We start from the raw sequence: 173,772 nt of genomic DNA, 5'->3' as shown, positions 1-173,772 counted from the left end.
CGGTGTGATTCATGACTGGGGTGAAGTCGTAACAAGGTAGCCGTAGGGGAACCTGCGGCTGGATCACCTCCTTAATCGACGACTCAGCTGCACCATAAGCACCCACACGAATTGCTTGATTCATTGAAGAAGACGATTAGAAGCAGCGCCCGAGTTCGGGTCTGTAGCTCAGTTGGTTAGAGCGCACCCCTGATAAGGGTGAGGTCGGCAGTTCGAATCTGCCCAGACCCACCAGTTTACTGGTGAGATAGCTGGTCAGAGTAGACGCCTCCACGGTATGTAGAAATACGGGGCCATAGCTCAGCTGGGAGAGCGCCTGCCTTGCACGCAGGAGGTCAGCGGTTCGATCCCGCTTGGCTCCACCACTTACTGCTTCTGTTTGAAAGCTTAGAAATGAGCATTCCATTGATCCTGATGATCAATGCATGAATGTTGATTTCTAGTCTTTGATTAGATCGTTCTTTAAAAATTTGGGTATGTGATAGAAAGAAATAGACCGGGCACCTCTTTCACTGGTGTGTGTCCGGGCTAAGGTAAAGTTTGTGAAATGCAAACTTTCGGCGAATGTCGTCTTCACAGTATAACCAGATTGCTTGGGGTTATATGGTCAAGTGAAGAAGCGCATACGGTGGATGCCTTGGCAGTCAGAGGCGATGAAAGACGTGGTAGCCTGCGAAAAGCTTCGGGGAGTCGGCAAACAGACTGTGATCCGGAGATGTCTGAATGGGGGAACCCAGCCATCATAAGATGGTTATCTTGTACTGAATACATAGGTGCAAGAGGCGAACCAGGGGAACTGAAACATCTAAGTACCCTGAGGAAAAGAAATCAACCGAGATTCCCTTAGTAGTGGCGAGCGAACGGGGACCAGCCCTTAAGTTGTATTGAGATTAGCGGAACGTTCTGGAAAGGACGGCCATAGTGGGTGATAGCCCTGTACGCGAAAATCCCTTTGCAATGAAATCGAGTAGGACGGGGCACGAGAAACCTTGTCTGAATATGGGGGGACCATCCTCCAAGGCTAAATACTACTGACTGACTGACCGATAGTGAACCAGTACCGTGAGGGAAAGGCGAAAAGAACCGCGGAGAGCGGAGTGAAATAGATCCTGAAACCGTATGCGTACAAGCAGTGGGAGCCCACTTTGTTGGGTGACTGCGTACCTTTTGTATAATGGGTCAGCGACTTATTTTCAGTGGCGAGCTTAACCGAATAGGGGAGGCGTAGCGAAAGCGAGTCTTAATAGGGCGTCTAGTCGCTGGGAATAGACCCGAAACCGGGCGATCTATCCATGGGCAGGTTGAAGGTTGGGTAACACTAACTGGAGGACCGAACCGACTACCGTTGAAAAGTTAGCGGATGACCTGTGGATCGGAGTGAAAGGCTAATCAAGCTCGGAGATAGCTGGTTCTCCTCGAAAGCTATTTAGGTAGCGCCTCATGTATCACTGTAGGGGGTAGAGCACTGTTTCGGCTAGGGGGTCATCCCGACTTACCAAACCGATGCAAACTCCGAATACCTACAAGTGCCGAGCATGGGAGACACACGGCGGGTGCTAACGTCCGTCGTGAAAAGGGAAACAACCCAGACCGTCAGCTAAGGTCCCAAAGTCATGGTTAAGTGGGAAACGATGTGGGAAGGCTTAGACAGCTAGGAGGTTGGCTTAGAAGCAGCCACCCTTTAAAGAAAGCGTAATAGCTCACTAGTCGAGTCGGCCTGCGCGGAAGATGTAACGGGGCTCAAACCATGCACCGAAGCTACGGGTATCATCTTTTGATGATGCGGTAGAGGAGCGTTCTGTAAGCCTGTGAAGGTGAGTTGAGAAGCTTGCTGGAGGTATCAGAAGTGCGAATGCTGACATGAGTAACGACAATGGGTGTGAAAAACACCCACGCCGAAAGACCAAGGTTTCCTGCGCAACGTTAATCGACGCAGGGTTAGTCGGTCCCTAAGGCGAGGCTGAAAAGCGTAGTCGATGGAAAACAGGTTAATATTCCTGTACTTCTGGTTATTGCGATGGAGGGACGGAGAAGGCTAGGCCAGCCTGGCGTTGGTTGTCCAGGTTTAAGGTGGTAGGCTGAGATCTTAGGTAAATCCGGGATCTCAAGGCCGAGAGCTGATGACGAGTGTTCTTTAGAACACGAAGTGGTTGATGCCATGCTTCCAAGAAAAGCTTCTAAGCTTCAGGTAACCAGGAACCGTACCCCAAACCGACACAGGTGGTTGGGTAGAGAATACCAAGGCGCTTGAGAGAACTCGGGTGAAGGAACTAGGCAAAATGGCACCGTAACTTCGGGAGAAGGTGCGCCGGTGAGGGTGAAGCATTTACTGCGTAAGCCCACGCCGGTCGAAGATACCAGGCCGCTGCGACTGTTTATTAAAAACACAGCACTCTGCAAACACGAAAGTGGACGTATAGGGTGTGACGCCTGCCCGGTGCCGGAAGGTTAATTGATGGGGTTAGCGCAAGCGAAGCTCTTGATCGAAGCCCCGGTAAACGGCGGCCGTAACTATAACGGTCCTAAGGTAGCGAAATTCCTTGTCGGGTAAGTTCCGACCTGCACGAATGGCGTAACGATGGCGGCGCTGTCTCCACCCGAGACTCAGTGAAATTGAAATCGCTGTGAAGATGCAGTGTATCCGCGGCTAGACGGAAAGACCCCGTGAACCTTTACTATAGCTTTGCACTGGACTTTGAATTTGCTTGTGTAGGATAGGTGGGAGGCTTTGAAGCGTGGACGCCAGTCTGCGTGGAGCCAACCTTGAAATACCACCCTGGCAACTTTGAGGTTCTAACTCAGGTCCGTTATCCGGATCGAGGACAGTGTATGGTGGGTAGTTTGACTGGGGCGGTCTCCTCCTAAAGAGTAACGGAGGAGTACGAAGGTGCGCTCAGACCGGTCGGAAATCGGTCGTAGAGTATAAAGGCAAAAGCGCGCTTGACTGCGAGACAGACACGTCGAGCAGGTACGAAAGTAGGTCTTAGTGATCCGGTGGTTCTGTATGGAAGGGCCATCGCTCAACGGATAAAAGGTACTCCGGGGATAACAGGCTGATACCGCCCAAGAGTTCATATCGACGGCGGTGTTTGGCACCTCGATGTCGGCTCATCACATCCTGGGGCTGAAGCCGGTCCCAAGGGTATGGCTGTTCGCCATTTAAAGTGGTACGCGAGCTGGGTTTAGAACGTCGTGAGACAGTTCGGTCCCTATCTGCCGTGGACGTTTGAGATTTGAGAGGGGCTGCTCCTAGTACGAGAGGACCGGAGTGGACGAACCTCTGGTGTTCCGGTTGTCACGCCAGTGGCATTGCCGGGTAGCTATGTTCGGAAAAGATAACCGCTGAAAGCATCTAAGCGGGAAACTTGCCTCAAGATGAGATCTCACTGGAACCTTGAGTTCCCTAAAGGGCCGTCGAAGACTACGACGTTGATAGGTTGGGTGTGTAAGCGCTGTGAGGCGTTGAGCTAACCAATACTAATTGCCCGTGAGGCTTGACCATATAACACCCAAGCAATTTGAGTCGAACGACCAGATTGCGGTGACTGTGAAGACGACACGAACCGAAAGTTTGCGTCACAACCGCACCGAGCTATCACATACCCGATTTGCTGAAGCGCGCCGCACGGCACGATTCGGTACCCGAATTTCTTGACGACCATAGAACATTGGAACCACCTGATCCCATCCCGAACTCAGTAGTGAAACGATGTATCGCCGATGGTAGTGTGGGGTTTCCCCATGTGAGAGTAGGTCATCGTCAAGATTAAATTCCAGAAACCCTCATCGCTTACGCGTTGAGGGTTTTTGTTTTTCTGCTGCACAAAAGCCACCATGAAAATACATTTTCGTTTCTATGCAGCATGCTCCTGCGTGGCTATTATGCGTGCCTCATTGCCAGGCGACTCCAAATGCTGACCTTGTTAACGCTTCTTGCCGATGGTGCATTTCATTCTGGACAGGTATTAGGCAGTGCCCTCGGCATAAGCCGCAGTGCGGTCTGGAAGCAGCTTCAGCAACTTGAAGCTGACCTCGGCATAGAGGTGCACAAAGTGCGCGGACGGGGTTATCGACTGGCAACGCCTATTTCGCTTTTAAGCCCCGCTGGCATAGCCCAGTGTGGATTCCCTGCCAACTGGTCTGTACGCACCTACGACACTATCGACTCAACCAATGCAGAGGCCACGCGCCTGATTGCTCAAGGGGCTCCCATGCCTTTGCTGGTAGTGGCCGAGCAGCAAACCTCGGGAAGGGGCAGGCGTGGTCGAAAGTGGGTAAGTCCATTTGCCGAGAACCTTTATTACAGTCTGGTCCTGCGCATTGATGGTGGAATGCGTCAGCTGGAAGGTCTCAGCCTGTTGGTCGGATTGGCTGTGATGAAAGTACTGCGTGATATTGGGGTTCAAGGAGCTGGCCTGAAATGGCCTAATGATGTGCTGGTAGGGAGGCAGAAGATTGCCGGCATTTTGCTTGAGCTTGTTGGTGATCCGGCAGATGTTTGTCATGTGATCATCGGAATAGGGGTGAACGTGAACATGCGGTCATCGAGCGAAGTGGATCAGCTATGGACGTCGATTCGACTCGAAACCGGCAGCCTTGCTGATCGAAATCGGATTGCAGCCCTTATAAGCAGCCAGCTTGAGTCTCTTCTGGCAGTTCATCGCAAGGAAGGCTTCGTGGCTTTTCAGGACGAGTGGGAGCGCGGGCATTTGTGGCAGGGAGCTACCGTCAGATTGCTTTCAGGAGCTGAGGCAGTTGAAGGGGTGGTCTTGGGAGTCGATTCGCTTGGAGCGTTGCGTTTGGAAGTGAATGGGGTAGAAAAGAGCTTTAGTGGTGGCGAGCTCAGCCTGAGGTTGCGAGATGATTCTTGAGCTCGACTGTGGCAACAGCTTCATCAAGTGGCGGATAACAGCGAAAGGTGATGCAACAGTGATTAGCGGCGGGGTTGTGGACTCCGATGCTGCCTTGCTGACGCACTTGAGCAATCTGCCTGACACATCATTCACTGACTGCCGTCTGGTGAGTGTGCGTAGCGCCGAAGAAACGGCGAGGCTTGTCTCTTTGCTGGCTGACACCTTTTCCGTTGCGCCTGTCTGCGCGGAACCTGCTCAAGAGCTTGCTGGCGTGATTAATGGCTATGACGACTTTGCGCGTCTGGGGCTGGACCGCTGGCTGGCTTTTGTAGGTGCTTACCATCTCGCCAGGAGTGCGTGCCTGGTGATCGATCTGGGAACCGCTGTGACGTCTGACTTTGTCGACGCCGGTGGCGCCCATCTCGGTGGCTTCATCTGTCCTGGAATGCCCTTGATGCGCAATCAGTTGCGTACCCATACCCGTCGCATCAGATATGACGACACAGAGGCTGAAAAAGCCCTGGCCCGTCTTGTTCCTGGGCGTGCGACTGCAGAGGCTGTAGAGCGCGGCTGCTCGTTGATGCTTCGCGGTTTTGCATTGACTCAGATGGAGATAGCGCAGGGGTACTGGGGCAATGATTTTGCTATTTTTGTGACTGGTGGGGATGCTGCACTGGTTGCGGATGTACTGCCGGGGGCTCGTATTGTTCCTGATCTGGTCTTCGTGGGTCTGGCTCTGGCTTGCCCTTTGCGTTGAGGTCTCTATGCGTTGGTTATTTCTTCTGCTGTTGATGCTTAATGCCTTTTATTACCTCTGGCATCAGCAGGAGGCTCCGCTCAGGGCCAAAGAGGTCATGCCACTGTCGTTGCATCGCGCTTCCCAGCAGGATATTCGTCTGCTTAGCGAGTCGGATGCGGGGCGCGCGTCGCGTGATGCTGACACGAGGTGTCTGTATGTCGGTGGCTTTGCCAGGCAAGAGGATGCTCGGCTGGTGGAGCAGCGCTTGAACAGTCTGGATATCCAGTCTCAATTTCAGTCACTGCAAACGAGCGGGGCGACGGCCTACTGGTTAAGAATTGCCCCGGAAAGTCGACGTCTTGTGGAGGCGGGGGTGATCAATCAATTGAGTCAGGATTTCCCGCAATTAAAAAATCAAATAATGTCGTGCGAGGGCATTGCAACTGCTGAGTAGTTTACATAGAATGGCGCCCGCTTCGCAGCGAGGTGAAAGTCTCGCGAACGAGGTGGTAGTAGTCAACGCATGTAACCTCAGGTTTTTACTGAGAAAAAGGTTGACAGAAGGGCAGCATGAGTTGAGAATGCTGCCTCGCTTAGGAGGGGTTCCCGAGCGGCCAAAGGGATCAGACTGTAAATCTGACGTCTACGACTTCGAAGGTTCGAATCCTTCCCCCTCCACCAGATTTAGCGCGATCTGCAAATTGCGCGGGTATAGTTTAGTGGTAGAACCTCAGCCTTCCAAGCTGATGATGCGGGTTCGATTCCCGCTACCCGCTCCAGGTTTGTGGTTCATGCATTGTGTTTTGCTCTTGTAGCTCAGTTGGTAGAGCACACCCTTGGTAAGGGTGAGGTCAGCGGTTCAAATCCGCTCAAGAGCTCCATTGCTAAAGGCAGATATGAAAATATCTGCCTTTGTTTTAGGTGGTTGCGTTGTGCGTGATCCGCTTGAGGCTTGTTCGGTGTGCGTTGCCTGTAAGGCGCACGCTGAATAAGGTGTTGAAAAACTCTCGTCAGGTCCGCATAATGGTCGGCCTGATTTTGCTTTTAGGTCAGTAGCTCAATTGGCAGAGCGACGGTCTCCAAAACCGTAGGTTGGGGGTTCGATTCCCTCCTGACCTGCCAGATTCCCTAGATGTAATCTGGCTTTCTTTTCACAGGATCTCCGTAGATGAATCCCAAGGCTGAAGCATCAGACTCTCGCTTTGATATGCTGAAGTGGCTCCTGGTAGTCGTTTTGGTTGTCGTGGGTGTTGTCGGTAATCAGTATTATTCTGCTGAGCCGATCCTGTACCGCGTTCTTGCTCTCCTTGTGATTGCTGCTGCCGCTGCATTTGTAGCGTTGCAGACCGGTAAGGGTAAAGCCTTCTTCGTTTTGGCGAAAGAAGCTCGCGCTGAGATTCGTAAAGTCGTATGGCCTACTCGCCAAGAAACCACTCAAACCACGTTGATCGTTGTGGCAGTTGTGCTGGTTATGGCGTTGCTGTTGTGGGGGCTTGATTCCCTGCTCGGCTGGCTTGTTTCCTTGATAGTTGGCTAAGGGTGTCCCGTGGCTAAGCGTTGGTACGTAGTGCATGCTTACTCGGGTTACGAGAAGCATGTCATGCGCTCGTTGATCGAGCGTGTGAAGCTGGCAGGCATGGAAGATGGCTTCGGCGAAATCCTGGTTCCCACTGAAGAAGTGGTTGAAATGCGTAATGGCCAGAAGCGCAAAAGCGAACGCAAGTTCTTCCCAGGTTACGTGCTTGTCCAGATGGACATGAATGAGGGTACTTGGCACTTGGTCAAGGACACCCCGCGTGTCATGGGCTTCATCGGCGGTACCGCAGATAAGCCTGCTCCGATCACTGACAAAGAAGCAGAAGCGATTCTGCGTCGTGTTGCTGACGGTAGCGACAAGCCGAAGCCGAAAACTCTGTTCGAGCCGGGTGAGGTTGTTCGTGTCACCGACGGTCCGTTCGCTGATTTCAACGGCACGGTTGAAGAAGTTAACTACGAAAAGAGCCGGATTCAAGTGGCGGTGCTCATTTTCGGACGCTCTACCCCGGTAGAGCTGGAGTTCAGTCAGGTCGAAAAGGCATAACTGAGCTGGAATCCCATACCCCGCAGCCCAAGGCTGTGGGGTTTTTTCGTCACTGGGATATACGCGTAAGTAACCGGGGAGCCTTTATTGGCGCTTGAACCCGTAATTGGAGTGCCTCATGGCCAAGAAGATAACCGCATACATCAAGCTGCAAGTGAAAGCCGCTCAGGCTAACCCAAGCCCGCCAGTTGGTCCTGCTCTGGGTCAGCACGGTGTGAACATCATGGAATTCTGCAAAGCGTTCAACGCCCGTACTCAGGGTATTGAGCCAGGCTTGCCGACTCCAGTGATCATCACTGTATACAGCGACCGTAGCTTCACTTTCGAAACAAAAAGTACTCCTGCATCGGTTCTGCTGAAGAAAGCTGCAGGCTTGACCAGCGGCTCGGCTCGCCCGAACACCGTTAAAGTTGGCACCGTGACTCGTGCTCAGCTGGAAGATATCGCTAAAGCAAAAAATGCGGATCTGACTGCAGCTGACATGGAAGCGGCCGTGCGTACCATCGCCGGTTCCGCTCGTAGCATGGGCCTTAACGTGGAGGGTGTGTAATGGCTAAGCTGACCAAGCGTCAAAAGGCAATCGCCAGCAAGATCGAAGCTGGTAAGTCTTACAATTTCGTAGACGCCGCAGCCCTGCTGACCGAGCTGTCGACCGTCAAGTTCAGCGAGTCCGTAGACGTTGCTGTTAACCTGGGTGTTGATCCTCGTAAGTCCGACCAGGTTGTTCGTAGCGCTACCGTACTGCCGCACGGCACTGGTAAAACTGTACGCGTTGCAGTGTTCACTCAGGGTCCTGCTGCTGAAGCTGCTCTGGCTGCCGGTGCTGATCGCGTTGGTATGGATGATCTGGCTGCTGAAATGAAAGCGGGCGATCTGAACTATGACGTCGTTATCGCTTCCCCGGACGCAATGCGCGTTGTGGGTCAGCTGGGTCAGGTGCTCGGTCCTCGTGGTCTGATGCCTAACCCGAAAGTCGGCACCGTTACTCCTGACGTGGCTAACGCCGTCAAGAACGCCAAGGCTGGTCAGGTTCGTTATCGCACCGACAAAAACGGCATCATCCACACTTCCGTTGGCAAGGTCGGTTTCGACGCCGTCAAGCTGAAGGAAAACGTTGAAGCCCTGATCGCTGATCTTAAGCGTATCAAGCCTGCTTCTTCGAAAGGTATTTACGTCAAGCGCATCACCCTGAGCACCACTATGGGCCCAGGCCTGGTCATCGACCAGGGTTCGTTGGAAGCGTAAGACAGAAACTGTGCGGTTTTACGCCGTACCGTTTGAAAGATTGGGGTCCCTGCCTGGCGGGGGCTATCCAAGACCGTAGGCGACGCAAGTCTTAAACCTCAAGCCTACGCAGATGGTGCTCCCGGTTCCTTACCGAATCAGACACCAAAACGACATCTGACTCCGGTCGGATGAAACGGTAACAAGCAGGAGTTAAACCCGTGGCAATTAAACTCGAAGACAAGAAGGCCATCGTCGCTGAAGTCAACGAGGCTGCCAAAGCTGGTCTGTCCGCTGTCGTGGCTGATGCCCGCGGTGTGACGGTCGGCGCTATGACCGGACTCCGTAAAGAGGCTCGTGAAGCTGGCGTTTACGTACGTGTTGTACGTAACACCCTGCTCAAGCGCGCTGTTGCTGACACTGAATTCAGTGTCCTCAACGACGTGTTCACTGGCCCGACCTTGATTGCGTTCTCCAACGAACATCCTGGCGCTGCTGCCCGTCTGTTCAAGGAATTCGCCAAAGGTCAGGACAAGTTCGAGATCAAGGCAGCTGCGTTCGAGGGCAAGTTCCTCGCAGCTAATCAGATCGATGTACTGGCAAGCCTGCCGACCCGTGACGAAGCAATTTCTCAGCTGATGAGCGTGATTCAAGGCGCTACCAGCAAGTTGGCTCGTACTCTGGCGGCTGTTCGCGACCAAAAAGAAGCAGCTGCAGCCTAAGGCTGAGTCAGATCTTTTCGCGTATTTTTGTTTATTTTGATGGTCGCGTAGGCCGTCCCCCAATTCAGGAAATTGAGTCATGTCCATCTCTCAAGACGATATCCTTAACGCCGTAGCTGAAATGTCCGTTCTGCAGGTTGTAGAGCTGATCAAGGCGTTCGAAGAGAAGTTCGGCGTTACCGCTGCTGCCGGTTCGGCTGGTCCAGCTGTTGCTGTCGCTGTTGCTGAAGAGCAAACTGAATTCAACGTCATGCTGCTGGAAGCTGGCGAGAAGAAAGTTAACGTCATCAAGGCAGTACGTGAACTGACCGGTCTGGGCCTGAAAGAAGCCAAGGCAGTCGTTGACGGCGCGCCAGCAATGGTTCTGGAAGCTGTTGCCAAAGACGCAGCTGACAAAGCCAAAGCTACTCTGGAAGAAGCAGGCGCTAAAGTCGAGCTGAAATAAGCATCGACTTTGAGTGTCCAGCCCACGCGATTAGCGAAAGGCTGATGGCTGGTGGCTTTTGCCACCGGCCTTTTTCCGTTATAGACGATTGGCGCTGTCAACGTCTGTAATGTGCGGTATCCACCGATGGCGGTGGCGCAAACCAAGGGGTTTGCAAGATTTTCTGGCTGCTTCCGTCGGGAGGGAGCCAAACAAGCAGGTGACCAAGCTGGGGAACGCTGATGGCTTACTCATATACTGAGAAAAAACGTATCCGCAAGGACTTTAGCAAGTTGCCGGACGTAATGGATGTGCCGTATCTCTTGGCCATCCAGCTGGATTCGTATCGCGAATTCCTGCAGGCGGGAGCGACCAAAGATCAGTTCCGCGACGTCGGTCTGCATGCAGCCTTCAAATCCGTTTTCCCGATCATCAGCTACTCCGGCAATGCTGCGCTGGAGTATGTAGGTTATCGCTTGGGCGAACCGGCATTTGATGTCAAGGAATGCGTGCTGCGCGGTGTGACTTACGCAGTACCTCTGCGGGTCAAGGTCCGTCTGATCATTTTCGACAAAGAATCGTCGAACAAAGCGATCAAGGACATCAAAGAGCAAGAAGTCTACATGGGTGAAATCCCCCTGATGACTGAAAACGGTACCTTTGTAATCAATGGCACCGAGCGCGTTATCGTGTCTCAGCTTCACCGCTCGCCTGGCGTATTCTTCGACCACGACCGTGGCAAGACGCACAGCTCCGGTAAGCTGCTTTACTCCGCTCGTATCATTCCTTACCGCGGTTCGTGGCTGGACTTCGAGTTCGATCCGAAAGACTGCGTATTCGTCCGTATCGACCGTCGTCGCAAGCTGCCTGCGTCCGTACTTCTGCGCGCTCTGGGTTATACCACCGAGCAAGTGCTCGATGCTTTCTACACCACCAACGTATTCCATGTGCGCGGCGAAAACCTGAGCCTGGAACTGGTGCCTCAGCGCCTGCGTGGTGAAATTGCCGTTCTGGATATTCTGGACGACAAGGGCAAGGTCATTGTCGAGCAGGGTCGCCGTATTACCGCTCGTCACATCAACCAGCTGGAAAAAGCCGGGATCAAAGAGCTGGAAGTACCTCTGGACTACGTCCTGGGTCGTACTACTGCCAAGGTCATCGTGCATCCGGCAACCGGTGAGATCATTGCCGAGTGCAACACCGAGCTGAACACTGAAATCCTGGCCAAGATCGCCAAGGCTCAGGTCGTTCGCATCGAAACGTTGTACACCAACGACATCGACTGCGGTCCGTTCGTCTCTGACACGCTGAAGATCGACTCCACCAGCAACCAACTGGAAGCGCTGGTCGAGATCTATCGCATGATGCGTCCTGGCGAGCCGCCAACCAAGGATGCCGCTGAAACACTGTTCAACAACCTGTTCTTCAGTCCTGAGCGTTACGACCTGTCTGCTGTAGGTCGGATGAAGTTCAACCGTCGTATCGGTCGTACTGAAATCGAAGGCTCGGGCGTGCTGTGCAAGGAAGACATCGTAGCGGTCCTCAAGACCCTCGTTGACATCCGTAACGGCAAAGGCATTGTCGATGACATCGACCACCTCGGTAACCGTCGCGTTCGTTGCGTTGGTGAGATGGCCGAGAACCAGTTCCGTGTAGGTCTGGTCCGTGTCGAGCGCGCTGTCAAAGAGCGCCTGTCCATGGCAGAAAGCGAAGGCCTGATGCCTCAGGACCTGATCAACGCCAAGCCTGTTGCGGCGGCGGTCAAGGAATTCTTCGGTTCCAGCCAGCTTTCCCAGTTCATGGACCAGAACAACCCGCTGTCCGAGATCACTCACAAGCGCCGTGTTTCTGCACTCGGCCCTGGCGGTCTGACTCGTGAGCGTGCTGGCTTTGAAGTTCGAGACGTTCACCCGACTCACTACGGCCGTGTTTGCCCGATCGAGACGCCTGAAGGTCCGAACATCGGTCTGATCAACTCCCTGGCGGCCTATGCCCGCACCAACCAGTACGGCTTCCTTGAGAGCCCGTACCGTGTGGTCAAGGAAGGTCTGGTAACCGAAGAAATCGTTTTCCTTTCTGCGATCGAAGAAGCGGACCACGTCATTGCTCAGGCTTCGGCTGCAATGAACGACAAGCAAGAGCTGATCGACGAGCTGGTTGCTGTGCGTCACTTGAACGAATTCACCGTCAAGGCACCTGCCGATGTCACCCTGATGGACGTTTCGCCCAAGCAGGTTGTGTCGGTAGCCGCGTCGCTGATTCCGTTCCTCGAGCACGATGACGCCAACCGCGCATTGATGGGTTCCAACATGCAGCGTCAGGCTGTACCGACCCTGCGTGCCGACAAGCCGCTGGTAGGTACCGGCATGGAGCGCAACGTTGCCCGTGACTCCGGCGTTTGCGTCGTGGCTCGTCGTGGTGGTGTGATCGACTCGGTTGACGCCAGCCGTATCGTTGTTCGCGTTGCCGATGACGAAGTAGAAACAGGTGAGGCAGGTGTAGACATCTACAACCTGACCAAATACACCCGCTCCAACCAGAACACCTGCATCAACCAGCGTCCGCTGGTCAGCAAGGGTGACCGTGTTCAGCGTAGCGACATCATGGCCGACGGCCCGTCCACCGATATGGGTGAACTGGCGCTGGGTCAGAACATGCGCATCGCGTTCATGGCCTGGAACGGTTTCAACTTCGAAGACTCCATCTGTCTTTCTGAGCGTGTTGTTCAGGAAGACCGCTTCACCACGATCCACATTCAGGAACTGACCTGTGTGGCACGTGACACCAAGCTTGGGCCAGAGGAAATCACAGCTGACATCCCTAACGTGGGTGAGGCTGCTCTGAACAAGCTGGACGAAGCGGGTATCGTTTATGTAGGTGCCGAAGTCGGCGCCGGCGACATCCTGGTCGGTAAGGTCACTCCGAAAGGCGAGACCCAGCTGACTCCGGAAGAAAAACTGTTGCGCGCGATCTTCGGTGAGAAAGCCAGCGACGTTAAAGACACCTCCCTGCGTGTACCAACCGGTACCAAAGGTACTGTCATTGACGTTCAGGTCTTCACCCGTGATGGTGTCGAGCGTGATGCGCGTGCCCTGTCCATCGAGAAGTCGCAACTCGACGAGATCCGCAAGGATCTGAACGAAGAGTTCCGTATTGTCGAAGGCGCTACTTTCGAACGTCTGCGCTCTGCGCTGGTGGGTCGTGTAGCCGAAGGCGGTGCTGGCCTCAAGAAAGGTCAGGAAATCACCAACGAAGTGCTTGATGGTCTTGAGCATGGTCAGTGGTTCAAACTGCGCATGGCTGAAGACGCTCTGAATGAGCAGCTTGAGAAAGCTCAGGCCTACATCGTTGATCGTCGCCGTCTTCTGGATGACAAGTTCGAAGACAAGAAACGCAAACTGCAGCAAGGCGATGACCTGGCTCCAGGCGTTCTGAAAATCGTCAAGGTCTACCTGGCAATCCGTCGTCGCATCCAGCCGGGCGACAAGATGGCCGGTCGTCACGGTAACAAGGGTGTGGTCTCCGTGATCATGCCGGTTGAAGACATGCCGCACGATGCCAATGGCACGCCGGTGGATATCGTCCTCAACCCGCTGGGCGTACCTTCGCGTATGAACGTTGGTCAGATTCTCGAAACCCACCTGGGCCTCGCGGCCAAAGGTCTGGGCGAGAAGATCAACCGCATGCTTGAAGAGCAGCGTAAAGTTGCTGAGCTGCGCAAGTTCCTTAACGAGATCTACAACGAAATCGGCGGTCGTCAGGAAACTCTGGAAGACCTCAGCGACAACGAAATCCTGGACCTCGCGAAGAACCTGCGTAACGGCGTACCGATGGCTACCCCGGTTTTCGACGGTGCCAAGGAAAGCGAAATCAAGGCAATGCTCAAGCTGGCAGATATGCCGGAAAGCGGCCAGATGCAGCTGTTCGACGGTCGTACCGGCAACAAGTTTGAACGTGCTGTAACGGTTGGCTACATGTACATGCTGAAGCTGAACCACTTGGTGGACGACAAGATGCACGCGCGTTCCACTGGTTCGTACAGCCTGGTTACCCAGCAGCCGCTGGGTGGTAAGGCACAGTTCGGTGGTCAGCGTTTCGGGGAGATGGAAGTGTGGGCGCTGGAAGCATACGGCGCGGCGTACACTCTGCAGGAAATGCTCACAGTGAAGTCGGACGATGTGAACGGTCGTACCAAGATGTACAAAAACATCGTGGACGGCGATCACCGTATGGAGCCGGGCATGCCCGAGTCTTTCAACGTGTTGATCAAAGAAATCCGTTCGCTCGGTATCGATATCGATCTGGAAACCGAATAACACGTGACGCGAATCGGGGGCAGGGCGGTATTGCCTGCTCCCTGCTCCGCCAGGAGGAAAAGCCTTGAAAGACCTACTGAATTTGCTGAAAAACCAGGGTCAAGTCGAAGAGTTCGACGCAATCCGTATCGGACTTGCATCGCCTGAGATGATCCGCTCTTGGTCGTTCGGTGAAGTTAAAAAGCCGGAAACCATCAACTACCGTACGTTCAAGCCTGAGCGTGACGGTCTGTTCTGCGCCAAGATCTTTGGCCCGGTAAAAGATTACGAGTGCCTGTGCGGTAAGTACAAGCGCCTGAAGCACCGCGGTGTCATCTGCGAAAAATGCGGTGTTGAAGTAGCACTGGCCAAGGTTCGTCGCGAGCGTATGGCTCACATCGAGCTGGCTTCGCCGGTTGCTCACATCTGGTTCCTGAAATCGCTGCCGTCCCGTATCGGCTTGCTGATGGACATGACCCTGCGTGATATTGAACGCGTTCTCTACTTTGAGAGCTATGTCGTTATCGATCCAGGCATGACTACCCTTGAAAAAGGTCAGCTGCTGAACGACGAGCAGTACTTCGAAGCCCTCGAAGAGTTCGGTGACGACTTCGACGCCCGCATGGGTGCCGAGGCTGTTCGTGAACTGCTGCACGCTATTGATCTGGAGCACGAAATTGGCCGTCTGCGCGAAGAGATTCCGCAAACCAATTCCGAGACCAAAATCAAGAAGCTGTCCAAGCGTCTGAAGCTGATGGAAGCCTTCCAGGGTTCCGGCAACCTTCCTGAATGGATGGTGCTGACCGTTCTGCCGGTTCTGCCGCCAGATCTGCGTCCTCTGGTTCCGCTTGACGGGGGCCGTTTCGCGACGTCCGACCTCAACGATCTGTATCGTCGAGTGATCAACCGTAACAACCGTCTGAAGCGTCTGCTGGATCTGTCTGCTCCCGACATCATCGTGCGTAACGAAAAGCGCATGCTGCAGGAAGCGGTCGATGCATTGCTCGACAACGGTCGTCGCGGTCGTGCGATCACAGGTTCGAACAAGCGTCCTCTGAAGTCCCTGGCTGACATGATCAAGGGTAAGCAAGGTCGTTTCCGTCAGAACTTGCTCGGTAAGCGCGTTGACTACTCGGGCCGTTCGGTAATTACCGTAGGTCCGACCCTGCGTCTGCATCAGTGCGGTCTGCCGAAAAAAATGGCTCTCGAGCTGTTCAAGCCGTTCATCTTCGGCAAGCTGGAAATGCGTGGCCTGGCCACGACCATCAAGGCTGCCAAGAAGATGGTCGAGCGCGAGCTGCCAGAGGTCTGGGACGTTCTTGCTGAAGTCATTCGCGAACACCCAGTGCTTCTGAACCGTGCGCCAACTCTTCACCGTCTGGGCATCCAGGCGTTTGAACCAGTATTGATCGAAGGTAAGGCTATTCAGCTGCACCCGCTGGTCTGTGCTGCGTACAACGCTGACTTCGACGGCGACCAGATGGCCGTTCACGTACCTCTGACGCTGGAAGCTCAGCTCGAAGCGCGTGCACTGATGATGTCGACCAACAACATCCTGTCGCCAGCCAACGGTGAGCCAATCATCGTTCCTTCGCAGGACGTTGTACTGGGTCTGTATTACATGACTCGTGAAGCGATCAACGCCAAGGGCGAAGGTCGTGTGTTTGCGGATCTGCAGGAAGTCGACCGCGTATTCCGCGCCGGCGAGGCGGCTCTGCATGCCAAGGTCAAGGTTCGTATCCACGAAACGGTCAACGACCGTGATGGTGGCAGCGTCAAGAACACCCGTATCGTCGACACCACTGTTGGCCGTGCGTTGCTGTTCCAGGTGGTTCCGGCCGGCCTGTCGTACGACGTCGTCAACCAGCCTATGAAGAAGAAGGCGATCTCCAAGCTGATCAACCAGTGCTATCGCGTGGTTGGTTTGAAAGAGACCGTGATCTTCGCTGACCAGTTGATGTACACCGGTTTTGCCTACTCGACCATTTCGGGTGTTTCCATCGGCGTTAACGACTTCGTTATCCCGGATGAAAAAGCTCGCATCATCGACGCGGCCACCGAAGAAGTTAAAGAGATCGAAAGTCAGTACGCCTCCGGCCTGGTAACCCAGGGCGAGAAGTACAACAAGGTGATCGACCTCTGGTCCAAGGCCAACGACGAAGTGTCCAAGGCAATGATGTCGAACCTCTCGAAAGAGAAGGTCATCGATCGTCATGGCGTCGAAGTTGACCAGGAATCCTTCAACTCGATGTACATGATGGCTGACTCCGGTGCGCGTGGTTCTGCTGCCCAGATTCGCCAGCTGGCAGGTATGCGTGGTCTGATGGCCAAGCCTGACGGCTCCATCATCGAAACGCCGATCACTGCGAACTTCCGTGAAGGTTTGAGCGTACTTCAGTACTTCATCTCCACTCACGGTGCTCGTAAGGGTCTTGCGGATACCGCACTGAAAACCGCTAACTCCGGTTATCTGACTCGCCGTCTGGTAGACGTTGCTCAGGATCTGGTGGTTACCGAGGTGGATTGCGGTACCGAGCACGGTCTGCTGATGACTCCGCACATTGAAGGCGGTGACGTTGTAGAGCCGCTGGGTGAGCGCGTACTGGGTCGAGTTATCGCCCGTGACGTGTTCAAGCCGGGTACAGAGGACGTCATCGTTCCTGCTGGCACGCTGGTAGACGAGAAGTGGGTCGAGTTCATCGAGCTGAACAGCATCGACGAAGTGATCGTTCGCTCGCCAATCAGCTGTGAAACGCGCTACGGCATCTGTGCCAAGTGCTACGGTCGCGACCTGGCTCGCGGTCACCAGGTCAACATCGGTGAAGCTGTCGGCGTAATCGCTGCACAGTCGATCGGTGAGCCGGGTACCCAGCTGACAATGCGTACGTTCCACATTGGTGGTGCGGCAAGCCGGACCTCGGCAGCCGACAGCGTTCAGGTGAAGAATGGCGGTACTGTCCGTCTTCACAACCTGAAGCACGTTGAGCGTGTTGACGGTCACCTGGTTGCGGTATCCCGCTCCGGTGAGCTGGCCATCGCTGATGACTTCGGTCGCGAGCGTGAGCGTTACAAACTGCCATACGGTGCAGTGATTTCGGTGAAGGAAGGCGACAAGGTCGACGCTGGCTCTATCGTGGCCAAGTGGGATCCGCACACTCACCCAATCGTCACCGAGATGAAAGGTACTGTTACCTACGTCGGCATGGAAGAAGGCATCACGATCAAGCGTCAGACAGACGAATTGACCGGTATGACCAACATTGAAGTGCTTGATGCCAAAGACCGTCCGGCTGCCGGCAAGGACATCCGTCCTGCTGTGAAGATGGTTGGTCTGGATGGCAAGGATCTGCTGTTGCCAGGTACTGACGTACCTGCTCAGTACTTCCTGCCAGCCAACGCCCTGGTCGGTGTGGCTGACGGTGCGCAGATCGCGATCGGTGATGTTATCGCTCGTATTCCGCAGGAAACTTCGAAGACTCGTGACATCACCGGTGGTCTGCCGCGTGTTGCCGACCTGTTCGAAGCCCGTCGTCCGAAAGAGGCGTCGATCCTTGCAGAAGTCAGCGGTACCATCGCATTCGGTAAAGAAACCAAAGGCAAGCGCCGTCTGGTCATTACCCCGAACGACGGTAGCGATCCGTACGAAGAGCTGATTCCGAAGTGGCGTCACCTGAACGTCTTCGAAGGCGAGCAAGTGAACCGCGGCGAAGTTATCTCCGACGGTCCTAGCGATCCACACGACATCCTGCGTCTGTTGGGTGTGAGTGCGCTGGCCAAGTACATCGTTAACGAGATTCAGGACGTATACCGTCTGCAAGGCGTGAAGATCAACGACAAGCACATCGAGACGATTCTGCGTCAGATGCTGCGCAAAGTTGAAATTGCCGAGTCTGGCGATTCCAGTTTCATCAAGGGCGACCAGATGGAATTGACTCACGTACTGGTAGAAAACGAGCGTTTGAGCACGGAAGACAAGTTTGTCTCCAAGTTCACTCGCGTGTTGCTGGGTATCACCAAGGCATCGCTGTCCACCGAGTCGTTCATCTCCGCGGCCTCCTTCCAGGAGACAACCCGCGTACTGACCGAGGCGGCTGTGACTGGCAAGCGCGATTACTTGCGCGGCCTGAAGGAAAACGTGGTTGTGGGTCGTCTGATCCCGGCCGGTACCGGTCTGGCTTATCACAGCGAGCGTAAGCGTCGCCGTGAAATGGACAAACCGACCCGTGTCAGCGCGAGCGAAGTAGAAGCCGCTCTGACTGAAGCGTTGAACTCCAGCGGTAATTGAGACTAAAGCCTCGGCATTTTCATCTGGCAGACAGCACGTTTTCGTGTCGTTTGCCTCTTGAGGATGTCGGGGCTTTGTCTTGACTGGGGGCGGGATCCTCTTTAGACTCTTGTACCCCTAAATTTGGCGGGGCTTGTGCCCTGTCATTTGCTTTTCTTGTAAGACAATAGCGTCGCAAGACAACAGTGGAGCTAGTAGATGGCAACTATCAACCAGCTGGTACGTCAGCCGCGTAAGCGTATCGTCGAGAAATCCGACGTGCCTGCGCTGCAGAACTGCCCGCAACGTCGCGGTGTGTGCACTCGTGTGTATACCACCACGCCGAAAAAACCTAACTCGGCATTGCGTAAAGTCTGCCGTGTGCGCCTGACCAACGGTTTCGAGGTTTCCTCGTACATCGGTGGTGAAGGTCACAACCTGCAAGAGCACAGCGTGGTACTGATCCGTGGCGGTCGTGTAAAAGACTTGCCAGGTGTTCGTTATCACACCGTTCGTGGTTCTCTGGATACTTCCGGCGTTAAAGGCCGTAACCAGGGTCGCTCGAAATACGGTACTAAGAAGCCTAAGTAGTTTTTGGCTTCTGTGTGAAATTGCAGATTTCTATTTTTCTGAGTCGATAAGAGTAAGGTCGGGCGCATCCCTTGCAGGATGGTGGTCCCGAGCTAACCTGAAGACCGTTTGAGGGCTTATCCATGCCAAGAAGACGCGTAGCAGCCAAGCGCGAAGTGCTTGACGATCCAAAATACGGCAGCCAGATCCTGGCCAAGTTCATGAACCACGTTATGGAAAGCGGCAAGAAAGCCGTTGCCGAGCGTATCGTTTATGGCGCGCTGGAAAAGGTTAAAGAACGCAAGAACAGCGACCCCCTGGAAATCTTCGAGAAAGCTCTCGACGCCATCGCTCCGCTGGTCGAAGTAAAGTCGCGCCGTGTAGGCGGTGCCACTTACCAGGTTCCTGTCGAAGTTCGTCCGTCCCGTCGTAATGCTCTGGCAATGCGTTGGCTGGTAGACTTCGCGCGCAAGCGCGGTGAGAAGTCAATGGCGCTGCGTTTGGCTGGCGAACTGCTGGACGCCGCCGAAGGTAAAGGTGCTGCGGTCAAGAAGCGTGAAGACGTGCACCGTATGGCTGAGGCCAACAAGGCTTTCTCGCACTACCGCTTCTAATTTCAGCGTCACTAATTTTGCGAGGGCTTTATGGCTCGTACTACTCCGATTGGCCGCTACCGTAACATTGGTATCGTTGCTCACGTGGATGCTGGTAAAACCACCACCACCGAGCGCGTCCTTTTTTACACCGGCAAAAGCCACAAAATGGGCGAGGTGCATGACGGCGCCGCGACCACGGACTGGATGGTTCAGGAGCAGGAGCGTGGTATTACCATTACTTCTGCTGCTATTACTGCCTTCTGGCAGGGTTCCGAGAAGCAACACAAAGACCAATACCGTTTCAACGTTATTGACACCCCGGGCCACGTTGACTTCACCATTGAAGTTGAGCGTTCCCTGCGTGTACTCGATGGCGCGGTCGTTGTGTTCTGTGGCACTTCCGGCGTAGAGCCGCAGTCCGAAACCGTATGGCGTCAGGCCAACAAGTACGGTGTTCCACGTATCGTTTACGTGAACAAGATGGACCGTGCTGGTGCAAACTTTCTGCGCGTAATCGCTCAGATCAAGCAGCGCCTGGGTCACACCCCGGTACCGATCCAGTTGGCCATTGGTGCCGAAGACAACTTCCAGGGTCAGATCGATCTGATGTCCATGGAAGCTGTTTACTGGAACGATGCCGACAAGGGTATGGTTCCACGTCGTGAGCCTATCCCTGCCGAGCTGCAGGAACTGGCTGATGAGTGGCGCAGCAACATGGTTGAGGCTGCTGCCGAAGCCAGCGAAGAGCTGATGAACAAATACCTCGAAGGTGAAGAGCTCACCAACGAGGAAATCAAGGCCGCTCTGCGTCAGCGTACTATCGCTGGTGAGATCGTTCTTGCTGTTTGCGGTTCTTCCTTCAAGAACAAGGGCGTTCCCTTGGTTCTCGACGCCGTGATCGACTACCTGCCGGCTCCGACCGACATTCCAGCTATCAAGGGTTCCGATCCTGATAACGAAGAAGTCCTGATGGAGCGTCATGCAGACGACAACGAGCCGTTCTCGGCTTTGGCGTTCAAGATCGCTACCGACCCATTCGTGGGTACCTTGACTTTCGTCCGCGTTTACTCGGGCGTGTTGGCATCCGGCGACGGCGTGATCAACTCGGTGAAAGGCAAGAAAGAGCGTGTGGGTCGTATGGTGCAAATGCACGCAAACGCCCGCGAAGAAATCAAGGAAGTTCGCGCTGGTGACATCGCGGCCTTGATCGGCATGAAGGACGTCACCACTGGTGAGACCTTGTGCAACGCTGACAAGCCAATCATCCTGGTTCGCATGGACTTCCCGGAGCCGGTTATTTCGGTTGCCGTTGAGCCAAAAACCAAGGATGACCAGGAAAAAATGGGTATCGCTCTGGGCAAACTTGCTCAGGAAGACCCTTCTTTCCGCGTCAAGACTGATGAAGAGACTGGTCAAACGATCATCTCTGGCATGGGCGAGCTGCACCTGGACATCCTGGTTGACCGGATGCGCCGTGAGTTCAACGTCGAAGCCAACATCGGCAAGCCTCAGGTTTCCTATCGTGAGCGCATCACGAAGAATTGTGAAATCGAAGGCAAGTTCGTTCGTCAATCCGGCGGTCGTGGCCAGTTCGGTCACTGCTGGATCCGTTTTGCACCTGCTGACGAAGGTCAGGAAGGTCTGCAATTCGTAAATGAAGTGGTAGGTGGTGTTGTTCCCAAGGAATACATCCCGGCTATCCAGAAGGGTATCGAAGAGCAGATGAAGAACGGCGTTGTTGCCGGCTATCCGCTGATCGGCCTGAAGGCTACCGTGTTTGATGGTTCCTACCATGACGTCGACTCGAACGAGATGGCGTTTAAGGTGGCTGCTTCCATGGCGACCAAGCAACTGGCCCAGAAGGGCGGTGGTGAGTTGCTTGAGCCGATCATGGCGGTAGAGGTTGTTACGCCTGAAGACTATATGGGTGACGTGATGGGCGACCTTAACCGCCGTCGCGGCATGATCTTGGGTATGGAAGATACGGTTTCCGGCAAAGTAATTCGTGCCGAGGTTCCGTTGGGTGAGATGTTCGGTTATGCGACCGACGTTCGCTCCATGTCTCAGGGTCGCGCAAGCTACTCTATGGAATTCAAAAAATACAATACAGCTCCGTCGCACATCGTCGAAACTGTAACCAAAAAACAAGGCTGATTCAGCGCCTTTAGGCTAGGAGTTATTTGTCGTGGCTAAAGAAAAATTTGATCGTTCCCTCCCGCACGTCAACGTTGGCACCATTGGTCACGTTGACCACGGTAAAACCACGCTGACCGCTGCTCTGACTCGCGTCTGCTCCGAAGTTTTCGGTTCGGCTGCTGTTGAATTCGACAAGATCGACAGCGCACCTGAAGAGAAAGCTCGTGGTATTACCATCAATACCGCGCACGTCGAATACAAATCGTTGATCCGTCACTACGCTCACGTTGACTGCCCAGGTCACGCTGACTACGTGAAGAACATGATCACCGGTGCTGCCCAGATGGACGGCGCTATTCTGGTTTGTTCGGCCGCTGATGGTCCGATGCCACAAACCCGTGAGCACATCCTGCTGTCCCGTCAGGTTGGCGTTCCGTACATCGTGGTTTTCCTGAACAAGGCCGACCTGGTAGACGACGCTGAGCTGCTGGAACTGGTTGAGATGGAAGTGCGCGATCTGCTGAGCACTTACGACTTCCCAGGCGACGACACTCCGATCATCATCGGTTCTGCTCGTATGGCTCTGGAAGGTAAAGATGACAACGAAATGGGCACCACTGCCGTTCGTAAACTGGTTGAAACACTGGACTCCTACATTCCAGAACCAGTTCGTCTGACCGACAAGCCGTTCCTGATGCCAATCGAAGACGTGTTCTCGATCTCCGGTCGCGGTACTGTTGTGACTGGTCGTATTGAGCGCGGTATCGTCAAGGTTCAGGATCCACTGGAAATCGTTGGTCTGCGTGACACTACCGTCACCACCTGCACCGGTGTTGAAATGTTCCGTAAGTTGCTCGACGAAGGTCGTGCTGGCGAGAACTGCGGCGTTCTGCTGCGTGGTACCAAGCGTGACGACGTTGAGCGTGGTCAGGTTCTGGTCAAGCCAGGTACCGTCAAGCCGCACACTCAGTTCGAAGCTGAAATCTACGTTCTGAGCAAAGAAGAAGGCGGTCGTCACACTCCGTTCTTCAAGGGCTACCGTCCACAGTTCTACTTCCGTACTACCGACGTAACTGGTAGCTGCGAACTGCCGGAAGGCGTAGAAATGGTTATGCCAGGTGATAACGTTAAAGTTTCCGTTACCCTGATCAAGCCAATCGCAATGGAAGATGGTCTGCGTTTCGCAATCCGTGAAGGCGGTCGTACCGTCGGCGCTGGCGTCGTGGCCAAAATCATCGCGTAAGCGTTGATTCCCAAAAAGAGCCCCCGCAACGCGGGGGCTTTTTTATTGGGTTGACACCTAGTGAGGTCGTCTATAGAATTGCGCCTCCTTTTAACGGGCGTATTGCGCTCGGTGGGAACAGCAATCTGGAGTCTGAATCCAATGCAAAACCAGCAAATCCGTATCAGGTTGAAGGCTTTTGACCATCGCCTGATCGACCAATCAACCCAGGAAATCGTGGAAACCGCGAAACGTACTGGTGCACAGGTGCGTGGTCCGATTCCACTGCCGACTCGTAAAGAGCGGTTCACCGTTCTGGTTTCTCCGCACGTCAACAAAGACGCGCGCGACCAGTATGAGATCCGTACTCACAAGCGTGTTCTGGACATTGTTCAGCCAACGGAAAAAACCGTTGATGCGCTTATGAAGCTTGATCTTGCGGCCGGTGTGGAAGTTCAGATCAGCCTCGGCTAAGACTTGGGTCTTAGTCGTGTAACGCTCTGAAATGGGCGGCCATAGCGGGTGAAAGCCCCGTACACTCATGAGGTTTACAACATGACTATTGGTGTAGTCGGTCGTAAATGCGGTATGACCCGTATTTTCACCGAAGAAGGTGTCTCCATTCCGGTCACGGTCATTGAGATCGAGCCGAATCGCGTCACTCAGTTCAAAACCGAAGAAACCGATGGCTATCGTGCAGTGCAAGTCACTGTCGGCGAGCGTCGCGCTTCGCGTGTTACAGCCGCTCAGGCTGGCCACTTCGCCAAGGCGAACGTTGCTGCCGGTCGTACTGTCATGGAATTCCGTCTTGAAGAAGGCGACTACCAGGCTGGCGATCAGATCAACGCTGAAATCTTCGCCGCTGGTCAACTGGTTGATGTAACCGGTCAGTCCAAGGGTAAAGGCTTCCAGGGTACGATCAAGCGTTGGAATTTCCGTGGTCAAGACAATACCCACGGTAACTCCGTCTCCCACCGCGTCCCAGGCTCTATCGGCCAGTGCCAGACTCCTGGTCGTGTATTCAAGGGCAAAAAAATGTCCGGTCATATGGGCGCTGAGCGCGTGACCGTGCAGTCCCTGGAAGTAGTGCGCGTGGACGCTGAACGCAATCTGTTGTTGGTCAAGGGTGCTGTTCCTGGCGCTACTGGCGGCAACCTGGTTGTACGTCCGGCAGCCAAGGCTCGCGGTTAAGGGGAAGCTGACATGCAATTAAATGTAAATGACGCTCAGGCAATCGAAGTTTCCGAACTGACATTTGGCGGCGAATTCAACGAGACGCTGGTTCACCAGGCAGTCGTGGCCTACATGGCTGGCGGTCGTCAGGGTAGCAAGCAGCAAAAGACCCGTTCCGACGTTCGTGGTGGCGGTAAGCGCCCTTGGCGTCAGAAAGGTACTGGCCGTGCTCGTGCCGGTACTATCCGTAGCCCAATCTGGCGTGGCGGCGGTACCACTTTCGCAGCTCGTCCTCAGGATCACACTCAGAAGCTCAACAAGAAGATGTATCGCGCTGCTCTGCGCTCCATCCTTGCTGAACTGGTTCGTACTGATCGTTTGGTCGTGGTTCAGGACTTCGCTGTTGAAGCACCGAAAACCAAAGATTTGCTGAACAAGCTGACTGGCATGGGCCTGACTGACGTCCTGATCGTGTCTGACGCTGTTGACCAGAATCTGTACCTGGCTGCTCGTAACCTGCCGCACGTTGATGTACGTGACGTTCAAGGTTCCGATCCAGTTAGTCTGATCGCATACGACAAAGTGTTGATCACTGTGTCGGCCGTGAAGAAATTCGAGGAGCTGCTGGGATGAACCAGGAACGCGTATTTAAAGTTCTGCTTGGCCCGCACGTTTCCGAGAAGGCTACGGTTCTTGCAGACAAAAAAGGTCAGTTCGTTTTCAAGGTTGCTACTGACGCAACCAAGCTGGAAATCAAGAAGGCCGTCGAAAGCCTGTTCAGCGTGAAAGTAGAGCGTGTTACTACCCTGAATGTTCTGGGTAAGAGCAAGCGCACTGCTCGCGGTCTGGGCAAGCGTAATGACTGGAAGAAGGCAGTTATCTCCCTTCAGCCAGGCCAAGATCTCGATTTCAGCAGCAGTGCTGAGTAAGGAAGGGGTGCATCATGGCAATCGTTAAATGCAAACCGACTTCCCCTGGCCGCCGTTTTGTGGTCAAGGTGGTCAACCAGGAGCTGCATAAAGGCGCTCCTCACGCACCGCTGCTCGAGAAAAAATCGAAGTCTGGTGGTCGTAACAACAATGGTCGTATTACCACCCGTCATATCGGTGGTGGCCATAAGCAGCATTATCGTCTGGTCGACTTCCGTCGCAACGACAAGGATGGCATCGCTGCCACCGTCGAGCGTATCGAATACGATCCAAACCGTACTGCTCACATTGCTCTGCTGCTTTACGCAGACGGCGAGCGCCGCTACATCATCGCCCCTAAAGGCGTGAGTGCTGGCGACCAGCTGATTGCAGGTGCTCTGGCACCAATCAAGCCGGGCAACGCTCTTCAACTGCGCAACATTCCAGTTGGTAGCACCGTACACGGCATCGAACTGAAGCCAGGTAAAGGCGCACAAATCGCTCGTTCCGCTGGTGCCTCGGCACAGCTGATCGCTCGTGAAGGTGTGTACGTTACCCTGCGTCTTCGCTCCGGTGAAATGCGTAAAGTACTGTCTGAGTGCCGTGCAACGCTGGGCGAAGTCTCGAACTCCGAGCACAGCCTTCGTTCGCTGGGTAAAGCGGGTGCCAAACGCTGGCGTGGCGTTCGCCCAACCGTTCGTGGTGTTGCCATGAACCCGGTTGACCACCCACATGGTGGTGGTGAAGGTCGTACCTCTGGTGGTCGTCATCCGGTATCGCCGTGGGGCTTCCCGACTAAGGGCGCGAAGACTCGTGGTAATAAGCGTACCGACAAAATGATCGTCCGTCGTCGCAAGTAAATAGAGGGATACGACAGTGCCACGTTCTCTGAAAAAAGGTCCTTTTATTGATCTTCACCTACTGAAGAAGATCGAAGTGGCGGCGGAAAAGAACGATCGCAAACCAGTTAAAACCTGGTCGCGTCGTTCGATGATCCTGCCACAAATGGTCGGTCTGACCATTGCAGTGCATAACGGTCGTCAACATGTCCCAGTTCTCGTGAACGAAGACATGGTCGGCCATAAACTAGGCGAGTTTGCCGGTACCCGCACATATCGTGGGCACGTGGCAGACAAGAAAGCCAAGCGTTAAGGGGTAAGGAACGATGGAAGTAGCCGCTAAGTTGTCGGGCGCTCGAATCTCCGCCCAGAAAGCCCGCTTGGTCGCCGACCAGATCCGCGGGAAGAAGGTGGGCGAAGCGCTCAACCTGTTGGCTTTCAGCAGTAAGAAAGCCGCCGAGATCCTGAAGAAAGTGCTGGAGTCGGCTGTAGCCAACGCCGAGCATAACGAAGGCGCAGACGTTGATGACCTCAAGGTCTCCACCGTTTTCGTCAACGAAGGGCGTTCGCTGAAGCGCATCATGCCACGTGCTAAAGGCCGTGCTGATCGCATCGTCAAGCGGTCTTGCCATATCACTGTCAAGGTTGCTGACAAGTAACGGAGTCGAAGAGATGGGTCAGAAAGTACATCCCATTGGCATTCGCCTGGGAATCGTCAAGGAGCACACCTCCGTCTGGTACGCAGACGGTCGGACTTATGCGGACTATTTGTTCGCTGATCTGAAAGTGCGTGAGTACCTCCAAGACAAATTAAAAAGCGCGTCCGTCAGCCGTATCGATATCCATCGTCCGGCTCAGACAGCACGTATCACCATCCACACCGCTCGTCCAGGTATCGTTATCGGGAAGAAAGGTGAAGATGTTGAGAAACTGCGTCAGGACCTGACCAAGCAAATGGGTGTGCCTGTGCACATCAATATCGAAGAGATCCGTAAGCCGGAGCTCGACGGTATGCTGGTTGCGCAGAGCGTAGCTCAGCAGCTGGAGCGTCGCGTAATGTTCCGTCGCGCTATGAAGCGCGCTGTTCAGAACGCCATGCGCATTGGTGCCAAAGGCATCAAAATCCAAGTGAGCGGTCGTCTCGGCGGTGCTGAAATCGCACGTACTGAATGGTATCGCGAAGGTCGTGTGCCACTGCACACCCTGCGTGCCGACATCGACTATGCCAACTACGAAGCTCACACCACTTACGGTGTGATCGGTGTAAAGGTTTGGATCTTCAAAGGCGAAGTAATTGGTGGTCGCCAAGAAGAACTGAAACCACAAGCACCAGCGCCTCGTAAAAAAGCTGCTAAGTAAGGGGTACGCCAAATGTTGCAACCAAAGCGTACGAAGTTCCGCAAGCAGATGACCGGCCACAACCGTGGTCTGGCACTGCGCGGTAGCAAAGTCAGCTTCGGCGAGTTCGCGCTGAAGTCTGTTGCTCGTGGTCGTCTCACCGCTCGTCAGATCGAGTCAGCGCGTCGTGCTCTGACCCGTCACGTTAAACGTGGCGGCAAGATCTGGATCCGTGTGTTCCCGGACAAGCCTGTAACCAAAAAGCCACTCGAAGTTCGGATGGGTAAAGGTAAGGGTAACGTGGAGTACTGGGTTGCCCAGATTCAGCCAGGCAAAGTCCTGTATGAAATCGAGGGTGTTACTGAAGAGCTGGCGCGTGAGGCTTTCGCCCTGGCTGCTGCAAAGCTGCCGCTCGCCACCTCCTTTGTTAAGCGGACGGTGATGTGATGAAAGCGAATGAACTTCGTGAAAAATCAGCACAGCAGCTGAACGAGCAACTGCTCGGCCTGCTGCGCGACCAGTTCAATCTGCGTATGCAGAAAGCAACTGGCCAGTTGGGGCAGTCTCATCTGCTCTCGCAAGTTAAGCGTGACATCGCTCGCGTGAAAACTGTGCTCAACCAGCAGGCAGGTAAGTAATCATGGCTGAAGCCGAAAAAACTGTCCGTACGCTGACTGGCCGTGTTGTCAGCGACAAGATGGACAAGACCATCACCGTTCTGATCGAGCGTCGCGTAAAGCACCCGATCTACGGTAAATACGTTAAGCGTTCGACTAAGCTGCACGCGCACGACGAAACCAACCAGTGCCATATCGGCGACAAGGTCACGATTCGTGAAACTCGTCCGGTAGCCAAGACCAAGTCTTGGGCGTTGGTTGATATCCTCGAACGCGCTGTGGAAGTCTAAGGGCTAGGGGTCGGAGAAATTATATGATTCAGACTCAATCCATGCTCGATGTGGCCGATAACAGCGGCGCACGCCGCGTTATGTGCATCAAGGTGCTGGGTGGCTCCCATCGTCGTTACGCTGGTATCGGTGACATCATCAAAGTGACCGTCAAGGAAGCAATTCCGCGCGGTAAGGTGAAAAAAGGCCAGGTGATGACTGCAGTTGTAGTCCGCACTCGCCACGGTGTTCGTCGTGCAGACGGCTCCATCATCCGCTTTGACGGCAACGCTGCTGTTCTGTTGAACAACAAGCAAGAGCCGATCGGTACCCGTATCTTTGGGCCAGTGACCCGTGAACTTCGTACTGAGAAGTTCATGAAGATCGTCTCGCTCGCCCCTGAAGTGCTTTAAGGAGATCCGACATGCAAAAGATTCGTCGTGACGACGAGATCATCGTGATCGCCGGCAAAGACAAAGGTAAGCGCGGTAAGGTGCTCAAGGTTCTCGCTGACGACCGTCTGGTCGTTGGTGGGATCAACCTGGTGAAGCGTCATACCAAGCCAAACCCGATGTCGGGCGTACAGGGCGGTATCGTCGAGAAAGAAGCGCCACTGCACGCTTCCAACGTCGCCATTTTCAACGGCGCAACCAACAAGGCTGACCGCGTTGGTTTCAAAGTTGAAGACGGCAAGAAAATTCGTGTCTTCAAGTCGACCCAAAAAGCGGTTGATGCTTGAACACTGCTAGGTAGAAGACCATGGCACGACTAAAAGAGATTTACCGGAAGGAAATCGCTCCGAAACTTAAGGAAGAACTTAAGCTTTCGAACGTGATGGAAGTTCCGCGCGTTACCAAAATCACCCTGAACATGGGTCTGGGCGAAGCGATCGGCGACAAAAAAGTCATCGAGCACGCTGTTGCTGACCTGGAAAAGATCACCGGTCAAAAAGTCGTTGTGACTTACGCTCGGAAATCCATCGCTGGCTTTAAAGTCCGCGAAGGTTGGCCGATCGGCGTCAAAGTGACTCTGCGCCGCGATCGTATGTATGAATTCCTGGATCGTCTGCTGTCGATCTCCCTGCCTCGGGTTCGCGACTTCCGCGGCCTGAATGCCAAGTCCTTCGATGGTCGTGGTAACTACAGCATGGGCGTAAAAGAGCAGATCATTTTCCCGGAAATCGACTACGACAAGATCGATGCTCTCCGCGGTCTGGACATTACCCTGACCACCACTGCCAAGAACGATGATGAAGGCCGCGCATTGCTGCGTGCTTTCAAATTCCCGTTCCGCAACTGATTGGAGTAGGAAGATGGCCAAGAAGAGCATGAAAAACCGTGAGCTGAAGCGTCAGCTCACCGTTGCCAAGTACGCCAAGAAGCGTGCAGAGCTGAAAGCTATCATCGTTGATCTGAACGCAAGTCCAGAAGCACGTTGGGAAGCGACCGTAGCCCTGCAGAAGCAACCACGTGACGCAAGCGCTGCGCGCATGCGTAACCGTTGCCGCATCACTGGTCGTCCGCACGGCGTTTACCGCAAGTTCGGCCTTGGCCGTAACAAGCTGCGTGAAGCAGCTATGCGTGGCGACGTTCCAGGTCTGGTTAAAGCCAGCTGGTAAGGCGACACCTCTCGCGTCCTCCCGCCGGCTACGCAAGTCACCGGTCGGGATGGCGCCTGAATTTGAATCAAGCCCCTTTTGGGGCTTGATTCATTTCCGGCGTAGGACTAGAATTGCCGGCTCGCCTGAGCCCGTGTTTTTACTTGCCCGGAAGTTCTCTGCGATCAAGCTGTAGCCGCAAGGCTAATTATTTTGTTTTAGGAGCGTCTAGCCCATGAGTATGCAGGACCCGTTAGCGGACATGCTAACTCGTATCCGTAATGCCCAGATGGCTGAAAAGCCCGTCGTAAGCATGCCATCTTCCACGTTGAAGGTTGCTGTAGCAAAAGTCCTGAAGGACGAAGGCTACATTGCGGGTTATCAGATCAGCAGCGAAGTTAAATCCTTGCTGTCCATCGAGCTTAAGTACTTCGAAGGCCGTCCGGTCATCGAAGAGGTTAAGCGCGTCAGCCGCCCAGGCTTGCGTCAGTACAAGTCCTCCGATGATCTGCCGAAAGTTCGTGGCGGTCTTGGTGTGTCTATCGTCTCCACCAGTAAAGGTGTGATGACGGATCGTGCTGCGCGCGCTGCCGGTGTCGGTGGCGAAGTGCTTTGCACTGTGTTCTAAGGGGGGATAAGCATGTCACGCGTCGCTAAGAACCCCGTTAAGCTGCCATCCGGCGTCGAAGTCAAACTCGTCGGCCAGCTGCTTTCGGTGAAGGGTGCCAAGGGCACTCTAGAACTGAACATCCATTCGTCCGTTGAGATTGTTGAAGAAGCTGGTGAGCTGCGTTTCGCTGCTCGCAATGGCGATCAACAAACCCGCGCAATGGCAGGCACCACTCGTGCACTGGTAAACAACATGGTCCAAGGCGTGAGCCAAGGCTTCGAGCGCAAGCTCCAGCTGGTCGGTGTTGGTTACAAGGCGCAAGCAAAAGGCACGGTACTGAACCTTGCACTTGGCTTCTCGCACCCAGTGGACTACGAATTGCCGAATGGCATCACCGCTGAGACCCCCAGCCAGACCGATATCCTGATTCGCGGTATCGATAAGCAGTTGGTTGGTCAAGTGGCCGCTGAGATCCGCGACTTCCGCCGTCCTGAGCCTTACAAAGGCAAAGGTGTGCGTTACGCAGACGAAGTCGTCCGCCGTAAAGAAGCCAAGAAGAAGTAGGGCATAGCAAATGACCGTCAAAAAAGTTACCCGACTGCGTCGCGCTCGCAAAGCACGCCTGAAAATGCACGAGCTAGAAGTCGTGCGTCTCTGCGTGCACCGCTCTTCGCAGCACATTTATGCCCAGGTCATCTCGGCCGACGGCAGCAAAGTCCTGGCAAGCGCCTCGACTTTGGACAAAGAACTGCGTGATGGCGCCACTGGCAACATCGACGCGGCCACTAAGGTTGGCAAGCTGGTCGCCGAGCGCGCGAAAGCCGCGGGTGTATCGCAAGTCGCTTTCGACCGTTCTGGCTTCAAGTACCACGGCCGTGTCAAAGCGCTGGCTGATGCTGCTCGTGAAGGCGGGCTGGAGTTCTAAGTTATGTCAAATCACGACCAAAAACGCGACGAAGGCTACATCGAGAAGCTGGTTCAAGTTAACCGCGTGGCCAAAACCGTAAAAGGCGGCCGTATCTTCACTTTCACTGCGTTGACCGTAGTGGGTGATGGTAAAGGGCGCGTTGGCTTCGGCCGTGGCAAGTCACGTGAAGTGCCTGCTGCTATCCAGAAGGCGATGGAAGCTGCTCGTCGCAACATGATTCAGGTTGATCTGAACGGCACTACCCTGCAGTACGCAATGAAGTCTGCTCATGGCGCCTCGAAGGTGTACATGCAGCCTGCTTCTGAAGGTACCGGTATCATCGCTGGCGGCGCTATGCGCGCAGTGCTGGAAGTTGCTGGTGTCCAGAACGTATTGGCCAAGTGCTACGGTTCGACTAACCCGGTAAACGTGGTTCACGCCACTTTCAAGGGTTTGAAGGGCATGCAGTCTCCTGAGTCGATCGCTGCCAAACGTGGCAAGCGTGTTGAGGAGATCATCTGATCATGGCTACCGTTAAAGTAACGCTGATCAAAAGCATGACCGGCCGCATCCCTAATCACAGATTGTGCATTAAGGGTTTGGGTCTGCGTCGCATCGGTCACACTGTAGAAGTCCTGGATACTCCCGAAAATCGCGGGATGATCAACAAGGCTTACTACATGCTGCGAGTCGAGGGTTAATCGATGAAACTCAATGATCTGAGTCCAGCGCCGGGTTCCCGTCGCGAAAAGCATCGTCCGGGCCGTGGTATCGGTAGCGGTTTGGGCAAGACCGGTGGCCGTGGCCACAAAGGTCAAAGCTCCCGCTCCGGTGGCACTATTGCTCCGGGCTTTGAGGGCGGCCAACAGCCGCTGCATCGTCGCCTGCCAAAATTCGGTTTCGTTTCCCTGAAAGCCATGGACCGCGCAGAAGTGCGTCTGTCCGAGCTGGCTAAAGTGGAAGGCGACATCGTAACTGTGCAGTCCCTGAAAGATGCCAACGTGATTAACCAGAACGTTCAGCGTGTGAAAATCATGCTGTCGGGCGAAGTTACTCGCGCTGTCACTATCAAGGGTATCGCCGCCACCAAAGGTGCGCGTGCGGCTATCGAAGCAGCTGGCGGCAAGTTCGAGGAATAAATGGCTAAGCAAGGTGCTCTCTCTGCGCTCGGCAAAGGCGGTATGTCTGAACTCTGGGCTCGTCTGCGTTTTCTGTTCCTGGCGATTATCGTCTACCGAATAGGCGCACACATCCCGGTTCCAGGTATTAACCCTGACCGACTCGCAGAACTGTTTCGACAGAATGAGGGGACCATTCTTAGCTTGTTCAACATGTTTTCCGGTGGCGCGCTGGAACGGATGAGCATCTTTGCATTGGGGATCATGCCGTACATTTCGGCATCGATCATCATGCAGCTGATGACCGCCGTCAGCCCGCAACTGGAGCAGTTGAAGAAGGAAGGTGAAGCTGGCCGTCGCAAGATAAGCCAGTACACCCGCTATGGCACTGTTGTCCTGGCTCTTGTTCAAGCTATCGGCATGTCCGTTGGCCTGGCGAGTCAGGGCGTCGCGTTTTCTGGGGACCTGGGTTTCCACTTTGTGGCCGTAACTACCTTCGTGGCAGGTGCGATGTTCATGATGTGGCTGGGCGAGCAGATTACCGAGCGCGGTGTCGGCAACGGTATCTCGATGTTGATCTTCGCAGGTATCGTCGCTGGTCTTCCGAGAGCAATTGGGCAGTCTTTCGAGTCTGCGCGTCAGGGTGATATCAACATCTTCGCTCTGGTTGCTATCGGTTTGCTGGCGGTAGCGATCATCGGTTTCGTGGTGTTTATTGAGCGTGGTCAGCGTCGTATTGCTGTTCACTACGCCAAGCGTCAGCAGGGCCGCAAGGTCTTCGCTGCACAGACAAGCCACTTGCCGCTGAAAGTGAACATGGCTGGCGTTATTCCAGCCATCTTCGCGAGCAGCATTTTGCTGTTTCCGGCTTCGTTGGGTTCCTGGTTTGGTCAGTCTGAAGGTCTGGGCTGGTTGCAGGACATCTCGCAGTCGATCGCTCCTGGTCAGCCGTTGAATATTCTGCTGTTTAGTGCAGGGATTATTTTCTTCTGCTTCTTCTATACGGCGTTGATGTTCAATCCGAAAGACGTAGCGGAAAACCTGAAGAAGTCCGGTGCCTTTATTCCGGGTATTCGTCCAGGCGAGCAGTCGGCGCGCTATATTGATGGCGTTTTGACTCGCTTGACCATGTTCGGTGCTCTATATATGACGGCCGTGTGCCTGCTTCCCCAGTTTCTGGTGGTTGCGGCAAACGTACCGTTCTACCTTGGCGGGACCTCGTTGCTGATCGTGGTCGTGGTTGTGATGGACTTTATGTCGCAAGTGCAATCTCACCTCGTTTCGCACCAGTATGAATCCCTGATGAAGAAAGCCAACCTGAAGGGCTACGGTGGCAGCGGCGGTATGCTGCGCTGAAGCACCCCTAAGGTTCGAGGAGTTGGTGATGAAAGTTCGTGCATCGGTGAAAAAGCTGTGCCGTAACTGCAAGATTATTCGCCGCGAAGGTGTGGTTCGAGTAATTTGCAGCGCGGAACCACGTCATAAGCAGCGCCAAGGCTGATTGTGATTTGTGCTTAAGCCCAGCAGCTAGTGCGCTGCTGGGTTGATTATTTGTTACTACAGCGATATTATCTCGCGCCCTATTTCTTGGCTTCCGGGGCGTAGGTAGCTGTCAATTGGAGTCCCACTGAATGGCCCGTATTGCAGGCGTTAACATTCCAGATAACAAGCATACTGTTATCTCGCTGACCTACATCTATGGTGTTGGTCGCACCACTGCACAGAAAATTTGTGCAACCACCGGTGTAAACCCGGCGGTGAAAATCAAAGATCTGAGCGACGAGCAGATTGAACAGCTGCGTGGCGAAGTGGCGAAGTTCACCACTGAAGGTGACCTGCGTCGCGAAATCAACATGAAAATCAAGCGCTTGATGGACCTGGGCTGCTACCGCGGTCTGCGTCATCGTCGTGGTCTTCCAGTACGCGGTCAGCGTACCAAGACCAACGCGCGTACTCGCAAAGGTCCGCGTAAGCCGATCCGCAAGTAATCGCACCAGCGCAACGACAGGAATTTAGTCATGGCAAAACCTGCTGCTCGTCCTCGTAAAAAAGTTAAAAAGACAGTGGTTGATGGCATCGCCCACATCCACGCGTCGTTTAACAACACAATCGTCACCATTACCGATCGTCAAGGTAACGCTCTTTCGTGGGCTACCTCCGGCGGTTCGGGTTTCCGTGGTTCGCGCAAGTCCACTCCGTTCGCTGCTCAGGTAGCTGCTGAACGTGCTGGTCAAGCTGCGCTGGAGTACGGTCTGAAGAACCTCGACGTCAATGTCAAGGGTCCAGGCCCAGGTCGTGAATCCGCTGTCCGTGCATTGAACGGCTGTGGCTATAAGATCGCCAGCATCACCGACGTGACGCCAATCCCGCACAACGGGTGCCGTCCGCCGAAGAAGCGCCGCGTGTAATCCAGGAGACTGTAAGAAATGGCTCGTTACATTGGTCCAAAATGCAAACTTGCTCGTCGTGAAGGCACCGATCTCTTTCTGAAGAGCGGCGTTCGCGCTATCGAATCCAAGTGCAACATCGAAGCAGCTCCAGGTATCCACGGCCAACGCCGCGGTCGCCAGTCCGATTACGGTACTCAGCTGCGTGAAAAGCAAAAAGTCCGTCGTATCTACGGCGTTCTCGAGCGTCAGTTCAGCGGCTACTACAAAGAAGCCGCCGGCAAGAAAGGTGCAACAGGCGAGAACCTGCTGCAACTGCTCGAATGCCGTCTGGACAACGTTGTATACCGCATGGGCTTCGGCTCGACGCGTGCCGAATCCCGTCAATTGGTTTCGCACAAGTCGGTCAGCGTAAACGGCAAAACCGTTAACGTTCCTTCTTATCAGGTTCGTGCTGGCGACGTTGTTGCTATCCGCGAAAAAGCTAAGAATCAGCTGCGTATTGTCCAGGCTCTCGATCTGTGTGCCCAACGTGGCCGCGTAGAATGGGTAGAAGTAGACACTGAGAAGAAATCGGGCGTTTTCAAGAACGTTCCAGCTCGCAGTGATCTATCCGCCGACATCAACGAAAGCCTGATTGTCGAGCTCTACTCCAAGTAAGGGCTAGAAAATAGGTGCATCCATGCAGATTTCGGTAAATGAGTTCCTGACACCCCGCCATATTGATGTGCAGGTTGTCAGTCCAACCCGCGCCAAGATCACTCTCGAGCCTCTCGAGCGTGGTTTCGGCCATACCCTGGGCAACGCGCTTCGCCGCATTTTGTTGTCCTCCATGCCCGGCTGTGCAGTAGTCGAGGCCGAGATTGACGGTGTACTCCATGAGTACAGCGCCATCGAAGGTGTACAGGAAGACGTCATTGAAATCCTGTTGAACCTTAAAGGTCTGGCTATCAAGCTGCACGGTCGAGACGAAGTTACGCTGACCTTGTCGAAGAAGGGTTCGGGGGTGGTTACCGCTGCCGATATTCAGCTGGATCATGATGTCGAGATCGTTAACCCCGATCACGTAATCGCTAACCTGGCGTCTAACGGCGTCTTGAACATGAAGCTCACCGTAGCTCGTGGTCGTGGTTATGAGCCGGCAGACTCGCGTCAAAGCGATGAAGACGAAAGCCGCAGCATTGGTCGCTTGCAGCTTGACTCTTCGTTCAGCCCGGTTCGCCGTATCGCATACGTGGTGGAAAACGCCCGTGTCGAGCAGCGTACTAACCTGGACAAGCTGGTTATTGATCTGGAAACCAACGGTACTCTGGACCCTGAAGAGGCTATCCGTCGCGCTGCAACCATCCTGCAACAGCAGTTGGCTGCGTTCGTGGACCTCAAAGGCGACAGCGAACCAGTGGTAATCGAACAGGAAGACGAGATCGATCCGATCCTGCTTCGTCCGGTTGACGATTTGGAACTGACCGTGCGTTCGGCCAACTGCCTTAAGGCGGAGAACATCTATTACATCGGCGATCTGATTCAGCGCACCGAAGTAGAGCTGTTGAAGACTCCGAACCTGGGCAAGAAATCCTTGACCGAGATCAAGGACGTTCTGGCTTCTCGTGGTCTCTCCCTCGGCATGCGCCTCGACAACTGGCCGCCGGCAAGTCTTAAGAAGGACGACAAGGCTACGGCCTGATCGTCGTAATCACCGAACGCGAGTTTGGTAAGGAATAAACCATGCGTCATCGTAAAAGTGGACGTCACCTGAGCCGTACCAGCTCTCACCGCAAAGCCATGTTTCAAAACATGGCGGTGTCGCTGTTCGAGCACGAGCTGATCAAAACTACCCTGCCGAAAGCCAAGGAACTGCGTCGCGTTGCCGAGCCGCTGATCACCCTGGCCAAGGAAGACAGCGTTGCTAACCGTCGTCTGGCTTTCGACCGTACTCGTTCGAAAGAAATCGTCGGCAAGCTGTTCAACGATCTGGGCAAGCGCTATGCAACCCGTCAGGGCGGCTACCTGCGTATCCTCAAGTGCGGTTTCCGCGCTGGCGACAACGCGCCAATGGCGTACGTCGAGTTGGTTGATCGTCCTGTCGGTGGCTCTGTAGAAGCCGCTGAATAAGACATCAGTTTGAACAAGAGACCGGGCCTTGCGCCCGGTTTTTTGTTGTCTGGGATTAAGAAAACCTATCGATAGTCATGGTTTAATGAATTCGACGCTGCAATAGTTTTCCACAATACTTCCTCTCAAGCCAATTAACCGGCTATACACGCCAGAGGAAGACTTACATGAGCCAGAAGACCCTTACGACTGCCAGCGGTGCCCCAGTCGCCGACAACCAGAATTCCCGCTCGGCAGGCCCGCGTGGTCCTTTACTGCTCGACGATTTCCACCTGATCGAAAAGCTTGCTCATTTCAACCGCGAGAATATCCCGGAGCGTCGTGTACACGCCAAAGGATCGGGTGCTCATGGCACGTTCACCGTTACCCGTGATATCAGCCGATACAGCAGCGCCAAGCTGTTCGATACGATCGGCAAGCAGACCCCGATTTTTCTGCGTTTCTCCACTGTAGGTGGTGAGCGTGGTTCGGCTGATACCGAACGTGACCCGCGTGGCTTTGCAATCAAGTTTTATACCGAGGAAGGTAACTGGGACATCGTGGGTAACAACACGCCAGTGTTCTTTATCCGTGACCCGCTGAAATTTCCTGACTTCATCCACACCCAGAAACGTCTTCCGCAAACCAACCTGAAAAGTCCGCAAATGATGTGGGATTTCTGGTCGCACTCGCCTGAGGCGCTGCACCAGATCACTATCCTGTTCTCGGATCGAGGCATCCCGGACGGCTATCGTCACATGCACGGTTTTGGTAGCCATACGTACAGCCTGATCAGCGCTGCAGGTGAGCGTCATTGGGTGAAGTGGCACTACAAGACCCTGCAGGGCATCAAGAACCTCACGCCAGCCGAGGCCTCGCGCATTGCGGGTACTGATCCCGATTACGCCCAGCGCGATCTGTTCACTGCCATAGAGAGGGGCGACTTCCCCAAGTGGCAGGTTTGCATTCAACTGATGAGCGAAGCCCAGGCTGCGAACCACCACGAGAACCCGTTCGATGTGACCAAGACCTGGTCGCAGAAAGAATATCCGCTGATTGAAGTCGGTGAACTGGAGCTGAACCGTAACCCGCTCAACTACTTTGCCGAGGTTGAGCAAGCAGCGTTTGGTCCCAGCAACATGGTGCCCGGTGTTGGTTTGTCACCGGACCGCATGTTACAAGGACGCGTGTTTGCGTACGCTGATGCACATCGTTATCGCGTAGGTACCAATCACCAGCAATTGCCGATCAATGCACCGAGGAACCCAGTGCATAGCTACCAGCGCGACGGGTCGATGGCCTTCGGTACCAATGGCGGGGCGGCTCCGAACTATGAGCCAAACAGCTATTCGGATGCACCGAAAGAAGATCCACGCTATGCAGAACCTGCGCTGGCTTTGAGCGGTGTCGCAGGTCGTCATGATCATCGTGTGGATGGCGATTACTACAGTCAGGCGGGCAAGTTGTTCAACCTGATGAGCGCTGATCAAAAAGCGCTGCTGATCAGTAACATTGCCGGCGCGATGGGGGGTGTTTCCAGTGACATCGTGCAGCGTCAGTTGCAGCATTTCTACAAGGCTGACCCTGCCTACGGGGAAGGCATTGCCAGCGCTCTGGGTATAAAACTGGGCTGAGTCGAAGTGAGAAACAGAACCGCCCTCATTTGGGCGGTTTTTCGCTTCTTAACGGCGTAGTTTCGCCACTTTTCGTCGGTTTATTGCGTTTTTCTCAGTGACCTCGCGCGGCGCTTGGTTCAAACTATCGGCTTTGAAGCAGGAGTCTGGTGCGATGCAAGGCCACCCCGAAGTAATCGATTATCTCAACACGTTGCTCACGGGCGAACTGGCAGCTCGTGACCAATATTTCGTTCACTCTCGCATGTACGAAGACTGGGGCTTTTCGAAGCTCTATGAGCGTATCAACCACGAGATGGAAGAAGAGGCGCAACACGCTGATGCGCTGATGCGCCGTATCCTGATGCTTGAAGGCACGCCACGCATGCGTCCGGATGATCTGGACGTCGGCACCACAGTGCCTGAGATGCTCGCCAGCGATCTGCGTCTGGAATACAAGGTTCGTGCTGCGCTGTGCAAGGGGATTGAGCTCTGTGAGCTGCACGGTGACTACGTGACCCGTGAAATCCTGCGTGTGCAATTGGCTGATACGGAAGAAGACCACACTTATTGGCTTGAACAGCAAATGGGCTTGATCAAGTCCATCGGCCTGCAGAACTACCTGCAATCGCAGTTCTGATTCGGCACCCATAAAAAAAGCTCCTGCACTTGCGTGACAGGAGCTTTTTTGTATCCGGGTCTGACTGAAGCCAGACCCGTTTCGCGGCGCCGGTTAAGCCCTGTCTCTGATCAACAGAGGCTTCAGGTAATGCCCGGTGTACGACTGCTCCATCTCGGCGACCTGTTCAGGTGTGCCGGTCGCAATGATCTGCCCACCTCTCGAACCGCCTTCCGGCCCCAGGTCCACCAGCCAGTCGGCCGTCTTGATGACATCCAGGTTGTGCTCGATCACCACCACCGTGTTGCCGTGGTCGCGTAAGCGATGCAATACATCCAGCAACTGCTGAATATCCGCAAAGTGCAGGCCCGTGGTCGGCTCGTCGAGGATGTACAGCGTTTTGCCAGTGTCGCGCTTGGACAGCTCACGCGACAGCTTGACCCGTTGCGCCTCACCGCCTGACAGTGTTGTCGCCGATTGCCCCAGCTTGATATAGGAAAGTCCTACATCCATCAGGGTTTGCAGCTTGCGCGCCAGTGCGGGAACGGCGTCGAAGAACTCACGCGCTTCCTCGATGGTCATCTCAAGTACTTCGTGGACGTTCTTGCCCTTGTACTTGATCTCAAGCGTTTCACGGTTGTAACGCTTGCTCTTGCACACATCGCAGGGCACGTAGATATCCGGCAGAAAGTGCATCTCGACCTTGATCAGCCCGTCGCCCTGGCACGCTTCGCAGCGTCCGCCCTTGACGTTGAACGAGAACCGGCCCGGACCGTAACCCCGTGAGCGCGATTCAGGTACACCGGCAAACAGTTCACGAATCGGCGTGAACAGCCCGGTATAGGTCGCCGGGTTGGAGCGCGGCGTACGACCAATAGGGCTCTGGTCAATGTCGACGACCTTGTCCAGATGCTGCAGGCCATTGATGCTGTCGTGCGCGGCCGCCTCAAGCGTCGTGGCACCGTTCAGCGCCGTGGCGCTCAGCGGAAACAGTGTGTTGTTGATCAGCGTCGACTTGCCCGACCCGGAAACACCCGTCACGCAGGTCAGCAGACCAATCGGAATATCGAGATTGACGTCCTGCAGGTTGTTGCCACGCGCACCTTTGAGCGTCAGCGACAGCTTCTTGTTACGCGGCGTGCGCTTGGCGGGTACAGCAATCTTCACACGGCCCGACAGGTACTTGCCGGTCAGTGAGTCAGGATGCGACATCACTTCGTCCGGCGTACCTTCGGCAACGATATGCCCACCATGCACACCCGCGCCCGGGCCAATGTCGACCACGTAGTCGGCCAAGCGAATCGCATCTTCATCGTGCTCCACCACAATCACGGTGTTGCCTATGTCGCGCAGGTGCTTGAGCGTGCCCAGCAAACGATCGTTATCGCGCTGGTGCAGGCCAATGGACGGCTCATCGAGGATGTACATCACCCCGACCAGACCCGCACCGATCTGGCTGGCCAGGCGGATACGCTGAGCCTCACCGCCGGACAGAGTGTCCGCGCTGCGATCCAGTGTCAGGTAATCCAGCCCGACATTGACCAGAAACTGCAGACGCTCACGGATTTCCTTGAGAATCTTGTCGGCAATTTCGCCGCGCCGTCCGGTCAGCTTGAGCGTTTCGAAGTAATGCGTGGCATCGCCAATCGGCAGATTGGTCACCGCAGGCAAAGTCTTTTCACCTACCCACACATGGCGCGCCTCACGACGCAAGCGGGTGCCTCGGCAATCGGGGCAGGGCTGCGTGCCCAGAAACTTGGCCAGCTCTTCACGCACGGTCGCTGATTCGGTTTCCCGGTAGCGACGTTCCAGATTCGGCACGATGCCTTCGAACGGGTGCGCGCGCTTGACGATATCGCCGCGGTCGTTCAGATAGCGGAAGTCGACACTCTGCGAGCCGCTGCCGTTGAGCAGAATTTTCTGCATGTCGGCCGGGATTTCTTTGAACGGCACTTCCAGACTGAAACCGTAGTGCTTGGATAGCGACCCCAGCATCTGGAAGTAATAGACGTTACGCCTGTCCCAGCCTCGTATCGCGCCTTCGGCAAGCGTCAACTCGGCATTTACCAGTCGCTTGATATCAAAGAACTGCTTTACGCCCAGACCATCGCAGGTCGGGCATGCGCCGGCCGGGTTGTTGAAGGAGAACAGCTTCGGTTCCAGCTCGCTGATCGCATGGCCACAGATCGGGCAGGCGAAGCGGGCGGAGAAGATCACTTCCTCGCCCGGCTCGTCGTCCATTGGCGCAACCAGGGCGATACCGTCGGCCAGCTTCAGGGCGGTCTCAAAGGACTCGGCCAAACGCTGCTGCAGATCGGCGCGGACCTTGAAACGGTCCACGACTACATCAATCGAGTGCTTCTTCTGCTTGTCCAGCTTCGGCAGCTCATCCAGCTCGCACAGCTTGCCGTTGACCCGCGCGCGGACAAAACCTTGCGCGCGCAGCTCTTCAAAGACCGAGAGATGCTCACCCTTGCGCTCACGGATAACCGGCGCAAGCAGCATCAACTTGCTGCCTTCGGGCTGGGTCAACACGAGATCGACCATCTGGCTGACGGTCTGCGCTTCCAGCGGGATATCGTGGTCCGGGCAGCGAGGCTGTCCGACTCGTGCGTATAAAAGACGCAGGTAGTCGTAAATCTCGGTGATTGTCCCCACGGTCGAGCGCGGGTTGTGAGACGTAGACTTCTGCTCGATGGAAATCGCTGGCGACAGACCTTCGATCGTGTCGACGTCCGGTTTTTCCATCATCGACAGGAACTGGCGGGCATAGGCCGACAGCGATTCGACATAGCGGCGTTGCCCTTCGGCGTACAGCGTATCGAAAGCCAGCGAAGACTTGCCTGAACCGGAGAGTCCGGTGATAACGATCAGTTTGTCGCGGGGAAGTGTCAGGTCAATATTTTTCAGGTTGTGGGTTCGTGCCCCACGTATCAGGATCTTGTCCACTGCGGCCTCGCTTGGCGGGCATAAACGACGGAGTATAAGGCTCCGAGCCATTACGCGGCAAAGCGTCGCGTATGTGCTGTACAACGATGGGACTGGTAGAATCGCCGCCGGTTCACACGAGGTTATTCCATGCACGATACCCACAGCGAGCGTATGAGTAGCGGCGAGACCCGCGCAGCAGGCGGTCTGGCCCTGGTGTTCGCGTTCCGCATGCTTGGCATGTTCATGGTTTTGCCGGTTCTGGCAACCTACGGCATGGACCTGGCGGGCGCGAGCCCTGCACTGATCGGTCTGGCGATTGGCGCTTATGGCCTGACCCAGGCTGTGCTGCAGATTCCGTTCGGGATCATTTCCGACCGTATCGGACGGCGACCGGTTATTTATCTCGGCCTGATCATTTTTGCGATTGGCAGCGTGGTGGCGGCAAATGCCGATTCGATCTGGGGAATCATCGCCGGGCGCATCCTGCAGGGTGCTGGCGCGATTTCCGCAGCGGTCATGGCCTTGCTCTCTGACCTGACCCGCGAACAGCATCGCACCAAGGCCATGGCCATGATAGGCATGACCATCGGTCTGTCGTTCGCCATCGCCATGGTGGTCGGCCCAGTGATCACCGGTATGTTCGGTCTTTCGGGATTGTTCCTGGCCACAGGCGGTATGGCCTTGCTGGGGCTTCTGATCGTCGCGTTTGTGGTGCCCAAGGCCAATGGCCCGTTGATGCACCGCGAATCCGGCGTTGCCAGACAGGCCCTTGGGGCAACTTTGCGTCATCCCGACCTGCTACGCCTGGATTTGGGTATCTTCGTGTTGCATGCGATGCTCATGTCCAGCTTCGTGGCCTTGCCGCTGGCGCTGGTCGAAAAAGCCGGTTTGCCCAAGGAACAACACTGGTGGGTCTACCTGACCGCCTTGCTGGTTTCCTTCTTCGCGATGATCCCGTTCATCATCTATGGCGAGAAGAAACGTCAAATGAAGCGCGTTCTGCTGGGCGCCGTCACAGTTTTGATGCTGGCTGAGCTATTCTTCTGGGCCTACGGGGACACGTTGCGGGCACTGGTCATCGGGACAGTGGTATTCTTCACTGCGTTCAACCTGCTGGAAGCGTCGTTGCCGTCGCTGATCAGCAAGGTTTCACCGGCCGGCGGAAAAGGCACGGCAATGGGAGTTTATTCCACCAGCCAGTTTCTTGGTTCGGCCGCAGGTGGGATACTGGGCGGCTGGTTGTTCCAGCACGGTGGGCTCGATGTGGTGTTCCTGGGTGGTGCAGCCATGGCCGCCGTCTGGCTCGCCTTCGCAGTGACCATGCGAGAACCGCCTTACGTGACCAGCCTACGTCTGCCGTTGTCGCCGCAGGCGCAGCGTGAAGCAGGCCTGGCAGAGCGTTTGATGTCCGTAGCAGGCGTGACAGATGCAGTGGTGGTTGCTGAAGAGGCGGCCATCTACATAAAACTCGACACAAAATTATTGGATCGCGCCTCTCTCGAAAAGCTGGTCAATCCAGCGTCAGAAGCGTGCGAAGCCTAGGAGAACGTTATGGCCCGTGGGGTTAACAAAGTCATATTGGTCGGTACATGCGGCCAGGATCCCGAAGTTCGCTACTTGCCTAACGGTAACGCCGTGACCAACCTGAGTCTGGCAACCAGCGAACAATGGACTGACAAGCAGAGCGGTCAGAAAGTCGAAAAGACCGAATGGCACCGCGTATCGATGTTCGGCAAGGTCGCCGAAATCGCTGGCGAATACCTGCGCAAGGGTTCGCAGGTGTACATCGAAGGCAAGCTGCAGACCCGCGAATGGGAAAAAGACGGTATCAAGCGCTACACCACTGAAATCGTTGTCGACATGCAGGGCACCATGCAACTGCTGGGCGGCCGTCCTCAGGGCGACTCCCAACAAGGTCAGGGCGGTGGCAACTACAACCAGTCCGCACCGCGTCCACAGCAGTCGCGCCCACAGCAATCGGCGCCGCAGCAGTCCGCACCTCAGCAAAACTACAACCAGCAGCCGCCACAACGCGACTCGCGCCCGGCGCCGCAACAACAAGCGCCGCAGCCAGCTGCTGATTTCGATAGCTTTGATGATGATATTCCGTTCTAGCACATCGCTGGAACCTGCTGTTCAGGTCCAGAGCCGGAGCCCCCGTTTATCGGGGGCTTCGTCGTTTTCAGGCGTCAGAAAGCGCTGAACCACTTTGGCTGCACTGCTGCCGTGGGAGCCGCTGAGCACCTAAATCCGCGCATCCTTCTGCATTTGCGCGTTTTCGAAACAATGCGCGATCACCCAGCTCGCCGGCTTCACCTCACCTCGTGGGCCAAACGCCAATGCCCGTTGTGCCAACGGCCCGTTGCTGGCCGTGGCGCCTGCAACATGCGGGCTGTCCCAAACACCCCACGTAATAACGGTAGATACCGAGCGCGTGGCAAGCACCTCGTCGAGATACCGCTTATAAGTCGCTGCAACTGATCCATCGCGCTCTGCGATAGACCCCGTCAAGTGGCTGTCGTCGACGTCCAGTTCCGTGATATGGATCGACAACCCCATATCACGCACTGCAAGAATAAAGCGGGAAAGACCCGGACCAAATGTGTCGCCTGCACGCAGGTGGGACTGAATGCCAAGGCCGTGTATCGGAATGCCCCGCTGCTTGAGCCCGCGCAGCAGGGCGAGCACGGCAGTGCGTTTGCTTTCGCCGTAATGGGCATCCTTTTCCAGGCCGTAATCGTTGTAGCAGAGCAGGGCGTCCGGGTCGGCCTTGTGCGCAGCCTTGAAGGCTATGTCCAGATAGCGAGGCCCGAGCATCTGATACCAGAATGAATTGCGCAGCCCGTCAGGCTGGCCGTCCTCCAGCTGGATGGCTTCGTTGACGACGTCCCATGCGCTGATAAGGCCACGATAATGGCTGGCGACGGTACTGATGTGCGCCGTCAGCACCGCTTCGGCGTTCGTCGGGGTGACGGTGTGGTGAACCCAGTCGGGTAAAGAGCGATGCCAGCAGAAAGTGTGGCCGCGCATACGCTGGTCATGCGCTTTCGCAAACGCCGCGATTGCGTCGGCGGGTGCGAAGTTGTAACGCTCTGGCTCGGGGTGGACGGTCTGCCACTTCAAGGCGTTTTCTGGCACTACGATGCTGGCCTGACGGGCGACCAGCTGCCGATAGGCCGCATCGTCATTCAGCTTTGCCGGATCAATCGCAAAGCCGAACCGAATACCTTTCTCGGCTGCAGGCTGGCGCAATGCGGGAAAGGGTTCTGCCGCCAGCAGCCTGCTGTTGACGAAGGGCATACACGCCAGCAGGCGGACAAACGCAGTCAGAAAACTGCGTCGACTAGCCCGGCGCATTACGCACCAAAGATCCCCATCAACTCCTCACGCCCGACCATCACGGTCATTGACCCTTGTTTCTGTTCGCCTTCAATCGTGCACAACAATCCGGCCTCCCTACAAATCACTGCGCCTGCCGCGATGTCCCACAGGCTGGTGAATTTCTCCATGTACCCATCCGTTTGCCCCAGCGCGGCGAACGCCAGGCCGATGGTTGCGCAGCGATAGCCTGCCAGGCCCCAGCCTTGTTGGCGCAAGGTCAGTTGTAGTCGTCCCAACTCTTCAGCGTCCCATCGGGTGTTTTCGCCTACGCCGGCAATACGCAAATGCTCTGGCGGTTGCGGGCGGACGAAAGGGATGCCATTGCGCAGCAGGCCATCGCCCGTGCGCGCTGCCAGGGTGTAGCCCAATGCCGGGTAGGCGACGACGCCGATTTCGGGTTCACCTGCGGACATGTACGCCACTGCTATTCCCCACAGCGGTGTGCCACGCAGGTAGTTGCCGGTGCCGTCGATAGGGTCGATAACCCAGCCGTCGGTGATGAATTCGCCGCCCATTTCTTCGCCAAGAATTGCATCGTCGGGGAAGTGTTTGCTCAGCTCTGCACGGAGCAGTTGCTCCACTTCGAAGTCGGCGCGGGAGACGAGGTCTTGTGCGCTTTTGGTGGTGATGTCGAGGGTGTGGCGGTCGTTGAAATACGCCATGGCCAGGCCGGTGGCCTGTTCTACGGCGTGCATGGCGACGCTGAGTCGTTTGTTCATTGCAGACAGCCTCCGTTCGGCAGGTTCAACAAGTCCGGGTAATCACTGAGAATCGACTGCGCGCCGTGTTCCAGCAGGTAATGCGCACGCTTCGGGCTGTTGATGGTAGCCACGGCGAATTCGACGCCGCTGCTTTTCAGGCGAACAAGGTGATGGTCATCGAGCATGTCGTCAAGTACGTGAAGTATTCGGCAGTCATATTCGGCCAGCAAAGCGACCGGGTCAGCAGGCGCAACCACGCAGGCGATGGCCAGCGGTACATCGTTCCACAAGCGTCGCGCGGCCGTTAGTGAGCGCACCGAAAAGCTGGAGACGAACAACCGATCGTTGTCGGCGGGCCACAGATTTTTGAGGATCGGCATCACCACTTCCGCCGTCTCGATATCGTCGCCAATGGTCGGTTTGAGTTCGACCTGCAAACCCAGGTTGAGGCGCAGCGCGCATGCCACGATCTCTTCGAAGGTCGGGATCTGCAAGCCCGCGAATTCAGGTGCGAACCAGCTGCCTGCGTCCAGTTTGCGGATGGCCTCAAGTTCGTGAAGCACGACAGCGCCGCGCCCGTTGGTGGTTCGGTCCAGCAAGTCGTCGTGAATCACGACAGGCTGGCCATCGCGGGTCAGCTTCACGTCGATCTCGACCCACTCGGCGCCGCACTCGGCGGCTTTCTCCAGGGCCAGCAGGGTATTTTCCGGTACGTAAGCCTTGGCACCACGATGGGCAATCAGGGACGAGCGGACGAGGGGCGCAGGTTTGAGCATGGCGGGTCACTTGGTGGTTTGGGAGAAGGAAACGAGCTGGCGTTGGCCGCTCTCGATATCGAACAGCAAGGGCGCGGGATGGATGGCGATTCGAACCTGGGTGCCGGGCATCAGATGCTGCCGTTCGGCGAGGCTGACAACACAGCGTGTTCCGGCCAACTGGCAATACAGCAGGCTGTGGCTGCCGAGATTTTCCGAAGATTCAACGGTGGCGGTGACGCCTGTCTGGCCGAGCGCGACGGTCTCAGGGCGCAGGCCCATCAGCCATTTGCCTGTCCGGTTGCTGGCAATGCCGAGTTTGATGGGCAGGCGTTGTCCGTCGGCCAGGATCAGAACGTTGTCGTCCAGGCAGTGCACAGGCAGCAGGTTCATGGGCGGGGTGCCGATGAAGCTGGCGACAAATGTGCTGGCGGGCTGATCGTAGATGTCGGTGGGCGTGCCGATCTGCTCGACATGGCCCTTGTTGAGAATCACCACACGCTCGGCCAGGGTCATGGCCTCGGTCTGATCGTGGGTGACATACAGAATCGTCGCCCCGGTCTGCTGGTGCAGGTTACGAATCAACAGGCGCATTTCATGGCGCAGCGCGCTGTCCAGATTGCACAGCGGTTCATCGAATAGCAGCACCGGCGGTTTGCGGATCAGCGCCCGACCGATCGCAACGCGCTGACGCTGACCGCCGGAAAGCTCTCCGGGCTTGCGTTGCAGCAACTCCTCCAGCCCCAGCGAACTGGCACACTCGCGAATACGCTGTTCGCGCTCCTTGCGTGAGATGCGTGCCAGCTTCAGCGCGTAACCGATGTTGTCGGCGACGCTCATGTGCGGATAGAGCGCGTAGTTCTGAAACACCATGGCGCAGCCACGTTCCTTGGGCGGCAGGCGCGTCACGTCGCGGCCACCCATCAGAATCTGCCCTTGGGTGACGTCCTCCAGCCCGGCGACCATGCGCAGCAACGTAGACTTGCCACACCCGGACGGGCCGAGGATGACGTTAAGCTCGCCCGCCTTGAAAACCAGATCGAGCCCGTGAAGGATGTGCCCAGAGCCATAGGTTTTGTGCAGGCCCTTGAGGACGATATCCGGCGCGCAGGCAATAGGGGTGAGCGCGTTCATTTACCGACTCCGATCAGACCTTTGACAAACCATCGCTGCATGAGCGCAATGACGAGGATGGGGGGTAGCATGCTGACCACGGCGGCGGCCATCAGCAGGTTCCATTCGGGGACCTGGGTTGCATCGGTCGGCAGAAAGCTGGCGACGCCCAGCACCAGCGTGCGCATGTCCTCGCGATTGGTCGCGACCAGCGGCCACAGGTAGTCTTTCCACGCGCCGATGAACACCAGCGTGCCGAGCGCCGCGAAGTTGGTCTTCGACAGCGGCAGCAGAATGTCGACAAAAAAACGCCAGGGCCCGGCACCGTCCATACGTGCGGCCTCGACCAGTTCGGCGGGCAGCGTCTGGTAAAACTGCCGGAACAGAAAGGTGCCGGTGGCTGAGGCGATCAGCGGCAAGGCGAGCCCTGTGTAGCTGTCGAGCAGGTTGATGGTCGGCACCGGCAGCCACTGGATGCCCAGCCATTGCAACAGATTGCGTAGCGGTCCGAGCAGGTCGCTGGCCACCGCATACGTGGGGATGATGCGTACTTCCAGCGGCAGCAGCAGAGCGCCCAGCACGGCAAAGAAGATCACCGAGGTGTAGCGGCTGCGAAAGTACACCACGGCAAATGCCGTCAGCGCCGAAAGTGTCAGCTTGCCGATCACCACCAGTGTGGCGACCAGCAGGCTATTGCCCAGCAAGCGCAGCAGGTCGAGACGTCGGGTGACTTGTTGCAGATTCTCCAGCAGTTGGTCGCCGGGGATCACCGCCAGACCGTGGGCGAACAGTTGTGGGTTGCTCACAGTTGCCGAGCAGACTGCGACGTACAGCGGCCCCAACGCGAACACCAACCCGAGCGTCAGCAGCAGATAAGCGCCCGTATCGAGCAAACGGTGACGCTCGATCATGCTTTCACCCCACGGCGCTGGAAGCGGGACAAGAGTTTGAACTGAGCGATGCTAAGCGCTACGACTGCCAGCAACATGAGCACTGACAGTGTCGACGAACCTGCCAGATCCAGGCCCATGAAACCGTCGGTGTAAATCTTGTAGGCCAGCACATTGGTGGTATCGCCGGGCCCGCCGTGGGTAAGGGTGTCGACTAGCCCAAAGCTGTTCGACAGGCTTTCCAGCAGGTCGATGACAAACACGAACAGCAGATAGGGCGCAATCAGCGGCAGCTGTATGTCGAGCATGCGTCGCAACGGGCCTGCCCCGTCCAGTGCGGCTGCGGCGAGGTAGTCATCGGGGACGGACTTCAAGCTGGCGACCAACATCACGAAGTTGAACGGCACCAGGCACCACGCATACGCCACGATCAGCAACGACATGCTCTGCATCGGGCTGGCGTAGGGTGCCCAGGTGCCGGGGGCAATCGCGTTGAGCCAGGCGAAAATGCCCATCACCGGATTGGCCAGCACTTGAAAGACAATGCCGATGGTGGCGCCCGATACGGCGTAGGGCCAGATCAGCAGATTGCGAAACACTGCGTTGCCGCGCAGTTTCAGTTCAAGGCACAGCGCAAGCACCAGTGCGATGAGGATCGAAAGCACAACGCTCGACAGGCTGAACACCAGCGTCGAGCCTAGCGACGCGAGCACACCAGGGTCTCTCAATACCCGCAAATAGTTGCTCAGGCCGACAAAGATTTCGTTACCGCCGAAGGGCGGCACCAGATGAAACGACCACCAGATTGCCTGGACTGCAGGCCAATAAAAGAACAACCCGAGTGCCAGCAATTGGGGCAGGGCAAACAGCAGCGCCAGGCGCGGTTGCGGAAAATGCGCACGAGGCTTCATGGCGTTGCCCCGTCTGACTCGTTGCTGGCCTGGGCCTGATGCATCTGCTGAAACAGACTGAGCAATTCGTTGGCGCGCAGCGTTGTCTGACGCAGGGCGTGTTCAACGCTCTGGCGACCGGCGAGCGCGTTTTCCATTTCCTGCGACCAGATAAGACGCATCAGCGTGATAAAACCGCAGCGCAAAGGCGCAGAGGGCTGGCCGTCGATGTCGTGAAGTGCAGCAAGCCCGACCATCACGGCCGACGGCTCTCTGCCTGCGGATTGCAATCTTGCTGCGGCCGTCTGAGTGACTGGCAGGTAGCCGGTTCTGGCACTGAATACCAACTGATTATCCGGTTGCAGTACGAACGCCAGAAACTCCGAGACCAGCCGGTAATCCCGCGCGGCATGCCCACGCATCACCCACAGCGAGGAACCTCCGGGAGCGTTGGTACGGCGTTGGGTGTTGGCGTAAATCGGCAGTGCTGTGACGTCGATGTCGGATTTGAGCGTGCTGTGCACGATATTCCAGGCACCGGTGGAGTCGATCAGCATGGCGCAGTCGTCGGTGGCGAACGCCAGCGCCTGCTGGCCGCTGCGCGTCGAATCCTCGTGCACAACCAGACCTTCAGCGGTCCATTGCGCCAGATCGTTCATCAGCCGCAGGTGGGCGCCTTTGTCGAACTGATAGCGCTCCGTGCCAGCGGCGCGAACCGCGACTTCGGTACCTTGCGCTGCACTGGTCTGCTCCAGCCAGATCCACGGCGAAAATTCGCTGACGACAGGGCACGTGTGGCCGTTTTTCTTCAAGGCCCGCAAGGCAGTAGCAAATGCTTCCCAAGTGGCGGGTGGCTCGCTGATACCGGCTGCGGCCAGGGCATTTCGGTGCGTATAGAGCAAGGCCGTGGACGCCGCAAAAGGCTGGGCCGCCAGAGTGCCGTGATCATCGGAGTAATAGCGCCGCAAGGCTGGCAGAAAAGTGTCGTCGGAATAGGCTCTTTGATGATCGGCCATGATGGCCTCGACAGGCAGAGTGGCACCGCCCAGCAGCATGTCAGGCGTAGCCACATCGTAAATTTCGACCAGCGCCGGGCCTATGCCTGCGCGGTACGCGGCGACGGTCTTCTGCAGCGTCTGCTCATAACTGCCCTGGCGGATACAGTGCAGGCGGTCCCCATCCTCACGCTGCGCATTGAAGCTTCTGCACAAATCTGCGATGGCACTTCCGGCCGCGCCGCCGTGGCTATACCAGAACTCGGCGGGGGCGGCGAAGACCTGAGCAGCGAGCGGCAGCAGTGCCAGCATGGAAAGCGTCTTACTGATGAAAGGCATGAGGACACCCACGAGAACTCAGTGCTATTTAATACAGCTTGTGTGTAGTATTTGTGACCTGCGCGACTTTTATTAAATTTTCATGATGGAAGTGTGCAATGAGTGGCGGGCGATACACTGCTTTACACGCCCACTGTTTTTAATCCTCCCCTGATTTGTAGATTCCATGCCCCTCGACCTCGATACGCCACTTCATGCGCACCAACCGCTGAGCCTGAATGAACGCAAATTGCTGGATATCCTTCGCCGTCGAGGCGTGATCACCCGCGCCACGGTTTCGACCGAGATGGACCTGGCTCAGCAGTCGGTGCACCGCCTGATCGAAGAACTGATCAGCCGAGGCCTGCTGCGTAGCGGCGAGCGAGTGAAGAACGGCCGTGGTCAGCCCAGTCCGCGCATTGAGCTGGTCAACGAGGCGGTGTATGTCATCGGCGTATCGATCAATACCGACTCGGCAGTGGTCTGCGTCGCTGATCTGGGCTGCAATGTGCTGGAACAGGTCACCTTGCGTACGCCGCCGTTGAGCCGTAACAGCACGCTGGATTCGCTGGATCAGACCATCGAACGCATGCTTCAGCGCAATGGCATCGAGGCGCAACGAGTGATTGGTATGGGCTTCGCCATCGCCGGTTTTTTTCTTGAGAACCGCCAGATCAACGCACCCGAACCGCTGCGCGATTGGTCATTGATTGACTTGCAACCGATACTCGAAGAGCGCTTCGGCATGCCGGTCTGGCTGGAAAACAACGCCACCACTGCGGCCATCGGTGAAAGCCTGGTGGGCGTGGGGGCCTGGGCCAGCAACTTCATCTACCTGTCGTTCAACTTTGGTTTCGGTGCAGGCGTGGTGATCAACGGCAAACCTTATTTCGGTAGTCACGGCAACGCGGGCGAGATCACCCTCTACAGCGACGAAGAGTCGATAAACCGTCCGGCCTTGCGTTACCTGCTGGATGAATTGCATCAGAACGGCGTACAGGTGGACTCAATCGAAGACCTGCGCCTGCGCTTCGACCCCGACTGGCCCGGCGTGGACACTTGGCTGTCACGCGTGAAACCAACCCTGGATCGTCTGGTTAACGCACTGGCGGGCCTGTTCGATCCACAGGCGGTGGTGTTTGGCGGGCAATTGCCGCCAGAGCTGGGCAGACGCCTGATTGCGGCGACGACTTTCTGGGGAGCCCACCGCTACAACGCGCCACCGCCCCGGCCTCAGTTATTGCTGAGTGAGACCAATGGCGATGCGGCGGCTATCGGGGCGGCACTGGTGCCGTTGAAAGAGCGGTTTTTTGTTTGATCTGTTGTCTGCGATGGTTCCTTGATAGGTACTGCACGTTGCGACCAAGGCAATGGTCATGCAGCAAAAGACACCTCGGCCTGCACAGTTCGAGACTATCGCGCGGATGCAGCAGGCAGGTGCATTGGCTGGCCAATTAATATTTCTTCATGCGGTCTTTGCTTAAGATTCAAGAGCCTCGGCCGATCATATTAGATGGCTGGGCTTAAGTTGGCGCTCATCACCGTTGACTAAGAAGTTATTATACCTGTGGAGTGGACAAGTGAACTTACGCCTAGGCTGCAAAGCTATAATGATCGCCCTGTCTTTTGCCTTGTCGAATATGGCCGCGTCTGAAGAGCTGAAAGTCTACAACTTTTCGCCTGTCAATCAATACAATCTTAATCTTTCAGCCGGTTTTTGGAATCCAATCATAAAGTATGTGTCCGAAAAAAGCGGTGTGAACCTTACGCTGAAATTAGGGCGGACCTCCTCTGATACGACAAGTTATGTGCTCGCGCAAGAAGTTGACTTCGCGTTCACCAACCATCTTTTTAGCCCGGAACGCGACAAGATGGGCTGGAAGGTGTTTGGTCGCCGTGACGCGCCTGCTATCGTGGGGCAAATCGTGGTGCCTGCCGACTCGCCCATTCATAGCCTTTCAGAGTTAGAGGGCAAGGAAGTCGTGTATCCGGGACCGGAAGCATTCATCGCTTATAAAGTCACAAACTCGGAATTGGTCAAGAAAGGGATCAACACGTCTACTGTGTTTGCAGGGAATATGGACGGTGCTTTCAGCCAACTCCTCAGTGGTAAGGCTCAGGCGATGGGAGCCAATTCACAGCTGGTAAGCGGCTACACGGAGAGAGAAGGGAAGTCGTTCCGCGTACTGTGGAGTTCAGCCTCGTTCAATGATTTGGCCCTCATGGCATCCCCTCGGGTTTCTAAAAAAGAACGTGATGCGGTAGCCAACGCATTTTTTAATATGCAAAACGATCCCGACGGTAGCAGGGTTCTTCGTGAGGCGACCGAGCTGGTCCATGCACCGGCACCGATTACCTTCATTCCTGCGACGGAAGCGGATTATGCGTCCTATCGTGATTTTTATAACAGTTTGCCAGCAAACCTTAAGTAAATAATTTCAACTTTAGCTGGAGAGGCTGTTAATGAATTTCTTTAAAAGCCTGCTGCCCAAATCACTGACGTCGCGAATACTGGCGATGTTATCCATTCTGATACTGACTTTTTTGACGACAGGGCTGGGACTGTTTTATAAAAATCAGCTGCTTCAGCATATTGAAGAGATACAAGACACCGCTAACATGCTCATTGAGGTGGCGGCGCAAGCGGTTGAGGAAAGTGTCGTCATCGGCGATTACGACACCATCAAAAGAACCCTCGAAAAAACCCTGGCTCGCTCGCCGTTCAAGTCGGCCATGTTTATTGACCTGTCGGGTGGCGTGATTCGCCTTGAGGCAGCCAGTGCGCCTGTTGGAAGAGCGCCTGCGTGGATAGAGTCTGAAGTCGCTGCAAGATTATTCGATGTCAATCGCCCGATCACTATTGGCGGAAAAGATTATGGCGTGATGCGTTTGTCTTTTAATGCCGAGAGAATTGCTACCGAACTCTATAGTCTTGTGATCCAGGCTACATTGTTTGCGGTATTTTTTCTGTTGATAAGTTTGATGTTGATGGGGTTCATGATCAAGCGTTCGCTTGCTCACCTGGGCAAGCTTCACTCTTATGAGGCGGAAATTGCTTCAGGTGCAGTGGCAGCAGAAGCGATGTTGGTCGCTGATGCTCCCATGGAAATACAGGAGGCTATAAAAGCGGTAAACCGCACTGCCGCCAGTATGCGCAATCACTTTGGCCTGCGTATCGAATCGTTGATGAATACCTTGGTGCAGCATAAAAATGCCCTGGACGAGGTTTCAATCGTTTGCGAAGTTTCGGCCTCCGGACGTATCACCTACGTTAACGAACGATTCTTAACAAGCTCACAGCATTCGCGAGCCGAGCTTTTAGAGTTGACGATCGATGAAGTCTGGACCGGCATCTCTTCAACTTCTGAACCGTGGCGATGGGCTCCTGAAAATGAGGTGTGGAACGGTGAACTCAGGCTTTCGGGTCGTACCGGTAAGGATGCATGGCATCGACGCACCATAATACCTATTCTCGATGACATGGGTGGCGTTGAAAAATATATTTGCATCGATATCGATATTACTGATCGAAAGGAGTTTGAGGTCGCGATTCTGGATAACTCCAGAAGGCAAAACCTTATTGCCTTGTTTGGTCAGCAGGCATTGACAGAAGAAAACGTCAGTGCGCTGGGTGGACTGGCAGCATTGAACGCGGCGCAAGGATTAACATTGTGCAAGGCGGCTTTATTAGTCGTTGATCGAGTGAGTCATGGGGTCATCCTCAACGCGGAGGTTGGCTTGAACCACGTGGAAGTCCGCAGTGGTTATCACAATGATTTTTTGAACGGTACTGCTGCTTCCACCGGGTGTGTCATTAATTCTGATACACCTGATAACAGGTACACGCTGCTGCCGGATGAAACAGTGGAGGCTTGTGGTATTAGAAGTGGTCTAGAGATTGAGATATCCTGCAGGGAGGTTTTCAAGGGTGTTCTTGGGGTGTATGCCAGCACTGACTACTCCTTTACACGTGAAGATGTCAGCTACCTTCAAACACTTGCTAACCTGTTGGCCGCCGCGCTTGAGCGGTATGATGCCAAGAAAAAGCTAATCTATCTGGCCGAAAATGATTCGCTCACCCATCTGCCTAATCGCTGGTTTCTCAGCAATTATCTGCGCGAGATAATCAGTCGGAAAACGTCAGTGCCAGATGCAGTCAGCGTTATATTCATCGATTTGGACAGGTTCAAAGCAGTGAATGACACCATGGGGCATTCAGTGGGCGACCAATTGCTTATCCAGGCGGGGCGACGCTTGAAAGACTGCATTGATGAAAACAGTGTGGTTGCGCGGCTGGGAGGCGACGAGTTTTCTATCGTCGTTACCCATCATGTTTATTCCGAAAGCCTTATAAAAACCCTTGCGAACCATGTTGTTGAAGCGTTGGGGAAACCATTCAATCTGGGCGGCCAGGATGTATTTGTTTCAGCGAGTGTCGGCATCGCTAATTATCCGTTTGATGGGCGAGACACTGGCGTTATCCTGAAGAATGCGGATACCGCCATGTACCATGCGAAAAAAAGTGGCCGTAATAATTATAAGTTTTATAAGGCCACGATGAACGAAAGTTTAGTCAAGCGCTTGCAAACTGAAACGCTATTGCGGGGTGCGCTTGAACGTGATGAGTTTATTCTACATTTTCAGCCAAAGGTCAGCCTTGCCGATGGCAGGATAAGTGGTCTGGAGGCTTTGTTACGGTGGAATCACCCGGAGCAGGGTATGGTTTCTCCGGCTGAGTTTATCCCTATTCTTGAAGACACTGGCCTGATTATTCCTGTCGGCGAATGGGTTATCCGCAACGTGTGTGAAACCATAAAAAGCTGGGGAGAGAATAATATCAGGCAGGTACCGATCGCCATCAATCTGTCCGTCAGGCAGCTTCAGGTAAAAGGCCTGGCGGAGACCGTCAAACATATCGTTGAAGGGTACGGTATCAACCCCGCTCTTTTAGAGTTCGAATTGACCGAGTCGATGCTGATGATCGATCCCGAGTCGGCGGTTGAAATACTTCGAGATATAAAGTCGTATGGTATAAGCCTTTCGGTCGATGATTTCGGAACGGGCTATTCGAGTTTGGCTTACTTGAAGCGATTTTCTCTTGACGCCCTCAAAATCGACAGGGCGTTCATAAAAGATATAACGAGCAATCATGAAGACGCCGCTATCACCAGGGCGGTCATCGTATTGGCGCACGAATTGGGTCTTAAAGTCATTGCAGAAGGTGTCGAAACAGTCGACCAGTTAGCGCTGCTCGTGACGTATGGCTGCGATCAAATGCAGGGTTATCTTTTTAGTAAGCCTGTCATCAGTGAAGCGTGTGCTTCTATGATTAAATCGTCACGCAGTCTGAGAGAGTTGGAAATACCTGCTTGAGAACCGCGACCATGAGAGTTATTCGTAGCAAAGACTTCACCGCCACTCAAGCTTGGGGCGCTGACGACATAGCTAATATGGGTGGAACCACTGTACGCCTCCACTGGACCGATAAGCCATCAACGATGGTGAGGAAGTTTTCGCCGTTCTCGATGGAACGGTGGATATGCATTATCGCGAGTCAGGCATCGAACACATCGTTAGATTGGAGGTTGGCGACGTGTTTTTCGCAGGGGATGGATGTGAACATGTTGCGCATCCTTGTGGAGAAGCACGGATTCTGGTTATCGAACGTGAGGGTAGCGTTTGAGTTGACCGGGCTATCGCTGGTCATTACCTATTCACGCTTATGGCGTCAGGCACGCCTGCGCCAGCCTGAAGATTATTGACGAATCTTTGGTTGATGGCACAATAGTGGCCTCTGGCGCTGCTGTATGAGGCAGTGTTAAGGCCGCAATTCTTGAATGGATTCGGACAGACGTTCTGTTATTGACTAAGGAAATCGTAAATGAAACGCTTGAAGACACTGGGCCTTGCGGCAATGCTGGTATTGAGCGGTTGCGCCAGCTTTACCAAGGATGAAGTAGCGCCCGTTACCATGCCCTCGATGGCCAGCTACGCGAATAAGCCCAACGTGTTTGTTGCCTTCGATTTCTACCAGGGCACACCTGGTACCGCCGGCGCATTGGAAGTGCCGCAAGCTCGGGATGCACTCAAGCCCCAACTGCAAAAAGCGCTGACTGACTCTGGTTTGTTTGGCCGAGTGACCCTTGATGAATTCAAGAAACAGCCAGGCGACTACAGCCTGCACCTCAAGGTTTATAACCATCCGCCAAGCGGTGGCCAATTGGTAATGGCGTTTATCAGTGGCCTGACCCTGACTATTATTCCGACGATGGCTACCGATCAGTACAGCATGAGCCTGGACGCGCAGGACCCCCAGGGGAAGGTGCTGAGAACACTCAGTAACCATGATGCAATCAATACCTGGATGGGTATCTGGTTTGTGCCGATGATGGCCAATACACCGCAGAAGGCTGTGACCGATACATTTACGCGCCAGGTCAATTCACTGCTCAAGCAGTTGGTGGATAGCCAGAATCTGAAGTATTCAATGCTGAAGGGTACTGTTCCACAGGCGTAATGAACTCACGCCCGAAAAAAAAGAGCCCATGTGGGCTCTTTTTTTATTTGTGATTCAGCGCTTGAGTAAACAGTGGGTCGCTGTATAAAGCCTTGAGCAAATCACGCACCAACGGGTTGTAGGCGTTTGCCGCATTGGGGATAGCGACCGCACCCAAAAAGCTGCTGTTCCATTGACTGCTGACCTGCTTGGTGGCGTCATATTCAACTTTCTCGCCGTCAAGCAGGGTGAAGCGCGCGGCGATTATGCCGGAGCCTGTACCCATGCCGGCGGTCAGTTCATTCTGCGTAACCAGCACATTTAGCTGGCGCGGCGATTGCGGGTCGATGAGACCTGCGCGGTCCAGTTCACCCGTCAGGGCATCCTGAATGTGTTGCGTGATGCTGCCGCTAGGGGATGTGACAGGATTGCCGCGCACTTGCAGTGAATCCTGACCTGCCGCAGCGCTGACCTGAGTCTGACGGATCGGTAAAAGGGGAGGCGTTTGCTTGAGCTTCTGGACGTTATCGAAGCTGGGCTCGTAACGCGTCATGGTCACGCCACAGCCTTGCATCAACAGTGCAAGCAACGCCACCAATACTAGATTTCCCTTCACTGCATTTCCTTGTCTGAGTTATGTGAGGGCGTGATTATCAGGAACCTCAGATTCAAGGGCAATGCTTGATGGCCTGCGGGCCCTACATCCTCAGCGCTATAGCCTCTGCCACAAGGCACTCCAGTGCGAACTGCTCGGTATAGGTCATCTGAATCGGCGTGGTCTCGCCTTTGACGGTCCGTTCTCCATCGAGGATGTAGCGAATGCGCTTGTCAGTCACGCCAATGCGTTTGGCGATCCACGAAGGGGTTTGGCCGATGCGCGAGATCAGCTTGTCGGCGTATTCGGTGGACGGGTTATAGAGTTCTGCGTTGGGTGTCATGGGGTGTCCGGATGAAGGTCAGGCGCTATAGGTGCGTGGGAGTATGCAGCACGGTGCGCTATTCGTCGCCATTGGGGTTGGCAACCCACGCTGCTGTGCAGAGACATGTAGATTGCCTTCGCGAGCAAGCTCGCTCCCACTGGGATACATCTCCCTGGCGTAAGTTACGCGGCATCATTCAATATGAGTGGCGAACGGGGCGATCCTTCGCCCGCTTTCAGTCAGCGTCAATCAAAGCTTCACGCCCAGTGTTACAAACGCACTGCGTGGCGTGCCCACCTGCAGAATCTGCAAATTGCCCGCAGGGTCGGTCGCTGCGCTGGCGTCGGTGTTGAGGGTGGAGATGTAACGCTTGTCGAACAGGTTGACCATGTTCAGCGAGACGGTGGTGTCTTTGACGGCACCGAGTTTGCCGAAGTCGTAACCGAGGTTGGCGTTCGCTACCCAGTAGCCGCTGACACTGGAGTCGTTGGTGTAAGTGTAATAGCGCTTGCTGATGTAGTTGCCCTGCATGCCGGCATTCCAGTGCTCCCAATTCCAGTCCAGGTTGCTGGAATACATCAGCTTGGGCGTATCGACGACGGTTTTGTCTTTCACGTGAACGGTACTGCCGCCGCTGGCGTAGTCGTCGTCATAAGTGCTGTGGTTGTAGGACATGGAGTTGGACCAGCGCCAGTGCTCGTCGGGCGTCAGGCCGAATGACAGTTCCAGGCCCCGACTGGTGACGGAGCCGACGTTGGCGACGCCGTTCTGGCAGATGACAATGCCGGTGCAGTTGGTGATGGCCACCAGGCGATTGTCGAATTTGGTGTTGTAGACCGCCGCGGATGCCGAGTACAGCTTTGTGCTGCGGCGCACGCCCAGTTCAACGGTTTTCGATGTTTCGGGTTTGAGGTCCTTGAAGCCGTTCTGCGCATCCACTGCAGTCTGCGTGGTGAAGAACGGGCTGTAACCGCCACTCGGAAAGGCCGCCATGTTTTCCGAATAAGACGTAAACACTTCATCGCTGTCATTGAGTTTGTAGGTCGCGCCCACTTGCGGCAAAAACCTGTCCCGTGCTTCCAGCGAGCCGCTGGCATAACCGCCGCCTTTCCCTTCGGCAGTGGAGGTGGTGACGGTATTCTTTGCGCCGAACTCAAGCTTGAGGCGGTCATCGAGCAGGGTGTAGGTGTCGCGCAGGTAGAACTGCCGGGTCAGGTCGTTGTAGCTCTGGTCCAGTACCGTAGCCGCTTGCCTCAGGCCATTGGTTTTGACGATGTGGTTTTGCGGCGTCGCATTGGTGGTATCGAACAGGTAACGGGCGATGTCGTTCTTGTTCGATTGAATCCAGAACCCGCCCTGAATTTCATGCTGGCCCAGGAAGTAGGTCAGCGAACTCTGGAAGCCGGTTCGATCAATGCCATACACCGTGCTGCGAATCGAGTTGCTGGGGACAGTGGTCGAGCCGCTGGTAAAGATGAACGGATAATACGAATTGCCCCGGCCCGAGTCATGGTGGTGATAGACCGTGGCGTCCAGCACCAGATCATCGGTCAGCGAGAAATTGCCGCTGAGGATGTCCAGTTCGTCGTCGCGCAGGCTGCTGGCGTTGTAGGTCGCATCGCTTGCGCTGGTTACGCCGCCGGTGTAGATGCCGTTGGCTGCATTGACCGCGCGGGTCCAGTCCGGCGTGTAGTAACTCCAGTTGTAGCCCAGACGCTGGATGATGCTCTTCGACAGACTGGGCAGATTGGCCTCGTCGTGAGACGAGGTGCTGTGGAAAAAGCTCACGCGGTTTTCGCCGAAGTTGTAATTGACCTTGGCGTTCACAGCGTCGGATTTTTGCGGGTTGTCGTGGCCTTTCCAGGCATCGGCGTCGTACTTTTCTCCCGACACATAAGCGGACAGACCGTTGTATTCGCCCGTGTCGATGCGCATGAAAGTGCGCGAGGTGTCGTAACTGCCCAGGGTCTGTGACAGTCGCGCGCCGAACTCCTTGTCCGGATTGGAACTGGTGAACTGGATGGTGCCGCCCAGATCGCTGTTCGATGCCGTGCCCAGCGACCCGATGCCTGGAGCCACTTCGCTGGCAGCGATGTTTTCCGCGATGATCGCCCGGGTGATGCTCAGACCGTTGAAGTTGCCGAAGCTCATGTTGCCAAGCGTGACGCCGTCCAGCGTGTAGCCCAGGTGGTGCATGTCAAAACCGCGCAGGCTGATGCGCTGGCTGCCTTCTTCACGACCCAGCGGGTCGCCGGACTGGAAGTTGACCCCCGGTAGCCGTTGCAGAACTTTCAACGGGCTGGTGCCTGCGGAATAAGCGCTTACGTCCTTTTGCGTGACGCGTTGCACCTGCCGGGTTTCGCCCTGGCCAATCACTGACACCGTGCCCAGTGTCACGGCAGCGGTGTCGTCGCTGGCGGGCGCCGTCACTGAGGTGGGCACATCGTCGTCGGCCTGAATGAACGGGCTGATCAGGCACAGTGAATTCAATGAAACCAGCAGCGCAAGGCGCGTTATCGGGAATCGAGAAGCACGCGGTATTGATCGATTGTTCATGAAAAGGTTTTCCTGGGGCGTCAGGGCGCCGCGCTTGCGACGGGGAATCTGCAGGACGTATTAGCGTTGAAATGAGTTCAGTCGGCCCTTGAAGGCGTACGAGTCCGTCGTGTTTTCGAGGGGCGCTCGTTTCAACGAAAGGGCTCGTTTGAACTGGGGGTGATATTAATACTCACTGTGTGTATTAATTATGACCAGTGGCGCGTTATCCCGATTTTTCTGCCGGTCAATGCCAACCGGAGTGCTGGGCAGTTGGTCGTAAATTTCATTAGGCAAGGCGTCCGTTGCGATGCTATCTGTCCAGATTCAGTGGGGTTCAGCCCATTCGTGAATACGTATTTCCGAAGGCTGGGCAACAGGGCGTCACTCTCTGAATCCGCGTTTTGCACCTTGGACAGAAACGGGAGAACTCGATGAAATTGCTTCGTTACGGTGAAAAGGGCCAGGAAAAGCCAGGTCTGCTTGATGCTGCCTACCAGATCCGCGATCTGTCCGCACATGTCACGGACATCGCTGGCGAGGTGTTGAGCCCGGCAGGCCTTGCCAGCCTGGCTGCGCTTGATCCCGAAAGCCTGCCTCTGGTTGCGGGCCGACCGCGCATCGGGGCGTGCGTCGGGCAGGTCGGCAAGTTTATCTGCATAGGCCTGAACTACGTCGACCACGCAGCCGAATCGCGGATGGAAGTGCCCAAGGAGCCCATCATATTCAACAAGTGGACCAGCGCAATTTGCGGTCCGGACGATAATGTCGAAATTCCTCGCGGTTCGCTCAAGACTGACTGGGAAGTCGAGCTGGGCGTGATCATCGGCAAGGGCGGGCGTTATATCGACGAAGCCGTTGCCATGGAGCACGTTGCCGGTTATTGCGTGGTCAACGATGTGTCCGAGCGCGAGTGGCAGCTTGAGCGCGGCGGGACCTGGGACAAGGGTAAAGGCTTCGATACCTTCGGCCCGATAGGCCCGTGGCTGGTGACCCGCGATGAGGTTGCCGACCCTCACTCGCTCGACCTGTGGCTGGAGGTCGACGGTCATCGTTATCAGAATGGCAATACGCGCACGCTGATTTTCAGCGTGCCGCAACTGATCACCTACCTGAGCCGTTGCATGAGCCTGCAACCGGGTGATGTCATCTCCACGGGTACGCCGCCGGGTGTGGGCCTGGGCGTCAAGCCAGAACCGGTCTTCCTGCGCGCAGGGCAACGCATGCGCCTGGGGATTGCGGGGCTGGGCGAGCAGAATCAGCTGACCGTTCAGGCCGACTGATTCGCTGCCTGCCGGGAGTCGGTAATCGGCTCCCTGTTACACAAAAATATCAGCCCTGCACAAACGTCAGCAGGTCTTTGTTGAGTGTCTCGGCATGGGTCACGGCAAAACCGTGCGGCGCGCCGGAATAGACCTTCAACTCGGCACCCTTGATCAGCTCGGCGGCGCGCTTGCCTGATGCTTCGAACGGCACAACCTGATCACCATCGCCATGAATCACCAGGGTCGGCACATCGATTTTCGCCATGTCCGGGCGGAAGTCGGTTGCGGAGAATGCAGTCACGCAATCCAGCGTGCCTTTGAGCGAGGCGAGCAGGGCGATGTTCAAGGTCTGGGCCTGTACGCCCTCGGAAACCTTCTGGCCTTTGTTCAGGCCGTAGAACGGCGTGGCAAAATCACTGATGAATTGCGCGCGGTCCTTGAGCAGACCCTCCTTGATGCCATCGAACACTGATTTGTCGACGCCTTCCGGATTGTCGTCAGTCTTGAGGAAAAACGGTGTGACCGAGCCCAGCAAGGCCAGTTTGGCAACTCGCTCGCTACCATATTTTGCGATATAGCGCGTCACATCGCCGCCGCCCATCGAGAAGCCCACCAGCGTCACTTCGCGCAGATCGAGGTGTTCGATCAGTTCGGCGATATCGTCAGCGAAGGTGTCGTAGTCATAACCGGTCCACGGCTGGCTGGAGCGACCGAAGCCGCGGCGGTCAAAGGCAATGGTGCGATAGCCTCGGCTGCTGAGGTATTCCATCTGGTATTCCCACATGTCCGCATCCAGCGGCCAGCCGTGGCTGAACAGTACCGGCTTACCCTCGCCCCAGTCCTTGTAATAGATCTCGGTGCCATCTTTTGCGTTGAACGTGCTCATGCAGATTCCTCTCAATGTCGGGTTGATCGGGCAAGCGCTTTGGCGCACAGGCTCATGCACGCCTTCGGCAGCCGCCGATAATTCCGGCAGTTGGCGCTTTGCATAGTTCAGTCGGGAAGAATGAGCGTACTGTTCTGGCGCAATTTTTTGAAACATCGGCTCATCGTATTTCCCTGCCGGAACCGAACTTGCCGGGCATAAGGGAATCAGTTCCTTGGGATCAAAGCGCGCTTTGGCCTGTGCATGGTTGTATTTGCCCATCGAAGGAGAAAACTGCGTGGCGTCTCAGCTGAAAATCTTGATCCTGTCGGGTCTGCTGCTATTCGCAGGCAGTTTCAATCTCCACGCAGCCGATGTACCTGCGCTGCCAATGGGCGCTGCGGTGCCGACCGACGACAAAGCGGCCGAGAAGGCCGATGGCAAAGAAAAGGCCGATGCCAAGGCAGCTGACAAACCCGCGGCGAAAGCGGATGACAAGGCCGCTGAAAAGGCGGATGCAAAACCGGCAGACGGCGGGGAGCCAGCAGCGGCCGAAGCCCCTGAGCTTCTGGTGCAGGGCGGATTGCTCGGTGCTATCAGTTCCAGCATTGATGACGTCCAGGAAAAGCTCAATCTTGACGACAACCTCTTCGACGCCTGGCAATTGCGCGCCGACCGTGCAGCCGACGAACTGGAGAAACTGGTCAACAAGCGCACTACACGTTCTCCTTGGAGTGTTGCCGGGGACTTCCTCGCCTTGTCGTTTGTCTGGATCGGCTCGTTTGCCGTTCTGACCACTTTGGGTCGTTTTCTGGCGGTGCGCTTGTGCCGAACGCCATTCATGCGGGTGCGCGAGCGCAGTCAGGCGCTGCTCAAATACGTGTTGCCGTTTACCTTGCCAGCCATCGTCTGCCTGCCATTGACTCTCTACGTCAGCCACTTCATGCCTTCTTCGGTGGGCCGTGCGCTGGCGCTGTGCTTTGCCTATGCGACCAGCAGCGGCATCGTGTCGACCTCGGTGCTGCTCTGTGTGATTGTGATGTTTAACTCCGGGCACAAGCGCGCCGCGGTACGCATGATTCGCCGCTACGCGCCGAGGCCACTGTTTGTGGTCGGTTTTCTGGCGGCGCTGAGCGATGCACTGACCAGTCCGCAGATCGCCCGCCAGTTGGGCAGCAACGTCACCACCAGCGTTGCAGTGTTCACCGGGCTGTTTGCCTCGGTGGTGTTCTGCATGCTGATCATCAAGGTGCGCCGCCCGGTGGCGCACCTGATTCGTAACCGTTCCTTGAGCAGCCGCCTGCAACGGCCAGCGCTGCAGCAGTCGCTGAAAATCTTCTCCAACCTGTGGCACCTGCCGATCCTGCTGATGATTCTGGTCTCGGCGATCAACCTGATCGGCGCCGGTGAAGACAGTCAGGAAGCGCTGCGTTGTGCGTTGTTCACCACCATTCTGCTGATCACCACGGTATTTTTGAGCACAGTGTTCCAGCACCTGTTCAAACCGACCGAATCCCTGGGGCGCGGCGGGCATGTATACAAGGCGCGTCTGCTGAGCCTGGTGTACGCGGTGCTGCGCATTGCGCTGGCCATCGGGTTCATCGAGATACTGGGGCGCATCTGGGGCTTCTCGATGTTCGAGTTTGCCCAGCGCAATACGCTGGGGCGCGTGATCAGCGATTCGCTGAGCAGCATCGGCCTGATATTTGTGGTCACCTGGCTGCTGTGGGTGGTGCTCGACACTGCCATTCAGGAAGCCCTCAAACCACCAGCCAATCATCGCAGTGGCCGCCAACCGAGCACGCGAATCAAGACCATTCTGCCGCTGCTGCGCAACGCGGTGAAAATCATTCTGGTGGTGATCTGCGCGATCACCACCATGGCCAACCTGGGCATCAACGTTGCACCGCTGCTGGCGGGTGCCGGGGTTGTCGGTCTGGCCATCGGTTTCGGTTCGCAACAGCTGGTGCAGGACGTGATCACCGGTCTTTTCATCATCATCGAAGACACCTTCTCGGTGGGCGACTGGGTGGTGCTCAGTACCGGCCATTCCGGCTCGGTGGAGAGCCTGACCATCCGTACCGTGCGCCTGCGCGACGGCAAGGGGTTTGTCCATTCCGTGCCGTTCGGGCAGATCAAGGCGGTCACCAACCAGTCGCGGCAGTTCGCGTATGCCTTCTTCTCGGTGCAGTTCACTTACGACTCGGATATTGATGATGCGCTGGCGCTGATCCGCGAAACCGGGCAGTCGATCAGCGATGACATTCTGCTCAAGCACAACCTGCAAGGACCGCTGGAGGTGTTCGGCGTCGACAGCATGAACCTCAACGGCATGGTGTTGACCGCGCAATTCCGTACCTCTTCCGGCGGGCAGTACGCAGTGGGGCGCGCCTTCAACGAGCGCCTCAAGCGCCTTGTGGATAAAAACCCGAACGTGCGTTTTGCGCAGACTTATCCACAGATGGTCATGGGGCCGGGCTTCAACAACCCGCAGGCTGGCGTTGAAGCCGAGGGGCCTCCTGCGCCTTCGGACCCAGCTGCTGCGACACCTTCCGCGCCGGCACCTGCACCGCTTGGTCTGCCCAAGGGCAACAGCCCGCCAGGGCCGGCAGCTCAGTAATCAATGGGGCGCGATGAGACGCTGCAACGCGTTGTGGCGGCGTCATTGACCCGCCAGGCTGCGCAACTGTTGGGGGTTGGCAGGCAACGTGTTATGTTTGCAGGCGTTTTTCAATTGTTTGTTTGATTATCTGATACCGAGCCTGCTGACTCTATGCGAATGCGCCTTATGCTGTTGGGCGGCGGGAATGCCCTCGGGCAGGCGCTGATTCGTCTGGGTGCCGAGGAAGACATTGGTTTCCTCGCACCACGTCCACCGCAAGACGGCTGGGACGTGGCGAGCCTCACGCAACTGCTTGATGACACCCGCCCCGATGCCCTGATAAACCTCGCTTACTACTTCGACTGGTTTCAGGCGGAGACCGTGAGCGCAGCGCGCCTGACCCATCAGGAGCGCTCTGTCGAGCGCCTGGCCGAACTGTGTCAGCACCACAACATCACGCTGGTCCAGCCTTCCAGTTATCGTGTATTCGATGGCTCGCGCGCGACTGCCTACAGCGAAAAAGACGAGCCAGTGCCCTTGGGTCTGCGCGGTCAGGCGCTGTGGCGTATTGAGCAAAGCGTGCGCGCCACCTGCCCGCAACATGTGCTTGTGCGTTTTGGCTGGTTGCTGGATGACAGCGCCGATGGCGTGCTTGGCCGCTTTCTTTCGCGCGCCAAAGAACCCGGAGAGCTGCTGCTGGCCGATGATCGACGCGGCAACCCGACGCCGATCGATGATGCGGCGCGGGTGATTATTTCAATCGTCAAGCAACTCGATTGCGAAGCGCCGCTGTGGGGCACGTACCACTACGCCGGACACGAAGCGACCACGCCACTGGCGCTGGGTCAGGCGGTGCTCACCGAAGCGCGTCTGCTGCACCCGCTGGCCATTGAATCGCCCACCGCACAGGCTCACGCCGCGCGTCCCGATGCAGCCGAGGAACCGCAGCACGCGGTGCTGGCCTGCAAGAAAATTCTCCACACTTTCGGCATCAAGCCCCGCGCCTGGCGGGCCGGCTTGCCAAGCCTGCTGGACCGGTATTATCGACATGTCTGACGCCCCTGTTCTGATTACGGGAGGTGCCGGCTTCATCGGCTCGCACCTGACCGATGCATTGCTTGCCGACGGGCATTGCGTGCGCATCCTCGACAACCTCTCGGCGGGCAAGCGCAGCAATTTGCCGCTCGACAACCCGCGCGTTGAACTGATCGAAGGCGACGTAGCCGATGCCGAACTGGTCAAGCGCGCTGCGCAAGGCTGTAAGGCCGTCGTGCATCTGGCGGCGGTGGCCTCGGTTCAGGCGTCAGTCGACGACCCGGTGCGCACTCATCAAAGCAACTTCATCGGCACACTGAATGTCTGTGAGGCCATGCGCGAAGCGGGCATCAAACGCGTGATATTTGCTTCCAGCGCGGCGGTATACGGCAACAACGGCGAAGGTGAAGCAATCACCGAAGACACCGCCAAAGCACCGCTGACTCCTTACGCATCGGACAAGCTGGCCAGCGAGTTCTACCTGGACTTCTACCGCCGTCAGCATGGTCTGGAGCCGGTGATCTTTCGCTTCTTCAACATCTTCGGCCCGCGCCAGGATCCGTCGTCGCCGTATTCGGGCGTGATCAGCATCTTTGCCGAACGCATCCAGAAAGGCCTGCCGATCAACGTGTTTGGCGATGGCGAGCAAACGCGCGATTTCTTCTACGTGGGCGACCTGCTCAAGCTTTTGCTACAGGCCCTGTCACGGGAAAGCGCCATCGAAGGCGCGATCAACGTCGGCCTGAACAAGACCACGTCGCTCAACGAGCTGCTGTCGGCGCTCTCGCAAGTGGTCGGGAAACAGCCGGAAGTGAGCTATCAGGCACCGCGCTCGGGCGACATCAAACATTCCCGGGCCGGTAACCAGCGTCTGCTGGAGCACTTCAGCATTGATGAGCCTACACCCTTGAAGCGCGGGCTTGAGTTGCTGATGGGGCAATGAGCCCCGCATCGACTGTAAGTGCTGATCGTCCCCACGCTCTGCGTGGTGATGCATTTCTGGACGCTCTGCGTCCGCTCTTGAGCGTGCGGTGCAGCGCCTATTTGTGACGCAGAGCGTCACGAGCAGCATGCCGACGCGGAGCATCGGCACGATAGCCAGGAATCCGGGGCGCGGGTTAAATCACGGCACGATAATCAGGAATCCGGCACGCAGAATTCAAACCACAAAACACAAAGGCACCCGCTGAGGGTGCCTTTGTGTCTGTGGCGTTTGAAGGTGTGCAGATCAGAACTTGTAACCCACGCCCACCATGTACACCCATGGGTCGATATCCACGTCGACCTTGGTCTTGCCGACGGCCAGGGCAGAAGGGCCGTCCACAGTCGCTTTGGTATCGATGTCGACGTACCAGACCGAGGCGTTGACCAGTACGTTGTCAGTGATCATGTAGTCCATGCCCAACTGAGCGGCCAGACCAACCGAGTCCTTGAGCTTGAGGTTGCTGAAACCCTGATCCTTGCGGTTGCCGGTCAGGTCGGTATCGAAGAAGGTGGTGTAGTTGATACCCACGCCCGCATACGGCTGGAACTTCGACGAAGGCTCCATCGGGTAGTACTGCAACGACAGTGTCGGCGGCAGTTGCTTGATATCAGCCAGCTTGCCGTCCAGGCCTGGCCCCAGGCCTTTTACTGAAACGGTGTGGCTGAACGGTGTAGCAGCCAGCAACTCGATGCCTACATGCTGGGTCAGCATGTAGGCGAAGGTCAGGCCGAGCTGGTTTTCGCCGTCGACAGTCGCTTTAGTGCCGGAAACCTTGGCACCGTCGAGGCGCACTTCGCCGCTGTCTTCATTGGGCTGGACGTGCGCAACACCGGCGCGAACGATGAAGTCGCCGGACTGGTACGCGTGTGCCGCGACCGGGGCGGTGAGGGCAAGCGCGACAATAGACGCGCGTAGCAAGTGCTTGTTCATGGAGGCTCCAGAGATCAGTCAAAATTTATGGGCATAATGTTAAAGCGCTGTCGAGCGGCGACTTTGACTCAGCTCAATGAAATCGCTGGGAACCTCGTCATCCTTATGAATCCGGCAACTCGTAGACAAATATCTTGTCTGCCTGCATCTGATAACCCGCTTCTGCCAGTTCGCTGGTAGACGATTTGGCCTGCATCGGTCCTTCGATCCAGTACGGCTGATACAGCTCATCGACCTTCACACCCAGCTCACTCGTGACATGCACGATCTGGTTCGCTGGCGGCGGCGGCACATGGATGCAGGCACCGAAATAAGGCACCAGCAAAAACTCCGTCACTCTGCCTTCCTCACTGACCTCGAGTGGCACGATGTAGCCCGGTAAACGCACCAGCTTGCCATCCAGTGCCTTGACCACTGGCGCATGCGGAGCCAGTTGATGGGCCGCAGGCGCTGCCTCCATGGCCAGTGCATCGGACAGCTTGGACATATCGTGTATCGGAGCCGTTACCGGCTTCACCACGGGTGCATCGGGCGGAATCATGTCATTCCAGGTCAGTTCACGCGGCTCGGCGGCCCACAGTTGAGTGGAAACCGAGAGCAGCAGAGTGAGTAGCATGCGCCGCATCATGAAGGTCCTCATAAACGAATCGACAGTCCATCGGCCAGTGACTGCCTGTAGGCTCGCCAGGCTGGCACGGTTCCCATCAACAGCGCGCAACCGAGAATGGCACCGAGCAGGGTCCATTCATATTGGCCAGGTGGCATAGACGACAGGTACAGGCCGTAGTTGTCGAGCACGTAGTCGCGGGCCACGAAGATGCCGATATAGAGCAGTGCAAGGCCGCTGATGACGCCAGCAAGTGCCAGGGCGAAGGCTTCGAGTATAAGCAGACTTGCGATATGCCAGGGCCGCGCGCCGACCGAGCGCAGGATGGCCATTTCCCGGCGTCGTTCATTGAGGCTGGTGAGAATCGCGGTCAGCATGCCGATCAGACCGGTCAGCACCACGAACAGCGAAATTACGAACAGTGCCTTTTCCGCGGTGCCCATCAGGCTCCACAGCTCTTGCAGCGCCACGCCGGGCAGAATCGCCAGCATGGGCTCGCCACGGTATTCGTTGATTTCGCGTTGCAGGCTGAAGGTTGAGATCTTGCTATTCAGACCCAGCATGAAGGCGGTGATCGCAGTCGGCGTCAGGTCCATATTGCGTGCCTGATCGGCAGAGATACGCTCGTTGCCTCGCGCCGGTGCGCCGTTGTGCCAGTCGATATGAATGGCTTCCATGCCTCCCAGGCTGATATGCAGCGTGCGGTCCACCGGTGTACCGGTCGGCTTGAGTATGCCGACCACGGTGAACGGTTTGTCGTCATGCTTGACCAGGCTGATCGCCGCGACACCGTGCGCCAATACCAGTTTGTCGCCCAATTTATAATGCAGCGCCTTGGCGACCTCCGAGCCCAGCACCACTTCGAAAGGATCGGTCTTGAATTCGCGTCCTTCGGCCATTTCCAGATGCTGTTGGCGACCGAACTGATAATGCTCGAAATACGCCTCGTTGGTGCCCATCACCCGATAGCCACGATGGGAGTCGCCCAGCGAAACCGGAATCGCCCATTTAACCTGTTTGCTCTGGGCAAAATGCTCAAAGCTGTCCCAGCGAATGTTGTTGGTGGCGTTGCCGATGCGAAATACCGAATACAGCAACAGGTTGATCGAGCCGGAACGTGCGCCGACGATCAGGTCGGTGCCGCTGATGGTGCTGGCGAAGCTGGAGCGCGCTTCGGTGCGCACTCGCTCTACGGCCAGTAACAGGCACACCGACAGCGCAATGGCGAAGGCAGTGAGAAACGCGGTGAAACGGCGGTTGGCCAGGCTGGCTATGGCCAGACGAAACAGATACATCTCAAATCTCCACGGCGACGGCGGCGCGATTCAGGTCGCTGAGCGACAGATTGCGATCAAACAGCGGTGCCAGGCTCTGGTCATGACTGACAAACAGCAGGCTGGCCCCGGCCTCGCGGCATTCGGCGAACAGCAGGCGAATGAACGCTTCTCGAGAGTCGGCGTCCAGCGCCGAAGTGGGTTCGTCGGCGATCACCAGCTCAGGCTGACCGATCAGCGCACGGGCCGCGGCCACGCGTTGTTGCTGGCCGATGGACAATGAGTCGGCGCGGCGGGCCAGCATCGCCGGGTCTTTCAGTCCCAGGTGGGCGAGCAGGGTGGTGGTCGCTTTTTCGACGCTGCCGTGGCGTTGCTTCGCACGCTCGGCGCGGACGCTGGAAAAGTGGCAGGGCAGCTCGATGTTTTCCCGCACCGACAGAAACGGCAACAAATTGAACTGCTGAAAGATATAGCCGGTGTGATCGACTCGGAAGCGATCACGTGCTGCCGCCGACAGTGTCGACAGGTCCTGATTCAACAGTCGAATACTGCCGCTGACAGGCTTTTGCACACCGCCCAGCAGGCCCAGCAAGGTGGTTTTACCGCTGCCGCTGGGGCCTTTGAGAAACAGGGTTTCGCCGGTTTGCAGGCGAAACTCGGGGATGTCCAGTAACTGTGGGTGGCCTGGCCAGTTGAAGCTCAGGTTCGATAGCTCGATCAGTGCTTGGGTCATGGGCTGACTCACGCTCGGTTGGAAATTAAAAGACCGGGCCAGGCCCGGTCGTTGTACCGCAGAGTGCGATCAGAATTTAAGCGTTGGGTTGGCTGCGATCACTTCTGCGCCCGACTGGCCGCCTGGCGAGATCAGTTGTACCTGAAGCTTCTTGGTGTCGGGAAAGGTTTTGAAGATTTGCGACAGGTCGAGCTTCTTCAGAACGGCCGGTGCGTCACAGACGAACTTGTAGTGGCCGTGAATTTCGCTGTGCTCATGATGATCGGCATCGCCGCCCTTTGCGTGCTCATCGTGATCGTCATCCTTGTCGCCGAACAGCGGGCTTTCCAGTTTCACCGAAGTGGCCGAGCAGTTGGCGGCATCGGCGATGCTGAACAACGCGTTTGGCTTGAGTAGCAACTCTCGCGCCTTGGCGACTTTGGCTTTGTCTTCATCCGAGGTCGCAACGTGCTCGAAACCGACGATGTTCATGGCCGGGCTGTCGAATTCAAACTCCAGCGTCTTGCCTTCCAGCACTACATCCAGACGTCCGACGCCATGCTCGTGGGCACCCAGACTGCCGTGTTCATCGCCGTGATCATGGTCATGTACTTCGGCTGCGTGGGCAGCTACGAGTGGCAACAGGGCGAAAGGCAGGGCGAGTAGCAAACGGCGCATAGCGGACTCCGGGGGTAATATTCGAGAAAATCTGTTATGTGATCTTATAACAAGTGTCGGTGTGCGTGGACGGGTTTTTGTTCGAGCGCTGGACGATCTGGTCTCCGTGGGACTTTACCTGAGGGTGTTATCTGGAATACCCCAGCCCGTGCTTATGCTGAAGTAGTCTCAGCCTTCGCGTCAGCAGCTCCTACTCTGGAGAGTGAAAATCGCCGTACCTGCGCCGGATGCGCCGGGAGGGTTTTCATCGCCAGCCGAGTGCGACATCAGGGAAGATACTCATGAACAAGCTCCATCCGAATAGAGAAATCCTGCGTGCGGTGTACAAGGATCCAACACGAATTACCGAGTTCGCCGACGCTGACATTGTGCTGCACAAAGCCGATCAGGGCGCTGGTGGTGGCTTGTCCATAGCCATTGGCAAGGACGCAGTGCTTTCCCACGAGATCAATCTGCTCAGGCGCACACGTCAGACCCTGTACATGGATGTCCACGACATCATTGCCAACGAGCACTATGGCTCGGTGCTGGGGGAGATGCGCGCCAGTTGCGAGGGCCGGAAGATCATCATGCCGTTTTGCGGCCTGTGGCGGTTTCGTGATGGCAGAATTGTCGAGCATTGGGAAAATGTCTATGACGTGCGGGCGCTTGGCAACTTCATGAACGGCAAAGAGCCGGTCATCAGCCAGTGGCTTTACGGTTGATCATGGGCATGCGCGCCAGCCTGTGGGAGCATGTACGCCTGACTGTCAGCAGGTACACATCATGTTGCGTATTCGTGGAACCGTAGGCCAGTGGCCGGTGGATTTGACCCTTGAACTGGACGAAGGCGACTGGGCGCAACTGGGCGCGCAGCTCAAGGCCGCAGCTCCCGACGTATCGGCCGCCGTGGTCGAGAGCAAGCCGCTTAATCAGGACGACAGGCTGTGGCAGGTCGCACAGGAATTGTTGCAAAAGGCCGGGCAGATGAGTGGGCCGGATCTGCTGGGGCAACTGGAAGGGCTGGCCGGCAGTACTGCGGCAGGCAAGCATTTACTGGTGCGCTTGCGCCACTCTGCGAACGTGAAGGTCGAGAGTGGCGGGGATGCGCCGCTGTACAGCTGGGTCGCCGCGACGTGATCTGACCTGGTGGTTCAGCCACCGGCACCGGTGCGGTGCCGGTGGCAAGTTGCCTTAATACAGCGCGGCGAACAGCTTGCGACGGTATGCGGTTACTAGTGGGTGCTCATTGCCCAGCAGGTCGAACACTTGCAGCAGCGTCTTGTGCGGCAGGCCCTCGGCGTAATTGCGATTGCGAATGAACAGTTTGAGCAGGCCATCCAGCGCGGCTTCGTACTGTTGACGCGACAATTGCTGAATCGCCAGTTGATGCACCGCTTCGTCATCCTGAGGGTTTTGCGCCAGACGGCTTTTCAGTTCGGCCACATCCGGCAAGGTGGCCGCTTTTGCCAGGAACGTCAGTTGCGCCTTGGCACCCGCCAGCTCGGCTTTGTGTGCATCACCGGTGACGGCATCCAGCACCGCCTTTGCCTCGCTCAGTTCGCCACGTTCTGCCAGGCAGCGCGCATACAGAATCAGCGCTGCGGCATTGGTGTTGTCTTCGCCCAACAGCACCTTGAGCAGTGCTTCGGCTTCGGCAAAACGGCTTTCTGCAAACAGCTCTTGCGCCTGCTTGAATGGATCGGCGGCCGGAGGAGGCGGCATGACGACATGTTGTTCGAGAATCTTGCGGATTTCCGATTCAGGCTGGGCTCCTGCAAAACCATCAACCGGCTGGCCGTCCTTGAACAGCACAACGGTCGGCAGGCTGCGAATGCCGAAGCGCGCAACAATGTCCTGCTCGATGTCGCAATTGACCTTGGCCAGCAGCAATTCGCCCTGATAACTCTCGGTGATTTGCTGCAGCAGGGGCATCAAGACCTTGCAGGGCGCACACCACTCTGCCCAGAAATCGACCAGTACAGGCTGGTCGAACGATTTGTCGATCACCAGTTGATCGAAGTTCGCGGCGGTTGCGTCGAAGATGTAAGCAGTTTCCTGGCTCATTGCACGTCTCGAAGAATCTGAATGCCGCCAACTATAAAGCCCGCAGGGCAATGCTGAAAGCGGCGTCGGCGGTGGGGCATCATTCTTGCCCCGCACGCTCAGCGCTATCCACACATTTGCTTTTGATTCTGGCCGAAGGCCGTGGGAGCGAACCTGTTCGCGAAAGGGACGGAAAACTCTCTGGGAATTTATCGTTCGAACAACCGTCTTCGCGAACAAGTTCGCTCCTACAGAAACCGTTTAGCTGAGCGATTCTGGGCTGTTATTTAGCGCATCGTCAGGCGCTGGTAGGCAGCGTGCTTGAAGTCGCGCACGCGGGAGTCTGCCACCAGTGCTTCGCGGCCCCGGGACAGAAATTGATCCAGCAGCGGCAGGTTGGCGCGGTCGTACAGCACGTCGGCAACCAGAATCAGATCAAAACGATCCGCTTCGGCGAAAAAATCCGTCGAGTAGCTTAACTGCACCTGGTTGAGTTCGGCATTGGCCCGGCAGGCAGCGATCGCCAACGGGTCGAGATCACAGGCCACCACCTCAAGTGCTCCTGCCCTTAGCGCGGCAATACCTGCCACGCCCGAACCTGCACCGAAATCCAGTACCCGCTTGCCTTCCACCCAGTGCGGGTTTTCGGCCAGAAAACGCGCCAGAGCCAGGCCGCTGGCCCAGCAGAAGCTCCAGTACGGTGGATCTTCCAGAATACGCCGCGTTTCATCCGGGCTGAAGGCACGGTCCATGTTGGCATCGTCGATCAGCCACAGCTTCAGCTCAGTGCCCGGCAGCGTTGTGACAACCAGCCGGGCGTCGCCGAGCAGCTCGCTCAGCGCGTCTTGAAGGTGTCGCGGAGCAATCATGGCGCCTTGACGAATTGCAATTGCCCCAGTGCCTGAGTGGTGGGCTGGTCGATGCGCATCGACGGCAGGTGCAGTATCAATTGCCCCGACTGACTGGCGCGGCCGCGCAGTTCGACACGCCCGCCTACCGGAAAGGCTTCAGGGTTGAAGCGTAACTGGAACGGCAATGACTGGCCGTTGCCCTTCAGCAAGGTGTTGGTCAGCAGCTTCTGTGGACGACCGCGCTCGTCGATCACCAGCATCGCCAGTTCGACCTCGGCCCCGGCAGGTACGCCGAGCAGTTGCCCGCTGAGTTCACGTTGGTACGGTTGCAGCGGGCCGGGCCCGGCAGGCACTTTGATTGCCGGGGCGACGGGCGGTGCCGCAGCCGGTTTTGGCGCGTCATTGCTGCTGCACGCGGCCAGCAAGCCAATGAGGCCGATTAGAATAACGGGGCGTAACGTCATCAAGAGCTCCACAAGACAAAAATCGAAAGGCTGAGTGACGCCATGCATGCAGTATTACCGAGCGCAGGCAATTTCACATCGCTTTAATGCGCGTCTATATACCGTAAACCCTCAGCCTTGTCTTGCCAGCAGGATGCGCTAACATGGCGCTCCTCATTCTTTCGTTGCCAGCCACCATGCACTGTCCCTTCTGCGGTGCCAATGACACCAAAGTCATCGACTCCCGCCTCGTCGCCGAAGGCGAGCAAGTACGCCGCCGACGCGAGTGTCTGGCCTGCGGCGAGCGCTTCACGACGTTCGAAACTGCCGAGCTGGTTTTGCCGCGTCTGATCAAACAGGATGGCAGTCGTCAGCCTTTCGATGAAGAAAAACTGCGCGCCGGTATGCAACGTGCGCTTGAAAAGCGTCCGGTGAGTGTCGAGCGCCTTGAGGCGGCACTGGTGCACATCAAGCACAAGCTGCGAGCGACCGGCGAGCGCGAAGTCAAATCGCTGGTGGTTGGCGAACTGGTCATGGCCGAGCTGCAGAAGCTCGACGAAGTGGCCTATATCCGCTTTGCTTCGGTGTACCGCCGCTTTCAGGACCTCAACGAATTTCGTGAAGAAATCGACCGTCTGGCCCGCGAGCCGGGTAAGGAATAAGTGCATTGCTGACTGAACAGGCGGCTCTCGACGTTCATTACATGGCGCGTGCGCTGGAGCTGGCGCGTAACGGGCTCTACTCCACGCACCCCAACCCGCGCGTCGGCTGCGTGATCGTGCGTGAAGGCCGGATCGTTGGCGAAGGCTGGCATGTACGGGCCGGTGAGCCGCATGCCGAAGTGCATGCCTTGCGCCAGGCTGGCGAGCTGGCCAGAGGCGCGACCGCTTACGTCACCCTCGAACCGTGCAGTCACCAGGGGCGCACACCGCCCTGTGCCGATGCACTGATCGAAGCCGGAGTGGCGCGGGTTGTCGCTGCGATGCAGGACCCCAATCCCGAAGTGTCCGGTCGTGGCCTGTTACGCCTGATGAATGCCGGTATCGGCGTTCAATGCGGCGTGCTGGAAAGCGAAGCGCGAGCGCTGAACAAAGGCTTTCTCAAGCGCATGGAAACCGGACAGCCCTACATACGCGTGAAGATGGCCATGAGCCTGGATGGCCGAACCGCTATGGCCAGCGGCGAAAGCCAGTGGATCACCGGTCCCGAGGCGCGTTCTGCCGTTCAGCGTCTGCGCGCGCAGTCGAGCGTAGTGCTGACCGGTGCCGATACGGTGCTGGCCGACAAGGCCCGCCTCACCGTGCGCCCCGATGAGTTGGGGCTCAATGCAGAATTGACCGCGCTGGCCGCTGCGCGTCCGCCCCTGCGGGTATTGATTGACGGTCGTCTGCGCGTGCCGCTGGACGCGCCGTTCTTTCAGGCGGGCAGTGCGCTGGTAGTGACCTGTGCTGCGGCGTCGGCGCGAGGTCGCTATCAGGAAGAAGGCCACGAAATGCTGGCACTGGCTGACAGTGCCGGTCACGTCGACCTGCGCAAGTTGATGGGCGAACTGGCCACGCGTGGCGTCAATGAAGTGCTGGTCGAGGCCGGTCCGCGACTGGCGGGGGCTTTTGCGCGTCTCGGGCTGGTCGACGAATTTCAGCTCTTCATCGCCGGCAAGTTTCTCGGCTCATCGGCCCGCCCGCTGCTCGATCTGCCCCTGGCGCAGATGAGCGAAGCGCTGGAGCTGAACATCGTGGAAATGCGTGCCGTCGGTAATGACTGGCGAGTCATCGCTCTCCCTGTGCGCGCACCCGGCGTATAATTCCCGGCTTTCGCCTAGCGCGCAGCCCTTGTTCTCCCGGAGGACCCATGTTTACCGGCATTATCGAATCCATTGGCAGCATCCGCGCCCTGACTCCGAAAGGCGGCGACGTCCGCGTTTATGTGGAAACCGGCAAGCTTGACCTGACCGACGTCAAACTCGGCGACAGCATTGCCGTGAATGGCGTATGCCTGACCGCCGTCGAATTGCCCGGTGATGGCTTCTGGGCTGATGTCAGCCGGGAAACCCTGACCGTCACCGCCTTTGTCGACCTCAAGAGCGGCAGCCGGGTCAACCTGGAAAAGGCCCTGACCCCGACTACGCGTCTGGGCGGCCATCTGGTCAGCGGTCATGTCGACGGCGTGGGCGAAATCGTCGCCCGTGCGGACAACGCCCGCGCCATTCAGTTTACGGTGCGTGCGCCACGCGAACTGGCCAAATACATCGCCCACAAAGGTTCTATCACGGTCGACGGCACCAGCCTGACGGTCAACTCGGTCAATGGTGCCGAGTTCGAACTGACCATCGTGCCGCACACCCTCAGCGAAACCATCATGGCCGACTACCAGCCTGGCCGTAAGGTCAACCTGGAAGTAGACCTGCTGGCACGTTACCTGGAGCGCCTGCTGCTGGGCGACAAGGCTGCAGAGCCTGGCCACGGCACGATCACCGAAAGCTTTCTGGCCGAGAACGGCTACCTCAAATCCTGAATCAAGGGGGTGCCGCGTGGCGCTCAACACTATCGAAGAACTGGTTGAAGACATTCGCCAGGGCAAGATGGTCATCCTCATGGATGACGAAGACCGTGAGAACGAAGGCGACCTGATCATGGCCGCCGAATGCGTGCAGCCCGAGCACATCAACTTCATGGCGCGCTTCGCCCGTGGCCTGATCTGCATGCCGATGACCCGCGAGCGCTGCGAAACTCTCAAACTGCCGCTGATGGCACCGCGTAACGGCTCCGGCTTCGGCACCAAGTTCACCGTTTCCATTGAAGCCGCGGAAGGCGTGACCACCGGTATCTCCGCAGCCGACCGTGCACGCACCGTTCAGGCCGCCGCTGCCAAAGAAGCCAAAGCCGAAGACATCGTCAGTCCTGGGCACATCTTCCCGCTGATGGCTCAGGCTGGCGGCACCTTGGCTCGCGCCGGTCATACCGAGGCGGCTTGCGATCTGGCGCGCATGGCCGGTTTTGAACCGACGGGGCTGATCTGCGAAGTCATGAACGACGACGGCACCATGTCGCGTCGCGCCGAACTTGAAGAGTTTGCCCGGCAACACGACATCAAGATCGGCACCATTGCCGACCTGATTCACTACCGGATGATCCATGAACGTACCGTTCAGCGGATTGCCGAGCAGCCGATGGACAGCGAACTGGGCAGTTTCAACCTGGTGACCTATCGCGATTCGGTCGAGGGTGATGTGCACCTGGCGCTGACCCTGGGCAAGATCTGCGCAGAAGAACCAACCCTCGTGCGCGTTCATAACATGGACCCGCTGCGCGACCTGCTGATGGTCAGCCAGCCCGGCCGCTGGAGCCTGCGCGCCGCCATGCGAGCGGTTTCCGAGGCTGGCAGCGGCGTCGTACTGTTGCTCGGTCATCCGCTGGATGGCGATGTGCTGCTGGCTCACATTCGCGAAACGGCAGGGCAGCAACCGATCAAGACGCCGACCACTTACAGCACGGTGGGTGCCGGTTCGCAGATCCTTCGTGACCTCGGCGTGCGCAAAATGCGCCTGATGAGTTCACCGATGAAGTTCAATGCGATATCCGGTTTCGATCTGGAAGTTGTAGAATACGTGCCCTCCGAATAAATACCGGCAGGTCGGGGCGTGCGAAAGACGGTTTTTTCGCAGCTTTTGGCCTGACAGTTGCGATTCGTGGCCTAATATCCCTCAAAGTCCGCCCCAAGGCGGGCTTGCTCTTTAATACGAGACTCACCGAATGACCTTGAAGACCATCGAAGGTACCTTCATCGCCCCACAAGGCCGCTACGCCTTGGTAGTGGGCCGTTTCAACAGCTTCGTCGTGGAAAGCCTGGTTAGCGGTGCCGTTGATGCGCTGGTACGCCACGGTGTCAGCGAAAGCGACATCACCATCATCCGTGCGCCGGGTGCGTTCGAAATCCCGCTGGTCGTGCAGAAAGTTGCCCAGCGCAGCGAATTCGCGGCCATCGTCGCGCTGGGTGCGGTGATCCGTGGCGGTACTCCGCACTTTGAATACGTTGCAGGCGAGTGCGTCAAAGGCTTGTCTCAGGTGTCCATGGAGTTCGGCGTTCCGGTCGCTTTCGGCGTACTGACCGTCGACTCCATCGAGCAGGCCATCGAGCGTTCCGGTACCAAGGCCGGTAACAAGGGCGCTGAAGCTGCTCTGTCCGCCATTGAAATGGTAAGCCTGCTGTCGCAGCTGGAGGCCAAGTGATTTCCGACGATACCGACCAGTTCAACCCGCGCGACGCCAAATCGCCGGAAGCTGCCAAGGGCAAAAGTGCCAAACGTCGCGAAGCGCGGCAGATGGCTACTCAGGCCCTTTATCAGTGGCACATGGCTGGCCATGCGTTGAACGAGATCGAAGCACAGTTCCGTGTAGATAACGATTTCAGCAATGTCGACGGTGCCTACTTCCGTGAGCTGCTGCACGGTGTGGCCACCAACAAGACCGAGATCGACACCGCGCTCTCGCCTTGCCTCGACCTGACCATCGAAGAACTCGACCCGGTTGAACTGGCCGTCCTGCGCCTGTCCACCTTCGAGCTGCTCAAGCGCATCGACGTGCCTTACCGCGTTGTAATCAACGAAGGCATCGAGCTGGCCAAAGTCTACGGTTCTACTGACGGCCACAAGTTCGTCAATGGTGTGCTGGACAAGCTGGCACCGCGCCTGCGTGAAGTCGAAGTGAAGGCCCACAAGCGCTGATTCGCGCCTGACCTTTATGGGAGAGTTCGAGCTGATCCGCAATTACTTCGCCGCCGCGCCCTGTGCGCAGGCAGGCGGGGAAGTTGCTCTGGGGATCGGCGACGACTGCGCGCTGCTGGCGTTACCGCCCGGCGAGCAGTTGGCGATCTCGACCGATACCCTGGTTGCCGGGGTGCATTTTCCTGACGTCTGTGACCCCTTCCTGCTCGGCCAGCGTGCGCTGGCGGTGTCTGCCAGTGATCTGGCGGCCATGGGCGCCCGTCCTGTCGCGTTTACCCTTGCCTTGACCCTGCCGCAGGTCGATGCCGACTGGCTGCAGGCATTTGCTCGCGGCCTCAATCACATGGCGCAGGGCTGTTCGCTGCGTTTGATCGGCGGCGATACCACACGCGGGCCCTTGAGCCTGACGCTGACGGTGTTTGGCGCTGTTCCAGCCGGCTCGGCCCTGACGCGCAGCGGCGCTTGCGCGGGCGACTTGCTCTGCGTTGGCGGCGCGCTGGGTGATGGCGCAGGTGCGTTGCCGCTGGTCTTGAAGCAACGCAGCACCGAGGCTTCGATTGCCGAGGCATTGCTGGCCCGCTACTGGTCCCCGCAACCTCAACTGGCGCTGGGGCAGGCATTGCGGGGCAGGGCGACGTCGGCGCTGGACATCTCCGATGGGCTGCTGGCTGATTGCGGACACATTGCCCGTGCATCAGGCGTCCGGCTGGTTGTCGAGCGTGACAGGCTGCCGATGTCTGATCAGCTGCTGACGTTGTTCGATCTGCCGTCTGCCCGGCAGGCTGCGCTTAGCGGTGGCGACGATTACATTCTGGCTTTCACGCTGCCGTCCGGGCACCTTGCCAGCTTGCTGGATGAAGGCTGGCCGGTGCATGTGATTGGCCGGGTAGAGAAGGGCCAGGGTGTCATTGTTGTCGACGGCGCAGGGCTGGATGTCACGCCCGATACGCGTGGCTACCAGCATTTCGACAGCGCGCAGTGAAGCGATGCACTGCATCTATCTATCGAACTTTATGATCTAAACGCCCGAGAATTCAGCCTGAGCGTCCGCAGGAACCTGCTGTTACAATGCGAATCTTGCGAATTTCCAGTCTTCATACTGATCAGGAGCACACGGTGCCCGTCGTATTTGTCGCCGCTTCCAAACTGCCCACCCCCTTTGCAGAGTTTGCCATGCACGGCTTTATCGAGTCGGCAACCGGCCGTGAACATGTCGTCCTGAGTCTGGGCGATGTGGCGGACGGTGCGCCGGTTCTTGGCCGCGTGCATTCCGAATGCCTGACAGGCGACGCCCTGTTCAGTCAGCGTTGCGATTGCGGTTCACAACTTGAAGCCGCCCTGCGCGCCATTGCTACCGAAGGGCGCGGCGTATTGCTGTATCTGCGTCAGGAAGGGCGCGGTATCGGCCTGATGAACAAGATTCGCGCCTACGAGCTGCAGGATGGCGGCGCTGACACAGTAGAGGCCAATGAGCGTCTGGGCTTTGCTGCCGACCAGCGCGATTACGCGATCTGCCTGCCGATGCTTCAGCACCTGGGCGTTCAATCGTTGCGTCTGATGACCAATAACCCGCGCAAGGTCAAAGCCTTGACCGACATGGGCATCACGGTCGCCGAGCGTGTGCCGTTGCACACCGGACAAAACCCGCACAACCGCCTTTATCTGGCGACCAAGGCGGGCAAGTTGGGACACATGATGGGTAACGAGCATCAAAGCGAGGTCGGCCCCGCGTGACACGCAGCGAGGTGCGCCAAAAGCTGGAAATGGCGTGGTGGCGTCAACTGGGTCTGACCCTGGCGCCATTGCTGGTGGTCTGTGTGTTTTTCGGTGCCAGCGAGCCGCTCATTCCTGTGTTAGCGATACCGCTGTTCATTGCCGGGATAGGCTCGATGTTCGTCAGCCTGAAGCCCTTCGGGGCTTACAAGCGAGCGTTAACGGCTACCCAGGCTGCACTCGACACGCCGGAAGAGCCGGCAGCATGGCTCAAACTCGCTGCTGTCCGCCGCCTGGCCTTTCTCGCTGCCGGGCTGCCCGCCTGGATCGCCGCCATCGCAGTGCTGTTCGGCTTGCACCCTTTGCCGGTCTGCCTGCTGGCGTTTGCCAGCGCAGTGCTGCTCTACCTGTACCGCATTCCTGCGCTTTCCCGCTGATCGACCCTGGCTGATTTTTCCAGACGAAGTGGGTACGACCAGCGGAAATCCGATCAGCCCGCCAGCAACCACACACCCGTTGCCGCAGAGGCTGCACCTGCGATGCGCACCAGCGGTGCTGCCGCCTGAGGCAATACGCGAACCACGGCATAACCTGCTGCATGCAAGGCTGCAGTCGCTGCTACGAAGCCTGCTGCGTAAGCCCATGGGCTGGACATGTCCGGAAGCTCAAGGCCATGCGCCACACCGTGAAACAACGCAAACAGTGCTGTCGCTGCAACGGCCAGTGCCAATGGCGGGCGCACTGCCAGTGCCACAGCCAGACCCAGCGCCAGTACCGACGCGGCAATGCCGCTTTCCAGTGCTGGCAGGTTCAGACCTTCAAAGCCCAGCACGCCGCCGATCAGCATGGTGCCGACGAAAGTGCAGGGCAGCGCCCAGCGTGCGGAACCTTGCTGTTGTGCGGCCCACAAGCCGACGGCAAGCATTGCCAGCAAATGATCCAGACCGCCAATCGGGTGGCTGATACCCGCTATCAGACCGTTATCGCCATGACCGGGGTGGGCCAGCGCCAGGGTCGGGATCAGCAGCAGCGCGAGGGCGCCAAGGGCTTTTTTGTAGTTCATCGACGGGTTCCTTTTGGTTGTGAATTCAGGCGGCTGCAGTGAGCAGACCCTGGCGTTCAATGAAGGCAATGATCTGTTCCAGACCCTGACCGGTTTTCTGGTTGCTGAACACGAACGGCTTTTCGCCACGCATCCTGCGCGTGTCGCTGTCCATCATTTCCAGTGACGCGCCCACCAGCGGTGCAAGGTCTATCTTGTTGATCACCAGCAGATCGGACTTGCAGATACCCGGGCCACCTTTGCGAGGCAGTTTGTCGCCTGCCGATACGTCGATCACGTAAATCGTCAGGTCGGAAAGCTCCGGGCTGAACGTTGCGGAAAGGTTATCGCCACCGGATTCGACAATGATCAGGTCCAGGCCCTCAAAGCGGCGATTGAGCTGGTCAACCGCCTCCAGGTTGATCGAAGCGTCTTCACGAATGGCGGTGTGCGGGCAGCCACCGGTTTCAACACCGATGATGCGCTCAGGGGCCAGTGCCTCGTTGCGCACCAGAAAGTCAGCGTCTTCGCGGGTATAGATATCGTTGGTCACGACCGCCAGGTTATAGCGGTCGCGCAATGCCAGGCACAGCGCCAGAGTCAGAGCTGTCTTGCCGGACCCTACCGGGCCACCGATGCCGACGCGCAGAGGTTGGCTGTTCATTGAGTTCTCCATAAAGACTGATCAGGACCGGAATAACCGGCTGTATTGACGTTCATGCGCCATGCTCGCCAAGGACAGGCCTAAGGCCGCGCTGCCAGCATGGTGGGTATCTTGTCGGGTGGCATTGACCTGCGCTTGCTGCAGTAACGGCAACAGCTCGCTGGTCAGGCGTTGCGCAGCTTGCTGGCCGAGTGGCAGGGTTTTCATCAGCACGGCCAACTGGTTTTCCAGCCAGCTCCACAGCCATGCGGCCAGTGCGTCTTGCGGGCTGATCTGCCAGGCACGTGCGGCCAGCGCCCAGCCCAGGGCCAGGTGCGGCTCTGCAGTCTGTTCAAGAAAGTGGCGTGCATCGCGATCCAGCTCAGGCAGGCCATTGAGCAATTGTTGCAAGGAATAACCCATCTGCCGGCTTTCCTGATGCAGCTCGCGCGTTTCACGGCTGGCGCGGTGTTGCTCGCTGACTTGCAGCAGTTGGCCCCAGTCACCGGCCGACGCTGCTTCACAGTGGGCCAGCAGCAAGGGGGCCTCGAAACGGGCGAGATTGAGCAACAGCTGATCGCTGATCCAGCGCCCTGCAGTCTGCGGGTCTACCACGATGGATTGCTCCACGGCCATTTCCAGCCCTTGTGAATAGCTGTAGCCACCAATCGGCAGCTGCGGGCTGGCCAGACGCAAAAGCGCCCAGGCGCTGTTCACTTGCGCACGCCGAACTGGTGCATGCGGGGCGGATAGTTGAAATCCTCCTCGCCCGCGCGCGAATGATGATGCCCGCCGCCATAGGCACCATGTTCCGGCTGGAACGGCGCTTCGATGGTTTCGACGGTGGCACCGAGCTGATCGAGCATGGCCTTGAGCACGTAGTCATCGAGCAGGCGCAGCCAGCCGTCGCCGACTTGCAGGGCTACGTGACGATTGCCGAGATGATAGGCCGCGCGGGTCAGTTCGAAGGTACTGCTGCAAGTAACGTGCATCAGCTTTTCCGGGCGTGCGCAGACACGCACCACGCGGCCATCTTCGGCCTTTAGAAACTCGCCATCGCGCAGGGGCGATTGACCGCGTTGCAGAAACAGGCCCACGTCTTCGTTTTCCGCACTGAAGCAGCGCAGGCGACTCTTGCTGCGTGCCTCGAAATTCAAATGCAACTCGGCGGCCCATTCGGCCTGAGGTTCGATTCGGTTGTGAATCACCAGCATTAGATAGCTTCCAGCCAATTGCGATGCTTCAAATCAGAGCAAGGGGCTTGCCAACAGGGCAGGCTGTAGGAAATTGCTGGCGGAAGTGGCTGACTTTTAATTGTGCACGGCCTTGTCGTGCTCATTTATGGTGCGCAACCAAAAAAGCGACCTGTTTTGGTGCTATCACTGACTTCAACTGACGCTCAATCGTGACTGCCGAGCCCACGCCAGTGCCGTGCGCCGATAAAGATGAAGCGCAGTTGCTGGGTAATCTTGGCCTGAGGTGTCAGGTGCGGTGCAAGCGAAGCGGGTGGAGGGTCGATCAGTTCCGGCAGCATGGCGAACACGCTTTTGACCACAAGGTCGGCGATGATCGACAGCGCGTCAGCGTTCAGGTGCTGCCATTTGGGCATTTTTGCCAGGTCGGCCGTCAGGTCGGCGCTGATGCCCTCGCGTAAAGCCCCCAGCGCCTGACGCACCTTGAGGGAGCCTCCATACTGTTCACGGGCCAGAAACAGAAACTGCGAGCGATTGGCCGCTACACGCTCTAGAAATATCTTCACCGACGCGCGAATCAGCCCGCCCATGGCGAATTCATTGTGGCGTACCAGCCGGATGGTTTCGCGGAAGGTCTGGCCGACCTCACTCACCAGCGCCAGGCCCAACTGGTCCATGTCTTCGAAGTGGCGATAAAACCCGGTCGGCACGATGCCTGCCGTGCGCGCCACTTCCCGCAGGCTCAGGCTGCCGAAGCCGCGTCCGCTTTCCATCAACTGATGGGCAGCATCAAGCAAGGCTCTTCGGGTCTGTTGTTTCTGTTCGGCGCGGGGCAGCATGGCTCAAACGATTCTTGGATTAGGCTGGGTTGCACTTTAGCAAATGCGCTTTACCTGCGTCGAAAGGGTTTTCAGTGAGTCGCTTCGGCGTGCGTTGCAAAACAGGTGCTGGCCTTTGGTGCGATTTCGTATTCAAATCAAACCCTCGGCGCGTTTGTCAGTCGAACATTCATGTCGTATTCAGCGCGCCAGGGTCGGGGCGCTGTTTTCTGGAGAGTCACGCATGACGCGCAGCCGCAAGATTTTCGCCTGGACAGGTGCCACGTTATTGGTGGTGCTGGCCATACTGGTCATTGTGCTTGTCACGTTCGACTGGAACCGCATCAAACCTACCCTCAATGAGAAAGTCAGCGAAGCGCTGCATCGCCCGTTCGCCATCAATGGTGACCTGGATGTGCGCTGGACGCGCGAGCCCGAACTCGGCGGCTGGCGTGCCTGGGTGCCGTCGCCGCACTTCGTGGCCGATGACCTGACACTGGGTAATCCCGAGTGGTCGAAAACCCCGCAGATGGTCACTCTCAAGCACGTTGAGTTTCGTCTGTCGCTGTTGCCACTGCTGGCTCAGCAAGTGGTCATCCCGCGTATCGATTTGACCGGCCCCGAGGCAAAGCTTGAGCGGCTGGCCGATGGTCGCGCCAACTGGGTGTTCGACCTGCCCAAATCCGACCCGAACGCTGAACCTTCCAAGTGGGTGGTGGATATCGGAGCCATCAAGTTCGACAAGGGACTGGTGAGTTTCAATGACCAGACACTGAATGCCAATCTGGATGTGGTGATCGACTTGCTCGGCAAGCCGATCCCGTTTGGCGAAATCGTTGGCAGCAAGGAAGCGCAAAAGGCCCAGGAAAAGGGCGCAGTACCGCAGGACTATGCGTTTGGTCTGGCTGTAACAGGCCAGTACCATGGTCAGAAACTGAGCGGCACCGGCAAGGTGGGTGGCCTTCTGGCGCTCAAGGATGCCAGTCAGCCGTTCCCGGTGCAGGCCGATGTGAAGGTTGGTGATACCCACGCGGTCATCGCCGGGACCCTGACCGACCCACATAACCTGGGTGCGCTGGATCTGCGCCTCAAACTTTCCGGCGCGAGCCTGAGCAATCTGTACCCGCTGACCGGCGTTACCCTGCCGGACTCTCCGGCTTACTCCACTGATGGCCGCCTGATCGCCAAACTGCATGACCCGGCAGGAGCCAACTTTCGTTACGAAGGCTTCAACGGCAAGATCGGCAACAGCGATATCCACGGCGATCTGGGTTACGTCGCCAGCCAGCCACGGCCGAAGCTGAGCGGCGTACTGGTGTCCAATCAGTTGTTGTTCAGCGACCTCGCGCCGCTGATTGGTGCGGACTCGAATGCCGCTCAGAAAAAACGCGGTGGCGAGAGCAAGCAGCCGTCGGGCAAGGTCCTGCCCGTAGAAGAATTTCAGACCGACCGCTGGCGAGCGATGGATGCCGACGTGGAGTTCACCGGCAAGCGCATCGTGCAAAGCCCGGACTTGCCGTTCACCGACCTGTATACCCATCTGATTCTCAACGATGGGCAATTGAGCCTGGAGCCGCTGCGCTTTGGTGTGGCAGGCGGCAAGCTGGATGCTGATATCCGCCTCGACGGTCGCAACAAACCGTTGCAGGGCAGGGCGAAGCTGTCGGCGCGCAACTTCAAGCTCAAGCAGCTGTTCCCGACCTTTGAACCGATGAAAACTAGCTTCGGTGAGCTGAACGGCGATGCCGACATCAGTGGCCGAGGCAACTCGGTTGCCGCTTTGCTCGGCACCGCCAACGGTGAAATGAAAATGCTGGTCAACGACGGCGCGATCAGCCGTGGCCTGATGGAGATCGCCGGGCTCAACGTAGGCAACTACGTGGTGGGCAAGTTGTTTGGCGACAAGGACGTGAAGATCAATTGCGCGGCTTCTGACTTTGGCATCAAGGACGGCTTGGCGACCAGTCGGCTGTTCGTCTTCGATACCGAGAACGCCATCATCTACATCAATGGCACCGCAAACATGAAGACAGAGCAGCTGGACCTGCAGGTCAACCCGGAGTCCAAGGGCTTCCGCGTGTTCTCGCTGCGCTCGCCACTGTACGTCAACGGTCCGTTCGCCAAGCCCAATGCAGGCGTGCAGTCCGGCCCGTTACTGCTGCGCGGCGCCGGCATGGTCCTGCTCGGTGCAACCGTAGGCCCGGTGGCCGGTTTGCTGGCGCTGGTGGCGACCGGCGACAGTGCACCGAACCAATGCGGCCCGCTGCTGGAGCAGATGCGCACCGGCAAGGCACCGAAGACGGTGAAGTGATTGCACTCTCAAGGATCAGCGGTGCGATGCAGGTTTGTGACGCAGAGCGTCACGATCGGCATGCAAAGGGAGCACAGGGAACGATAGTCGTGCGTCGAACACGCATTCCAGTTGCCCACAAAAAAAGCCAGGACACAGGTCCTGGCTTTTCACTTGTCGCCGCTTGTTACAGGCCTTCGAGGATGTCCGACATGTCGTCGGCGTGCTCTTCTTCCTGAGCAAGAATCTCTTCAAAGATGCGGCGGGTGGTCGGATCGCTGTCACCGAGGTACTGAATGATCTCGCGATAGCTGTCGACCGCGATGCGCTCGGCAACCAGGTCTTCGTAGACCATTTCCTTCAGCGTATTGCCCGCAACGTATTGTGCGTGGGAGTTCTTCGACAGCAGGTCCGGGTTGAATTCCGGCTCGCCGCCCAGTTGCACGATACGCTCGGCCAGCTTGTCGGCGTGCTGTGCTTCCTGCTCAGCATGCTCCAGAAACTCGGCTGCCGCCACGCTCGCCTTGATGCCGGACGCCATGTAGTAGTGGCGCTTGTAGCGCAGCACACAGACCAGCTCGGTGGCCAGCGACTCATTGAGCAGGCGCAGCACGGTTTCGCGGTCAGCGCTGTAACCTTCAGTCACAGCACCATTCTCAACGTTCTGGCGCGCACGCTGGCGCAGAGTATTTACATCGGAAAGCTGTGATTGCGGTGCAGAAATCATCATTTATCTCCAGGGTTCATCAGGTTTTGCTGTCCCGCTCTGTGTGTTGCCCGGCAGGATCAGCAAAGGTTGTGAGTGCTGGAGGAGGGGAAAAGTTTTATCGGATTTTCGCCGGTGCGGGCGGTTGTGACTGAATGTAAAAATATAAGAAACGAGTGCTGAACACTGCGGTCCCAACCATGAGACCCAAATAAATCGTGGAGATACACAATGCTCAAGTTCCTGGGAAGCACCGTCGGCATCATCTTTCTGATCGGCCTGGTCGTGGTTATTGCCCTGTTCAAGCTGGTTTTTTAAGCGTCAGGCTGCTGGTGGGCCTGATACTGCGCTCTGGAGGGTTCTCTGGGGCGTGGTAATGATTTTTTAGAAATGGACTGGGCGTCAGGCGGTGCTCGTCAGAGGTATTTGGTCCAGAAATAAAATATCACGGATGCCGTCATGGCTAGCATGCCGATCATCCACGCCGCCAGAATGCGCACTTTGAGCTCCGCAGGAAAGTTTTTAAGATCCTGAGGATCGACGAGTTTCCTTCTGATAAGCAGGCCCGGCGTCGATAAAACCAATGCAGCCATCCAAAGGCGCTGCACTTTGCTGCGTAAATCATCACCTGCATACAGTCGCTTATAATCATTTACAAACTGACAGTTCGATAGGTGTGATTCGACAGTGTCGATGTACCGATGTGCTGTATATGCCATTGTAATCAAATTTAGAAATACTGAAGCCATGATGATGCCGGCTATGATTCCAGGCTCTACAGTGTTCAATACGTTGGCTCCCTGTTTGAGCTGATTTTTTGCGTCTCTGAACTTTAGATGATGTGAGAATTACAATTCCCTGAAGCTTAATCAGTGCGCTAGAAGATGACTCGGCGCTGCGGCGCACGCCAATGGAATTGTCCGGGTATTAGTAATCTCCTCTTGAGGTGGCCAGTGAATTTGTTCAACTCATCTGCATCAGTCAGCCTTTAAGTTTGCCGGGTAAGCCACCTACGTACAGTACTTTTCGGTTTGATGAGACGAATGAGGATTTTGGTAGCTGTGATTCGATTCCACCTGTGTAAATGTGCGCTACATAAATAATAGAGGGCAAGCTGAGCGCCATAATTGTAAAGATAATAATGTCTGCTAATCCTGACTCGATACTGGTCAATTTTTGATCTCGTCTAGTACCTTAAAGTCCTAGGTAGTGTCCGGCGATTCTGAGCGCCATCATCGCTGTGAATAAAATAAAGGTTATGGTTGTCGGAATGATCAAGAGGTTTTTGTAACGTGCTGGAAGGCGTTCAACCTCCGAGGCATCAATGACTCCTCTTCTGGCGCTTAGTTTTGGTAACATTAGCACTACTGAAATAACGCCGCCGCGCATAACCTTTCCGAGCAGGCCTCCACCTGACCATGCCTCTCTAATGGTCTGTACGGAAGAGCAGTTTGGTAGCTGCTCCTCAATGATCTCAACGTACTTATGCGCAATGATAGCGGTGGCGAAAAGGTTGAGTATCATAGGTACCATTATGAGTATACCGATCAAGCCTACTGGGATATTTGTCATTTTGAAACTGCCTCATAAATGTACTCTCCAATTCGCTCGCCGACCCATTGGCCTCCTTCTCCGCCTACCCATCCTCCAGCTGCACCCCCGATTACAGTGCAAGCCAGTGCCCCAGGCCCTGTTGTGATACCTAGCGCCACAAGACATATACCGCCAGCTATGTACCCACCCCCAGCCCCGCTAACAGTGGAGCCTCCGATACTAAACAGTAATGAGCTCCCCTCCACATATTTCGCCCTTTGACATTGCTCCTCGCGGCCTACCGTACAGGCCTTATGAATCGAAAGCCCTGTGGCGCCCACCTCAAGCGCAGTCCCTATATACGTTCCTCTCTTGATCCATTTGGAGGCTTTGGCCACGCCAGATACCTTGTCAGCGTATCCCGCGATTTCTCCTGTGTGCATGTAGCTATTAGTCGAAAGTCCAAGCAGTCGTTTGATCGAGCCTTCGTTGCGCAGTCCGGATCCATACGCCAGAAAATTGTTCAGCAGCTTATCAAGCTTCATGAACAACTCAGTTCGTTTGGCGTAGAAAGCGTCTCGTTGGGTCATCGTGCCGGAGCCCATGTGTTCCCGGTAGAGTTTTTCGATCTGTTGAAGGGCTTTCTTGATCTCGTCCATATGCTTGGCCCAGCCATCACTCGTGGCGCCTATCCCCATGGACGTATAAGAAATCGTCTGCTTGAGCAACTCAAAATTCTCAAGAAAAAAGTCATCTCCCTCCACGCCATTCACCAGCAACGCTGTATGCACTTCCGCAGCCTTGGCCATCAGGAAGGCTTCCTGGGCGGTAGACGAGGGCGTGGACGCGTCGCCGACGATGACCAGCTCACCGGCCAGTACGACGCCGCCCGAGATGTGGGAATTGAGGGCGACGAACTTGGCCTTGCTGTTCTTTGGCAGCGCAAGGTTCGTTTTCAGAGAGTCAAAAGTCTGTGTTCTGGGGTTTATGAACGATCGTGCTTCGGCCATGGTCATGCCTCACGAGTACTTTTTATTATTGATCCGGTCCCAGCCGCCAGCCACGTTACCGCCTGCTGTGCCATCGACACGTTTCTGCAGGGTGTAGGTGGTTTTGATGCGGCCGTAATTGAGCTGTACGATTTCGATGGGGATGCCGGCGCTTGCGCTCTGGGTGTAGTCGGCGATGATGACTTCCTCGAGAACCACTTCGTAGTATTTGAGTTTGTCGGTACCTGCGCGGCACAGCACCAGCTTCACTTCTTTGAGGTGCTGGCCTGCACAGCTGGCTTCCATCAGCTTGCAACTGGCGCTGTCGAGGTATTTGGTGAAGGTGAAGTTGGTCATGGTGGTACGACCGGATGAAGCGCCGCCCGAGGAGCTGGCGGTGGCAGAGGTGCTCTGGCTGACGCCAAAGTTATAGCCGGTGATTTCGATCCACTTGCTGTACTTCTCGTCCAGCGCCTCGCCCGGGATGTCTGCGATCTGAATAAAAGCGTCGAAAGCCATATGAACCTTTCCTTGGTCATTAGTGATGCGGTGTAGTGATTTTAAGATGAGGGGCTATGACAGCAAATTTGTACATGGGTTTCAAGGCGCAAGCGGTGGTTTGAAACGCAATGTCTAATGACGGGTTTAATACTTAAACATCAAAATAGAAATGCCCGGCGCATTGCGCGTCGGGCGTCTGTAAGTTATTTCCGTTACATCGCTTTTTCGTTTTTCTCGCGTTGTTCGCAGGTCATGAAACCTTTGTTGGTCACGCGGCCGTCGCTGTTGAAGCTGACGTGGTAAACCTGTTTGTGGCCATCTTTGGCCAGGACGTAATTGTTGCAGGTGCCTGGGTTGACCTTACGCTCGATGGTGCTCGACGGCTCGCCGCCGATGGTCAGGACCTGCTGGCGCGTCATGCCGTTCTCAACCTGCTTGACCAGCGGTTCGTTGCGATAAGTGACGTAATCCACCGGGTTCTGCACGGTTGTGTTGCTGCAGCCGGCCATCGTCGCCAATACAAAAGTCGCCGCGAAGATTTTCTTGTACATCGTTATTGCTCCACATGTCAGAGCCGGTCTTGGCCCGGTAGCACTTTGAGCAGGAAACCGGGGTAAGAGTTCGAAAAAAAAGATGGCGATACGGCAGTATCTCTTGCGACAGGATCCATGACCGCGAGGTGGCCCTTTGAATATTCGCCAGCACGTTCCCGAAACCGCGAGGTCAATCTGATGGCACGGTCGGACATTAGGGTCCGGCCCTGGGCTCGGTCATCGGTTGTCGGACCGTAGTTCGTTAATCAGCCGCTCCTCTGTGACGGCCAGGAAGATGCGATGAGCGATAAAGAACTGTATGAAATCGAGTACACCTTGCTGGGCGAGCACCACGTAGACGTCATCGAGAATCTGGATGTGCCCATCATCGAAGTGGTACACGAGCTGGCGCTCAAGCATCATGTAGAGCTGGACGATCTTTCAGTCGGTGAAGCCGGCATGGCTCACGCCGCCGGAATCACCGATGTGTCGATTCATAGTGTGGAGGGCAGCGAAGGCAGCGCGACGGCCTAACTCGCCTTTGACCGCAGCGGAGTCGTCCAGCGTTCTGCAAGGATGACGCCGCACAGGGTCAGCGCTCCGCCGAACAGGTGATAGATCGCAAGTTGTTCGCCCAGCGTCGCCGCGGCAATCAATGCCGTGGCGATCGGCATCAGGTTGAAGAACAGCGTTGTGCGGCTGGGCCCCAGGCGCATTATCGAGGTCATCCACAACCATGGCGCAAGCATGGAAGTCGGAATGGCTGCGTACAGCACCATCGGAATGTTGCTGGCATTCAAGCCGGTTTTTGCCGACAGGATAAAGGGCGGCAGCAACACGATAAGCGCCAGTAGAATCTGCACGTAAAGCAATTGCAGGGGCGGCAGGCACAACTGCCACTTCTTCAATAGCGTGCTGTAGACCGCATACGACGCAGCGGCCACCAGCACCATCACATCGCCCCGATTGACGCCATGCTCGATCAGCTCCGCGGGATTGCCCGCCGACACTACGACTACCACTCCCACAAACGACAGCACAGCGCCCAGCAGCGCGCCACAGGTCAGGCGATTGCCCAGGCAGGCTATCGACAGCCCCAGCGCCATCATGGGCACCAGCGACTGAATGATCCCCATGTTGGTGGCGGTCGTCAGGCTTGCTGCGAAATACGCCAGGCTTTGGTACATCGCTGTACCGAGCACGGCAAGAATGAAAATTTTGCCCAGCACCGGTTTGATTGCGGCGCGATTTGCCCAGACAGGCCTGAGCATGAAGGGCGTGAACAGCAAGCCGGCCAGCGCCCAGCGATAAAAGCCTATTTCAGCCGGAAAGATCACTCCGGCAGACGCCTTGGTGACGGCCGTGTTGATCGCCCAGATAAGGACGGTAATCAGTGGAAAAGCGTATTGCATGAGGGAATCATCGTTAAAGCGAGGCGTAATTATCCGCCTGTTGTTCGAGAATGCCAGCAGCGATGCTGTTTGCCCCGTCATGTGTCGCAACATCTGACTACACTTAATCTCAGCCTGCGCCGTCCGGTGCAGTGGTTCTGGAGAGTGGATCGATGAAGAAGCTCGGTATTCCTTTGTTGCTCGTTGGCTTGATGCTGTCTGCCCAGGGTTTCGCGGCGACTGCGCAGCAGAACAAAATGACCACCTGTAATGCCGACGCCAGCGCCAAATCGCTGAAGGGCGACGAGCGCAAGGCATTCATGAGCACTTGCCTGAAAGCGGCACCAGCGCCGGCAGCTACCCAGCAGGACAAGATGAAGACCTGCAATGCGACTGCCAGCACTCAGGCACTCAAGGGCGATGCTCGCAAGAGTTTCATGAGTGATTGTCTCAAGAAGAAATAATTTTCCGGCCATACCCATCGTTACGGAGCAGGCGCGCGGGTGCAGTAAACACTGCACTTTGGCGCCGTTATCGAGCCGATCATCGGGCAGATGATTGCGCCGCACTTTTTCCGGCTTTCGGATCACTGGTTCTCGACTAAGAAGGCTGGCAGACTGCCCACCTTCCTTGTGTTGCCCGTTGAGGGTCTATGCCAACGTTTTCTGCGCGTCAGGTGTTAATAGCCAGCTGGATTCTTGTATTTGGCGGTCTGTTATTGGTGTTGCCATTCAAGTTGCTGCCCAGCCTGCTGGCCGGACTGTTGGTGTTCGAACTGGTCAACATGCTGACCCCCAAGTTACAGCGCCTGATCTCCGGCGAACGCGCTCGCTGGCTGGCGGTAGCGCTACTGGGTACTGTGGTGGTCAGCCTGCTGACACTGATTTTTGCCGGTGTGATCAGCTTTGTGCTGCACGAAGCCGAAAACCCCGGGGCCTCGCTGGACAAGTTCATGACCCTGGTGGATCGCGCGCGCGGTCAGCTGCCGCCGTTCATTGATGCCTATCTGCCTGCCAGTGCGGCGGAGTTTCAGGTCTCCCTTGGGCAGTGGCTGCAGAAGCACGTCGGCGAGTTGCAGTTGATAGGCAAGGGCGCGGCACACATGTTCGTCACCATGCTGATCGGCATGGTGCTGGGCGCGATCATCGCCTTGCAGCGTATTTCCGACGTGCATGCGCGCAAGCCGCTGGCTGCCGCACTGTTCGATCGTCTGTATCTGGTCAGCCGGGCTTTTCGCAACATCGTTTTCGCCCAGATCAAGATTTCCCTGCTCAATACGGCGTTTACTTCGGTATTCCTGGCCATTGTCCTGCCGTTGTGCGGGATTCACCTGCCGCTGACCAAGACCCTGATCATCATGACGTTCCTGCTCGGCCTGTTGCCGGTGGTGGGCAACCTGATGTCGAACACGCTGATTTTCATTGTCGGCATGTCGATCTCGATCTGGGTAGCGCTGGCTGCGCTGGGTTACCTGATCGTGATTCACAAGGTCGAGTATTTCCTCAATGCACGCATCGTCGGCGGGCAAATCAATGCCAAGTCGTGGGAGTTGCTGCTGGCGATGCTGCTGTTCGAAGCCGCATTCGGCCTGCCAGGTGTGGTGGCAGGGCCGATTTACTATGCGTACCTGAAGAGCGAGTTGCAGAAGGAGGGGTTGGTCTAGGGCGCGTGGATATCTGACTGGCTAGAGTCTGCGGTGCGGCTGGAATCTGTGACGCAGAGCGTCACGAACGGCATTCCGACGCTGGAGCGTTAGGAACGATAGTTCTTTAACTACCGTGCCTGCGCTCCGAGTCATACCACTAGCCGTAGCGCTTCTTCGCTTCGATCGCCAGGCCGCTGCCGATGCTGCCGAAGATGTTGCCTTCGACGTGGCGCGCGTTGGGCAGCATGGCCGAGACGCTGTTGCGCAGGGCGGGAATGCCGCTGGAGCCGCCGGTGAAGAACACCGTGTTGACCTGCTCGACACTCACGCCCGCGTCGCTGAGCAAGTTCGTCACGCTGTTGCGCACGCGCTCAAGCTGAGCGTCGATTGCCGCCTCGAACATCACCCGGCTCAGGTCCACACTCAATCCTGCTTCCACCCGGTCCATTGGCAGATGGCGGTTTTCAGCGTGGGTCAGCTGGATCTTGGTTTCTTCCACTTCCATGGCCAGCCAGTGCCCGGCGCGCTGTTCGATCAGCTTGAACAGGCGATCAATGCCCCCGGTGTCTTCGATGTCGTAACGCATGCTTCCCAGCGCCAGCTGCGACTTTTGCGAGTACACCGCATTGATGGTGTGCCAGGTCGCCAGGTTCATGTGGTGGCTGGTCGGCATGTAGGCGCCGCTTTTCATGCGGCTGCCATAACCGAACAGCGGCATTACGCCTTGCAGGCTCAACTGCTTGTCGAAGTCAGTGCCGCCAATGTGCACGCCGCCCGTGGCAAGAATGTCTTGTTGACGGTCATCGTGTTGGCGTCGCTCAGGTGACAGGCGCACTAGCGAGAAGTCCGATGTACCGCCGCCGATGTCGACAATCAGTACCAGCTCTTCGTCTTTGATGGTGGACTCGTAGTCGAATGCCGCAGCAATAGGTTCGAACTGGAACGACACGTCCTTGAAGCCGATCTTGCGGGCCACTTCGGCCAGAGTGTCTTCGGCTTCCTGATCGGCCAGTGCATCGTCATCGACAAAATGCACCGGGCGGCCCAGTACCACTTGCTCGAACTCGCGTCCGGCCGTGTGCTCGGCGCGTTTTTTCAGCTCGCCGATAAACAGCGCCAGCAAATCCTTGAACGGCATCGCCGTGCCCAGCACGCTGGTGTCATGCTTGATCAGCTTTGAGCCCAGCAGGCTCTTGAGCGAGCGCATCAGGCGGCCTTCATAACCTTCCAGATACTCGTGCAGCGCCAAACGGCCATACACCGGGCGGCGTTCCTCCATATTGAAGAACACCACCGACGGTAGAGTAATCTTGTCGTCCTCCAGCGCGATCAACGATTCCACGCCGGGTCGTTGCCAGCCGACGGTGGAGTTGGACGTGCCGAAATCGATGCCGCAGGCACGGGCCGGGGATTGGTCATTCATGTCTTTTACGTTCCAGTCAAAAAACGGCCGCGCAGTTTATGTCAGCGCGCGCCAATTGCGTAGCGCGACACGTCGCTTATATTTACCTGACTGTATTTACCGTCAAGGCTTGAACTGAAGCCCGTTACCCCCAATCTTGAAGGGATTCTCGGTAGACCTGGCTGTCGAACACGATGTTGTCGAGCTATCGACCCGTCTGCAAAGACGGCCGGCTATCTATAAATTTTCGACGTTAGGTAATCCAGATACCTCGTGAACAGAGGGAGCTGGGCGCGTGACGCCAGCGTATCTGGCTTTGCCGGATAATTCGGATGGGTGATCGTTACATGGATTTCAAAGACTACTACAAGATACTTGACGTTGAGCCGACTGCGGACGACAAGGCGATCAAGACCGCCTATCGCAAACTGGCGCGCAAGTATCACCCTGACGTCAGCAAGGAAGCAGGCGCCGAAGACAAGTTCAAGGAAGCGTCCGAAGCCTACGAGGTGCTCAGCAGCCCTGACAAGCGCGCCGAGTACGATGAACTGCGCAAGTACGGTCGGCAGGGCCGTCCGTTCCAGACCCCGCCAGGCTGGCAAAGCCGGGCTGGCGCAGGCGCTGGCGGATTCGAGGAAACGGCAGACTTTTCAGAGTTTTTCAGCTCCATTTTCGGTGGTCGGCCACAGCAGGGCGGCCGTACCCGCAACCCGGGGCGTACCGGGCAGGACGTAGAGATGGAGCTGGCAGTCTTCCTTGAGGAGACCTTGTCGGGTGAATCCAAGCAGGTCAGTTTCAAGGTGCCTCAGCACAGCCCCAACGGGCAGCGCATGAGCGATATCACCAAGACCCTGAATGTGAAGATTCCAGCGGGCGTCGTTGACGGCGAGCGCATTCGTCTCAAGGGCCAGGGCGCGCCTGGAGTGGGCGGGGGTGCCAATGGCGATCTGTACCTGATCATTCGCCTGGCACCGCACCCTCTGTTCGAGGTCGAGGGCCATGATCTGGTCATTACCGTTCCACTGGCGCCCTGGGAAGCAGTGCTGGGCACCAAGGTGGCGGTACCGACGCTGAACAGCAGGATCAACCTGACCATCCGCCCGGACAGTCAGAACGGTCAGCGCCTGCGGATCAAGGGTAACGGCCTGATGAACAAGAGCGGCGAGCGGGGCGACCTTTACGCCCAGCTGAAAATCGTCGTGCCCAAGCACACCGACGAGGCAACCCGGGCACTCTGGCAGAAACTGGCAGACAGCTCCTCGTTTGATCCCCGGGCGCAGTGGAAGGGTTGAGCTGACTGCGTGGCTGCGCGATCAACAGCCTGAGTCAGGTTCTGGGCAGTACCACAGTAAACGTGGTGCCTTCGTTTATGGTCGAGGTGACGGTGATGCTGCCGCTGTGGGCGTTGACCACTTCCTTGACGATAAACAGGCCCAGCCCGAGGCTGGTAGTGGTGTTGCGCGTATCGCTGTCCTCATGGGTGCTGCGCACCAGCGGGTCGAAGATGGTACCTATTGCGTCTTCGGCAATCGGCTTGCCTTCGTTATGCACAATCAGCTCGACAGTGTTCTGATTGCCGCTGACCCTGAGCCTGATCTCGTGGGCGGCCGCGCCATGCTGCATGGCGTTGCCGATCAGGTTCTGCAGCAGTTGGCCCATCCGCGCGGCGTCCCAGTGGCCCTTTGTGTCGCCCTCGACTTCCAGAACCGGAACAGCGCCGGGATGTCCGGCGCAGGCTTCCTCGATGGCTTCGCGACAGGCATGCGCCAGGTCCATGTACTTACGCTCCACCGGCAGGCCCGCGCCCAGACGGCTGCGCACAAACTCAAGCAGATCGCTGACCATCGCGCCCATGTGACGAGTGCTCATCTGAATGCGCGAGATATATGAATGGGTTTTCTCATCCTGCGCTATTTTGCGCGCCAGCAACTCGGCGGACATGCTGACGGCCTGAAGCGGCGCGCGCAGGTCATGACCCAGAATGGCGAGGAAGATGTCCCGCGAGCGACCGACCCGTTCGGCATAGGCGGCAGTGGACTCGGCAAGTGCTTCGTCAATGGCCTCGTTGAAGCGAATCACGTCCTGAAAATCGGCCAGCTGTGGTGCTGCAAGGCTTTCTACCCATAAACGGATAACGCTGGCACGCAGGTGGCGGAATTCCGAAGTCATCTGCACCAGATCAAAGCCGACTTCATGGCGCAACTCGCCATGGCTGCTGGCGGCCTCGTCCAGGCTTGGCGTCTTGTTAAGCTCCTCGCCTCTGGCCTTGGCAATCTCCTCGATTTTGCTCTGCGCGGTTTTCATGTCCCGTGCAGCTGCGAGCAGAATCGATTTGGCGTGATCGCGTAGCTCCAGCTTGCTCATCGAGTCGGCGGCAGGTTTCAGAGTCCTGGCGAAGTCTTCCCATTCATCGACAATGCGATCCACATGAACAACGATGAACTCGGAAAGGCGCATGGCCGACTACCTTGTTGGAGGAGCGTGACGGAAGATGGGCGCATATTACCTCCTTTGCATGACACGACAAACAGGGCGTTCACTGTCATTTCTGTCAGTAGACGCCCTTTTTTTGCAGGCCTATGTTCAATCAGCGATTAATTGAATGAGGGGCCTGAACATGAGTGTCATCACTGCTACCGATTCAACCTTCCAGAAAGAGGTTGTCGATGCCAGCTGCCACAGGCTTGTGGCGGTGGAGTTCTCGACGAAAGGAAAAGTCAGTAAACGAGGTGATCAAAACGCCAGCGCCAGAATGGATGCCATTTTTGATGCGCTGGAAGAGAAATACGCCGAAAAGGTAAGCCTGATCAGAGTAGAGATCGAGCTGGATTCGGATCTCAAAGACTCTTTGAACCCCGTGACTTCGAACGAGTACGAGATAAATCACGGTCCGACGATGGTTTTTTTCAAGGATGGCAAAAGAGTACGGGAAGACCTTGTAGGGCAGCAAACCAGGGAGCGGATGGTGCAAGTGCTGGATGAGTTGCTACTCACCTCATAACCGGAGATTCAACATGTTGAAGACAGAGTTTGCAGCGTTCGTCGAAGAGCAGATCGCGCTGGCGGGGGAGATACTGGCAGATGCAAAAGTAAGCAAACGGGACTATATGGCTGGAGGCAAACTCAGCGTATTTCTTGCTCTGCATCGGGTGTTGCAGGGTAAATCGACTGAACAGGATCTGGGCATGCTCGACGCCATCAACGACTCGCTGCAGTCGTTGCAGATACTGAACTCTAAAGAGACATTCCTGGGGCGTCTTGAGCCTTAGGGCTTTAATCCAGTTTGTACGTCGAGCAGCAGGGGCTCAACAAGAGCCCCCCACTTTCGAGCGCTTTGCTAGAACAGAAAATACCGCTGTGCCATCGGCAGCACATCGGCCGGTTCGCACCACAGCAGCACGCCGTCGGCCTTGACCTGATAGGTCTGTGGGTCGACTTCGATGTCCGGCAGGTAGTCGTTGTGGATCAGGTCTTTCTTCTGCACGGTGCGACAACCTTTGACCACACCGATCTGCTTCTTCAGGCCCAGTGACGCCGGTACGCCTGCGTCGAATGCTGCCTGGCTGATAAAGGTCATGCTGGTGGCATGCAGCGAGCTGCCGTAGCTGGCGAACATCGGGCGGTAGTGAACCGGTTGCGGGGTCGGGATCGAAGCGTTGGCGTCGCCCATCAGGCTGGCGGCAATGGCGCCGCCCTTGAGAATCAGGGTCGGTTTGACACCGAAGAACGCCGGACGCCACAGCACCAGGTCCGCCCACTTGCCGACTTCGACGGAGCCCACTTCATGGCTGATGCCATGGGTGATCGCTGGGTTGATGGTGTATTTGGCGATGTAGCGCTTGGCGCGGAAGTTGTCGTTGCCGGGACCGTCCTGCGGCAGGGGGCCGCGTTGTTTCTTCATCTTGTCGGCGGTTTGCCAGGTGCGCATGATCACTTCGCCAACCCGGCCCATGGCCTGGCTGTCTGAACTGAGCATCGAAAAGGCGCCCAGGTCGTGAAGAATGTCCTCGGCGGCGATGGTTTCGCGGCGGATGCGGCTTTCCGCGAAGGCCACGTCTTCGGCGATGCTCGGGTCCAGGTGGTGGCAGACCATGAGCATGTCCAGGTGTTCGTCGATGGTGTTACGGGTAAAGGGCCGGGTCGGGTTGGTCGAGCTGGGCAGCACATTCGGCGAACCACAGGCCTTGATGATATCCGGCGCGTGGCCGCCACCTGCACCTTCAGTGTGGTAGGTGTGGATGGTGCGGTTCTTGAACGCGGCGAGGGTGGTTTCGACAAAACCTGACTCATTCAGCGTGTCGCTGTGAATCGCGACCTGCACGTCGTATTCATCGGCAACGCTCAGGCAGTTGTCGATGGCCGCAGGCGTGGTGCCCCAGTCCTCGTGCAGCTTCAGACCGATAGCGCCCGCCTTGACCTGCTCGATCAGCGGACCGGGCAGGCTGACGTTGCCCTTGCCGGTGAAGCCGATGTTCATCGGAAACGAATCCGAAGCCTGGAGCATGCGCGCCATGTGCCAAGGACCGGGCGTGACTGTGGTGGCGTTGGTGCCAGTGGCAGGGCCGGTGCCGCCGCCGATCATGGTGGTCACGCCGCTCATCAGCGCTTCTTCGATCTGCTGTGGGCAGATGAAGTGGATGTGCGTGTCGACGCCGCCAGCGGTGAGGATCATGCCTTCACCGGCAATGACTTCGGTGGCCGCGCCGACCGCAATGGTCACGTCTGGCTGAATGTCCGGGTTCCCGGCCTTGCCGATGGCTGCGATGCGCCCATTCTTGATGCCGACATCCGCTTTGACGATGCCCCAATGGTCGATGATCAGGGCGTTGGTGATCAGCGTGTCGACCACGTCGGCGGCCATCAATTGGCCCTGGCCCATGCCGTCACGGATGACCTTGCCACCGCCGAACTTCACTTCTTCGCCATAGGTGGTGAAGTCCTTTTCGACCTCGATCCACAGCTCGGTATCCGCCAGCCGAACCTTGTCGCCAACGGTGGGGCCGAACATGTCGGCGTAGGCTTGTCTGGAAATCTTCATGGTGATTCCTTATGCATCGTTGTACGCAAACCTGACTGATTCTCGTGCCAATGCTCCGCGTTGGTATGCATCCGGCGACGCCCTGCGTCACCAACGGCATTCCCACGGAGCGTCGGAACGATATTCAAAAAGGCTTCAATCCAGATCGCCCATTACCCGTCCGGCAAAGCCGTACACCTTGCGCAATCCGGCCAGGTCCACCAGCTCGACTTCACGGGACTGGCCCGGTTCGAAGCGCACTGCGGTGCCGGCGGGAATATTCAGGCGCATGCCACGGCTGGCGGCGCGATCGAAGGTCAGTGCGTCATTGGTTTCGAAAAAGTGGAAATGCGAGCCCACCTGAATCGGCCGGTCGCCGCTGTTGGCGACGGTCAGGCTGAGGGTGCGGCGTCCGGCGTTGAGTTCGATATCGCCGGGCTGGATCTGGTATTGACCAGGGATCATGTCGGTTGCCCCAAGGTTTTGAAATAAATGGCGGTCGGGTGAAGTCGACCGTCCGGTGTGGCGCAGTAGCCTGGCAGTTCGCCGACGCGGGTGTAGGCCAGCGCGCTATAGAACGCTTCAGCCACCGAGCCCGCCTCGGTGTCCAGGTGCAGCAACCCGCGCTTGTGTTTGACTGCAACCTGCTCGACTTCGTCCATCAGTTGCCTGCCCAGACCACGACCTCTGGCGCTGGGCAGCACCATCAGTTTCTGCACTTCGGCGCGGTTCAGGCCATTGGGCTTCTGGCACAGTGACAACTGCGCGCTGGCCAGCACGTTATCGTCTTCGGCCACCACCCACAGCAGCAGACTGCCCGCGGCGATATCGGCCTTCAGGCCATCGCACCAGGCGTACCCTTGCGGCATATCCAGATCAGCCATGAACCCCACCGATGCGCCGCCGTGAACCGTTTCGAACAGCAACTGCGCCAGGCCATGGCGATAATGGGCGAAGCTTTCAGCGGTAACACGTCGCAGTTGTGCATGGTTCATGGCGTGCTCTCTAGAGGGGCTTGGGTGCTTGTGACGCGGGTGCCGGAACACCTGGCGACAAATCCAGTTGCATGAAGGTCAGGTCCAGCCAGCGGCCGAACTTGGTGCCGACTTGCGGCATTTGTCCGGTGGTCTGAAAGCCAAGGCGTTCATGCAGGGCGATGGAGGCCGCGTTGCCGCTTTCGATGGCGGCTACCATCATGTGCTTGTCGCAGGCTCTGGCCCGTTCGATCAGCGATGCCATCAGTTGCGGCCCCAGCCCCTTGCCGCGCTGGTCTGCGCGAACATAGACCGAATGCTCCACCGTATGGCGAAACCCTTCGAAGGGGCGCCAGTCGCCAAACGATGAGTAGCCGAGCACTTCGCCTGCGTGATCGACGGCCACCAGAATTGGATACGCCTGACTCTGGCGAGCTGCGTACCAGGCCTGGCGGTTGGCCAGGTCGACCGGTTGTTCATTCCAGATAGCCGTGGTGTTGAGCACTGCGTCGTTGTAGATGGCCAGAATGCCTGGCAGATCGACCGGCAGGGCATCGCGAATCACGTCTTGCATGATCACTCCTTCAGGCAATCGGCTGATGCACGGTGACCAGTTTGGTGCCGTCCGGGAAGGTGGCTTCCACCTGAATCTCCGGGATCATCTCCGCAATGCCCTCCATGACCTGATCGCGGGTCAGCAGGGTCGTGCCGTAGTGCATGAGGTCAGCGACGGTCTGCCCGTCACGCGCACCTTCCAGCAGTGCCGCAGAGATGTAAGCCATGGCTTCCGGATAATTGAGCTTCACGCCGCGCGCCAGACGCCGTTCGGCAACCAGTCCGGCGGTGAAGATCAGCAGCTTGTCTTTTTCGCGTGGTGTCAGGTCCATGGGGGTTCCGTTTGTTCAAATTCGGTGGTTGATCGTTCCCAGGCTTGAGCCCTCATTGTTATGTATAAGTCTGTTTTGGGTTCTGGCCGAAGGCCGTGGGAGCGAACTTGTTCGCGAAGGGGCCGGTGTAGTCGCCGAAAATGCAGCGCCTAAAACATTGTCTTCGCGAACAAGTTCGCTCCCACGCCCTGCGGGCAGAAGCGCTAAAAGCCCCGATTTTCGGGCTTTTCAGGACTTATGTACCACGCTGAGTGCATCAGCGCCGAGGGTGTAGCCTGGAATGCAGAGCGTCCAGTCATCAATCAGGTGTTCCAGATTCTTGGCGTTACTGCCTCGCGTCCCAGCAGGGCAGGGCGCAGGTATTTCCAGATTTGTATCAGCCAGGCCCTCGCGTGCAATGCTTCGTCTGCCAGGCAGCGAGCCACCACAAGGCCCGGCAATTGGGTCAGATCACCGCGCACCGGGTTGGGCATCGACAGTGAGCGACAGGCTTCAAGCAGATCGCTGCTCACTTCACCGGTCAGTAGCAGGGTGGCGAATACCGTTTTGCCGTCCAGACCGATGGGCGAGTCCAGCAGCCCGTCGCCACCGATGATGCGTTGCCGTTCGTGCCAGAGCAATGTGCCGTCGCGACGGATATCCAGATGCGACTGAAAATGCCCCTGCTCGAAACACTCGCCGCTGGCCGGACGGCCCAGTGCTACTACATCCCAGTAGCATAGCTTCGCGTCATCGTGCAGTTCTATGCGGGTGGTGAGTTCTGCCTGGGCATTGCTGAAGACGATGGTTTCCTGCGGCAGCCATTCCAGTGTCGCGCCGGGGTGGACGTGCAGTTCAAGTTGCTGAAAGGCCGGGCTGGCGGCGCGATACCATTTCGCTGCGCCGGGGCTGGTCAGTTGTGCCCAGGCATCGGCACCGACCGTGGCCGAAATATCCAGCCGGTCTCCCCCGGCGATACCGCCCGGTGGGTGAACGATGATGTGCTGGCACACCTGCGGCCCTTCGGCATACAGATGCTTTTGCACCCGCAGCGGTCCTTTGTGGCGCCGTTGGGTCGGGCGTGTGCAGTCATCGAAACGGCCATAACCCAATTCCAGCTCGGCATGCCAGCTGGGGGTGAAAAGGGCGGTGTTGGCAGGCAGATTCATGGTGTCTTCATTGGCTTGTCGAGTGCGGCACGATAACGGATTGGCGCATTAATTAAATAGTCACCAGACCGCGAACCCCGTCGGTCTCCATGTTCTCGCCACGGCCCTGCTGGACGATTTCTCCCCGCGACATCACCAGATATTGATCGGCCAGTTCCGCCGCGAAGTCGTAGAACTGCTCGACCAGCAGAATCGCCATGTCGCCGCGCTCGGCCAGTTTTTTGATCACTGCGCCGATCTCCTTGATCACCGAGGGCTGAATACCTTCGGTGGGCTCGTCGAGAATCAGCAAGCGTGGGCGACTCGCCAGTGCCCGGCCTATCGCCAATTGTTGCTGCTGACCGCCGGACAGATCGCCGCCACGCCGATGTTTCATCTGCAGCAGCACCGGGAACAGCTCGTAGATAAATGCCGGCACTTCCTTGGCTTCGGAGCCCGGAAAACGTGACAGGCCCATCAACAGGTTTTCCTCGACCGTCAGCCGGCCGAAGATTTCCCGGCCTTGCGGCACGTAAGCAATCCCGGCATGCACCCGCTGATGCGTCTTGAACTGGGTGATGGTCTTGCCTTCCCATTGCACCGAGCCTTCCTTCGACGGCAACAAGCCCATCAGCACACGCAACAGCGTGGTCTTGCCCACGCCATTGCGGCCCAGCAGGCAGGTGACTTCACCGACCTTCACATCAAACGACAGACCACGAAGAATGTGGCTGCCGCCGTAATACTGATGAAGCTTTTCGACCTGGAGCATGGTTGGTGTTCTCGTCGGTTGCAGCGTAATCGCAATGTTGCGCCGCGGGGCGTCTGGACAGGTATTTGCGCGCCGCGCGCCGATCAGTTCGTTGCGTCAGCGCCCTAAATACACTTCGATCACGCGTTCGTCGGCCTGCACGTCGTTCAGCGAGCCTTCGGCCAATACACTGCCTTGGTGCAGCACGGTGACGTGGTCGGCAATCGAGCCGACGAAGCCCATGTCGTGCTCGACCACCATCAGCGAATGCTTGCCGGCCAGGCCCTTGAACAGCTCGGCGGTAAATTCGGTTTCGGCGTCGGTCATGCCCGCCACCGGCTCGTCGAGCAGCAGCAGTTGCGGGTCCTGAACCAGCAGCATGCCGATTTCCAGAAACTGCTTCTGGCCGTGGGACAGCAAGCCCGCCGGACGGTGCATGGAGGTGGTCAGGCGAATGGTCTCCAGCACTTCGTGTATCCGGTCCTGCTGTTCGCCGCTCAACCGCGCACGCAAACTGGCCCATACCGATTTGTCGGTCTTTTGCGCCAGTTCGAGGTTCTCGAACACGCTCAAGGCTTCGAACACCGTCGGCTTCTGGAATTTTCGGCCAATCCCGGCCTGAGCGATCTGCACTTCGCTCATCTGCGTCAGGTCCAGCGTTTCACCGAACCAGGCCTTGCCGTGGCTGGGGCGGGTCTTGCCGGTGATGACGTCCATCAGCGTGGTCTTGCCAGCGCCGTTGGGACCGATGATGCAACGCAGTTCGCCCACGCCGATGTACAGATTCAGGTCGTTCAGCGCCTTGAAACCGTCGAAGCTGACGCTGATGTCTTCCAGCGTCAGGATCGTGCCGTGCCGCGTGTTCAGCCCTTTGCCAGCGCTTTTGCCGAGGCCTACCGCATCGCGGCTGGTGCCTGCATCGGAGTTGGGTGCCAGAACCGGTTCAAGCATGAACGACGGGGTAGGAGTGGTTTTCATTGCTCGCTCCTTTTCTTCAGCAAGCCGATCACGCCCTTGGGCAGGTACAGCGTGACGATGATGAACAGCGCGCCGAGAAAGAACAGCCAGTATTCCGGGAAAGCCACGGTGAACCAGCTTTTCATGCCATTCACCAGACCCGCGCCCAATAACGGGCCGATCAACGTGCCACGGCCGCCCAATGCTACCCAAACCGCAGCTTCGATGGAGTTGGTCGGGGACATTTCGCTGGGGTTGATGATGCCGACCTGCGGCACATACAGGGCCCCGGCCAGCCCGCACAGCACGGCGCTCAAGACCCAGACAAACAGCTTGAAGCCGCGCGGATCGTAACCGCAGAACATCAGGCGGTTTTCCGCATCACGCAACGCCGTCAGAACCCGGCCGAACTTGCTCTGCGCCAGACGCCAGCCGATGTACAGGCTGGCAACCAGCAACACGACCGTCGCCAGAAACAGCGTCGCTCTGGTTCCTTGGGAACTGATGCTGAAACCCAGAATGCTGCGAAAGTTGGTAAACCCGTTGTTACCGCCAAAGCCAGTCTCGTTGCGAAAGAACAGCAGCATGCCGGCAAACGTCAGGGCCTGGGTCATGATCGAGAAATACACACCCTTGATCCGCGAGCGGAAGGCGAAGAAACCAAACACCAGCGCCAGCAACCCCGGCGCCAGGACCACCAGGCACAGCGCCCAGAGGAAATTGTCGGTGCCTGCCCAGTACCACGGCAGTTCGGTCCACGACAGGAAAGTCATGAACGCAGGCAAACCGTCGCCTGCGGCCTCGCGCATCAGGTACATGCCCATGGCATAACCGCCCAGCGCGAAGAACAGGCCGTGGCCCAGCGACAATAGTCCGGCATAGCCCCAGACCAGATCCAGCGCCAGGGCGACAATGGCGTAGCAGAGGATCTTGCCCACCAGGGTCAGGGTGTAGGCCGATACCTGAAAGCTGTTATCGGCAGGCAACAACGACAGCAACGGCAGTGCCAACAGCACAGCCAATATCACAATACCTGCGGTCAGCGTGCCCTTGGGCCCGACTTTTTGCGCGGCAGTTACCATCAATGGCTGGCTCATCAGTCGATCACCCGTCCTTTCAATGCGAAGAGGCCTTGCGGACGTTTCTGGATAAACAGAATGATCAGCGCCAGGATCAGGATCTTGCCCAATACAGCGCCGATTTGCGGTTCGAGAATCTTGTTGGCGATGCCCAGCCCGAAGGCCGCCATCACGCTACCGGCCAGTTGCCCGACACCACCGAGCACCACCACCAGGAATGAGTCGATGATGTAGCTTTGGCCAAGGTCGGGGCCGACGTTGCCGATCTGGCTCAGGGCGACGCCGCCCAGACCTGCAATACCCGAACCCAGACCGAATGCCATCATGTCGATGCGCCCGGTCGGCACGCCGCAGCAGGCGGCCATGTTGCGGTTCTGGGTGACGGCGCGCACGTTCAACCCCAATCGGGTCTTGTTCAGCAGCAGCCAGGTCAGCACGACCACGAACAGCGCGAAGGCGATGATTACGATGCGGTTGTAGGGCAATACCAGGTTAGGCAACACCTGGATACCGCCCGACAGCCATTGCGGGTTGGCGACTTCAACGTTCTGCGCGCCGAAGGCCAGACGCACGGCCTGAATCAGCATCAGGCTGATGCCCCAGGTGGCTAGCAGGGTTTCCAGTGGGCGGCCATACAAGTGACGAATCACTGTGCGTTCCAGGGCCATGCCGATAGCGGCTGTGACGAAGAACGCCACCGGCAGCGCGATCAGCGGATAGTATTCGATGGCACCTGGCGCGTAGCGCTGCAGCATCAGTTGCACGACATAGGTTGAATAGGCGCCCAGCATCAGCATCTCGCCATGGGCCATGTTGATCACGCCCAGCAGGCCGAAGGTGATCGCCAGGCCCAGCGCCGCCAGCAGCAGGATCGACCCCAGCGACATGCCGCTGAACGCCTGACCGAGGATTTCCCCGATCATCAGCTTGCGCTTCACCTGTGCCAGGCTGGTTTCAGCGGCCAGCCGTACCGAAGCGTCGGTTTCCACGCCGGGCGCCAGCAATGATTCAAGACGGGTACGCGCCAGCGGGTCACCGGTTTCACCCAGCAGTCGCACGGCAGCCAGACGTACTGTCGGGCTGGAGTCGACCATTTGCAGGTTGGCCAGCGCCAGGGTCAGCGCGCTTTTGACGCTGGAATCGTTTTCGCTGGCGACACGTTCGGTCAGCAGTTCCAGTTGTGCAGGGCGAGCGCTTTTTTGCAATTGCAGGGCAGCTGCCATGCGCAGTTGCGTATCGGCTGCCAGCAACTGGTGGCTGGCCAGCGCTGTTTCAACCAGACCGCGCAGCCGGTTATTCAGGCGCAGTTTGCGCGGTTCGTCAGGGGTTGGGGCGTCGGCTGCTGCGGGGGCTTGTGCATCGACCGGCACGTATTGATCGTTGTTTTCGATCCAGGCGCGCTTGCTGCTGTCGGCGGCAACACGGCCATCGCGCAGAGCTTCAAGCAGTTCGACGCGTTCGGTTGTCGGCTTGGCTGCCCAGCTCTCCAGCAGTTCTGCCTGTTGCGCAGAACTGGCTGCGACAAAATCACTGGCATCGCCGGCTTGAGCTGCAAGGGGCAGCAGCAGGCTGATGGCGAGGATCATACGGTAGAGATAAGAAGGCATATCAATATGGCCTTGATCTGTTGTGGCGTTCCACAAAGCGCTCGTGGCTGTTTGCCCTGACACTGCTCGTTCCTCACGCTCTGCGTGGGAATGCCTTTCGTGACGCTCTGCGTCAATCATGCACCGAGCCGCGCGCTCAGGATCGGACGCAGAGCGTCCAGAACTGCGCTCCCACGCTGGAGCGTGGGAGCGATCATCATCAATCGAAGGTCAATTGCTCTTCACGGGATGATCAGGCTTTTTGTCGTTGCCAGGAATGTAGGGGCTCCATGGCTGGGCGCGGATCGGCTCTTTGGTCTGCCAGACGACGTTAAACTGACCGTTGTCCTCCACTTCGCCAATCATTACCGGCTTGTGCAAGTGGTGGTTGGTTTTGTCCATGGTCAGGGTGAATCCCGACGGTGCTGCGAAGGTTTGTCCGGCCATGGCCTCGCGTACCTTGTCCACGTCAGTGGATTTGGCTTTTTCGACTGCCTGTGCCCACATGTGAATACCGACGTAAGTAGCTTCCATCGGGTCGTTGGTTACCGCTTTGTCAGCGCCTGGCAGGTTTTTCTTTTTGGCGTAGGCAGTCCAGTCAGCGACGAACTTCTTGTTGACCGGGTTTTCCACCGACTGGAAATAGTTCCAGGCGGCGAGGTGGCCTACCAGTGGTTTGGTGTCGATGCCGCGCAGTTCTTCTTCGCCTACCGAAAACGCTACAACCGGTACGTCGGTGGCTTTCAGGCCCTGGTTGGCCAGTTCCTTGTAGAACGGTACGTTGGAATCGCCGTTCACGGTGGAGATAACCGCTGTCTTGCCACCCGCAGAGAACTTCTTGATGTTGGCCACGATGGTTTGATAGTCGGAGTGACCGAACGGGGTGTAGACCTCTTCGATGTCTTTATCCGCTACACCTTTGGAGTGCAGGAATGCACGCAGAATCTTGTTGGTGGTACGTGGGTAGACATAGTCGGTGCCGAGCAGGAAGAAGCGCTTGGCCGAACCGCCTTCTTCACTCATTACGTACTCGACCGCAGGGATCGCCTGTTGGTTAGGCGCGGCACCGGTGTAGAACACGTTGGGCGACATCTCTTCGCCTTCGTACTGCACAGGGTAGAACAGCAAGCCGTTGAGTTCCTCAAAGACCGGCAGCACCGATTTGCGCGACACCGATGTCCAGCAACCGAAGACCACCGCTACCTTGTCCTGGGTCAGCAACTGGCGGCCTTTTTCGGCGAACAGCGGCCAGTTGGAAGCCGGGTCGACAACCACTGCTTCGAGCATCTTGCCGTTGACGCCGCCTTTGGCGTTGATTTCGTCAATAGTCATCAAGGCCATGTCTTTGAGCGATGTCTCGGAGATCGCCATGGTCCCGGACAACGAATGCAGAATACCGACCTTGATGGTTTCGGCAGCCTGAACGGTCCAGGTCAGCCCCATGGCGGCGATCGATGCGGACAGGGTAAAGGCTTTGATCAGGCTGCGACGCTTCATTGACTAGCTCCCTTGGTTCATTTTTTTGATGGGTTTGCGGCGGTGCATTACGTTGCTCTTTCAGGCTTTAGCAAGGTCTGGGCCAACGTAAGCGCGTCGCAAAACGGAACGAATGTGTCGCGCAGTAAAGGGTATGCGCACCAACCTGGAACAGGGGCGGGAAGAGGGCGTGCGCTATGCGCTGCAATGGTGCGGGCCATGAAATACCAGCATTGTCTCTACTGCCTTTGTGCTCAAGCGGCCAAGCGCCTCATACCCAGAACTCCTGTGCTCCGGTGTAAAGATCGTAGGTCTGGTCAACGAGTCGCTCGGGAGCATCGAACCAGACGAACAGCTGGCCATTGACCCGTGTTGTCGCACCCAGTTGCACGCGACTCGAACTTCAAACGCTCAGCGCTGTTTGCTTCCTGCAAGGATGCAGGCCAGGCAGTTGTCAGGCTGGTCAGTTGTGCTCGGGCATTACGGATGGCTGTTTCAGCACTTTATCCAGTTGCTTGTCGATAAAGCGCGTGAGGTAAGTACGGCTTTCGATATCCGGCTGACTGAAGTGGTCCTTGTAGTCAGGGCTGACGACGCACTGCTATCGGCCAGCGCAGGTCGGGGAAGGCAGCATTGGCGATCTAATCGGTAGGAAGTTTCGGGTGGCAGGAGCGAATCGAGGCAGGGCGGGACCTGAAACCGGGTATGAGGAGGAATTCATCACAACGCCACTCAATGGTTTCAGGCCCCGCAGCGAGCAATCTAAGCTGTTGCCGCTGTTTTGGCAAAGCGTGAAAGCACTATTCGATCAAGCACCCAGACAATAAGCATCGAAATACCCACCAGAGGGAATATGACGCCCAGGGCAATCATGACCACTGTCGCGGTTTTCCAGCGTGGCAGGTCGTGGCGCAATGGCGGTACACCCAGCCCGCTCCGAGGTCGGCGCTTCCACCAGATCACCAGCCCACTGACCGAACTGAGCAGTACCATCAGGCAGACCAGCAGGATCAGCAACTGATTGATCCAGCCGAAAAACTTGCCTTCATGCAGCATCACGCCCAGCTCGGTGGCCTTGGAAACTGCGCTGTAATCGACGTAGCGCACGTCGGCCAGCACCTTGCCGGTGTACTGATCGATATGCAGCGTCGCGTCATCGCGCGGGTCGTCGGCGAACACCGACACGGTGAACACGCCATCAGCTGTTTTAGGCTGGGTGATGCTGTAGCCCGGTACGATCTCTCTGGCGCGTGCAATGTCGACAACTCGCTGCAATGACACGGTTGGCGCTGCCGGTGCGCTGGACATATGCATGTGGTCCATGTGCTCGGCGTGCTCGCCGGTTGAAACCGGCATCGGCGTATTTTCCATGGCCCACGGCACGGTCTGCACGCTGGCACTGTTCAACTCGCCAGCCTGCTTGTCGGACTTGGGCACGTTTGTCCACATGGCTGCCGGAAAGGTGTTCCACACCGCCGCGTATTGTTTGCCCCATAGCCCGGTCCAGGTCATGCCGCTCAACAGCATGAACAGCAGCAACAACGCACCCCAGAAACCCGTCACCGCGTGCAGATCACGCCACAGCACGCGCCCCTTGGCGGTCAGGCGTGGCCAGAACACGCCGGCGGCCGAGCGGCCTCGGGGCCACCATAGATAAAGGCCGGAGACCACCAGCACAATCCCCCAGCCAGCCGCCAGCTCGACAAGCCGGTCACCCAGCGTACCGATCATCAGCTCGCCATGCAGTGCGCGAGCAATCGCCTGCAGGTTCTTTTTGGCGTCCTGGGTGCCAAGAATCTCGCCGCGATAGGGGTCAATGAAGACATTCACCTCCCGGCCCTGCTCGCTGATCACAAACTGCGCACTGCCCTCGGCGTTTAACGGCGGGAAATACTTGCCAATGGCTGCCTGTGGGTAAGCACTCTTTACCCGCTGTTGCAGCTCGTCGGCAGTGAGGCGGTGCTCGGCCGGTGCCACGCTGAGCAGGTCGTGGTACATCAGGTTGTCCAGTTGCGGCTTGAACAGGTAAATGATGCCGGTCAGCGATAACAGGATCATGAACGGCGCGACGAACAGCCCTGCATAGAAATGCCATCGCCAGGCAAGGTTGTAAAAAGAGACATCAGGTTTGGACACGTTCAACGCTCCCCAATAGGGATAACACAGCACGAATGGCGCGCAGCCTTGAGCTGCGCGCCGTCGTGGAATCTTTTTTTCGGGTTATGCCGTGGTGAGCGCTGGCGGTGCCCGGCTTCGGGCATTGGGGAATATAGCCTTGTGTGCATGCCCCGGCAGCGGCTGCGAGGCAAAGAAATCACCCGGCCTTGGTGGCGGGGCTGCGACCAGTTCCAGCACATGGGGCAGCGCCGGGCAACTGAACAGCAGTGTGCAATAGCCGCATTTTGCCCACAGCGCGTGATCGCTCATGTCCGCGTCGGCAGGCATGGCATGCTCGCCGCCGTGATGGGCGTGGCTGTCTGCCGACATATCCATACTGGCTGGCATGGACATCGACATGCCGGCGTGATGATCCATCGGCATCGACTGGGAAACCAGTGGACCGATAAAGATCATCAACATGGCGAACAGACTCAGCCATGCGCCCCGTTTGTTACGGGGGGCTGATCTGTCGCGAACGCGGCGCAATGTGCTCACTTTGTAAAACGACTCAGTGCTGGTGTTCCGGAGCCTGCTTTTGTACCACGACCTGCACCTCGACATCTCCCGCCTTTTCAAAATGCAGGGTCATCGGGAAGCGTTGGCCGGTGACCAGCTTCGAACGGTCTTTGAGGTCCAGCAGCATCACGTGCCAGGCCATCGGCGCGAAACTCACCTTCGCACCGGCCGGGATGTCGACCGCCTGAACGTGCTGCATCTTCATCAGCCCGTCGGCGTGTATATGCTCATGCAACTGCGCTTGCCCGGCGATGGGGCTGTCGACGCTGATCAGACGATCTGCGCTGTCGCCCTTGTTCTCGACAGTGAAATACGCCGCGACCGTCGGTGCGTTGGGCGGCAGCTCCATTGACCAGGGATGGCCAATCAGCAACGGCCCAGCCTTGTACTCATGGGCCTGGGCGAAGCAGGATGGCAGCAGTAATGCGGCCAACAGGAGTGCGTTTTTGAGCATTGAGGGGGTTCTCCGGAAGTTTTAGAAAAAGAGTGAAGGGCAGCTCGACTGGACATACGAAACACTCAGGTAAACCTTTAAGCACCGCTAAGTGTGCGCGTTTTGTAGAGTCGCTCCCAAGCACGCAGCCATAAGGTGATGGGATGAGTGAGAGGGCAAAGTCGCATCGTTTGCGCATCGGACGGATCTCCGGTACAGGCCAGATTTATCTGGTCACCGCGAAAACACTCCAGAGAAAACCTGCTTTTTCTGACTGGCGCATGGGGCGTCTGTTCGTCGATGAGCTTCGGCAAGTCCAGGAGCAGCAACTGGCCGATTCATTAGCGTGGGTCGTCATGCCGGACCATATTCACTGGCTGCTGCAGTTGAATAGCCACTCGTTATCCAGAGTTGTACAGCGCGTCAAATCGAAAAGCGCGATCACCATAAACAGAGCCAGCGGCTGCAGTGGACCTTTTTGGCAAAGCGGATTCCACGACGTAAGCATCCGCACTGAAGAAAGCCTTTTAAATTTCGCCCGTTATATTGTTGCCAATCCTGTTCGAGCCGGCTTGGTCAAAAGCGTGCGTGATTATCCCTTATGGGACGCAATTTGGCTTTGAAAATAACGACCCTGTGGGAGCGAGCCGGGCGACGCTTCGCTTGCTCGCGAAAGCGGATTAACGGATCAATTGATTTTCAGCGGCTATACCGGCCTCTTCGTGAGCAAGCTCACTCCCACTGGCCGGGTTGTTTCAGGATTTTCATGAGGACTGAAGACGGTTCATTCACTCCAGCCCCAAGGCCTCCAGCACCTCATCCACACTCCACAAAATCCGATCCACCTCCGGCAACTCCGGGCGTTTCAGGATCAGGACGGGCAGGCCGCGCTCGCGGGCGACTTCAAGCTTGGGTTCGGTGGAGCTGCTGCCACTGTTTTTGCTGATCAGCACATCAATATCGCGTTGTTCAAACAGCTGACGTTCGTCTTCCAGTGCAAACGGGCCGCGCGCGCCGATCACTTCGCAGTGGTCATTGCCGGGGTAGCTGTCCAATGCCCGAAGCGTCCAGAATTGATGCTCCGGAATCTCGTGCAGATGCTGCAAAGGCTCGCGCCCCAGCGTGAACAGTGGGCGCTTGAAGGGCGCCAGTGCCGTGACCAGTTCTGACCAGTCGGCCACTTCGCGCCAGTCATCACCCGCACCAGCCTGCCAGGCAGTGCGACGCAAGGCCCAGCAGGGAATTCCAGTCAGCCGGGCTGCACATGCAGCGTTGCGGCTGATTTGCGCGGCATACGGATGGGTAGCGTCCAGCAGCAAGTCGATGCCCTGTTCGCGAATGTACTGCGCCATGCCCTCTGCGCCGCCATAGCCGCCAACTTTCAACTGACAGGCCAGATCTGCCGGCACTCGACCCACACCTGCCAGGCTATAGATATGCTCAGGCCCGAGCTTGCGTGCAATCGCCAGCGCTTCGGTAATGCCGCCCAGCAGCAGAATTCGTTTCATGTGTGTTCCTTGGATAACGCAGCGCCCGCCTGACCGACGATTCCGCCCTGGCGGTCGATGGCGAACACTTCGACCTGAACCTGTGCAGGCACCACGCTACGCGCAAAAGCCAGCGCATGACGACACACCTCATCACCCAGCGGCACACCCGCTGCAGCGCACATCGCAAGTGCCTGCTGGCTGGTATTGGCATCGCAAATACGTTGTTGCAGGTCTGCGTCCGCGCCTATATCCGCAGCCCACAGCGCCAGTTGCGGCAGGTCGATGCTCGAATGGCGGCTGTGCAGGTCCATGTGGCCTGCGGCCAGTTTGCTGATCTTGCCGAAGCCACCGCACAGGCTCAACTTATCCACAGGCACCTTGCGCAGGTGCTTGAGCACTGCGCCGACGAAATCGCCCATTTCGATCAGGGCGATATCCGGGATGTTGTACACGCGGCGCATGGTGTCTTCACTGGCGTTGCCGGTGCAGGCGGCAATATGCCGATAGCCGTTGGTGGTGGCGACGTCGATGCCCTGATGGATCGACGCGATGTACGCCGCGCAGGAGAAGGGCCGGACTATCCCGCTGGTGCCGAGAATCGACAGCCCCCCGAGAATACCGAGGCGCGGATTCATGGTTTTGAGCGCCAGCGCTTCGCCGCCCTCGACGCCAATCGTGACTTCGAAACCACCGCTGTAGCCGAGTTCTTCCGCCAGCCCCAGCAAGTGTTCGGTCATCATGCGTCGAGGCACCGGGTTGATGGCGGGCTCGCCCACCGCCAACACCAGACCGGGACGGGTCACGCTGCCCACACCTGCGCCCGCCACGAAGCGCACGCCGGGTGCCGCTTCCAGCCTGACGCGGGCAAACACCAGAGCGCCGTGGGTGACGTCGGGGTCGTCACCGGCATCCTTGAGCGTTCCGGCTTCGGCGAAGTTATCCACAAGGCGGCAGAACTCCAGGCGCATCTGCACCTGTTTGCCCTTGGGCAACACAATTTCCACCGCATCGCTGATTTGCCCGCTGAGCAACAGCCGCGCCGCCGCGAGGCTGGTTGCGGTGGCGCAACTGCCGGTGGTCAGGCCACTGCGCAGCGGAGCAGGCTGTTCGGCGGTTTCTTCGCGCATCAGGGTTTGACTACATCCAGCAGAGTGATCGGCAAGGCCTGACGCCACGTATCGAACTCGCCAAGAGGCTGAGCATGGGCGACGTGAATACGCGTCAGTTCGCCGCCATGCCGCTCGCGCCAGGCCATGAGTGCAGCCTCGCTTTGCAGGGTTACTGCATTGGCGACCAGCCGTCCGCCGGAGCGCAGCTGCTCCCAGCAGGTTTCCAGTACGCCGATACGGGTCACGCCACCGCCGATAAAAATCGCATCCGGACGTTCCAGACCGCTCAGCGCCTGTGGTGCGCTGCCACGGACCAATTGCAGGCCCGGCACGCCCAGCGCATCGCGATTGAATTCGATCAGTTGCTGACGGCCTTCGTCCGCTTCTATGGCCATCGCCCGGCAGGTCGGGTGCGCGCGCATCCATTCGATGCCGATGGAACCGCAGCCCGCGCCGACGTCCCACAGCAGTTCGCCCGGCACCGGAGCAAGGCGGGCAAGGGTGATGGCCCGCACGTCGCGTTTGGTCAACTGGCCGTCATGCTCGAAAGCGCTGTCTGGCAAACCGGCCACTGTACTCAGGCGAATGGCGCTGGCGTCGGCGCGACAATCGACGGCAACCAGGTTCAGTGCAGCGATCTCGGGATTGCCCCATTCACTGGCCAGCCCCTCGACGCGCCGTTCGGCTTCACCTCCCAGATGCTCCAGGACCGTCATGCGGCTTGGGCCAAAGCCTCGTTCGCGCAACAAACCGGCAATTACTGCGGGGCTGCTGCCGTCATTGCTCAGCACCAACAGACGGACGCCATGATGGAAATGGGCGTTCAGAGCGGCCACCGGCCGGGCAACCACTGACAAGGTAACGACTTCCTGCAACGGCCAGCCCAGACGAGCGGCGGCCAGAGAGTAAGAAGAAGGGGCGGGCAGAATGCGCATTTCGTCGATGGCTACCACGCGTGCCAGACTGGCGCCGACGCCGAACAGCATCGGATCGCCACTGGCCAGTACGCAGATTTCGGCACCGCGCTGTTCCAGCACCGGGTTCAGCGAGAACGGACTCGGCCATGCACGCCGCTCGGCGCGAATGCACGGCGGCAGCAATGCCAACTGGCGCGGACCGCCGAACACCTGATCAGCGTGCAGCAGAGCGTGCCGGGCGTTCTTGCCCAGGCCCTTGTAACCGTCTTCTCCGATTCCCACGACTGTCAGCCACGGCGACATGTACCTACCTCAATCCGAACTTCCGACAGAGCGCCTTTTCATGCCTGCGGACAAAGCAGGCATAATACCGCGCCCGACGGGGTACAAGTGCTCTAATCCACGTCCAGTTCATACCGGGTGATCCATTGAACGAGCCGCAGTCCGCTCACACATCCTTTGCAACGCTACGCCCCTCGGCCTGTCCGGGGTTGCTGCGTATCGTCCCGGCACTGGATGGCGGGATCTGCCGGATCAAGCTGGCGGGCGGGGTCATCACCAGTGCGCAGGCCATGGCGGTTGCAGAGGCTGCGCAGACTTATGCACAGGGCGTTATCGAAGCCACCAACCGCGCCAACCTGCAGATTCGCGGCATCGGCGCTGATCACGATGGGTTGATCAAGGCGTTGATGGCGGCAGGACTCGGCCCGGCCAACCCTGCCAGTGACGATGTGCGCAACCTGATGCTCAGCCCGACCGCCGGGCTGGATTCGAGCATGCTGTTCGATGCCCGACCGCTCGCGGCGCAGGTTCTCGATGCGCTGGAAAATCACCCGCGCTTTCATGAGCTGTCACCCAAGTTTGCGTTGTCGCTGGATGCTGGTGAAGCGCTGGTGATGCTCGAACACGCGCATGATGTGTGGCTGTCGGCGCTGAAACTCGACGGCGAAGTGCTGCTGGCGTTCGGGCTGGCCGGTTGCCCGGCCCATGATCGACCGCTGGCCGCTGTGCCGCTGGCGGCTGGAGAGGCGTTGGTTGTCGCGTTGCTGGAGCTGTTCCTCGACCTGGCCCGCCCGGAGCGCACCCGGATGCGGCATCTGCTGGCCGAGGTGTCGACCGACGATGTGTTGCGCGAGCTTTCTACCCGGCTGAACTGCGCGTTGCGGGTGGACGAAGCCGTCACCGGCTGGCAGCGCCCGGCCATTCAGGGCAATCGGCATATCGGTATTTATCCACAGGCCGAGCCTGCGCAGGTTGCGGTGGGGGCGGTGGTGCCGCTGGGGCGTCTTGATGCCGCCACGCTCGCCATCGTCGCGCAGCTGGCAGAAGAGCAGGGCGACGGCACTCTGCGCCTGACGCCCTGGCAAAGCCTGCTGTTGCCCAATGTGCCGGTCGAGCGCGCTGCAACAGTGATGATGGCGTTGCAGGCAGTGGGTCTTATCTGTTCAGCCGAACAGCCACTGGCGCAGATGGTGGCGTGTACCGGTTCTGCCGGCTGTGCAAAAGGGCTGGCCGATACCAAGGCCGATGCGCTGCAACTGGCTAACGGCCTGGTTGCCAGTCAGGCCGTTCATTTAAGTGGTTGCACGCGCTCCTGCGCCGCTGCTCACGTAGCGCCGGTAACCTTGCTGGCCGTTTCGCCCGGCCGTTACGACCTTTATTTTCGCGACGCAGCGCATGCCGGTTTCGGTGTGCTGCGTGCGCGTGACCTTACTATTGAAGCAGTCGGTGCGCAGTTGAACGCCGACTCACGGAGCAACATTGCATGATTGATTACATCCGCGATGGTCAGGAGATATATCGCAACTCTTTCTCGATCATTCGCGCCGAAGCGCGCCTGGACACGATCCCCGCCGACCTGGAAAAACTCGCCGTGCGCGTGATCCATGCCTGCGGAATGGTCGAAGTCATCGAAGACCTGCGCTTCTCGCCGGGTGCCGGCACAGCCGGGCGCAATGCCCTGGCCGCCGGTGCGCCGATCCTCTGCGACGCACGCATGGTCTCCGAAGGTATCACCCGTACCCGGCTGCCCGCCAACAACCAGATCATCTGCACATTGCACGATGACGGCGTGCGGGAAATGGCCCTGGAACTGGGCAATACGCGCTCTGCGGTGGCGCTGGAGCTGTGGCGTCCGCACCTGGAAGGCAGCGTAGTAGTTATCGGCAATGCGCCGACCGCGCTGTTTTATCTGCTTGAAATGCTCGATGCAGGCGCGCCGAAACCAGCGCTGATTCTCGGCTTTCCGGTTGGCTTTGTCGGCGCTGCCGAGTCCAAGGCCATGCTCGCCGCAGACAGCCGTGGCGTGCCATTTGTGATCATGCAGGGTCGTCGTGGCGGCAGCGCCATGGCCGTGGCCGCTGTCAATGCACTGGCCACGGAGATCGAATGATGCAGGCACGCGGTCGATTGATTGGCCTGGGCGTCGGCCCCGGCGACCCGGAACTGATCACCGTCAAGGCGCTGCGCCTGCTGCGGGAGTCGCCTGTGGTGGCGTACTTCGTGGCCAAGGGTAAAAAGGGCAACGCATTCGGCATTATCGAAGCACACTTGCAGGACGTTCAAACGTTGATGCCACTGGTCTACCCGGTCACCACCGAGGCTTTGCCAGCGCCGCTGTCCTACGAAAAAGTCATCAGCGACTTCTACGACGAGTGCAGCCTGCACATTGCCGCGCATCTGGACGCCGGGCGTGATGTTGCGGTGATCTGCGAAGGCGACCCGTTCTTCTACGGTTCCTACATGTACCTGCACGACCGCCTGGCCGAGCGCTATGAGGCGCAAGTGATCCCGGGTGTGTGTTCGATGCTTGGTGGCGCTTCGGTACTGGGCGCGCCGCTGGTGTATCGCAACCAGAGCCTCTCGGTGCTGTCCGGTGTGCTGTCCCACGAGGACCTGAAACGCAAGCTGGCTGATGCCGATGCAGCCGTGATCATGAAACTGGGACGTAACTTCCACAAGGTTCGCGAGGTGCTGACCGAGCTGGGCATGGCCGGGCGTGCGCTGTATGTCGAGCGCGCGACCATGAGCAACCAGAAAATAGTGCCGCTGGATCAGGTTGATCCGATGTCTTCGCCGTACTTTTCGCTGATTATCGTTCCCGGTGACAGGTGGCAAGGCTGATGACTTTCAACACTCCAGCCATCGTCATTCTCGGCAATGGCAGCCTGGCTACCGCGCGGCGCATTCAGCAGTTGTTTCCCGATGCGCAGATTCATGGCCTGGCCGAGCGTGTGCAGAACGCTGACCTTACCTACAGCGAATTCGGCAGCACGTTGCGTCAGTTGTATCAGCAGAACACCCCGATTATCGCCCTGTGTGCCGCCGGCATCGTGATTCGCACCCTGGCCCCGCTGTTGCTGGAGAAGGGCGTCGAGCCGCCGGTGCTGGCCGTGGCTGAGGACGGCAGCGCCGTGGTGCCACTGCTTGGCGGCCTGGGCGGGGTCAATGTCATGGCGCGCAGCATTGCCAACGGGCTTGGCGTTGCACCGGCAATCACCACCAGCGGCGAATTGCGTTTCGGCACATGCCTGCTCAACCCGCCCAGCGGCTACGCACTGGGTGATCTCGAGCTGGGCAAGCGTTTTGTTTCCGACTTGCTCTCCGGTGAGACCGTGCGCATTGAAGGCGAGGCACCCTGGCTGGAGCGAGCGCAACTGCCCGAAAACCCGCAGGCTGAACTGACGATTCATGTCGGCTGCGTCCTACGTGAGCCCGCTCCCCATGAACTACTTATTTACCCACGCAGTGTGCTGGTCGCCGTCAGCGAAATAACCGCTGAACTGGCTACGCGGGTCCGCTCGGTGTTGCACGACGCAAATATTGCCGAGCAATCCCTGGCTTGCCTGCTGGCCAGCGAAGAGCAAATGGCCAATGCGCAGCTGCATCAGGCAGCCCGCGAGCTGGGTGTCCCGGTACGCTTCGACAAGGCTGGGCCTGCCCGCGAAATGGCCGCCCGCGCCGTGCCGCAACTGTTGCCGCCACTGGGCGTCGACGACATGGCGATTGCCGTCGCGACTCGACCGCTGGATGTACCGAACATCGGCCGTGGGCGTGGGCGGCTTGCAGTCATTGGCCTGGGCCCCGGCGCAGCGGACCTTATGGTGCCTGCGGTCAAGGCTGAACTGGCACGCGCCAATGATGTGCTGGGTTATGAAACCTACGTGCGCATGGCCGGGCCGTTTCGTGCCGATCAGGTGCTGCATTGCACCGACAATCGCGAAGAAATGCTGCGTGCCCGGCATGCCTTCGAACTGGCCGCGCAAGGTCGCTCGGTGGTTGTGGTGTCGTCCGGTGATCCGGGCGTATTCGCTATGGCCTCGGCAGTGCTTGAAGCACTGCATGAGTCCGACAACCCGCACTGGCACTCGGTCGAGCTGGAGATTCTCCCGGGTGTCTCTGCTTCTCTGGCAACCGCCGCTCAGGCGGGTGCGCCGTTGGGGCATGATTTCTGTGTGTTGTCGCTGTCCGATAACCTCAAGCCTTGGGAGATCATCGAAAAGCGTCTGGACCTTGCCTGTCAGGCTGACCTTGCGCTGGCCTTCTATAACCCGATTTCCCGTTCACGACCCTGGCAACTGGGGCGTGCGCTGGAGATCGTTCGCCAGCACCGCATTCCTGAAACGCCCGTCACGCTTGGGCGCGACATCGGTCGTCCTGGCCAGACACTGCGCGTCATTACGCTGGGTGAACTGACGCCGGAGCAGGTAGACATGCGAACCATGGTGCTGATCGGCTCTTCTCTGACCTGCACCTTCCCTCGCAACGAAGGCGGCAATTGGGTCTATACGCCGCGCTGGTATGGCGCGAAACCTACAGCCTGAGCTCACAGGCTTGTCGTACCTGTATTGAATTTATTGTGGGAAAGTGCTTAAACCTCTGCGTAGTAACAGGCATTCAGGCCGAGTTTTCGGCTTGGGTGCTTGAGCGAACGGGTGTTCTTCAAGCTGCCAGGCTTGTGGCTTTTTTCTCTGTCCTGCCACGGATTGTTCTTTCGCCCGCTGTTGACCGGGGGCTTAGCGCAGCTTGAGTTTTGCGCGGGCCATCAAGTGTTGTCGCGGCAGTTCAAAAAGCCATCAATGAACCGCTCGAAAGTTTCTGAAAAACAGCCTGATTTATTTGATTAGTCTCGTATCTGTCCACAAGGACTCACGAATTAAAGGACTAAATGAAATGAAACAGGACAATACGATGAGCATGACCGACAACCTTGATTACATTGCCGCTTGTGAGCTGGCTCAATGCCCTGCTTCGTCCATCGCCCACGCAGCAGTCATAAAGCCTGAATTGCTTCTGGCCAGTGACGAGACTGACTCCGCCCCAGGCGATGAACCTGCCAAGGGGGCCGTGGTTGCAAGCAGTCTGGTGGCATTTGCCGAGGGCGTTTCGCTGCAGAGCAAGCAAGACGTCATGGACTCCTTTCTGTTTGCCACCCTTGTGGCCAACAAGGCGTTCAGCCCTGAAACCCAGGGTGATCAGTGGTACGACAAATTCAACGAAGTACTCTCGAAGGTTGGCTGGCTTTCCACCCATTGGAACTATGCCCGCTATCGTGCTACCCAGCAGCGTTTCACCATGGACGAAGTCGGCCTTGAGATCCTTGGCTCGGCTGTTGCGGCTGCCGCTTTGCCTGGGCCTGCATCGCTGCTGATGCTCAAGGTCGCTGCGGATGCCATCGCTGCGCTGAAAGCCAAAAAAGAGCCTCTTCGCCTGTTTGAAAGCCAGGCAAAAACCCACCGCGGCGGCAGTTTCCGCATTGCCTCGTGCATCGAGTCCGATGACAAGACCGTGACTCTGTCCATGGGCGCGGTCAGTTTCCAGACCGACAGTAACGTCACCAATGTCTTGTTCTGGGAGTGGCAGGACACAAACGTTGAAACCTGGAAAGGCGAGGACAATCTGGTGCTCAACACGAGCCTGTATTCGCGCCATCGCGACCTGGTCCAGCAAAAGCTGAGCGACAACGCCAAAAGCGCGATCGAAGAGTTTGAAATCTGATCGGGTTATTTGCGGAGGCAGGGGTTGCCTCCGCTTTCGGGATAAAAAGGAATTTCTCCCATGAAGCAGGAATTGGATGCCGCAGTCGTCAATGCCGGCTGTTTGCTGTTTTTCCCCACCTCGCAGCAGGTCGCTCCGAAAAACGATGTGCTGGACTCGATGCTGTACGTGCAGTTGGCCGCATCGAAGCAGCACCCCAGGTTTGCCGAGTTCGAAAAATGGAATGAAACCCGCCTTGCTGCGGCTCTGCGTTTCGGCTGGGTGCTGAATGCCAGCGAACATGTCAGCGAGCCTTTGCCGGTAGATGCTGTCCGAACCGTATGGAGTTGCCTCGAGCGTGCCCTTGCACCGTCAGTGGCAGCGCAGACCCTGCAGGGCGCGGAAACATTGATGCGTAAAGTGTGCAAGCAATCGGCTAGTAACACGGCGCTTCAGTTGCTGCGTAGCCAGACCGTACAGAGCGGTTTGAATCATGCGGGAAAGTTGCAGGTCAGCGTGGTCCTGCAACTGGGGTTCTTCGACGATCGGCACAACCTGGCACTGGCGCAGCTGCAGTTCGCCACACGTCAGCCGTTGCCATCCGGTTTTCTTTTCGAAGTACTCGAACCGCAAAGTGTCTACGGCAACATCGCTGTGACCGTTTATAAAATGCAATTGATTGAACAGGTCTATTCGCAGTTTCGCGATGACATCGATACGGCGCTGTCGAGCAGGCGTCCCGGTATGATCATGTCGCTTGGGGCAACGCCTTATGTCTGATCTGGATGAGACTCTGCTGGCAGGGGCCAATCTCCTGTCGTTCGCCCGTAATGTAGAGCCCGGTTTGCGTCAGGACGTACAGGACTGTCTGCATCATGCGCAACTTGTTGCGGATGACCAGCATTCCCCGCGCATGGCCTGGCGTTCATGGCTGGACGCTTACCAGCAAGCCATTCTTGCAACGGGTGGACGGCGCAGCGCGGTGATTAACGACGTGCGCTTGAGAATTCACAGTTTCAGGGACATTGGCAAATTGCAGCTTCCCATCGTCAATAACTCCGTCGAGCTTCGCCGGCTCTATCGCAGCTCACTCGACAGGCTGCTGAGCAGTGATCATGCGAAGACATTTTTCAGCAGCTGGTTTACGTCTGGACGTTCTGAAAGCTTTCAACTCATGCCTTGTGCGATGCACAGCGAAGACGAGGTGATGATCCTGTTGTGCAGCCTGCAGATGACAACCATTGCGTCGAGGCCCGCGCTTTATTTCTGGCAGATTCTTGGCGGAGAAATGCAAGTACATGCTGTTGGTACTGCGTTTCGGTTCAGTCGCCAGAGCTTCGAACCTTTTCGCCAGACTGTTCAGGACATGCTGGCTGATCGTGCTGCCGCTGAAATCATCAATTTATAACGACGGTCAAGTTCCCATGGAAGGGAGTCACTCAAATGAAAGCAGGTACAGGCAATGCAGCGTATCTGGGCGATATCCCCAGTATGGTGACGTTTCTTCCGGGCCTTACAAGTGAGGAGCGCACGGACATTCAGGATGTACTTCTGGATGCGCAGTTGTTCGCAGGTAAGCAGTTTGATTTCAAGACGCAGTGGAGCAGCTGGATGCATTACTACCGCAGCCGGCTCAAGAGACGTGGAATACAGCAAAAAGGCGTGGTTCTGGGCGACTCACTGGTCGTAAGCAATGTCGACGATTTGTTGCAGGCGACCTTCAAGGTCAGCAATCCAGCGGACCGCAAGCGCCTCGGCGGCATGGTGCAGCGCGCTGTCGCAGCATTGGGAGTGAATCAGGCGGCAGAGTCTTACTTTAAAAACGGCTTTGAACAAGGCCGTCTGGGCAGCTTCCAGGTAGTGCCCTGCGAGAAGTATGAACCTGATCGGGTACTTCTGTTGCTGTGCAGTCTGCATCTGAGCGTGGACGAGCACGCGGCGGGTAGCCGACGGCTGCTGTTTCACTTCAAAGGCGGCAGTTACATCTTTGACCGTAAGATTTACGCCGCACATCGTAATGATGTAATGCGGTATCTGGATGGCAGGGCGCAAGGGCTGGTGCGGGCTGCACTTATCTGAGTGTTATCAGGGCAGCAGATAGCCCCTTATACCGGTAAAGATGATTTGTGCCGCCAACGCACAGACGAACAACCCCATCAGGCGGCTGACAATCTGCAAACCCTGATCGCCCAGGATACGTTCGATACGATTGGAGAGGTAAAGCACTACGCCAACCGTAAGGCTGGCGAGTGCAATACTCAGGATGGCGGTGAGTTTGTCATCCCAATGAGGCTGACTGACGCCCATGACCAGTAGCGCGCCGATGGTGCCGGGGCCGACGGTAAGGGGAATGGTAAGAGGAACAATGGTCACATCCTGCTGGATATTGTCGGTCTGGACTGCCGATTTGCCTTGGGCCATGCCCAGTGCGGATATGAACAGCACGCTGCCAGCCCCAATCCTGAATGCATCGACCGTGATTCCGAATACATCGAAAATCACTCTACCGAACAGATACAGCAAGACGCTGGAAACCAGTGTCGCCAGCGCTACCTTCCAGGCCAGACGCCGCTGCTCCTTGCGCGAGTGACCGCGGGTCAGGCTGATGAAGCAGGAAAGGACGAAAAACGGGCTGTAAAGCACCAGCATTTTCAGGTAGACGCTGAACAACACGTGAAGCATGGCTTCGACTCACAGCAGCAGGTGGATGGCAGTGCCAGTCTATCAGGCCACTGTGTGCCTTTCCCGTTGCTGTCAGTTTTGTCGATACTGCTCGCTGTCCGAAGACAGTCCGCGAGCCTTGTCGCGGTGTGCTACCCAGTGTTCGACCAGTTCGCGCAGTTGCGACAGCTCGATAGGTTTGGCCATGTGACCGTCCATACCTGCCTGGCGTGCACGATCCTTGTGCTCAGTGAGAATATGCGCAGTCAGTGCAACGACCGGTGTGCGCACCCGCTGATTGCCGACCTCCCAGGCACGCAATTGCTCGGTTGCCGAGAAACCGTCGAGTATCGGCATTTCACAGTCCATCAGTACCAGGTCATAACGCTGCGCCTTCATGGCACGCAGCGCTTCTTCGCCGTTGCTCGCCGTATCGGGATTCAGGTTGAGCTTGCCGAGCATGCCGCGGATCACTTTGGTCGAAATGCTGTTGTCTTCGGCTACCAGGATCCGGAAGTCGCCCGGTACGCTGACCGGCGTATTGATGACCGGGCCAGGCTTTTGTGCAGCAACGCCCTTGTTCAACTGGGTCAGTTCATCTGCCAGCGTCGTCTTGAGCGTGTAGCCCGCCACCGGTTTGGCCAGAATGCGCTTGATACCGGAGTTGCGAGCAATGATCTTGCTTGGGGCATTGCTGATACCGGTAAGCATGATCAACAGAATGTCATGATTCAGACTTGGGTCTTCCTTGATCTTGGCGGCCAGTTGCATGCCGGTCATGCCGGGCATGTTCTGGTCGAGCAGGACCACATCGAAATAGTCGCGCAGATGCGCCTTGGTCCGCAGCAAGGCCAGTGCCTCCTTGCCGGACGCCACTGCACTGACATTCAGGCCCCAGGCGCTGCATTGCTGGACCAGCACCTTGCGGCAGGTATCGTTGTCGTCAACCACCAGCACTCTGGCATCTTTCAGCGGGCTGTCCAGATCGATGGTCGGCTGCTCCAGCAGCTTTGCGTCCAGCGGCAGGTTCAGCCATAACGTGTTGCCCTGGGTGCCGCTGTTCTGAATACCGAATTCACCGTCCATCAGGATGATCAACTGGCGGGCGATGACCAGCCCCAGGTGACCACCGAGCCTGCTACTGGCCAGGAAGTTCCGGCTGTGCAGTTCGGCGTGCAGCAACTCTTCACGTTCTTCGTCGGAAAGCGATTCACCGCTGTCCTGCACCGAAATACGCAAACGCGTCTTTCCGTTTTTCGAAGACTCAAGGGCGACGGCCAGAAGAATTTCACCTTCGTCAGTCTTCTTCAGGGCATTTTCCAGAAGGCTCAACAGCGTCTGGCGCAGGCGAGTCGGGTCACCATTGATAACCCGTGGCACCTGGGGCTGGATCTGGCTGATCAGCTCGACCTGCTGCTGCTCGGCCTTGGCGCGGAAGATATTCAGGCAGTCCTCGACCAGCGCGCCGATGTCGAACTGCACATCGTCCAGTTCTATCTGCCCTGACTCGAGCTTGGTGATGTCCAGAATCTCGTTGATCAGCGTCAGCAGTTCGTTACCGGCACTGTGAATGGTCTGCACATAGTCGCGCTGCTTGACTGACAGCGGCGTGCCGAGCAGCAGTTCGGTCATGCCCAGCACGCCATTCATGGGTGTGCGAATCTCGTGACTGATCTTGGCCAGAAATTCGGCTTTGGCGTTGATTTCGGCGGTACTCGCAGCCTGATCGCGGCTGAGGCTGAAACGGTCTTCGGTGATGCTGCGATGGCGTTCGCTAAGGGCCAGGCTCATCGAAAGACCGCTGATGCAGAACACGCTGAGCAGCGCGAGTATCAGCCACTGTGGCGGCACCAGACTCAGCCACAGCAGGCCCGGCAGAACCACCATGTAACCAATGTTGAAAATGATCATCCCGAGGACAAACAGGCGCGCCGAACGATAGCCTTTCTGCCAGTGCCACATCGACACCGCCAGAATGCTCAACGTCGTCAACGAGACCAGGCCGAAAGTCAGAATATTGATCGGCAGTCTGTCGTCCAGCAGTACCAGCACAGTACCGATGCCCATGAGCACGGCGTTGCCCAGCAATAGACGATCCAGTTTGCGGGCGTTGCGATGGACGAAGAAGCAGTAGGTGTAGATCAGGCCTGCGACAGCCGCCAGCAACAGCGCAATGTGCGCACTGGGGGTCTGTGCGATATTCCACGGATCAATCGGGCGGAGCAGGTTAAGCAGCAACAGGGCACTGAGCCCGAGCAGTGCTTCGCAGGCGGCGAGCCATAGATTGCTACGCGACCGTGTATGCCCGTAGCGCGTCAGGTTCTGCACGATGAGCATCGACAGCGCACCGAAAAGCAGCCCGAACAGGAAGGGTTCAGTCTCGTCGGCGGCGCTTTTGATGGCCGGCTCCAGGGTAATGCTGGGGCGCATTTTCTGGGTGGAGACCAGCTTCAGATAGATATCCAGCGTGTTTGAACTCTGCGGGATCGGCAGCAGAAAATCGTTCGAGGGCAGACGCTGATCTTCCTTGGGCACCTCGTTGCCGGTGCGCAGGTGATCAATCTGTTGATCGCCGTCCATGACATACATGTCCGCGCTGGCGAGGTCCGGAGCGAAGATGCGCAGAAGCTGCTCGTGCTGGGTAGGCAGCAGGCGGTAGTGCAGCCATACCGCACTGTCACGTTCCGCTGCAGTGACTCGTTCCAGCTCGATAGGACTGAATTGATTCTGGTAGCGCGCCGAACGAATTTCATCCAGCGTCAGGTGGGCCTTTTCGTCGAGCAGCGTCGACCAACCTGCGCCATGCTCGGCCTGTGCCGAAAGCATGAACAGCAGGGTCAGCAGTCCAGCGATTGAGGCTATGGCAATCCTGAGCCAGCGCACAATGAAATCCCTTCGTGAGTGAATGCCGGGTAAAACCGCGAATGCCGGGTCAAATCGGCCTGCCTCTGATTGAAGAGACAGGCCTGATTGATTATTCCAGCTCTTCGCCACGCTCACGGGCAATGGCACGGTAGCCAATGTCCTTGCGATAGAAACATCCTTGCCAATCAACCTTGGCAGCCAACGCATAGGCATTTTGCTGCGCATTGCCAACACTGTCACCCAGTGCTGTAGCACACAGTACACGACCGCCGCCGGTCACGACACGATCATCCTGCAAGGCAGTGCCCGCGTGGAATATCTTGCCTTCCAGCTGTGCAGCAGCGTCCAGACCTTCGATGACTGCGCCTTTGGCGTAGTCGCCAGGGTAGCCACCGGCGGCCAGGACGATTCCCAGGCTTGGACGGGGGTCCCACTGTGCTTCGATCTTGTCCAGTGCCTGCGCCAGCGCAGCTTCAACCAGCAGTACCAGACTCGATTGCAGGCGCAGCATGACCGGCTGGGTTTCCGGGTCGCCGAAGCGGCAATTGAATTCGATGACTTTCGGGTTGCCAGCTTTATCGATCATCAGACCAGCATAGAGGAATCCGGTGTAAACATTGCCTTCATCAGCCATGCCCCTGACGGTCGGCCAGATAACCAGATCCATGACACGTTGATGAACTTCGGCGGTGACCACCGGGGCAGGGGAGTAGGCCCCCATGCCACCGGTGTTCGGGCCGGTGTCGCCGTCGCCGACGCGCTTGTGATCCTGGCTGGTGGCCATGGGCAGCACATTCTTGCCGTCGACCATGACAATGAAGCTGGCTTCTTCGCCATCGAGAAACTCTTCGATGACAACGCGGGAACCGGCTTCGCCAAAGGCGTTGCCAGCCAGCATGTCACGTACGGCATCTTCGGCTTCTGCCAGGGTCATGGCGACGATCACGCCCTTGCCTGCCGCAAGACCGTCGGCCTTGATGACTATCGGAGCACCTTTTTCACGCAGATAGGCCAGGGCAGGCTCGATCTCGGTGAAGTTCTGATAGTCGGCAGTGGGGATCTTGTGGCGCGCCAGGAAGTCCTTGGTAAACGCCTTGGAACCTTCAAGCTGCGCAGCGCCGGCGGTCGGACCGAAGCAGTCCAGACCACGGCTGCGGAACAGGTCGACAACGCCTGCAACCAGCGGCACTTCAGGACCGACGATGGTCAGCGAAACGTTCTTTTCAGCGAAATCCGCCAGTTGCTCCAGTGCCAGAACGTCGATAGCCACGTTCTCGCATTTGGCTTCGATCGCCGTGCCTGCGTTGCCCGGTGCGACGAACACCTTCTGCACACGTGGGTCCTGAGCGACTTTCCATGCCAGGGCGTGTTCACGACCGCCGCTGCCAATGATCAAAACATTCATTTCAAAAACCTCGATGACGCTGATTCTGGAGTACGCGGTGCGCCTGAGGCGACCCAACCGCCGTACGAGGCCGTAATGGCGCAGCAGACGCCTGCGCCAGTGCGACCGTTTTTCTGATTAGTGCCTGAAATGGCGCATGCCGGTGAAGACCATCGCGATGCCTGCTTCATCTGCAGCTGCAATCACTTCGTTGTCACGCATCGAACCGCCGGGCTGGATGACGGCAGTGATGCCGACCTTGGCCGCGTTGTCGATACCGTCACGGAACGGGAAGAACGCATCGGAGGCCATGACCGCGCCCTGCACCTGCAGCCCGGCATGCTCGGCCTTGATGGCGGCGATGCGTGCCGAGTTCACGCGGCTCATCTGGCCTGCGCCGACGCCGACGGTCTGGCGGTTGCGGGCGTAGACGATGGCGTTGGACTTGACGTACTTGGCGACTTTCCAGGCAAAGATCAGGTCATGCATTTCGTGTTCGGTAGGGGCACGCTGGGTAACGACCTTGAGGTCCGCCTGAGTGATCATGCCGATATCGCGGCTCTGTACCAGCAAGCCGCCATTCACGCGTTTGTAGTCCCAGGCAGGCAGACGCTCGCTCCACTGGCCGCTGGTCAGCAGGCGCACATTGGCTTTGCTGGCCACGATGGCACGCGCTTCGGCGCTGACGCTTGGCGCGATGATCACTTCGACGAACTGGCGCTCGACGATGGCCTTGGCCGTTGCTGCGTCCAGCTCGCGGTTGAAGGCGATGATGCCGCCAAATGCCGACTCGGAGTCGGTGGCATAGGCCAGCTCGTACGCCTGACGAATGCCGCCTTCATCATCCGGGCAGACCGCGACACCGCATGGGTTGGCGTGCTTGACGATCACGCAGGCCGGTTTGACGAAGCTCTTGACGCATTCCAGCGCGGCGTCGGTATCGGCGACGTTGTTGAACGACAGTTCCTTGCCTTGCAGCTGGGTGGCGGTGGCAATGCCGACCTCGGCAGGTTTGGCTTCGACGTAGAACGCCGCACTCTGGTGCGGGTTCTCGCCGTAGCGCATTTCCTGAGCCTTGACGAACTGGGTGTTGAAGGTGCGCGGGAACTGACTGCGGCCTTCGGTGCTCAGGGTTTCGGCAGTCTGGTCGACGCCGCCCAGGTAGTTGGCGATCATGCCGTCGTAGGCGGCGGTGTGCTCGAACGCCTTGAGCATCAGGTCGAAGCGCTGTGCGTAGGTCAGGCCGCCAGCCTTGAGGCTTTCCAATACCTGGCCGTAGTCACTGGCGTTGACCACGATTGCGACATCTTTATGGTTCTTCGCAGCGGAGCGGACCATGGTCGGGCCGCCGATATCGATGTTTTCGATGGCGGTCGGCAGGTCGCAGCCCGGTTTGGAGACAGTGGCTTCAAACGGATACAGATTGACGGCAACCAGATCGATCGGCTTGATGCCGTGCTCGGTCATGATGGCGTCGTCGATGCCGCGACGACCCAGAATACCGCCGTGGATCATGGGGTGCAGAGTCTTGACCCGGCCATCCATCATTTCAGCGAAGCCGGTGTAGTCAGCCACTTCGACTGCCGCGACGCCGTTGTCCTTGAGCAGTTTGAACGTACCGCCAGTGGAAAGAATCTCGACGCCCAGCGCTTCAAGCTCGCGGGCAAACTCAAGGATTCCTGTCTTGTCGGATACGCTGATCAGGGCGCGACGGATAGGCAGGCGGGTAGTCTGGTCGGTCATCTCGATTTCCATCAAAAGCAAAAGAAGTCAGCAAAAAAAAGCGACCGCGGTGCAAGGTCGCCTTTTCTGTTTTGAATGCTTTAAAGCAGATCGTACTGTTTGAGTTTCTTGCGCAGCGTGCCGCGGTTCAGTCCCAGCAGCTCGGAAGCCTTCGTCTGGTTGCCCTTGACGTAGTTCATCACGCTTTCCAGAAGCGGAGCCTCGACTTCCGACAACACCAGGTTGTAGACGTCAGTGACGGATGCGCCTTCGAGGTGGGCGAAATAATTGTGCAGCGCCTTCTCGACACTTCCGCGCAGGGTCTGACCCTCTTCGCTCGGCGTGTTGAGGTGCTGTTTCAAATTGACGTTGTCGCTCACGGGTGTTGTTCCACTCACTAAAGTCTCGGTCATCATCGTCATGCGGCCACCTCTTTATCATTCTCGTTATCCGGGCCCTTGCAGCCTTGGCTGAAGAACTCCCGGACGTTGGCGCACTGTGCTTCCGTATCTTCCAAACGATTGAAGTGGGCGCGAAACTCTCTGGCGCCCGGCAGGGTTGCGAGATACCAACTGACGTGTTTGCGTGCAATACGCACGCCCATCACATCTCCATAGAAAACGTGGAGCGCTGCCAGATGCTCAAGCAGAATACGTTCCACTTCACTCGACTGCGGCGCCGGGAGTTTTTCTCCGGTACGCAGAAAGTGTTCTATCTCGCGAAAAATCCAGGGACGCCCCTGGGCGGCCCTGCCAATCAGTAACCCGTCTGCGCCGGTGGCCTGTAGCACGCGCCGGGCTTTTTCGGGTGAATCGATGTCGCCGTTGGCAAACACCGGTATCGACACTGCCTGTTTGATCATGGCAATGGTGTCGTACTCGGCTTCGCCGGTGTAAAGGTCGGCACGGGTTCGCCCGTGTACCGCCAGTGCCTGAATACCGGCCTGCTCGGCGATTTTCGCCACCGTCAGACCATTTCGGTTGTCGCGATCCCATCCGGTGCGGATCTTCAGCGTGACCGGCACATCGACAGCAGCCACGACGGCCTGCAGGATGTCGTTCACCAGTTGCTCGTCTTTCAACAGCGCCGAGCCTGCTGCCTTGTTACAGACCTTCTTGGCCGGGCAACCCATGTTGATGTCGATGATCTGGGCACCCAGTTCGACATTGGCACGTGCTGCGTCTGCCAGCATCTGCGGATCACCACCGGCGATCTGTACCGAGCGTGGCTCGGGATCACCTTCGTGGATCATGCGCAGACGCGATTTGCGGCTGTTCCACAGGCTCATGTCACTGGTGACCATCTCCGAAACCACCAGGCCGGCACCGAGTCGTCGGCACAGCTGACGGAAAGGCTGGTCGGTGACGCCCGCCATCGGGGCGAGGACCAAGCCGTTTTGCACTGTATATGGGCCGATGCGTACTGCCGACATAGCCTTACCTGTTGTGGAGGCCAAATCATCCGCAGGCCGTGTAAAAAACCGTTTCACCCGGTCTGCAACGGCCCGTCCCACCAGCCGCTTGCGCCACCGTCAGATCGAACCGAGAGTTTGAAAAAGGGTTGGCATGATACCCGCTCTCGATGACTGGATAAAGGCTGAATTGGATAAAATCTGAACAGCTCGTTGCGGCGCTTGCAGGGAACGATTACACGGCATTTAGCACTGTAAATTCTGCGATCATGCAGCGTTCCCTGGCATAACGAGCCTGTATTGGATCAAGTAAAGCCGACGTTATGGCAGTGGGCCTGTCATTCCGGCGAACGGAAGTTCAGGCTGTAATTCACGGCCTTGGCGCCTGGATCAAGGATATCCAGCGCGATATGGATCGGCGTTTGCGGTGGCATCTCTTCCTTGCCGGCCATTTCGCCGCTCAGGTATTCACCGGGCTTGAACCGACGACTGGCAATCAACTGACCGCCGGTATCGGAAAAACGCAGCTCCAGCAGCGGGAACGGCTGGGAAAACGAGGCACGGTTGTAGATGATCGCGTCCACCACCAGAGCCCCCTGAAACTCGGGATGGCTGCGTACCACCAGATTGCTGCTCTTGAGCTGGGATATATCGACCTTGGTCGGCACCTTGCAGCCGATTTGCGGGCAAATCTGCTGGAACCACGGGCGATATTGATCCTGGCGAGCCAGTTGATCGAAATGGTACCAGACGTATTGACCGGCCAGACCCGCCAGAGCCAGTACGATCAACAGGCCCCACGCAAGGCGTCGGCCCCAGCGCGGTTTGGGCGGCTGCCAGTCCAGTTGCAAAGGGTCGTCAGTCAGGTCAAGCAGTGCCTGCTCGCGCACTGCAGGTTCGTTACGGCTGCGTCTGCCACGGGGTTCAGGTTCTGGTTCGTCGTCGTCCTGATCTTCGTCGTCATCCACGGCTGACCAGCGTTGCACTTTCTCGGCAGGCAGGGCCTTGCGCGGTGTGGTAACAAGCACGACGGGTTCGTCATCGTCCAGGTGCTTGTCCAGTGACAGCGAGGGCTCGGTCCTTTTGTCGTCGGGCAACGGCTCCGGGTCTTCGGGCGAATCCGGGTCGGGGATGACCTCGGCGTGCAGCTCGGGCAGACGTTCGACATCGTCGTTGTGCAGCGTGCCGACCCAGGCAGCCTCGTCGGTCTGGCGGTTGTCACGCTTCGCGGTAAGGCTCTCATCGTCAGTGCCGTCATCGCTGGCCGGGCGGGCGAAGGTGTCGGGTCGTCGAGTCTCGCGCTGTTCGAGGCGAGCCAGTTCTTCGTCCAGGTTCAGATTGTCCAGATCCAGCTCGCTGACCTGCCAGGGGTCATCGTCTTCAAGTGCCTTTTCCGGTTCTGGCTTCAGCTCGGGTTCGGGCGTCGACGCAGGCTCTGGTTGGGGCGGGGCTATGACCACCGGTGCGGCGCTCAGGGCCTCCTTTTCGGAGTCGACTATGGCGCGTTGCTCCAGCAACTGCCGGGCTGCGTTGAAAACCTGCAGGCAGGCTCCACATCGCACCACGCCGCGGGCCACGCTCAGTTGAGCGTGGCTGACTCTGAAACTGGTCTGGCAGTGCGGGCACTGGGTGACAAAACTGTCGGTCATGCGGCTGTCCGGTTGAAGCGGCGGTTAACGGCGGCGTCCCGTGATGCGTACCCAGCCATCTCGGTTTGCGATCGGGTCCAGATCAAAGCTGTCAGCATAGGCCGCAGCGACTTCCTCACCCTGTTCGGCCAGGATGCCTGACAGCGCCAGGCGACCACCGGTCCTGACCAGCGATGCCAGTTGCGGTGCCAGGGAAACCAGCGGGCCAGCCAGAATGTTGGCGACCAGCACATCGGCTTGCTGATGTGGCAGGTCCTCGGGCAGGTACAGCGGGAAGCGCTCGGCAGCGATGTTATTGCGTCCGGCATTGTCACGAGAGGCTTCCAGTGCCTGCACGTCGATGTCAGTGCCCACGGCCTGTTCGGCACCCAGCAGCAGAGCGGCGATGGCCAGAATGCCCGAGCCGCAGCCGAAATCCAGCACGTTGCAGCCTTTGAGGTCCTGGCCGTCCAGCCATTCAAGGCACAGTGCGGTGGTCGGATGGGTGCCGGTGCCGAATGCCAGGCCAGGATCAAGCAGCAGGTTCACGGCATCCGGTTGCGGTGCAGCATGCCAGCTTGGCACGATCCACAGGCGCTTGCCGAAACACATTGGCTGGAAGTTATCCATCCAGCTGCGCTCCCAGTCCTGATCTTCGATGACTTCGGCGCTGTGCTCGGGCAGTTCTTCGCCGGTCAGCAGGCTCAGGTGTGCCAAAGCCATTTCGGCATTGGTGTCGGCTTCGAACAGCGCCAGCAAATGGGTGTGTGTCCATAGCGGCGTGGTGTTGAGTTCAGGCTCGAAAATCGGCTGGTCTTCGGCGTCCATGAATGTCACGGACACGGCGCCGACTTCAAGAAGGGCGTCTTCGTAGGTTTCGGCTTGTTCTGGGCTGATGGCGAGACGGACTTGCAGCCAAGGCATGGCGGATTACCTTCGATTTGGAAATTAGGTGCGGCTTGCACGGCCGGCGCGGCCGCAGGAAGCGGGCAAGTTTACTGCTATGCGCTGCAAACAACAAAGCCGCATCGCTGCGGCTTTGTCGTTCTGAAACACACTGGCTTATTGATTGGCCAGTTTGTGCTCCAGGTAGTGGATGTTGACTCCGCCTTCGCAGAAGCCTTCATCACGGGTCAGATCACGGTGCAGCGGGATATTGGTCTTGATCCCGTCGACCACGATTTCGTCCAGGGCATTGCGCATGCGTGCCATGGCTTCTTCGCGGGTCGCGCCCCAGGTGATCACTTTGCCGATCAGCGAGTCGTAGTTGGACGGAACCTTGTAGCCGCTGTACAGGTGCGAATCGACCCGTACACCGTTGCCGCCCGGTGCGTGGAAGTGCTTGACCAGACCTGGGCTTGGAACGAAGGTTTTCGGGTCTTCGGCGTTGATCCGGCATTCCAGCGCATGCCCTTTGATGACCACGTCATCCTGGGTGTACGACAGTTTGTTGCCGGCGGCGATGCTGAGCATCTCCTTGACGATGTCGATACCGGTGACCATTTCGGATACCGGGTGCTCCACCTGAACACGGGTGTTCATTTCGATGAAGTAGAAACGGCCGTTCTCGTACAGGAACTCGAAAGTACCCGCGCCGCGATAGCCGATATCGATACATGCCTTGACGCAGGCAGCCAGAACATCCGCACGCGCCTGTTCGTCGATGAACGGTGCCGGTGCTTCTTCCAGAACCTTCTGGTGACGGCGCTGCAGCGAGCAGTCGCGGTCGCCCAGATGAATCGCCTGGCCCTGACCGTCGGAAATAACCTGGACTTCCACGTGACGCGGGTTGGTCAGGTATTTTTCCAGGTAGACCATCGGGTTGCTGAACCAGGCCGCAGCTTCTGCGCGGGTCTGGGAGGCAGCTTCGATCAGGTCTTCTTCGCGATGAACCACACGCATGCCGCGACCACCACCGCCACCGGCGGCCTTGATGATCACCGGGTAACCCACTTCACGACCGATGCGCAGAGCGGTTGCTTCGTCTTCCGGCAGCGGGCCGTCGGAACCCGGAACGGTTGGCACGTTGGCCAGCTTCATGGCGTCCTTGGCAGAAACCTTGTCGCCCATCAGGCGGATGGTGTCTGCTTTCGGGCCGATGAAGGCAAAGCCCGATTTTTCGACCTGTTCGGCGAAATCGGCGTTTTCAGCGAGGAAGCCGTAGCCAGGGTGGATCGCCGTGGCGCCGGTCACTTCGGCAGCCGAGATGATCGCCGGAATGTTCAGGTAGGACAGATTGGCTGGTGCCGGACCAATGCAGACGGTTTCGTCTGCCAGGCCCAGGTGCATCAACTCGCGATCTGCCGTGGAGTGTACAGCGACGGTCTTGATGCCCAGTTCTTTACAGGCACGCAAGATGCGCAAGGCAATTTCGCCGCGGTTGGCGATTAGAACTTTTTCCAACATCGCAGGCTCTCCCCGGGTCAAACGATTGTGAACAGCGGCTGGTCAAACTCAACCGGCTGACCGTTTTCTACCAGGATGGATTCGATCACGCCGCTGGCTTCTGCCTGGATGTGGTTCATCATTTTCATCGCTTCAACGATGCAGATGGTGTCGCCTTTCTTGACGGTCTGACCCACTTCGACGAATGCAGGCGAAGTAGGTGCCGGGGTGCGGTAGAACGTACCGACCATTGGCGACTTGACCACAAAGCCGTTCAGTTTTGGAACCGATGGTGCTTCTGCTGCGGCCGGAGCGGCTGCTGGAGCCGGTGCGGCGACAGGCGCAGCAACCGGGGCTGGCGCGTAGTAAGGCTGCGCTGGAGTCTTGCTGTGGCGGCTGATCCGTACGGACTCTTCGCCTTCACGGATTTCCAGCTCGTCGATGCCGGACTCTTCCAGCAATTCGATCAGCTTCTTGACTTTGCGAATATCCATTAATCAACTCCCAAGGTTCTGTAAGGGCAATTTGTCGGCCGTTTCAAGCGATGTGGTCAGCTTCAGGCTGGACTCGTCATGGCTTGGCACTGGCGGCCAGTTGTTCCAGGGCGGCTTCCAGGGCCAGGCGGTATCCGCTGGCTCCCAGGCCGCAGATCACTCCTACAGCGACATCTGAAAAGTAGGAGTGATGGCGGAAAGGTTCGCGTTTGTGCACGTTTGATAAATGCACTTCGATGAATGGGATGCTCACTCCCATCAGCGCGTCACGTATTGCAACGCTTGTGTGCGTAAAAGCGGCCGGATTGATCAAAATAAAGTCCACACCCTCACCGCGGGCGGCGTGAATACGGTCGATCAGTTCATACTCGGCATTGCTTTGCAGGTACATCAGATGGTGACCGGCATCGCGCGCGCGTTGCTCCAGGTCCTGATTGATCTGGGGCAGGGTAATGGTGCCGTAGACCCCGGGTTCCCGAGTGCCCAGCAGGTTCAGGTTGGGCCCGTGAAGGACCAGGATAGTCGCCATTGCGTGTTCCTTTTATTGTCTGCGAGCGGTTTACGCCCGGCGACTATGCCGGAAGGGCAATGGACTGTCCAGTTAACAACAGTAGCCAGCACGATGAGCGATATTCGCGCAAAGTTTGTGACTCACCGTTTAGTTTTGGTCATTTGCCCTATTCAAGCGTTCAATCAGGCCCGTGGCGTCGATTTCGCCGACGACTCGCACATTTTGCAGCTCTTCGCCGTTTTTTGCGAAAAACAGCAGCGCGGGAGGACCGAATAGCTTGTAGCGGTCGAGCAGGGCACGTTGCTCTGCGTTGCTGTCGGTCATGTCGAAGCGAACCAGACTGTAACCCGATAACCCGGCAACGACCCCAGGATCGGGGAGAACTTCGTGCTCGATGACCTTGCAACTGATGCACCAGTCGGCATACCAGTCGAGCAACAGCGGTTTGCCTGCGCTTTGCGCTTCCTGCATCACACGGTCCAGTTCGGCCGAGGTGGTGATCGTCTGCCACTGGTTCGAGGTTGATGCGACTGCCGGGCTGTTTGCCGTGGCGTATTCGCGGCCCAGCGGACGCATCGGGTCGGTTTGCCCGGACAGCGCGCCATACCAGCTGGCCAGTGCGTAAACCAACAGCGCCAGCCCCAGCAGTTGAGCGAGCTTTTGCCGAGTGGTCTTTTCAGTGAACTCCAGTGCGCCGAGAAACAGCGCAACGCCCGCAGACAGCAGGCCGACCAGCAGCAAGGTGATCTGCCCCGGCAGGACGCGGCTCAGCAAGCCGATGGCCAGTGCCAGCAGCAGCACACCGATTGCATTTTTCACCGTGACCAGCCAAGGCCCGCTTTTCGGCAGCCATGCAGCACCACCGGTGGCTATCAACAGCAATGGCGCGCCCATGCCCAGGCCCAGCGCGAACAGTTTCAACCCGCCACCAACAGCATCGCCGCTGGCGCTGATGTACAGCAACGCACCGGCCAGCGGTGCGGAAACACAGGGGGAGACCAGCAGGCTGGAAACCACGCCCAGCACTGCTGCGCCCCAGAGTGATCCGCCTTCGGTCTTGCCAGCGATACGGTCCAGACGAGAACTGATCGACTGCGGCAGACGCAGCTCGAAAGCGCCAAACATGGCGATGGCGAAGATCACGAAAAACGCCGAAAACGGCACCAGCACCCAGGCCGATTGCAGGCGTGCCTGCAGATTCAGACTCGCGCCAAACATACCCATCAGCGCGCCAAGCAAGGCAAAACAGGCCGCCATCGGCAGTACGTAAGCCAGTGACAGGCTAAGGCCGCGCAGGCCGCCAACCTTGCCGCGTAGCACCACGCCGGACAGAATCGGCAGCATGGGCAGTACACAGGGGGTGAAGGTCAGGCCTACGCCTGCGAGGAAAAACAGCGCCAGTTCTTTCCAGCTCCAGGCGGCTGCGGTGGCTGCTGTAGTGGCGGATGCCGAGGCGGCCGGGCTGGCGGCCACATCGCCAATGTTCAAACGCTCGGTTTCAGGCGGATAGCACAGGCCCTTGTCGGCGCAGCCCTGATAGGTGACAGCGAGCGTGAAGGGGCGTTGTTCACCGGGTTTGCGTGGCAGGTCGATGTCGAGAATGCCGTGATAGACCTCGACATCGCCAAAGTATTCGTCGTGTTTCTGTTCGCCCTTGGGCAGTTGCGCTTCGCCCAGGCCGATATCAGCAGGCTCGGTGCGAAACTGGAAACGATGGCGATACAGATAATAGCCATCGGTGGCGACCAGCCTCAGCTTGATCGATTCTGGTGTGGTTTCGATCAGGCTCAGCTGAAAAGCCTGACGCACTGGCAGGAAATCCTTGCTGTTATCCAGCGAGCCGCCGCCCAGGGTTGACGACGGGCGGCTGTCCAGTAGACCGGCACCGGAGGCGGGCAGGGCCAGGATCAATAACATCAGGCATAACAAACGGCGCATGGCAGTCTCGAATCTCGAAAGTCCGCGCATGATAGCGGAGTGTTTCGCGGCCTGCTGACAGGAGGTTTGTAAGGTGTGGTGTCATTCAGGTAACAGAACCGCCCCGCGAGGCTATTTTCTACCCGCTGAAAACTTGCCGCCAGCCTCCTGTTCGTAGTACTCGGGGATTTTGTACTTATAGGTTTCCAGCCAGCGTTGCAGGCTCAGGTCACGCTCGGCGGCGGTATTGATTTGTGGCGTCGGCGATGCAGCCTTGCCGCTGGCTTGCAGTTGCAGCCAGGTTTCAGTCTGTTTCTGCGCGTAAGGTGATTGCTCGTCGCTCGCAGCCCAGGCGCTGCTGACGATAAACAGGGTGAAAATGCTGCCGACGAGTGCGCCTTTCATGGTTGTGCTCCTGTTGTACTGGCGGACGCGAGTGGTGTGGCCCGGGTTTTTCCGATTTTTTCGGCTCGCGCCTGGGCCTCGGTGATCTGCTCGGGTGTCAAACCGGCGCGGGAGGCCAGTTCGGCGGCTTGCGTCCATTTGTTCTGGTAGATCAGCAAGGTGGCCAGATTGATTGCCGCCAGCGGATCGGACTGTTTGAGCTCCATGGCGGTCAGAAACTGGAAGCGCGCCTGCTCCAGTTTCAACTGGTTAAGATAGACAACGCCCAGGTCGTTGCGGATTTTTTCGTCAGTCGGTTGCAGTTTGCTGGCCATGAGCAGATGTTGCTGGGCCAGCACGTTGTCGCCACGCGCCGCAGCCAGTTGTCCCAGCCCATGCTCACCCTCGGCTGCCAGACAGGTGCCCAGCAGGCTGCGATACAGCGGCTCGGCTTCGTTGCTGCCCAACAGCCGCAATACCCGCGCCTTGCGCAGGCGAACCTCACCAAGGCTGTCCGGCAGGCTCTCCAGATTGGCGAGGCTGGCGTGCAGGCGGCCCTCATCTGCCATGTTCTGAGCCAGGTTCAGGGAGAACTCCTGATCCGATGTCAGTTTGGGGCACTGGCCGGGCTGAGCCGTGGCCTGCGTCCAGAGCGTGCGACCGTCACTGGTACATCCGTTCAGTAACAGCAGCCCGATTAGAGCGATCACTGATTTCATTGCAATGCGTCCTTTCGTGCATTGTTAGCACTGGAGCTTAACTGCCCAGTGCGCGGCTTATGGCGATAAACCCGGGCCCCGCCAGTACGATCAGCAGGGCCGGAAACAGAAAAACCATCATGACCACCGACATTTTTGCCGACAGTTTGGAAATATATTCCTGCAGGCGGGTCAGGCGTCGGTCGTCAATCAGTTGCTTGAGCGTGAGCAGAGACTTCAGGGCACCGCCGCCCTGATGAATCAACTGATTGAGGATCACGCACGTGTCACTCAATTCATCGACGGCCAGCAAGGCCGCGGTTTTTCGCAGTTCTTCGCCCAGTTCCAGGCCAGAGTCGACCCGTATCAGCACCACGCGAATTTCCTCGGACAGCACCGGCAGCAGGTCTTTACCCTCAATACTCAGCACGCGCAGCGCTTGCTCGACTGCCATGCCGGACTCGAACAGGATGCGCAGCAACGGGATAAACGTAGAAATTTCCACCACCACTTGTTTCTGGCGGCGCTGAGCGACGGCCGCAAGAATCCGTTTGGGCAGCAGATAACCGATTCCCAAGGCAAATACCGGTGCTATGAGCGGCTGCTCGACGCCTTTGAAAAGCAGCAGTTGGGCCACAATGACCACGACCATCATGCCGAGCGGAACGCCGACCTGGCACGCGGCAAACAATGAGCGTTTGCTGGCGCGCCGCCAGCCGATTCGATTGAGCAACATCTGGGTTTCCGAGTCCAGGCTGATGCTGCGCTGGCCAACGCGGGTATCGCCGAGCAATCGCAACAGGCTGCCGATGCGGCTTTCGCGAATCACCTGGCCCCTCAATCGTCTTGCCACCAAACGTTCGTTGCGGCGTTGCCGAGCCATGCCGGACAGCAGCAGAAATGCGGCAGCGGCGAGCATCAAGGCAGCGAGTAACAATTCCATCTCAAATGCTCCTCAGCATGCGCCACAGCACCACACACCCTGTTGCCTGTAGAACGAAGGCCATGCTCAATAGGATCTTTCCGCTGTCATCGTTCCACATATGCAACAGATAGCTGGGGTTCACGGTCAGAAAGTAACCGGCCATGCCGACTGGCAGCAGCGCCAGCACTAGCGCTGTCATGCGGGTTTCACCGGTCATTGCGCGCAATTGGCGACCGGCCTGTTCCCGGTCACGAATCAGCTTGATCAGGTTTTCCATCAGCTCGCTGGCATTGCCGCCATATCGATGATTGACCCGCAAGCCAAGGGCAAACAGATGAAACTCGTCGCGCTCATACAGCTCGGCGAAATCCCTCGCGGCATCCGGCAGGCTGACGCCCAGTTGTACGTTACGCTCGATACGGCTCATGCCGTCCTTGAGTGGCTGATCCGTTGCTTCGATGCCGTGCAGCACCGCGTCGGCCAGGGTTCTGCCTGATTTAAGGCTGCGTACGGTGTGGTCGAGGAGTTGCGGCAATTGCTGGATCATGCGGCGCACACGAACCTCATAGCGCCACGACACGAATAGGCGTAGCGTCAGTGGCACCGCCAGCAGCACGCGACCGCGCCGATGCCGCCGCCCAGTCCGTAGCCGATCAGAATCAACAAGGCATAGAGCGACAATGCCAGGCCCATGCGCTCGGTCGGTTGACCCAGCCCTGCCCGCAAAAAGGCCCGATCCAGGTAGGTCCATCCAGCCTTTTCGACCACTGGCTGAACCTGTCCGGCGGTCAGACGCTGCCTGACCCGTTCACTGGCACCCTGATTGAGCGCGAGGTAGAACATGCGAATGGACGCAGTCAGCAGCAGCAAGGAGATCAGGCCGAGTACCAGTGATGCATTCATTGCGCCGCCTCCCTGAGCACGTCAGTAGCCTGGCCGTAGCTTGTCGCCTGCGGCGTGTGCAGCTTCGCGCATGAAGCCGACCCCGGTGCGGCGATCAAGGCGGAACAATGTATTGGTGACATAGATGTCATCGCGTATGCCGACCACTTCCACCACTTCGCTGACACAGCGTCGACCATCAGGCAGGCGTGCCAGCTGGATAATCACATCCAGCGCTGCGCAGACCATCTGGCGCAGGGTCTTTTCCGGGATCAGTCGCCCGGTCAGGCCAACCAGTGTTTCCAGGCGCAGCAGAGCATCCTGAGCATTGTTGGCGTGAACCGTACTCATGGAACCGTCGTGGCCGGTGTTCATTGCCGTCAATACGTCGAGCACTTCAACACCACGGATCTCGCCAAGGATGATGCGGTCCGGGCGCATCCGCAGCGAGTTGCGAATCAGGTCGCTGGCGCGCACCTCGCCATGCCCCTCGGCATTGGGCGGGCGGGTTTCCAGACGCACCACGTGCGGGTGGCTGAGCTGAAGCTCGGCAACGTCCTCGATAGTGACCAGGCGCTGGTTGCTGTCGATCAACTGGCTCAGAACGTTGAGCATGGTGGTCTTGCCTGTGCCGGTACCGCCGCTGACGAGGATGTTGCAGCGCTTGCCGACCGCTTCCTGAAAAAACTCGAAAATGGATTGATCAATGGTTTGCATGGCCACCAGATCTGCGCTCTTGAGCATGTCCTTGCGAAATTTCCGGATCGACAGGCAAGGGCCGTCCAGCGCAATCGGCGGGATGATGGCATTGACCCGGCTGCCGTCGGGCAGGCGCGCATCGACCATGGGCGAAGATTCATCCAGGCGCCGCCCGAGTGGCGCGAGGATGCGCTGCATCACGCGCTCGACGTGGTGTGAGTCGATAAAGCGCAGGTCGGTGTGGTGCAGCACACCATCGCGTTCGACAAACACCTTGCCCGGCCCGTTGACCAGAATTTCCGTGACCGACGTGTCGCGCAGCAACACTTCAAGCGGGCCGAAACCGGTCAGCTCATCGACCAGCTCTTCGGCCAGTCGCTCCATTTCGTAGCGCGAAATAGCCAGCCGCAATCGCGCGACGTATTCGGCCACCTTGTCGATGACAAATTGCGCCAGCGCCGGTCGTGAGCCTTCGAGCAGGTTTTTGCCGCTTTCTTCGATGCCATCGATGATGTAACGGTGCAGCACCAGTTTCAGGCCTTGGCCGTCATCTGCCTGCCCGCTGCCACGCGACGAGATGCCAAACAGTTTTTCCGCCATTACCTGTTCCCCCACAGTCGAGCGAGCCAGCCCTGATCGGGTTTATCGTGAGCCTCGGCATTGCGTGCCAGATGCTCGCCAAGCCGACGCAGCCCGGAACACAACGCGTCGCGTGAGGCCAGCTCGAACAGCGTCACTCCCTGGTTTTTGGCGTTGAGGCGCAGCTCTGGTGCCAGCGGCAATACGGCCTGCACCGGCAGGCCGAAGGTCTTGGCCACGGTTTCCGAATTGGGTGCGACCGAGCGCTGATAGCGATCAATCAGCAGGCTGGCGTGTTGCATTCTCATGCCTTTCTCACGCCAGTTATTAAGCACCGTCAGGTTACGTCGACAGCCCAGTACGCTCTGGTCGGCGTACCACAGCAACTGATCGCAATGGCTGACCAGCGAGCGCAGTGCCTCGCTGTCCGGCTGGCCCACGAGGTTCACGACCACATGTTGAAAATGCTGGCGCAGGGCGCTGAGCAGCATATAAAGCTCCGCTGCGCTGGACTGCTCCAGATGATCGTCGGCTTCGCTGTACGCCAGAATGCGCAGACCACTTTCACTGGTGGTGAACGCACTGTCGATCAGCGTTGCATCGAGCCTGCGCAAGTGGCGCAGGGCATCGCCAAAGCTGAATGTGGATTCAAGGCCGAGCATCAGCAGGCTGTCGCCGCGCGGCAGGCCGAGGTCCAGCAGCAGCGTGCGTTGCCCGGTCTTGTGCACCACCATCGCCAGGTGCGTCGCGATCAAGGCTCCGTCGTCATCGCCTTGCGCGCCATACAGCACTGACAGGCCGCTCATGTTCGGGTTGGGCGTCACGGCAGGCAAGCGCTTGCTCAAACGTCTGACCAGGCCGGCGACCTCGCTCGAACGAGAGCCGTAAGCGACGAAATCCCGCGCCCCGGCACGCATCGCGTTGAGCACCAGCTGGTTATCCATACCGTCGCCAAGCGCGACGATGGCCAGCATCGGCTTGGCCTCCAGCGCACTCTCGATCAGGGCGCTCTGGGTCATCAGATGCTCACGGTCCAGCCCGACGAACACCACGCTGGCAAAGGTCACGTCCACCAGAGCGAGCAGATCGTCGAGGCTGCCGGTGCCTGCGCTGACCACCTGGCCCAGTGAGCCAAGGGCACTCTGCAGCCATTCCAGATCAGTATTGTTTCGAGTGATTGCCAGGAAGGTCTGGCTCAGGCTCTGGCTCATTTGGATAACCCGTCGCGGCGGTCGAAGTCGCCGTTTTCCAGAAAATACAGGCGCGGAAAGCTTGGGTCGTAGGTGCGCAGCCCCTCACCCGGCAGCGAGGGCAATTGCGCGTTGGCGGCCAGCGGTTGAACCAAGTGCGGGGTGACGATCATCAGCAGTTCGCGTTCATCGCGCTGGATTTGCGAGTTGCGGAAAAACGCGCCGAGAATGGGGATGTCACCCAGACCGGGAAATTTGCCTACCGAGCCGACGTTGCTGGAGCTGATCAGCCCACTGACCACAAAGCTTTCTCCGTCGGCAAGCGCGATACTGGTGTCGGTACGCCGGATGTTGAGCGCTGGCACGTTTGTGCCAGCGATAGTGATACCGGCAGAGAAATCCAGTTCGCTGACTTCCGGGGCAACTTTTAGCAGGATTCGGTCACGACCCACTACTGTCGGCGTCAGGGTCAGGCGTACGCCAAACTCCTTGTACTCGATGGAAATACCATTGCTCTCGCCATTGGGCACAGGCACCGGGAACTCGCCACCGGCCAGAAAGCTTGCACTTTGCCCATTGAGCGCAACAAGGCTGGGTCGTGCCAGGGTGTAGGCGTAGCCGCTGTTTTCCATGGCATTGAGCATGCCCAGCACCTTGCTGCTGCCACCTCCCCAGACAATATTGAAATTGCTGTTGTTCAGCGGAATGCTCGGCCTTGTGCCACTCACCGTACCGGGGGTGACGTTGACGCCGGGAACCGTGCCAGGCGCGCCGAACAGAAAGTTGTTCGAGCCCTTGCCGAATATCGAGGTACTGGCCTCCTTGAGTTTGGTGCGGCTGACTTCGATAAAGCGGATGTCGGTCTGCACCTGGCTGGGTAACTCGGAATCAGCAGATGGCGCAGGGACGGTCTCTACCATCGACGCCGTGGCCCGACCGCGCACGAACACCATGCTCTGGCGCGGAGCGGTGGCGCAGGCGGTCCAGACCATCAGGCTGGTGGTGCCCTGCGCAACGCCGGTCAACAGAAAGCCATCGGTGCCGTTGACATGCACATCGGCGATTTTCGGGTCGCCCACGGCAATGCGGGTGATGGCCACAGGTGAGCGCACTTCCTGCTGAATGCCTTGATCGATTTCCACCGCCGCTGGCATTGCAGCAAGTCCTGCACAACTGCCGGAAGCGGCCCAGGCTGATTGTGCAGACAGCGCCGCCAAGGCTAACGCCAGCAGCCGGGGTTTTATTACTGGCACGGAACAACAGCTCATCAAATGCAATCCTTGCTCAATCAGGGAGTTTGTTGCGTGATCTGGTTACCGCGTATGACCTCGACTGCGCGAGGCGTGCGAGTGGCTGCGCCCTGTGTCGGCGAGTTGGCCGGGCCCAGGCTCAATTGTCTGAAGCTGACCAGTTGGCGGTTGGCAGAGTCCAGTCGTTCGGCGGCATCACGGCTACCGGCTTCGCTCGCCCAGTAATTCTGAAGGTTGCCCTCGTCGGCGCTGCGCACGGCCAGACGCAGGACACCGGTTTGCGACGCCAGCATCAGCCGTGCCAGCAAGGCTTCCGGTACCGCGACGGTGACGGTTCGCGCGTTGATCCGCAGCTGTTCCTGTTTAAGGCGTTCGTCAGCGTTGATGTCCTGCACCGGCTTGCCGTTGCGATCCGGGCCGAGCAGCCCGCCAACCCCGAGAACTCGCAGGGCGGGTACGACCACCTGGCTGGAGCGATTCAGGTTGCTGGTGTCCTCGGGCAGGTAAAGCAGCACATCCACATAGTCGCCTGGGCTGAGCTGCCCGGATGCGCCAATCACCTCGTCAACCTGCAACGCCAGCGCTCGTTCATGAGGGCGAATCATCCGCGCCAGTGTGCCGCCTGCTTCAAAACTGTTCTCGCTAAGCCAGGTTCCGGCCGTCAGTGTTCGCCAAGTGCTGCGGCCCACCAGTTTGTCGATGTGCTCGAAACTTCCAGGCGGAGCGACCTTGAGGCGCTCTACGGTCAGGTCTTCAGCCGTGATGGGGGTATAGGCCGGTACGTCCCGGGCCAAAACCACTACGTTGTGGCGCAGCGCATCCTCGACGGGCGGAGTCGGGGGCGTTTGGGGCGATATTTCGGTGGCGTCAGGCACCGTGGGCGGCGTGACAACTGCAGGTGCCTCGGCCGGTTTGCTGACGGCGATTCCCAGATAACCGGCAATCAACGCTCCCAGCAAAAACAGGACAGCAAGCACCATGGTAATGCGACTGCTCATGGCAACGTTCCCTTTGTCATTGCAGGACAACTTCAAACCGGTGCGACAACTTCGCAATGTGGCGCGGCGGACGACGTTCCCGTCCGTTATGTGACGTTAGCTCAAGACACTCAGAATGCCATTGTGCTTCGGTATAAAAATGCTGTTGCGTGAACAACATAGCGTTTGACCACGCCAGACGCAGGGGATGGCCAGTCTTATAACTTTCCGGTTAATGCTTTATTGAGATTGTGGGTTTACGTATTGGAGACAATGCTGTGCAGGCAGACGGTTTCGCATGTGATACGCATGTTCGCGCCTAGAAGGCACAAGGAGAAATGAGATGTCCCTTACACGGCTATACGTAGGTACCTATATCCGGGTTAAATCCTTTATCAAAGACCGTGAAGCTGCTTCGGGTATAGAGTACGCCTTGATCGCAGCGATGGTTGCAGTGGCTATCGTCGCTTTTGTTCCCACGATAAGCGGCAGGATCACTGCAATGTTTACAACTATTCAGAATGCGTTGTGAGTTGAGCACAGATGGAGATATGTCAGTAGATAGCCTTTTTCAACAGGAGTAATCTGGATATCCTGATCGCATTTATTCACGTTTAAAGGTGTCAAAATGGCTGTCCATCCTACCCGCCAACAGTTGCTGTTGGTTGATGACGAAGAGGACGCGAACGAGGAGCTTGCAGAACTGCTCGAAGGCGAGGGGTTCTGCTGTTTCACGGCGTCGTCCGTGAAAATGGCCCTGCACCAGCTGACAGCCCATCCGGATATCGCGCTGGTGATTACCGATCTGCGGATGCCGGAGGAAAGCGGTATCCAGCTGATCCGCCACCTGCGCGAGCACACGTCGCGTCAACACCTGCCTGTCATCGTGACCTCAGGGCACGCCGACATGGACGACGTCAGCGATCTGTTGCGCCTGCACGTGCTGGACCTGTTCCGCAAACCCATCTACCACGTTCGTCTGCTGGAAACGCTCAACAACCTGTTCCCCGAGCCGAAAATCTTTCAGGTTCAGTGACCACAGCGTTTTCGTAACCTTCACTCCACCACGCTGAATTCAACCCTCGCGGTCTGGCCGCTTTCGTCCAGCACGCTTAATTGATAACGGCCCGGTTTGCTAAGGGTCGGGGTGAAGTCTTGCCGGGTGTCGGTGTCCGCCAGTGGCACGCCGTCAATGAACCACCAGCGATGTCCGCTGCCGCCCAGGGCCGAGAGTCTGAGGCGCAGCGCCTGACGGCTGCTCGCTGGCAGGCGCAGGTTATCGCCTTCGCGCACGCCGACGATGCTAAGCGGCGGTGCCAGGTTGAGGTTCTGTGGCGGGCAGTCCGGATCGGCGGGTGGCAGGCGGGCTTCGCGTCGTTCAGCCCTGGGCAGCCAGGGTTCCAGAGGGGCAGGCCAAAGCGCGATGTCCTGCGCTTGAGCGTCCGGGCAACCGGCCGCCACGCGTAACCCCTTGGCGTTGATCCAGACACGTTCCTGCAAGCCAAGGCCGAGCGGCTGATCGGCCGCCTGCAAGGTTGGCGGCGTGGTGCCGTCCAGTGTCCAGGCGAAGCGCTGGCGACGGCAGTTCGGGTCGCTTTTGCTCATCGGTTGACCCAGCGGCCAGCAGATCGCTGCCACGCCGACATTCAGCGGCACCGGTTGCACCGGCGCAGCGATCCCGCGCTGGCTGTCGCGATTGACCAGCACATCATGAACCTGAAGCATCAGTGGCGCTGCCGACGCCAGCCCGAACTGCCCCGGCACCGGTGTGCCGTCCGGGCGACCGATCCATACCCCGACCAGAAAACGCGGTCCCACACCAATCGCCCAGGCATCGCGGAAGCCATAGCTGGTGCCGGTCTTCCAGGCCAGTTGCGGGCGCTGCACCAGCTCGGCGTGCGGGTCTATGTCCGGACGCGACTGGCCGCTGAGGATGCGCCGGATGATCCATGCGGCCCCTGGCGACATCATCCGCCGTTCGCGCAATCGGTCCTGCGGTTGCAATCGAACATCGGCGCTTCGCCCGCCACGAGCGAAGGCGCTGTATCCCGTCACCAAATCCTCCAGCCGACTGCCCGCACCTCCCAGAATCAGCGCCAGATTCGGCTCGGCCAGCGGCGGCAGGGTCAGCGGTACGCCGCCATTGCGCAGTTCGGCGGCGAAGCGCTTCGGTCCATAGACCTCCAGTAACTGTACGGCAGGCAGGTTGAGCGACATCGACAGCGCCGAACTGGCCGCGACCGGCCCGCCGAAACCGGTCGAAAAGTTGCCCGGCCGGTAGTCGCCATAGCGACGCGGGACGTCCTGCATCAGTGATTCGGAGTGGATCAGCCCGGCATCCATTGCCATGCCGTACAGGAATGGCTTGAGGGTGGAGCCGGGCGAACGCAGCGCCGTCACCATGTCCACATGCCCGAAGCGTTTGGCGTCGTTGATGTCCACTGAACCCACATAAGCGCGCACGGCCATGTTTTCTGCCTCGACTACCAGAATCGCTGCCGAGGTCCGTTCCGGAAGGCGCGCGCGCCAGCCCATCAGCAGGTCTTCCATGCGCCGTTGCAGTGAGGCATCCAGCGTGGTGCGGATCAGCGGCGGACTATTGGGGCGATTAAGGCGTCTGGCCAGCAGCGGCGCAAGGCTCGGTTCCTGTCGCGGTGCCAGCCATAACGGCTCTTCCAGAGCCTCGTCCACGCTCGCTTGCGGCCACACCTGAAACTCGGCGAGACGCCTCAGGACCTTGTCGCGGGCAGCTTGCGCCCGTTGTGGATGACGGTCCGGCCGCAGCCGACTGGGTGCCTGTGGCAGCACCGCGAGCAATGCAGCCTCTGCGCGAGTCAGATTGTGTGGGGATTTGCCCAGATACGCCCAACTGGCGGCCGCCACCCCTTGCAACGTGCCGCCAAATGGCGCGCGATTGAGGTACAGGCTGAGGATTTCATCCTTGGACAGGTGCCACTCAAGCTGCAAGGTGCGCCACAACTGGCGAAACTTTCCGGATAACGTACGCGAGTGCGGGTCGAGTAGCCGCGCCACCTGCATTGACAGCGTACTGCCACCGGATACCACGCGCGCGCCACTGAGGTTTTGCCAGGTGGCGCGCACCAGCGCCAGCGGGTTTACGCCAGGATGGCTGTAGAACCAGCGGTCTTCGTAGGTCAGCAGTGCTTCAAGGTAATAAGGCGAAACCTGCTCGTTGCTGACCGGATAGCGCCACACGCCATTGGCATCGGCAAAGCGCCACAGCGGTGTGCCGTCCTCGGCCAGCACGACGCGGGCCAGATCGTCTTTGGGCAGTGGCAACGGCCACAGGCGATCCGCCAGCCAAAGCAGGGCGATCAGCAGCATGATCGCGCCTGCCAGCCACTTGAGTTTTTGCCGCAGACGCAGAAGAAATTCAGGTTTCAACGCAAAGAGCCTTTATGATCCACGGAACCTGACACGCCTTGCGACGGCCAAAGCGGACAGATCATTTTCTTCACGACCCCAATCAGGACGTACATATGCAGGTAGAAGGCTTTTTTGAATGGCTCGGGCAGGCCATCGGCGCGGTGATTCGCTTCTTCGTCGACGGTCTGGCGTGGTTGTTCAACGGGTTTACCCATGCTGGAGGAAATTTTGTCGATGGCCTGTCCCGCACGCTGGGCATGGACACTTCACTGATCAGCATCGTCGCACTGATCATCGGCCTGATGCTGCTTTACTCGGCTGTCCGGGCATTCATGCGCGCCTCGATCATCCTCGGGATCATCTGGCTGGCGCTGGGCCTGTGGTTGCTGAGCTGGATCATTCATTGATGCGTTGAAGGCTAGCCTGCCGCCATTGTGGGTGAACGGGGCGACGCCTTCGCGAGCAAGCTCGCTCCCACGTAGATACACCGAAGAACCACCATTGCTGTCGATGCAGTGAGGCCTTTGTGGGAGCGAGCTTGCTCGCGAAGACGATGGTTCGGGCACGCTGTTTCCGAAGCCTGTACCGGTCCTTTCGCGAACAATGCGGATCGCCGCCCCGGTCGCTCCTACTGGATCTGTGGTTCGTCGGCCCCTTTGTGAGCAAGCTTGCTTCCACTGTCATGCATTCCAATCAATTGGCGATCATTTTCCCTTCACCACCATCTGCGCTGGCGCTTCGCCCAGGGCTTGCCAGTTCGGGCGGTACATCGATTCGACCTGCGGCGGCGGCACGCGGTACGTACCCGGCGTGACTGCGCGGGCCAGGTAGAGCAGGTGCACGGTGCTGCTGCCGTCGATATCCAGCGCCGCCACGTAACGATCACCGCGGTATTCCTGATGCTTGATCCCGGCGTTTTCCATCGATTCGCGGATCGTCTTCACTTCTTCACTGGCGTCTTCCAGGCTTGCCGAGCTTTGCGCCAGGTTCTGGTTTTCCAGTTCCAGGCCCGCAGGCAGCAGGTCCACCACCAACGCATCCGGTACGCGCTGTTTGGCACCAATCTCCAGATGCACCAGCACCAGTTGCCCGGTTTTCAAGGCGCCGACGTTCAGTGGCGCGCCGCTCAGGCTCAGGTATTCGCGACGAATGCTCAGGTTTTCGCCACCGGCCGCAGGCGCCTGGGTTGGATAACCGGAGACGGTCAGTTGCTGATAGAGCGGCTCGCTGCCTTGATTGTGCACTGAAAGCGGCGAAGCCAGCAGTGCACCGTCCAGCTTGAGGCCCGGCTGTTTGTTGCTCAGCTCGCGGGTTTGAGTGCCGCTGGCGAGGCTGGCGGTCCAGTCCTTCTCCGCCTTACCCAGCAGGTTACGACCGGCAAGGAACAGCGAGTTGCTTTCCTGAGTGGACAGGTAGCGATTGGCGGCCACTTCATCGGCCAAGGCAAACAGGCGCTCGTCACGCCTTTCCCTGGCGAGATCATTTTCTTCCAGCAAGGCCAGAATCAGCGCCTGATCACGCAGCGAGCTGCCGTAGTCGGCCAGCCATTCATTTTTGCGGCTGACTGCCAGGCCGGCGCTCAGGGCCAGATCGGCACGCGGTTTGTCGCCCATCTTCTCCAATGCGACCGCCAGTTGTACCAGCGGCAGCCCGGAGCGGGCGTCACTGCGTCGGTCGAACAGGCTGCGCAAGGCCGCCAGCGGAGCCTGTTGGCTGCGTGACAGCACCAGCCCCGCGTAGGCTTGCACGGCAAAGCGCGTATGTTCAGCGTTCTGGCTGTAATTGACCTGAATCTGCCCTGCATCCTGCAAATAACGCAGCAGACGTTCACTGGCTTTCTTCAGCGCGTCCGGTGGTACGGCAAAGCCCTGATCGCGGGCGCGCAGCAGGAAGTCGGTGACATAGGCGGTCAGCCAGTATTCCTCGTCGCTGTCCGCGCCCCAAAGGCCAAAGCTGCCGTTGTAACGTTGCATGCCCAGCAGGCGCTCGATGCCGATCTCGACCTTGCGCTTGCGTTCGGCATCCGGTTCGCCGCTCAGACCCAGACGCTTGAGGGTCGCCGCGTCGGCATACAGCGATGGATACAGGCCGCTGGCGGTCTGCTCCAGACAACCGTAAGGGTAGGCCTTCAATGCCCGAATCTGTTCACCGATGTTCAGCGGCGGACGGCTCGACAGCGACAGCATGGCTTCGCGACCGGCAGGCTCGAAGGCTTCAAGTGCACCGTCCGGCAGGCTCCAGCTTTGCTCGTTGAGAGTGGCGCGATAATGCCTGAGCATCGCCGGGTAGGCAGGGCGCACACCGATGCTCCACTCGCGAGTGAAGGCGGGCAGGGTTTCACCGGGCAGGTCCAGACCGTCGACCAGCAATTTGATTTTGCCCTGACCCAGTCCACCCTGCGCCAGTACCGGCACTTTAAGGGTGACGCGCTGCCCCTCTTTGAGTTGCAAGGGTTTGCTCTGATCGCCGCCAGGAATGCTCAACTGGCCTTCAGCGCTGATCTTCACGTCCAGTTTCTGTGCTTTGCCCGACAGGTTGGAGATGTCCAGCGCGACGCTGGTCTGGTCGCCACCGGCCAGAAAACGCGGCGTCGACAGCTCGGCGATGATCGGCGCAGCCACCACGGTTTTCGCCTCGGCCATGCCGTAGCGGTCGTCAGTCCAGGCCTGAGCCATGACCCGCAGTTCGCCGTTGAAGTCTGGAATGTCGACACTCGCTTCGCCTTCACCCGCGTCGTTCAGGGTAACCGGCGCGCTTTGCAGTGCCACGATGGTCACGCTGGTGTCCGGACGCTTACCGCCTTTGGCCAGCGCATCACCACCGAATGCCATGCTGGCCAGACGGCCCTGACCGGCTTCGATCAACTGGCCGTAGATGTCCAGTTGGTCCGCGCCATACTGCTTGCGGCCAAACAGACTGGCAAACGGGTCGGGCGTGGCGTAGCGGGTGATGTTGAGAATGCCGACGTCCACTGCCGACACCAGCACTTGCACCTGCCTTGGCACGCTGCCATCGGCATTTTTGGCGACAATCTTGAGTTTAAGCGGCTGTTTGGGGCGCATTTTCTCCGGTGCGGTGACCGTCAGCGCCAGTTTGCGTTGCGCACGATCCAGCGGCAGGTGCAGCACTCCCACTGCGCGTTTCGGTGTGACGTTGGCCTTGCGCTCGCCGGGGCGTATGACCAGAGCGGTGACGTACAGATCGTGGCGCGCCCACTTTTTATCCAGCGGGATTTCATACGATTTGCCCTCGGCCGGCACGTCGATTTCCTTCCACCACAATGGACCTTCGCTGGACTCGATCAGCAGATAGCCCTTGCCCGCAGCGGGTGGAGTGACGGTCACACTGGCGGTGTCGCCGTCGTTGTAGGCCGGTTTGTCCAGCGCCAGCTTGACCTGATCCGGCCTGACCGCGCCGCCATCGGTGTTGTCCTGCCAACGATAGCCCGCCCAGAAGCGCAGGCTGCTGACCATACCGGTGGACGGGTCTTCCACTTCGACACGGTAAGGGCCCCACTCGACCGGGAAGCTGATTTTGGCTGTCGAGTCTTTGGTGATGTTGAGGGTTTCCTCGTTCAGGTTGAGGAATTTCTCGTTGAAGTGGTAGCTCCAGCCATCGTTGGCCGAATAATTCCAGTAGTAGTCGCGGCGCTCACGAATCAACCTGACTTTTACATTATCAGCGGCCAGTTTGTTGCCAGCGGCATCGGCCATCACGATTTCAAATTCGGCCGGGCCGTCGCCGTTGGTCTGCGCCTCGCCCTTGCCGGCTTCGTCGTCGTAGTCATCGCTGCCTGTACTGCTGCCGAACAACGCACGCACGCCGGGCAAGTGCTCGGCAGGCCAGATCGGCTGCACCAGACGACGGGTGATCGGACGCCCGCCGGACTCTTGCAGGCTGGCTTGCAGAATCAGTTGCAGTGGCGATTTGGCTTGCGCCCATTCGCTCTGCACGGCAAGCGTCGAGTGGCCTTCGGCGTCGAGCGTAACGGGCTCCAGCTCCAGGTCGTGCTTGAGGTCTTCTTCGGTGATCGAACCGAACTGATAGCCCGGCAGTTTCGGCACGGCTTCGCGCAGCGGACGCACGTAGACCTGACCGGTCAGGGTATTGCCCGAGGCGGGCGCGCCATACAGGTAGCGGCCAGTGATATCGAACTCGGGGTTGTCAGCAGGCGCAACCGGTGTGTCGCTGCCCTTGAGTTCCAGAGCCAGGCGCTCGGGCAGGAAGTCTTCAACCTTGAATTCATAAAGCTGCGGTTTGCCGTCGCCTAGGTCGAACACCAGTTGCCAGCGACCGGTGGGCGCTTCGTCGGCGAGTTGCAATTGATACTGGTAGAACCCGCTGCTGTCGGCTTCCCAGACGAATTTGCGGCTGACCTGATCATCAGGGCGGCGCACTTCGACGGTGATGGGTTGTGGCTTGACGTTCTTGCCGTCGCTGTCACGCAGCAGGCCGTTGAGCAGCACGGTTTCACCGGGGCGATACAGGTCACGCGGGCCGAAAATGAAGAATTGCAGCGGGTGAGCCTGCGGGCCGGAGATGTCGAACTCGGCCAGGTCCAGCGCCGAGCTGTTCAGGCGCAGCATGCTGGTCTGTTCGTCCTTGTGCGCCAGCACCACCGCGGCCTTGGCTGGCAGCGGCAGTTGAGTGTGGCCGTCGCTGTCGGTCTTGCCCTGGGCGACAACCTTGCCGTTGTCGTCGTACACGTCGATGCTCACATCGCTCAGGGCCTTGCCGCCCTCAAGTGCCTGAGTGAAGACGTCCAGACGGTTGCTGTAACGGTGTACCGACAGGCCGATATCACTGAGGGTGAATAAGGTCGCTGGCTGCGAGTAGCTGTAGGTCCCCGAAGCGCGCATGACCGCCAGATAAACACCCGGCTGTTGCAGGGGTTTGATACCGGCAATCGGCAGCAGCAGGGTCTCACGGGTATTGCGCGCAGGCTTGAGGTCGAAACGGCCGCTGTAGACCAGTTCGGCCATGGGCAGCAGTTCTTCGGAGCTGTAGCTGGACAGGCTCGACGCGCCGTCCCACTGGGCGAGGAAGTTGGGCATCGAGTCGGGTTTGACGCGGAAGAATTCGACATCCACCTTGTCGACGTTCAGGGCGATGACCGGCAGGCCCTCGGCCAGCCGCGTCGGCAACAGGCTGCCACGGCTGGCGAAGCCGACGGTGGCTTGCAGGTCACGGGTTTCCAGACGGCTGATGTATTCGGCCGCGAGTGTGGCCTTGTTGACGGCCTGCAGACCGGCATCGACGGTCAGCACCAGCTTGCGCTGCGGCTCCAGGTGGCGCAGGCGCAATTCCATGAGGTTGTCCGACAGCTCCCAGGCACCGTCGACCTTGCCGTTCTTGCTGTCCACCAGATGAAGTTTTTCGCCGAATTTCTGTTCCGGATCGAGCGGCACGGAAAAGCTCACTGACAATGCGCTTGCGCCGTCGATCTGGATTTCCGACACGTCGATCACGGTCAGTTCGCGTCCTGCGTAGCGCTTGCTCAGCGCGGCGAGGTCGACTGCGGGTTTGGGCTTTGTATCGGTAACCGCTGCCTGGGTCGTGGGTGCCGCGGCTGGCACAGGCTTATCCTGAGAGGAGGAATCACAGGCGCTCAGCAACGCAAGCGCGCAAGCCAGAAACAATCCTTTGTTGAACATGGTGGCACTCATCGGCAACGGTAGAGAGGGTGCGACTATATAACAGTCGTGATGACAAGTATTACTGTCAGATTGAACAGGTAGCCCCTCGCATTCCTCGCACGCCAGCGCAGGACACAGAGCGCGCGATCGTTCCTAACGCTCACCAGCGTGGGAATGCCTTGAGTGACGCTCCGCGTCACAACTGTTCGCTGCGCTGCACATTCACGACCTGGCCACCATCATCTGCACAGCAAAGCCTTGGCGCTCTGGCTACAATGCTCGCCTTGCCGGGAGTTCTCATGTCCACGTTGCTCAACGATTGGCGTCATCGCTCAACCCATCGTCGTGTCTGGGCGCTGGCTGCGCCGATGATTCTGTCGAATATTTCCGTTCCGCTGGTAGCGCTGGTCGACAGCGCAGTGATCGGTCATCTGCCGCACGCGCATCAGTTGGGTTCCGTCGCGGTCGGGTCGACGCTTTACACCTTCCTTGCCTGGGCCATGGGTTTTCTACGCATGGGCACCACCGGTTTTGCCGCGCAGGCGGCAGGGCGCAATGACAGTGCTGCACTGCGCCGGATCCTGTTGCAGGGGCTGTTGCTGGCCGTCGGGCTGGCGTTGTTGCTGGGTGTGATCGCCTTGCCGTTCAGCCATCTGGCGCTGGCGATGATGCAGCCGTCTGCCGATCTGCAGCAAATGACCCTGGAATTCTTCCACACCCGGCTGTTCGGCCTGCCTGCGGCGCTGGCCAGCTATGCGCTGGTCGGCTGGTTTCTCGGCGCGCAGAACGCCAGAGCGCCACTGGCCATTCTGCTCATCACCAATCTGGTCAATATCGCGTTCAACCTGTGGTTCGTCATCGGCCTGGACTGGGGCGTGGTCGGTTCGGCGCGTGCCTCGGTGCTGGCAGAGTGGACCGGCGTAGTGCTCGGTCTGCTGCTGGCCCGCAAGACCTTGCGCGCCTGGCCGGGGCAGATCGTCTGGTCAGCCCTGAGGCTATGGAGTAACTGGAGACCCTTGCTGGCGGTCAATCGAGACATCTTTCTGCGCACACTGGCGCTGCAATCGGTGATGTTCCTGATCACCGTGCAGGGCGCTCGTCTGGGTGACGCAACGGTTGCCGCCAACGCATTGTTGCTCAACGGCCTGCTGTTGACTGCCCATGCACTGGACGGGCTGGCGCATGCAGTCGAGGCTCTGTGCGGCCATGCCATTGGTGCGCGTGACCGGGATACGCTGCGGCGCTCGCTGGTGGTCGCGGGAGGCTGGTCACTGATTGCCAGCGTGGCATTTGCGCTGCTGTTTCTGGTGGGCGGGCATGGGTTCGTCAGCGTGCAGACCGATATTCCCGAGGTTCGCGCAACGGCCATGACCTATCTGCCATATCTGGCGCTGATGCCACTGCTGGCCGTCTGGAGTTACCTGCTGGACGGGCTGTTCATCGGTGCCACCCGTGCGCGTGAAATGCGCAACGCGATGCTGTTCAGCGCAGCAGGCATCGCGCCGCTGGCTTATCTGGCTTCCAGCCACGGCAATCACGCGCTATGGCTGACGTTTCTGGCCTTTACCCTGCTGCGCGGCCTGAGCCTTGGCACCATTGCCTGGCGATTGACGCGCCGCGACGGCTGGTTCGTTCACTGAGTCTTCAAGACCGCACGGTTCTTTTCCGCGAGCCTTTGCGGGGTGTGATTGACGAACATGTCGACCTCGTCGATCACCGGTGCCAGGCCGCTTAACAGCTTGGCAAATGCACCGACCAGCGTGCCGTGGTTAGTGCGCGAGAAGTACAGATCGCGTACTGGCACACCCGCCTCGCGCAAAGCCCGCGCCAGGCCACCGGTGTTGCGTTTGGGGTTGACCAGCGAGTCCGTATTCGAGGCCATCAGCAACGCAGGGGGCGCACTGGAACTGATGTGGTTGATGGGTTGCGAGTCAGGCGGTGAGTTGGGGAAAAAGAACACCGGTTTCACATCGGCCTCCTCGATAGGCAGAAAGTCGTACGGCCCTGCCAGCCCGATCCAGCCGCTGAGAATGGACGGCGACAAGCCTTCACGGGCCAGCCAGCGCGGGTCGAGCGCCAACATTGCAGCGTTATAGGCACCTGCGCTGTGGCCCATCACGTACAAGCGGTCAGGATCGCCACCGTAGGTTTTTGCATGTTTGTGCGCCCAGGCCAGCGCTTTGGCCGAATCTTCCAGAAAGCTTGGGTAGCGCACTTGCGGATAGAGCCTGTAGTCGGCAATCACGACGACCATGCCACGCGCAGCCAATGCCTCGCCGACGAAGGCGTAATTGGCTTTCGAACCGGTGTTCCAGCTGCCACCATAGAAAAACACCACGACTGGCGCGTTGGCCGGTTTAGCCTGCGGGGTGTAAACGTCCAGCGTGTTCCGTGGATCCTGCCCGTAGGCCAGCCCGTAGACATGATCGACAGGGCCGGTCGGATTCAACGTGTTGAGCAGCTTCAAGGGCGAGCAACCGGACAATGCTGCCAGTACGGCACCCGTCATCAGTGTCAGGAAAATCACTCGCATCATAAGGGAAGTGCTCTGGCAGATGAGTCGGATATGCCTCAGACCTTCGCGCTTCGCCCAAGTGCCGCATAGCGGGTGCTATTTCATTCAATAGCGTCCGGATCACCCGAAGAACGGCCATTCACCTTGCTGGCAAAGCTGATGCGCGGGCTGTTCAGTGTCAGGCCATCATCGTCGATCTGCACCGTGCTGGACCCCGCATCCAGCGTGACTTTGCTGCCTTCGCCAAGGTATAGGCAGACCCCGTCTGCGAGTTGCAGCAGTCGGTCAGCGCCAATGACCATTTGCCAGTCGAGGTGCATTTGAACGTTATCGACAGGCGCGGGATCATTCTCGCGGCGCGCCTCCTGTGACGGCAGACAGCCGATGATCAGTGGTGGGTGTTTGTCATTCACAGAAAAGCTCACCGCCACTGACATGCCGGCGCGACATTCGATATCCAGCCCCGGCGCCAGATGCAGCCAGCAGCCACTGCTGGGATCATTCGGGAGCTGCCACTCCCATTCCAGCCGGACGCGCACCCGGCCTGCCGCATCAAGCCTTGCCGGTTCGCCGTTGATGCCGATGATCCAGCCCCGCTGAAGTGGCGCAATGGGCGGTCGCGGCGCCGGGGCAGGCGTTCTGAAGCCGACTTCCCATGGTATGGCCTTGAACTGGTTCGAGTACCGATTTGATGCCCCGCAGTCATTGCCATCAACGAGGCCAAAGCGATGCCGGACTTCGGTGATCAGCCACATGTGGTTCCAGTGCTTCTCGGGATGGTCGGCCAGCGGCAGCAGTTCTGCGCAGGTCACGAACGGCAAGGTACTCTCGCCGGTCGCGTGTTGGCTTGCGCGGCTGCCGGGCAGTTGCGTTGCATGCTCGGTGACGGCAAACCGGGTGACACCGGACTGTTGCGCGAATTGACGCCAGCGTGCGACAGGGCTGCGCGCAAACCCGTGCAGGTTGGCACCGAACACCAGTTCGTGGCGACGTCGTGAATGGACAAAGTGGTAGTGAATGCCTTCTTCTGCGCACAGGCGCTGGACCAGTTGCAGGTCGGATTCCTGATACTGCACGCAACAGTCGCGTTCGCGACACTCGGTCGGCAGGTCAAAACGGAAACAGTTCTTCAGGCCATGTTCTTCGAGCACCTGGGCGATGATCCGGGTGGCGTTCATGTGCTGAAAGATACGCGACTGGTGGCGTAACCCGAGGCAGGCCAGCCGAGGCCCCATTATCAGCGTGTAACACGCCGGGCCGGGTTGGTAATGCTTGCGTGTCGCGCCTTGAATCTGACCGTGAAAGTTCTTCCGGCTTCCGAAGCTCAGCGAGGCAGGTTTGTACATCAGGCCGGTCAGGTCCAGATCCAGGCCGTCACCAAGAATGTCCAGTTCAAATGTAAAAGGCTGGCTGATCGCCTCGCTTGCGCTGAACGATATGACAGTGAAGCAGCGCTGCAGGCGGGCAATTTCCAGACGAAAGAGCGGCGCGCTGGTGGGGTCGGGCATGATGGAGTGCTTCTCTACCGGGAATGCGACCGCGAATTCTGGCGCAGAAAACGGGCAGGGTAGAGGGCTGCAGGTAGAACAGGACGTTGCCTACAAGGAATGTTGGTAGCGGCTTACGATGTGCGCATGACCATCGCGCCAACGCGTAGCATTGGCACCACAGTCACAGTAGATGGAGCCCGATTGCAGGCCCCATCGCAAATCCCGAAATCAGGACGACAGGTACGAAGAGCGTGTCAGCCCCAGGCGCAGGGCGTCGAGGAAGTAGGTACGCTCGCGCGGGGTGATCTTGGCGCTGGCGACCTTGTCCCGGTAATGGGTCATCAGTTCTTCCGGCGACAAATGCACGTAGCGCAGCATGTCTTCGATGGTGTCGTGGGTTTCGATGCCTGCGTGGTAAACACTGCCGTCCGGGTTCTGGTAGATGTTCACCGAGTCGGTATCACCGAACAGGTTGTGCATGTCCCCCAGAATTTCCTGGTAGGCGCCTACCAGGAAGATCCCCAGCAGATAGTCTTCGCCTTCGTTCAATGAGTGCACCGGCATGCTGGTCTCGATGCTCTGCTCATCGACGTACTGCTTGATCTTGCCGTCGGAATCGCAGGTCAGGTCCTGAAGCACGGCGCGGCGCACCGGCTCTTCGTCCAGACGGTGCAAGGGCAGAATCGGCAGCACCTGGCCGATGGCCCAGGTATCGGGCAGGCTCTGGAACACCGAGAAGTTGCAGATGTACTTGTCGGCCAGCTTGTCGTTGAGTTCGTCGAGCACCTGACGGTGTGAGCGTTGACGTGCCTTCAGCGAGTTGTACAGGCGGCGGCAGACGGCGAAGTAGCATTGTTCGCCGAGTGCTTTCTCCGCCAGGCTGATTTTGCCATCGGCGTACTGGGTAGCGATGTCGCTCATGTAGTGCGTGGCACGCCAGTAGGTTTCGGTGACCATTTCTATGTCGGTCGGACCCAGCAGGTCCACCAGCCACTGCACGGTTTCCGGCAGGCTTTCCTTGTCGGAGATTTCCGGCACTTCGTCGTTATGCTTCTCGACGTCGGTCACCTGGACCACCAGCATGGCGTGGTGGGCGGTCAGCGAGCGGCCGCTTTCCGAGAAAATATGCGGGTGCGGCAGGCTTTGCGCATCGCAGAACTCCTTGAGCATGCCGACCACCACACCTGCGTAATCGTCCATGTCGTAGTTGATCGAGCTGGCGTTGCGTGAGTGGGTGCCGTCGTAGTCGACGCCCAGACCGCCGCCGACATCGATGTAATCCACCGGCAGGCCGAGTTTGCGCAGTTCGCCGTAATAGCGGATAGCCTCTTTGAAGCCGTGCTGGTAATCAGCCAGGTTGGCGATCTGCGAGCCCATGTGGAAGTGCAGCAGGCGGATGCCCTGATCGAGCCCGGCCTTGCGGAAGCGCTCGACCACCGACAGCAATTGTGCGGCCGACAGACCGAACTTGGATTTCTCGCCGCCGGTGTCCGCCCATTTGCTCGACGCCAGGGAAGACAGACGCACGCGCAGGCCTACCTGAGGGGCGACTTTCAGCTCGGCGGCTTCTTCGATCACCAGCTCGACTTCGGATTCTTTCTCGATGACGATGAATACGTTGTGGCCCAGCTTTTGGCCCATCAGCGCCAGACGGATGAACTCACGGTCCTTGTAACCGTTGCAGACGATGGTGCCGCCTTTGGGCGCCAATGCCAGCACGGCCATCAGCTCCGGTTTGGAACCCGCTTCCAGACCGATGGAGACGTTCTGCGTGGCGATGATGTTTTCCACCACCGCTTCCTGCTGGTTGACCTTGATCGGGTACAGCGCGGTGTATTGGCTCTGGTATTCCAGGCGCGCGATGTTGCTGTCGAATGCACCGGTCAGTTGACGCACACGGTCTTGCAGAATGTCGGGGAAGCGCACCAGCAAGGGCAGCGACAGGCCGCTCTTGCGCAGGTTGTCGACCTGTTCGTAAAGGTCGATGGGCGAGCTGTCCGGCCCATTGGGACGGACTTCAACGCGACCTGCTTCGTTGATTGCAAAATAACCCGCGCCCCAATGGCGAATACCATAAACGCTGCGGCTGTCCGCAACTGTCCATTGGCTGCCATCGTCTTTGCGTGTGCGTCGTACGGACATCGAAGTCCCCTATAAAGAAGTCGTTGCGCCAGCCAATAGCCAGCTGGGCGCAGTGTAATGAGTTGAAATGACGATTTGATTCGCTGCCCGCTACGCGGATTCAGCCGCCGGACTTTTTAGCCTTGAAGCCTTTTTTGATCAGCTCTGCCAATAGCAGTTCGACGTGATCGCCCTGAATCTCGATCACGCCGTCCTTGAGCGATCCGCCTGTGCCACAGCGCTGCTTGAGGGCCTTGGCGAGGTCCTTGAGCGGCTCTTCTGCCAGCGGGACACCACTGATGGTAGTCACGGTCTTGCCGCCACGGCCTTTGCTTTCCCGGCGCACGCGGGCAATACCGTCACCTTCGGGGATGGCGGTCTGTTTGCAGGTGCAGTCGGCAACGGGCTGACGACAATCCGGGCAGTGACGCCCTGCGTCGGTTGAAAACACCAGGCCACCAAGGGCGGCGAGAGAAGCGGCTTTTTTAGCCACGCAAAAATCCTCTTGTTGAGGACTGAAGATGGGTCGGGCTCACACGAACCATCGACCGCGAAGCCCCACTCTGGCAGGGGCAGCGCTACTGAAACGGCAGGGCCGGTCCAGTTTGAAAAGGTCGCGCAGTGTAACGGCAAACAGACCGGTTGCTAAGGGGCTGGATACGCCAATTTCTGAACACTGGCTTACTGAGCATTCTCTATCTGCTGCAGGTAACGTTTCAGCGCCGCGAGCGAGTCCGGGCAGTAAGGGATTTTTTCAGCCTGATGCAGAACGTCGGCGATGGGCATGAAGCGCGCTTCCAGCACTTCTTCGGGCTGCAATCTCAAGGGCCCGTCCCACACGGCTGAAAACACGGCGCACCAGAGCCGGTTGCCCGGCTGATCGAAGAAAAACCGTTCGTGGGCCTGCAACGGTACGCCACTGACGCCCAGCTCCTCTTCCAGTTCCCGGGCAGCGGACTCGTCATAGCTTTCATCCGCCTGCACCATTCCGCCTGCGGCGACGTCCCAATAACCGGGATAAATCGCTTTGCTCAGTGTGCGCCGATGCACGCAAAGCTCACCGGCACTGTTGAACAGCAGGATATAAGTGCCGCGCCCGATCAGTCCGCGCTCACGCAAATCGGCGCGGACCCGCGAGCCGAGCAGTCGGTCCTGCTCGTCGACCCAGGCGATCTGCTCGGCATCCGAGGCGGCGCGGTGCGCGGCCTCGTTGGCAGGAATAGGCATCAGCCTTGATTCAGCAACTGGCGCAGGTCGATGACCGCGGCGTTGGCACGCGAGATGTAGTTGGCCATGACCAGCGAGTGGTTGGCGAACACACCGAACGGGCTGCCATTCAGAATCATCGGGCTCCACAGCGGTTCCTGGGACGCTTCCAGCTCACGAATGATCTGACGCACGCTGACGGTTGCATTCTTCTTGGCCAGTACATCGGCGAAGTCGACCTCGATGGCGCGCAGCAGGTGCGACAGAGCCCAGGCCTGGCCGCGTGCTTCATAGAACACGTTATCCACTTCCAGCCATGGGGTCTCGACGATTTCCTCGTCTACCTGCGGCACTTCGCCGGGCTTGACCGAAGCAGCAGACTCGGTTTTCAGTGTGCTGTTGAGTTTGACCCGGCCGACACTGGCCGAAAGGCGTTGCGACAGCGAGCCCAGACGGGTGCCGACATCACCCAGCCAGTTGTTCAGGTTGTCGGCGCGGGCGTAGAACAGCGCGCCCTTCTGGTTCGGGTCGGACAAGCGTGCCTGGTAGCGACTCAGAGAGTTGATACCTTCGGCGTATTGCGACTCGCTGGAAGGCAGGACCCAGCTGCGATTGTTGAAGTTGAACAGCGGCTCGGCACGGGCCAGATCGCCATCTTCGGCAGATTGAGACTGGGAACGGGCAAAGTCCTTGCGCAGCGCACGACTCAAGTCACGCACCTGAACCAGTACCCCGTATTCCCAGCTTGGAATGTTATCCAGCCACAAGCCCGGAGGCATGCGGTCGTTGGACAGATATCCACCGCGCTTGTTGAGCAGTGTGCCGGCCACGGTCTTGAGCGTTTCAACGGTCGTGTAACCAATAACCATTGGCTTGCCTTCGCGTTCGGCGGCGGCTTGAGCGTTCTGTTGTACCGGGAACAGTGCAGGCTCTTTGCTCCAGTACCAGCCGACTACCAGTGCAACCAGCAGGTAAATCAAGATCAAGGCGCCCAGAGCGCGGCTATAGAACAGGTTACCCAGGTAACCGCGGCGTTTGACCGATGAAGTGTCAGCGGTGCGCTCACCCGCGCTGCCTGCGCGGTTCTTCCAATCCAGCATGGTAGGGTCCTTTCGATCTTGAGTTGAATGCTTCACGTGGGGTTCGACCGCAACCTTACCCTAAGGTGCGATCGGGGCAGCTGCAAGCTTCGAGCTTCAAGCCAGAAGCGAATTGCTTTCAACTTCCAGGTTGCAACTCAAGGCCTATAGCCAGGCTCTATCAGTCGATTGATTTTGAGTAATGGCTAAGCGCCATCAAAATGTTGTCAAATAAGTGACTTACGGCACTGTTCTGTTGTAACGGAGGTGCTAGCATAGCGCCATCAGCCGTATCGCTCAGTAAAACCACAGTAGTCTCAATATGACCGAGCCAGAAGACCCTAGCCGAGATCGCCTGAAGCATCATTTTGCCCAACGGGTCATCCACCAGGCACGCCAGATTCTGGAGACGTGGCAACGTCTGCAGAAAGCCGAGTGGTCGGCTGGCGACATGGCTGAGCTCAAGGAATCGACGTTGCGTTTACTGCGCTTTGCCGAGCGCTTCGAGCAGGTTGAACACATTTCACTGGCGCATGACATCAACCAGGCACTTGAGGCTGTCGAAGCCAATCGCGGTCGCCTCAACAGCAGCGTCATCACTGACCTCAATCGTCTGATGCAACGTCTCTCCCGCACCGGGCTGCGGCATGGCGACCAGCTTGAGCAAACGTCGCTGCCTCCGCTGCGCAAGCCGGTCTATGTGGTCCTTCAGGACCATGAGCGGGCCGAGCGTCTGGCCAAGCAGCTGGAGTTTTTCGGTCTGGCAGCCCTGTCGCTGCACAGTGTTGCCGAGTTTCAGCGCGCAATGGCGCAACGGCATCCGGCGGCGATTGTCATGGATGTCGATTTCAGCGGGGCCGGTCAGGGTCTGAAGCTGGCCTCACAGGCCCAGGAAGGCCTGGAGCAGAAGCTTCCGCTATTGTTTTTCAGCCTTAACGAAACCGATACGCCCACCCGCCTCGCAGCAGTGCGGGCCGGTGGCGAAGAGTTTTTGACCGGCGCGCTGGAAGCGTCGAGTCTGCTGGAAAAAATCGAAGTTCTGACCTGCGTCGCTCAATACGAACCCTATAAAGTGCTGATCATCGACGATTCCCGCGCTCAGGCAATGCACACCGAACGCATTCTGAATGCAGCGGGAATTGTTACGCGGGTTCTGCTCGACCCGATTCAGGCAATGTCCGAATTGGCGGAGTTCCAGCCGGATCTGATCATTCTCGATATGTACATGCCCGGTTGCACCGGCACTGAGCTGGCCAAGGTCATTCGCCATAACGACCGCTACGTCAGCGTGCCGATCATTTACCTGTCGGCCGAAGATGATCAGGACAAGCAGCTTGACGCCATGAGCGAGGGCGGCGATGACTTCCTCACCAAGCCGATCAAGCCACGTCATCTGATCACCACAGTTCGCAACCGCGCCGCCAGGGCCCGCAGCCTCAAGTCGCGCATGGTTCGTGACAGCCTGACCGGGCTCTACAATCACACGCACATTCTGCAACTGCTGGAAGATTGCAGCTTTCGCTCACGACGCGAGGGCAAGCCGCTGTGCTTTGCCATGCTCGATATCGACCACTTCAAGAAGGTCAACGACAGCCACGGTCACCCGATGGGAGACCGCGTCATTAAGAGCCTGGCGCTGTTTCTCAAGCAGCGCCTGCGCAAAACCGACTTCATCGGTCGTTACGGTGGTGAGGAATTTGCCATCGTCATGCCGGACACCGACATTCAAAGTGCCCATAAAGTGCTTGATGAGATTCGCCATCGCTTTGCGGAGATCCATTATCCCGCGCAGCCGACTGATCTGTTCTGCACTTTCAGCGCCGGGGTAGTTTCTCTGGGGGCGAATGACGACAGCCTGAGCCTTGCGTCACAGGCGGATACGGCGTTGTACTGCGCCAAGCACGCGGGCCGCAATCAGGTGCATTCGGCCCTCGTGGATGTGCCTTATCACGTCGTGTTGACGGAAATCGAGGCCTGATTCCGTTTTTAGCCCTGGCTTTCGATCAGCTTTTGCCGCTCTGCCGATTGGCCGGGTGAAAATGCCAAGGCCAGTTGGGTGCGGTTATGCATGTGGGTCAAGCGCAGCACTTGGGAAACGTAGAGCTTGACGGTGTTTTCGGTAATGCCCAGTTCGCAGGCAATCTGGTAATTGGTCAGTCCCTTGCTGACCAGCCGCGCCACATCAAGCTGGCGGGGTGACAATTTGGCCAATGCCACGGGCATCTGTGCATCACTTTCGAGGCTGGTTTTGCGCTCCGACTGCGCCCTGTTCTGAACGTTATCCAGATTCTGATAGAGGTCGTCTATGGAGGCGGCCAGAAACTGAAGTTTCTCGTTGAGCAGGCCCAATTGTTGGCGATTTTTCTGCCGTTCGTTCAGCGCTTCCACCTGCAACTGGACACCCTCAAGCAACTCTTCAAGGTTGACCGGCTTTTGATAGTAATCAGCGATGCCGGCTCGCAGGGCCTTGATGACATCCTTTTTCTCGGCTTGTCCGGTCAGCATGATGGCCTCGAACAAATGCGTCTTGCCGCCAGCCATCTTCATCGCTTCGACCATCTCGATCCCGTTCATGCCTGGCATTTCCAGGTCGCACACTACGATGCCAATAGCGCTGTCGCTGCTGAAATGCTCGATGGCCTCAAGGCTTGAATGGCAGCGCACGCACTCATAGCCGCTGCTCTCCAGAAACTCACAGAGTTCTTCAACGATAAGAGGCTGGTCATCGACCACCAGAACTTTCGTGACCGGGTAGTTATCCACATGCAACTCCATGCTGTAAGGCCGGCAGACCGGAACCTTTATCCATTCAGCAAACATGATTAAGCGTTGTATGAACCGTCTCGGGTATTCCGATGACAGTACGCCACAGCGATGTATTAACCGTAGTCGTACTTTCTGACTATGTACATAGCATTAAACTTCCAATTGGCCGAGAGTCGACTAATGGAGCAACGCGACTGTCAGCAGCGAGCCAGCCAACAAAAAAGGTGAAAAGGGATATTTATCTGACGCATCAGCGAACATATAGGCGTAACGCCGCGCAACCTGTTGGTTTATATGACGCTGTACTTTCCTGGCAAGCAACGCCCAGATCAGCACGGCGACGCCTGCGCCGATAAACGTGCACAGCAAATAGGCGCTGTTGGAGGCGAGCGCGAGTGCGGTCATCAGCTTGACGTCTCCGGCGCCCAGCTTGCCGAGCGCATAACCAGGCAACGTCAGGCCCAGTGCCAGCGCCAGTGTCTGCGCGGCTTCCAGCGGTGCGGCGCCCAGCCAGGTTGTTCCTGTGCCTGCCAGCCAGGCAGCGGCCAGTGCTGCTGCGCCCAGTGTCAGGCTGTTTGAAATTTGCTTGCGTCGCGCGTCCTGTTCGGCGCAAATTGCAAACCAGACAAGCAGAAGAAATAGTTTTATCAAGCAAAAAACATCCTGTTTTCCGGAAAGAATCTATGCTCTGTTGAAGCAGTAAATGTCAGGGTAGACGTTGATATGAAAACCGTTCTGCAGCATGCCTTGCCCCATCGGCAACAGGGTGCCGCCGCTATTGAGTTCGCTGCGGTGTTCGTTGTTTTCTTTGCTGTGTTCTATGGCATGGTGAGTTATAGCCTGCCGTTGCTCATGATGCAGTCTTTCAATGCGGCGGCGAGTGAAGCCGTGCGCCGAAGTGTTGCCCTTAGCCCGACAGTAACTGGCTATAACACCCTGTTGGTCAGCCAGGCACAGAGTGTCGTCATGAATCAGCTGTCATGGATGCCACCTGCGCTGGGTTTCAACGCCAGTTATACCAACGTGACCTACACCGCCGGTGTTCTGACGGTGACCATCCAGTACCCCAAGACCCGATTGACCCAGGTACTCCCGTTATTGACGCTCCCTGGCATCGGCGAGGTTCCGCGCTTGCCGACCAACCTTACTGCACAAGCGAGTCTGCAACTTGCCCCTTGAAAAAAATCGTCTGAGCCGTTGGCTGGGCCGTGGTGAAGCGCCGCCGGTATCCCAGGCTGTGCCCGTGTCAAGCGAGCCGGGCCCGGTCGGGGTCGACCTTTATGTGCTGCTCGATGACGAAGGGCGGATAGAGAGCATCAGCCCGCAGTTGCTTGCGCGGTTGGGTATTGCTGCTCCGCTGTCGGCTGCGCAGCGGTTGATGAACCTGTTGCTGCCAAATAGCGCGCTGGTCATTGAAGGCGTGCCGCATGACTGGCTGGGGCACATGCTGGACCTGGACTTCAAGAGTGCCGATGCGCACACCTTGCACGCTCGTGGCTGGGTGCAGGCGCATGGCAAGGGCTGGCTGTTGCAACTGCTGGATATCAGCGACTTGATGGAAGAGGCCAGTGCCGCGCGCAGCCGCCAGCAATGCCTGCGCTTCGCCGGGCAGATGGCCGAGCGTGTGCGCGTGTGCAGCGTGGACCGGCTGACTGCCGTGGTGACCGAGCAGCTCGAGGAACTGGCGCAGCTATGGCGCGTTCCCTGTCTGGCGCTGGTATTGCCGGAAGTCAGCGGCACTGGCTGGCGTGTCTACTGTCAGTACAGTGCCCACACCGCGCCGGAGTTATGGCAGGTCGGGCAGCGATTGGGTAATGCGCTGGATCGATTCGACGCCAACATTACCCATCAACTGAGGTTTGGTGGCGGCGTCGACCAAGGGCCGCTGCAGAGTGCCTTCGGCAACGCGGACGGTTTTCTGATTCCCCACAGCCGCGACAACGTTGCCAAGGCGTGGCTGATGTTCGGCTTCTATAACCCGCAGCAGCAGGCTCCAGACCTGGGAGAGCGCGAGTGGCTCAACCTGTGTTCGGCGCTGGCCGGGCCGGTGCTTTTTCGCTTGTCCGAGCAGCACAACCGTCACCATGTAGAGCGCCTGGCGGTGCTTCAGGATCTGCTGGGCACCGGTTGGTGGGAGCTGATGCCTGCGCGTGACGAAATCCTGCTGGCACCGCAACTGGCGCGCAGTTTACGTCTGAGTGATCGGGTCGAAAGCCTGTCACGTCAGGACTGGCTGGCGTTGATTCATCCGGTCGATCGACAAGAACTTTCCAGTCGTCTGGCGCAGTTGCGTGACAAAGGCACGGCGCTGATGCTTTGCGTGCGTCTGGCGCAAAGCGACCCTGCCCAGGAAACCCTCTGGTTTCGTATTCAGGGTCAGGCGCTGATCAGTGGTCAGGTTCAGCGGGTGTTGGGTTTCATGCTCGATGTCAGTGATATCAAGAATCAGGAAACCGAAGCAGCGGCCGCTCACGCCCGGCTGGATAACCTGATTGCCAGCTCGCCGGCCGTGATTTACGTGCAGCGCTACGATCACGGCAACCTTGAGCCAACCTTTTTCAGTGACAGCCTCACGCCCTTGCTGGGCTGGACGCTGGCTGAATGCGTAGACGGCCAGTTGGCGGAATACATTCATCCCGAAGACCGCGACATCTGGTTCGAGCGTAACCGGCAGCTGTTGCGCGAAGGCGTTGTCAGTCGGCGTTACAGGTTGCGCAACAAGAACGGCCATTACCATTGGTTGCTGGACGAAGCGCGATTGCTGCGTGACGACCTCGGCATGCCGGTGGAGGCGGTCGGCCTGTGGCTGGACGTGACCGAAGCCACTCTGGCGGCCGAGCATGTGCGTCAGAGCGAAGAGCGCTACCGCATTCTGGTTGAAGACTCACCGGCCATGATCTGCCGCTACTCTCCGGAGCTGGTACTGAGTTTCGGCAACCGGCCACTGGCCAATTACATGGAATGCACGCCGGAACAACTGACCGGGATCAATCTGGGGGACTGGCTTTCTGACGAGCAGCGCGAGGCGTTCATTCGGCGTATCGGTCAACTCACCCCGCAAGCGCCGGTGAGCACCGAAGAAATCTGTATCGAACTGCCCGGCCGTGAGTACGCCTGGTGGGTATGGGCTGACCGGGGAATATTCGACGAGCACGGCACGCTGGTCGAGGTTCAGGCTGTAGGCCGTGATAACACCGATGTGCGCCGCTCCAGGATGCAATTGAACCAGAGCGCGAAAATGGCCACGCTTGGCGAAATGTCCACAGGCCTTGCCCACGAGATCAATCAGCCCCTCAACGTCATGCGCATGGCGGTGGTCAATGTCCTCAAGCGTCTGGGGCGCGGGGACGTGGACATCGAATACCTCACCGAAAAACTCAACCGTATCGACACACAGGTACAGCGCGCTGCCCGCGTGGTGGACCACATGAGGGTATTCGGGCGGCGCTCCGAAGTGGAGGAGCAGCTGTTCGATCCGGCGCAGGCGGTGGAAGGCACTATCTCGATGCTGGCCGAAGGCATGAAGGGCAAGGGTGTGCAGTTGCGGGTCGGCACCATGATCGAAGACGTGCAGGTTCGCGGGCATGTCGATCAGCTTGAGCAGGTGCTGATCAACCTGATGGTCAACGCCCGTGATGCGTTGTTGTCGCGCCGGGAAAAAGACCGGGATTTCGAACCGTGGATCAGCGTCGAGGCCGAGCGGGATGAAAACATCATCAGGCTGGCGGTTCAGGACAACGGCGGGGGGATTGATCCGCGTTTGCTGGAGCGCATTTTCGAGCCTTTCTTCACCACCAAGCCGGTGGGCGTCGGCACCGGACTGGGCTTGTCTGTCAGCTACGGCATCGTCGATCAGATGGGCGGCCAGCTCAGCGTCGGCAACGTCGGGGAGGGCGCTCGTTTCCAGATCGAGCTGCCGATATTCAATGCCAGTTAGATAATCAGCGTCGCCTGACCGATGTTGCAGCTTAAATTGGCACCCACATCGGTGGCACCCAGATTCAGGCCAAGTGACTCGAACAGCGGGTCGACGACTGATGTCAGCAAGCCGGTCAGCGTGTTCTCCACAATAGCGTCCAGCGCAACGGTCAGGCTGTTCAGCGTTGCAGCTGCTCCAGTAATGACGTTGCCTAGCACATTGCTGGTCGCAGGTTTATAGACATTCACCTTTACGCTGGAAACCGTGCCGTTCAGCAACGTACTGGGTTTGGTGTGCGCAACGCTTGTCAGGAAATAGGGCGCGCTGTTGATTTCCGGCAGATTGGGCGAGCTGAAGGTTGTACTGACGACCGATGAGCTGCCCAGCGGCGACTGGCTTACCGTGTCGAACGTGAGACCTATGCCGCCACCGCCGAAGGGGGTACGGGCGGTGCAGTTGCCCAACAGTCCCGCTATCTTCTGGCAGGTCTTGGTGCCTATATCCAGCACCGGCAGAGGCAGTGCGGTGATTGCCGAGGGGTCAGTGCTGGCAGGAAACGCTGCCGTACTGTCAATCCAGCCAACCTTGGCGCTGAGCAATCCTGCATCTGTTTTGACACTCAAGGTTTTGCTGGTGTTGCTGGTACAGGTGTAGCCGGTGACATAGGTGTCGGCGCTGGCCAGCGACAGGCTCAGATCTATCCTGGGGCCGGCGCTGGCAGAAGAGTCCGAGGTCAGAAACTTGAAATCGGTGACCATGCAACTGTTTAGCCCTACGGCGCAGGTGGCTGATGTCACCAGGCCCGCGATGTTCAGGCTCAACGCGCTATTGAGGATCGGTGTCAGGCTGCCGACCACCGAGCCCGCAGTGTTGGCCAATGACGTAATGGTGCCCAGCACTGGCAGATTGATCGACACCAGCGCGCGCATCTGCGCGGTGCGCACGTAGATCCGGTTGGCACCGGTTTTGGGATTGAGCGGATCAATCTTGCTCGGGTCGCCGATGGCCGATAACTGAGGCGGCTCAACCACCTGAAATCGTGTGGTGACCTGTGCCAGGGTGCCGACATTTATCTGCGCAGCTGTGGATATGCCGGTCTTGTCATTGGCCAGTTGCGCAATGCCCTGGACCAGGTCCAGAAGGCGCAGATTGGTGTTCAATGCAGCGAGGTCCGAACTGCCTTGTATCGACAGCAAGTCACCGAGCAACACAGTGGTTGCGCCAGCCGCCAGCTTCAATGCCTGCAGGCCCGCGATGGTAGCCGTACCGTTCAAGGTCGCGCCGGGGTCGAGCACATTGATAGCACTCTGGATCAACTGGCTGACAGAAACCGATGTGTTGAGCACCTCGCTGTAACCGACCGCAGTCAGGTTAAGGTCGGTCTTGAGTCGGTTCAGATAGCTCAACAGGCTGAGGTCGGTGCTGGCGAGGCCCTGCCAGTTCGCTACGCTCAGGTTAAGCGTGCCACCGAGCAGGCTGCCGATGAGCGGATTCAGAATGGCCGCCCGAGTGCTGTCCACTGTTACGGTCGCACTGCGAATGGTCAGCGCCGCCAGTGGCGCGGCACTGGCAGCCACGGCCGTGGCGCTGATGGTGATGTTCGCAGGGGAGGGCGTTTTTTCGAACAGGGCAACAATACCGGCAGCAATACTTCGTGGCACCGGATGCGCCGCGACCACTTGAATGGCCAGTGCCTGAGTGGAGTCCGCGACAAATACGCGCTGGCTCTGCAGGCCCACCGTAAGGGTGCCGCAGAGGGTCGTTAGCGTTCGCCCTCCGGTATTCGGGGTAAAGCCGTTACGCGTGGCGCTCTGCGTGGCGAAGCCAGCGGCGGTGGCCGCATCGCTGCATGTCCCCCTGCGCCCCGCAGCTTCCAGGGCGGCGATGTCCGCGATCCGCTGCAACGAGCGTTTTTCCAGATACAGCCTGCCGCTGTCGACCACTATCAGCGTGCAAAGCAGCGCCAATCCCAATGTCAGCGCGGCCATCATGCCGATCGCGCCGCGTTGCCGGGTGGGCATTGCCGCATAACCATCCAGTGGGGACATCAGCACTCCTTCGGCCACGCCGTTGCTCACTCATCTGCTTCAGGGGAGTGTAGTCAAC

The 173,772-nt window shown here is 58.1% G+C and carries 170 protein-coding genes, 6 tRNA genes, 3 rRNA genes and 3 pseudogenes (1 of these 182 only partly in view); 100 read left to right on the top strand and 82 right to left on the bottom strand.

Annotated features, from left to right (window positions below; translation table 11 throughout):
* From KP808_RS22740 to bfr, 54 genes are all read left to right on the top strand, one after another.
* Positions 1 to 74 (top strand): 16S ribosomal RNA (locus KP808_RS22740); it begins 1,465 nt to the left of the window's first position.
* Between the two features lie 83 nt (positions 75 to 157).
* Positions 158 to 234, top strand: a tRNA-Ile gene (locus tag KP808_RS22735).
* Between the two features lie 55 nt (positions 235 to 289).
* Positions 290 to 365, top strand: a tRNA-Ala gene (locus KP808_RS22730).
* 240 nt (positions 366 to 605) lie between these two features.
* Positions 606 to 3,502: ribosomal RNA gene (locus KP808_RS22725) — 23S ribosomal RNA — on the top strand.
* 148 nt (positions 3,503 to 3,650) lie between these two features.
* Positions 3,651 to 3,766 (top strand): 5S ribosomal RNA (gene rrf / locus KP808_RS22720).
* Together the 16S, 23S and 5S rRNA genes with 2 tRNA genes alongside form the textbook arrangement of a ribosomal RNA operon.
* 145 nt (positions 3,767 to 3,911) lie before the next feature.
* Positions 3,912 to 4,871, top strand: a complete 960-nt coding sequence (gene birA / locus KP808_RS22715; protein WP_230016940.1) for a bifunctional biotin--[acetyl-CoA-carboxylase] ligase/biotin operon repressor BirA — start codon at positions 3,912 to 3,914, stop codon at positions 4,869 to 4,871.
* Positions 4,861 to 5,610, top strand: coding sequence for a pantothenate kinase (locus tag KP808_RS22710; protein ID WP_058402692.1), 750 nt, complete (start codon positions 4,861 to 4,863; stop codon positions 5,608 to 5,610). Before birA ends, KP808_RS22710 begins: the two co-directional genes overlap by 11 nt.
* 7 nt (positions 5,611 to 5,617) lie before the next feature.
* The gene (locus tag KP808_RS22705; protein ID WP_058408616.1) at positions 5,618 to 6,046 is read left to right on the top strand and encodes a hypothetical protein; all 429 of its coding nucleotides are present in this window, start codon (positions 5,618 to 5,620) and stop codon (positions 6,044 to 6,046) included.
* Positions 6,047 to 6,188: 142 nt separating this feature from the next.
* Positions 6,189 to 6,273, top strand: a tRNA-Tyr gene (locus KP808_RS22700).
* 24 nt (positions 6,274 to 6,297) lie between these two features.
* A tRNA-Gly gene (locus tag KP808_RS22695) sits at positions 6,298 to 6,371 on the top strand.
* Positions 6,372 to 6,397: 26 nt separating this feature from the next.
* Positions 6,398 to 6,473 (top strand) — tRNA-Thr (locus tag KP808_RS22690).
* Between the two features lie 165 nt (positions 6,474 to 6,638).
* Positions 6,639 to 6,714 (top strand) — tRNA-Trp (locus KP808_RS22685).
* Positions 6,715 to 6,760: 46 nt separating this feature from the next.
* Positions 6,761 to 7,129, top strand: a complete 369-nt coding sequence (gene secE / locus KP808_RS22680) for a preprotein translocase subunit SecE (protein ID WP_002555502.1) — start codon at positions 6,761 to 6,763, stop codon at positions 7,127 to 7,129.
* A gap of 9 nt (positions 7,130 to 7,138) precedes the next feature.
* Positions 7,139 to 7,672 carry a transcription termination/antitermination protein NusG gene (nusG, locus tag KP808_RS22675; protein WP_002555501.1) on the top strand — a complete coding sequence of 178 codons (534 nt, stop codon included), beginning with the start codon at positions 7,139 to 7,141 and terminating at the stop codon, positions 7,670 to 7,672.
* 118 nt (positions 7,673 to 7,790) lie between these two features.
* The gene (gene rplK, locus KP808_RS22670; protein ID WP_002555500.1) at positions 7,791 to 8,222 is read left to right on the top strand and encodes a 50S ribosomal protein L11; all 432 of its coding nucleotides are present in this window, start codon (positions 7,791 to 7,793) and stop codon (positions 8,220 to 8,222) included.
* Positions 8,222 to 8,917 (top strand): 50S ribosomal protein L1, encoded by a 696-nt coding sequence (gene rplA, locus KP808_RS22665; protein WP_002555499.1) that lies wholly within the window; start codon positions 8,222 to 8,224, stop codon positions 8,915 to 8,917. The genes rplK and rplA overlap by 1 nt, the downstream gene beginning before the upstream one ends.
* Positions 8,918 to 9,117: 200 nt before the next feature.
* On the top strand, positions 9,118 to 9,618 hold the full coding sequence (gene rplJ / locus KP808_RS22660; RefSeq protein WP_003431816.1) for a 50S ribosomal protein L10: 501 nt from the start codon (positions 9,118 to 9,120) through the stop codon (positions 9,616 to 9,618).
* 79 nt (positions 9,619 to 9,697) lie between these two features.
* Positions 9,698 to 10,063, top strand: a complete 366-nt coding sequence (rplL, locus tag KP808_RS22655) for a 50S ribosomal protein L7/L12 (RefSeq protein ID WP_054071944.1) — start codon at positions 9,698 to 9,700, stop codon at positions 10,061 to 10,063.
* A 221-nt stretch (positions 10,064 to 10,284) separates the two neighbouring features.
* Positions 10,285 to 14,358 carry a DNA-directed RNA polymerase subunit beta gene (gene rpoB, locus KP808_RS22650; RefSeq protein WP_058402690.1) on the top strand — a complete coding sequence of 1,358 codons (4,074 nt, stop codon included), beginning with the start codon at positions 10,285 to 10,287 and terminating at the stop codon, positions 14,356 to 14,358.
* 64 nt (positions 14,359 to 14,422) lie between these two features.
* Positions 14,423 to 18,622 carry a DNA-directed RNA polymerase subunit beta' gene (gene rpoC, locus KP808_RS22645; protein ID WP_002555495.1) on the top strand — a complete coding sequence of 1,400 codons (4,200 nt, stop codon included), beginning with the start codon at positions 14,423 to 14,425 and terminating at the stop codon, positions 18,620 to 18,622.
* A 198-nt stretch (positions 18,623 to 18,820) separates the two neighbouring features.
* On the top strand, positions 18,821 to 19,192 hold the full coding sequence (rpsL, locus tag KP808_RS22640) for a 30S ribosomal protein S12 (protein ID WP_002555494.1): 372 nt from the start codon (positions 18,821 to 18,823) through the stop codon (positions 19,190 to 19,192).
* Positions 19,193 to 19,314: 122 nt separating this feature from the next.
* Positions 19,315 to 19,785, top strand: coding sequence for a 30S ribosomal protein S7 (rpsG, locus tag KP808_RS22635; RefSeq protein WP_002555493.1), 471 nt, complete (start codon positions 19,315 to 19,317; stop codon positions 19,783 to 19,785).
* A 30-nt stretch (positions 19,786 to 19,815) separates the two neighbouring features.
* On the top strand, positions 19,816 to 21,921 hold the full coding sequence (gene fusA / locus KP808_RS22630) for an elongation factor G (RefSeq protein ID WP_004666356.1): 2,106 nt from the start codon (positions 19,816 to 19,818) through the stop codon (positions 21,919 to 21,921).
* Between the two features lie 31 nt (positions 21,922 to 21,952).
* Positions 21,953 to 23,146, top strand: a complete 1,194-nt coding sequence (gene tuf / locus KP808_RS22625) for an elongation factor Tu (RefSeq protein ID WP_003369027.1) — start codon at positions 21,953 to 21,955, stop codon at positions 23,144 to 23,146.
* A 141-nt stretch (positions 23,147 to 23,287) separates the two neighbouring features.
* The gene (rpsJ, locus tag KP808_RS22620) at positions 23,288 to 23,599 is read left to right on the top strand and encodes a 30S ribosomal protein S10 (RefSeq protein WP_002555491.1); all 312 of its coding nucleotides are present in this window, start codon (positions 23,288 to 23,290) and stop codon (positions 23,597 to 23,599) included.
* A gap of 81 nt (positions 23,600 to 23,680) precedes the next feature.
* Positions 23,681 to 24,316, top strand: a complete 636-nt coding sequence (rplC, locus tag KP808_RS22615; protein ID WP_002555490.1) for a 50S ribosomal protein L3 — start codon at positions 23,681 to 23,683, stop codon at positions 24,314 to 24,316.
* A 12-nt stretch (positions 24,317 to 24,328) separates the two neighbouring features.
* Positions 24,329 to 24,931, top strand: coding sequence for a 50S ribosomal protein L4 (gene rplD / locus KP808_RS22610; RefSeq protein WP_002555489.1), 603 nt, complete (start codon positions 24,329 to 24,331; stop codon positions 24,929 to 24,931).
* The gene (gene rplW, locus KP808_RS22605) at positions 24,928 to 25,227 is read left to right on the top strand and encodes a 50S ribosomal protein L23 (RefSeq protein WP_002555488.1); all 300 of its coding nucleotides are present in this window, start codon (positions 24,928 to 24,930) and stop codon (positions 25,225 to 25,227) included. The genes rplD and rplW overlap by 4 nt, the downstream gene beginning before the upstream one ends.
* Before the next feature lie 14 nt (positions 25,228 to 25,241).
* Positions 25,242 to 26,066: a 50S ribosomal protein L2 gene (rplB, locus tag KP808_RS22600; RefSeq protein WP_003317104.1), complete on the top strand. Its 825-nt coding sequence runs from the start codon at positions 25,242 to 25,244 to the stop codon at positions 26,064 to 26,066.
* A gap of 16 nt (positions 26,067 to 26,082) precedes the next feature.
* Complete coding sequence (gene rpsS, locus KP808_RS22595) at positions 26,083 to 26,358, top strand: 30S ribosomal protein S19 (protein ID WP_002555486.1); 276 nt, start codon at positions 26,083 to 26,085, stop codon at positions 26,356 to 26,358.
* A 13-nt stretch (positions 26,359 to 26,371) separates the two neighbouring features.
* On the top strand, positions 26,372 to 26,704 hold the full coding sequence (gene rplV / locus KP808_RS22590) for a 50S ribosomal protein L22 (protein ID WP_002555485.1): 333 nt from the start codon (positions 26,372 to 26,374) through the stop codon (positions 26,702 to 26,704).
* 13 nt (positions 26,705 to 26,717) lie between these two features.
* Positions 26,718 to 27,404, top strand: coding sequence for a 30S ribosomal protein S3 (rpsC, locus tag KP808_RS22585; RefSeq protein WP_003176422.1), 687 nt, complete (start codon positions 26,718 to 26,720; stop codon positions 27,402 to 27,404).
* A gap of 12 nt (positions 27,405 to 27,416) precedes the next feature.
* Positions 27,417 to 27,830 (top strand): 50S ribosomal protein L16, encoded by a 414-nt coding sequence (rplP, locus tag KP808_RS22580; protein WP_002555482.1) that lies wholly within the window; start codon positions 27,417 to 27,419, stop codon positions 27,828 to 27,830.
* Entirely contained in the window at positions 27,830 to 28,021 is a 192-nt protein-coding gene (gene rpmC, locus KP808_RS22575) for a 50S ribosomal protein L29 (RefSeq protein ID WP_002555481.1), read from the top strand. The genes rplP and rpmC overlap by 1 nt, the downstream gene beginning before the upstream one ends.
* 2 nt (positions 28,022 to 28,023) lie before the next feature.
* Entirely contained in the window at positions 28,024 to 28,290 is a 267-nt protein-coding gene (gene rpsQ / locus KP808_RS22570) for a 30S ribosomal protein S17 (protein WP_002555480.1), read from the top strand.
* A gap of 23 nt (positions 28,291 to 28,313) precedes the next feature.
* Complete coding sequence (rplN, locus tag KP808_RS22565; protein ID WP_002555479.1) at positions 28,314 to 28,682, top strand: 50S ribosomal protein L14; 369 nt, start codon at positions 28,314 to 28,316, stop codon at positions 28,680 to 28,682.
* Positions 28,683 to 28,693: 11 nt separating this feature from the next.
* On the top strand, positions 28,694 to 29,008 hold the full coding sequence (gene rplX / locus KP808_RS22560; protein ID WP_002555478.1) for a 50S ribosomal protein L24: 315 nt from the start codon (positions 28,694 to 28,696) through the stop codon (positions 29,006 to 29,008).
* Positions 29,009 to 29,028: 20 nt separating this feature from the next.
* The gene (rplE, locus tag KP808_RS22555; protein WP_002555477.1) at positions 29,029 to 29,568 is read left to right on the top strand and encodes a 50S ribosomal protein L5; all 540 of its coding nucleotides are present in this window, start codon (positions 29,029 to 29,031) and stop codon (positions 29,566 to 29,568) included.
* Positions 29,569 to 29,581: 13 nt separating this feature from the next.
* Complete coding sequence (rpsN, locus tag KP808_RS22550) at positions 29,582 to 29,887, top strand: 30S ribosomal protein S14 (RefSeq protein WP_002555476.1); 306 nt, start codon at positions 29,582 to 29,584, stop codon at positions 29,885 to 29,887.
* A 214-nt stretch (positions 29,888 to 30,101) separates the two neighbouring features.
* The gene (gene rpsH / locus KP808_RS22545; RefSeq protein ID WP_058402689.1) at positions 30,102 to 30,494 is read left to right on the top strand and encodes a 30S ribosomal protein S8; all 393 of its coding nucleotides are present in this window, start codon (positions 30,102 to 30,104) and stop codon (positions 30,492 to 30,494) included.
* A 12-nt stretch (positions 30,495 to 30,506) separates the two neighbouring features.
* Positions 30,507 to 31,040: a 50S ribosomal protein L6 gene (gene rplF, locus KP808_RS22540; RefSeq protein ID WP_002555474.1), complete on the top strand. Its 534-nt coding sequence runs from the start codon at positions 30,507 to 30,509 to the stop codon at positions 31,038 to 31,040.
* 10 nt (positions 31,041 to 31,050) lie between these two features.
* The gene (rplR, locus tag KP808_RS22535) at positions 31,051 to 31,401 is read left to right on the top strand and encodes a 50S ribosomal protein L18 (RefSeq protein WP_002555473.1); all 351 of its coding nucleotides are present in this window, start codon (positions 31,051 to 31,053) and stop codon (positions 31,399 to 31,401) included.
* 3 nt (positions 31,402 to 31,404) lie between these two features.
* A complete protein-coding gene (rpsE, locus tag KP808_RS22530; RefSeq protein ID WP_003317099.1) occupies positions 31,405 to 31,905 on the top strand; it encodes a 30S ribosomal protein S5 in 501 nt (166 codons plus the stop codon).
* Positions 31,906 to 31,907: 2 nt separating this feature from the next.
* Positions 31,908 to 32,084, top strand: a complete 177-nt coding sequence (gene rpmD, locus KP808_RS22525) for a 50S ribosomal protein L30 (protein WP_002555471.1) — start codon at positions 31,908 to 31,910, stop codon at positions 32,082 to 32,084.
* Between the two features lie 3 nt (positions 32,085 to 32,087).
* Positions 32,088 to 32,522 (top strand): 50S ribosomal protein L15, encoded by a 435-nt coding sequence (gene rplO / locus KP808_RS22520; RefSeq protein WP_002555470.1) that lies wholly within the window; start codon positions 32,088 to 32,090, stop codon positions 32,520 to 32,522.
* Positions 32,523 to 33,857 (top strand): preprotein translocase subunit SecY, encoded by a 1,335-nt coding sequence (secY, locus tag KP808_RS22515; protein WP_002555469.1) that lies wholly within the window; start codon positions 32,523 to 32,525, stop codon positions 33,855 to 33,857.
* A 28-nt stretch (positions 33,858 to 33,885) separates the two neighbouring features.
* Positions 33,886 to 34,002, top strand: a complete 117-nt coding sequence (gene rpmJ / locus KP808_RS22510; protein WP_002555468.1) for a 50S ribosomal protein L36 — start codon at positions 33,886 to 33,888, stop codon at positions 34,000 to 34,002.
* A gap of 130 nt (positions 34,003 to 34,132) precedes the next feature.
* The gene (gene rpsM / locus KP808_RS22505) at positions 34,133 to 34,489 is read left to right on the top strand and encodes a 30S ribosomal protein S13 (protein ID WP_002555467.1); all 357 of its coding nucleotides are present in this window, start codon (positions 34,133 to 34,135) and stop codon (positions 34,487 to 34,489) included.
* Between the two features lie 30 nt (positions 34,490 to 34,519).
* The gene (gene rpsK / locus KP808_RS22500) at positions 34,520 to 34,909 is read left to right on the top strand and encodes a 30S ribosomal protein S11 (protein WP_002555466.1); all 390 of its coding nucleotides are present in this window, start codon (positions 34,520 to 34,522) and stop codon (positions 34,907 to 34,909) included.
* 18 nt (positions 34,910 to 34,927) lie between these two features.
* Positions 34,928 to 35,548 (top strand): 30S ribosomal protein S4, encoded by a 621-nt coding sequence (gene rpsD / locus KP808_RS22495; protein ID WP_002555465.1) that lies wholly within the window; start codon positions 34,928 to 34,930, stop codon positions 35,546 to 35,548.
* A 22-nt stretch (positions 35,549 to 35,570) separates the two neighbouring features.
* Positions 35,571 to 36,572 carry a DNA-directed RNA polymerase subunit alpha gene (locus tag KP808_RS22490; protein WP_002555464.1) on the top strand — a complete coding sequence of 334 codons (1,002 nt, stop codon included), beginning with the start codon at positions 35,571 to 35,573 and terminating at the stop codon, positions 36,570 to 36,572.
* Positions 36,573 to 36,613: 41 nt separating this feature from the next.
* Positions 36,614 to 37,000: a 50S ribosomal protein L17 gene (gene rplQ / locus KP808_RS22485; protein ID WP_002555463.1), complete on the top strand. Its 387-nt coding sequence runs from the start codon at positions 36,614 to 36,616 to the stop codon at positions 36,998 to 37,000.
* A gap of 167 nt (positions 37,001 to 37,167) precedes the next feature.
* Positions 37,168 to 38,613, top strand: a complete 1,446-nt coding sequence (locus KP808_RS22480) for a catalase (RefSeq protein WP_219170344.1) — start codon at positions 37,168 to 37,170, stop codon at positions 38,611 to 38,613.
* A gap of 154 nt (positions 38,614 to 38,767) precedes the next feature.
* Entirely contained in the window at positions 38,768 to 39,232 is a 465-nt protein-coding gene (gene bfr, locus KP808_RS22475) for a bacterioferritin (protein ID WP_002555461.1), read from the top strand.
* Positions 39,233 to 39,325: 93 nt separating this feature from the next.
* Here the strand turns inward: bfr and uvrA are convergent, their stop codons facing one another.
* On the bottom strand, positions 39,326 to 42,160 hold the full coding sequence (uvrA, locus tag KP808_RS22470) for an excinuclease ABC subunit UvrA (RefSeq protein WP_230016937.1): 2,835 nt from the start codon (positions 42,158 to 42,160) through the stop codon (positions 39,326 to 39,328).
* Between the two features lie 129 nt (positions 42,161 to 42,289).
* Here uvrA and KP808_RS22465 point away from each other — a divergent pair, with 129 nt between their 5' ends.
* Complete coding sequence (locus KP808_RS22465) at positions 42,290 to 43,684, top strand: MFS transporter (protein ID WP_058402686.1); 1,395 nt, start codon at positions 42,290 to 42,292, stop codon at positions 43,682 to 43,684.
* Between the two features lie 9 nt (positions 43,685 to 43,693).
* Positions 43,694 to 44,257 carry a single-stranded DNA-binding protein gene (locus KP808_RS22460; RefSeq protein WP_002555458.1) on the top strand — a complete coding sequence of 188 codons (564 nt, stop codon included), beginning with the start codon at positions 43,694 to 43,696 and terminating at the stop codon, positions 44,255 to 44,257.
* A gap of 129 nt (positions 44,258 to 44,386) precedes the next feature.
* Here the strand turns inward: KP808_RS22460 and KP808_RS22455 are convergent, their stop codons facing one another.
* Genes KP808_RS22455 through KP808_RS22425 form a run of 7 tightly spaced genes read right to left on the bottom strand, consistent with a single transcriptional unit; the run spans position 44,387 to position 51,206 of the window.
* Positions 44,387 to 45,499 (bottom strand): endo-1,4-beta-xylanase, encoded by a 1,113-nt coding sequence (locus KP808_RS22455; protein ID WP_058408620.1) that lies wholly within the window; start codon positions 45,497 to 45,499, stop codon positions 44,387 to 44,389.
* A complete protein-coding gene (locus KP808_RS22450; protein WP_058408621.1) occupies positions 45,499 to 46,242 on the bottom strand; it encodes an inositol monophosphatase family protein in 744 nt (247 codons plus the stop codon). The genes KP808_RS22455 and KP808_RS22450 overlap by 1 nt, the downstream gene beginning before the upstream one ends.
* Entirely contained in the window at positions 46,239 to 47,000 is a 762-nt protein-coding gene (locus KP808_RS22445) for a glycerophosphoryl diester phosphodiesterase (protein WP_122259611.1), read from the bottom strand. The genes KP808_RS22450 and KP808_RS22445 overlap by 4 nt, the downstream gene beginning before the upstream one ends.
* Before the next feature lie 6 nt (positions 47,001 to 47,006).
* Positions 47,007 to 48,113, bottom strand: coding sequence for an ABC transporter ATP-binding protein (locus KP808_RS22440; protein WP_230016936.1), 1,107 nt, complete (start codon positions 48,111 to 48,113; stop codon positions 47,007 to 47,009).
* The gene (locus KP808_RS22435) at positions 48,110 to 49,003 is read right to left on the bottom strand and encodes an ABC transporter permease subunit (RefSeq protein WP_230016934.1); all 894 of its coding nucleotides are present in this window, start codon (positions 49,001 to 49,003) and stop codon (positions 48,110 to 48,112) included. Before KP808_RS22435 ends, KP808_RS22440 begins: the two co-directional genes overlap by 4 nt.
* Positions 49,000 to 49,893 (bottom strand): carbohydrate ABC transporter permease, encoded by an 894-nt coding sequence (locus KP808_RS22430; protein WP_122281254.1) that lies wholly within the window; start codon positions 49,891 to 49,893, stop codon positions 49,000 to 49,002. Before KP808_RS22430 ends, KP808_RS22435 begins: the two co-directional genes overlap by 4 nt.
* Entirely contained in the window at positions 49,890 to 51,206 is a 1,317-nt protein-coding gene (locus KP808_RS22425; protein WP_058402680.1) for an extracellular solute-binding protein, read from the bottom strand. Before KP808_RS22425 ends, KP808_RS22430 begins: the two co-directional genes overlap by 4 nt.
* 166 nt (positions 51,207 to 51,372) lie before the next feature.
* On the opposite strand from KP808_RS22425, the gene KP808_RS22420 reads away from it, so the two are divergent.
* The 5 genes and pseudogenes from KP808_RS22420 (at position 51,373) to KP808_RS22400 (ending at position 57,702) form a co-directional block, all read left to right on the top strand.
* Complete coding sequence (locus KP808_RS22420) at positions 51,373 to 52,503, top strand: ROK family transcriptional regulator (protein WP_122259616.1); 1,131 nt, start codon at positions 51,373 to 51,375, stop codon at positions 52,501 to 52,503.
* Between the two features lie 292 nt (positions 52,504 to 52,795).
* On the top strand, positions 52,796 to 53,617 hold the full coding sequence (locus tag KP808_RS22415; RefSeq protein WP_058402678.1) for a phosphate/phosphite/phosphonate ABC transporter substrate-binding protein: 822 nt from the start codon (positions 52,796 to 52,798) through the stop codon (positions 53,615 to 53,617).
* A 31-nt stretch (positions 53,618 to 53,648) separates the two neighbouring features.
* Entirely contained in the window at positions 53,649 to 56,558 is a 2,910-nt protein-coding gene (locus KP808_RS22410; protein ID WP_230016933.1) for a putative bifunctional diguanylate cyclase/phosphodiesterase, read from the top strand.
* A gap of 11 nt (positions 56,559 to 56,569) precedes the next feature.
* Positions 56,570 to 56,868, top strand: a pseudogene (locus KP808_RS22405) (cupin).
* A gap of 198 nt (positions 56,869 to 57,066) precedes the next feature.
* Positions 57,067 to 57,702 (top strand): hypothetical protein, encoded by a 636-nt coding sequence (locus tag KP808_RS22400; RefSeq protein WP_122281251.1) that lies wholly within the window; start codon positions 57,067 to 57,069, stop codon positions 57,700 to 57,702.
* A 43-nt stretch (positions 57,703 to 57,745) separates the two neighbouring features.
* Here KP808_RS22400 and KP808_RS22395 read toward each other — a convergent pair whose 3' ends face one another.
* The 3 genes from KP808_RS22395 to KP808_RS22385 all read right to left on the bottom strand — a co-directional run bounded on the left by KP808_RS22395 (position 57,746) and on the right by KP808_RS22385 (position 61,157).
* Positions 57,746 to 58,297 (bottom strand): hypothetical protein, encoded by a 552-nt coding sequence (locus KP808_RS22395; RefSeq protein ID WP_122281250.1) that lies wholly within the window; start codon positions 58,295 to 58,297, stop codon positions 57,746 to 57,748.
* Between the two features lie 82 nt (positions 58,298 to 58,379).
* Complete coding sequence (locus KP808_RS22390) at positions 58,380 to 58,619, bottom strand: hypothetical protein (protein WP_003317071.1); 240 nt, start codon at positions 58,617 to 58,619, stop codon at positions 58,380 to 58,382.
* A 231-nt stretch (positions 58,620 to 58,850) separates the two neighbouring features.
* Positions 58,851 to 61,157, bottom strand: coding sequence for a TonB-dependent receptor (locus tag KP808_RS22385; RefSeq protein ID WP_230016932.1), 2,307 nt, complete (start codon positions 61,155 to 61,157; stop codon positions 58,851 to 58,853).
* 413 nt (positions 61,158 to 61,570) lie between these two features.
* On the opposite strand from KP808_RS22385, the gene KP808_RS22380 reads away from it, so the two are divergent.
* Positions 61,571 to 62,419: an ureidoglycolate lyase gene (locus KP808_RS22380; RefSeq protein ID WP_230016930.1), complete on the top strand. Its 849-nt coding sequence runs from the start codon at positions 61,571 to 61,573 to the stop codon at positions 62,417 to 62,419.
* 49 nt (positions 62,420 to 62,468) lie between these two features.
* Here the strand turns inward: KP808_RS22380 and KP808_RS22375 are convergent, their stop codons facing one another.
* Complete coding sequence (locus KP808_RS22375) at positions 62,469 to 63,287, bottom strand: alpha/beta fold hydrolase (protein WP_058408713.1); 819 nt, start codon at positions 63,285 to 63,287, stop codon at positions 62,469 to 62,471.
* Positions 63,288 to 63,564: 277 nt separating this feature from the next.
* Between KP808_RS22375 and KP808_RS22370 the strand changes: the two genes are divergently transcribed.
* From KP808_RS22370 to KP808_RS22360, 3 genes are all read left to right on the top strand, one after another.
* Entirely contained in the window at positions 63,565 to 65,886 is a 2,322-nt protein-coding gene (locus KP808_RS22370) for a mechanosensitive ion channel family protein (protein WP_058408630.1), read from the top strand.
* 153 nt (positions 65,887 to 66,039) lie between these two features.
* The gene (locus KP808_RS22365; RefSeq protein ID WP_058402671.1) at positions 66,040 to 66,924 is read left to right on the top strand and encodes a sugar nucleotide-binding protein; all 885 of its coding nucleotides are present in this window, start codon (positions 66,040 to 66,042) and stop codon (positions 66,922 to 66,924) included.
* Entirely contained in the window at positions 66,917 to 67,846 is a 930-nt protein-coding gene (locus KP808_RS22360) for an NAD-dependent epimerase/dehydratase family protein (RefSeq protein ID WP_230016929.1), read from the top strand. Before KP808_RS22365 ends, KP808_RS22360 begins: the two co-directional genes overlap by 8 nt.
* 285 nt (positions 67,847 to 68,131) lie before the next feature.
* On the opposite strand, the gene KP808_RS22355 is transcribed toward KP808_RS22360, so the two are convergent.
* The 5 genes from KP808_RS22355 to KP808_RS22335 form a co-directional block, all read right to left on the bottom strand.
* Positions 68,132 to 68,818, bottom strand: a complete 687-nt coding sequence (locus tag KP808_RS22355; protein WP_058402669.1) for an OmpW/AlkL family protein — start codon at positions 68,816 to 68,818, stop codon at positions 68,132 to 68,134.
* A 103-nt stretch (positions 68,819 to 68,921) separates the two neighbouring features.
* A complete protein-coding gene (locus KP808_RS22350; protein WP_058402703.1) occupies positions 68,922 to 69,446 on the bottom strand; it encodes a DUF3299 domain-containing protein in 525 nt (174 codons plus the stop codon).
* An 8-nt stretch (positions 69,447 to 69,454) separates the two neighbouring features.
* A complete protein-coding gene (locus KP808_RS22345) occupies positions 69,455 to 70,720 on the bottom strand; it encodes an ABC transporter permease (protein ID WP_230016927.1) in 1,266 nt (421 codons plus the stop codon).
* Between the two features lies 1 nt (position 70,721).
* Positions 70,722 to 71,432, bottom strand: coding sequence for an ABC transporter ATP-binding protein (locus tag KP808_RS22340; protein WP_058402668.1), 711 nt, complete (start codon positions 71,430 to 71,432; stop codon positions 70,722 to 70,724).
* Between the two features lie 69 nt (positions 71,433 to 71,501).
* Entirely contained in the window at positions 71,502 to 72,089 is a 588-nt protein-coding gene (locus tag KP808_RS22335; protein WP_058408635.1) for a DUF2796 domain-containing protein, read from the bottom strand.
* Between the two features lie 281 nt (positions 72,090 to 72,370).
* Here KP808_RS22335 and KP808_RS22330 point away from each other — a divergent pair, with 281 nt between their 5' ends.
* Positions 72,371 to 72,793: a nuclear transport factor 2 family protein gene (locus KP808_RS22330; RefSeq protein ID WP_122281245.1), complete on the top strand. Its 423-nt coding sequence runs from the start codon at positions 72,371 to 72,373 to the stop codon at positions 72,791 to 72,793.
* A gap of 61 nt (positions 72,794 to 72,854) precedes the next feature.
* Positions 72,855 to 73,208 carry a hypothetical protein gene (locus KP808_RS22325; protein ID WP_058402665.1) on the top strand — a complete coding sequence of 118 codons (354 nt, stop codon included), beginning with the start codon at positions 72,855 to 72,857 and terminating at the stop codon, positions 73,206 to 73,208.
* A gap of 54 nt (positions 73,209 to 73,262) precedes the next feature.
* Here the strand turns inward: KP808_RS22325 and trxA are convergent, their stop codons facing one another.
* The 3 genes and pseudogenes from trxA to KP808_RS22310 all read right to left on the bottom strand — a co-directional run bounded on the left by trxA (position 73,263) and on the right by KP808_RS22310 (position 75,429).
* Positions 73,263 to 74,135 (bottom strand): thioredoxin, encoded by an 873-nt coding sequence (trxA, locus tag KP808_RS22320; RefSeq protein WP_230016926.1) that lies wholly within the window; start codon positions 74,133 to 74,135, stop codon positions 73,263 to 73,265.
* Positions 74,136 to 74,407: 272 nt separating this feature from the next.
* Positions 74,408 to 74,983: pseudogene (locus tag KP808_RS22315) on the bottom strand (class I SAM-dependent methyltransferase); the annotation flags it as partial.
* Positions 74,980 to 75,429, bottom strand: a complete 450-nt coding sequence (locus KP808_RS22310; protein ID WP_005782043.1) for a hypothetical protein — start codon at positions 75,427 to 75,429, stop codon at positions 74,980 to 74,982. The gene KP808_RS22310 and the pseudogene KP808_RS22315, both read right to left, overlap by 4 nt.
* A 176-nt stretch (positions 75,430 to 75,605) precedes the next feature.
* On the opposite strand from KP808_RS22310, the gene nrdR reads away from it, so the two are divergent.
* From nrdR to KP808_RS22265, 9 genes are all read left to right on the top strand, one after another.
* Positions 75,606 to 76,070, top strand: coding sequence for a transcriptional regulator NrdR (gene nrdR, locus KP808_RS22305; RefSeq protein ID WP_002555431.1), 465 nt, complete (start codon positions 75,606 to 75,608; stop codon positions 76,068 to 76,070).
* A 41-nt stretch (positions 76,071 to 76,111) separates the two neighbouring features.
* Entirely contained in the window at positions 76,112 to 77,212 is a 1,101-nt protein-coding gene (gene ribD / locus KP808_RS22300; protein ID WP_230018962.1) for a bifunctional diaminohydroxyphosphoribosylaminopyrimidine deaminase/5-amino-6-(5-phosphoribosylamino)uracil reductase RibD, read from the top strand.
* A 47-nt stretch (positions 77,213 to 77,259) separates the two neighbouring features.
* Positions 77,260 to 77,922 (top strand): riboflavin synthase, encoded by a 663-nt coding sequence (locus KP808_RS22295; RefSeq protein ID WP_058402661.1) that lies wholly within the window; start codon positions 77,260 to 77,262, stop codon positions 77,920 to 77,922.
* 16 nt (positions 77,923 to 77,938) lie between these two features.
* Positions 77,939 to 79,030: a bifunctional 3,4-dihydroxy-2-butanone-4-phosphate synthase/GTP cyclohydrolase II gene (ribBA, locus tag KP808_RS22290; RefSeq protein ID WP_058402660.1), complete on the top strand. Its 1,092-nt coding sequence runs from the start codon at positions 77,939 to 77,941 to the stop codon at positions 79,028 to 79,030.
* 130 nt (positions 79,031 to 79,160) lie between these two features.
* Positions 79,161 to 79,637 (top strand): 6,7-dimethyl-8-ribityllumazine synthase, encoded by a 477-nt coding sequence (ribH, locus tag KP808_RS22285; protein ID WP_002555427.1) that lies wholly within the window; start codon positions 79,161 to 79,163, stop codon positions 79,635 to 79,637.
* Positions 79,634 to 80,131, top strand: coding sequence for a transcription antitermination factor NusB (gene nusB / locus KP808_RS22280; RefSeq protein WP_002555426.1), 498 nt, complete (start codon positions 79,634 to 79,636; stop codon positions 80,129 to 80,131). The genes ribH and nusB overlap by 4 nt, the downstream gene beginning before the upstream one ends.
* Before the next feature lie 16 nt (positions 80,132 to 80,147).
* Positions 80,148 to 81,113: a thiamine-phosphate kinase gene (gene thiL, locus KP808_RS22275; protein ID WP_230016924.1), complete on the top strand. Its 966-nt coding sequence runs from the start codon at positions 80,148 to 80,150 to the stop codon at positions 81,111 to 81,113.
* A gap of 134 nt (positions 81,114 to 81,247) precedes the next feature.
* Positions 81,248 to 81,865, top strand: a complete 618-nt coding sequence (gene ribA, locus KP808_RS22270) for a GTP cyclohydrolase II (RefSeq protein WP_004655834.1) — start codon at positions 81,248 to 81,250, stop codon at positions 81,863 to 81,865.
* Entirely contained in the window at positions 81,862 to 82,281 is a 420-nt protein-coding gene (locus KP808_RS22265) for a hypothetical protein (RefSeq protein WP_004666326.1), read from the top strand. The genes ribA and KP808_RS22265 overlap by 4 nt, the downstream gene beginning before the upstream one ends.
* 53 nt (positions 82,282 to 82,334) lie before the next feature.
* On the opposite strand, the gene KP808_RS22260 is transcribed toward KP808_RS22265, so the two are convergent.
* The 5 genes from KP808_RS22260 to KP808_RS22240 all read right to left on the bottom strand — a co-directional run bounded on the left by KP808_RS22260 (position 82,335) and on the right by KP808_RS22240 (position 85,561).
* Entirely contained in the window at positions 82,335 to 82,907 is a 573-nt protein-coding gene (locus tag KP808_RS22260; RefSeq protein ID WP_002555422.1) for a HupE/UreJ family protein, read from the bottom strand.
* Positions 82,908 to 82,932: 25 nt separating this feature from the next.
* Complete coding sequence (ureG, locus tag KP808_RS22255; protein ID WP_003368915.1) at positions 82,933 to 83,550, bottom strand: urease accessory protein UreG; 618 nt, start codon at positions 83,548 to 83,550, stop codon at positions 82,933 to 82,935.
* 21 nt (positions 83,551 to 83,571) lie between these two features.
* Positions 83,572 to 84,246: an urease accessory protein UreF gene (locus tag KP808_RS22250; protein ID WP_230016923.1), complete on the bottom strand. Its 675-nt coding sequence runs from the start codon at positions 84,244 to 84,246 to the stop codon at positions 83,572 to 83,574.
* Positions 84,243 to 84,743 (bottom strand): urease accessory protein UreE, encoded by a 501-nt coding sequence (gene ureE / locus KP808_RS22245; protein WP_004655826.1) that lies wholly within the window; start codon positions 84,741 to 84,743, stop codon positions 84,243 to 84,245. Before ureE ends, KP808_RS22250 begins: the two co-directional genes overlap by 4 nt.
* Before the next feature lie 185 nt (positions 84,744 to 84,928).
* The gene (locus tag KP808_RS22240) at positions 84,929 to 85,561 is read right to left on the bottom strand and encodes a TetR family transcriptional regulator (protein ID WP_002555418.1); all 633 of its coding nucleotides are present in this window, start codon (positions 85,559 to 85,561) and stop codon (positions 84,929 to 84,931) included.
* A 223-nt stretch (positions 85,562 to 85,784) separates the two neighbouring features.
* Between KP808_RS22240 and KP808_RS22235 the strand changes: the two genes are divergently transcribed.
* The gene (locus KP808_RS22235; protein ID WP_230016922.1) at positions 85,785 to 87,851 is read left to right on the top strand and encodes an AsmA family protein; all 2,067 of its coding nucleotides are present in this window, start codon (positions 85,785 to 85,787) and stop codon (positions 87,849 to 87,851) included.
* Positions 87,852 to 88,017: 166 nt separating this feature from the next.
* On the opposite strand, the gene KP808_RS22230 is transcribed toward KP808_RS22235, so the two are convergent.
* Positions 88,018 to 88,557 carry a ferritin-like domain-containing protein gene (locus KP808_RS22230; RefSeq protein ID WP_230018959.1) on the bottom strand — a complete coding sequence of 180 codons (540 nt, stop codon included), beginning with the start codon at positions 88,555 to 88,557 and terminating at the stop codon, positions 88,018 to 88,020.
* Between the two features lie 210 nt (positions 88,558 to 88,767).
* Between KP808_RS22230 and KP808_RS26340 the strand changes: the two genes are divergently transcribed.
* Positions 88,768 to 88,854 (top strand): small membrane protein YohP, encoded by an 87-nt coding sequence (locus KP808_RS26340; RefSeq protein ID WP_441344152.1) that lies wholly within the window; start codon positions 88,768 to 88,770, stop codon positions 88,852 to 88,854.
* A gap of 98 nt (positions 88,855 to 88,952) precedes the next feature.
* Here the strand turns inward: KP808_RS26340 and KP808_RS22225 are convergent, their stop codons facing one another.
* The 5 genes from KP808_RS22225 to osmE all read right to left on the bottom strand — a co-directional run bounded on the left by KP808_RS22225 (position 88,953) and on the right by osmE (position 92,110).
* Entirely contained in the window at positions 88,953 to 89,324 is a 372-nt protein-coding gene (locus tag KP808_RS22225) for a hypothetical protein (RefSeq protein ID WP_005730426.1), read from the bottom strand.
* Positions 89,325 to 89,730: 406 nt separating this feature from the next.
* Positions 89,731 to 90,108 (bottom strand): hypothetical protein, encoded by a 378-nt coding sequence (locus KP808_RS22220; RefSeq protein WP_004666324.1) that lies wholly within the window; start codon positions 90,106 to 90,108, stop codon positions 89,731 to 89,733.
* On the bottom strand, positions 90,105 to 91,079 hold the full coding sequence (locus tag KP808_RS22215) for a hypothetical protein (protein ID WP_219170314.1): 975 nt from the start codon (positions 91,077 to 91,079) through the stop codon (positions 90,105 to 90,107). The genes KP808_RS22220 and KP808_RS22215 overlap by 4 nt, the downstream gene beginning before the upstream one ends.
* A gap of 9 nt (positions 91,080 to 91,088) precedes the next feature.
* Entirely contained in the window at positions 91,089 to 91,577 is a 489-nt protein-coding gene (locus tag KP808_RS22210; RefSeq protein WP_230016921.1) for an Hcp family type VI secretion system effector, read from the bottom strand.
* A gap of 194 nt (positions 91,578 to 91,771) precedes the next feature.
* Positions 91,772 to 92,110, bottom strand: coding sequence for an osmotically-inducible lipoprotein OsmE (osmE, locus tag KP808_RS22205; RefSeq protein WP_002555413.1), 339 nt, complete (start codon positions 92,108 to 92,110; stop codon positions 91,772 to 91,774).
* 282 nt (positions 92,111 to 92,392) lie between these two features.
* On the opposite strand from osmE, the gene KP808_RS22200 reads away from it, so the two are divergent.
* Positions 92,393 to 92,626: a hypothetical protein gene (locus tag KP808_RS22200; RefSeq protein ID WP_002555412.1), complete on the top strand. Its 234-nt coding sequence runs from the start codon at positions 92,393 to 92,395 to the stop codon at positions 92,624 to 92,626.
* Here the strand turns inward: KP808_RS22200 and KP808_RS22195 are convergent.
* On the bottom strand, positions 92,623 to 93,504 hold the full coding sequence (locus KP808_RS22195; protein ID WP_058402651.1) for a DMT family transporter: 882 nt from the start codon (positions 93,502 to 93,504) through the stop codon (positions 92,623 to 92,625). The two genes, KP808_RS22200 and KP808_RS22195, sit on opposite strands and share 4 nt — an antisense overlap.
* A 152-nt stretch (positions 93,505 to 93,656) precedes the next feature.
* Here KP808_RS22195 and KP808_RS22190 point away from each other — a divergent pair, with 152 nt between their 5' ends.
* Together KP808_RS22190 and KP808_RS22185 are read left to right on the top strand one after the other, a co-directional pair.
* Positions 93,657 to 93,947: a PsiF family protein gene (locus tag KP808_RS22190; RefSeq protein ID WP_057421367.1), complete on the top strand. Its 291-nt coding sequence runs from the start codon at positions 93,657 to 93,659 to the stop codon at positions 93,945 to 93,947.
* A gap of 188 nt (positions 93,948 to 94,135) precedes the next feature.
* The gene (locus KP808_RS22185) at positions 94,136 to 95,146 is read left to right on the top strand and encodes an AI-2E family transporter (protein WP_002555409.1); all 1,011 of its coding nucleotides are present in this window, start codon (positions 94,136 to 94,138) and stop codon (positions 95,144 to 95,146) included.
* A gap of 139 nt (positions 95,147 to 95,285) precedes the next feature.
* Here KP808_RS22185 and KP808_RS22180 read toward each other — a convergent pair whose 3' ends face one another.
* Complete coding sequence (locus KP808_RS22180) at positions 95,286 to 96,551, bottom strand: Hsp70 family protein (protein WP_230016920.1); 1,266 nt, start codon at positions 96,549 to 96,551, stop codon at positions 95,286 to 95,288.
* Positions 96,552 to 96,877: 326 nt separating this feature from the next.
* On the opposite strand from KP808_RS22180, the gene cbpA reads away from it, so the two are divergent.
* On the top strand, positions 96,878 to 97,822 hold the full coding sequence (cbpA, locus tag KP808_RS22175) for a curved DNA-binding protein (RefSeq protein ID WP_002555407.1): 945 nt from the start codon (positions 96,878 to 96,880) through the stop codon (positions 97,820 to 97,822).
* Positions 97,823 to 97,856: 34 nt separating this feature from the next.
* On the opposite strand, the gene KP808_RS22170 is transcribed toward cbpA, so the two are convergent.
* Entirely contained in the window at positions 97,857 to 98,987 is a 1,131-nt protein-coding gene (locus tag KP808_RS22170; protein ID WP_058402650.1) for a sensor histidine kinase, read from the bottom strand.
* Positions 98,988 to 99,147: 160 nt separating this feature from the next.
* On the opposite strand from KP808_RS22170, the gene KP808_RS22165 reads away from it, so the two are divergent.
* On the top strand, positions 99,148 to 99,531 hold the full coding sequence (locus KP808_RS22165) for a thioredoxin family protein (RefSeq protein WP_031597718.1): 384 nt from the start codon (positions 99,148 to 99,150) through the stop codon (positions 99,529 to 99,531).
* Positions 99,532 to 99,544: 13 nt separating this feature from the next.
* The gene (locus KP808_RS22160) at positions 99,545 to 99,799 is read left to right on the top strand and encodes a hypothetical protein (RefSeq protein WP_058402648.1); all 255 of its coding nucleotides are present in this window, start codon (positions 99,545 to 99,547) and stop codon (positions 99,797 to 99,799) included.
* 68 nt (positions 99,800 to 99,867) lie between these two features.
* On the opposite strand, the gene ureC is transcribed toward KP808_RS22160, so the two are convergent.
* From ureC to KP808_RS22090, 14 genes are all read right to left on the bottom strand, one after another.
* Positions 99,868 to 101,568, bottom strand: coding sequence for an urease subunit alpha (gene ureC, locus KP808_RS22155; RefSeq protein ID WP_058408647.1), 1,701 nt, complete (start codon positions 101,566 to 101,568; stop codon positions 99,868 to 99,870).
* A 135-nt stretch (positions 101,569 to 101,703) separates the two neighbouring features.
* Entirely contained in the window at positions 101,704 to 102,012 is a 309-nt protein-coding gene (locus tag KP808_RS22150; protein ID WP_002555403.1) for an urease subunit beta, read from the bottom strand.
* On the bottom strand, positions 102,009 to 102,542 hold the full coding sequence (gene ttr, locus KP808_RS22145) for a tabtoxinine-beta-lactam acetyltransferase Ttr (RefSeq protein WP_230016919.1): 534 nt from the start codon (positions 102,540 to 102,542) through the stop codon (positions 102,009 to 102,011). The genes KP808_RS22150 and ttr overlap by 4 nt, the downstream gene beginning before the upstream one ends.
* Positions 102,543 to 102,552: 10 nt before the next feature.
* Positions 102,553 to 103,095, bottom strand: a complete 543-nt coding sequence (locus tag KP808_RS22140) for a GNAT family N-acetyltransferase (RefSeq protein ID WP_058402645.1) — start codon at positions 103,093 to 103,095, stop codon at positions 102,553 to 102,555.
* Between the two features lie 10 nt (positions 103,096 to 103,105).
* Positions 103,106 to 103,408, bottom strand: a complete 303-nt coding sequence (ureA, locus tag KP808_RS22135; protein ID WP_002555400.1) for an urease subunit gamma — start codon at positions 103,406 to 103,408, stop codon at positions 103,106 to 103,108.
* 302 nt (positions 103,409 to 103,710) lie between these two features.
* Positions 103,711 to 104,556, bottom strand: a complete 846-nt coding sequence (locus KP808_RS22130; protein ID WP_230016918.1) for an urease accessory protein UreD — start codon at positions 104,554 to 104,556, stop codon at positions 103,711 to 103,713.
* A 52-nt stretch (positions 104,557 to 104,608) separates the two neighbouring features.
* A complete protein-coding gene (urtE, locus tag KP808_RS22125; RefSeq protein WP_003368879.1) occupies positions 104,609 to 105,307 on the bottom strand; it encodes an urea ABC transporter ATP-binding subunit UrtE in 699 nt (232 codons plus the stop codon).
* A gap of 96 nt (positions 105,308 to 105,403) precedes the next feature.
* Positions 105,404 to 106,264 carry an urea ABC transporter ATP-binding protein UrtD gene (gene urtD / locus KP808_RS22120; RefSeq protein WP_058402643.1) on the bottom strand — a complete coding sequence of 287 codons (861 nt, stop codon included), beginning with the start codon at positions 106,262 to 106,264 and terminating at the stop codon, positions 105,404 to 105,406.
* Complete coding sequence (urtC, locus tag KP808_RS22115; RefSeq protein ID WP_058402642.1) at positions 106,261 to 107,340, bottom strand: urea ABC transporter permease subunit UrtC; 1,080 nt, start codon at positions 107,338 to 107,340, stop codon at positions 106,261 to 106,263. The genes urtD and urtC overlap by 4 nt, the downstream gene beginning before the upstream one ends.
* Positions 107,340 to 108,929 carry an urea ABC transporter permease subunit UrtB gene (gene urtB, locus KP808_RS22110; RefSeq protein WP_230016916.1) on the bottom strand — a complete coding sequence of 530 codons (1,590 nt, stop codon included), beginning with the start codon at positions 108,927 to 108,929 and terminating at the stop codon, positions 107,340 to 107,342. Before urtB ends, urtC begins: the two co-directional genes overlap by 1 nt.
* Before the next feature lie 210 nt (positions 108,930 to 109,139).
* A complete protein-coding gene (urtA, locus tag KP808_RS22105; protein ID WP_230016915.1) occupies positions 109,140 to 110,405 on the bottom strand; it encodes an urea ABC transporter substrate-binding protein in 1,266 nt (421 codons plus the stop codon).
* A 741-nt stretch (positions 110,406 to 111,146) separates the two neighbouring features.
* The gene (locus KP808_RS22100; protein ID WP_230016913.1) at positions 111,147 to 112,520 is read right to left on the bottom strand and encodes a PepSY-associated TM helix domain-containing protein; all 1,374 of its coding nucleotides are present in this window, start codon (positions 112,518 to 112,520) and stop codon (positions 111,147 to 111,149) included.
* Positions 112,521 to 112,604: 84 nt separating this feature from the next.
* Positions 112,605 to 112,964: a DUF2946 domain-containing protein gene (locus KP808_RS22095; RefSeq protein ID WP_230016912.1), complete on the bottom strand. Its 360-nt coding sequence runs from the start codon at positions 112,962 to 112,964 to the stop codon at positions 112,605 to 112,607.
* Positions 112,965 to 113,052: 88 nt separating this feature from the next.
* Complete coding sequence (locus tag KP808_RS22090) at positions 113,053 to 113,514, bottom strand: copper chaperone PCu(A)C (RefSeq protein WP_122259640.1); 462 nt, start codon at positions 113,512 to 113,514, stop codon at positions 113,053 to 113,055.
* A gap of 143 nt (positions 113,515 to 113,657) precedes the next feature.
* On the opposite strand from KP808_RS22090, the gene KP808_RS22085 reads away from it, so the two are divergent.
* A complete protein-coding gene (locus KP808_RS22085; RefSeq protein ID WP_005732139.1) occupies positions 113,658 to 114,116 on the top strand; it encodes an REP-associated tyrosine transposase in 459 nt (152 codons plus the stop codon).
* Positions 114,117 to 114,281: 165 nt separating this feature from the next.
* On the opposite strand, the gene KP808_RS22080 is transcribed toward KP808_RS22085, so the two are convergent.
* The 3 genes from KP808_RS22080 to KP808_RS22070 are packed head-to-tail and all read right to left on the bottom strand — an operon-like array spanning position 114,282 to position 117,312.
* On the bottom strand, positions 114,282 to 115,001 hold the full coding sequence (locus KP808_RS22080; protein WP_230016910.1) for a cobalt-precorrin-6A reductase: 720 nt from the start codon (positions 114,999 to 115,001) through the stop codon (positions 114,282 to 114,284).
* Positions 114,998 to 116,110, bottom strand: coding sequence for a cobalt-precorrin-5B (C(1))-methyltransferase (locus KP808_RS22075; RefSeq protein WP_230016909.1), 1,113 nt, complete (start codon positions 116,108 to 116,110; stop codon positions 114,998 to 115,000). The genes KP808_RS22080 and KP808_RS22075 overlap by 4 nt, the downstream gene beginning before the upstream one ends.
* Complete coding sequence (locus tag KP808_RS22070; protein WP_002555385.1) at positions 116,110 to 117,312, bottom strand: bifunctional cobalt-precorrin-7 (C(5))-methyltransferase/cobalt-precorrin-6B (C(15))-methyltransferase; 1,203 nt, start codon at positions 117,310 to 117,312, stop codon at positions 116,110 to 116,112. Before KP808_RS22070 ends, KP808_RS22075 begins: the two co-directional genes overlap by 1 nt.
* A 125-nt stretch (positions 117,313 to 117,437) precedes the next feature.
* On the opposite strand from KP808_RS22070, the gene cobG reads away from it, so the two are divergent.
* From cobG to KP808_RS22030, 8 genes are all read left to right on the top strand, one after another.
* Positions 117,438 to 118,778, top strand: coding sequence for a precorrin-3B synthase (cobG, locus tag KP808_RS22065; RefSeq protein WP_326839553.1), 1,341 nt, complete (start codon positions 117,438 to 117,440; stop codon positions 118,776 to 118,778).
* Complete coding sequence (locus tag KP808_RS22060; RefSeq protein WP_230016907.1) at positions 118,775 to 119,401, top strand: precorrin-8X methylmutase; 627 nt, start codon at positions 118,775 to 118,777, stop codon at positions 119,399 to 119,401. The genes cobG and KP808_RS22060 overlap by 4 nt, the downstream gene beginning before the upstream one ends.
* Positions 119,398 to 120,132: a precorrin-2 C(20)-methyltransferase gene (locus tag KP808_RS22055; protein ID WP_407692664.1), complete on the top strand. Its 735-nt coding sequence runs from the start codon at positions 119,398 to 119,400 to the stop codon at positions 120,130 to 120,132. Before KP808_RS22060 ends, KP808_RS22055 begins: the two co-directional genes overlap by 4 nt.
* On the top strand, positions 120,132 to 121,832 hold the full coding sequence (cobJ, locus tag KP808_RS22050) for a precorrin-3B C(17)-methyltransferase (RefSeq protein WP_230016906.1): 1,701 nt from the start codon (positions 120,132 to 120,134) through the stop codon (positions 121,830 to 121,832). The genes KP808_RS22055 and cobJ overlap by 1 nt, the downstream gene beginning before the upstream one ends.
* A 349-nt stretch (positions 121,833 to 122,181) precedes the next feature.
* Entirely contained in the window at positions 122,182 to 123,006 is an 825-nt protein-coding gene (locus KP808_RS22045) for a hypothetical protein (protein ID WP_230016904.1), read from the top strand.
* Between the two features lie 60 nt (positions 123,007 to 123,066).
* Entirely contained in the window at positions 123,067 to 123,765 is a 699-nt protein-coding gene (locus tag KP808_RS22040) for a hypothetical protein (RefSeq protein WP_230016903.1), read from the top strand.
* Positions 123,758 to 124,393: a hypothetical protein gene (locus tag KP808_RS22035; RefSeq protein ID WP_230016902.1), complete on the top strand. Its 636-nt coding sequence runs from the start codon at positions 123,758 to 123,760 to the stop codon at positions 124,391 to 124,393. Before KP808_RS22040 ends, KP808_RS22035 begins: the two co-directional genes overlap by 8 nt.
* Before the next feature lie 35 nt (positions 124,394 to 124,428).
* A complete protein-coding gene (locus KP808_RS22030) occupies positions 124,429 to 125,064 on the top strand; it encodes a hypothetical protein (RefSeq protein WP_230016901.1) in 636 nt (211 codons plus the stop codon).
* A 6-nt stretch (positions 125,065 to 125,070) separates the two neighbouring features.
* Here KP808_RS22030 and KP808_RS22025 read toward each other — a convergent pair whose 3' ends face one another.
* The 20 genes and pseudogenes from KP808_RS22025 to cpaB all read right to left on the bottom strand — a co-directional run bounded on the left by KP808_RS22025 (position 125,071) and on the right by cpaB (position 147,568).
* Positions 125,071 to 125,667 (bottom strand): MarC family protein, encoded by a 597-nt coding sequence (locus KP808_RS22025; protein WP_003313945.1) that lies wholly within the window; start codon positions 125,665 to 125,667, stop codon positions 125,071 to 125,073.
* Between the two features lie 72 nt (positions 125,668 to 125,739).
* Positions 125,740 to 128,529: a hybrid sensor histidine kinase/response regulator RetS gene (gene retS, locus KP808_RS22020; RefSeq protein ID WP_058402630.1), complete on the bottom strand. Its 2,790-nt coding sequence runs from the start codon at positions 128,527 to 128,529 to the stop codon at positions 125,740 to 125,742.
* 91 nt (positions 128,530 to 128,620) lie between these two features.
* On the bottom strand, positions 128,621 to 129,916 hold the full coding sequence (gene purD, locus KP808_RS22015) for a phosphoribosylamine--glycine ligase (protein ID WP_058402629.1): 1,296 nt from the start codon (positions 129,914 to 129,916) through the stop codon (positions 128,621 to 128,623).
* Positions 129,917 to 130,033: 117 nt separating this feature from the next.
* A complete protein-coding gene (purH, locus tag KP808_RS22010; protein ID WP_005732154.1) occupies positions 130,034 to 131,638 on the bottom strand; it encodes a bifunctional phosphoribosylaminoimidazolecarboxamide formyltransferase/IMP cyclohydrolase in 1,605 nt (534 codons plus the stop codon).
* 80 nt (positions 131,639 to 131,718) lie between these two features.
* Positions 131,719 to 132,039 (bottom strand): DNA-binding transcriptional regulator Fis, encoded by a 321-nt coding sequence (gene fis / locus KP808_RS22005; RefSeq protein WP_002555375.1) that lies wholly within the window; start codon positions 132,037 to 132,039, stop codon positions 131,719 to 131,721.
* Positions 132,036 to 133,049: a tRNA dihydrouridine synthase DusB gene (gene dusB / locus KP808_RS22000; protein ID WP_004666305.1), complete on the bottom strand. Its 1,014-nt coding sequence runs from the start codon at positions 133,047 to 133,049 to the stop codon at positions 132,036 to 132,038. Before dusB ends, fis begins: the two co-directional genes overlap by 4 nt.
* Before the next feature lie 317 nt (positions 133,050 to 133,366).
* The gene (locus tag KP808_RS21995) at positions 133,367 to 134,677 is read right to left on the bottom strand and encodes a DUF3426 domain-containing protein (RefSeq protein WP_122281224.1); all 1,311 of its coding nucleotides are present in this window, start codon (positions 134,675 to 134,677) and stop codon (positions 133,367 to 133,369) included.
* A gap of 24 nt (positions 134,678 to 134,701) precedes the next feature.
* A complete protein-coding gene (prmA, locus tag KP808_RS21990) occupies positions 134,702 to 135,580 on the bottom strand; it encodes a 50S ribosomal protein L11 methyltransferase (RefSeq protein WP_005746710.1) in 879 nt (292 codons plus the stop codon).
* A gap of 138 nt (positions 135,581 to 135,718) precedes the next feature.
* A complete protein-coding gene (gene accC / locus KP808_RS21985) occupies positions 135,719 to 137,062 on the bottom strand; it encodes an acetyl-CoA carboxylase biotin carboxylase subunit (RefSeq protein ID WP_002555371.1) in 1,344 nt (447 codons plus the stop codon).
* Positions 137,063 to 137,079: 17 nt separating this feature from the next.
* A complete protein-coding gene (gene accB, locus KP808_RS21980; RefSeq protein ID WP_230016899.1) occupies positions 137,080 to 137,535 on the bottom strand; it encodes an acetyl-CoA carboxylase biotin carboxyl carrier protein in 456 nt (151 codons plus the stop codon).
* A gap of 76 nt (positions 137,536 to 137,611) precedes the next feature.
* Positions 137,612 to 138,064 (bottom strand): type II 3-dehydroquinate dehydratase, encoded by a 453-nt coding sequence (gene aroQ, locus KP808_RS21975; RefSeq protein WP_002555369.1) that lies wholly within the window; start codon positions 138,062 to 138,064, stop codon positions 137,612 to 137,614.
* Between the two features lie 129 nt (positions 138,065 to 138,193).
* Positions 138,194 to 139,984: a protein-disulfide reductase DsbD gene (locus tag KP808_RS21970; RefSeq protein WP_268257616.1), complete on the bottom strand. Its 1,791-nt coding sequence runs from the start codon at positions 139,982 to 139,984 to the stop codon at positions 138,194 to 138,196.
* Positions 139,985 to 140,095: 111 nt separating this feature from the next.
* Positions 140,096 to 140,368, bottom strand: a complete 273-nt coding sequence (locus tag KP808_RS21965) for a DUF3613 domain-containing protein (protein ID WP_230016897.1) — start codon at positions 140,366 to 140,368, stop codon at positions 140,096 to 140,098.
* On the bottom strand, positions 140,365 to 141,066 hold the full coding sequence (locus KP808_RS21960; RefSeq protein ID WP_230016895.1) for a tetratricopeptide repeat protein: 702 nt from the start codon (positions 141,064 to 141,066) through the stop codon (positions 140,365 to 140,367). The genes KP808_RS21965 and KP808_RS21960 overlap by 4 nt, the downstream gene beginning before the upstream one ends.
* A gap of 37 nt (positions 141,067 to 141,103) precedes the next feature.
* Positions 141,104 to 141,988, bottom strand: coding sequence for a type II secretion system F family protein (locus KP808_RS21955; protein WP_058402623.1), 885 nt, complete (start codon positions 141,986 to 141,988; stop codon positions 141,104 to 141,106).
* A gap of 1 nt (position 141,989) precedes the next feature.
* Positions 141,990 to 142,873, bottom strand: a pseudogene (locus KP808_RS21950) (type II secretion system F family protein).
* A gap of 21 nt (positions 142,874 to 142,894) precedes the next feature.
* The gene (locus KP808_RS21945) at positions 142,895 to 144,151 is read right to left on the bottom strand and encodes a CpaF family protein (protein WP_005746717.1); all 1,257 of its coding nucleotides are present in this window, start codon (positions 144,149 to 144,151) and stop codon (positions 142,895 to 142,897) included.
* Positions 144,151 to 145,341: an AAA family ATPase gene (locus KP808_RS21940; RefSeq protein WP_002555362.1), complete on the bottom strand. Its 1,191-nt coding sequence runs from the start codon at positions 145,339 to 145,341 to the stop codon at positions 144,151 to 144,153. The genes KP808_RS21945 and KP808_RS21940 overlap by 1 nt, the downstream gene beginning before the upstream one ends.
* Positions 145,338 to 146,588: a type II and III secretion system protein family protein gene (locus KP808_RS21935; RefSeq protein ID WP_058408671.1), complete on the bottom strand. Its 1,251-nt coding sequence runs from the start codon at positions 146,586 to 146,588 to the stop codon at positions 145,338 to 145,340. The genes KP808_RS21940 and KP808_RS21935 overlap by 4 nt, the downstream gene beginning before the upstream one ends.
* 20 nt (positions 146,589 to 146,608) lie before the next feature.
* Complete coding sequence (gene cpaB / locus KP808_RS21930; RefSeq protein ID WP_219170292.1) at positions 146,609 to 147,568, bottom strand: Flp pilus assembly protein CpaB; 960 nt, start codon at positions 147,566 to 147,568, stop codon at positions 146,609 to 146,611.
* A 322-nt stretch (positions 147,569 to 147,890) separates the two neighbouring features.
* On the opposite strand from cpaB, the gene KP808_RS21925 reads away from it, so the two are divergent.
* The gene (locus KP808_RS21925) at positions 147,891 to 148,079 is read left to right on the top strand and encodes a Flp family type IVb pilin (protein WP_002555359.1); all 189 of its coding nucleotides are present in this window, start codon (positions 147,891 to 147,893) and stop codon (positions 148,077 to 148,079) included.
* Positions 148,080 to 148,175: 96 nt separating this feature from the next.
* Positions 148,176 to 148,583, top strand: coding sequence for a response regulator (locus KP808_RS21920; protein ID WP_002555358.1), 408 nt, complete (start codon positions 148,176 to 148,178; stop codon positions 148,581 to 148,583).
* Positions 148,584 to 148,603: 20 nt separating this feature from the next.
* Here KP808_RS21920 and pbpC read toward each other — a convergent pair whose 3' ends face one another.
* On the bottom strand, positions 148,604 to 150,952 hold the full coding sequence (gene pbpC / locus KP808_RS21915) for a peptidoglycan glycosyltransferase PbpC (protein ID WP_230016894.1): 2,349 nt from the start codon (positions 150,950 to 150,952) through the stop codon (positions 148,604 to 148,606).
* A gap of 95 nt (positions 150,953 to 151,047) precedes the next feature.
* Between pbpC and KP808_RS21910 the strand changes: the two genes are divergently transcribed.
* Entirely contained in the window at positions 151,048 to 151,341 is a 294-nt protein-coding gene (locus tag KP808_RS21910) for a hypothetical protein (RefSeq protein WP_002555356.1), read from the top strand.
* Positions 151,342 to 151,638: 297 nt separating this feature from the next.
* Here the strand turns inward: KP808_RS21910 and KP808_RS21905 are convergent, their stop codons facing one another.
* Positions 151,639 to 156,588 (bottom strand): alpha-2-macroglobulin, encoded by a 4,950-nt coding sequence (locus KP808_RS21905; protein ID WP_230016892.1) that lies wholly within the window; start codon positions 156,586 to 156,588, stop codon positions 151,639 to 151,641.
* 281 nt (positions 156,589 to 156,869) lie between these two features.
* Between KP808_RS21905 and KP808_RS21900 the strand changes: the two genes are divergently transcribed.
* Positions 156,870 to 158,210, top strand: coding sequence for an MATE family efflux transporter (locus KP808_RS21900; protein ID WP_230016891.1), 1,341 nt, complete (start codon positions 156,870 to 156,872; stop codon positions 158,208 to 158,210).
* Here the strand turns inward: KP808_RS21900 and KP808_RS21895 are convergent.
* The 6 genes from KP808_RS21895 to KP808_RS21870 form a co-directional block, all read right to left on the bottom strand.
* A complete protein-coding gene (locus tag KP808_RS21895) occupies positions 158,204 to 159,106 on the bottom strand; it encodes an alpha/beta hydrolase (protein WP_230016889.1) in 903 nt (300 codons plus the stop codon). The two genes, KP808_RS21900 and KP808_RS21895, sit on opposite strands and share 7 nt — an antisense overlap.
* A gap of 80 nt (positions 159,107 to 159,186) precedes the next feature.
* Positions 159,187 to 160,593, bottom strand: coding sequence for a type VI secretion system Vgr family protein (locus KP808_RS21890; RefSeq protein ID WP_230016887.1), 1,407 nt, complete (start codon positions 160,591 to 160,593; stop codon positions 159,187 to 159,189).
* A 210-nt stretch (positions 160,594 to 160,803) separates the two neighbouring features.
* A complete protein-coding gene (gene speA, locus KP808_RS21885; RefSeq protein WP_004666294.1) occupies positions 160,804 to 162,717 on the bottom strand; it encodes an arginine decarboxylase in 1,914 nt (637 codons plus the stop codon).
* Between the two features lie 100 nt (positions 162,718 to 162,817).
* Positions 162,818 to 163,189 (bottom strand): translation initiation factor Sui1, encoded by a 372-nt coding sequence (locus KP808_RS21880; RefSeq protein WP_004655683.1) that lies wholly within the window; start codon positions 163,187 to 163,189, stop codon positions 162,818 to 162,820.
* Positions 163,190 to 163,377: 188 nt separating this feature from the next.
* The gene (locus tag KP808_RS21875; protein WP_230016885.1) at positions 163,378 to 163,923 is read right to left on the bottom strand and encodes an NUDIX hydrolase; all 546 of its coding nucleotides are present in this window, start codon (positions 163,921 to 163,923) and stop codon (positions 163,378 to 163,380) included.
* Positions 163,923 to 165,002 carry a DUF2333 family protein gene (locus KP808_RS21870; RefSeq protein WP_230016882.1) on the bottom strand — a complete coding sequence of 360 codons (1,080 nt, stop codon included), beginning with the start codon at positions 165,000 to 165,002 and terminating at the stop codon, positions 163,923 to 163,925. Before KP808_RS21870 ends, KP808_RS21875 begins: the two co-directional genes overlap by 1 nt.
* 301 nt (positions 165,003 to 165,303) lie before the next feature.
* On the opposite strand from KP808_RS21870, the gene KP808_RS21865 reads away from it, so the two are divergent.
* Positions 165,304 to 166,959, top strand: coding sequence for a response regulator (locus tag KP808_RS21865; RefSeq protein WP_230016881.1), 1,656 nt, complete (start codon positions 165,304 to 165,306; stop codon positions 166,957 to 166,959).
* Between the two features lie 8 nt (positions 166,960 to 166,967).
* Here KP808_RS21865 and KP808_RS21860 read toward each other — a convergent pair whose 3' ends face one another.
* Together KP808_RS21860 and KP808_RS21855 are read right to left on the bottom strand one after the other, a co-directional pair.
* On the bottom strand, positions 166,968 to 167,756 hold the full coding sequence (locus tag KP808_RS21860; RefSeq protein ID WP_230018949.1) for a response regulator transcription factor: 789 nt from the start codon (positions 167,754 to 167,756) through the stop codon (positions 166,968 to 166,970).
* Positions 167,757 to 167,924: 168 nt separating this feature from the next.
* Entirely contained in the window at positions 167,925 to 168,395 is a 471-nt protein-coding gene (locus KP808_RS21855; protein WP_058402698.1) for an A24 family peptidase, read from the bottom strand.
* Positions 168,396 to 168,470: 75 nt separating this feature from the next.
* On the opposite strand from KP808_RS21855, the gene KP808_RS21850 reads away from it, so the two are divergent.
* Complete coding sequence (locus KP808_RS21850) at positions 168,471 to 168,926, top strand: TadE/TadG family type IV pilus assembly protein (protein WP_058402608.1); 456 nt, start codon at positions 168,471 to 168,473, stop codon at positions 168,924 to 168,926.
* Entirely contained in the window at positions 168,916 to 171,684 is a 2,769-nt protein-coding gene (locus tag KP808_RS21845) for a PAS domain-containing sensor histidine kinase (protein ID WP_230016878.1), read from the top strand. Before KP808_RS21850 ends, KP808_RS21845 begins: the two co-directional genes overlap by 11 nt.
* On the opposite strand, the gene KP808_RS21840 is transcribed toward KP808_RS21845, so the two are convergent.
* Positions 171,681 to 173,714 (bottom strand): pilus assembly protein TadG-related protein, encoded by a 2,034-nt coding sequence (locus tag KP808_RS21840; RefSeq protein ID WP_230016877.1) that lies wholly within the window; start codon positions 173,712 to 173,714, stop codon positions 171,681 to 171,683. The genes KP808_RS21845 and KP808_RS21840 overlap by 4 nt on opposite strands.
* Positions 173,715 to 173,772: the final 58 nt, after the last annotated feature.

The organism is Pseudomonas savastanoi (assembly GCF_020917325.1).
Lineage (GTDB): Bacteria > Pseudomonadota > Gammaproteobacteria > Pseudomonadales > Pseudomonadaceae > Aquipseudomonas > Aquipseudomonas amygdali.
This window is presented reverse-complemented; position numbering and strand designations above follow the sequence as displayed.

Bases quoted from the DNA above. Each gene is read 5' to 3' on its own strand.
- birA (WP_230016940.1), top strand. From the start codon at position 3,912: ATGCTGACCTTGTTAACGCTTCTTGCCGATGGTGCATTTCATTCTGGA.
- KP808_RS22710 (WP_058402692.1), top strand. From the start codon at position 4,861: ATGATTCTTGAGCTCGACTGTGGCAACAGCTTCATCAAGTGGCGGATA.
- KP808_RS22705 (WP_058408616.1), top strand. From the start codon at position 5,618: ATGCGTTGGTTATTTCTTCTGCTGTTGATGCTTAATGCCTTTTATTAC.
- secE (WP_002555502.1), top strand. From the start codon at position 6,761: ATGAATCCCAAGGCTGAAGCATCAGACTCTCGCTTTGATATGCTGAAG.
- rplK (WP_002555500.1), top strand. From the start codon at position 7,791: ATGGCCAAGAAGATAACCGCATACATCAAGCTGCAAGTGAAAGCCGCT.
- rplA (WP_002555499.1), top strand. From the start codon at position 8,222: ATGGCTAAGCTGACCAAGCGTCAAAAGGCAATCGCCAGCAAGATCGAA.
- rplL (WP_054071944.1), top strand. From the start codon at position 9,698: ATGTCCATCTCTCAAGACGATATCCTTAACGCCGTAGCTGAAATGTCC.
- rpoB (WP_058402690.1), top strand. From the start codon at position 10,285: ATGGCTTACTCATATACTGAGAAAAAACGTATCCGCAAGGACTTTAGC.
- rpsL (WP_002555494.1), top strand. From the start codon at position 18,821: ATGGCAACTATCAACCAGCTGGTACGTCAGCCGCGTAAGCGTATCGTC.
- rpsG (WP_002555493.1), top strand. From the start codon at position 19,315: ATGCCAAGAAGACGCGTAGCAGCCAAGCGCGAAGTGCTTGACGATCCA.
- fusA (WP_004666356.1), top strand. From the start codon at position 19,816: ATGGCTCGTACTACTCCGATTGGCCGCTACCGTAACATTGGTATCGTT.
- rpsJ (WP_002555491.1), top strand. From the start codon at position 23,288: ATGCAAAACCAGCAAATCCGTATCAGGTTGAAGGCTTTTGACCATCGC.
- rplC (WP_002555490.1), top strand. From the start codon at position 23,681: ATGACTATTGGTGTAGTCGGTCGTAAATGCGGTATGACCCGTATTTTC.
- rplD (WP_002555489.1), top strand. From the start codon at position 24,329: ATGCAATTAAATGTAAATGACGCTCAGGCAATCGAAGTTTCCGAACTG.
- rplW (WP_002555488.1), top strand. From the start codon at position 24,928: ATGAACCAGGAACGCGTATTTAAAGTTCTGCTTGGCCCGCACGTTTCC.
- rplB (WP_003317104.1), top strand. From the start codon at position 25,242: ATGGCAATCGTTAAATGCAAACCGACTTCCCCTGGCCGCCGTTTTGTG.
- rplV (WP_002555485.1), top strand. From the start codon at position 26,372: ATGGAAGTAGCCGCTAAGTTGTCGGGCGCTCGAATCTCCGCCCAGAAA.
- rpsC (WP_003176422.1), top strand. From the start codon at position 26,718: ATGGGTCAGAAAGTACATCCCATTGGCATTCGCCTGGGAATCGTCAAG.
- rplP (WP_002555482.1), top strand. From the start codon at position 27,417: ATGTTGCAACCAAAGCGTACGAAGTTCCGCAAGCAGATGACCGGCCAC.
- rpmC (WP_002555481.1), top strand. From the start codon at position 27,830: ATGAAAGCGAATGAACTTCGTGAAAAATCAGCACAGCAGCTGAACGAG.
- rpsQ (WP_002555480.1), top strand. From the start codon at position 28,024: ATGGCTGAAGCCGAAAAAACTGTCCGTACGCTGACTGGCCGTGTTGTC.
- rplN (WP_002555479.1), top strand. From the start codon at position 28,314: ATGATTCAGACTCAATCCATGCTCGATGTGGCCGATAACAGCGGCGCA.
- rplX (WP_002555478.1), top strand. From the start codon at position 28,694: ATGCAAAAGATTCGTCGTGACGACGAGATCATCGTGATCGCCGGCAAA.
- rplE (WP_002555477.1), top strand. From the start codon at position 29,029: ATGGCACGACTAAAAGAGATTTACCGGAAGGAAATCGCTCCGAAACTT.
- rpsN (WP_002555476.1), top strand. From the start codon at position 29,582: ATGGCCAAGAAGAGCATGAAAAACCGTGAGCTGAAGCGTCAGCTCACC.
- rpsH (WP_058402689.1), top strand. From the start codon at position 30,102: ATGAGTATGCAGGACCCGTTAGCGGACATGCTAACTCGTATCCGTAAT.
- rplF (WP_002555474.1), top strand. From the start codon at position 30,507: ATGTCACGCGTCGCTAAGAACCCCGTTAAGCTGCCATCCGGCGTCGAA.
- rplR (WP_002555473.1), top strand. From the start codon at position 31,051: ATGACCGTCAAAAAAGTTACCCGACTGCGTCGCGCTCGCAAAGCACGC.
- rpsE (WP_003317099.1), top strand. From the start codon at position 31,405: ATGTCAAATCACGACCAAAAACGCGACGAAGGCTACATCGAGAAGCTG.
- rpmD (WP_002555471.1), top strand. From the start codon at position 31,908: ATGGCTACCGTTAAAGTAACGCTGATCAAAAGCATGACCGGCCGCATC.
- rplO (WP_002555470.1), top strand. From the start codon at position 32,088: ATGAAACTCAATGATCTGAGTCCAGCGCCGGGTTCCCGTCGCGAAAAG.
- secY (WP_002555469.1), top strand. From the start codon at position 32,523: ATGGCTAAGCAAGGTGCTCTCTCTGCGCTCGGCAAAGGCGGTATGTCT.
- rpmJ (WP_002555468.1), top strand. From the start codon at position 33,886: ATGAAAGTTCGTGCATCGGTGAAAAAGCTGTGCCGTAACTGCAAGATT.
- rpsM (WP_002555467.1), top strand. From the start codon at position 34,133: ATGGCCCGTATTGCAGGCGTTAACATTCCAGATAACAAGCATACTGTT.
- rpsK (WP_002555466.1), top strand. From the start codon at position 34,520: ATGGCAAAACCTGCTGCTCGTCCTCGTAAAAAAGTTAAAAAGACAGTG.
- rpsD (WP_002555465.1), top strand. From the start codon at position 34,928: ATGGCTCGTTACATTGGTCCAAAATGCAAACTTGCTCGTCGTGAAGGC.
- KP808_RS22490 (WP_002555464.1), top strand. From the start codon at position 35,571: ATGCAGATTTCGGTAAATGAGTTCCTGACACCCCGCCATATTGATGTG.
- rplQ (WP_002555463.1), top strand. From the start codon at position 36,614: ATGCGTCATCGTAAAAGTGGACGTCACCTGAGCCGTACCAGCTCTCAC.
- KP808_RS22480 (WP_219170344.1), top strand. From the start codon at position 37,168: ATGAGCCAGAAGACCCTTACGACTGCCAGCGGTGCCCCAGTCGCCGAC.
- bfr (WP_002555461.1), top strand. From the start codon at position 38,768: ATGCAAGGCCACCCCGAAGTAATCGATTATCTCAACACGTTGCTCACG.
- KP808_RS22465 (WP_058402686.1), top strand. From the start codon at position 42,290: ATGCACGATACCCACAGCGAGCGTATGAGTAGCGGCGAGACCCGCGCA.
- KP808_RS22460 (WP_002555458.1), top strand. From the start codon at position 43,694: ATGGCCCGTGGGGTTAACAAAGTCATATTGGTCGGTACATGCGGCCAG.
- KP808_RS22455 (WP_058408620.1), bottom strand. From the start codon at position 45,499: ATGCGCCGGGCTAGTCGACGCAGTTTTCTGACTGCGTTTGTCCGCCTG.
- KP808_RS22450 (WP_058408621.1), bottom strand. From the start codon at position 46,242: ATGAACAAACGACTCAGCGTCGCCATGCACGCCGTAGAACAGGCCACC.
- KP808_RS22445 (WP_122259611.1), bottom strand. From the start codon at position 47,000: ATGCTCAAACCTGCGCCCCTCGTCCGCTCGTCCCTGATTGCCCATCGT.
- KP808_RS22440 (WP_230016936.1), bottom strand. From the start codon at position 48,113: ATGAACGCGCTCACCCCTATTGCCTGCGCGCCGGATATCGTCCTCAAG.
- KP808_RS22435 (WP_230016934.1), bottom strand. From the start codon at position 49,003: ATGATCGAGCGTCACCGTTTGCTCGATACGGGCGCTTATCTGCTGCTG.
- KP808_RS22430 (WP_122281254.1), bottom strand. From the start codon at position 49,893: ATGAAGCCTCGTGCGCATTTTCCGCAACCGCGCCTGGCGCTGCTGTTT.
- KP808_RS22425 (WP_058402680.1), bottom strand. From the start codon at position 51,206: ATGCCTTTCATCAGTAAGACGCTTTCCATGCTGGCACTGCTGCCGCTC.
- KP808_RS22420 (WP_122259616.1), top strand. From the start codon at position 51,373: ATGCCCCTCGACCTCGATACGCCACTTCATGCGCACCAACCGCTGAGC.
- KP808_RS22415 (WP_058402678.1), top strand. From the start codon at position 52,796: ATGATCGCCCTGTCTTTTGCCTTGTCGAATATGGCCGCGTCTGAAGAG.
- KP808_RS22410 (WP_230016933.1), top strand. From the start codon at position 53,649: ATGAATTTCTTTAAAAGCCTGCTGCCCAAATCACTGACGTCGCGAATA.
- KP808_RS22400 (WP_122281251.1), top strand. From the start codon at position 57,067: ATGAAACGCTTGAAGACACTGGGCCTTGCGGCAATGCTGGTATTGAGC.
- KP808_RS22390 (WP_003317071.1), bottom strand. From the start codon at position 58,619: ATGACACCCAACGCAGAACTCTATAACCCGTCCACCGAATACGCCGAC.
- KP808_RS22385 (WP_230016932.1), bottom strand. From the start codon at position 61,157: ATGAACAATCGATCAATACCGCGTGCTTCTCGATTCCCGATAACGCGC.
- KP808_RS22380 (WP_230016930.1), top strand. From the start codon at position 61,571: ATGAAATTGCTTCGTTACGGTGAAAAGGGCCAGGAAAAGCCAGGTCTG.
- KP808_RS22375 (WP_058408713.1), bottom strand. From the start codon at position 63,287: ATGAGCACGTTCAACGCAAAAGATGGCACCGAGATCTATTACAAGGAC.
- KP808_RS22365 (WP_058402671.1), top strand. From the start codon at position 66,040: ATGCGAATGCGCCTTATGCTGTTGGGCGGCGGGAATGCCCTCGGGCAG.
- KP808_RS22360 (WP_230016929.1), top strand. From the start codon at position 66,917: ATGTCTGACGCCCCTGTTCTGATTACGGGAGGTGCCGGCTTCATCGGC.
- KP808_RS22355 (WP_058402669.1), bottom strand. From the start codon at position 68,818: ATGAACAAGCACTTGCTACGCGCGTCTATTGTCGCGCTTGCCCTCACC.
- KP808_RS22350 (WP_058402703.1), bottom strand. From the start codon at position 69,446: ATGATGCGGCGCATGCTACTCACTCTGCTGCTCTCGGTTTCCACTCAA.
- KP808_RS22345 (WP_230016927.1), bottom strand. From the start codon at position 70,720: ATGTATCTGTTTCGTCTGGCCATAGCCAGCCTGGCCAACCGCCGTTTC.
- KP808_RS22340 (WP_058402668.1), bottom strand. From the start codon at position 71,432: ATGACCCAAGCACTGATCGAGCTATCGAACCTGAGCTTCAACTGGCCA.
- KP808_RS22335 (WP_058408635.1), bottom strand. From the start codon at position 72,089: ATGCGCCGTTTGCTACTCGCCCTGCCTTTCGCCCTGTTGCCACTCGTA.
- KP808_RS22330 (WP_122281245.1), top strand. From the start codon at position 72,371: ATGAACAAGCTCCATCCGAATAGAGAAATCCTGCGTGCGGTGTACAAG.
- KP808_RS22325 (WP_058402665.1), top strand. From the start codon at position 72,855: ATGTTGCGTATTCGTGGAACCGTAGGCCAGTGGCCGGTGGATTTGACC.
- trxA (WP_230016926.1), bottom strand. From the start codon at position 74,135: ATGAGCCAGGAAACTGCTTACATCTTCGACGCAACCGCCGCGAACTTC.
- KP808_RS22310 (WP_005782043.1), bottom strand. From the start codon at position 75,429: ATGACGTTACGCCCCGTTATTCTAATCGGCCTCATTGGCTTGCTGGCC.
- nrdR (WP_002555431.1), top strand. From the start codon at position 75,606: ATGCACTGTCCCTTCTGCGGTGCCAATGACACCAAAGTCATCGACTCC.
- ribD (WP_230018962.1), top strand. From the start codon at position 76,112: ATGGCGCGTGCGCTGGAGCTGGCGCGTAACGGGCTCTACTCCACGCAC.
- KP808_RS22295 (WP_058402661.1), top strand. From the start codon at position 77,260: ATGTTTACCGGCATTATCGAATCCATTGGCAGCATCCGCGCCCTGACT.
- ribH (WP_002555427.1), top strand. From the start codon at position 79,161: ATGACCTTGAAGACCATCGAAGGTACCTTCATCGCCCCACAAGGCCGC.
- thiL (WP_230016924.1), top strand. From the start codon at position 80,148: ATGGGAGAGTTCGAGCTGATCCGCAATTACTTCGCCGCCGCGCCCTGT.
- KP808_RS22260 (WP_002555422.1), bottom strand. From the start codon at position 82,907: ATGAACTACAAAAAAGCCCTTGGCGCCCTCGCGCTGCTGCTGATCCCG.
- ureG (WP_003368915.1), bottom strand. From the start codon at position 83,550: ATGAACAGCCAACCTCTGCGCGTCGGCATCGGTGGCCCGGTAGGGTCC.
- ureE (WP_004655826.1), bottom strand. From the start codon at position 84,743: ATGCTGGTGATTCACAACCGAATCGAACCTCAGGCCGAATGGGCCGCC.
- KP808_RS22240 (WP_002555418.1), bottom strand. From the start codon at position 85,561: ATGCTGCCCCGCGCCGAACAGAAACAACAGACCCGAAGAGCCTTGCTT.
- KP808_RS22235 (WP_230016922.1), top strand. From the start codon at position 85,785: ATGACGCGCAGCCGCAAGATTTTCGCCTGGACAGGTGCCACGTTATTG.
- KP808_RS22230 (WP_230018959.1), bottom strand. From the start codon at position 88,557: ATGATTTCTGCACCGCAATCACAGCTTTCCGATGTAAATACTCTGCGC.
- KP808_RS26340 (WP_441344152.1), top strand. From the start codon at position 88,768: ATGCTCAAGTTCCTGGGAAGCACCGTCGGCATCATCTTTCTGATCGGC.
- KP808_RS22220 (WP_004666324.1), bottom strand. From the start codon at position 90,108: ATGACAAATATCCCAGTAGGCTTGATCGGTATACTCATAATGGTACCT.
- KP808_RS22215 (WP_219170314.1), bottom strand. From the start codon at position 91,079: ATGGCCGAAGCACGATCGTTCATAAACCCCAGAACACAGACTTTTGAC.
- KP808_RS22210 (WP_230016921.1), bottom strand. From the start codon at position 91,577: ATGGCTTTCGACGCTTTTATTCAGATCGCAGACATCCCGGGCGAGGCG.
- osmE (WP_002555413.1), bottom strand. From the start codon at position 92,110: ATGTACAAGAAAATCTTCGCGGCGACTTTTGTATTGGCGACGATGGCC.
- KP808_RS22200 (WP_002555412.1), top strand. From the start codon at position 92,393: ATGAGCGATAAAGAACTGTATGAAATCGAGTACACCTTGCTGGGCGAG.
- KP808_RS22195 (WP_058402651.1), bottom strand. From the start codon at position 93,504: ATGCAATACGCTTTTCCACTGATTACCGTCCTTATCTGGGCGATCAAC.
- KP808_RS22190 (WP_057421367.1), top strand. From the start codon at position 93,657: ATGAAGAAGCTCGGTATTCCTTTGTTGCTCGTTGGCTTGATGCTGTCT.
- KP808_RS22185 (WP_002555409.1), top strand. From the start codon at position 94,136: ATGCCAACGTTTTCTGCGCGTCAGGTGTTAATAGCCAGCTGGATTCTT.
- KP808_RS22180 (WP_230016920.1), bottom strand. From the start codon at position 96,551: ATGAATGACCAATCCCCGGCCCGTGCCTGCGGCATCGATTTCGGCACG.
- cbpA (WP_002555407.1), top strand. From the start codon at position 96,878: ATGGATTTCAAAGACTACTACAAGATACTTGACGTTGAGCCGACTGCG.
- KP808_RS22170 (WP_058402650.1), bottom strand. From the start codon at position 98,987: ATGCGCCTTTCCGAGTTCATCGTTGTTCATGTGGATCGCATTGTCGAT.
- KP808_RS22165 (WP_031597718.1), top strand. From the start codon at position 99,148: ATGAGTGTCATCACTGCTACCGATTCAACCTTCCAGAAAGAGGTTGTC.
- KP808_RS22160 (WP_058402648.1), top strand. From the start codon at position 99,545: ATGTTGAAGACAGAGTTTGCAGCGTTCGTCGAAGAGCAGATCGCGCTG.
- ureC (WP_058408647.1), bottom strand. From the start codon at position 101,568: ATGAAGATTTCCAGACAAGCCTACGCCGACATGTTCGGCCCCACCGTT.
- KP808_RS22150 (WP_002555403.1), bottom strand. From the start codon at position 102,012: ATGATCCCTGGTCAATACCAGATCCAGCCCGGCGATATCGAACTCAAC.
- ttr (WP_230016919.1), bottom strand. From the start codon at position 102,542: ATGAACCATGCACAACTGCGACGTGTTACCGCTGAAAGCTTCGCCCAT.
- KP808_RS22140 (WP_058402645.1), bottom strand. From the start codon at position 103,095: ATGCAAGACGTGATTCGCGATGCCCTGCCGGTCGATCTGCCAGGCATT.
- ureA (WP_002555400.1), bottom strand. From the start codon at position 103,408: ATGGACCTGACACCACGCGAAAAAGACAAGCTGCTGATCTTCACCGCC.
- KP808_RS22130 (WP_230016918.1), bottom strand. From the start codon at position 104,556: ATGAATCTGCCTGCCAACACCGCCCTTTTCACCCCCAGCTGGCATGCC.
- urtE (WP_003368879.1), bottom strand. From the start codon at position 105,307: ATGCTCCAGGTCGAAAAGCTTCATCAGTATTACGGCGGCAGCCACATT.
- urtD (WP_058402643.1), bottom strand. From the start codon at position 106,264: ATGAAAACCACTCCTACCCCGTCGTTCATGCTTGAACCGGTTCTGGCA.
- urtC (WP_058402642.1), bottom strand. From the start codon at position 107,340: ATGAGCCAGCCATTGATGGTAACTGCCGCGCAAAAAGTCGGGCCCAAG.
- urtB (WP_230016916.1), bottom strand. From the start codon at position 108,929: ATGCCTTCTTATCTCTACCGTATGATCCTCGCCATCAGCCTGCTGCTG.
- urtA (WP_230016915.1), bottom strand. From the start codon at position 110,405: ATGAAGCGTCGCAGCCTGATCAAAGCCTTTACCCTGTCCGCATCGATC.
- KP808_RS22095 (WP_230016912.1), bottom strand. From the start codon at position 112,964: ATGTTGATGATCTTTATCGGTCCACTGGTTTCCCAGTCGATGCCGATG.
- KP808_RS22090 (WP_122259640.1), bottom strand. From the start codon at position 113,514: ATGCTCAAAAACGCACTCCTGTTGGCCGCATTACTGCTGCCATCCTGC.
- KP808_RS22085 (WP_005732139.1), top strand. From the start codon at position 113,658: ATGAGTGAGAGGGCAAAGTCGCATCGTTTGCGCATCGGACGGATCTCC.
- KP808_RS22080 (WP_230016910.1), bottom strand. From the start codon at position 115,001: ATGAAACGAATTCTGCTGCTGGGCGGCATTACCGAAGCGCTGGCGATT.
- KP808_RS22075 (WP_230016909.1), bottom strand. From the start codon at position 116,110: ATGCGCGAAGAAACCGCCGAACAGCCTGCTCCGCTGCGCAGTGGCCTG.
- KP808_RS22070 (WP_002555385.1), bottom strand. From the start codon at position 117,312: ATGTCGCCGTGGCTGACAGTCGTGGGAATCGGAGAAGACGGTTACAAG.
- KP808_RS22060 (WP_230016907.1), top strand. From the start codon at position 118,775: ATGATTGATTACATCCGCGATGGTCAGGAGATATATCGCAACTCTTTC.
- KP808_RS22055 (WP_407692664.1), top strand. From the start codon at position 119,398: ATGATGCAGGCACGCGGTCGATTGATTGGCCTGGGCGTCGGCCCCGGC.
- cobJ (WP_230016906.1), top strand. From the start codon at position 120,132: ATGACTTTCAACACTCCAGCCATCGTCATTCTCGGCAATGGCAGCCTG.
- KP808_RS22045 (WP_230016904.1), top strand. From the start codon at position 122,182: ATGAAACAGGACAATACGATGAGCATGACCGACAACCTTGATTACATT.
- KP808_RS22040 (WP_230016903.1), top strand. From the start codon at position 123,067: ATGAAGCAGGAATTGGATGCCGCAGTCGTCAATGCCGGCTGTTTGCTG.
- KP808_RS22035 (WP_230016902.1), top strand. From the start codon at position 123,758: ATGTCTGATCTGGATGAGACTCTGCTGGCAGGGGCCAATCTCCTGTCG.
- KP808_RS22030 (WP_230016901.1), top strand. From the start codon at position 124,429: ATGAAAGCAGGTACAGGCAATGCAGCGTATCTGGGCGATATCCCCAGT.
- KP808_RS22025 (WP_003313945.1), bottom strand. From the start codon at position 125,667: ATGCTTCACGTGTTGTTCAGCGTCTACCTGAAAATGCTGGTGCTTTAC.
- purD (WP_058402629.1), bottom strand. From the start codon at position 129,916: ATGAATGTTTTGATCATTGGCAGCGGCGGTCGTGAACACGCCCTGGCA.
- purH (WP_005732154.1), bottom strand. From the start codon at position 131,638: ATGACCGACCAGACTACCCGCCTGCCTATCCGTCGCGCCCTGATCAGC.
- fis (WP_002555375.1), bottom strand. From the start codon at position 132,039: ATGACGATGATGACCGAGACTTTAGTGAGTGGAACAACACCCGTGAGC.
- dusB (WP_004666305.1), bottom strand. From the start codon at position 133,049: ATGTCGGCAGTACGCATCGGCCCATATACAGTGCAAAACGGCTTGGTC.
- KP808_RS21995 (WP_122281224.1), bottom strand. From the start codon at position 134,677: ATGACCGACAGTTTTGTCACCCAGTGCCCGCACTGCCAGACCAGTTTC.
- prmA (WP_005746710.1), bottom strand. From the start codon at position 135,580: ATGCCTTGGCTGCAAGTCCGTCTCGCCATCAGCCCAGAACAAGCCGAA.
- accC (WP_002555371.1), bottom strand. From the start codon at position 137,062: ATGTTGGAAAAAGTTCTAATCGCCAACCGCGGCGAAATTGCCTTGCGC.
- accB (WP_230016899.1), bottom strand. From the start codon at position 137,535: ATGGATATTCGCAAAGTCAAGAAGCTGATCGAATTGCTGGAAGAGTCC.
- aroQ (WP_002555369.1), bottom strand. From the start codon at position 138,064: ATGGCGACTATCCTGGTCCTTCACGGGCCCAACCTGAACCTGCTGGGC.
- KP808_RS21970 (WP_268257616.1), bottom strand. From the start codon at position 139,984: ATGCGCCGTTTGTTATGCCTGATGTTATTGATCCTGGCCCTGCCCGCC.
- KP808_RS21965 (WP_230016897.1), bottom strand. From the start codon at position 140,368: ATGAAAGGCGCACTCGTCGGCAGCATTTTCACCCTGTTTATCGTCAGC.
- KP808_RS21960 (WP_230016895.1), bottom strand. From the start codon at position 141,066: ATGAAATCAGTGATCGCTCTAATCGGGCTGCTGTTACTGAACGGATGT.
- KP808_RS21955 (WP_058402623.1), bottom strand. From the start codon at position 141,988: ATGGAATTGTTACTCGCTGCCTTGATGCTCGCCGCTGCCGCATTTCTG.
- KP808_RS21945 (WP_005746717.1), bottom strand. From the start codon at position 144,151: ATGGCGGAAAAACTGTTTGGCATCTCGTCGCGTGGCAGCGGGCAGGCA.
- KP808_RS21940 (WP_002555362.1), bottom strand. From the start codon at position 145,341: ATGAGCCAGAGCCTGAGCCAGACCTTCCTGGCAATCACTCGAAACAAT.
- KP808_RS21935 (WP_058408671.1), bottom strand. From the start codon at position 146,588: ATGAGCTGTTGTTCCGTGCCAGTAATAAAACCCCGGCTGCTGGCGTTA.
- cpaB (WP_219170292.1), bottom strand. From the start codon at position 147,568: ATGAGCAGTCGCATTACCATGGTGCTTGCTGTCCTGTTTTTGCTGGGA.
- KP808_RS21925 (WP_002555359.1), top strand. From the start codon at position 147,891: ATGTCCCTTACACGGCTATACGTAGGTACCTATATCCGGGTTAAATCC.
- KP808_RS21920 (WP_002555358.1), top strand. From the start codon at position 148,176: ATGGCTGTCCATCCTACCCGCCAACAGTTGCTGTTGGTTGATGACGAA.
- KP808_RS21910 (WP_002555356.1), top strand. From the start codon at position 151,048: ATGCAGGTAGAAGGCTTTTTTGAATGGCTCGGGCAGGCCATCGGCGCG.
- KP808_RS21905 (WP_230016892.1), bottom strand. From the start codon at position 156,588: ATGTTCAACAAAGGATTGTTTCTGGCTTGCGCGCTTGCGTTGCTGAGC.
- KP808_RS21900 (WP_230016891.1), top strand. From the start codon at position 156,870: ATGTCCACGTTGCTCAACGATTGGCGTCATCGCTCAACCCATCGTCGT.
- KP808_RS21895 (WP_230016889.1), bottom strand. From the start codon at position 159,106: ATGATGCGAGTGATTTTCCTGACACTGATGACGGGTGCCGTACTGGCA.
- KP808_RS21890 (WP_230016887.1), bottom strand. From the start codon at position 160,593: ATGCCCGACCCCACCAGCGCGCCGCTCTTTCGTCTGGAAATTGCCCGC.
- speA (WP_004666294.1), bottom strand. From the start codon at position 162,717: ATGTCCGTACGACGCACACGCAAAGACGATGGCAGCCAATGGACAGTT.
- KP808_RS21875 (WP_230016885.1), bottom strand. From the start codon at position 163,923: ATGCCTATTCCTGCCAACGAGGCCGCGCACCGCGCCGCCTCGGATGCC.
- KP808_RS21870 (WP_230016882.1), bottom strand. From the start codon at position 165,002: ATGCTGGATTGGAAGAACCGCGCAGGCAGCGCGGGTGAGCGCACCGCT.
- KP808_RS21865 (WP_230016881.1), top strand. From the start codon at position 165,304: ATGACCGAGCCAGAAGACCCTAGCCGAGATCGCCTGAAGCATCATTTT.
- KP808_RS21860 (WP_230018949.1), bottom strand. From the start codon at position 167,756: ATGGAGTTGCATGTGGATAACTACCCGGTCACGAAAGTTCTGGTGGTC.
- KP808_RS21850 (WP_058402608.1), top strand. From the start codon at position 168,471: ATGAAAACCGTTCTGCAGCATGCCTTGCCCCATCGGCAACAGGGTGCC.
- KP808_RS21840 (WP_230016877.1), bottom strand. From the start codon at position 173,714: ATGTCCCCACTGGATGGTTATGCGGCAATGCCCACCCGGCAACGCGGC.